At 35.9% G+C, this 230,686-nt stretch carries 244 protein-coding genes, 1 tRNA gene, 3 pseudogenes, 4 riboswitches and 1 other annotated feature; of the genes and pseudogenes, 154 read left to right on the plus strand and 94 right to left on the minus strand.

The window, feature by feature from the left end; all coding sequences use genetic code 11:
- Window positions 1–112: 112 nt before the first annotated feature.
- From HNQ94_RS07065 to HNQ94_RS07090, 6 genes are all read right to left on the minus strand, one after another.
- Complete coding sequence (locus HNQ94_RS07065; RefSeq protein ID WP_174495881.1) at window positions 113–331, minus strand: spore germination protein; 219 nt, start codon at window positions 329–331, stop codon at window positions 113–115.
- Between the two features lie 63 nt (window positions 332–394).
- Window positions 395–763 carry a spore germination protein GerPE gene (locus HNQ94_RS07070; RefSeq protein ID WP_174495880.1) on the minus strand — a complete coding sequence of 123 codons (369 nt, stop codon included), beginning with the start codon at window positions 761–763 and terminating at the stop codon, window positions 395–397.
- Window positions 760–960 (minus strand): spore germination protein GerPD, encoded by a 201-nt coding sequence (locus HNQ94_RS07075; protein ID WP_174495879.1) that lies wholly within the window; start codon window positions 958–960, stop codon window positions 760–762. The genes HNQ94_RS07070 and HNQ94_RS07075 overlap by 4 nt, the downstream gene beginning before the upstream one ends.
- A 3-nt stretch (window positions 961–963) precedes the next feature.
- On the minus strand, window positions 964–1,563 hold the full coding sequence (gene gerPC, locus HNQ94_RS07080) for a spore germination protein GerPC (RefSeq protein ID WP_174495878.1): 600 nt from the start codon (window positions 1,561–1,563) through the stop codon (window positions 964–966).
- Between the two features lie 67 nt (window positions 1,564–1,630).
- Window positions 1,631–1,843 (minus strand): spore germination protein GerPB, encoded by a 213-nt coding sequence (locus tag HNQ94_RS07085; protein ID WP_174495877.1) that lies wholly within the window; start codon window positions 1,841–1,843, stop codon window positions 1,631–1,633.
- Window positions 1,844–1,859: 16 nt separating this feature from the next.
- Complete coding sequence (locus HNQ94_RS07090) at window positions 1,860–2,081, minus strand: spore germination protein (RefSeq protein WP_174495876.1); 222 nt, start codon at window positions 2,079–2,081, stop codon at window positions 1,860–1,862.
- A 175-nt stretch (window positions 2,082–2,256) separates the two neighbouring features.
- On the opposite strand from HNQ94_RS07090, the gene HNQ94_RS07095 reads away from it, so the two are divergent.
- From HNQ94_RS07095 to HNQ94_RS07110, 4 genes are read left to right on the plus strand one after another with little or no spacing between them, the layout of a single operon-like run.
- Window positions 2,257–3,438: a DUF418 domain-containing protein gene (locus tag HNQ94_RS07095; RefSeq protein WP_174495875.1), complete on the plus strand. Its 1,182-nt coding sequence runs from the start codon at window positions 2,257–2,259 to the stop codon at window positions 3,436–3,438.
- Entirely contained in the window at window positions 3,435–4,643 is a 1,209-nt protein-coding gene (locus tag HNQ94_RS07100; protein ID WP_174495874.1) for a DUF2157 domain-containing protein, read from the plus strand. The genes HNQ94_RS07095 and HNQ94_RS07100 overlap by 4 nt, the downstream gene beginning before the upstream one ends.
- The gene (locus HNQ94_RS07105) at window positions 4,643–5,152 is read left to right on the plus strand and encodes a GDYXXLXY domain-containing protein (RefSeq protein WP_174495873.1); all 510 of its coding nucleotides are present in this window, start codon (window positions 4,643–4,645) and stop codon (window positions 5,150–5,152) included. The genes HNQ94_RS07100 and HNQ94_RS07105 overlap by 1 nt, the downstream gene beginning before the upstream one ends.
- Window positions 5,153–5,180: 28 nt before the next feature.
- Window positions 5,181–5,393 carry a hypothetical protein gene (locus HNQ94_RS07110; protein ID WP_174495872.1) on the plus strand — a complete coding sequence of 71 codons (213 nt, stop codon included), beginning with the start codon at window positions 5,181–5,183 and terminating at the stop codon, window positions 5,391–5,393.
- A 26-nt stretch (window positions 5,394–5,419) separates the two neighbouring features.
- Here HNQ94_RS07110 and HNQ94_RS07115 read toward each other — a convergent pair whose 3' ends face one another.
- The gene (locus HNQ94_RS07115; RefSeq protein ID WP_174495871.1) at window positions 5,420–6,610 is read right to left on the minus strand and encodes an ornithine--oxo-acid transaminase; all 1,191 of its coding nucleotides are present in this window, start codon (window positions 6,608–6,610) and stop codon (window positions 5,420–5,422) included.
- A gap of 174 nt (window positions 6,611–6,784) precedes the next feature.
- On the opposite strand from HNQ94_RS07115, the gene HNQ94_RS07120 reads away from it, so the two are divergent.
- Both HNQ94_RS07120 and HNQ94_RS07125 read left to right on the plus strand, forming a co-directional pair.
- The gene (locus HNQ94_RS07120; protein WP_174495870.1) at window positions 6,785–7,162 is read left to right on the plus strand and encodes a YisL family protein; all 378 of its coding nucleotides are present in this window, start codon (window positions 6,785–6,787) and stop codon (window positions 7,160–7,162) included.
- Window positions 7,163–7,418: 256 nt separating this feature from the next.
- Entirely contained in the window at window positions 7,419–7,874 is a 456-nt protein-coding gene (locus HNQ94_RS07125) for an SAM-dependent methyltransferase (RefSeq protein ID WP_174495869.1), read from the plus strand.
- A gap of 120 nt (window positions 7,875–7,994) precedes the next feature.
- Here HNQ94_RS07125 and yppF read toward each other — a convergent pair whose 3' ends face one another.
- Window positions 7,995–8,180: a YppF family protein gene (gene yppF / locus HNQ94_RS07130; RefSeq protein WP_174495868.1), complete on the minus strand. Its 186-nt coding sequence runs from the start codon at window positions 8,178–8,180 to the stop codon at window positions 7,995–7,997.
- A gap of 748 nt (window positions 8,181–8,928) precedes the next feature.
- Window positions 8,929–9,789, minus strand: coding sequence for a fatty acid kinase binding subunit FakB (locus tag HNQ94_RS07135; RefSeq protein WP_174495867.1), 861 nt, complete (start codon window positions 9,787–9,789; stop codon window positions 8,929–8,931).
- A gap of 94 nt (window positions 9,790–9,883) precedes the next feature.
- Here HNQ94_RS07135 and HNQ94_RS07140 point away from each other — a divergent pair, with 94 nt between their 5' ends.
- Together HNQ94_RS07140 and HNQ94_RS07145 are read left to right on the plus strand one after the other, a co-directional pair.
- Window positions 9,884–10,741 carry a YitT family protein gene (locus HNQ94_RS07140; RefSeq protein WP_174495866.1) on the plus strand — a complete coding sequence of 286 codons (858 nt, stop codon included), beginning with the start codon at window positions 9,884–9,886 and terminating at the stop codon, window positions 10,739–10,741.
- A gap of 60 nt (window positions 10,742–10,801) precedes the next feature.
- The gene (locus HNQ94_RS07145; RefSeq protein ID WP_174495865.1) at window positions 10,802–11,707 is read left to right on the plus strand and encodes a BsuPI-related putative proteinase inhibitor; all 906 of its coding nucleotides are present in this window, start codon (window positions 10,802–10,804) and stop codon (window positions 11,705–11,707) included.
- Window positions 11,708–11,740: 33 nt separating this feature from the next.
- Here the strand turns inward: HNQ94_RS07145 and HNQ94_RS07150 are convergent, their stop codons facing one another.
- Window positions 11,741–12,004, minus strand: a complete 264-nt coding sequence (locus HNQ94_RS07150) for a NifU N-terminal domain-containing protein (RefSeq protein WP_174495864.1) — start codon at window positions 12,002–12,004, stop codon at window positions 11,741–11,743.
- Between the two features lie 234 nt (window positions 12,005–12,238).
- On the opposite strand from HNQ94_RS07150, the gene HNQ94_RS07155 reads away from it, so the two are divergent.
- The 4 genes and pseudogenes from HNQ94_RS07155 to HNQ94_RS07165 all read left to right on the plus strand — a co-directional run bounded on the left by HNQ94_RS07155 (window position 12,239) and on the right by HNQ94_RS07165 (window position 14,909).
- Window positions 12,239–12,661 (plus strand): hypothetical protein, encoded by a 423-nt coding sequence (locus tag HNQ94_RS07155; RefSeq protein WP_174495863.1) that lies wholly within the window; start codon window positions 12,239–12,241, stop codon window positions 12,659–12,661.
- A gap of 169 nt (window positions 12,662–12,830) precedes the next feature.
- Window positions 12,831–12,952, plus strand: a pseudogene (locus tag HNQ94_RS19600) (class I SAM-dependent methyltransferase); the annotation flags it as partial.
- A gap of 186 nt (window positions 12,953–13,138) precedes the next feature.
- Window positions 13,139–14,077 (plus strand): MBL fold metallo-hydrolase, encoded by a 939-nt coding sequence (locus tag HNQ94_RS07160; RefSeq protein ID WP_174495862.1) that lies wholly within the window; start codon window positions 13,139–13,141, stop codon window positions 14,075–14,077.
- A gap of 295 nt (window positions 14,078–14,372) precedes the next feature.
- Entirely contained in the window at window positions 14,373–14,909 is a 537-nt protein-coding gene (locus HNQ94_RS07165) for a GNAT family N-acetyltransferase (protein WP_174495861.1), read from the plus strand.
- A gap of 74 nt (window positions 14,910–14,983) precedes the next feature.
- Here HNQ94_RS07165 and dat read toward each other — a convergent pair whose 3' ends face one another.
- The 8 genes from dat to HNQ94_RS07205 form a co-directional block, all read right to left on the minus strand.
- Entirely contained in the window at window positions 14,984–15,817 is an 834-nt protein-coding gene (gene dat, locus HNQ94_RS07170; protein WP_174495860.1) for a D-amino-acid transaminase, read from the minus strand.
- Window positions 15,818–16,048: 231 nt separating this feature from the next.
- A complete protein-coding gene (phnE, locus tag HNQ94_RS07175) occupies window positions 16,049–16,843 on the minus strand; it encodes a phosphonate ABC transporter, permease protein PhnE (protein WP_174495859.1) in 795 nt (264 codons plus the stop codon).
- Window positions 16,843–17,670 carry a phosphonate ABC transporter, permease protein PhnE gene (phnE, locus tag HNQ94_RS07180; protein ID WP_174495858.1) on the minus strand — a complete coding sequence of 276 codons (828 nt, stop codon included), beginning with the start codon at window positions 17,668–17,670 and terminating at the stop codon, window positions 16,843–16,845. The genes phnE (HNQ94_RS07175) and phnE (HNQ94_RS07180) overlap by 1 nt, the downstream gene beginning before the upstream one ends.
- A complete protein-coding gene (phnC, locus tag HNQ94_RS07185) occupies window positions 17,667–18,440 on the minus strand; it encodes a phosphonate ABC transporter ATP-binding protein (protein ID WP_174495857.1) in 774 nt (257 codons plus the stop codon). Before phnC ends, phnE (HNQ94_RS07180) begins: the two co-directional genes overlap by 4 nt.
- 126 nt (window positions 18,441–18,566) lie before the next feature.
- A complete protein-coding gene (gene phnD, locus HNQ94_RS07190) occupies window positions 18,567–19,511 on the minus strand; it encodes a phosphate/phosphite/phosphonate ABC transporter substrate-binding protein (protein WP_174495856.1) in 945 nt (314 codons plus the stop codon).
- Window positions 19,512–19,719: 208 nt separating this feature from the next.
- Window positions 19,720–19,911 (minus strand): DUF3813 family protein, encoded by a 192-nt coding sequence (locus tag HNQ94_RS07195; protein ID WP_174495855.1) that lies wholly within the window; start codon window positions 19,909–19,911, stop codon window positions 19,720–19,722.
- Window positions 19,912–19,913: 2 nt separating this feature from the next.
- Window positions 19,914–20,063: a hypothetical protein gene (locus HNQ94_RS07200; protein WP_174495854.1), complete on the minus strand. Its 150-nt coding sequence runs from the start codon at window positions 20,061–20,063 to the stop codon at window positions 19,914–19,916.
- A 92-nt stretch (window positions 20,064–20,155) separates the two neighbouring features.
- Window positions 20,156–20,974 carry an HAD family hydrolase gene (locus HNQ94_RS07205; RefSeq protein ID WP_174495853.1) on the minus strand — a complete coding sequence of 273 codons (819 nt, stop codon included), beginning with the start codon at window positions 20,972–20,974 and terminating at the stop codon, window positions 20,156–20,158.
- Window positions 20,975–21,166: 192 nt separating this feature from the next.
- Here HNQ94_RS07205 and HNQ94_RS07210 point away from each other — a divergent pair, with 192 nt between their 5' ends.
- Both HNQ94_RS07210 and HNQ94_RS07215 read left to right on the plus strand, forming a co-directional pair.
- Window positions 21,167–21,922, plus strand: coding sequence for an alpha/beta fold hydrolase (locus HNQ94_RS07210; RefSeq protein ID WP_311771625.1), 756 nt, complete (start codon window positions 21,167–21,169; stop codon window positions 21,920–21,922).
- Between the two features lie 136 nt (window positions 21,923–22,058).
- Window positions 22,059–22,373: a metal-sulfur cluster assembly factor gene (locus HNQ94_RS07215; protein WP_174495851.1), complete on the plus strand. Its 315-nt coding sequence runs from the start codon at window positions 22,059–22,061 to the stop codon at window positions 22,371–22,373.
- 137 nt (window positions 22,374–22,510) lie between these two features.
- Here the strand turns inward: HNQ94_RS07215 and HNQ94_RS07220 are convergent, their stop codons facing one another.
- Entirely contained in the window at window positions 22,511–23,203 is a 693-nt protein-coding gene (locus HNQ94_RS07220; RefSeq protein WP_174495850.1) for a Crp/Fnr family transcriptional regulator, read from the minus strand.
- A gap of 170 nt (window positions 23,204–23,373) precedes the next feature.
- Here HNQ94_RS07220 and HNQ94_RS07225 point away from each other — a divergent pair, with 170 nt between their 5' ends.
- Together HNQ94_RS07225 and HNQ94_RS07230 are read left to right on the plus strand one after the other, a co-directional pair.
- The gene (locus tag HNQ94_RS07225) at window positions 23,374–24,498 is read left to right on the plus strand and encodes a TIGR04053 family radical SAM/SPASM domain-containing protein (RefSeq protein WP_174495849.1); all 1,125 of its coding nucleotides are present in this window, start codon (window positions 23,374–23,376) and stop codon (window positions 24,496–24,498) included.
- 11 nt (window positions 24,499–24,509) lie between these two features.
- Entirely contained in the window at window positions 24,510–25,235 is a 726-nt protein-coding gene (locus HNQ94_RS07230) for a YwiC-like family protein (RefSeq protein WP_174495848.1), read from the plus strand.
- Here the strand turns inward: HNQ94_RS07230 and HNQ94_RS07235 are convergent.
- Both HNQ94_RS07235 and HNQ94_RS07240 read right to left on the minus strand, forming a co-directional pair.
- A complete protein-coding gene (locus HNQ94_RS07235) occupies window positions 25,232–26,047 on the minus strand; it encodes an undecaprenyl-diphosphate phosphatase (RefSeq protein ID WP_174495847.1) in 816 nt (271 codons plus the stop codon). The two genes, HNQ94_RS07230 and HNQ94_RS07235, sit on opposite strands and share 4 nt — an antisense overlap.
- Before the next feature lie 221 nt (window positions 26,048–26,268).
- Window positions 26,269–26,445, minus strand: a complete 177-nt coding sequence (locus HNQ94_RS07240) for a YjzD family protein (RefSeq protein ID WP_174495846.1) — start codon at window positions 26,443–26,445, stop codon at window positions 26,269–26,271.
- A 172-nt stretch (window positions 26,446–26,617) separates the two neighbouring features.
- Here HNQ94_RS07240 and HNQ94_RS07245 point away from each other — a divergent pair, with 172 nt between their 5' ends.
- The 4 genes from HNQ94_RS07245 to fabF all read left to right on the plus strand — a co-directional run bounded on the left by HNQ94_RS07245 (window position 26,618) and on the right by fabF (window position 30,591).
- On the plus strand, window positions 26,618–27,247 hold the full coding sequence (locus HNQ94_RS07245; protein ID WP_174495845.1) for an NAD(P)-dependent oxidoreductase: 630 nt from the start codon (window positions 26,618–26,620) through the stop codon (window positions 27,245–27,247).
- 74 nt (window positions 27,248–27,321) lie between these two features.
- Window positions 27,322–28,275: a BMP family ABC transporter substrate-binding protein gene (locus tag HNQ94_RS07250; protein WP_174495844.1), complete on the plus strand. Its 954-nt coding sequence runs from the start codon at window positions 27,322–27,324 to the stop codon at window positions 28,273–28,275.
- Window positions 28,276–28,399: 124 nt separating this feature from the next.
- On the plus strand, window positions 28,400–29,332 hold the full coding sequence (locus HNQ94_RS07255; protein WP_174495843.1) for a beta-ketoacyl-ACP synthase III: 933 nt from the start codon (window positions 28,400–28,402) through the stop codon (window positions 29,330–29,332).
- A gap of 17 nt (window positions 29,333–29,349) precedes the next feature.
- On the plus strand, window positions 29,350–30,591 hold the full coding sequence (gene fabF / locus HNQ94_RS07260; protein ID WP_174495842.1) for a beta-ketoacyl-ACP synthase II: 1,242 nt from the start codon (window positions 29,350–29,352) through the stop codon (window positions 30,589–30,591).
- A 132-nt stretch (window positions 30,592–30,723) separates the two neighbouring features.
- On the opposite strand, the gene HNQ94_RS07265 is transcribed toward fabF, so the two are convergent.
- Entirely contained in the window at window positions 30,724–31,677 is a 954-nt protein-coding gene (locus HNQ94_RS07265) for an LCP family protein (RefSeq protein WP_174495841.1), read from the minus strand.
- 193 nt (window positions 31,678–31,870) lie between these two features.
- On the opposite strand from HNQ94_RS07265, the gene HNQ94_RS07270 reads away from it, so the two are divergent.
- Together HNQ94_RS07270 and HNQ94_RS07275 are read left to right on the plus strand one after the other, a co-directional pair.
- Window positions 31,871–32,074 carry a YuzI family membrane protein gene (locus tag HNQ94_RS07270; protein ID WP_174495840.1) on the plus strand — a complete coding sequence of 68 codons (204 nt, stop codon included), beginning with the start codon at window positions 31,871–31,873 and terminating at the stop codon, window positions 32,072–32,074.
- 89 nt (window positions 32,075–32,163) lie between these two features.
- Window positions 32,164–32,928: a YjbA family protein gene (locus tag HNQ94_RS07275; RefSeq protein WP_174495839.1), complete on the plus strand. Its 765-nt coding sequence runs from the start codon at window positions 32,164–32,166 to the stop codon at window positions 32,926–32,928.
- A gap of 60 nt (window positions 32,929–32,988) precedes the next feature.
- On the opposite strand, the gene trpS is transcribed toward HNQ94_RS07275, so the two are convergent.
- Together trpS and HNQ94_RS07285 are read right to left on the minus strand one after the other, a co-directional pair.
- Window positions 32,989–33,984, minus strand: a complete 996-nt coding sequence (trpS, locus tag HNQ94_RS07280) for a tryptophan--tRNA ligase (RefSeq protein ID WP_174495838.1) — start codon at window positions 33,982–33,984, stop codon at window positions 32,989–32,991.
- 55 nt (window positions 33,985–34,039) lie between these two features.
- Window positions 34,040–34,249 (minus strand) — a binding site (T-box leader).
- A gap of 47 nt (window positions 34,250–34,296) precedes the next feature.
- Window positions 34,297–34,668, minus strand: a complete 372-nt coding sequence (locus HNQ94_RS07285) for a DUF3899 domain-containing protein (protein ID WP_174495837.1) — start codon at window positions 34,666–34,668, stop codon at window positions 34,297–34,299.
- A gap of 400 nt (window positions 34,669–35,068) precedes the next feature.
- Between HNQ94_RS07285 and HNQ94_RS07290 the strand changes: the two genes are divergently transcribed.
- The 6 genes from HNQ94_RS07290 (at window position 35,069) to HNQ94_RS07315 (ending at window position 42,426) form a co-directional block, all read left to right on the plus strand.
- Window positions 35,069–36,784 (plus strand): peptide ABC transporter substrate-binding protein, encoded by a 1,716-nt coding sequence (locus HNQ94_RS07290; protein ID WP_174495836.1) that lies wholly within the window; start codon window positions 35,069–35,071, stop codon window positions 36,782–36,784.
- A gap of 137 nt (window positions 36,785–36,921) precedes the next feature.
- Window positions 36,922–37,851, plus strand: a complete 930-nt coding sequence (opp3b, locus tag HNQ94_RS07295; protein WP_174495835.1) for an oligopeptide ABC transporter permease — start codon at window positions 36,922–36,924, stop codon at window positions 37,849–37,851.
- Window positions 37,851–38,999 (plus strand): oligopeptide ABC transporter permease, encoded by a 1,149-nt coding sequence (opp3C, locus tag HNQ94_RS07300; RefSeq protein ID WP_174495834.1) that lies wholly within the window; start codon window positions 37,851–37,853, stop codon window positions 38,997–38,999. The genes opp3b and opp3C overlap by 1 nt, the downstream gene beginning before the upstream one ends.
- An 18-nt stretch (window positions 39,000–39,017) precedes the next feature.
- A complete protein-coding gene (locus HNQ94_RS07305; protein ID WP_174495833.1) occupies window positions 39,018–40,091 on the plus strand; it encodes an ABC transporter ATP-binding protein in 1,074 nt (357 codons plus the stop codon).
- A complete protein-coding gene (locus HNQ94_RS07310; RefSeq protein ID WP_174495832.1) occupies window positions 40,088–41,023 on the plus strand; it encodes an oligopeptide ABC transporter ATP-binding protein OppF in 936 nt (311 codons plus the stop codon). The genes HNQ94_RS07305 and HNQ94_RS07310 overlap by 4 nt, the downstream gene beginning before the upstream one ends.
- A 179-nt stretch (window positions 41,024–41,202) precedes the next feature.
- Window positions 41,203–42,426 (plus strand): putative glycoside hydrolase, encoded by a 1,224-nt coding sequence (locus HNQ94_RS07315; RefSeq protein ID WP_246199963.1) that lies wholly within the window; start codon window positions 41,203–41,205, stop codon window positions 42,424–42,426.
- A 62-nt stretch (window positions 42,427–42,488) separates the two neighbouring features.
- Here the strand turns inward: HNQ94_RS07315 and HNQ94_RS07320 are convergent, their stop codons facing one another.
- Window positions 42,489–42,671: a hypothetical protein gene (locus tag HNQ94_RS07320; RefSeq protein ID WP_174495830.1), complete on the minus strand. Its 183-nt coding sequence runs from the start codon at window positions 42,669–42,671 to the stop codon at window positions 42,489–42,491.
- 171 nt (window positions 42,672–42,842) lie between these two features.
- Between HNQ94_RS07320 and HNQ94_RS07325 the strand changes: the two genes are divergently transcribed.
- Window positions 42,843–43,421 carry a GNAT family N-acetyltransferase gene (locus HNQ94_RS07325; protein WP_174495829.1) on the plus strand — a complete coding sequence of 193 codons (579 nt, stop codon included), beginning with the start codon at window positions 42,843–42,845 and terminating at the stop codon, window positions 43,419–43,421.
- Window positions 43,422–43,716: 295 nt separating this feature from the next.
- Window positions 43,717–44,112 carry a transcriptional regulator SpxA gene (gene spxA, locus HNQ94_RS07330; protein ID WP_174495828.1) on the plus strand — a complete coding sequence of 132 codons (396 nt, stop codon included), beginning with the start codon at window positions 43,717–43,719 and terminating at the stop codon, window positions 44,110–44,112.
- Window positions 44,113–44,192: 80 nt separating this feature from the next.
- On the opposite strand, the gene HNQ94_RS07335 is transcribed toward spxA, so the two are convergent.
- Complete coding sequence (locus tag HNQ94_RS07335) at window positions 44,193–44,858, minus strand: TerC family protein (protein ID WP_174495902.1); 666 nt, start codon at window positions 44,856–44,858, stop codon at window positions 44,193–44,195.
- Window positions 44,859–45,369: 511 nt separating this feature from the next.
- Here HNQ94_RS07335 and mecA point away from each other — a divergent pair.
- The 4 genes from mecA to pepF all read left to right on the plus strand — a co-directional run bounded on the left by mecA (window position 45,370) and on the right by pepF (window position 51,088).
- Entirely contained in the window at window positions 45,370–46,071 is a 702-nt protein-coding gene (gene mecA / locus HNQ94_RS07340) for an adaptor protein MecA (protein WP_174495827.1), read from the plus strand.
- Window positions 46,072–46,250: 179 nt separating this feature from the next.
- Window positions 46,251–47,762 (plus strand): cardiolipin synthase, encoded by a 1,512-nt coding sequence (gene cls, locus HNQ94_RS07345; protein ID WP_174495826.1) that lies wholly within the window; start codon window positions 46,251–46,253, stop codon window positions 47,760–47,762.
- Window positions 47,763–47,924: 162 nt separating this feature from the next.
- Window positions 47,925–49,103 carry a competence protein CoiA gene (locus tag HNQ94_RS07350; RefSeq protein ID WP_174495825.1) on the plus strand — a complete coding sequence of 393 codons (1,179 nt, stop codon included), beginning with the start codon at window positions 47,925–47,927 and terminating at the stop codon, window positions 49,101–49,103.
- Between the two features lie 167 nt (window positions 49,104–49,270).
- Window positions 49,271–51,088, plus strand: a complete 1,818-nt coding sequence (gene pepF / locus HNQ94_RS07355; protein ID WP_174495824.1) for an oligoendopeptidase F — start codon at window positions 49,271–49,273, stop codon at window positions 51,086–51,088.
- Window positions 51,089–51,193: 105 nt separating this feature from the next.
- Here the strand turns inward: pepF and HNQ94_RS19885 are convergent, their stop codons facing one another.
- The 4 genes and pseudogenes from HNQ94_RS19885 to HNQ94_RS07370 form a co-directional block, all read right to left on the minus strand.
- Window positions 51,194–51,370 (minus strand): hypothetical protein, encoded by a 177-nt coding sequence (locus tag HNQ94_RS19885; RefSeq protein ID WP_512700769.1) that lies wholly within the window; start codon window positions 51,368–51,370, stop codon window positions 51,194–51,196.
- Between the two features lie 330 nt (window positions 51,371–51,700).
- Window positions 51,701–52,567 (minus strand): annotated as a pseudogene (locus HNQ94_RS07360) (ClpXP adapter SpxH family protein).
- A gap of 29 nt (window positions 52,568–52,596) precedes the next feature.
- Entirely contained in the window at window positions 52,597–53,001 is a 405-nt protein-coding gene (locus HNQ94_RS07365; RefSeq protein WP_174495823.1) for a globin domain-containing protein, read from the minus strand.
- 150 nt (window positions 53,002–53,151) lie between these two features.
- Window positions 53,152–53,724, minus strand: coding sequence for a CYTH domain-containing protein (locus HNQ94_RS07370; protein WP_174495822.1), 573 nt, complete (start codon window positions 53,722–53,724; stop codon window positions 53,152–53,154).
- Window positions 53,725–54,011: 287 nt separating this feature from the next.
- On the opposite strand from HNQ94_RS07370, the gene yjbM reads away from it, so the two are divergent.
- Genes yjbM through HNQ94_RS07385 form a run of 3 tightly spaced genes read left to right on the plus strand, consistent with a single transcriptional unit; the run spans window position 54,012 to window position 56,376 of the window.
- Entirely contained in the window at window positions 54,012–54,656 is a 645-nt protein-coding gene (gene yjbM / locus HNQ94_RS07375) for a GTP diphosphokinase (protein ID WP_246199962.1), read from the plus strand.
- A gap of 18 nt (window positions 54,657–54,674) precedes the next feature.
- Window positions 54,675–55,478, plus strand: a complete 804-nt coding sequence (locus tag HNQ94_RS07380; RefSeq protein WP_174495821.1) for an NAD kinase — start codon at window positions 54,675–54,677, stop codon at window positions 55,476–55,478.
- Window positions 55,447–56,376 carry an RluA family pseudouridine synthase gene (locus HNQ94_RS07385; RefSeq protein WP_376697737.1) on the plus strand — a complete coding sequence of 310 codons (930 nt, stop codon included), beginning with the start codon at window positions 55,447–55,449 and terminating at the stop codon, window positions 56,374–56,376. Before HNQ94_RS07380 ends, HNQ94_RS07385 begins: the two co-directional genes overlap by 32 nt.
- Window positions 56,377–56,382: 6 nt before the next feature.
- On the opposite strand, the gene prpE is transcribed toward HNQ94_RS07385, so the two are convergent.
- Both prpE and HNQ94_RS07395 read right to left on the minus strand, forming a co-directional pair.
- A complete protein-coding gene (gene prpE / locus HNQ94_RS07390; protein ID WP_174495820.1) occupies window positions 56,383–57,126 on the minus strand; it encodes a bis(5'-nucleosyl)-tetraphosphatase PrpE in 744 nt (247 codons plus the stop codon).
- Window positions 57,127–57,266: 140 nt separating this feature from the next.
- Window positions 57,267–58,445, minus strand: coding sequence for an FtsW/RodA/SpoVE family cell cycle protein (locus tag HNQ94_RS07395; protein WP_174495819.1), 1,179 nt, complete (start codon window positions 58,443–58,445; stop codon window positions 57,267–57,269).
- Between the two features lie 276 nt (window positions 58,446–58,721).
- Between HNQ94_RS07395 and mgtE the strand changes: the two genes are divergently transcribed.
- The 4 genes from mgtE to HNQ94_RS07415 all read left to right on the plus strand — a co-directional run bounded on the left by mgtE (window position 58,722) and on the right by HNQ94_RS07415 (window position 64,202).
- Entirely contained in the window at window positions 58,722–60,089 is a 1,368-nt protein-coding gene (gene mgtE / locus HNQ94_RS07400; protein WP_174495818.1) for a magnesium transporter, read from the plus strand.
- A gap of 19 nt (window positions 60,090–60,108) precedes the next feature.
- Window positions 60,109–61,986 (plus strand): monovalent cation:proton antiporter family protein, encoded by a 1,878-nt coding sequence (locus tag HNQ94_RS07405; RefSeq protein ID WP_174495817.1) that lies wholly within the window; start codon window positions 60,109–60,111, stop codon window positions 61,984–61,986.
- A gap of 288 nt (window positions 61,987–62,274) precedes the next feature.
- On the plus strand, window positions 62,275–63,048 hold the full coding sequence (gene fabI / locus HNQ94_RS07410) for an enoyl-ACP reductase FabI (protein WP_174495816.1): 774 nt from the start codon (window positions 62,275–62,277) through the stop codon (window positions 63,046–63,048).
- Between the two features lie 725 nt (window positions 63,049–63,773).
- Entirely contained in the window at window positions 63,774–64,202 is a 429-nt protein-coding gene (locus tag HNQ94_RS07415) for a CotO family spore coat protein (protein ID WP_174495815.1), read from the plus strand.
- 114 nt (window positions 64,203–64,316) lie between these two features.
- Here the strand turns inward: HNQ94_RS07415 and HNQ94_RS07420 are convergent, their stop codons facing one another.
- Entirely contained in the window at window positions 64,317–64,766 is a 450-nt protein-coding gene (locus HNQ94_RS07420) for a CotY/CotZ family spore coat protein (RefSeq protein ID WP_174495814.1), read from the minus strand.
- Window positions 64,767–64,969: 203 nt separating this feature from the next.
- Here HNQ94_RS07420 and HNQ94_RS07425 point away from each other — a divergent pair, with 203 nt between their 5' ends.
- The 4 genes from HNQ94_RS07425 (at window position 64,970) to HNQ94_RS07440 (ending at window position 66,854) form a co-directional block, all read left to right on the plus strand.
- Complete coding sequence (locus HNQ94_RS07425; RefSeq protein WP_174495813.1) at window positions 64,970–65,218, plus strand: hypothetical protein; 249 nt, start codon at window positions 64,970–64,972, stop codon at window positions 65,216–65,218.
- A gap of 118 nt (window positions 65,219–65,336) precedes the next feature.
- A complete protein-coding gene (locus HNQ94_RS07430) occupies window positions 65,337–65,543 on the plus strand; it encodes a hypothetical protein (RefSeq protein WP_174495812.1) in 207 nt (68 codons plus the stop codon).
- A gap of 105 nt (window positions 65,544–65,648) precedes the next feature.
- Window positions 65,649–65,912, plus strand: coding sequence for a hypothetical protein (locus tag HNQ94_RS07435; protein WP_174495811.1), 264 nt, complete (start codon window positions 65,649–65,651; stop codon window positions 65,910–65,912).
- Window positions 65,913–65,945: 33 nt separating this feature from the next.
- Window positions 65,946–66,854: an MBL fold metallo-hydrolase gene (locus tag HNQ94_RS07440; RefSeq protein ID WP_174495810.1), complete on the plus strand. Its 909-nt coding sequence runs from the start codon at window positions 65,946–65,948 to the stop codon at window positions 66,852–66,854.
- On the opposite strand, the gene HNQ94_RS07445 is transcribed toward HNQ94_RS07440, so the two are convergent.
- From HNQ94_RS07445 to HNQ94_RS07460, 4 genes are all read right to left on the minus strand, one after another.
- Complete coding sequence (locus HNQ94_RS07445; RefSeq protein ID WP_174495809.1) at window positions 66,851–67,525, minus strand: DUF421 domain-containing protein; 675 nt, start codon at window positions 67,523–67,525, stop codon at window positions 66,851–66,853. The genes HNQ94_RS07440 and HNQ94_RS07445 overlap by 4 nt on opposite strands.
- A gap of 97 nt (window positions 67,526–67,622) precedes the next feature.
- A complete protein-coding gene (locus tag HNQ94_RS07450; protein WP_174495808.1) occupies window positions 67,623–68,051 on the minus strand; it encodes a GNAT family N-acetyltransferase in 429 nt (142 codons plus the stop codon).
- Window positions 68,051–68,566: a YjcG family protein gene (locus HNQ94_RS07455; RefSeq protein WP_174495807.1), complete on the minus strand. Its 516-nt coding sequence runs from the start codon at window positions 68,564–68,566 to the stop codon at window positions 68,051–68,053. Before HNQ94_RS07455 ends, HNQ94_RS07450 begins: the two co-directional genes overlap by 1 nt.
- A gap of 110 nt (window positions 68,567–68,676) precedes the next feature.
- Window positions 68,677–69,405: an alpha/beta hydrolase gene (locus HNQ94_RS07460; RefSeq protein ID WP_174495806.1), complete on the minus strand. Its 729-nt coding sequence runs from the start codon at window positions 69,403–69,405 to the stop codon at window positions 68,677–68,679.
- A 199-nt stretch (window positions 69,406–69,604) separates the two neighbouring features.
- On the opposite strand from HNQ94_RS07460, the gene HNQ94_RS07465 reads away from it, so the two are divergent.
- From HNQ94_RS07465 to HNQ94_RS07495, 7 genes are all read left to right on the plus strand, one after another.
- Window positions 69,605–70,165 carry a phosphatidylglycerophosphatase A family protein gene (locus HNQ94_RS07465; RefSeq protein ID WP_174495805.1) on the plus strand — a complete coding sequence of 187 codons (561 nt, stop codon included), beginning with the start codon at window positions 69,605–69,607 and terminating at the stop codon, window positions 70,163–70,165.
- A 327-nt stretch (window positions 70,166–70,492) separates the two neighbouring features.
- Window positions 70,493–70,930: a GNAT family N-acetyltransferase gene (locus HNQ94_RS07470; protein ID WP_174495804.1), complete on the plus strand. Its 438-nt coding sequence runs from the start codon at window positions 70,493–70,495 to the stop codon at window positions 70,928–70,930.
- 207 nt (window positions 70,931–71,137) lie between these two features.
- A complete protein-coding gene (locus HNQ94_RS07475; RefSeq protein WP_174495803.1) occupies window positions 71,138–71,713 on the plus strand; it encodes a GNAT family N-acetyltransferase in 576 nt (191 codons plus the stop codon).
- A gap of 113 nt (window positions 71,714–71,826) precedes the next feature.
- Entirely contained in the window at window positions 71,827–72,615 is a 789-nt protein-coding gene (locus tag HNQ94_RS07480; RefSeq protein ID WP_174495802.1) for a PdaC/SigV domain-containing protein, read from the plus strand.
- Between the two features lie 509 nt (window positions 72,616–73,124).
- Entirely contained in the window at window positions 73,125–74,558 is a 1,434-nt protein-coding gene (locus HNQ94_RS07485; RefSeq protein WP_174495801.1) for a zinc ribbon domain-containing protein, read from the plus strand.
- Between the two features lie 97 nt (window positions 74,559–74,655).
- A complete protein-coding gene (locus HNQ94_RS07490) occupies window positions 74,656–75,141 on the plus strand; it encodes a zinc ribbon domain-containing protein (protein ID WP_174495800.1) in 486 nt (161 codons plus the stop codon).
- A gap of 17 nt (window positions 75,142–75,158) precedes the next feature.
- Window positions 75,159–76,709 carry a zinc ribbon domain-containing protein gene (locus tag HNQ94_RS07495; protein ID WP_174495799.1) on the plus strand — a complete coding sequence of 517 codons (1,551 nt, stop codon included), beginning with the start codon at window positions 75,159–75,161 and terminating at the stop codon, window positions 76,707–76,709.
- A gap of 165 nt (window positions 76,710–76,874) precedes the next feature.
- Here HNQ94_RS07495 and HNQ94_RS07500 read toward each other — a convergent pair whose 3' ends face one another.
- The 8 genes from HNQ94_RS07500 to HNQ94_RS07535 all read right to left on the minus strand — a co-directional run bounded on the left by HNQ94_RS07500 (window position 76,875) and on the right by HNQ94_RS07535 (window position 82,901).
- A complete protein-coding gene (locus HNQ94_RS07500; RefSeq protein ID WP_174495798.1) occupies window positions 76,875–77,045 on the minus strand; it encodes a transposase in 171 nt (56 codons plus the stop codon).
- 290 nt (window positions 77,046–77,335) lie between these two features.
- Entirely contained in the window at window positions 77,336–77,947 is a 612-nt protein-coding gene (locus HNQ94_RS07505; protein ID WP_174495797.1) for a hypothetical protein, read from the minus strand.
- 79 nt (window positions 77,948–78,026) lie between these two features.
- Complete coding sequence (locus HNQ94_RS07510) at window positions 78,027–79,391, minus strand: C39 family peptidase (RefSeq protein ID WP_174495796.1); 1,365 nt, start codon at window positions 79,389–79,391, stop codon at window positions 78,027–78,029.
- Between the two features lie 708 nt (window positions 79,392–80,099).
- Complete coding sequence (locus HNQ94_RS07515) at window positions 80,100–80,399, minus strand: metal-sulfur cluster assembly factor (protein WP_174495795.1); 300 nt, start codon at window positions 80,397–80,399, stop codon at window positions 80,100–80,102.
- 14 nt (window positions 80,400–80,413) lie between these two features.
- Entirely contained in the window at window positions 80,414–81,658 is a 1,245-nt protein-coding gene (locus HNQ94_RS07520; protein ID WP_174495794.1) for a hypothetical protein, read from the minus strand.
- 7 nt (window positions 81,659–81,665) lie between these two features.
- The gene (locus HNQ94_RS07525) at window positions 81,666–81,881 is read right to left on the minus strand and encodes a DUF2249 domain-containing protein (protein WP_221452518.1); all 216 of its coding nucleotides are present in this window, start codon (window positions 81,879–81,881) and stop codon (window positions 81,666–81,668) included.
- Window positions 81,878–82,126: a DUF2249 domain-containing protein gene (locus HNQ94_RS07530; protein ID WP_174495793.1), complete on the minus strand. Its 249-nt coding sequence runs from the start codon at window positions 82,124–82,126 to the stop codon at window positions 81,878–81,880. The genes HNQ94_RS07525 and HNQ94_RS07530 overlap by 4 nt, the downstream gene beginning before the upstream one ends.
- A gap of 79 nt (window positions 82,127–82,205) precedes the next feature.
- A complete protein-coding gene (locus tag HNQ94_RS07535) occupies window positions 82,206–82,901 on the minus strand; it encodes a Crp/Fnr family transcriptional regulator (protein ID WP_174495898.1) in 696 nt (231 codons plus the stop codon).
- 203 nt (window positions 82,902–83,104) lie between these two features.
- Between HNQ94_RS07535 and HNQ94_RS07540 the strand changes: the two genes are divergently transcribed.
- Window positions 83,105–83,347: a DUF2249 domain-containing protein gene (locus HNQ94_RS07540; RefSeq protein ID WP_174495792.1), complete on the plus strand. Its 243-nt coding sequence runs from the start codon at window positions 83,105–83,107 to the stop codon at window positions 83,345–83,347.
- A 492-nt stretch (window positions 83,348–83,839) separates the two neighbouring features.
- Here HNQ94_RS07540 and HNQ94_RS07545 read toward each other — a convergent pair whose 3' ends face one another.
- A complete protein-coding gene (locus HNQ94_RS07545; protein ID WP_174495791.1) occupies window positions 83,840–87,490 on the minus strand; it encodes an EAL domain-containing protein in 3,651 nt (1,216 codons plus the stop codon).
- A gap of 87 nt (window positions 87,491–87,577) precedes the next feature.
- Window positions 87,578–87,666: riboswitch (cyclic di-GMP riboswitch) on the minus strand.
- A 232-nt stretch (window positions 87,667–87,898) separates the two neighbouring features.
- On the opposite strand from HNQ94_RS07545, the gene HNQ94_RS07550 reads away from it, so the two are divergent.
- Complete coding sequence (locus tag HNQ94_RS07550) at window positions 87,899–88,516, plus strand: YkoP family protein (protein ID WP_174495790.1); 618 nt, start codon at window positions 87,899–87,901, stop codon at window positions 88,514–88,516.
- A 12-nt stretch (window positions 88,517–88,528) separates the two neighbouring features.
- Here the strand turns inward: HNQ94_RS07550 and HNQ94_RS07555 are convergent, their stop codons facing one another.
- Window positions 88,529–89,371: a metallophosphoesterase gene (locus HNQ94_RS07555; RefSeq protein ID WP_174495789.1), complete on the minus strand. Its 843-nt coding sequence runs from the start codon at window positions 89,369–89,371 to the stop codon at window positions 88,529–88,531.
- A 157-nt stretch (window positions 89,372–89,528) separates the two neighbouring features.
- On the opposite strand from HNQ94_RS07555, the gene HNQ94_RS07560 reads away from it, so the two are divergent.
- From HNQ94_RS07560 to HNQ94_RS07575, 4 genes are all read left to right on the plus strand, one after another.
- The gene (locus tag HNQ94_RS07560) at window positions 89,529–90,632 is read left to right on the plus strand and encodes an MGDG synthase family glycosyltransferase (RefSeq protein ID WP_174495788.1); all 1,104 of its coding nucleotides are present in this window, start codon (window positions 89,529–89,531) and stop codon (window positions 90,630–90,632) included.
- Between the two features lie 580 nt (window positions 90,633–91,212).
- The gene (locus tag HNQ94_RS07565; protein WP_174495787.1) at window positions 91,213–92,115 is read left to right on the plus strand and encodes an aldo/keto reductase; all 903 of its coding nucleotides are present in this window, start codon (window positions 91,213–91,215) and stop codon (window positions 92,113–92,115) included.
- A 115-nt stretch (window positions 92,116–92,230) separates the two neighbouring features.
- Window positions 92,231–92,719, plus strand: a complete 489-nt coding sequence (locus HNQ94_RS07570) for an RNA polymerase sigma factor (protein WP_174495786.1) — start codon at window positions 92,231–92,233, stop codon at window positions 92,717–92,719.
- Window positions 92,716–94,242, plus strand: coding sequence for a zf-HC2 domain-containing protein (locus tag HNQ94_RS07575; protein ID WP_174495785.1), 1,527 nt, complete (start codon window positions 92,716–92,718; stop codon window positions 94,240–94,242). Before HNQ94_RS07570 ends, HNQ94_RS07575 begins: the two co-directional genes overlap by 4 nt.
- A 22-nt stretch (window positions 94,243–94,264) precedes the next feature.
- On the opposite strand, the gene HNQ94_RS07580 is transcribed toward HNQ94_RS07575, so the two are convergent.
- The gene (locus tag HNQ94_RS07580; protein WP_174495784.1) at window positions 94,265–96,052 is read right to left on the minus strand and encodes a diguanylate cyclase; all 1,788 of its coding nucleotides are present in this window, start codon (window positions 96,050–96,052) and stop codon (window positions 94,265–94,267) included.
- 234 nt (window positions 96,053–96,286) lie between these two features.
- On the opposite strand from HNQ94_RS07580, the gene pflB reads away from it, so the two are divergent.
- The 8 genes from pflB (at window position 96,287) to HNQ94_RS07620 (ending at window position 105,220) form a co-directional block, all read left to right on the plus strand.
- Window positions 96,287–98,521 carry a formate C-acetyltransferase gene (gene pflB / locus HNQ94_RS07585; RefSeq protein WP_174495783.1) on the plus strand — a complete coding sequence of 745 codons (2,235 nt, stop codon included), beginning with the start codon at window positions 96,287–96,289 and terminating at the stop codon, window positions 98,519–98,521.
- A gap of 56 nt (window positions 98,522–98,577) precedes the next feature.
- The gene (pflA, locus tag HNQ94_RS07590) at window positions 98,578–99,306 is read left to right on the plus strand and encodes a pyruvate formate-lyase-activating protein (RefSeq protein ID WP_174495782.1); all 729 of its coding nucleotides are present in this window, start codon (window positions 98,578–98,580) and stop codon (window positions 99,304–99,306) included.
- 130 nt (window positions 99,307–99,436) lie between these two features.
- A complete protein-coding gene (locus HNQ94_RS07595; protein ID WP_174495781.1) occupies window positions 99,437–100,264 on the plus strand; it encodes a P-loop NTPase family protein in 828 nt (275 codons plus the stop codon).
- Between the two features lie 141 nt (window positions 100,265–100,405).
- Complete coding sequence (locus HNQ94_RS07600) at window positions 100,406–102,013, plus strand: spore germination protein (RefSeq protein WP_174495780.1); 1,608 nt, start codon at window positions 100,406–100,408, stop codon at window positions 102,011–102,013.
- Window positions 102,014–102,030: 17 nt separating this feature from the next.
- Window positions 102,031–103,245, plus strand: coding sequence for a Ger(x)C family spore germination protein (locus HNQ94_RS07605; RefSeq protein WP_174495779.1), 1,215 nt, complete (start codon window positions 102,031–102,033; stop codon window positions 103,243–103,245).
- Window positions 103,238–103,498: a hypothetical protein gene (locus HNQ94_RS07610; RefSeq protein ID WP_174495778.1), complete on the plus strand. Its 261-nt coding sequence runs from the start codon at window positions 103,238–103,240 to the stop codon at window positions 103,496–103,498. Before HNQ94_RS07605 ends, HNQ94_RS07610 begins: the two co-directional genes overlap by 8 nt.
- Before the next feature lie 28 nt (window positions 103,499–103,526).
- Entirely contained in the window at window positions 103,527–104,639 is a 1,113-nt protein-coding gene (locus tag HNQ94_RS07615; protein ID WP_174495777.1) for a GerAB/ArcD/ProY family transporter, read from the plus strand.
- Between the two features lie 65 nt (window positions 104,640–104,704).
- On the plus strand, window positions 104,705–105,220 hold the full coding sequence (locus tag HNQ94_RS07620; protein WP_174495776.1) for a CBO0543 family protein: 516 nt from the start codon (window positions 104,705–104,707) through the stop codon (window positions 105,218–105,220).
- Window positions 105,221–105,290: 70 nt separating this feature from the next.
- On the opposite strand, the gene HNQ94_RS07625 is transcribed toward HNQ94_RS07620, so the two are convergent.
- The 10 genes from HNQ94_RS07625 to HNQ94_RS07665 form a co-directional block, all read right to left on the minus strand.
- Entirely contained in the window at window positions 105,291–105,476 is a 186-nt protein-coding gene (locus HNQ94_RS07625) for a YjcZ family sporulation protein (protein ID WP_174495775.1), read from the minus strand.
- Window positions 105,477–105,540: 64 nt separating this feature from the next.
- Complete coding sequence (locus HNQ94_RS07630; RefSeq protein ID WP_174495774.1) at window positions 105,541–105,642, minus strand: YjcZ family sporulation protein; 102 nt, start codon at window positions 105,640–105,642, stop codon at window positions 105,541–105,543.
- Window positions 105,643–106,021: 379 nt separating this feature from the next.
- On the minus strand, window positions 106,022–106,444 hold the full coding sequence (locus tag HNQ94_RS07635) for a hypothetical protein (RefSeq protein ID WP_174495773.1): 423 nt from the start codon (window positions 106,442–106,444) through the stop codon (window positions 106,022–106,024).
- 92 nt (window positions 106,445–106,536) lie between these two features.
- On the minus strand, window positions 106,537–106,626 hold the full coding sequence (locus HNQ94_RS07640; protein ID WP_174495772.1) for a YjcZ family sporulation protein: 90 nt from the start codon (window positions 106,624–106,626) through the stop codon (window positions 106,537–106,539).
- A gap of 306 nt (window positions 106,627–106,932) precedes the next feature.
- Entirely contained in the window at window positions 106,933–107,031 is a 99-nt protein-coding gene (locus HNQ94_RS07645) for a YjcZ family sporulation protein (protein WP_217423877.1), read from the minus strand.
- A 118-nt stretch (window positions 107,032–107,149) separates the two neighbouring features.
- Window positions 107,150–107,695: a GNAT family N-acetyltransferase gene (locus tag HNQ94_RS07650; protein ID WP_174495770.1), complete on the minus strand. Its 546-nt coding sequence runs from the start codon at window positions 107,693–107,695 to the stop codon at window positions 107,150–107,152.
- Between the two features lie 101 nt (window positions 107,696–107,796).
- On the minus strand, window positions 107,797–108,303 hold the full coding sequence (locus tag HNQ94_RS07655) for a CBO0543 family protein (protein WP_174495769.1): 507 nt from the start codon (window positions 108,301–108,303) through the stop codon (window positions 107,797–107,799).
- A gap of 107 nt (window positions 108,304–108,410) precedes the next feature.
- On the minus strand, window positions 108,411–108,536 hold the full coding sequence (locus HNQ94_RS19605) for a hypothetical protein (protein ID WP_260400915.1): 126 nt from the start codon (window positions 108,534–108,536) through the stop codon (window positions 108,411–108,413).
- A 13-nt stretch (window positions 108,537–108,549) separates the two neighbouring features.
- Complete coding sequence (locus HNQ94_RS07660) at window positions 108,550–109,416, minus strand: permease (RefSeq protein ID WP_174495768.1); 867 nt, start codon at window positions 109,414–109,416, stop codon at window positions 108,550–108,552.
- A gap of 13 nt (window positions 109,417–109,429) precedes the next feature.
- Complete coding sequence (locus HNQ94_RS07665) at window positions 109,430–109,606, minus strand: hypothetical protein (RefSeq protein ID WP_174495767.1); 177 nt, start codon at window positions 109,604–109,606, stop codon at window positions 109,430–109,432.
- A 324-nt stretch (window positions 109,607–109,930) separates the two neighbouring features.
- Between HNQ94_RS07665 and HNQ94_RS07670 the strand changes: the two genes are divergently transcribed.
- Window positions 109,931–110,356, plus strand: a complete 426-nt coding sequence (locus HNQ94_RS07670) for an OsmC family protein (protein WP_174495766.1) — start codon at window positions 109,931–109,933, stop codon at window positions 110,354–110,356.
- Window positions 110,357–110,526: 170 nt separating this feature from the next.
- Complete coding sequence (locus HNQ94_RS07675; protein ID WP_174495765.1) at window positions 110,527–111,045, plus strand: GNAT family N-acetyltransferase; 519 nt, start codon at window positions 110,527–110,529, stop codon at window positions 111,043–111,045.
- 31 nt (window positions 111,046–111,076) lie between these two features.
- Here the strand turns inward: HNQ94_RS07675 and HNQ94_RS07680 are convergent, their stop codons facing one another.
- The gene (locus HNQ94_RS07680) at window positions 111,077–111,688 is read right to left on the minus strand and encodes a LysE/ArgO family amino acid transporter (protein ID WP_174495764.1); all 612 of its coding nucleotides are present in this window, start codon (window positions 111,686–111,688) and stop codon (window positions 111,077–111,079) included.
- A 142-nt stretch (window positions 111,689–111,830) separates the two neighbouring features.
- On the opposite strand from HNQ94_RS07680, the gene HNQ94_RS07685 reads away from it, so the two are divergent.
- Together HNQ94_RS07685 and HNQ94_RS07690 are read left to right on the plus strand one after the other, a co-directional pair.
- Window positions 111,831–111,903, plus strand: a tRNA-Val gene (locus HNQ94_RS07685).
- 198 nt (window positions 111,904–112,101) lie between these two features.
- On the plus strand, window positions 112,102–112,605 hold the full coding sequence (locus HNQ94_RS07690; RefSeq protein ID WP_174495763.1) for a GNAT family N-acetyltransferase: 504 nt from the start codon (window positions 112,102–112,104) through the stop codon (window positions 112,603–112,605).
- A gap of 129 nt (window positions 112,606–112,734) precedes the next feature.
- Here the strand turns inward: HNQ94_RS07690 and HNQ94_RS07695 are convergent, their stop codons facing one another.
- The 7 genes from HNQ94_RS07695 to HNQ94_RS07725 form a co-directional block, all read right to left on the minus strand.
- Window positions 112,735–113,937 carry a SpoIIE family protein phosphatase gene (locus HNQ94_RS07695; RefSeq protein WP_174495762.1) on the minus strand — a complete coding sequence of 401 codons (1,203 nt, stop codon included), beginning with the start codon at window positions 113,935–113,937 and terminating at the stop codon, window positions 112,735–112,737.
- Window positions 113,930–114,775: an alpha/beta fold hydrolase gene (locus tag HNQ94_RS07700; protein WP_174495761.1), complete on the minus strand. Its 846-nt coding sequence runs from the start codon at window positions 114,773–114,775 to the stop codon at window positions 113,930–113,932. Before HNQ94_RS07700 ends, HNQ94_RS07695 begins: the two co-directional genes overlap by 8 nt.
- A 213-nt stretch (window positions 114,776–114,988) precedes the next feature.
- Window positions 114,989–115,378 (minus strand): hypothetical protein, encoded by a 390-nt coding sequence (locus tag HNQ94_RS07705; protein ID WP_174495760.1) that lies wholly within the window; start codon window positions 115,376–115,378, stop codon window positions 114,989–114,991.
- 6 nt (window positions 115,379–115,384) lie between these two features.
- Window positions 115,385–115,777, minus strand: a complete 393-nt coding sequence (locus tag HNQ94_RS07710; protein ID WP_174495759.1) for a hypothetical protein — start codon at window positions 115,775–115,777, stop codon at window positions 115,385–115,387.
- A complete protein-coding gene (locus HNQ94_RS07715; protein ID WP_174495758.1) occupies window positions 115,770–115,958 on the minus strand; it encodes a hypothetical protein in 189 nt (62 codons plus the stop codon). Before HNQ94_RS07715 ends, HNQ94_RS07710 begins: the two co-directional genes overlap by 8 nt.
- Before the next feature lie 47 nt (window positions 115,959–116,005).
- Window positions 116,006–116,236 carry a hypothetical protein gene (locus HNQ94_RS07720; protein ID WP_174495757.1) on the minus strand — a complete coding sequence of 77 codons (231 nt, stop codon included), beginning with the start codon at window positions 116,234–116,236 and terminating at the stop codon, window positions 116,006–116,008.
- A gap of 21 nt (window positions 116,237–116,257) precedes the next feature.
- Complete coding sequence (locus HNQ94_RS07725) at window positions 116,258–116,485, minus strand: hypothetical protein (RefSeq protein ID WP_174495756.1); 228 nt, start codon at window positions 116,483–116,485, stop codon at window positions 116,258–116,260.
- 135 nt (window positions 116,486–116,620) lie between these two features.
- Here HNQ94_RS07725 and HNQ94_RS07730 point away from each other — a divergent pair, with 135 nt between their 5' ends.
- The gene (locus tag HNQ94_RS07730) at window positions 116,621–116,869 is read left to right on the plus strand and encodes a hypothetical protein (protein ID WP_174495755.1); all 249 of its coding nucleotides are present in this window, start codon (window positions 116,621–116,623) and stop codon (window positions 116,867–116,869) included.
- An 11-nt stretch (window positions 116,870–116,880) separates the two neighbouring features.
- Window positions 116,881–117,186 carry a hypothetical protein gene (locus tag HNQ94_RS07735; RefSeq protein ID WP_174495754.1) on the plus strand — a complete coding sequence of 102 codons (306 nt, stop codon included), beginning with the start codon at window positions 116,881–116,883 and terminating at the stop codon, window positions 117,184–117,186.
- Window positions 117,187–117,311: 125 nt separating this feature from the next.
- Here HNQ94_RS07735 and HNQ94_RS07740 read toward each other — a convergent pair whose 3' ends face one another.
- Entirely contained in the window at window positions 117,312–117,824 is a 513-nt protein-coding gene (locus tag HNQ94_RS07740; protein WP_174495753.1) for a hypothetical protein, read from the minus strand.
- A gap of 186 nt (window positions 117,825–118,010) precedes the next feature.
- On the opposite strand from HNQ94_RS07740, the gene HNQ94_RS07745 reads away from it, so the two are divergent.
- Together HNQ94_RS07745 and HNQ94_RS07750 are read left to right on the plus strand one after the other, a co-directional pair.
- A complete protein-coding gene (locus tag HNQ94_RS07745) occupies window positions 118,011–118,826 on the plus strand; it encodes an alpha/beta fold hydrolase (RefSeq protein WP_174495752.1) in 816 nt (271 codons plus the stop codon).
- A 138-nt stretch (window positions 118,827–118,964) separates the two neighbouring features.
- The gene (locus tag HNQ94_RS07750) at window positions 118,965–120,152 is read left to right on the plus strand and encodes an LL-diaminopimelate aminotransferase (RefSeq protein WP_174495751.1); all 1,188 of its coding nucleotides are present in this window, start codon (window positions 118,965–118,967) and stop codon (window positions 120,150–120,152) included.
- Window positions 120,153–120,329: 177 nt separating this feature from the next.
- On the opposite strand, the gene HNQ94_RS07755 is transcribed toward HNQ94_RS07750, so the two are convergent.
- Window positions 120,330–121,193: a LysR family transcriptional regulator gene (locus HNQ94_RS07755; RefSeq protein WP_174495750.1), complete on the minus strand. Its 864-nt coding sequence runs from the start codon at window positions 121,191–121,193 to the stop codon at window positions 120,330–120,332.
- A 128-nt stretch (window positions 121,194–121,321) separates the two neighbouring features.
- Here HNQ94_RS07755 and HNQ94_RS07760 point away from each other — a divergent pair, with 128 nt between their 5' ends.
- From HNQ94_RS07760 to HNQ94_RS07805, 10 genes are all read left to right on the plus strand, one after another.
- Complete coding sequence (locus tag HNQ94_RS07760) at window positions 121,322–121,945, plus strand: HAD family hydrolase (protein ID WP_174495749.1); 624 nt, start codon at window positions 121,322–121,324, stop codon at window positions 121,943–121,945.
- A 22-nt stretch (window positions 121,946–121,967) separates the two neighbouring features.
- Window positions 121,968–122,600 (plus strand): HAD family hydrolase, encoded by a 633-nt coding sequence (locus HNQ94_RS07765; RefSeq protein WP_174495748.1) that lies wholly within the window; start codon window positions 121,968–121,970, stop codon window positions 122,598–122,600.
- 584 nt (window positions 122,601–123,184) lie between these two features.
- Complete coding sequence (locus tag HNQ94_RS07770; RefSeq protein WP_174495747.1) at window positions 123,185–123,517, plus strand: HIT domain-containing protein; 333 nt, start codon at window positions 123,185–123,187, stop codon at window positions 123,515–123,517.
- 174 nt (window positions 123,518–123,691) lie between these two features.
- Complete coding sequence (locus tag HNQ94_RS07775; RefSeq protein WP_174495746.1) at window positions 123,692–124,171, plus strand: DsrE/DsrF/DrsH-like family protein; 480 nt, start codon at window positions 123,692–123,694, stop codon at window positions 124,169–124,171.
- A gap of 63 nt (window positions 124,172–124,234) precedes the next feature.
- Window positions 124,235–124,810, plus strand: a complete 576-nt coding sequence (locus HNQ94_RS07780; RefSeq protein ID WP_174495745.1) for a sulfurtransferase TusA family protein — start codon at window positions 124,235–124,237, stop codon at window positions 124,808–124,810.
- A gap of 39 nt (window positions 124,811–124,849) precedes the next feature.
- Complete coding sequence (locus tag HNQ94_RS07785; RefSeq protein ID WP_174495744.1) at window positions 124,850–125,977, plus strand: MBL fold metallo-hydrolase; 1,128 nt, start codon at window positions 124,850–124,852, stop codon at window positions 125,975–125,977.
- A gap of 60 nt (window positions 125,978–126,037) precedes the next feature.
- Window positions 126,038–126,265 (plus strand): sulfurtransferase TusA family protein, encoded by a 228-nt coding sequence (locus tag HNQ94_RS07790; RefSeq protein ID WP_174495743.1) that lies wholly within the window; start codon window positions 126,038–126,040, stop codon window positions 126,263–126,265.
- Window positions 126,266–126,312: 47 nt separating this feature from the next.
- Entirely contained in the window at window positions 126,313–127,089 is a 777-nt protein-coding gene (locus HNQ94_RS07795) for a sulfite exporter TauE/SafE family protein (protein ID WP_174495742.1), read from the plus strand.
- A 591-nt stretch (window positions 127,090–127,680) separates the two neighbouring features.
- Entirely contained in the window at window positions 127,681–127,941 is a 261-nt protein-coding gene (locus HNQ94_RS07800; RefSeq protein WP_174495741.1) for a metal-sensitive transcriptional regulator, read from the plus strand.
- Window positions 127,942–128,082: 141 nt separating this feature from the next.
- Window positions 128,083–128,382, plus strand: a complete 300-nt coding sequence (locus HNQ94_RS07805) for a rhodanese-like domain-containing protein (RefSeq protein ID WP_174495740.1) — start codon at window positions 128,083–128,085, stop codon at window positions 128,380–128,382.
- Between the two features lie 20 nt (window positions 128,383–128,402).
- Here HNQ94_RS07805 and HNQ94_RS07810 read toward each other — a convergent pair whose 3' ends face one another.
- Entirely contained in the window at window positions 128,403–128,924 is a 522-nt protein-coding gene (locus HNQ94_RS07810) for a ferritin-like domain-containing protein (protein WP_174495739.1), read from the minus strand.
- Between the two features lie 187 nt (window positions 128,925–129,111).
- Here HNQ94_RS07810 and HNQ94_RS07815 point away from each other — a divergent pair, with 187 nt between their 5' ends.
- Window positions 129,112–129,495 carry a DUF302 domain-containing protein gene (locus HNQ94_RS07815; RefSeq protein ID WP_174495738.1) on the plus strand — a complete coding sequence of 128 codons (384 nt, stop codon included), beginning with the start codon at window positions 129,112–129,114 and terminating at the stop codon, window positions 129,493–129,495.
- Between the two features lie 52 nt (window positions 129,496–129,547).
- On the opposite strand, the gene HNQ94_RS07820 is transcribed toward HNQ94_RS07815, so the two are convergent.
- Window positions 129,548–130,177 carry a TetR/AcrR family transcriptional regulator gene (locus HNQ94_RS07820; protein ID WP_221452519.1) on the minus strand — a complete coding sequence of 210 codons (630 nt, stop codon included), beginning with the start codon at window positions 130,175–130,177 and terminating at the stop codon, window positions 129,548–129,550.
- 147 nt (window positions 130,178–130,324) lie between these two features.
- Here HNQ94_RS07820 and HNQ94_RS07825 point away from each other — a divergent pair, with 147 nt between their 5' ends.
- A complete protein-coding gene (locus HNQ94_RS07825; protein ID WP_174495737.1) occupies window positions 130,325–132,541 on the plus strand; it encodes an MMPL family transporter in 2,217 nt (738 codons plus the stop codon).
- Between the two features lie 166 nt (window positions 132,542–132,707).
- Here the strand turns inward: HNQ94_RS07825 and HNQ94_RS07830 are convergent, their stop codons facing one another.
- Genes HNQ94_RS07830 through HNQ94_RS07840 form a run of 4 tightly spaced genes read right to left on the minus strand, consistent with a single transcriptional unit; the run spans window position 132,708 to window position 135,434 of the window.
- A complete protein-coding gene (locus HNQ94_RS07830) occupies window positions 132,708–132,902 on the minus strand; it encodes a hypothetical protein (protein WP_174495736.1) in 195 nt (64 codons plus the stop codon).
- A 54-nt stretch (window positions 132,903–132,956) separates the two neighbouring features.
- The gene (cydS, locus tag HNQ94_RS19815; protein WP_376697738.1) at window positions 132,957–133,067 is read right to left on the minus strand and encodes a cytochrome bd oxidase small subunit CydS family protein; all 111 of its coding nucleotides are present in this window, start codon (window positions 133,065–133,067) and stop codon (window positions 132,957–132,959) included.
- A gap of 16 nt (window positions 133,068–133,083) precedes the next feature.
- Window positions 133,084–134,100, minus strand: coding sequence for a cytochrome d ubiquinol oxidase subunit II (locus HNQ94_RS07835; RefSeq protein WP_174495735.1), 1,017 nt, complete (start codon window positions 134,098–134,100; stop codon window positions 133,084–133,086).
- Window positions 134,097–135,434, minus strand: coding sequence for a cytochrome ubiquinol oxidase subunit I (locus HNQ94_RS07840; RefSeq protein ID WP_174495734.1), 1,338 nt, complete (start codon window positions 135,432–135,434; stop codon window positions 134,097–134,099). The genes HNQ94_RS07835 and HNQ94_RS07840 overlap by 4 nt, the downstream gene beginning before the upstream one ends.
- Before the next feature lie 383 nt (window positions 135,435–135,817).
- Here HNQ94_RS07840 and HNQ94_RS07845 point away from each other — a divergent pair, with 383 nt between their 5' ends.
- A complete protein-coding gene (locus tag HNQ94_RS07845) occupies window positions 135,818–136,216 on the plus strand; it encodes a rhodanese-like domain-containing protein (protein ID WP_174495733.1) in 399 nt (132 codons plus the stop codon).
- 223 nt (window positions 136,217–136,439) lie between these two features.
- Here the strand turns inward: HNQ94_RS07845 and HNQ94_RS07850 are convergent, their stop codons facing one another.
- The 3 genes from HNQ94_RS07850 to HNQ94_RS07860 all read right to left on the minus strand — a co-directional run bounded on the left by HNQ94_RS07850 (window position 136,440) and on the right by HNQ94_RS07860 (window position 137,986).
- Complete coding sequence (locus HNQ94_RS07850) at window positions 136,440–136,913, minus strand: GNAT family N-acetyltransferase (RefSeq protein WP_174495732.1); 474 nt, start codon at window positions 136,911–136,913, stop codon at window positions 136,440–136,442.
- Window positions 136,914–137,031: 118 nt separating this feature from the next.
- Window positions 137,032–137,385 carry a VOC family protein gene (locus tag HNQ94_RS07855; RefSeq protein WP_174495731.1) on the minus strand — a complete coding sequence of 118 codons (354 nt, stop codon included), beginning with the start codon at window positions 137,383–137,385 and terminating at the stop codon, window positions 137,032–137,034.
- Window positions 137,386–137,428: 43 nt separating this feature from the next.
- Entirely contained in the window at window positions 137,429–137,986 is a 558-nt protein-coding gene (locus HNQ94_RS07860; protein WP_174495896.1) for a class I SAM-dependent methyltransferase, read from the minus strand.
- Between the two features lie 319 nt (window positions 137,987–138,305).
- On the opposite strand from HNQ94_RS07860, the gene HNQ94_RS07865 reads away from it, so the two are divergent.
- From HNQ94_RS07865 to HNQ94_RS07875, 3 genes are all read left to right on the plus strand, one after another.
- On the plus strand, window positions 138,306–139,259 hold the full coding sequence (locus tag HNQ94_RS07865) for an MBL fold metallo-hydrolase (protein ID WP_174495730.1): 954 nt from the start codon (window positions 138,306–138,308) through the stop codon (window positions 139,257–139,259).
- A 115-nt stretch (window positions 139,260–139,374) separates the two neighbouring features.
- The gene (locus HNQ94_RS07870; RefSeq protein WP_174495729.1) at window positions 139,375–140,007 is read left to right on the plus strand and encodes a pentapeptide repeat-containing protein; all 633 of its coding nucleotides are present in this window, start codon (window positions 139,375–139,377) and stop codon (window positions 140,005–140,007) included.
- 15 nt (window positions 140,008–140,022) lie between these two features.
- A complete protein-coding gene (locus HNQ94_RS07875; protein WP_174495728.1) occupies window positions 140,023–142,197 on the plus strand; it encodes a DNA topoisomerase III in 2,175 nt (724 codons plus the stop codon).
- Window positions 142,198–142,243: 46 nt separating this feature from the next.
- Here the strand turns inward: HNQ94_RS07875 and HNQ94_RS07880 are convergent, their stop codons facing one another.
- Window positions 142,244–144,517: a putative bifunctional diguanylate cyclase/phosphodiesterase gene (locus HNQ94_RS07880; protein ID WP_174495727.1), complete on the minus strand. Its 2,274-nt coding sequence runs from the start codon at window positions 144,515–144,517 to the stop codon at window positions 142,244–142,246.
- A 77-nt stretch (window positions 144,518–144,594) separates the two neighbouring features.
- A riboswitch (cyclic di-GMP riboswitch) is annotated at window positions 144,595–144,677 on the minus strand.
- 129 nt (window positions 144,678–144,806) lie between these two features.
- Here HNQ94_RS07880 and HNQ94_RS07885 point away from each other — a divergent pair.
- From HNQ94_RS07885 to HNQ94_RS07895, 3 genes are all read left to right on the plus strand, one after another.
- The gene (locus HNQ94_RS07885) at window positions 144,807–145,091 is read left to right on the plus strand and encodes a hypothetical protein (RefSeq protein ID WP_174495726.1); all 285 of its coding nucleotides are present in this window, start codon (window positions 144,807–144,809) and stop codon (window positions 145,089–145,091) included.
- Window positions 145,092–145,202: 111 nt separating this feature from the next.
- Window positions 145,203–146,369: a TraB/GumN family protein gene (locus tag HNQ94_RS07890; RefSeq protein ID WP_174495725.1), complete on the plus strand. Its 1,167-nt coding sequence runs from the start codon at window positions 145,203–145,205 to the stop codon at window positions 146,367–146,369.
- Window positions 146,370–146,439: 70 nt separating this feature from the next.
- Window positions 146,440–146,817: an SLAP domain-containing protein gene (locus tag HNQ94_RS07895; RefSeq protein WP_174495724.1), complete on the plus strand. Its 378-nt coding sequence runs from the start codon at window positions 146,440–146,442 to the stop codon at window positions 146,815–146,817.
- A gap of 27 nt (window positions 146,818–146,844) precedes the next feature.
- Here the strand turns inward: HNQ94_RS07895 and HNQ94_RS07900 are convergent, their stop codons facing one another.
- Window positions 146,845–147,411, minus strand: a complete 567-nt coding sequence (locus HNQ94_RS07900; RefSeq protein ID WP_174495723.1) for an HAD-IA family hydrolase — start codon at window positions 147,409–147,411, stop codon at window positions 146,845–146,847.
- Window positions 147,412–147,625: 214 nt separating this feature from the next.
- Here HNQ94_RS07900 and HNQ94_RS07905 point away from each other — a divergent pair, with 214 nt between their 5' ends.
- The 9 genes and pseudogenes from HNQ94_RS07905 to HNQ94_RS07945 all read left to right on the plus strand — a co-directional run bounded on the left by HNQ94_RS07905 (window position 147,626) and on the right by HNQ94_RS07945 (window position 154,404).
- The gene (locus HNQ94_RS07905) at window positions 147,626–148,285 is read left to right on the plus strand and encodes a ribonuclease H family protein (protein ID WP_174495722.1); all 660 of its coding nucleotides are present in this window, start codon (window positions 147,626–147,628) and stop codon (window positions 148,283–148,285) included.
- Between the two features lie 111 nt (window positions 148,286–148,396).
- The gene (locus HNQ94_RS07910; protein ID WP_174495721.1) at window positions 148,397–149,002 is read left to right on the plus strand and encodes a TetR/AcrR family transcriptional regulator; all 606 of its coding nucleotides are present in this window, start codon (window positions 148,397–148,399) and stop codon (window positions 149,000–149,002) included.
- A 1-nt stretch (window position 149,003) separates the two neighbouring features.
- On the plus strand, window positions 149,004–149,858 hold the full coding sequence (locus tag HNQ94_RS07915; protein ID WP_174495720.1) for an ABC transporter ATP-binding protein: 855 nt from the start codon (window positions 149,004–149,006) through the stop codon (window positions 149,856–149,858).
- Complete coding sequence (locus HNQ94_RS07920) at window positions 149,855–150,553, plus strand: fluoroquinolone export ABC transporter permease subunit (RefSeq protein ID WP_174495719.1); 699 nt, start codon at window positions 149,855–149,857, stop codon at window positions 150,551–150,553. The genes HNQ94_RS07915 and HNQ94_RS07920 overlap by 4 nt, the downstream gene beginning before the upstream one ends.
- Before the next feature lie 13 nt (window positions 150,554–150,566).
- Complete coding sequence (locus tag HNQ94_RS07925) at window positions 150,567–151,289, plus strand: Rv2686c family ABC transporter permease subunit (protein WP_174495895.1); 723 nt, start codon at window positions 150,567–150,569, stop codon at window positions 151,287–151,289.
- 107 nt (window positions 151,290–151,396) lie between these two features.
- A pseudogene (locus HNQ94_RS07930) lies at window positions 151,397–151,975 on the plus strand (peptide-methionine (S)-S-oxide reductase MsrA); the annotation flags it as partial.
- Window positions 151,976–152,645: 670 nt separating this feature from the next.
- A complete protein-coding gene (locus HNQ94_RS07935; RefSeq protein ID WP_174495717.1) occupies window positions 152,646–153,491 on the plus strand; it encodes an SPFH domain-containing protein in 846 nt (281 codons plus the stop codon).
- Between the two features lie 38 nt (window positions 153,492–153,529).
- Window positions 153,530–153,700 (plus strand): type II toxin-antitoxin system antitoxin, encoded by a 171-nt coding sequence (locus HNQ94_RS07940; protein WP_174495716.1) that lies wholly within the window; start codon window positions 153,530–153,532, stop codon window positions 153,698–153,700.
- Window positions 153,701–153,834: 134 nt separating this feature from the next.
- Complete coding sequence (locus tag HNQ94_RS07945; protein ID WP_174495715.1) at window positions 153,835–154,404, plus strand: hypothetical protein; 570 nt, start codon at window positions 153,835–153,837, stop codon at window positions 154,402–154,404.
- A gap of 115 nt (window positions 154,405–154,519) precedes the next feature.
- On the opposite strand, the gene HNQ94_RS07950 is transcribed toward HNQ94_RS07945, so the two are convergent.
- Window positions 154,520–155,347, minus strand: a complete 828-nt coding sequence (locus tag HNQ94_RS07950) for an STAS domain-containing protein (protein ID WP_174495714.1) — start codon at window positions 155,345–155,347, stop codon at window positions 154,520–154,522.
- 234 nt (window positions 155,348–155,581) lie between these two features.
- Between HNQ94_RS07950 and HNQ94_RS07955 the strand changes: the two genes are divergently transcribed.
- The 4 genes from HNQ94_RS07955 to HNQ94_RS07970 are packed head-to-tail and all read left to right on the plus strand — an operon-like array spanning window position 155,582 to window position 158,588.
- Complete coding sequence (locus tag HNQ94_RS07955; protein WP_174495713.1) at window positions 155,582–155,977, plus strand: VOC family protein; 396 nt, start codon at window positions 155,582–155,584, stop codon at window positions 155,975–155,977.
- Between the two features lie 25 nt (window positions 155,978–156,002).
- Window positions 156,003–156,554: a hypothetical protein gene (locus HNQ94_RS07960; RefSeq protein WP_174495712.1), complete on the plus strand. Its 552-nt coding sequence runs from the start codon at window positions 156,003–156,005 to the stop codon at window positions 156,552–156,554.
- 55 nt (window positions 156,555–156,609) lie between these two features.
- Window positions 156,610–157,122 (plus strand): GNAT family N-acetyltransferase, encoded by a 513-nt coding sequence (locus HNQ94_RS07965; protein WP_174495711.1) that lies wholly within the window; start codon window positions 156,610–156,612, stop codon window positions 157,120–157,122.
- A complete protein-coding gene (locus HNQ94_RS07970) occupies window positions 157,122–158,588 on the plus strand; it encodes an amidase family protein (RefSeq protein ID WP_174495710.1) in 1,467 nt (488 codons plus the stop codon). The genes HNQ94_RS07965 and HNQ94_RS07970 overlap by 1 nt, the downstream gene beginning before the upstream one ends.
- Window positions 158,589–158,638: 50 nt before the next feature.
- Here HNQ94_RS07970 and HNQ94_RS07975 read toward each other — a convergent pair whose 3' ends face one another.
- The 3 genes from HNQ94_RS07975 to HNQ94_RS07985 all read right to left on the minus strand — a co-directional run bounded on the left by HNQ94_RS07975 (window position 158,639) and on the right by HNQ94_RS07985 (window position 162,195).
- Window positions 158,639–159,949: a DUF4179 domain-containing protein gene (locus HNQ94_RS07975; protein ID WP_174495709.1), complete on the minus strand. Its 1,311-nt coding sequence runs from the start codon at window positions 159,947–159,949 to the stop codon at window positions 158,639–158,641.
- Window positions 159,918–160,466, minus strand: coding sequence for a sigma-70 family RNA polymerase sigma factor (locus HNQ94_RS07980; RefSeq protein ID WP_174495708.1), 549 nt, complete (start codon window positions 160,464–160,466; stop codon window positions 159,918–159,920). The genes HNQ94_RS07975 and HNQ94_RS07980 overlap by 32 nt, the downstream gene beginning before the upstream one ends.
- A gap of 172 nt (window positions 160,467–160,638) precedes the next feature.
- Window positions 160,639–162,195, minus strand: coding sequence for an ABC-F family ATP-binding cassette domain-containing protein (locus tag HNQ94_RS07985; RefSeq protein ID WP_174495707.1), 1,557 nt, complete (start codon window positions 162,193–162,195; stop codon window positions 160,639–160,641).
- Window positions 162,196–162,377: 182 nt separating this feature from the next.
- Between HNQ94_RS07985 and HNQ94_RS07990 the strand changes: the two genes are divergently transcribed.
- The 8 genes from HNQ94_RS07990 to HNQ94_RS08025 all read left to right on the plus strand — a co-directional run bounded on the left by HNQ94_RS07990 (window position 162,378) and on the right by HNQ94_RS08025 (window position 171,786).
- On the plus strand, window positions 162,378–163,166 hold the full coding sequence (locus HNQ94_RS07990) for a hypothetical protein (RefSeq protein ID WP_174495706.1): 789 nt from the start codon (window positions 162,378–162,380) through the stop codon (window positions 163,164–163,166).
- Window positions 163,167–163,170: 4 nt separating this feature from the next.
- Entirely contained in the window at window positions 163,171–163,629 is a 459-nt protein-coding gene (locus HNQ94_RS07995) for a hypothetical protein (RefSeq protein WP_174495705.1), read from the plus strand.
- A 78-nt stretch (window positions 163,630–163,707) separates the two neighbouring features.
- A complete protein-coding gene (locus HNQ94_RS08000) occupies window positions 163,708–163,917 on the plus strand; it encodes a hypothetical protein (RefSeq protein ID WP_174495704.1) in 210 nt (69 codons plus the stop codon).
- Window positions 163,918–164,239: 322 nt separating this feature from the next.
- A complete protein-coding gene (gene rlmD, locus HNQ94_RS08005; RefSeq protein ID WP_174495703.1) occupies window positions 164,240–165,634 on the plus strand; it encodes a 23S rRNA (uracil(1939)-C(5))-methyltransferase RlmD in 1,395 nt (464 codons plus the stop codon).
- Between the two features lie 99 nt (window positions 165,635–165,733).
- Window positions 165,734–166,567 (plus strand): SPL family radical SAM protein, encoded by an 834-nt coding sequence (locus tag HNQ94_RS08010; protein ID WP_174495702.1) that lies wholly within the window; start codon window positions 165,734–165,736, stop codon window positions 166,565–166,567.
- A gap of 175 nt (window positions 166,568–166,742) precedes the next feature.
- Window positions 166,743–169,130 (plus strand): polyprenyl synthetase family protein, encoded by a 2,388-nt coding sequence (locus HNQ94_RS08015; RefSeq protein ID WP_174495894.1) that lies wholly within the window; start codon window positions 166,743–166,745, stop codon window positions 169,128–169,130.
- Between the two features lie 141 nt (window positions 169,131–169,271).
- A complete protein-coding gene (locus HNQ94_RS08020) occupies window positions 169,272–170,204 on the plus strand; it encodes an MBL fold metallo-hydrolase (protein ID WP_174495701.1) in 933 nt (310 codons plus the stop codon).
- A 115-nt stretch (window positions 170,205–170,319) separates the two neighbouring features.
- Window positions 170,320–171,786: a protein adenylyltransferase SelO gene (locus tag HNQ94_RS08025; protein ID WP_174495700.1), complete on the plus strand. Its 1,467-nt coding sequence runs from the start codon at window positions 170,320–170,322 to the stop codon at window positions 171,784–171,786.
- A gap of 54 nt (window positions 171,787–171,840) precedes the next feature.
- On the opposite strand, the gene HNQ94_RS08030 is transcribed toward HNQ94_RS08025, so the two are convergent.
- The 3 genes from HNQ94_RS08030 to HNQ94_RS08040 form a co-directional block, all read right to left on the minus strand.
- A complete protein-coding gene (locus tag HNQ94_RS08030; protein WP_246199961.1) occupies window positions 171,841–172,335 on the minus strand; it encodes a L,D-transpeptidase family protein in 495 nt (164 codons plus the stop codon).
- 102 nt (window positions 172,336–172,437) lie between these two features.
- Window positions 172,438–173,331 (minus strand): haloalkane dehalogenase, encoded by an 894-nt coding sequence (locus HNQ94_RS08035; RefSeq protein ID WP_174495698.1) that lies wholly within the window; start codon window positions 173,329–173,331, stop codon window positions 172,438–172,440.
- A gap of 147 nt (window positions 173,332–173,478) precedes the next feature.
- Window positions 173,479–174,309: a TetR/AcrR family transcriptional regulator gene (locus tag HNQ94_RS08040; protein ID WP_174495697.1), complete on the minus strand. Its 831-nt coding sequence runs from the start codon at window positions 174,307–174,309 to the stop codon at window positions 173,479–173,481.
- Window positions 174,310–174,403: 94 nt separating this feature from the next.
- On the opposite strand from HNQ94_RS08040, the gene HNQ94_RS08045 reads away from it, so the two are divergent.
- From HNQ94_RS08045 to HNQ94_RS08070, 6 genes are all read left to right on the plus strand, one after another.
- On the plus strand, window positions 174,404–177,487 hold the full coding sequence (locus tag HNQ94_RS08045) for an efflux RND transporter permease subunit (RefSeq protein WP_174495696.1): 3,084 nt from the start codon (window positions 174,404–174,406) through the stop codon (window positions 177,485–177,487).
- 480 nt (window positions 177,488–177,967) lie between these two features.
- A riboswitch (cobalamin riboswitch) is annotated at window positions 177,968–178,162 on the plus strand.
- Between the two features lie 140 nt (window positions 178,163–178,302).
- Window positions 178,303–180,114: a DUF4430 domain-containing protein gene (locus HNQ94_RS08050; protein WP_174495695.1), complete on the plus strand. Its 1,812-nt coding sequence runs from the start codon at window positions 178,303–178,305 to the stop codon at window positions 180,112–180,114.
- Window positions 180,115–180,182: 68 nt separating this feature from the next.
- Window positions 180,183–180,884: a DUF4430 domain-containing protein gene (locus HNQ94_RS08055; RefSeq protein ID WP_174495694.1), complete on the plus strand. Its 702-nt coding sequence runs from the start codon at window positions 180,183–180,185 to the stop codon at window positions 180,882–180,884.
- 10 nt (window positions 180,885–180,894) lie between these two features.
- Window positions 180,895–181,782 (plus strand): energy-coupling factor transporter transmembrane component T, encoded by an 888-nt coding sequence (locus HNQ94_RS08060; protein ID WP_174495693.1) that lies wholly within the window; start codon window positions 180,895–180,897, stop codon window positions 181,780–181,782.
- Window positions 181,755–183,404, plus strand: a complete 1,650-nt coding sequence (locus HNQ94_RS08065; protein WP_174495692.1) for an ABC transporter ATP-binding protein — start codon at window positions 181,755–181,757, stop codon at window positions 183,402–183,404. Before HNQ94_RS08060 ends, HNQ94_RS08065 begins: the two co-directional genes overlap by 28 nt.
- A complete protein-coding gene (locus HNQ94_RS08070; protein ID WP_174495691.1) occupies window positions 183,380–184,066 on the plus strand; it encodes an ECF transporter S component in 687 nt (228 codons plus the stop codon). Before HNQ94_RS08065 ends, HNQ94_RS08070 begins: the two co-directional genes overlap by 25 nt.
- Window positions 184,067–184,323: 257 nt before the next feature.
- Here the strand turns inward: HNQ94_RS08070 and HNQ94_RS08075 are convergent, their stop codons facing one another.
- The 3 genes from HNQ94_RS08075 to HNQ94_RS08085 all read right to left on the minus strand — a co-directional run bounded on the left by HNQ94_RS08075 (window position 184,324) and on the right by HNQ94_RS08085 (window position 185,883).
- Complete coding sequence (locus HNQ94_RS08075) at window positions 184,324–184,707, minus strand: SET domain-containing protein (RefSeq protein WP_174495690.1); 384 nt, start codon at window positions 184,705–184,707, stop codon at window positions 184,324–184,326.
- A 108-nt stretch (window positions 184,708–184,815) separates the two neighbouring features.
- Window positions 184,816–185,016: a cold-shock protein gene (locus tag HNQ94_RS08080; RefSeq protein WP_174495689.1), complete on the minus strand. Its 201-nt coding sequence runs from the start codon at window positions 185,014–185,016 to the stop codon at window positions 184,816–184,818.
- A 204-nt stretch (window positions 185,017–185,220) separates the two neighbouring features.
- On the minus strand, window positions 185,221–185,883 hold the full coding sequence (locus HNQ94_RS08085; protein ID WP_246199968.1) for an HAD family hydrolase: 663 nt from the start codon (window positions 185,881–185,883) through the stop codon (window positions 185,221–185,223).
- A 274-nt stretch (window positions 185,884–186,157) separates the two neighbouring features.
- On the opposite strand from HNQ94_RS08085, the gene HNQ94_RS08090 reads away from it, so the two are divergent.
- The 4 genes from HNQ94_RS08090 to HNQ94_RS08105 are packed head-to-tail and all read left to right on the plus strand — an operon-like array spanning window position 186,158 to window position 195,030.
- The gene (locus HNQ94_RS08090) at window positions 186,158–189,400 is read left to right on the plus strand and encodes a helicase-related protein (RefSeq protein WP_174495687.1); all 3,243 of its coding nucleotides are present in this window, start codon (window positions 186,158–186,160) and stop codon (window positions 189,398–189,400) included.
- A gap of 8 nt (window positions 189,401–189,408) precedes the next feature.
- Window positions 189,409–190,173, plus strand: a complete 765-nt coding sequence (locus tag HNQ94_RS08095) for a DUF4391 domain-containing protein (protein WP_174495686.1) — start codon at window positions 189,409–189,411, stop codon at window positions 190,171–190,173.
- Entirely contained in the window at window positions 190,174–192,027 is a 1,854-nt protein-coding gene (locus HNQ94_RS08100; protein ID WP_174495685.1) for a site-specific DNA-methyltransferase, read from the plus strand.
- 15 nt (window positions 192,028–192,042) lie between these two features.
- A complete protein-coding gene (locus HNQ94_RS08105; RefSeq protein WP_174495684.1) occupies window positions 192,043–195,030 on the plus strand; it encodes a type III restriction-modification system endonuclease in 2,988 nt (995 codons plus the stop codon).
- Window positions 195,031–195,070: 40 nt separating this feature from the next.
- Here HNQ94_RS08105 and HNQ94_RS08110 read toward each other — a convergent pair whose 3' ends face one another.
- The gene (locus HNQ94_RS08110; RefSeq protein ID WP_174495683.1) at window positions 195,071–195,559 is read right to left on the minus strand and encodes an NUDIX hydrolase; all 489 of its coding nucleotides are present in this window, start codon (window positions 195,557–195,559) and stop codon (window positions 195,071–195,073) included.
- 154 nt (window positions 195,560–195,713) lie between these two features.
- Between HNQ94_RS08110 and HNQ94_RS08115 the strand changes: the two genes are divergently transcribed.
- The 15 genes from HNQ94_RS08115 (at window position 195,714) to HNQ94_RS08185 (ending at window position 208,920) form a co-directional block, all read left to right on the plus strand.
- A complete protein-coding gene (locus HNQ94_RS08115; protein WP_174495682.1) occupies window positions 195,714–196,823 on the plus strand; it encodes a DUF4145 domain-containing protein in 1,110 nt (369 codons plus the stop codon).
- A gap of 18 nt (window positions 196,824–196,841) precedes the next feature.
- Window positions 196,842–197,027 (plus strand): hypothetical protein, encoded by a 186-nt coding sequence (locus HNQ94_RS08120; protein ID WP_174495681.1) that lies wholly within the window; start codon window positions 196,842–196,844, stop codon window positions 197,025–197,027.
- Between the two features lie 14 nt (window positions 197,028–197,041).
- The gene (locus HNQ94_RS08125) at window positions 197,042–197,260 is read left to right on the plus strand and encodes a YdbC family protein (protein WP_174495680.1); all 219 of its coding nucleotides are present in this window, start codon (window positions 197,042–197,044) and stop codon (window positions 197,258–197,260) included.
- 179 nt (window positions 197,261–197,439) lie between these two features.
- Window positions 197,440–197,985, plus strand: a complete 546-nt coding sequence (locus HNQ94_RS08130; RefSeq protein WP_174495679.1) for a hypothetical protein — start codon at window positions 197,440–197,442, stop codon at window positions 197,983–197,985.
- A 190-nt stretch (window positions 197,986–198,175) separates the two neighbouring features.
- Window positions 198,176–199,159 (plus strand): GMP reductase, encoded by a 984-nt coding sequence (guaC, locus tag HNQ94_RS08135; protein WP_221452523.1) that lies wholly within the window; start codon window positions 198,176–198,178, stop codon window positions 199,157–199,159.
- A gap of 1,321 nt (window positions 199,160–200,480) precedes the next feature.
- Window positions 200,481–201,245 carry a DUF817 domain-containing protein gene (locus HNQ94_RS08140; protein WP_174495678.1) on the plus strand — a complete coding sequence of 255 codons (765 nt, stop codon included), beginning with the start codon at window positions 200,481–200,483 and terminating at the stop codon, window positions 201,243–201,245.
- A gap of 314 nt (window positions 201,246–201,559) precedes the next feature.
- Entirely contained in the window at window positions 201,560–202,486 is a 927-nt protein-coding gene (locus tag HNQ94_RS08145; protein ID WP_174495677.1) for an ABC transporter ATP-binding protein, read from the plus strand.
- Complete coding sequence (locus HNQ94_RS08150; protein WP_174495676.1) at window positions 202,479–203,435, plus strand: ABC transporter permease; 957 nt, start codon at window positions 202,479–202,481, stop codon at window positions 203,433–203,435. Before HNQ94_RS08145 ends, HNQ94_RS08150 begins: the two co-directional genes overlap by 8 nt.
- Window positions 203,436–203,524: 89 nt before the next feature.
- Window positions 203,525–203,634, plus strand: a riboswitch (TPP riboswitch).
- Window positions 203,635–203,763: 129 nt separating this feature from the next.
- Window positions 203,764–204,762: an ABC transporter substrate-binding protein gene (locus tag HNQ94_RS08155; RefSeq protein WP_174495675.1), complete on the plus strand. Its 999-nt coding sequence runs from the start codon at window positions 203,764–203,766 to the stop codon at window positions 204,760–204,762.
- 2 nt (window positions 204,763–204,764) lie between these two features.
- On the plus strand, window positions 204,765–205,055 hold the full coding sequence (locus HNQ94_RS08160) for a thiamine-binding protein (RefSeq protein WP_174495674.1): 291 nt from the start codon (window positions 204,765–204,767) through the stop codon (window positions 205,053–205,055).
- The gene (locus HNQ94_RS08165) at window positions 205,055–205,834 is read left to right on the plus strand and encodes an ABC transporter permease (protein ID WP_174495673.1); all 780 of its coding nucleotides are present in this window, start codon (window positions 205,055–205,057) and stop codon (window positions 205,832–205,834) included. Before HNQ94_RS08160 ends, HNQ94_RS08165 begins: the two co-directional genes overlap by 1 nt.
- A complete protein-coding gene (locus HNQ94_RS08170) occupies window positions 205,821–206,561 on the plus strand; it encodes an ABC transporter ATP-binding protein (RefSeq protein ID WP_174495672.1) in 741 nt (246 codons plus the stop codon). Before HNQ94_RS08165 ends, HNQ94_RS08170 begins: the two co-directional genes overlap by 14 nt.
- Complete coding sequence (locus HNQ94_RS08175) at window positions 206,554–207,333, plus strand: TatD family hydrolase (protein WP_174495671.1); 780 nt, start codon at window positions 206,554–206,556, stop codon at window positions 207,331–207,333. Before HNQ94_RS08170 ends, HNQ94_RS08175 begins: the two co-directional genes overlap by 8 nt.
- 90 nt (window positions 207,334–207,423) lie before the next feature.
- A complete protein-coding gene (locus HNQ94_RS08180; RefSeq protein ID WP_174495670.1) occupies window positions 207,424–207,645 on the plus strand; it encodes a hypothetical protein in 222 nt (73 codons plus the stop codon).
- Between the two features lie 177 nt (window positions 207,646–207,822).
- Complete coding sequence (locus HNQ94_RS08185) at window positions 207,823–208,920, plus strand: diguanylate cyclase (protein WP_246199960.1); 1,098 nt, start codon at window positions 207,823–207,825, stop codon at window positions 208,918–208,920.
- 65 nt (window positions 208,921–208,985) lie between these two features.
- Here the strand turns inward: HNQ94_RS08185 and qoxD are convergent, their stop codons facing one another.
- From qoxD to qoxA, 4 genes are all read right to left on the minus strand, one after another.
- The gene (qoxD, locus tag HNQ94_RS08190; protein WP_174495669.1) at window positions 208,986–209,270 is read right to left on the minus strand and encodes a cytochrome aa3 quinol oxidase subunit IV; all 285 of its coding nucleotides are present in this window, start codon (window positions 209,268–209,270) and stop codon (window positions 208,986–208,988) included.
- Between the two features lies 1 nt (window position 209,271).
- Entirely contained in the window at window positions 209,272–209,868 is a 597-nt protein-coding gene (locus HNQ94_RS08195) for a cytochrome (ubi)quinol oxidase subunit III (protein ID WP_174495668.1), read from the minus strand.
- A complete protein-coding gene (gene qoxB, locus HNQ94_RS08200) occupies window positions 209,865–211,814 on the minus strand; it encodes a cytochrome aa3 quinol oxidase subunit I (RefSeq protein WP_174495667.1) in 1,950 nt (649 codons plus the stop codon). The genes HNQ94_RS08195 and qoxB overlap by 4 nt, the downstream gene beginning before the upstream one ends.
- A 66-nt stretch (window positions 211,815–211,880) precedes the next feature.
- Window positions 211,881–212,816, minus strand: coding sequence for a cytochrome aa3 quinol oxidase subunit II (gene qoxA, locus HNQ94_RS08205; RefSeq protein ID WP_174495666.1), 936 nt, complete (start codon window positions 212,814–212,816; stop codon window positions 211,881–211,883).
- 334 nt (window positions 212,817–213,150) lie between these two features.
- Here qoxA and HNQ94_RS08210 point away from each other — a divergent pair, with 334 nt between their 5' ends.
- The 15 genes from HNQ94_RS08210 (at window position 213,151) to HNQ94_RS08280 (ending at window position 230,641) form a co-directional block, all read left to right on the plus strand.
- Entirely contained in the window at window positions 213,151–213,717 is a 567-nt protein-coding gene (locus tag HNQ94_RS08210) for a TetR/AcrR family transcriptional regulator (RefSeq protein ID WP_174495665.1), read from the plus strand.
- Window positions 213,718–213,788: 71 nt separating this feature from the next.
- Window positions 213,789–214,649: an SDR family oxidoreductase gene (locus tag HNQ94_RS08215; protein ID WP_174495664.1), complete on the plus strand. Its 861-nt coding sequence runs from the start codon at window positions 213,789–213,791 to the stop codon at window positions 214,647–214,649.
- A 15-nt stretch (window positions 214,650–214,664) separates the two neighbouring features.
- The gene (locus HNQ94_RS08220; RefSeq protein ID WP_246199959.1) at window positions 214,665–215,348 is read left to right on the plus strand and encodes an FAD-dependent oxidoreductase; all 684 of its coding nucleotides are present in this window, start codon (window positions 214,665–214,667) and stop codon (window positions 215,346–215,348) included.
- 442 nt (window positions 215,349–215,790) lie between these two features.
- Window positions 215,791–218,175, plus strand: coding sequence for a glycoside hydrolase family 65 protein (locus tag HNQ94_RS08225; protein ID WP_174495663.1), 2,385 nt, complete (start codon window positions 215,791–215,793; stop codon window positions 218,173–218,175).
- A gap of 63 nt (window positions 218,176–218,238) precedes the next feature.
- Window positions 218,239–219,486 carry a sugar ABC transporter substrate-binding protein gene (locus HNQ94_RS08230; RefSeq protein WP_174495662.1) on the plus strand — a complete coding sequence of 416 codons (1,248 nt, stop codon included), beginning with the start codon at window positions 218,239–218,241 and terminating at the stop codon, window positions 219,484–219,486.
- 232 nt (window positions 219,487–219,718) lie between these two features.
- Window positions 219,719–220,594, plus strand: a complete 876-nt coding sequence (locus tag HNQ94_RS08235) for a carbohydrate ABC transporter permease (RefSeq protein WP_174495661.1) — start codon at window positions 219,719–219,721, stop codon at window positions 220,592–220,594.
- Window positions 220,594–221,421, plus strand: a complete 828-nt coding sequence (locus HNQ94_RS08240; protein WP_174495660.1) for a carbohydrate ABC transporter permease — start codon at window positions 220,594–220,596, stop codon at window positions 221,419–221,421. Before HNQ94_RS08235 ends, HNQ94_RS08240 begins: the two co-directional genes overlap by 1 nt.
- A gap of 135 nt (window positions 221,422–221,556) precedes the next feature.
- On the plus strand, window positions 221,557–222,258 hold the full coding sequence (locus tag HNQ94_RS08245; RefSeq protein ID WP_174495659.1) for a YesL family protein: 702 nt from the start codon (window positions 221,557–221,559) through the stop codon (window positions 222,256–222,258).
- Window positions 222,259–222,322: 64 nt separating this feature from the next.
- Window positions 222,323–223,411 carry a LacI family DNA-binding transcriptional regulator gene (locus HNQ94_RS08250; RefSeq protein WP_174495658.1) on the plus strand — a complete coding sequence of 363 codons (1,089 nt, stop codon included), beginning with the start codon at window positions 222,323–222,325 and terminating at the stop codon, window positions 223,409–223,411.
- Complete coding sequence (locus HNQ94_RS08255) at window positions 223,365–224,678, plus strand: sulfatase family protein (protein WP_174495657.1); 1,314 nt, start codon at window positions 223,365–223,367, stop codon at window positions 224,676–224,678. The genes HNQ94_RS08250 and HNQ94_RS08255 overlap by 47 nt, the downstream gene beginning before the upstream one ends.
- 227 nt (window positions 224,679–224,905) lie before the next feature.
- Window positions 224,906–225,868 carry a formylglycine-generating enzyme family protein gene (locus HNQ94_RS08260; RefSeq protein ID WP_174495656.1) on the plus strand — a complete coding sequence of 321 codons (963 nt, stop codon included), beginning with the start codon at window positions 224,906–224,908 and terminating at the stop codon, window positions 225,866–225,868.
- 26 nt (window positions 225,869–225,894) lie between these two features.
- Entirely contained in the window at window positions 225,895–226,569 is a 675-nt protein-coding gene (pgmB, locus tag HNQ94_RS08265; RefSeq protein ID WP_174495655.1) for a beta-phosphoglucomutase, read from the plus strand.
- A 42-nt stretch (window positions 226,570–226,611) separates the two neighbouring features.
- A complete protein-coding gene (locus tag HNQ94_RS08270; protein ID WP_174495654.1) occupies window positions 226,612–228,894 on the plus strand; it encodes a glycoside hydrolase family 65 protein in 2,283 nt (760 codons plus the stop codon).
- A gap of 168 nt (window positions 228,895–229,062) precedes the next feature.
- Complete coding sequence (locus HNQ94_RS08275) at window positions 229,063–229,686, plus strand: NUDIX hydrolase (RefSeq protein ID WP_174495653.1); 624 nt, start codon at window positions 229,063–229,065, stop codon at window positions 229,684–229,686.
- 76 nt (window positions 229,687–229,762) lie between these two features.
- Window positions 229,763–230,641 (plus strand): alpha/beta hydrolase, encoded by an 879-nt coding sequence (locus tag HNQ94_RS08280; RefSeq protein ID WP_174495652.1) that lies wholly within the window; start codon window positions 229,763–229,765, stop codon window positions 230,639–230,641.
- Window positions 230,642–230,686: the final 45 nt, after the last annotated feature.

Genomic DNA, 230,686 nt, shown 5'->3' on the forward strand with positions numbered 1-230,686 from the left:
TGATAGTCCTCCGCCCATTTTTATTAATTATATTGAAACACAAAAACCCGGAAAGGGCACTTTTTATCAGTGTCCGCTTTCCGGGTTACAGTTCAACATTTCGGGACTCTCTTTATGCATTGCCAATTTGTACTTGATCCTGGAAATCAGGATCAAATGGATTTGTGCTACTAACAAAAGTATTCGTACAAATAAAGTCACCTGTGTTAAAAGCACCTGAACCAGAAGCGGTTTTAGAAGTACTTTTCGGAGATAAATAAAAGGAATCTCCAAAGTTTACTACTCCACCGTCAATACTGTTTATTTTTAAAGGTCCTACAATAGATGGCATACATTGACACCTACTTTTTTTTAGTTTTGTCACTATATTTTATGTGAAAATTCGATATTTGTTCTAGGTCTCTCTGGCTAAGATACGAATGTGCTTAATTCTCGATTTGGCGTCAATATCTTTTAAGGAACCAACTTGAACAATCGATGAGCCAGATACACCTTCCATATCAATTGCGTGAACGTTAATTTTTGGTTCATGATGAATATGTGCTTGGGAAAGAGGAACAATAGATTCCATTTCTGTAAAGGGCCGAGTGAAAATGGAATATTCTTCATAAGGAAAATCCTCTGCATCGAAAAATGCTCCTTCCCTCTGTACAGCAATTGCTCGTAGGTAGGGATCAGCTCTGACGGCATCACCGAGTTGAATAATGGAGCTATAGGAGCAAGCATTTATATATATATTCGTGACATTTGAATTCCTTATCATAGTTTAATTCTTCCTCCCGATTGTCCGCCTCCGAATGGAACAACAGAACCGACAATATAGGATTCAGGTGGGGTATCATACATAGAGGATAGCTTGATTGTTTCATTGTCACCAATCAGCAAAACAGAAGAGGATGCTACCCCCGTCACTTGAATGTTTCCGACATTCAATCCTTGGTTGTGTACAGTGAAATTCACGTTCTATTCGCCTCCTTCTTCTCCTTGTATATAGTTACGTACAGAATGGAGAATTTCATTTTTTACATCTTCAACTATTTTTTGTTTCGTTTCATTATTTAGCATGCCGTTATTATTTTCAGAATGTAACCGTGTATAATGCTGGATTCTTTCTGGAATCTGTTTATAAATATCTTGAATAATCATGTTTTCAAAGCCTGGTGGAAAGGATTTTTCCGATTCTTGGGCGAATTCATTTATTTTAGAAGGTAATTCTTGTTGAAAAAAAGGATGTAAATATTGGACTAACTCTTGGACAATGGGCGACTGGTTAGGTGTAGCCTGCTGTTGTTTTGGAATAGGATTTGGAATAGAAAGCTCATCTGTAGCAGAAAGACCATCAGGAGAAAGTCCAATGTTGAGCGTACCTTCTAATGTTTCTATCTTAAGTTGATCGAAATGATATTCTATTTTTTCAACGTTAGTCTTTGGTGTTTCCTGTAAGGTCAGAACTTTGCTTTCTAGAACTTTTACTTGCTCCTCAAGCCGACTCATTTTTTTCTGTTGATTTTTGATTTCATTTTGTAAAGATGAAAAATAATCGTGCCAGTTGTAATAATACATAGCGCCCTACCCTCCTAAACTGGGCATATATCTAACATATGTTATGCGCCTAGTTAGGAAATGGTGATTAAACGGGAGGCGCTAATGGAATCATCGGTTGAAATTCTTGTGGTGAAATTGGCTCCGCTGCCTCCGCAGGAAACTGATAACCACCAGTATTATATAAATTAGATAACGCTTGAATAGAACCCGAGCTTCCCACTTGTAAAACGGAGGAATTAGTTACAGACCCCACTTTTAATAAGTGAATGGAAATTTGTTGATAGATGGTACAGTCCAATGTATTTACCTCCTTATTAGGCATTACCGACAATATTTTGATCCATAACATCCTTATCAAGGACATAGGTGTAGGAGTGATCTAAATTTATTTTTAATCCATCACCGGTATTGAAGGAACCTCCACCTGCAAAAGTTTTCGCCGAGCTAGTTGGGGACATGGCATATACATCTCCAATGTGTAAAATACTGGAGGCCGACACACTATTTACTTTAACGGCTCCGACGAACGCAGGCATTAATCACATCCTCCTTTTGTCACTGTTTACTCGTTAGATGATTTTAACGTCAGGGTAGTGAGCAATTTGCTAGAAGTAACATTGTGATAAGCAGATCTTTTAGTTATTAGTTTATGAGTTTAGAAGAATATGTGTTCAACCGTTTCACACTTTCCACTATTTTAGGAGGCTTTTCATGAATATTAATCAGTCTAGTACAGAATCAAGACGTTTACCGTGGATCGATGCAGCACGAGGAATTGCACTATTAGGTATTTTGATGGTAAATGTACCTGCCTTCCACGCACCTTTTTTTCTTTATGGGGGAGAGGAAGTTTACTGGGATAGTTCATTAGATAGTACTATTCGAGTTATCATTGATATTTTCTTTCAAGCTAGCTTTTATACCCTTTTTTCCTTTTTATTTGGATTCGGCTTACAAATGATGTTCGAAAGACTTTCTGAGGCTGACAAAAGGGTAACGCTCATTTTGCAAAGACGCCTCACGGTTTTACTCTTTTTTGGATTCCTACATGCATTTTTGCTATGGCACGGAGATATTTTACTTAGTTATGGGGCTATCGGTTTTTTGATGTTTTTCTTCTTCCGACGAAAAGCTAAAACCTTAGTGTTATGGTTTATTGGTTTGCTAGTAATTCCGGGAATATTATTAACTTCTTATTTATATTCTTTTAAGGACCTGTTAGGTGGAATGAATAGGGCTGCTATTATGGAAGCTCAATTCAGATATAAATCCGATTCTATTTTAGATGTATGGAAACAAAACTATGCTGATTGGATGTATACGAATGGAGGGATGGCATTTCTATTTCTAACAATGGCTTTATTGCCGATGTTTTTAATTGGAGCCGTTTTTATGAAGAATAAGTGGTTGCACGATGTTCAAAAGCATCAAAAACTACTGCGTGTCATTCTTTTTACTTCCTTTACCTTCTTTCTTGTATTTAAAGCTGGTCCTTATATGTTTAACAATCCAGCATGGCTCGGCTTTTTGCAGGACCATGTAGGGGGAGCTGCTTCTAGTATCTTTTATGTAGTTGCCATTACTTTGCTTTATCAAACGGCATTCGCGAAGAAACTTTTAAGCTATTTTACGTATATTGGTAAAATGTCGTTAACGAATTATATAAGTCAGTCAATCATCTGTTTTTTCTTGTTTTATGGTCCAGGCTTCAATTTATATGGGGAAATTCAACCGTTGGGCAGTGTAATTATCGTTTTATCTATTTTTAGCTTCCAAGTAGTAGTAAGCAAATGGTGGTTAAGCAAATATAGTTTTGGACCTCTAGAATGGGTTTGGCGCTCGTTAACGTACGGCAAAAAACAGCCAATGAAGAAAGTGAGGAAACAACATTGAAAAGGAAACAAGTAGAAAGGGAAGGGGAAAAATGGGTTCGTGAAGGGATTATTACTTTAGATCAATACAATAGCATTTTAAATAGATATCCGAAAAAAAATGAGCATGCGGTGTTGCTTATCTTTGCTGCTATTTTTATTGGTCTAGGTTTTTTAACATTTATTGCATCTAACTGGTCCTTCCTACCGGCTGTCGCCAAAATGACGATTATTATCGTTAGTCTTCTCGTGTTTTATATAGTTGGGGAATGGATTTATGAGAATCGTTCTAAAAAAGTAGGGTTAAGTTTTTATACAATTGGACTTTTTCTGTTTGGGGCAGGTATATTCCTAACCGGACAGATGTATCATTACACTTTTTATGATGCTTTTCCTTTCTTTATATGGACTTTAGCTTCTATATTCGTATACTTACACCGACGAGAAACATTTCTATTATTTTTCGTTTTACTCATTTTAACAGTTGGTCAATTGTATGAAGCTTTTCAGTTTTCAGATTTTAATGGTTGGATAGCCATTTTATTGGTCGTTTGGTTTTATTTATTTCTTAAAGTCCATAAGAAGCCTGTATATTGGTTAAGTTATTTGTTTGGTATTAGTATGCTAGCCCATTTTTTTATTTTTTCTATTTCAGAATGGGAATACGTTATGTTTCTACCAATGATTTTATTTGTTTATTTAATAGGGGAAATACAAGGTAAACCTTATATAAAGAATCCCATCCAAACGATAGCACAAAGTACCATGTTTATTGTACTTACTGTCCATGTTTTTCTACTAGGGATTAATGGGTTTATGGAAGGTTTAGAAATGGATATAAAGTTCCATTTAAGTTATGCTTCTTTATTTATCGGTCTTATTGCCTGGAAAATATATAAACAGAAGTTTGGTGAGCTTACTGATCTCATTTTATTTATCCCTGTACTTTATTTAGGGAACTTTGCCGACTTTGCGTCACTATTGGTCCTATTTGTTTTCTCTGTCACCTATTTAACGTTAGGCTACCAGGACTGGGATCAACATAAGGTAAACAAAGGAACAATTGCCTTAATTATTAGTACCATAGTCGCCTATATTCAGCTTGCCTGGGACTATTTAGACAAATCTTTGTTCTTCTTTGTAGGTGGAGTTTTCCTATTTGCTCTTAGTTATTTCTTGGAAAAAAGAAGAAGAAATGTGGTCCGTAAGCAAAGGAGTGATGGATGATGAAGAAAATATTTTTTTATTTAGCTGTTTCACTCCAAGTCCTATTCCTACTATCAATGAGTGTCGGTTATTATTTGATTGATGATGTAGGAGAGATAGTGAAGTTGCGGACAGCGCCAATAGACCCACCTGACCTCTTTTATGGGGATTATGTAACATTAAATTATGAGGCGGAAAGAATACCAGCTGATAGGTGGTTTGTAGAAGAAAAGGTTGATTATGATGAAAAAATTTACGTTGTTCTCACTCCTGGTCCTGATGGGATCTATGAAGTGAAATCCGCGTCTAAGGTAAAGGTAAACACAGATGGTGATGATGTGGTAATGACTGCTAAATATTTGTATGAAGAGTTTGATCAAATGCATCAAGTGGACTTCGGTATAGGACGATATTTTATTGAGGATAACACTGGTGAGCAATATGAAAATGGAATGACGGAAATGATAGTAACTGTTGCAATCGGGCCGTTTGGTTTGAAAAGAATTTTATCATTAGAACCTTTGCCGTAACTTATAATGGAACATAGGAGGGGATTTTATGAAAAATACAGTCTCTCAATATGTCATTATTGCTTTTGCAGGTTGGTTGCTTGTCCAAGTGTCTTCATCGATTGAAAGATCATTTTCCTATTTTTTAGAAGCTTATCGATTAGGTGTATTATTAAGTAATCTTGTAGCATTGGCAGGTTGGTTGCTTACAGTTATTTTTGTTTTTCGTATTATATTAATCGTCATGAAAAAACGAGCTTGATTTCACTCAAGCTCGTTTTTAGGTTCTTATAAAACTTCTTTTATTTTTTCTAAAGCAGTATCCAAATCTTTTTTATCTATAACAAGTGGTGGAGCAAATCGGATTACCGTTTCATGAGTTTCTTTACATAGTAATCCTTTTTCCTTTAATTTTTCACAATATGGACGTGCAGATTCAGTTAGCTCAACACCAATAAATAATCCTCTTCCACGAACCTCTTTAATGACAGGATTATCAATTTTCTTTAATTCCTCTAACATGTATTTACCAAGTTCATAGGAGCGCTCTACAAGCTTCTCTTCCTCTAATACTTCAAGAGATGCAATGGAAACAGCAGCTGCTAACGGATTTCCACCGAATGTAGAACCGTGGGAACCAGGGTTAAAAACGCCTAGAATTTCTTTGTTTGCTACAATACAGGAGATAGGGAAGACTCCGCCACCAAGTGCTTTACCTAAAATGAGAATATCAGGCTCTACATTTTCCCAATCACAAGCAAATAGCTTACCACTTCTACCAAGTCCAGCTTGAATTTCATCTGCTACGAAAAGTACATTATTTTCTTTACAAACTTCATATGCTTCCTTCAAAAATCCGTCTGGTGGAATATTGATTCCAGCTTCTCCTTGAATAGGCTCGAGTAAGAAACCGGCTGTATTTTCTGTAATAGCATTTTTTAGTGCATCTACATCCCCGTATGGAATAAGCTTAATGCCAGGAAGCATAGGTCCAAAACCGCGCTTATATTCCTCTTCAGATGATAAGGATACAGCAGTCATCGTGCGCCCATGGAAATTACCTTCACATGCAATAATTTCTGCCTTGTTTTCCTCCACACCCTTCACATCGTAAGCCCAACGTCTAACTGCTTTAACTGCAGTTTCAACTGCTTCTGCGCCTGTATTCATCGGCAAAGCCATCTCTTTATTCGTTAGCTTACAAATTTTTTCATACCAAGGACCTAATTGGTCATTATGAAATGCACGTGATGTTAGGGTCACCCGATCTGCTTGATCCTTAAGCGCTTGAATAATTTTAGGATGTCTGTGACCTTGGTTTACTGCTGAATAGGCACTTAACATATCCATATAACGATTGCCTTCTGGGTCCTCCACCCAAATTCCTTCTGCTTTAGAAATCACAATAGGAAGTGGAACGTAGTTGTTCGCACCGAATTGCTCATTTTGTTTAATGACTTGCTCACTCTTTTGTGTCAACAAAATCCCTCCTCAATAATATGTAATTTTTACCTAGCTCCTATTATAACAGTTTTCCCAATTTTGTTTGAAGTAAGGACATTTTTTAAAGAAAAAGGAAAATTTCATATTAGCAGAAGAGGATAAAAGGTGGTATGATGGACAAGGAAAGTAAAGAAATTAGGAGGAAAAAAAATGACACACTTACATATTACATCATGGGTTGTTGCACTCATTTTGTTTTTTGTCGTTCTAAGCCTTTCAAAAAAGCCTGGTAGAGAAAAAGTTGCAAAAATACTCCAAATGGTTTTACGTCTAGATTATTTACTTATTTTGTACTCAGGTGGAGACTTATTTGCAAACTATCTAGGTACTAGTGGAGCTGTTCTAGGAGAAGTTATTGTTAAGGCAATAGCTGGATTTTGGGTAATTTTCGCAATGGAAATGATCAGTGTGAAAACGAAAAGAGGAGAAAAAGCAGGATCTTGGTGGATTCAGCTTCTGTTAGCTTTTGTTATTGCACTTATTTTAGGATTTGGTCGTCTACAATTAGGTTTTCAATTAATGTCATAATGTTTTACAAGAGGGAGCCAATAAGGTTTCCTCTTTTTTTGTCGTTTAACCTTTTTAAAGGATTAAATTATAAGTAAGACGAGATTTTCGAGTCAGGAATTGGCCACAAGCCAAGTTTGTCTAAGTTTTTCTAATGCAAATAGGAAAAATATGTGTAAAAAGAGCAACTTTTTGTGGCACTTTGCTTACTTATTGTGGCAAAATCAAGAGGAATTGAGTATTTGTTGTAAAATTACACTCTTAGGAGAGATGAGAGATGATTCAGCTCCAACCAATTGGATATGTGCAATCTGGTCGAAAAGAAGTAGAGGATGATTTTTGGGGAAAGGAAACAAGTGTCATTCAACTAGAGGATGAATTAAACGAGCAAAGTTTGGACGGCATCGAGACGTTTTCCCACGTTGAGGTTATATTTTATTTCCACTTAGTAGATGACAACAAAATTCAGTATGAATCAAGACATCCTAGAAATAATGAGGAATGGCCAAAAGTGGGAATTTTTGCACAACGGGGGAAAAATAGACCGAATAAACTAGGGGTTACGACTGCAAAGCTAGTGAAAAGAGAAGGGAAAACTATTATTGTGGAAGGACTCGATGCAGTTGAAGGTACACCTATTTTAGATATAAAGCCAGTGATGCAGGAGTTTCTTCCTAGAGAAAAAGTTCAGCAACCGAGCTGGTCATCAGAGTTAATGAAAAACTATTGGTAGAAAAAATAGAGAAGGAGACTAATCGATATTTCATGATTGGCCTCCTTTCTTTTAGCGTATTAATAAATAAGTGCAAATAAATTCTTACTCATGTCGGTACAGGATTTACCAAGGTGCTCCTTAATGCAATTGATGCGATGATACAGCACCCTTATTATGTAATTGGGCAAATAAATTGCGGTAATCCTTTGTTTCCAGTTCCCCTTTGTTATACTTATACTGACAAAAATCCAATAATACGTTTGGTGATTCAGGCCATTGTTTTTTTTCTTTTTCAAAAGCTTTAATTAAATCACTTAGACGCAAAATGAAGACCCCCTTTGTCCATTTGGTTTGTATGATACCATATATATTCGATATATAAAGGTTAATTCCCGCTTTTTATACGTGGTAATTATTGTTAGCACCTATAATGTTATTAGTTTAACGAAGGCTGTTTTCTATGATTGTTGTTTTTAAACTATCGATGGAAACTGCGACGTAACTTGATGTGTGCAAATTCATCCGCTACGGTAATACACTACGCGCACCTTAGGGCCCGCGCTGAGCCTCCTCACTCGCAAAAAACGCTCGTTGTGTGGGTCTCAACGTCTTCGTTGTCCCGCAGGAGTCTACGTGTATTTCCTTCGCTCAGCATGTGCTTATCTTTAATCTACTGATAAATTGGGAAAAAGAAAGTTAAAAATATATTCGTAGTAATAAGGAAGAATTTACTGATCACGCCTAGATCGTATCACTAATCTTTAAATAGAAAATCAATCTTAGCGTAGGCAGAATACGCAGACTCCTACGGGATAGCACGTGTTTGAAGACCCCGCAGCGGTGGTTTTTCGCGAGGAGGCTGAGGCCGTGCCCGTGGAAAGCGAAGTATTCTGCCGAAGCCGTCGTATAGCACTCATCAAAATGCAAACCTATAGTTACTCCGCAGTTTAAGGAAATAGTGACCCAAATAACATCACTCTTTACGTAAAGAGCTTAATAAAAAAAGCTGCTTTTTCCGGAGAAAAAGCAGCTTTTATACATAAGTTGTTAAGAAATAGTCATTAAGGGTAAATTATACATACTGATCATTTAGGAAAAACAATGACATTGTTCCAGGACCAACATGGGCGCCGATAGCAGCTCCAATATTGTTGATGACAATTTCTTTTGGTTCATATTTATCTTGAATAAGGCTTGCAAGTTTCTCTGCTTGCTCGTCAGCATCAGCATGGCTAATTGCAACAACTTGATTGCTAATGTCTTGGCCTCTTTCTTCCATCACTTCAAACATTCGCTTCAATACTTTTTTTGCACCGCGAATTTTTTCAAGTGGGATTAATTTTCCTTCATCGACGTGGAGGAGAGGTTTAATTTGTAACAAACCACCTACAAAAGCGGCTGCCTTGCTGACACGGCCACCTCTTTGGAGATATTCTAAGTTATCCACAGTAAAAATATGCTCCATATGTGTTGCGTGGTGTTTCACAGTGTCCAATATTTCGTCTACTGAAGCGCCTTCCTTCGCGAGTTGGGCTGCACGAAGAACTACTAGTCCTTGTCCTAAAGAAGCGCATTTTGTATCAAAAACGTGCACGTTTGCATCTGGATGTTCTTCCATTAATTGTTGTTGAGCTATGTGTGCACTTTGAAATGTTCCAGATAATTCAGAGGAAAATCCTATGTATACACAAGGTTGACCTTTATCCACATAAGTGGAAAACGCTTGTTGAAAAGCTTCAGGCGTAACTTGAGATGTTTTTGGTGCTGCACCCTCTCTCATTGCCTGATACACTGTACTTGCTTCAATTGTTTTACTGTCTAAATAATCTTGATCATTTAAATGGACAGTAAGAGGGACCATTTCAATATCGTATTGCTCATAAGTGGATATTGGTAAATCACATGCAGAATCAGTAAAGATTTTGACGTTCATTTTCTCACCCTCTATAATTGCTAGTATATTTCTTTTAGTTTATATTGGAAAAAGTGTTTCGTCAATCAAAGGCTTTATTTACAAGGAGGTAACTATGTTTATATTCGAAGCTAAGCGTTTTGCTATTGTCATATTTGGTGCACTTCTAAACGCTCTTTCCTTAAACTTATTTTTAATAGAAGCAAATGTATATGCTAGTGGATTTACTGGTATTGCTCAGCTTTTATCTAGTGTTTTTAAAGATTTTGTTGGTTTAGATATTTCAACGGGTATTTTATTATTTATCCTTAATATCCCTGTTACCATATTAGCCTGGTTCAAGGTTGGTAGAGGATTTACGGTTTATAGTGCTATTTCCGTTATAAGCACAACTATTTTTCTAGAAATCATTCCTTTAATGAATCTAGCTGAGGATATTTTACTTAATGCTGTTTTTGGTGGTGCTATAGCAGCAGTAGGAATCGGATTAACATTAAAATGGGGTGCCTCCACTGGTGGTATGGACATTGTGGCAATGATTTTATCTAGAATGAAAGATCGCCCAATAGGCATTTATTTTTTAATTATGAATGGTTTTATTATCGTTATGGCTGGTTGGCTTTATGATCCAGAAAAAGCCCTTTATACACTCGTGACGCTTTATGCATCAACTCGGGTTATTGACGCGATTCATACCCGTCACGAAAAACTTACAGCAATGATTATTACGTCAAAAGCGGAACAGCTTGAAGATGCTATTCATTCCAAAATGGTTCGAGGAATTACCACTATTCCAGCAAGAGGTGCATTTACAAAAGAAGAAAAAAATATGTTAATCATGGTAATAACTCGTTATGAGCTTTATGATTTAGAGCATATCATTCGGGATGTTGATCCAAATGCCTTTACAAATATTGTTCAAACGACTGGTATTTTCGGTTTCTTCCGAAGAGATGATGAAAAAGTCGTGTAACCTTTCCTTTTCCTATTCGACTATTTGGTTGAAGGAAGAAATAGTAAAGGAAGGGATATTATGAAAAAGAACCTATTAATCATGATAACTATATTTTCAGTCATCTTCATCATGGTAGGCTGTGGGACTTCTTCTAGTAATCAAGACGCTACTCAAGCTAGTGAAGGGAATATGGGTACGGGTGAACAGCTTCCAACTAAACAAGATCTAGATGATGGTAAAACAAAAGATATTACTCCATTACTTGAATCAATGGAATATAGTGTAGATGTGGAAACAAGTAATGATCAAGCCACCTTTCATATGAACTTAAAAAATACAACAGATGAAGCCGTTCAGTTTGGCTTCTCTTCAGGCCAGCAGTTTGAAATAGTTGTTCGAGATAAAGCAACTCAACAAGAAGTTTATCGTTATTCTGAGGGCATGATGTTTACCGAGGCTTTTGTATTCGTAGATATGCAACCTAATGACGTGAAAAAGTGGTCTTTTAATTGGGATTATAAAGGTAGAGAGGGTGAAAAAGTAGGAGCAGGTGACTATGTTGCAACTTTAACGCTTTTGCCGTCCCAATTGAACGAACAAGGGATTGATGCAAATCCTTTCGTAAAGGATGCGGAATTTAGTATTCCTGAAACGGAAGGGGATGCTCAAACAAGTGAAAATACAGCTTTTCGCCAAGTAGAAGCTTCAGGTAGTAATGGTCATTATGTCGTTACTGGTGAGGCTAGAGTTTTTGAAGGTGCTTTCTCTTATTATGTAGAGGATGGGCATAACCTATTAACGGATCATTTAATTAAATACGTGGATGCTGGAGCTCCTACTTGGTCTGATTTTACGATTGAAATCAATCTAGAAAAAGAAAAATTACCAACAAATGGAGTATTAACGCTCGTATTATTTGAAGCAAGTCCAAAAGATGGAAAGCCTACAAATGAAAAAAAAGTATTGCTGGAGCAATTTAAGTAATGAAAAAAGCCGCCCATCAAGGGTGGCTTTTCATTAATATCCGTTATTGACAAATACTTCTTCAACTTTTGGTACTAATTCATTCCATTCAGCATCGAATGTTTTGTTTACAGTAATGAAATTTTTGTAGCCAAAAACGTTGTCTACACCTTCTAATTTCATTAAGTCATTTAAAATGGCATGTTCACTAGTTTGTCCGGCCATCACGGAGATGCTACCGTCACCAGTGAAGATGTCTGTGTTTACTGTAAATTTCATAGCGTTTGGATTTGGAGTACCTTGTGCGACTACACCCATTCTAATCCCTCCCTAATTATCTTCTTTTATATTAGCATGAAATAGAAAATAGAAAAAGAATTCTTATGGAAAGAGTTTAACATAAATTCGACAAAACAAAAGTTTTTCATACAATCTTTTTTCCATTAATAGGAAGGTTTTACTGTCAAAAGGAAAGAAACCTTTACTAGTAGGACTCTCATAATCCATCTATTACATGAATATAATGATGTGCGAGTGAAAGGAGAAATAAAAATGGATACTTTCCTATCATGGATAAAAAAACAAACTAGACGTATTATCGAATGGGGCAAAAGAAAGTATGCTTCTTTTATGGTGTGGCTAACCTCTTCTGAAGTTGATCAATTTTTAAGACGGAATCGATATAGGAGTTTTGTTTTTTTACTCCTTACACCAATCTTTGTTTTAGTGCCTATATTTACATTACTAGGGTCGTTTGAGCTCATCTCATTTCATTTCTACGGTGGATTAATGTTATTTTTATTTTCCCTTTGCTGTTTCTTTGTTTTTGTTGGGTTCCCTTATATTATGTTGTTCGTTTACTTTAGTAAACATACATATTGGCGGACAATCCAAATTAGCAGTGGTGTTGTAGTGGCGGGATTATTTATTTATTGGGGAGTTACGTTTTATCAAACGGTGTTGCCAAGCTTATAGAGAATGCACGGGGGTAGTGTAATCCACCTGTGTTTGGTGTCTTTTCATTAACAGTAAAAGCTAAAATATTTACAATAAATTCCATATATACCATAATTTATAATTAAAATATTTGGGTGTAAAATAAGATTCTCCTGGCCGGGGGATTCTTATTTTTTTTGATGCGGAGGTAGAAAGTGCAGGATTACTAATATATGAACATTTGTCCCCAACTAAAATAAATTACACAATAGGTCAGACTATTTGTCAGCGTTTGAACCCATTCATTATATACATGCAGTAAAAAAGTAATATTCGATACAACTTACCACTCAATACATATAAGGTTGAGCGGTTTTGTATATACTTTGAAAAAAACAAGATGATTGAACATTTTCACTACGTATATAGGTATTATGACCTATTTACTAACGATTGTTAGTTACTATAATGGGTTTATCATATAAAATATCGAAATTAGAGAATAGGGAGTTAACCATGACGAAAGAAACTTTTGTTTATAATCATTTTACATTAGAGAAAGTTAGTGACGGCGTATATGCTGCAATTGCTACCGACAATGGTGGTGCATTTTCAAATAGTGGAATTATCGACCTAGGTGATCAAATAATTATTTTTGATACATTTTTTACTCCTCAGGCAGCTATTGAATTAAGGGAGGCGGCAAAGAGGCTATCGGATAATCCAATCACAACTGTGATAAACAGTCATTGGCACAGCGATCATATAAGAGGAAATCAAGTATTTGAACAATTTGATATTCTATCCACTACTAAAACAAAGAAGATTATGATGGAAGAACTTACAAAACAAATGAAACAACAGCAAGATTCACTTAATGAGTTTATCAACCATATTCAATCACTTGAAAATTCTCTGAAGGAAGAAACAGATGTCCAAAGGAAAATATCAATGCAGAACCAAATATCTGGTTACAACTACATAAAAGAGACCTTACCTTCACTGAAGCTAGTTTTACCAAATATAGTTTTCAAAGATTACTATAAAATTGAAGGGAAAACGAAAAGTGTCGAATTAATTTCATACGGCGGAGCACATACAAAAAGTGATTTATTGATGGTCATTCCAGAAGATAACATAATTTTTAGTGGGGATATTCTTGTAGTCGAAAACCATCCATTTACTCTAGATGGTAATCTTAAGGATTGGGTATCTACAATTGATAAAATTTTAAATCTTTCTTTCGAAGTGATTGTCCCTGGGCATGGCAGAATAGGGACAAGAGAGGATATAATGACTTTGAGACAATACTTAACCTTACTAATCGAATACAGGCAGACAAATGATGAGAAAGATAAGGAAAAGATAAAAGGGGTGCTTACTGACAACTATAATAGTTGGGGTAAACCGGAATTCTTCACTTTAAATATAGAGAATAAAGGAAAAGAAAACTAATCTTCGTAGCTTTAATCGGAGGGAATATTTTTAGTCATATATTTAAAATAGTTAGAATTTTGCATAGTCGACACAACGGTGAAGGTGTATGGTGCTGGTCATTTGGCGCCTGATGAAACATGGTTTGCTATAGAAAAAAAAACGGCCAGTAGATTTTGTTCACAAATTAAGGTTAGATATAAATTTAAATGAAAAGGCAGAGATTCATACAACACTTGTTGATGAACTATTTTCTGCCTTGCTTTTAAGTGCAAAGATAATAAAAGAATCATATCCGAACAAATGCATTCGAATTATGAAAACGATTGACGCTGCCGAAGTGGAATTATTGGACTATTATCTCTCAAAGGGTTTTGTTTCAACAAAAAATCATTTTGTCATGCTTCGTGATTTAACGGAACCAATCCCGAAGTTTCCACAGCCAAATAATATTACCATTAACCAATGGGAGATGAGCGACGAACAGGGGCAGCAAGATTATTTAAAGGCTTCTGCCCATGCCTTCGAGGGAAATGCATGGAGTTTAAATCATTTACAATGGATGAGAGATGGACCTGGTTGGGGCACTTTTACAGCATTTAATGAGGACTATATTGTCGGAAGTGTGATGATTTGGGAGATTAACGAGCAGAGAAGTGCAACCGAGAATATCTTTGTTCATTCTGATTACAGAAAAAAAGCATGTATAACAGAAACTTTAAATTTTTTAAAAGAGAGTGGAAAAACAGAAGCTACGCTGGGAGTTTTTGCTGATAAAAAAAAGGCTATCCTTTTGTACCAATCGCTAGGATATAGAATGTTAAAAGTAATTGTGGAACTAGGATTAGATTGATAATGAGCATATTGGGACGAAAAGAAGTAAAGTTAGAGAAAGCATGAGGCCCCCATACCTCATGCTTTTCCTTTTTAGCTTACTTTATTTTTAAAAGCCTCCAATAGTTGCTTCGTTACTGATCCAACCTGGCCACCGTTTATTTCCTGTTCATCAATTTTCACAACAGGGATTACCTCTGCAGAAGTTGAAGTAATAAAAGCTTCATCTAATGTGTTTAAATCTTTTAAGGATAGTACTTTCTCTTCAAATGGAATGTTAAGCTCCTCACAGAAACGTTGTACAGCAATTCTCGTTATGCCATTAAGAATATAATTGTTTGCTGGATGAGTGATTACTCTTCCTTCTTTTACACCGAAAAAATTACTGGAAGAGCCTTCTGTGACATGTTCCTCATTACGGTATAAAAGAGCCTCGTAAAAGCCATTTTGATGAGCATACTGTTTGACCATGATATTATAAAGTAGATTTAAGCTTTTAATATCACAGCGATGCCATCTCAAATCCTCTCTTAACGTAACCTGAATCCCTTCTTTTTGTTCCTTCTCCGGAGTAGATAAATCAAGAGGATAAGCATACAACTGTGGTACACTATTTTCCGGATAATGATGTTTACGCGGAGAAACAGCTCTCGTTATTTGCAAATAAATAGCACCATCTACCACATCATTTTTTAAAATAAGTTGACTCAAAAGATCTCCCAATTTCTTCTCAGCTACATTATAATCAATAGCAATTTCACCTAAGCTATACTGTAGTCTGTCCAAGTGCTCCTCTAGCATAAATATTTCTCCGTTATAAACACGAACTACTTCATAAACCCCATCGCCAAACGTATACCCTCGATCTTCAATATCTGTTTTTGCTTCATCCCGATTAATAAAGGATTCGTTATGTAAAATAATCACTAATTTTAGCCCCCTCGAAAATGTTTAACAACATCATATGACGAAACATGATTTATGTAAAGGTAAAAAGAGTTGGTTGTACAGACGAAGTTTTTAATCCCAATCTAAATGACCTTTTTGAATAAATTGTTTCCAAAACAATGTTTCAAAGGATTTAAAGTACAAAAAACCCGAATAGTTCACTTTTAAAAGTGTTTACTATTCGGGTTACTGTTCAAAAAAACTTAATCATTAAACGATTCTTTTACGAATAAATGCACTCGTAAAGTCAATTACAGTTACAACAACGATAATTCCTACCAATATTGTACCCATTTGACTCCAGTTGTCATTGGCAGATGCAAATACAATCATCGTACCAATACCACCAGCACCAACAATACCTAAAATGGATGATGCACGAATATCTACTTCAAAACGGTAAATAGCATAGGATAAGAATTCCGGTATTATCTGTGGTAAAACAGCATAGAACAATACTTGCGTTCGGTTTGCTCCATTTGCTTGCATGCCCTGAACAACATCTTTATCAATTTGTTCAATAATTTCAGAGAATAATTTACCAAGCATTCCAGTAGAACCAATTGCAATTGCAAGTACCCCTGCAAAGGCGTTAGGACCAACTGCTACAACAAAAAGAATAGCTAAAATTAAGTCAGGAAATGCACGAATGGCAGACAATAACCATTTACCAGGCATAGATAAATATTTACCCATCATGTTATTTGCTGCAAGGAACGATAAAGGCACAGCAAGAATAGCAGCCATCAAAGAACCAGCAAATGCAATAAATATTGTTTCAAGCATGGTTAAGGCAACTTCACCTGTAGCGGACCAATCAGGACTAAATAGCATCGGGATAACCTTGTCAAATTGTTGAATTAACTTGTTGATTGCTTTTTCCCAATCCAAATCTATACCTAGAAAAGTCCATATATATAATGCAATAATTGATATCGTTATGACAATAGCGCGTAATTTTTTAAATAAAGAATTTTTTGGTTTTGGAGGTAATGTTAGATTCATTAGATTAATGCCTCCCTTAACTTAGAACTGATATATTCAATGACAAGAACAACGATAAAAATTAAAACAATAATTGCCATAGCATTAGGGAATGCAATATGACCGTACCTTAATTGTGATTGTAAGACTTGGCCAATACCACCAGCACCTACATAACCTAAAACAACAGAAGCACGAACATTAATTTCAAATACGTAAAGAACTAGTGACGTAAACTGTGGTAATACCTGTGGAACTAAACCTGTCCAAATGACTTGAATTGTTCCACCACCAGAGGCACGCATAGCTTCTAAAGGTGACATATCAACTGTTTCAATCGTTTCACTAATTAACTTAGCTAAAATACCTAGTGAGAAAACAATTAGGGCTAAAATCCCTGGCAATAATCCTATCCCAAATAATCCTACGAAAATAACGGCAAGCACTAAATCAGGAATAGTACGTAAAAGGTTTAAGAAAGTTCTTGTTGCATAATATAATGGTTTAAAAGTTGTAATATTTCTGGCAGATAATAGAGCGAGTGGAACAGTAATAATAGCTGCAATTGTTGTTGCAATTACTGCCATTTGAATAGTTAAAGCCATTTCGTCCCAAATATTTGACCAGTATGAGTAATTCGGTGGAAAGAATTTTCCTAAAACGGAAACCATATTTGCTGGAGCATCGGTGATGTCACCAACCATGTCACGTTGTGTCCAGTTCATACTATATAGATACATAGCTACTATAGCAAAGAAAATAATAGTCACTTGAGCCTTCGTTTTTGTTGGATAAATGTCAGGAGGCTGCTTAATTTTCAAAGGTTTCTTGGTATTACTCTTACTCACGATTCCGTCCCCCCGCGCAGATCGTCTTCGCGAATGGAGCGTCCATAAATTTCTTCAAATGTTTTTTCTGTCACTTCTGAAGCAGGACCATCAAATACAACTTCACCGGCTCTCATACCGATAATGCGATCAGCATATTCCATCGCCATATCTATAAAGTGAAGATTAACAATTGTAGTGATATTGTCTTCTTTATTGATCTTTTTTAAATATGTCATAACTTGATGAGACGTAGGTGGATCAAGTGATGCAACTGGTTCATCAGCTAAAATATATTTTGGTTGTTGTGTTAGAACACGAGCAATACTAACACGCTGCTGTTGCCCACCACTTAGTTCATCTGCACGGTTATAAACTTTTTCCTCAATGTTTACTCGCTTTAAGCTTTCATAAGCTAAGGACTTATCTTTTTTTGAATACATGTTGAAGATAGAGCGTAAAGTTCCAGTATGACCAAGACGACCAGCTAAGACATTCTTTAACACATTTGATCTTTTTACTAGATTGTAGTTTTGAAAAATCATTCCGGTTTTTGTGCGGAGTTTTCTCAAATTTTTAGAACGATATTTAAGTATATCTTCATCGTCTACTAGTAGAGAACCATTAGTTGGTGTAACTAGGCGGTTAATGCTTCGAATGAGTGTGGATTTCCCTGCACCAGACAAACCAACAATAACAACAAATTCTCCATCATTAATTGTTACGTTTACATTTTTTAATCCTTGAGTCCCATTTGGATATACGAGACTTACATCCTTAAATTCAATCATCCTTTTAATCCTCCATTATTTATCATTTGCGATTTTACTTTTGTTCCGGTCTATTTATAATGGAAAAAAATCAGGAAAAAAGGGGAGGTAAAATCTCCCCTTTTTCTTGATTTATCATATATGTTATTAATTTGTAAGTGATTCTTTGAAAATTTCGTACGTATCTTTTACAACTTTGTATTCAGCATCAGTAGCTTCTGAAATTGCATCCCAGTTGTAAACTTCTTTCATAATAGCAATCATCTCTTCGTCATCGTTGAATGCTAAGAAAGCAGTTTTGATTTGTTGTACTAATTCATCGTTAAGTTCTTTAGTAACTGAGATTGTGTCGTTAGGAATATCTTCTGTGTAACCAATAACTTTAAGTTTTTCCATTACATCTGGATAATTCTCTTCGATTTCTGTACGAGCATCTTCAAATGTGGTTGCTACATCAGCGTCACCGTCATATACTGCTTGTACTGAGTTATCATGTCCACCAGTTTGAACAACACCACTGAAGAAGTCTGTTTCTAAATCAGTAGGATTAGCAATGTCAAATTCCGCCATTAATTGGTTTGCAGGGAATAAGTAACCTGATGTAGAACCTTGGTCACCGTAAGCCCATACTTTACCTTCTAAATCAGCAAGTGATTCTATACCAGAGTCTGCACGTACAACATATTGTGCTCTGTATGTTCCAGAACCGTAACGAATAGATTTAAGGATAACCTCTACGTCATATTGTTGATTTGCTTGAACATAACCAAATGCAGGGATAAAACCAACTTGTACTTGATTAGCACCCATTGCTTCAACTAATGCTGTGTAGTCTGTCATAACTTGGCCAACAACTTCAATGCCAAGTTCTTCACTTAATCGGTCAGCCAATGGTTGCACCGTATCAGCGATAGTTTCAGAATCTTGAGATGGAACAAACCCCATAACGATTTTTTCAGGAGTTTCTCCAGCAGCATCTTCACCTTGTGCATCTCCGTCTGTTCCTTGTGTATCATCTTCATCAGAAGTTCCACAAGCTGCTAAAGCAAAAATCATTGTAAGTACGAAAAGCATTGCTAAAAACTTTTTCATTTTGTTGCTCCCCCTTAGTTCTTATCAATTCAAATTTTTGTAACAAGGTTATTATAATGGATTATTTCGTAATGAACAATAAAATTTACGTAAAATTTACAAAAACTTTTATAAAAACTGTAAATTCGACATTAAAAACCTAACATTGTTCGGATTTTAAGTATGTAATGTACGGCACACGGAAAAATGTGTGCCGCACAAAAACTAATTACTGCAAATGATTTTCAATCTGTTGTTCAAGCTGTTGAAGCTCCTGTTTTTCTTCCGGAGTAGAATTTGTATAGGCAGATTGAATAACGTTGCGTGCAACCTCTAACTGTTTTTCCTGTCCTTGGTTGTTTCCCATATTAGTGAGTTGGTTGACGGCTTGTCGAGCTTGCTCTAAAAATTGGTTTGCCATCGTTAAATACCCCCTAATGTGTGTTTATCTGCTTCTTCGCGCTTCCGCTCCACATCTGTAAACCGTTCTCTATACGGTATACGTTCATCATGTTTTCTAACTTCTTTGGCACCCTCGGCTGTAAAACGTTTTGATTTACTTTTTTTACTCAAGGCATGATCCCCCTTAAAAAAAGAAAAACCTGAACGCTTTTGTGCGTTCAGGAATAGTTTGTGCAGACAATGAAAGTTCATACAAACAAAATTTAGCTCTTTATATTGAAGTAATCCTCCAAAAATAGAGAAATGCCCTCTTCTTGATTTGTTTTTGTTACATGGGTTGAAACATTTTTTAGTTCTGGTATTGCATTCCCCATAGCTACTCCTATACCAGCATATTCGATCATTTCTAAATCATTATCTTCATCACCAAAAGCAATAATTCGATTTTTTGGAATGTGAAAATAGTGGGCGATTTTTTGTAATCCAACCGCTTTGTTTAATCCCGCCCTCACTATTTCAATAATATGCCATGGGGCTCCCCATTTGCGATGTTCAATGACCTCTGCATGATGTTCGTCTAAATGTTGGCGAATTTCTTTAATTTGTTCTTCTCTAGGGGATATAAGTAGTGAAGTTGGATCGTCTTTTAATGTGTTTTTTAAGCTTCCAACCGTTACAGGATAATGTTCCGGATTTGCCTGAAATATATCCATTATTTTTTCATCATATTGATCAAGGTACACGTCGTCTTTAATTTCTGCCATAATATTATTAACATTATGATCATAACAAGTTTGGATAATGGCATGAGCAACCCTGACAGACATAGGAGAATGAACGATATCCCAATTTTTATCTTTCGGGTGATGTATAAATGCACCGTTCATATTTACCATTGGTGTGCTTAACCCTAGCTCATGATAAAACTCAATGCTAGCCCGATGTGGTCTCCCTGTTGCGATTACAACGATATGTCCATCATCCATTGCTTTTTGTAATGTTTTTTTCGTTCTTTTGCATATAGACTTATGGTCGGTAAGTAAAGTTCCGTCTAAGTCAAGCGCTATTAAATGTTTTTCCATAGTTATTCACCTCGTATGATTTATAGTTTATCACTCTCCATACCGTCCGTAAAACCTGAATTCAACGACTTGAGACTAAAAAGTCATACTCAAGTTTCAAATAAATAAATATATCTCTTGGTATAGTGATCGTGTATTTGTTACATTAAGTATATATTGTACAGGGAAGGGGTTATACGATCATTGGTTATTGTGGAACGATTAGACCTACAAAGTATTCCTACACTACATGTAGTGGAATCATCTAAAAAGGAACAGGCATTACCAACAGTTCTATACATACATGGATTTACAAGTGCAAAGGAACATAATTTACCGTTTGCTTATTTACTAGCTGAAAAGGGTTACCGCGTTTTATTGCCAGACTCCTTGTACCATGGAGAGCGAACTAATGGGAAAAATGCAGACAGTATCCAATTTGAATTTTGGAATATAGTTGGACAAAATGTAAAAGAGGTATACTCACTCTATGAGGAAGCGAAACTGCGTAGTTGGCTTGAACATGACAGGTTTGGTTTAGCTGGAACTAGCATGGGTGGAATAAGTACCTGTGCTGCTTTAACTCAATTTAATTGGATAAAAGTTGGCGCAGTGTTAATGGGTTCCCCAAAGCCGTTGGAAATGGCTACTTATTTAATAGAACAAATACGACAAAATGGGATGAACATTCCGTATTCTGAACTGGAAATTAAATCACAATTAGAACAACTTAAGAGAATTGATTTGTCGCAAAACATGGATAAATTAAATGAGCGACCGTTATTTTTTTGGCATGGTGATGCAGACCCAGTCGTGCCTTTTAGTCAGTCTTATAGCTTTTACGAGGAAGTAAGCATGTATTACGAAAATAAAGAAAAAATAAAACATGTTAAAGAAAAAGGGAGAGGGCATAAGGTTAGTCGAGAAGCTATATTGGAAACTGTTGATTGGTTTGTAAAATACCTCTAAACGTGTGATATAAATCATGTCAATTTTTATCCCTTAGCCTTATACTAATATTGTCCATCTTCTTTATTGGCGATTGACGGAGTTTTTCTATATAATAATAGTAGTAAAAAATAGTAATGGAATGGGGGATCATATAATGGCAGATCAAGCATTAGAAGATAATTTAATGGGTGCCCTTGAAAATGTTATTGACCCGGAGCTTGGGATTGACATTGTTAATTTAGGGTTAGTTTATGGTGTGAAACTAGACGACGAAGGTATTGCTACTGTTACGATGACATTAACAGCTATGGGTTGTCCACTTGCAGGTCATATTGAGGAAGATGTAAAACGTGTTTTATCAGATATTCCAGAAGTAAAGGATACGCAAGTAAATATCGTATGGAGCCCACCTTGGTCTAAAGACCGTATGTCTCGTTATGCAAAAATTGCACTTGGAATTCCAGATTAATTTAATGTAAAAGGTCAGTTCCTTCAAAGGGAAACTGGCCTTTTTTTATACTTTAAGAAAGTTTAACGGTGTTAAAGGATTAAAATTAAGGCTTGCGCCAATAGGTCTTGGCGACAAGCCAAGTTTTTCTAATACTTTTAACTAATTTCTTCTTCAAGCAATGAAGGGTTTACAATTAAATATTGGCTGGAACTTATTTTAATAATTTTTTTCTTTTTTAATTTTGCAATCGTTCGATTAACGGTTTCTCTCGTTGAGCCAATCATATTTGCTAATTCTCTATTCGTAAAGGTCGTATTAAATTGAACCCAATCCTTATCAAGTTTTTCCCCATGAATTTTCGCTAGTCGTATGAGTAGTAAAATAACTTGATTGTACGTAGTATGAAGTAACTTTTCTTCTAAGCGACCTTGTAAGTCGACGATTATATCTCCGAGAACCCGAAACAGTTTAATAGAAATTTCTGGGTTTTGAAGTAAAAAGTTTTCAAAGGAATGAATGGGAATATAAGTTATTTTTGCAGCTTCGGTCACTTCGGCGTGTGCTGGATAATTCCCCTTCCGAAAAAAACCTTGGTGAGGAAACATATGGCCAGGTTGAAGAACATTTACTATTTGTTCTTTTCCATTGATATCAGTCTTATAAATTTTCACTCGCCCGTCATGAATAAAGTAGACGTTAGTTACTGGCTCCCCTTGCATGAAGACATGCATACCTGTTTTGTAATGGCGTGTTCCGGCTAAGTCGACGACGGAATCCATTTCTTGATCGGTTAACCCTTGAAATAGAGGCTGTCTAGACAACCATTCCTTTATTTGTGCTCTATCCATTTAAGACCCTCATTTCACTTTCTACTATATATATACCCATTTTAGACGATAAATAAGGATTAAATAGCTGAAAATGTGAAGATTCCTTTACAAAGTGACGAGTGTCACACCCTCCTAACCCCCACTAAGTTAGGATGAAAAGTAATTAACGAAGTGGGGAGTGCATAAAGATGTTTCCACAAAATTATGATGAAAATCCGTTCATCGTTATATGGGAGTTAACAAGAGCATGCCAACTAAAATGCCTACATTGTCGTGCGGAAGCACAGTATAAACGTGATCCGAGAGAACTGAGTTTTGAACAAGGGAAAAAGTTAATAGATGAAATAAAGAGTATGGGAAACCCGATGCTCGTATTTACAGGAGGAGACCCTTTAGAAAGAGAAGATGTTTTTGATATAGCTGAATATGCAGTTCAAAAAGGAGTAAGAGTTTCGATGACTCCATCTGCAACACCAAATGTAACGAAAGAAGCAATGGAGAAAGCAAAAGAAGTAGGATTATCAAGATGGGCATTTAGTGTGGATGGCCCAAACGCAAAAATTCATGATCATTTTCGAGGGACAAATGGTTCCTTTGATTTAACAATGAATGCGATAAAATATTTACATGAATTAGAAATGCCGTTGCAAATTAATACGGTTATTTCAAGATACAATGTTGATTACTTAGATGAAATGGCAGAGATGGTAGAAAATTTAGGCTGTGTACTTTGGAGTGTCTTTTTCCTTGTACCGATTGGAAGGGGACAAATGAATGACATGATTTCACCAAAAGAACATGAACAAGTATTACAGTGGTTATATAAAACGTCTAAAAAAGTTCCTTTTGATATTAAAACGACAGCTGCCCAACATTATCGTCGGGTCGTCATTCAAAATAAAATGCGTGAAAACAAAAGTAAAAGTGACAGAGACAATATTATCTTTGAGGATGCATTAATGAAAGGTAAAACAGGGATGATTGATGGTTTAGGAAGAGCACCAAAAGGCGTTAACGATGGGAATGGGTTTGTGTTTATCTCTCACATTGGAGATGTATATCCAAGTGGACTCCTTCCAATTAAAGCTGGGAATGTGAAGGAAACGCCGTTAGCTTCTATATACAGAGAATCGGAAGTGTTTAAACAGCTGCGAAACCCAGATGGGTATAAAGGAAAATGTGGTGTTTGTGAGTTTAATCATGTATGTGGAGGTTCACGTTCAAGAGCATATGCCGTTACAGGAGACTACTTAGAAAGTGAACCATATTGCATCTATATACCAAAAGCATTGCGGAAGAAAGTAAAGAATTAGGGGGAATTGGAATGAAAGGAAAATTATTTATTCCGAAACAACATGGTGCATGGGCCATGTTGTTATTACCCTTTTTATTAGGAATTAGCGCAAGTGAATTTCATTGGCTTCATATTCCTTTATTTATAGCATGGATTAGTTTGTACTTAGCGACATATCCTTTTTTGCTTCTATTGAAGAAAAGAAAAGTAGCCTTTTACCGAAAGTGGTTTATTAGATATTTTGCCATTGCTTTACTGTTCGGTCTGCCTGTTTTACTTATAAATCCATTTCTGTTTGTGATAGCAGGAATGATGGTACCATTTTTTATGATAAATATGTACTTTTCGAAAAAGAAAAAAGACCGTGCCTTTTTAAATGACCTTAGCGCCATTATGGCATTTTCGTTGGGAGGAGCTGTAACTTATTATATTGCTGAAGGAGTACTTCGTTCAGAAGTATGGTTAATTTGGCTACTTTCTGTTCTATTTTTTACAGGTAGTACTTTTTTTGTTAAATCGCTTATTAGAGAAAAGAAAAATCCAGCATTTCGCTGGATGTCTTGGTCATTTCATTTATTTGTTGTCGTTCTGTTAGTTGGCACAAAGGACTGGTACCTTGTGATCGCTTTTATTCCTAGTTTAATTAGAGCTATAGCGTTTTACGGAAAAAATTTAAGACCGATGCACACAGGTATTATCGAGATTGTTAATTCCATTATTGTTTTGGTGTTAGTAGGTTTGCACCTTAATCTTTAGCCTAAAAACAAAATGATAAGAATAGCTGCGATAAAGCAATACCAAGCAAAGTATTTTAAGTTACCTTTTTTCATTATATTCATAAACCATAAAAGAGCGTAGTAGGATGCAATAATAGAAGCTATTAACCCTACAAGCAATGGAATCCACATACCTTCTATAGAAGGATCGTCTACCATGTCCGATACAGAGAATATCATTGTACCTAAACTTACTGGTATATATAATAGGAAAGAAAATTTTAAAGCAGTCTCTTGTTTTAGTCCCAGTAGCATGGCAGCTACAATCGTTGCACCAGAACGACTAATACCTGGCATTAAGGCAACAGACTGGGCAAGTCCAATGATAATAGCGTCTCTTACCGTAATTTGATGATCGCCTTTTGTACCACGTAAGTTTCGTATTATCCAAAGAGCAATTCCTGTTATAAATAGAGTGACACCAACCATTTTGATTGTTTCCCCAAAAGTTGCACTAATCCAGTCCTCCATCAAAATACCAAGGACCCCTGCTGGAATAGTGGCAATCACTAAAAACATAACAAAGCGAAAGTCAGCTGCACCTTCTTTGTTTTTATTGAAAAGAAAAGAGAGGCTATTGATAGCTAACCGAATAATATCTTTACGATAAATGATTAAAACAGCAATTAATGAACCAAAATTCAAAAATCCTTCAAAGGTAATTCCAAGATCAATTTCCATAAAGTAGCGAACAATCATTAAATGGCCACTCGATGAAACAGGGATAGGCTCTGTAAATCCTTGAAAAATCCCTAAAAAGAAATATTGAAGCAAGACTAAAAGATCATTCATTTTTCCATCCTCCAGTAGTGATATTAATAAGGATTATGTAGGAACGTGATTTTATCCTATTGAATAGAATGATGGTGTAAGGGAGACAGATGCACCATACATCGTCCAATATATTTAATGTGGGAAGAAAGTATGTATATGTTTCCACAGAAAAAAAAGAAATCCTCCTTTTCCTGAAAAGTCAAAGGGAGGATTTCTTTACCCATCAATTCAGCCGAAATTTAAGCTTCATCATCCTTTAAGACACCGTCACCAATAACGGTAATGATTACAGCAAATCCGACGCCTAAAGCAATAGCGCTTACAAAATCAAATGTTTTACCACTCATATTACTTATTACGTATACTACCATACTGCTTAATAATAAGCTCCAAATAAAGGCCCAAATAAAACGCATTGTTTCACCTCATTTACTTCTGCATTCATAATTATTTTACCAAAGCCCCTATTAAAAATAAAGAAATTTCAAATCGTTATCGCTTATTGTTACTTAAAAGAAGAAAAAATATGAGTATGGCAGGTTTATTATGACTTAACTAACATATTATGGTGAAAAAGGAGTACGTAAGATGTCTATTATTGTTTGGAATTGTTTTGATTGGATTGGTTTTCATATAACAGAAAAGTTATTAGAAGAGGGGGAAGATGTTATCGGTATTCATCCTGTATCTAATCCCCAAACGGAGTTTTTATATGGGATGGTCGGTAGGAATGCGAACTTCACCTTTTATGAGTCTTTAATGGAAGTCAAAGACAAAACGGACGAATATATTTTTGTTAGACCGACAGAAGAGGATGAAAATCAGCTGACCAAGTCGATAGAAAAAGAGAATTATCTTTATATAATAGAAGAAACTGAGAAGAAGAGTAAAAATTTTTCTCGAGTACTAAATGGTTCTATAAGTACTATATCCCTTCCTCCCGTCATTGGACCATGGATGAAGGAAGAAGAATTTCAAGCAAAGAAAGACAGTGAAGATTGGATTTATGTAAAAGAATTTACGGATTGGTTCCATTCCTTTATGCAAACCAGCTGCAAGAAAGAGGAAGTAAATCTCCTTCCTAAAAACAGTTTTATTCAGGAAAAAGATAGGAACACTATTGTATTTACTGACAATCTAAATAGGCGAAGCGTAGTAAAAGAAATCGAGGAACACCTTGAGAAATTTTCATTTTATTATGATATTAAAGGTATTTAGTTTACGTATCCCTATCTAACAAGTAAAATAAATATAGATAGAAAATGGACGAGGAAGAATAGGAGTGCAGCAGGATGAAAAGAACTATTTCCTTTGCTTTTATTGTGATACTTCTTGTAATGACTAGTTGCTCTAATATGGAAAAAGGAAATATAGAAAATGTAGGTTTACTTGTTGAAGGTACCATTCATGATCAGACATGGGGAAAGAAGGGGTACCTAGGGTTGTTAAATATTAAGGAAGAATTAGACGTCAATGTTTATTTTAAAGAAGGCGTAAACAATCAACAAGAAGTAAATGAAGCAGTAGACGCTCTAGCTCAAAAAGATGTAAATTTAATTTTTGGCCATAGTAGCTCTTATGGAGAGTTTTTTTCCAATATTTATCGTGATTATCCTGACATACAATTCGTATACTTTAATGGTGATAAATATAGAGAAAATTTAACGAGTTTAAATTTTAATTCCAACGCAATGGGTTTTTTTGCAGGAATGGTTGCTGCACAGATGTCTAAAACGGATCATGTTGGCGTGATTTCTTCTTTTGAATGGCAGCCTGAAGTTGGCGGCTTTTATGAGGGGGCTAAGTATCAAAACCCAAATGCAAAAGTAGAAATTCGGTATGTCAACAGTTGGGACAACCAGGAACGAGCACTCGAAATGTATGATCAGTTAAAAGAAAAAGGGGTAGATGTATTCTATCCAGCTGGTGATGGATTTAATGTTCCTATTATTAATAAAATAAAACAAGATGGTTTATATGCAATTGGGTATATATCAGATCAAATATCTTTAGGAGAATCGACGATACTAACTAGCACGGTTCAACATGTTGATCATTTGTACCTAGTGGTGGCGGAGAGAATGCAAGAAGGTACCTTCCAGCCCGGAATTTTACAATTTGATTTTCAAGATGGTGTTATATCCATGGGAACCTTTAGTGAAGTAGTCCCTGAAGATGTGAAAGAAGAAATAATGAATGCTGTTGATCGATATATTCAAACAGGAAAACTTCCTAATGAAAAATGAAAATAACGGTTTGTGTTAGAGGGTCTGGCAAAGGCCTTCTTTTCCTTGAAAATTTTATTTTTTTACATTAAAATTAATACCAGGTCATAATATTTGATAATAAACGCCTGAGAGGATGAAATATATGAATGCAGGGATTATTGGGGTAGGCCATTATGTTCCCGAAAAAGTAGTGACTAACCATGAATTGGAAAAAATAGTCGATACGAATGATGAGTGGATTCAAACACGTACGGGAATTAAAGAACGCCGAATCGCAGAAGATGGAATGGATACATCGCATATGGCATTTAATGCAGCAGTGGAGGCATTAAAGGATGCTGACGTTAGTGCAACGGATCTAGACTTGATACTAGTAGCTACTGTTACACCTGATCAACCATTTCCCTCCGTTGCTTGTCGTATCCAAGAAAGATTGGGTGCAAAAAAAGCAGCAGCTATGGATATTAGTGCAGCTTGTTCTGGTTTTATGTACGGATTAGCAACAGCTAAGCAATTTATAGAATCTGGTGGCTATAAGAAAATTCTTGTCATTGGGGTTGAAAAGCTATCTAAAATAACAGATTGGACTGATCGAAATACGTGTGTACTTTTCGGTGATGGGGCAGGGGCTGCAATAGTAGGTTCTGTTTCGGAAGGAAAAGGTATACTATCCTATGAATTAGGTGCTGATGGAAGTGGCGGAGATCATTTATATCAGGATGAGTACATCATCATGAATGGTAGAGAGGTCTTCAAGTTTGCAGTCAGACAAATGGGGGAATCTGCTGTAAATGTGGTGGAAAAGATTGGATGCAAGAAAGAGGATGTTGATTATTTAATCCCGCATCAAGCTAATATACGTATAATGGAAGCTGCCAGAGAAAGATTAGGCATTGCAGATGAGAAGATGTCGAAGTCTGTTCATAAGTATGGAAACACGTCTGCAGCTTCTATACCTATTGCTTTATCTGAAGATGTAAAAAACGGTAAAATAAAAGAAAATGATCTCGTCGTGTTAGTCGGCTTCGGTGGTGGATTAACATGGGGCGCTGTCGCCTTAAGATGGGGAAAATAAGGGAAGGGTGAATTGACATGGAAAAACGTAGAGTAGTAGTTACGGGTATGGGAGCCGTTACTCCAGTAGGTAATGACGTAGATACATTATGGGATTCGATTATAAGTGGAAAGTCAGGTATAGATATCGTAACAAAGGTAAACCCAGACAACTTCCCTGCTAAGGTTGCTGGTGAGCTAAAAGATTTTGATCCTACTGTATATATGGACAAAAAAGAAGCAAAACGCATGGACTTATTTACACAATATGCGGTTGCTGCCTCTGTTATGGCAGTAAAAGATGCAGGGCTAGATATTAATGAAGAAATAGCTCATCGAACAGGTGTCTGGATTGGTTCAGGGATTGGTGGCATGTCCACATTCGAAGAACAATACAGTAAATTTTTAGAAAAAGGCTACAGACGGGTTAGCCCATTTTTCGTCCCGATGATGATTCCGGATATGGGAGCTGGACAAGTTTCTATTATACTTGGAGCAAAAGGAATTAACTCATGTACGGTTACAGCTTGTGCATCGGGTGCAAATTCTATTGGTGATGCTTTTAAAGTTATTCAACGTGGAGATGCCGATTATATGATTACAGGGGGAGCAGAGGCCCCTATTACAAATATGGCATTTGCTGGATTCTCATCTGCAAAAGCATTAAGTACAAATGAAAATCCAAAAACAGCAAGTCGTCCATTTGATAAAAATCGTGATGGGTTTGTTATGGGTGAAGGTGCTGGTATTTTAATTTTAGAATCATTAGAATCAGCAAAAAAACGTGGTGCAAAAATTTATGCTGAAATTGTTGGTTACGGTTCAACCGGTGATGCCCATCACATTACAGCTCCAGCACCAGAAGGAGAAGGCGCATCTCGTGCAATGAAGCAAGCGATAGAGGATGCTAATGTACAGGCAACAGATGTTGGTTATATTAACGCACACGGAACAAGTACGGAGTTAAATGATAAGTTTGAAACGCAAGCTATTAAAAATGTATTCGGTGAGCACTCCTATAATCTCTATGTAAGCTCTACTAAATCGATGACAGGTCATTTGCTTGGAGCTGCTGGAGCTGTAGAATCTGTGATTTCTATAAAGTCACTAACAGAAAGTATTGTACCTCCGACAACTAATTATGAAACAAAGGATCCTGAATGTGATTTGAACTATGCACCAAATGAACCGGTGAAAAAGGACCTATCAGTTGTTATGTCCAATTCCCTTGGTTTTGGTGGTCATAACGTTTCATTAGTGTTTAAGAAATTTGAGGAATAGAATATAGATAGATGCGGTGGAGTACCGAGTAGTTTTAATAATGTGCATTTAAATTGAACAAGTACCAAATAAAAGTTGAATACATTCCCAATATAAGAAGCCAGCTATCCTGTTGAATAGCTGGCTTCTTAATTATTGCAAAAACTCCTGTAAAGCTTCTTTGTTTTTGGCCTCATCAATTGCTAAAACAGCCCCAGCATGTTCATAGGTTTCATCCCAGAATGTACCATCCACTGGAATTCTCATCGTTTCAATATCATCTACTGGATTTAACACGAAATCTTTACCTAATGAAATCATCGTTCCTGTTTTCATGTTCGTATCAATATATGGCTGAAGGGTTCCCACTACCCGAGGGAGTTTTAACAGACCTGCAAAGGATAACATTTCATCCTTTAATTTACTCATTACTTTTTGTTGTCTTGCTACACGTCCAAAATCATTGTCACTATCTGCACGAAAACGTGCATAACCTAGTAACTCTTCTCCATTTAGAGCTTGAAGTCCTGGCTGTAAGACGACGTCTATATTTTTAGACATATACTTTTCTACTTCTATTTCAATTCCATCAGGGGCAATTGTATCGACCACTTGGACAAAGCCTTGAAAGTCTACTATTGCATAGTATTCAACACTTATACCGAAGTTTTCTTTAATTGTTTGACGCAATAATTCCGGTCCGCCGAAGAAAAAAGCATTATTTATTTTATTATACCCATAGCCTGGTATATTGACGTATGTATCCCGCATGATAGAAGCGAGCTTCCCGCTTTCTTTATCAGGGTCATACTGGCCAATCATGATGGTATCAGTCCTAGAATTTTCTTCTCCTCGAGAATCAACACCTAATATTAGAACATTCGTTTTTCCGAAAGAATCTTCTTCCCCTTGAAAATTTTCTTTATATTCTATGTTCGTTTCGTTATTATTTTCACCTTGTTGATCTAAAGCAGAGCTTTTTCCGGCCATATATTCATACGTTACATACGCAATCAAACTTAATAAGAAAAGGATGGAGACTGAGAGAATTATCTTGCGTTTCCGTCTTTTTTTCGTTTTTTTGCGGTTTATTCGGTTATCTTCCATTCTAAACCTCTCTTCCTATTACATATATCTATCTATTTAGAATATAAAAATAGTTGTAAAAAAAATTCATTAATAATAAATGTAACGTTAAAACGATTGAGAGTAAAGTGATTTATAAAATTGGACATGTATATGAAGAAGAACATCAACATATATATGGTAATAGATTTGTACATGCCTGGGGGACTATACAATGTGGTATATATTTTGGTTACTAGTAGGTTTTGGATTAGCCACTGCAGGTGGAGTTACTTTGATTGTTTATTTAAACATCATACCAGCCGGTCTCAGTTTTTTTGACTACATTTTATTTGTGATGGACAGGCCTGAATGCTATTTGTTTCCTGTGGGTCTTTTAATTATTTGCATAACTGTACTTTTGTACCCATCTGAATAAGTAAAGATTAGGTTAGATAGAATAAAAATTCCATTCCTAGCCAATAATGAACTATAGAAAAGACGATTATAGTAAAGCGAGGGTCTTGGATGATGTACTTACATGATGTTTGGGTGAACTGGTTTGAAGGGGAAGAGAATGGATATAACGTTTGTCACTTTCATGAGTGGCGTAAAGAAGACGGTATTGAACTCCTAGACCAAGTACCGTTAATCTATGTAACAGAAACATTATTTGATTACATTGAAAATGACCTCCAAGATTTACCGAAAGATTTACTGGATAGTGTATACCAACGGGCGTACTTACGAAAAAACCAGGAGCGTATTCCTTTAGAATATGCTTTTGTAGCAACAAATGGAAAGTCTATTGTTGCTGTAGACACGATGGGTTACACATTACCGATTAGAAAAAGCCGCTTAATACCTAGACAGGAAAGACTTGTTTATGACATGATTGAAAAATTAGAACCTGTTAATTTCTCTTTTTCGAAAGAACAGTATGGAAAAGAATATCATACACTTTCATTACCCCCAGATGAAATGATTGGGCTAACTAGAAAAGAGAGACAGTTAAAACAGTTACTAATGATGATGTTAGATCAAATGAAACAAACTGCCGATCTAGCTGAATTAAGGTATTGGTTAACAGAGTGGGATCCAGATCAATATCAATCCATTCAACAAATGGGTTTTGAACAAGTTTGGAAAGAGCTTTTTAAAGGATTAAAAGGTGGATGGTCAACAACCCATGAGGAATTGTGTAGAAAAATGGTCAGAGGTCAACCATTTTTTGAAAAGTTATGGGAGTTGGAAAATGGAGAAGTGAATTCATCCAACCAAGCATTTTTTTAAAGGATATATAATAATGAAGAAAGCTGGAATTTTTAATTCCAGCTTTCTTGTGTTTATGGGCTATTTGTTTTTCTTCACTCGGCCTAGACCCATAGCCTTTTTCGCTTTTTGGAGCATTTTGGATGCTTGCTCTTCCGCTTTGTCAGCACCATTATCTAAAACCGTGTCTAACTCTGCTGATTCAACAAGCTCGTAGTATCGTTTTTGAATAGGAGATAAAACGTCTACAACCTTTTCTGCTAGATCTTGTTTAAACTCCCCATAACCTTTTCCTTCGTATCTTTCTACAATTGTCTCTACTTTTTCGTCAGTAAAACTTGAATAGATGGTTAACAAACTGGATATACCAGGACGGTTTTCTGGATCATATTGTACGGTTCCTACTGAATCAGTCACTGCACTTTTAATTTTCTTTTCAATTTTTTTCTCATCATCTAGCATAAAAATGGTCGCCTTTTGATTTTCATCTGATTTACTCATTTTCTTGGTAGGATTTTGGAGTGACATGATTCTTGCTCCAACCTTTGGAATGCGTGGCTCAGGTATGGTGAATATGTCGTTATACTTTCGGTTAAAACGCTCGGCTAGATCTCTAGTTAACTCAATATGCTGTTTTTGGTCATCCCCAACAGGAACAATATCCGTGTTATATAAAAGGATATCTGCAGCCATTAGAGGGGGATAAGTAAGTAAGCCTGCGGAAACAGCTTCTTTTCCGGTAGATTTATCTTTAAATTGAGTCATTCTTTCTAATTCGCCAATATATGCGACACATTGTAACATCCAGCCTAGTTGTGTATGGGCCGAAACTTCTGATTGGATGAACAATGTTGATTTCTCAGGGTTAATACCTGAGGCTAAATATAAAGCAGCGAGCGATCGGATATTATCTCTTAGTTTAATCCGCTCTTGTGGAACCGTAATGGCATGTTCATCAACAATGCAGAAATAACAATTATAATCATGTTGAAGCTCTACAAACTGTTTCATAGCTCCTAAATAATTTCCGATTGTAAGGGTTCCTGTAGGTTGAATTCCAGAAAATATTGTTTTCACTTTTTTCACCTCATGTTTGAATTTTTTGCATATAAAAAGGCCCATTCATCCCCATATAAGGGACGAATGAACCGCGGTGCCACCCTAATTATCTTTATATAAAATAAAGATCACTTAGATACCAATAACGCTTGGTTTTGCGATGCTATGTAGACATAAACTCCAAAGCCCCAATTTCTGTTTACCCATGCTACCTGTTTCCAGCAATCCAGGCTCTCTGTTAAGCAGAGGGGAAAACGTACTAACACTTTTTCAACGTTTTAATGATATTTTTTATAAATTATAGTTTTTTTTTTTGAAAAAAGCAACATTCTACTTCCAATAGAAGATAAGAAGCAAAACAGCAACAAAGAAAATAAGTATAAACCCTTGAAAAAGTAACATTTTCATAAATGATTCATTAATTTTATCAGATGGAGCAGGTTCACTATCCGGATCATCTAAATAATCTCTTTTTTTCGATATACTACGAAATACCTTTTTGAAGCTATGCGATATTGCATCAAAAAACTTTCCTTTGATGACAAACAAAATTAGACCAGATATTAAATAAAAAAAGGAAATATAAAAAAGAATATTTATGAAATGCACAAAATCATTGCTCGGTGCTAAAAGAAAAAAGAAAAGTAAAGCTAATAGTATATTGGTTAGTAATAAAATCCATCTATTTTTAAATATTTCCAATATTTTTCGTCTCCTCTCCACAAAACTCTTACAAATTATAGCATGATTAATGGAGGTTTGTATTATTCAAAACAGTAATTGTAAATGACAGAAAATTCTTCAATTTAAGAATAATGTATAGGATATGCATAATATATCAAAATATAATTATAAACATTGAAAAATGAAATATTTTATACAATTACCATAATTTTCAGAAATAATAGCCTGTTTGATTGTAAATATGTATGGGTCTATAGTCCTATTTTATGTCATGAGAACGTAACATAATTAAGGGTTTCGTAATTTTTTTCAAAAAAACTGGTGCAAAATAGTTTGAAAACTTGTATAATTTATTTCGTAGACGACATATCTACAAAAAAATCAGAAAATTTTATTTTTAAGGGGAGGTCATTAAGACATGAAGAAAACAAAATGGTCATTGCTTTTAGTACTTGGTCTAGTACTAAGTTTGTTCCTAGCTGCATGTTCTGGCGGGGACGACGATGCACAAGAAGAGCCAGCAGACAACGGTGATTCTACTGAAACTCCAGCAGAAACTCCAGAAGAGTCTGATGAGCCAAAAGTACTTAACATTCTTGATTCATCTGAAATTCCTACAATGGACCCAGCACAAGCTGAGGACTCTGTAAGTATTCAATATCAAGATACTGTATATGAAGGTCTTTACCGCCTAGGACCTGGTGGAGAAGAACTAGTATCAGGTATCGCAGTTAAAGAAGACACAGAAGTAAGTGAAGATGGTTTAACTTGGACTTTCCATTTACGTGAAGACGCTAAATGGTCTAACGGTGACCCTGTAACAGCTCACGACTTCGTATATTCATGGCAACGTGCTATCGACCCAGAAACTGCATCTTTCTACGCTCCATACCTAATGAATGGCGTAATTAAAAATGCAGAAGAAGTAAACGCTGGTGATCTTGCAGTTGAAGAATTAGGAGTAACTGCTGAAGACGACTACACTCTAGTAGTTGAACTTGCTAAAGCAACTCCATATTTCGAATCATTTGCTGCATTCCCAACTTTCTACCCTCTTAACCAAGAGTTCGTAGAAGCACAAGGTGAAAACTTTGCTCTTGAAGTAGAAAACCTATTATTCAACGGTCCTTTCGTTATGACTGAATGGGCTCACGAAGAAAAATTTGTATTTGAAAAGAACGAACAATACTGGGATGCTGCAAGTGTAAATCTTTCTGGCATCAACGTACAGGTTGTTAAAGATACTGCAACTGCTGTAGGTCTTTATGAAACTGGTCAAATTGACCGTGTAGGTTTATCTGGTGACTTTATCGATAAGTACCAAACAAGCTCTGAATTCATTTCTATGCCTGAAACTGTTGTGTTCTGGTTGAAGTTTAACCAAGACTCAGTTACTAAAGGTGAATATATGCAAAACGAAAACTTCCGTCGTGCAATTGCACAAGCGTTTGACAAGCAAGCGTTTATCGATGTAGTTTATGGTAACTCTTCTGTTCCAGCTGACTACTTCGTACCAAGCGGATTTGTTACACATCCTGAAACTGGTGAAGATTTCCGTGCTAAATATGGCGACATCTTAACTTATGATGTAGACGCTGCTAAAGAAGCATGGGCTGCTGCTAAAGAAGAACTAGGATTTGAAGAAGTAGAAATTTCATTCATTTCTGGTGACTCTGATATCGGTACACTTATCACTGAATTCTTCAAAAACGAACTTGAGAAAAACCTTGATGGTTTAACTCTAACTCTTAAGAACCTTCCGTTCCAAGAGCGTTTAGAAGTAACTAAAGCTGGTGAGTACGAGTTAGTATTCTCTGGTTGGGGTCCTGACTACATGGACGCTATCTCATTCGTTGACCTTTGGGTAACTGACGGTCCTAACAACGAAATGGGTTACGGAAATGCAGAGTATGACAAACTTGTTAAATCTGTTAAAGGTGAACTTGCTATGAAGCCAGTAGAGCGTTTCGAAGCTATGCAAGAAGCTGAGAAAATTGCTTTAGACGAAGTAGCAATCGCACCAGTATTCCAACGTGAGCGTGCTTTACTTTCTAAGCCATATGTAAAAGGTATGGAAGTATTAAACCCTTACGGTGCTGACTACAGCTACAAATATGTAGATATCCAAAAATAAACAGTACTAAAATAATAGATTTACTATGGAAAGAGAGTATGTGTCGTGTCATAATAGGCATATACTCTCTTTTTCCCTTATGCAGAAATATTTCGAATATTGAAGAATTTTAGAAACTACTTCAGGAGGTGTAGCAGATGGCGAGATATATATTGCAACGACTTGTATATATGTTCATAACTTTGTTCATTATTGCAACAGCAACGTTTTTCTTAATGAAGCTATTGCCAGGTACTCCGTTTACGGATGTAGCTACAAAGGCAACGCCGGCACAGCTGGAAATCTTAAAAGACCGTTATGGACTTAATGACCCTGTCCCTGTTCAATATATCAAATATATCGCTGGGCTATTTCAAGGAGACTTAGGTGTTTCCTTTCAATTTGATAACCGAAATGTAACAGATCTAATAATGGATCGTATTGGTCCATCGGCCCATTTAGGGTTTCAAGCAATGGTTGTAGGTACTATATTAGGAATTATACTTGGAATGGTTGCTGCTATAAGACATAATTCTTGGGTGGACTATGTAGCTGGATTTGTAGCAATTATAGGTATTTCCATTCCATCATTCGTATTTGCTGGTTTACTTCAATATTATTTGGCTGTAAGATGGCAAATATTGCCTGTTTCGTTCTGGGAAGGATTTGAGTATACAATATTACCTACGATAGCACTTGCTATTTTCCCAATGGCAATTTGTGCTCGTTTTATGCGTACAGAAATGTTAGAAGTGTTAGGTTCTGATTATATCGAACTAGCACGTGCTAAAGGTTTAGGTAAGTCAAAAATTATGTTTGGACATGCCATGCGTAACGCATTAATTCCTGTAATCACTGTTATTGGACCAATGACTGTAAGTTTGATGACAGGAACACTAGTTATAGAGCAAATTTTTGCTATTCCAGGATTAGGAGAACAATTCGTACGTTCTATTAACACGAATGACTATCCAATGATCATGGGTACAACAATGTTTTTCTCCATTTTATTTGTAGCAGTTATTTTAGTAGTGGATTTACTTTATGGAGTAATTGATCCAAGAATCCGTGTAGGAGGTAAGGACTAATGGCCAAAGATAACGAAAAACTATCCAAAGATTTATTCCAGCCAATTGAGTTATCAGCAGAAAAAAGTGAAGAGCTAACTCGTCCTGAACTTTCCTTCTGGAAGGACGCTTGGATTCGTCTTCGTAAAAACAAAGCTGCGATACTCGGTTTAATTTTTCTTGTAATTATTTTCTTTATGGCATTTGTTGGCCCGCATATGAACAAGTATGAGGGTACGGATGCTTTGTATGAAGCTAAAAATTTACCACCTAGAGTACAAGGTTTAGAGTGGATGGAATTGTTTGATGGTAAACATGCTTGGTACGTTCAAGGACCAACATCTGAACAAGCAATTGAAAAAGGCTTGAGCGTGTTTAAGGTTGAAGATGAACATGTTAGAGTTACAGTAGTTAGTGAAGGTAATGAAAGTACAGGTGAACTAGCAGAAGTTGAACTATATATTGATGAGTATGCTACCCGTGGGCTAGAAGACCGTTATTACTGGTTTGGTGCTGATGCCATGGGCCGTGACTTATGGACACGTGTATGGGAAGGTACACAAATTTCCTTATACATCGGTATTTTAGCAGCTGCAATTGATATGATAATTGGTGTTATTTATGGTGGAGTTTCCGCTTATTATGGTGGAAGAGTAGATAACTACATGCAACGTTTTATTGAAGTATTAGTTGGTATACCAAATTTAGTCGTTGTTATTTTGATGATTATCGTATTAGACCCTGGTTTAATGGCAATCACGTTAGCCTTAACCATTACAGGATGGACCGGAATGGCCCGGATTGTGCGGGGGCAAGTACTGAAACTAAAGAACCAAGAGTTTGTACTTGCTGCTAAAACATTAGGTTCAAACGATAAACGGATATTAGGTAAACACTTAGTTCCAAACGTAACTGGAATTATTGTTATTAATACAATGTTTACCATCCCAGGAGCTATTTTCTTCGAGTCATTCTTAAGCTTTATTGGTCTAGGATTACAACCGCCGTTCGCATCTTTAGGTACGCTTATTGACCAAGCATTTGACTCGTATCAAATATATCCATTTATGTTGTTATTCCCATCTCTTATTATTTCAACATTAATGATTGGATTCAACATGCTTGCTGATGGTTTAAGGGATGCTTTAGATCCGAAAATGCGTGATTAGGAAAGGTAGGTGCAGATAATGGAAAAAATACTTGAAGTAAAAGATTTAAAAGTAACTTTTGATACGTATGGTGGAAGTGTTCAGGCTGTTCGTGGTGTTAATTTTGACCTTCGAAAAGGTGAAACACTTGCTATTGTAGGTGAGTCAGGTTCAGGTAAATCTGTAACTACAAAAGCATTAATGGGACTAATTCCAAACCCTCCAGGACGTATTGAATCAGGAGAAATTTTGTTTGATGGAAAAGACTTAACGAAACTGAAAGATAAAGAAATGTCTAAAATCCGCGGACGTGACATTTCAATGATTTTCCAAGATCCAATGACATCATTAAACCCTACGATGAAAGTCGGCAACCAAATCATGGAGGGTTTAATTAAGCACCAAAAAATGGGTAAAGCGAAAGCAAAAGAACGTGCAATTGAACTACTAGAACTTGTAGGTATTCCGAATCCTAAGGAAAGAATTGAACAATACCCTCACCAATTTTCTGGTGGTATGCGTCAACGTGTTGTTATTGCTATTGCACTTGCTTGTAACCCTAAAATTTTGCTTGCAGATGAGCCAACTACAGCATTAGATGTTACTATTCAAGCACAAATTTTAGAATTAATGAAAGATTTACAGCAAAAAACGGACGCATCGATCATATTCATTACACATGATTTAGGTGTGGTAGCGAACGTTGCTGATCGTGTTGCGGTAATGTATGCGGGTAAGATTGTTGAAATTGGTACTGTAGATGATATTTTCTACAATCCAAAACACCCTTACACTTGGGGTCTTTTAGGTTCAATGCCAACTCTTGATAGTGGAGAAGATCAATTAATTGCAATTCCAGGAACACCACCTGATTTGATTCACCCACCTGTTGGAGATGCGTTTGCACCTCGTAACCCTTATGTCATGAAAATTGATACTGAGATGGAACCACCAATGTTTAAAGTTTCTGATACTCATTATGCAGCTACATGGTTGCTTCACGAGGATGCACCAAAGGTAGAACCACCAGCGGCTGTAAAACGTCGTATGCAAGGTTTTGCTAAAACTGGTGAACTTGCGGAGGAATTTATCGAGAAAGGTGATGAGTCATGAGCCAGGAAAAATTATTAGAAGTTAAAAATCTAAAACAATATTTCAAAACTGGTCGCCATAGTATAGTTAAAGCTGTTGACGGCATCACTTTCGATATTAAAAAGGGAGAAACATTCGGTCTAGTTGGTGAATCAGGTTGTGGAAAATCAACAACTGGTCGTACAATTATTCGCCTTTATGATGCTACTGACGGTGAAGTTTTATTTAATGGTGAAGATGTTCACAATAAAAAATCAAAAACAGATCTTAAAAAGTTCAACCGTAAAATGCAAATGATATTTCAGGATCCTTATGCTTCTTTAAATCCGAGAATGACTGTAAAAGAGATAATTTCGGAAGGTCTTGACATCCATGGTCTTGTTAAAGATGATAAAGAACGTACTGCGAGAGTAAGAGAACTATTGGAAACAGTAGGTTTAAACAAAGAGCATGCCAACCGTTATCCCCACGAATTTAGTGGTGGACAGCGCCAAAGAATCGGAATCGCCCGTGCTTTAGCAGTTGAACCTGAATTTATCATTGCCGATGAGCCTATTTCCGCTTTGGATGTATCTATCCAAGCGCAAGTAGTAAACCTTATGAAGGAACTGCAAAAAGAACACGGTTTAACATATTTATTTATCGCTCATGACTTGTCAATGGTTAAATATATTAGTGACCGTATTGGTGTAATGTATTTTGGTAAAATGGTTGAATTAGCAGGAAGTGATGAATTGTATAAGAACCCAATTCATCCTTATACAAAATCTTTATTATCTGCTATTCCATTACCAGATCCGGATTATGAGCGTAGCCGTAAACGTATTGCTTATGATCCTGCTACACATGACACAAGTGAAGAACCAGAATTTAGAGAAATTCGTCCTGATCATTGGGTTCTGTGTACAACTAAGGAATTTGAACAATACAAAGCAGACTTAGAAAACAAATAAGTGAAAAAAACCTCATCTTAATGGATGAGGTTTTTTTAAAAAAAAAATAAAAGTATCGTACATATCCTTCATCTTTGTATAAAAAAAATTTACTGGAGAAAATTAAAAAAAGTCACCAAATCAAACCAAACTTCTACTATAATATATTTATACAAATACTAATTGGGAGTTTGATGACTTTGCAAAACTTTAAGCAACTCAGAAGTTGGATACTAATAACGGTAATTACTTTTTGCTCAACGCTTTTCTTCTTCCAATCTGTAAATGCAGAAGAAGAAGCGAGAATTGCCAAGCTTCATAGCGCATCTGAGGTAGCTCTTCAAAAACGTTCGCTACCTGAAAAAATTGCACGATTTACGTTTGATTCAGGATTAACATTTGAATATCCAGACGCTGTAAGGGGTATCTATGTAACAGGACCATCAGCTGGTGGCAGTAGGTTTGAAGGTCTGTTATCTTTAGTTAAAGATACTGATTTAAACGCGATGGTAATTGATGTAAAAGAAGACCATGGGAATTTAACTTTTAAACCAGATGAGAACTCTCCTTATTATGATATCGCTCAAAATTATATAAAGGATCCAAGAGAGTTATTAAAACAGCTAGAAAAAGAAGGAATTTACCCAATTGCACGTGTTGTTGTGTTTAAGGATTCGATGTTAGCTGAGAAACGTCCTGACCTATCCTTTAAGCAAAATGGGACAGTATGGAAAAATAGTCGTAATGAAGCATTCGTTAACCCATTTATGAAAGAAGTTTGGGATTATAACGTTGGTATTGCAAAAATGGCGGCCGAATTAGGGTTCCAAGACATCCAATTTGATTATGTTCGTTTCCCAGAAGGATTTGAACGACGTGATACTGAGTTGCAATACAGTGAGGGTGACTATGCTGATTTAGACATTGATAATGTCCAAAAACGTGTTACAGCTGTCACAGACTTCGTTGCCTATGCAAGGGAAAGCTTACACGAATATGGTGTGGATGTTTCAGTAGATATTTTTGGTTATTCTGCTACAATTCCAGAAGCACCTGGGATTGGTCAAAACTTCTCGAAAATATCAGATAACGTTGACGTCATTTCGTCAATGATTTATCCTAGTCACTGGACTAGTTATTTTGGAATTCCTTTCCCTGACAAAGAGCCATATCGATTGACACAGGAGTATGTAAAAGTGGAAAACGAGCGCTTAGGGGAACTAGAAAATCCACCAGTTTCTAGACCATGGATTCAAGATTTTGAAGCGCCGTGGTTGTATTCTGGCGGAGCTGTTACGCAATATGATAAAGCGGAAGTAGAAGCTCAAATTAGGGCATTAAATGAAGGTGGAGTTAATGAGTTTCTTATTTGGAACGCAACAAACAAGTACTCACCAAATGTTGATTATACTCCATTAAACTAAAAGAAAAAGGGGCAACCGATTAGGTTGTCCCTTTCTTACTTTGTATGTATAAAAGAATGTGTTTATTTCCGTCCACCAACTGATTTCCAATTTGTTTGAATAGATGACGATTGGGAAGTGTGATAACTTTCTTTCTTTTTACCGAAGATTTTTTCACCAAAAAACTGGACAATAACAGCAGAAAATGCCGTTAAACCAATAACTAAGAATCCCAGTATACTTAACTCCAATAAAAACTGGCCCATACTTTCGCCTCCTTATCTTCATAAGATAATTGTACGTTAACATAATCCTTTTTTAAAGAGGTATGCTATAAAAGATTTGAATAGTACTGTACGTCATTTTCCAATTCATTTAACAAATTGGGAAAGGTTCGTTATAATTATAGATGGTAAATACGAAGAAGGAGTAGATCAATGAATTGGTATGAAAAATTGAATCAATATTTCCCGATTGAGGAAATGAAGTCCCAGGAACATATGGAAAGATTACTGAAGGAAAAGGGAGATGTTTACTATAAAGATGAAGGGAAATACCATGTATTAATGTATGCGGAGTTTCAATCCTTTATTTTTATTGATTATGTCTACGTTTCCAAAGAATCTAGGGGACAGGGTATTGGTCATAAAATCATGGAAAAATTAAAAGCAAAAGGAAAACCGATTATTTTAGAGGTAGAACCAATTGACTATGAGGATAGTGACTCAGAAAAAAGGCTTCATTTTTATCAACGTGAAGGGTTCAAGCATGCACAATCAATTGGCTACACTAGACGTTCCCTTGCAACGAATGAAATTAACCAAATGGAAATATTATATTGGTCTCCTGGCAATGATTCAGAAGAAGAGATTTATGAGAAAATGAAAAAAATGTATGAAGATATTCATACGTACAAGGACAAAGAAATCTATGGTAAGTCTTATCAACCCGTTGATGAGGTTTTAAAAATTGATAAAGATCGAGATAGCAATATCTTTGATAATTTAGAAGCATAAAGTACAACTATACTAAAAGTGGTCTACCTATTAGGGTAGATCATTTTTCATTTGTTTGCTAAAAGGTATTTGGAATTTCATTCTTTTTTACTTAAAAGGGTTTCATTTGTAGCTTACAGGGTATATAAAGATTAAACATGCGAAAAACTGAACAAACTTTGATAATTATTATTTATACCCTACCTTTATCAGTGGAATTGTAGTATACTATGAATGTACGCATCTAGATTAAATTAATTATAATTTAATAAGAGATATTTATTAAAAAATGATTCCTTTTAAAGGAGTGTGTCATATGGTTACTTTATTTACGTCACCAAGTTGTACATCTTGTCGAAAAGCTCGTGCTTGGTTGGAAGAACATAACATTCCCTTTACAGAAAGAAATATATTTTCAGAACCTCTAACAGTAACAGAAATTAAAGAAGTGTTGCGAATGACGGAGGATGGAACAGATGAAATAATTTCTACTTGTTCAAAAGTGTTTCAAGAGTTAGAAGTTAATTTAGAGCAACTTCCATTAAAAGATTTAATTGAACTTATTCAAAAAAATCCAGGGTTGTTACGTCGTCCAATTATTTTAGATGAAAAAAGACTTCAAGTTGGTTACAATGAAGATGAAATTCGTCGTTTCCTACCTAGAACTGTTAGAACATTTCAATTACGTGAAGCACAACGCTTAGTTAACTAGAAAAAGGCTTCGTTTAACGTGAGCCCATCAAGTGCTCAAAAAACTCCGCAATATAAATTGCGGAGTTTTTTCTCTCATTATTAAATTGTTTTCACTTTTTTTCTGTCAAACAAGTAACCTATGAAAATAACCAATGATATGGATGCAATTGGTAATAAGTAATGTAAGAAATGATAATGCTCGAAAAATGGTTCAAGTCTTTTTTCGCCTAGGATCATCTCAGAGGCAGTATAAGCAAGTATGGCTGCTCCGATATAGACTAGGATTGGGAATTTTTCCATAAAGTGTAGAATAAGCTTACTTCCCCAAATAATGATAGGTACGGAAACTAGTAAACCAATAATGACTAACTCTATGTGTCCATGAGATGCCCCAGCAATAGCAAGAACATTGTCGAATCCCATGACAATATCAGCAAATACGATTGTTTTGATAGCAGATAAGAGACCATCTTTTGCTTGTATCTCAGGTTCATCTTCTTTATCGACGAGTAACTTGATTGCGATATAGATTAGGAGAATACCACCAATAAGTTTTAAGAATGGTATTTGCAATAAGTATAAAGCAACTGCTGTTAGAAGAACACGAATACCAATTGCAAGTCCAGTACCCCAAAGAATAGCTTTATTTCTTTGCTTTTCTGGGAGATTTCTACTAGCAAGAGCAATAACAATTGCGTTATCTCCACCAAGTACAATATCAATTCCAATAATGATTAAAATGGCTTTTATTGTCTCTATGTCCAAAAAATCCACAAACCAAACCTCCCCCAACAAGGTGACAAAAAGATTGAAATAGGTTAAAATAATACATTAATCCCAAGTGAATATCTGTCTTTAACTTAAACAAATATAGATGAATGATTTTAGATTGTCAAGAATTACAAATAGACATTCGCTTGTTTTTATCGAAAATAAGCATTTATATTTTCAATTTATTCTTATCTATCATAAAATAGGATAAAAGAATCTTTTTTTTGGATTAAAGGTTTTCTAATTAGGGAAAAAAAGTACTAATCAATTAAATAAATAATCAATTTTTATCATATAATTCTCAAACTTACTACATTTGTTTTAAGGATTATTTTATTCCTTATCAAAGTTATTTCGTGTTTTATCAATGATAAATAGATGGAGAAAAACACGATTGATAAGGGCAACTAAGTTATCAACTTCGCCTAAGGTCTTAGTTTTGAATAAGTTTACTTTATATCCTTAGGTTAAGAAAATTTCATGGGGTAGAAGGGAGAGAGGTCCAGTGGAAATTGAACGTATTAATGAGAACACGGTTAAGTTTTATATATCTTACATGGATATAGAAGATAGAGGATTTGACCGAGAAGAAATTTGGTATAATCGTGATAAAAGTGAACAACTGTTTTGGGAAGTAATGGATGAAGTAAATGAAGAAGAAGAATTTATTATAGATGGTCCTTTATGGATACAAGTTCAAGCTATGGATAAAGGATTAGAAATTGTTGTAACGAAAGCACAGCTTTCCAAAGATGGGCACAAACTTGAGCTACCTTCAGATACTGATAAAATCATTGACCTTCCTATTGATGAAAAAGTAGAATCCTTACTTGATAAAGGTAACTTTTTAAATCAAAAGAACACAGAAGAAGAAATAGACGATGTTGATAAAGAAGAAGAAGGGGAATTTGAAAGTTTCTCCATTATGATTCGTTTTCAGGACATTGAGCACGTTATTCGTTTAAGTCAGTCTATTCAATCACTGGAATATTACAAAGATAGCTTATATCACCATGACTCTTCTTATTATTTATTTATTGAATTTGAAGAGGACACGTTAGATGATGATGCACAAGAAAATATATTGAGCTTTATTTTAGAGTTTGGTGAAGAAAGCGGAATGACTATTCATCGACTTGAGGAGTATGGAAAGTTGATTTATAGTGAAAATGCATTAGCCACTTTAAAAACACATTTTCCTAATTAAATTGAAATGAAATAGTTTCCCTTGTCTTAGTATTTGACAAGGGTTTTTTATTTTGAGAAAAAAAAGGGAATTTTCGTTAAATGTATTTCTTCTTATCGAATTTTAAATTATGATGAAACATAGGAATATTGGTAATCGTAAATTATGTATAGATGATAAAATAAGGGCGGTACACACATATGTTTAAACGCATTCAGCTGTTATTATTTATAGCACTAGTCATTACTTTCCTATATTTCACGAATGATTATTGGGATGGATGGTTTATCCCATCCTTATCTGTCTTTATTTCGATATCTGTCATTCTAATTTCTTTTTTAATTTTTATAGAAAATAGAAATCCTAGACAAACACTCAATTGGTTGCTCGTCTTGGCAGCTTTTCCAGTAGTCGGATTCTTTTTTTACATATTATTTGGACGGAATTATCGCAAACAAAAAATGTTTGCGCAAAAAGCTGAATTAGATGAACAAACCTACAAACGTGTTGAAGGTAGTCGTTTTTTTAACGAACAAGAGATGGAGCAGATGGGGGACCATCAACGAATGTTATTTCGTTTAGCTCAAAAAATGGGTAATTTACCGATTTCCTTTAATACAGAGACGAAGGTGTTAACGAATGGAATACAGGCATTCCCCAAAATTTTGGATGAGTTACAAAAGGCAAAACATCATATACATCTTGAATTTTATATTGTTCGAAATGACACGTTAGGAAATGAAATTAAAGATATTTTAATTGAAAAAGCAAAAGCCGGAGTAGAAGTTAGGTTTTTGTATGATGCAGTAGGAAGCTGGCAGTTATCACAACATTATAAGGATGAATTAAGTAGAGCTGGTGTAGAGGTAGTTCCGTTTGCTCCTGTAAAATTACCTTTTTTAAATAATAAGATCAATTTCCGAAACCACCGAAAAATTATTGTGATAGATGGAAAGATTGGTTTTGTTGGTGGTTTGAATATCGGGGATGAGTATATGGGTAGGGATGAATATTACGGAAATTGGCGTGATACTCATCTTTTTATAAGAGGAGAAGCAGTTCGTAGTCTACAAATTATTTTTTTGCAAGATTGGTTCTACATGACCGGAAAAACATTATTAAAGGAACATTACTTGTCACCTGAACAAATAGATAAAGACTCTTTAGGAGGGGTTCAGCTTATTGCTGGAGGTCCAGACAATCAATGGGAAATGATTAAAATACTATTCTTTTCTATGATGATGTCTGCGAAACATTCCATTTGGATTGCTTCCCCATACTTTATTCCAGACGATGATATTTTATCAGCACTAAAGGTAGCTGCTCTTAGTGGAGTAGATGTAAGGTTGCTTGTTCCAAATCGTCCCGATAAAAAGATTGTATATTATGCTTCCCAGTCATATTACCCAGAATTGTTAGAGGCTGGAGTTAAAATTTATCAATATAAGGAAGGCTTTATGCACAGCAAAATAATGATTGTAGATGAAGAGCTTGCATCCATAGGTACTTCTAATATGGACATGAGAAGCTTTCATTTAAATTTTGAGGTAAATGCTTTTCTATATCGTACACAAAGTACAGAGAAGCTTGTGCAAGATTATTTGTCTGATGTAGAGCATTCTACAGAAATTAATTTTAAGGAGTTTAAAAAACGATCTATTTTTATGAGACTTTATGAGTCGATGTGCAGGTTGTTGTCTCCACTTTTATAAAATTTCATTTTTTACTTGCTGAACTAAAGGATTTAATTTATCTTTGGTTCAGCTTTTTTATATTTACTCCAACTCATAACGAAGAAAAGAGTATTTTCAAAAGAAACAGAAAGAAGGGTTTGTATAAAAAATGGAGAAAAGAGATTCACATGAATTTTGGAGGTGAGGACAATATTTGCAGCGATTGATGAAATAGGAAATCGTATTATTTTACCTGATTTATCAAGGGAGGAAGCGAGAAAACATAAGGGCAAGAAATTTTATTGTCCAGTATGTAAAAGAGGGGTCATCATGCGTATTGGTCAAAAGGTAATCCCTCATTTTGCACACGAACAGTTAGATGGTTGTGCTTTAGGGCAAGGGGAAGGAGAATATCATGAAAAAGGTAAGTTAGACTTGTATAATTGGTTAAAACAACAGGGAGGGCTAGAAGTAGCCTTAGAGCCTTATATAGAAAAAATAAAACAACGACCTGATATTTTAGTAAAGGTGGGTTCTCGTTACTGTGCAGTCGAGTTTCAATGTGCACTTATTTCCGAGGAAATATTACAAAAAAGAACAAAGGGATATTTACGAATAGGCATTCAACCTATCTGGATTATTGGAAAAGAAAGAATAAAATTAAGAGGGGGAAATCTTGCTGTTTTAAAACCCTTTGAGCAATTATTTTTTCAACAATTTGCTAGTAATAACTACCCTATTTTATTGAGTTATTGCCCCCGCACGAACATGCTCACCTCTATATCTAACCCGTATCCACTCAAAACAAAAGTATATGGTAACATGGTAACCCGCCCTCTTGCCCAGTTGTGTTTTTATGATTTATTTAAAGAGGGTTTGTTATCCATACAGAAGCTTTATTCTTGCTGGTTAAAGGAGAAAATCCTTATTAGAACTCAGAAAAACCGATTCCTTTCACATATAGAACAACAATACTTTGAGTGGCTTTATACAAAAGGGTTACACCCTCAACATTTGCCATCCCTCATTCATCTTCCAATACCTAATCATTTTCATGTGCAAACTCCTGTTTACATGTGGCAATCATCATTCCTTCTTAACATAGTAGTTCCTCTTCAGGTTGGGGGAATCTTTCATCTTGATAATATCTATGACAAACTCCTTTTTTATTCACAAAGGAAAATGATCTTTTCTTTTCGGAAAATATCCGAGGAGCCTCTAAAAGAGTACGTTCAATTATTAAAGGTATTGGGGTATTTAAAACAACTGAATAAGAACACCTTTCAAAAAAGCAAAGAGATTTTACTTTATCGAACATTAGAAGAAGGGATAAAAAATGATCAACATATCATAAAACAATTAAAGGATAGAATAAAATGAAAATGGAAAATTAAAATGTAAGAAGAGGTGTTTTAAAAAGGAATAAATATAGAGTTTGTGTTAATAAGTATGGTAACAGGTTAGACTTTTCTTATGAGGTTCTTTAAATAAGCAGGAATTTTTCTTAAAATAAAGAAAAGGTAGTAAGTAGAACATAGAAGGAGGCAATGAAGTTGGCTAAAAACACAAAAGAAATTCCAAAACGTGAAGATATACCAGCTGAACGCACATGGAGATTAGAAGATATCTTTGCTACAGATCAAGAGTGGTTAAGAGAATTTGAAGAAGTTAAAAAGCTGTACCCAAAGGTCGGGGAGTTCCAAGGTAAGGTAACGGAATCTGCTGACACGTTATTAAAACTAATGAAGTTGCAGGATGATGTAGCAGGACGGTTAGCAAAATTATATACGTATGCTCACATGAGATACGATCAAGATACGACTAACTCTTTTTACCAAGAATTAAATACGAAGGCTGAAACACTTATTACGCAAGCTTCGAGTGCGATGAGCTTCATTGTACCAGAACTTTTAACGCTAGAAAATAACGAAGTAGAAAAATTTATTGAACAAAATGAAGAATTAAAGGTGTATAAACATTACTTAGAAAACACGTTGCGACAGCGTGCCCATATTTTAAGCGAAAAAGAAGAAGAATTGTTGGCGGAAGTTTCCGATGTTACTTCTAATCCTCAACAAACATTCGGTATGTTAAACAATGCCGATATCGCCTTCCCAACAGTGAAAGATGAGGAAGGAAATGAACTGGATTTAACACATGGACGTTATATTCAGTTTTTACAATCAAAGGATAGAAGAGTCCGAGAAGATGCATTTAATGCTATGTATGATACGTTTGGGAAATTTAAAAATACGTTTTCCTCTACATTAAGCGGAACAATTAAGAAGGATAATTTTTATGCAAAAGTTCGCAAGTATGACTCTGCACGACAGTCTGCTTTAAATGCAAACAATATTCCAGAGGCTGTATACGATAATTTAGTAGAGGCAGTTAACGAAAAACTCCCACTTCTTCATAAATACGTAGAGCTACGTAAAGAGGTTTTAGGTTTGGACGATGTTCATATGTATGATTTGTATGTTCCTCTCGTACAAGAGGCTGATATGGACATTCCATATGAAGAAGCAAAGGATCTAATGTTAAAAGGTCTACAGCCACTTGGAGAAGAATATCAAAACATATTAAAAGAAGGTTTTGAAAATCGCTGGGTAGATGTGGATGAAAATAAAGGAAAAAGAAGTGGAGCTTATTCCTCAGGAGTGTATGGAACGAATCCATACATTTTAATGAACTGGCAGGATAATATTAATAACTTATTTACGCTTGCCCATGAATTTGGTCATTCCGTTCATAGTTATTACACTCGTAAATATCAGCCGTATCGCTACGGAAACTATTCTATTTTTGTTGCAGAGGTTGCATCTACTTGTAACGAAGCGCTACTTAATGATTATTTATTAAAAGAAACAGATGAAAAGCAGAAAAAGTTATATTTATTAAACCATTTTCTAGAAGGCTTTAGAGGGACGGTTTTCCGTCAAACAATGTTCGCGGAATTTGAACATGATATTCATGTACGGGAGCAAAATGGTGAACCGTTAACAGCGGATAAATTAACACAACTTTACTATGATTTAAATAAAAAATACTTCGGAAATAACATTGTTATTGATGAAAAAATTGGACTGGAATGGGCTAGAATTCCTCACTTCTATTACAATTATTACGTCTACCAATATGCTACTGGTTATGCAGCAGCAACTACGCTTGCCACGAAAATATTGGATGAAGGAGAAGAAGCGGTTAATCGCTATGTAGAATTCTTAAAAGCAGGTAGCAGTGATTATCCAATAGAAGTTTTGAAACAAGCCGGAGTGGATATGACTTCAAAACAACCAATTTTAAGTGCCCTTGATGTATTTGAAGAAAAGTTAAACGAATTCGAGGCTTTACTTAAAGCATAAAAAAGGAGGGTGACGTGGTCACCCTCTTCATTTGTTATAGGAATAACATTCTCATCGGTATATCACCCAAGGGAACATAGTACTTTCCATATTGTTTTTTTACGATTATCTAAAGCCCCTGAAGGTTTTGCGATGGAGTAACGTATAGATAAACATATATAAGGAAAAAAACAATAAAGGCAAAGTAAGAATACGTGGTATTAAATTCATTAACCCAAATAAATTAAAAACAAATGTAATGGAACAAATGATTAATAATAACCACGGTAACAGTTTTGGCACTTTTTCATCACCCCAAAGTCCTAATTACTAAAATATATATGCAATGAGGAATAAAACATGCCTATCCTTTAACTGTGACAAATTTGTGAAATAGTGAACAAAACTATTGCGTGAGAGTAATTGGATTGTTATATTTATTGTGAAAGATGTCACTTATAAACGAACAAAACCCCTTTGTTCATCGTGAACTTTCTCCCATCCCCCTTATAGATGGATAGACGTATCGAAGGATGAACAACGTTGATCATCCTTCCTTTCTTTATTCAAAAAACCTTTTCCACCTAATAGAGGAAAAGGTTTTTTTGGATTTTGACCGAATAAGGAAATGGCTTATTCTGATCCTAAATATCGCCAAAAAGTCCCGTATTTAGCAGGTACTTTTTCTACCACTTGCTTAAATAATAGCTTTTTCATTTCTTTCTCTGTTTTTTCATCTGACCAATCAAATACAACAGATATTTCTTTCGTAGCAACAAATTTGTAATGCTGTAAAAATTCTTCTAAACTTGGTTTGGCTGCACTTCTAGGTTTCTTCCCTAACACTTCATGAAGTACTTTTACATATACATCATAAGGATATAATCCAGTTACTTTTACACCTTCTTGTTCATCTTTTTGGTTAAACAAAACGATAGTAGGGATTTGGTCTACATCCATTTCGGAAGTTAGTTTAAGGTCACATTGAAGTGCTTTTTTAGCAGAATTGGAATGTAGATCCTTTTGGAATTCCTCAATATCGAGATTTACCTCTTGTGCACACTGAACTAGTATTTCCTCATCAGAAATGTTAAGTTTATCGACAAATAAATATTCCTGCAATTTTCGTAAAAAAACAATACCCGGTCTACGTCCTTGTAATTCAGCTGCTTTGATGGCAACAGACGTGAGCCAAGGGGAGGAAATTGGGTTCTCAAACCATAAATCCCCATCACAACTCATTCCAGTCCGGCTAGCTGTTTTTTCCCACACCTAGGCAATATTTGTGGGTGTTTTTAGTTTTTCAATATTTAAAGAAGTTAGTTTGCCACTTACAATGGGGCGTAGTTTAAAAAACCGTCCATATTCTATTGTCAATTTTTTTAATATAGGCTCTAATGACCAGCATTCAGGGCATAAAGGATCAATAAAAACATAAATTTCAACTGGTTTATTTAACAAATCAATAAAACCATACTGGGAGCCATCATTATTATTCATGTTGCTGGTAAGCCCAGTATCTTTACGAGTCACAGAGATCCCCCTTTCTCATCTTCGGGCGTATTGATCATGTGAGTAGCTGTCATCGTTAATCGATCAAACATTACTGATCTGTATGGCTCTTCTATGTTTACTTCCTCCAAAGCTTCCTCCATACAGTCTAACCAAGCATCCCTTCTTGTAGGAGTTATTTCAAATGGTATATGTCTAGCTCTAAGTCTTGGATGTCCGTGTTCTTGAATATATAAAGGTGGTCCTCCAAAAAATTGAGTTAAAAATTGCTTTTGTTTTCTCGCTGTTTCCGTTAGGTCATCTGGAAAAATTGGTTTTAGATTAGGATGTTTCTCTACACGGGAATAGAAAGCATCAACTAACCGTTCAATTGTTTCGAAACCCCCGATAGCATCATAAATTGTTCCATATTGTTTATCCATTTTATTACCCTTCCCATGTCTTTATACAAAATCACCTAGTAGAGTATACAGTACCTGACTAAAAGTTAATAATGTTATGCTTTTTCTTTTGCGAAAAGCCAAGTTTTCTTTATTGTAGCAACGTAAAATGAAATATAGCAAATCATCTGATTACTTACTTGCACGAAAAAAACGTTCTATTTTATTTTCCGTTTTCCTTTTTTCTATGTTATGTTCCCTCAAAAGTTGTTCGAATAAACGTAGTCCATATTCGTAATCTTTGGCTTCTAATTCTAATTCATAATCTTCCGTTTGGTGGTAAAAGCTATGATCTAAAACGAGTAAGCACTTTTGCCATTCCTTTTCAATGCGTAAAGTAGTTAAGGAGCCTTTGTATTTCAAATGACTGATTGGTACAGAAAGCGCTTTCAATTGTTTTTCTATTGAATAAGGTAATTTAATATCACCCTGCTGACATTTATGAAAAGCCTCTTTACTTAGCGGTTCGTTGGTCTCTAGTAGTCCCTTTTCGTGAGGTTGTTTTAATGTAAACACATATTGACCTGCCTTCTCACGTACTCGTAGTGCCGTTCCATGTTCCTTAAGGTGAAAACTATCTGTTTCAAAATAATAATTAATTTGTTTTGTTGCCTGGGATTCATCAAGTTCAAATAGACGTAGTAACTTTCTATATTCATCTTGTGTAAGAAGATTTTTAAATTCAATTTCGATTTCTTGGGACATTCCTTTTTTCCTCCAACATATGATTATTGTTAGCCTGTCTAACTTTAATTCTATTATGAATCAAAAAATTAAACGATTGCAACGATTTAGCTTTTTGTATAAATGGCTACCTACAATTATAGGGGTTAGACAAGGAATACATATAGTAATTGAGGTAAGTATTTTCGTCCCAGTGGGTTCCGTACAAACATTAGTAAAATCCTAATGAAACAGAATATTTTATGGTACAATTGGTATCGATAGGTTGGCCCAGCAATTTATTTTGCATGCAAAGGGTGGGATGAAAATTGAATTGGGAAGCATTTTTAGCTCCGTACCAACAAGCAGTTGATGAATTAAAAGTAAAGCTTAGAGGCATGAGATCACAATATGAATATGAGTCTAGTCATTCTCCAATAGAATTTGTCACTGGTCGGGTAAAGCCGATATCGAGCATATTAGAAAAAGCAAGAAGAAAACAGATGCCTATGAATACAATAGAGAAAGAAATGCAAGATATTGCTGGATTACGAGTAGTTTGTCAGTTTGTAGATGATATATATGCCGTAGGATCGATGTTGAAAAATCGAAATGACTTTACGGTAGTAGAAGAGAAGGATTACATAAGTGATAAAAAGGAAAGTGGATATCGTTCTTATCATATTATAATCGAATATCCAGTAGAGACTATCCACGGGGAAAAATTACTACTTGCTGAAATACAAATTCGTACATTGGCTATGAATTTTTGGGCAACGAATGAGCATTCCTTAAACTATAAATACAGTGGACAAATTCCTGTAAAAATACAAAGTAGATTGAAGAGAGCAGCCGAGGCAGCTTTTCGATTAGATGAAGAAATGTCTATTATTCGTAATGACATACAAGAAGCACAGCAAATATTTCGAAAAAAGCAGGAAAAAAATAAACATGGTAGGGATAATGGATTTTGATAAAGAGGGGAAGATAAAATGAAATTCGCTATACAATGTAAAGGTGATAAGACCTCAAAGGAAATCCGCTCCAAGATAAAAAACTACTTAATTGAGTTTGAGCTTGAATACAATGAAAAAGAACCGGACTTAGTTATATCGGTGGGAGGGGATGGTACGCTTCTTGAAGCTTTTCATTCCTACGTGCACCGGTTAAAGGAAACGGCTTTCATTGGTGTCCATACAGGCCACTTAGGTTTTTATGCGGATTGGTTACCGAAAGAGTTGGAAAAGCTAATTATTGAAATTGCTCGAACACCGTTTCAAGTGGTGGAATATCCGTTATTAGAAATCATTATTCATCCGAACAAAGGAGAACGGGAAGACCGTTTTCTTGCATTAAATGAATGTTCCGTAAAAACGGCAGAAGGGTCCGTTGTTTTTGATGTAGATATTAAAGGGGAACATTTTGAAACATTCCGAGGGGATGGATTATGTATTTCCACTCCATCAGGAAGTACGGCTTACAACAAAGCATTAGGCGGAGCCATTATTCATCCATCTATTGAAGCAATTCAAATTACAGAAATGGCATCAATTAATAACCGAGTTTTCCGTACAGTAGGTTCACCGCTAATTTTACCAAAGCATCATACGTGTTTGTTAAAGCCACTAAATGATCGAAGCTTTTTAATTACTATTGATCATATTACGAAAACTTACCAAGATGTAAAAGCAATTGAGTGTCGTGTAGCAAAGGAAAAAGTGAAATTTGCACGGTTTAGACCATTTCCATTTTGGAAGAGAGTTCATGACTCGTTTATTACTGATGAACGTAGATAAAGTAGGTGACAGCATGCATTGGACAATAGAAAAAGAACAGGAAGGTATGCTCGTACGGGACTATTTAATTTCTGTACGAGCTTTTTCGCGCAGAATGTTAAAGGTCATTAAAGTTGAAGGGGCAATCTTACTAAACGAAGTACCTGTAACAGTACGAGCAAAAGTGCAAGTGGGAGACAAGTTAGAAATTACTTTCCCAGAAGAAAGGAAAGGGGAATGGTTAAAACCAGAGCCTGTGCCACTTGAAATTGTGTATGAAGATGAAGATGTTATTGTTTTGGACAAGCAGCCAGGTGTGCCAGTAATCCCTTCTAGGCAGCACCACGGAGGTACAATAGCGAATGGCTTGATTCACTACTATGAAAAAAACAAATTAACCTTTACTGTACATATTGTAACACGACTGGATAGAGATACATCTGGATTGGTATTAATTGCTAAACACCGCTTTAGTCATTCGCTTTTATCTATTACTCAAAAAGAAGGGAATGTGAAGCGGTCTTACACTGCAGTTGTTACCGGAAAGCTTCTAGAAAAGACTAGCACAATTGATGAACCGATTGGTCGGAAACCGACTTCCATTATTGAAAGGGAAGTACGAGAGGATGGGCAACGAGCAGTAACTCATTACAACGTAGAGCAAGAGAATGAACAGTTTTCAGTAGTGAAGGTGTTGTTAGAAACAGGCAGGACACATCAAATTAGAGTTCATTTTTCATACTTAGGACACCCACTTCTTGGGGATGATCTTTATGGTGGGTCATTGGATCGGATTACGAGACAAGCCCTACATTGTCACAAGCTTTCTTTTTTACATCCTTTTAAAGAGGAATGGATTCATTTACAATCCGAAATTCCACGCGATATTGAATTACTTATTAATTCCTACTCAGATTAAACGTGCTTAATCTGAGTAGGTTCGAAATTTTTCTTCCTTATATGGTTGCTTGGAAGGAACAGAAATTATTTTCTCTTCAGGTAGACGAAATGCTGTTAACGCCCCTCCAAAAACACAGCCTGTATCAATATTTACTGTTTTGTTTATGAAACGAGGCTCTCTTATTGGGGTATGCCCGTAAACAATCCATTTATCACCTTTATAATGCTTTGCCCAATCTTTTCTCTCAGGCATACCTTTTTCATCTGTTTTTCCAGTTATATCGCCATAAAATACAAAAGTTTCTACCTTTTTATCCTTTCTTCCAATCATATCCTCTTTTATTCCTGCATGAGCAACGACAGTATTTACTTCTTTTAGTTCTTCATAAAGGTTTGCTTGCTCATACAAGGACATGAATTTTCTTTTTACCTCTTCCTTTTCTTCTCTAGGTAGAGCTTCATATTCTGCAACAGTTGTTTCTAAACCATGTTGTGCTTTTACTGGGTTCCCCTTTAAGAATCGGTAAAGCTTATTACAATGGTTTCCAGGTACGTACTTTCCTTTTTGGTATTCCATTACTAAATCGTAAACGAAATGAACGGTTCTAATAGAAGCAGGTCCTCTATCTGTTAAATCTCCAACAAAAACTGGTATTCTTTGTTCAGGGTGAACAGGCATTTGTCCTTCCCATCTATAACCTAGTGCATCAAATAAATCCTGTAGTTCGTGTAAACATCCGTGTATATCGCCAATAATGTCATATTTCATTTTCTATAACCCTCCTATGTACCTTTTCCATAAGAATTTGATAAAAAAGTTACGTATTTCGTTTAACATTTAAAAGAAGTCCTATGCACGAAAAGAAAAGAGTGGAAAAGCTGTCTATATCTTTTCCACTCTTTCTGTGTTTAATCATCAAACATATATGTTCTTGTTCGGGATTTAACATTTAAAACAAGTCCTATCATCATCATATAAGCAATAAGTGAACTACCTCCCGAACTTATAAAAGGAAGTGGTAAGCCAGTAATTGGTAGTAGTTTAATGGACATGCCAATGTTTTGGATAACTTGGTACGTAATCATTCCTACAACACCTGTACATAGGTAGCTACCAAATGGGTCCTTACAAGCAAGGGCTGTATGAATAATACGATAAATTAATAAAAAGAACAACGTGACAACAAAGCTAGCACCTAAAAACCCGGCCTGTTCAGCTATAACGGTAAAAATCATATCAGAATGACGCTCAGGTATGTTATAAACTTCAATATTCATTAATCCTTTACCTAACAATTGACCAGATCCTATTGCTAGAAGGGCTTTGTTAATTTGATAACCAGATTGATCGGCATTTTGGTTTGGATCAAAAAATGCTTCAAATCGTTCAAACACGTGGGCAAATATGGTGTCCTTTAAAACCGTGTTTACTAATTCCGGGAAAAGAAGATAAAGTCCAGCTATCATTCCAAGCAGAGCAGCCACTAAGGCACCTATAAGCAAAAGAATTCTCCATCGAATTCCCGAAACTAAGACTAAAAAACCTACAATAGATGCAAATACGACTGCTGAACCTAGGTCAGGCTGCATGGCAACAAGTCCAATTGGTGGTATGGAAATAAGCGTTATCTTTAACAGTAACCAAATATCATCTAAAAATCTTGGTTCTTTTCTTTTTTCATTATGAGAAGTAATAACGTGAGCTAATATGATAATAAGAAATACCTTCATAAATTCAGCTGGTTGAATCGTTCCAAAGGGAGTTTGATACCAGCCTCTTGCCCCGTTCAGCTCTAAAGCAATGGTTTCCGGTAACACATAAAGTCCTGCTAAAGACAATACACCAACACCATATAAAAACCAAGCAACTTTACGAAGACGATCGTAATCTAAAATCATCATAACAACTATCGTAAATGCTCCTAGTATATACCAGACTATTTGCCTTAAATAAAATTTTGTTTCCATTAATTTCGCAGGTAAAAAGTCTTGTAATGTATAAAGTGACAAACAGCTAACAACGCCTAAAAGTAGGACGATAAATAACAAAAAATAATCTATATTATAACGGGTATTATCTCTAGACATTATATACCCCTTTCTACTTATGATCGCAAAATATGACATTTGTTGATAAAATAATACTATTCATATACTTTATATTGTTCATGAAAAAAATGCGTACGTCAATTGAAATTATTGCATTTGAAATATATAGAAAATAAACAATTTGAAGTGAAAGAAGGGGAGGTTTTTGGTTGACAATTACAAAAATGCCCTTTACTATGTAACGGTTAAATTCGTTTGAAACCCTACAAAATATTTTGAAAAAGAGAAATAAATCGGATGGGGAGTGATCAATCTATGGATAGAACACACGAACAAGAAGAAATAGTACAAATGTGGGAACGAATGGAAACCGCTATACAACTGGGGAAGATTGATCAGTTCCGTGCAGAGTTTTTAGAGCTACATCCTTATGATCAGGCAACCTTTTTTAAGGAACAAGCAAAAGAAATTCGTTTAAAAATATATACGTATCTTTCACCAGAAGAAATGGCAGAAATTATTGAAAATATAGGTGTAGACGAGCTTGATCCTATTTTGACAGAAATGGAACCGCGTTTTGCCTCCCAGATATTGGGTGAAATGTCTACGGACGATGCAGTAGATGTTTTAAATACAATGGATCAGAATGAAGTGGCTAGCTTTCTAACGATTATGGATAAGGATGCAGCTAGTGAAATAAAAGATCTCTTACATTATGAGGAAAAAACTGCTGGTAGTATCATGACCACTGAATTTGTCGTGGTTAATACTGGTATGACAGTCCGGGACGCAATGGTACATTTACGGAAAGAGGCCCCTGATGCCGAGACAATTTATTATGTGTATGTAGTAAACCAAGAAAAACATCTAGTTGGGGTTATATCTTTACGTGACTTAATTATATCAGAAGAGGATTGGTTCATATCTGATATTATGAGTGATCGAATAGTTTCTGTTCCAGTTGGGGAAAACCAAGAAGATGTCGCAAAAATGGTTCGTGATTATGACTTTCTCGCTTTACCAGTTGTCGATTTTCAAAATCATTTATTAGGTATTATAACAGTGGATGACATAATGGATGTTATGGAAGAAGAAGCAAGTGAGGATTACTCCAAGTTTGCAGCAGTAGCAGATATGGAAAAGGACTTGAATGCTTTTTCAGCTGCTAAGAAACGCCTGCCCTGGCTTATTATTTTGTTATTTTTGGGTATGTTAACAGCAAGTCTAATTGGAAGATTTGAAGATACTATTAACCAAGTGGCTTTACTCGCAGTTTTTATACCGTTAATTGCTGGAATGGCCGGAAACACAGGTACACAATCACTTGCCATAGCTGTTCGTGGAATAGCTACTGGTGAAATTGAAAAAGAAGGTAAGGTTAAACTGCTCATCCGAGAAGCAGGTACAGGACTTATTACTGGAACTTGCTGCGGGTTTTTGATTACAATCATTATATATTTATGGAAAGGTCATTTTTTTCTAGGTTTGTTAGTAGGAATTTCCATCATGTTTACTTTAATTGTGGCAACCGTCGCAGGCGCTATCATTCCATTATTGATGCACAAAATGAAAGTAGATCCTGCTGTTGCTAGTGGACCATTTATTACGACTATTAATGACTTAATATCTGTTCTAATATATTTTGGAATGGCTACAATCTTTATGGAACTATTACTTCATTAAATGAGGAGGGGGAAATTTCTTGGATCATGGTACTTCCGTTACATCACTAGTTATTGTCGTCATTGCAGCATTCTTAACTCCTATTTTATTACATCGCTTCAAGTTAAAGCTTATCCCTGTTGTAGTAGCAGAAATCATCATTGGTTTGATCATTGGTAAAAGTGGATTTGATTTAGTTCATGAAGATATGTGGTTAGAGACACTATCGACTTTAGGCTTTATTTTCTTAATGTTTTTAAGTGGTTTGGAAATAGATTTTTCACTATTTGCGAAAAGTAAGCAAAAGAAAAAATTACAAAAAGAAGCAGACACATCAGTCTCACAAGAACCTAGTCCTGTTTATGTTGCGACCATTGTATTTCTCGGAATATTTGTCGTATCACTAGGTTTATCTTACTTGTTCGCTGTTATAGGATTTGTTGATAATGTCTTTTTAATGACGTTGATCATTTCCACTATATCATTAGGTGTAGTTGTCCCAACATTAAAAGACGCAAACCTCATGAAGACAAATATTGGGCAAACAATATTGCTTATTGCGGTTATAGCTGACTTGGTTACGATGATACTATTAGCTGTGTTTGTTTCGTTATATGCAGGGGACCAAAGTGGCAGTATGTGGCTCTTGCTACTCCTATTTGCTGCAGGACTTTTATTCTATTTATTAGGAAAACAGTTCCGTCGACTATCGTTTCTTGAAACCCTTACTAAAGGGACAATCCAAATTGATACAAGGGCTGTTTTTGCCTTAATTATAGTATTAGTTGGTATTTCAGAAACCGTTGGTGCTGAAAATATTTTAGGTGCCTTTTTAGCTGGGGTTTTAGTGTCTCTCTTGTCTCCAAATCAGGACATGGTACACAAATTGGATAGTTTTGGCTATGGATTTTTGATTCCTATTTTCTTTGTAATGGAAGGAGCTAAACTAGATTTATGGTCATTATTATCTGATCCTAAAATGTTACTACTCATTCCATTGTTATTAGTAGCACTTTATATTTCAAAGCTTGTCCCTATTGTGATGATGAGAAAGTGGTATGATTGGAGAACAGTAATTAGCTCAGGTATCATTTTAACTTCAACACTATCATTAGTTATCGCAGCTGCAAAAATTGCTGAACGTATGGAGATTATTAGTGCAGAAATGTCCGGTACTTTAATATTAGTTGCAGTGATATCCTGTCTAATCAATCCAATTGTATTTAATAAAATGTTTAGACGAAAAGAAGAAACAAATAATAAACAAATCGTTTCATTTATTGGGTCAAACAGAATGACCTTACCAGTTGTTAGAGAACTTGATCAGAATTTATATGAAACGCACTTATATCATACTAAAGTAGACAAGATTGATGAGAATGTCTCCAGGTCTCTCTTTGATATTGCAGAGGTTGATAAGTATGATATTAAGAAATTAGAAGAACTTGGTGTATTTGACGTTGATATACTTGTTACTAGTACTGGTGACGAGGAAAAGAATGCTGAAATTGCTAAGTATGCAAAGGAAAAAGGTGTAGATCGAGTAATTGCTCGGATTGAAACACCTGATGTAGATAAAGAGTTAAAATCTCTTAATATTGAAGTGTTCTCCGTACTTTTATCTACAAAGGCATTATTAAAGGCAATGATTGTTGCTCCAAGCGTTGTTAATATCATTACAACCCAGGATAATCAGCTCTCTCAAATTAACATGAACAATTCTGTATATGATGGGGTAATGCTTAGAAACTTCCCATTCACAGGGGATGTCATCATGGTTCGTGTATTCCGTGGGAAAGATTCAATCGTACCTCATGGGGATACCGAATTAAAAGTAGGAGACCGGTTAATTGTTACTGGTTCAAAAGAGTATGTATCGGAACTGCGAGATTTACTTGAATTCTGTGATTGGTGTTAGAAAAAATACAAAGGGTGTAGCTATGCTGCTGTGTAGCTACACCCTTTTATCTTTGCACATTACTACGGTGCTTGAACAAGGCACTACAGAGATAATTCTACTAAGAAATAAAAATATGAATCGTAATAGCTTATCCTTTAACATTGTAAAATAGTGGAAGGATAAGCTTTTTACAATTATTTAAGAAAATATTTGAGATTTTGTTCAATATTGTTTAAAATAGTATCAGGTACTAATAACAAATACTAATATCTTAGTATAGAACGTTATTATATAGGAGGTTTCCCGATGAACTTTTCATTAGAAGGACGTACATACGTGATAATGGGTGTAGCCAATAAACGAAGCATTGCTTGGGGAATTGCTCAATCACTTAATAGTGCTGGAGCACGTTTAGTATTTACTTATGCTTCTGAGCGTTTCGAGAAGTCAGTTCGCGATTTGGCTGCAACATTAGAAGGTCCTGAATCTTTATTTTACGAATGTGACGTTACGGACGATGCAGCAATCGAAAAGACATTTAGTACGATGAAAGAAGATATTGGCGTTGTTCATGGTTTAGCTCACTGTATTGCTTTTGCAAAAAGAGAGGAATTACAAGGTGAGTTCGTGGATACGAGTCGTGATGGATTTTTGTTAGCGCAAAATATTAGCGCATTCTCATTAGCAGCTGTATCGAAAGCAGTTAAGCCTCTAATGACAGAGGGAGGTAGTATCTTAACGTTAACGTATCTTGGTGGTGAGCGAGTTGTTGAGAACTACAACGTAATGGGTGTTGCCAAAGCAAGTCTCGATGCGACGATGCGCTATTTAGCTAACGATCTTGGGAAATATGGTATTCGTGTAAATGCTATCTCGGCTGGTCCAATTAGAACGCTTTCGGCAAAAGGAGTAGGCGACTTTAATTCTATTTTAAAAGTAATTGAAGAAAAGTCTCCATTACGTAGACCGGTTACCCAAGAGGAAGTAGGGGATACTGCCTATTTCCTTATGAGTGATCTATCCCGAGGTATAACAGGGGAAATCATACATGTTGATTCTGGATTCAGTATTTTAGCTTAATAATTATTGTTACCCCCATTTTTAAAATATACAGTAAAAAATCCTGTCCTAGATGACAGGATTTTTTCTTTTGACGATTTTCTAATATGTTGTTTTTACTTAAACTGCGAAGTAACTTAATAAGTGTAATTCCTACCGCTACGGAAATACACTACGCTTTCCGCGGGCTCGCGCTGAGCCTCCTCACTCGCAGAAATCGCTCGCTGTGGGGTCTCAACGTCTTCGCTGTCCCGCAGGAGTCTACGTTGTATTTCCTTCGCTAAACGTGTGCTCTCTTACTTATCTCCATTCAAGTACTAGTTGGCTAGAGCGGAGTTGTAAAATACCCACGCTATATTTCTAGGGGTAACCTAAATGATTAGAAATTCTTATACATTGGCTTTATCGGCTTTCACTATTTTTGAATCAAAAGTATCCATCAGCGTAGGCAGAATACGAAGACTCCTGCGGGCCAGCAGGTGTCTGAAGACCCCGCAGCGACGGTATTCCGCGAGGAGGCTAAGGCCGTGCCCTAAGGTGCGCGAAATATACTGCCGAAGCGGTCTGCTAGCAGTAGCTTCAAATAGGAATGCCTGCTTTAGTTACGTCGCATTTTCCATCAACTGAGATACTGATGAAAACAATCTTACGAAAGAGCTTATTTAACACATAAAAATAGAACACACGATAGGCTGATGAGCATATATTGGTGGTAGAACGACCTGAAAAAAGGGGAGAAAGATAATATGACAAATGACCAAATGGAACAAAACCCTTTACTCTATATTGCTCAGCCAAACGGAAAACAAATTCAAGCAAAAATGCAAAGTTTTGCTGTTCAAAAGAAGGAAATACAAATGGCGGCTAAAAAGCAGCAAGATGTAAAGGAAAAGAAAATAAAAGAAGACGTTCAGCTTCAAGAGGAAGAAGACAGTAAACAAGACAAAAGAAAATCCTTTAGAGAAATGACCATTGAAGAAAAGCTATTCTATTTAACAAATTTACCTTCTCAAATGCCCACGATGAAATGTGAAATTGTAACAAACGACGGTCGAATTCGTGGTCTGATCGAAAGTGTTGATGATGATTTAGTGAAAATGAAGACATTCCAAAGCCCATATCGAGCAGAAATAGCAGTGTCTACGATAAAAGACATTCAATTAAAAGGCTTTTAATAAGTAAATGGAGCTGCCTATGAATAGGGCAGCTCCATTTTTACAACTCTATAAACTCCTTAATGAAGTTTGTTTAATAGGATAAGATCAATCATTTATTAAAATCACATTTGTTTATCTCAGTGCATTTGTTGCTGGTAGGCACGTAACGTGGCAGAAGCAGTTAAGATCTACTGTTATACAAATTCCTGTTGTTTCAAGACCAGCTGCACCTTGCTCTACTGGATTAGATGGGTTTACTGGATCTCCTGCCTGACGAAGTAGTTCAAGTGTTGCACAGCATTCTTCGTCTACTTCTTTTACGCGGAAGTAGTAACTGGAAACAACATCTCTTGCTGTATTGTTGTATACACCATAGCCTTTAAATGGTTCACAGTTTCCCTTGCAGTATAGCATAACCGGAACGGTATCATTTGGAGAAGTTTCATTTTCACCCAATAGATCAGTTATTGACTGCTCGCAGCTCACATCACATTCCTCAATGACATCCGTCTGAGCAGCAGCTATTTCACGTAATACATCACAAACACAGTTACCTGAATCAAATTGTTTTCCACATACCATCAAGCATTACCCCTTTCTATCTAGTTTCTCTAACACGCTATGCACAAACTCCTAAGTTTTGTGTGGGCAATGGCCTTTCTAGCTTAAATCCTAAAAAATTCTAAACAAATTTAAGAAGTTGGGACATTTAACCAAACACAATACTTTCAGACGCATAAACTATTAGCGTGATATGACTTTAAGTAAAGGAGTGAATATTCCAAATGTCCGATAGAAAAAAGAAAGAAATTCACGTAAAGGATTTAGTGATTAAAGCGGAAAATGTAATATTCGAACAGCCTAAACGCCGTCCGGTTGACCCATTCTTCGGACCACGTCGTCCAGTAGCAGGAACAGAGGATGAGGTTAAGTCAGAAGTTGATTTTGAAGTAGACGAAGAAAGCAGTAGTAGCAGTAGTAGTGACGAAGATGATGATCATAAAAGAAGACGTCCTCCGTTTTCATGGATATAATGCCTAAGACAGTCTCACGATAGATGGGACTGTCTTTTTTCTACATTAAAGTAGGATACACTGGATCATCAGGAATTGGAAAAAGTAAGTAAAAATCTCGCGAGAAGGAGGAATGAAGATGCCAAGACCTCCAGAAAATCTTCAAACAATTAGGTTCTTTGGTGCACTTAATCGATTTTTAGAAAGGAACGAAAATCTTTTTCAAAAGCGGGAAGAAAAAATGTTAAAGGTAGAAAAAGATATGAATGAATGGAATAACAGCTTTCTGAAAGAAATAGGAGAAGTAGAAAAAATGATAAAAGAAATAGAAAAAAGGATGGAATGACAAGAAACTACAAACCTCTCAATCTAGACATCATAAAATAAATATTAGGCGTGCATAAAACCCGATATAAAAGGGTATATGAATAATAGAATGGGAGTGAGTACAATGGGCTATATTCTTCCCGTGAGACAGTTTGAATACGAAACGTATCATAAAAGAATGATGGGTAATAATCAATCTCCTTTTCAATTAGAAGGACCTGTTTCTACTCGTTTTAAAAAAGTTAATCATGAACAACAACATCCTTTAGACATTTCCTATGAGCAGAAGAATAATAAAAAAACAGCAAATAGAAACACAAGCAGTGAAAATGCTCAACTTATCGCTGAAATAACAGGAAAAGGTATCTTTTTTAACGAAAAGATATAATAGTGATAGGAAAAAAGAAATGAGGTAACCGACGTGCAATTTAAAAAGTTAAATGATACCTGTTATTATTTTGAAGGTGCCGTGAATATTGGTTATGTTCATCACGGTGAGGAAGGGTTACTTATTGATGCGGGAATTGACAAGTCCTCTATAAAAAAAGTGATTCGAAAGTTAAAGGAAGAAGAACTACCTATTACACATTTATTTGTAACCCATGCCCATGCAGATCATTATGGAGGAGCTTATGTACTACAAAAAGATTTTAATGTTAAAACAATAGCTCCTAGATTTGAAAAAGCAATTTTAGAAAATCCTATGTTAGAACCATTATATTTATTTGGAGGAAATGACCCTTTAGATGAGTTGCGTAATAAGTTTTTAGAGGGAACTCCGATTCAAGTACATGAGGTTGTAGACCAGGGTCAGTATACGTTTGATAGCTTTCAGATGAGTGTTTTTATATTACCGGGTCATAGTTATTTTCAGGCTGGAATAGTAATTGATAACATTTTTTATGCTGCAGATGCATACTTTAGTGAAGAGCAGTTAAACAAGCATAAGATTCCTTATATTACCGATGCACAAATGACTATTGAGTCGTTGCAAAAAGCAAGTGAAATTACGTGTCAAGGTGCTGTTCCGGGACACGGTATGTATGAGGAACATTTCCAACCAACGATTCAAAAAAATGTGGAGTACCATGAAAAGGTACTAACAGATTTAGAAATTTTTATTTCTAATAATCCAGACGGGGTTACTCATGAGCAAACAGTTGCTTATATGTGTGAAACATATGGAGTGAATACACCACAGTTGTCCCAGTTTCTACTTTACCGAACGGCTGTTACGGCTTATTTGATAGGTTTAGTGAAACGTAAAAAACTTAAGACTGACATTCAGCGCTCTTGCTGGGTGTTTTATATAAATGAAGGAGAAGGTTAATACGGTTGGACGTATAAACCTTCTCCTTCTCTCCATTCAGCAAAAAAAACTTGCTTATAGTCGTTGATTTCTTGCTTTTTCAACTCATTCTTTAGCCACGGTTCATCTTTCCCAATTTCTTTAATATTATCTTCTACTACTTCTCCATCTAAGATGAGGGAATAAGGCAATTTTACGGTTTCAGATTTAGCATTGATATCTTGACGTGTAGGTGATTGTTGTAAGGACTTTTTTAATACAGAGACAGAACCATCTGTTTCAAAAACAGCGAACTCAACATCACGTATGGAAAAAACATTTTTTGAACGAAGTAAATGTTGGAGTTGGTTTAGGTCTAATTTTGCTTGACTCATCGCTTCTCGTTGAAGCTTACCGTTTCTTATAATAATGGAAGGTTTACCTTCTAATAACTCGCGACTATTCGTGAATTTTTGGGTTATTATTTCCGTTGTATATATCAATCCACCCCATAATAAAACAGCATATATAATGGACCAAACATTTGCCTGATCATCAAATAATGCGTTTCCTACTAATTCCCCAAGGATTAATGCAGCGATAAAATCAAAGGCTGTAATTTGAGTAATTTGTGATTTTCCAAGTATTTTTGTTAAGCCAAAAAGTACGAAGAAACCAACCAATGTCTCAATAGTTAAATCGAAATAATTCATTGTGCTTCCCAACCTTCACCATAAGAAATTGATCGATAACATTTTCTTAGTTTTGCTAAAAGGTTAGAAAACATACAAAAAACTGACCTGGATAAGGTCAGTCTTTTAAAGTTTTAATCATTGTTACATGCGGAATACCTGCATCCATGAATTCATCAGAGACTGTTTCATAACCTATTGAGTGATAAAACCCTTCCGCATGTGTTTGTGCATTCAATTTTGCTTTTTTGTACCCACTATGTTTAATTTCACGTTCCATTGCTTGTATGATTTGTTTTCCATACTGTTTGCCACGGAAATCTTTTAACACACAAATTCGCTCTAGTTTACCGTATTCTTCTATGAAACGTAGGCGACTTGCAGCTACGGGCTCATTGTTTTCATAGCCTACAAAATGAGTAGCTTCTTGATCGAACTCATCTATTTCTAAATCTGCTGGTACATGTTGTTCTTTAATAAATACTACTTCTCTAACGAAATATGCATCGTTCATTTCTTGATCTGTAGTAACTATTTTTATGTTCATTAGCAATCTTCACCAAACTTAAACGTTTCATGAACAGACCAAGAACCGTTTTCTAACTGATAAAGAAGCTGGAATCTGTCCACTTGTTCATGGATATCAAACTTCTCCATCTGTAAGCTACCATATACATCAGAGTGCTCATCTGTTGATAACTCTTGCCCAATCGTAATGTGTGGAACAAAAGCATAAGTACGTTCATTAGGGAAAATACCCTCGTAAAATTTGTTGCTTAATTCAATCAATCCCTCTACTGGCTCCACCTTTAAATAAACTGTATTGGTTACAGGAGAAAATGAGCTAACCTTTTTAATAATTAAAGGAAAGGGCTTTGTTTCTTTTGCGATGTTGTGCAATTCTGCTGTAATTTCTTTTATTTCTTCTTCCGTTGCGTCAAATCTTTCTTTAACCGTAATATGCGGAGGAATTAATGCATAATTAGGATCATAGCGTTTTCTGTATGAATTAGCTATATCTTGCACCGCTTTTGATGGGAAAATGGCAATACCATATTTCATAGTAAAAACCTCCTTTATATATAAAAATTAATGAAGAATAAAAAGTTTAATATCTAGAATGTCTAATCTTTATTATACCAAAAAACATCCGTAATTCACGATGATATTGATTAAGATTTACCAAAAATATTTTGAAGTGCCCTTGGTAAATCTTTTTGCCAATATTTCCACGTATGCTCACCATCAAGCTCATAATATGTGTAGTCACCAGCTTTTTCGGTCAGAACCTGGTGTAGATTACGATTGGGTGTGAGAAAATCTTTCACATCACCATTTGTTGTTTGAACCTCAGTCTCTTCGTTTCCAATCGTGTGATAAATGGTTAAAGTAGGTATATCATTTGAAGATTTAACAGCTTTCAATACGTGATCATCTACATATGGTGATTGCATAATCACTTTCCCAAACGTGTTAGGATATTTTAGTGCAGTCATTAAAGAAACTGTGCCACCTAGTGAATCGCCGATTAATACTCTAGACGCTCCCAAATAATAGCTAGGCAACGTGTCATCAAGCAGAGGAACAACTTCAAATCGTAAAAACTTTGTATATGCTTCATTTTTGTTGCCTTCAGGGTGGTATTTTTCTTGTCGATCAAACTTATTTTTATAATGAATACCGACAAAAATTGTATTTTCTATTTCACCTGCTTCATGTAGGCGATCACTGTAAGTTGCCACACGACCTAATTGAAAATAATCATTTCCGTCCTGCATGATGCATACATGATATTTATAGAGGGTTGAAAAATTTTCAGGTCGATAAATTTTTAAGGTTATGACTTCCTGAAGGTATTTGCTTTCTATTTCTTTTTCTATCATCGTACCCTTTCTTCCCAACTATTACACCTCCTAGTATGTATGGAGTTCAATGAAAGGTTCATTGTAAAAGACACTGTTAATAATACGTTTGCGCTTTCGTTTTTATTTTAACATATAACGTGTAAGCGTACGCAATCCTTTGCGCTAGTATATGTAAAAAACTGTTATAATAAAGCTTAGGGAAGAGAGAAGTCACTCGGAGGAGGAATCATTTAATATGTCGAAGCTAAGACAGGTACCAAGTCAAGAGGTTGAACGTGCAGCAAGAAAATCTTTAACGGATCGTGGAGTTGTGTTAGAGGATATTGCCGAAATAGTTTTTGAAATGCAACACCCTTATCATGAAGAATTAACAATGGAAGATTGTATGGAAAGTGTAGATCGAGTACTCGAAAAACGGGAAATCCAGCATGCAATCTTAGTAGGTATTGAATTGGATAAATTAGCAGAAAAAAAGATGTTATCGGAGCCACTACAAACCATTATAGAAACAGATGAAGGCCTTTTTGGTGTTGATGAAACTGTTGCCCTAGGAGCAGCACTAGGCTATGGTAGTATTGCAGTAACAACATACGGTCATTTAGATAAGCATAAAATCGGAATAATTAAGAAATTGGACACGAAACGAAGCAATCATGTTCATACGTTTTTAGATGATATTGTAGCAAGTATAGCAGCAACAGCCTCTAGTCGCTTAGCCCATAAATTACGTGATTATGAAGATAGATTATCACGGGATAAAATAGCTCGACGTGATGAGGAAGATCGCTTAAGTTAATTAGCGCTAATCAAAGTAGTGTAACATGTGTCACGGGGTCCGTTACCTATCGCCAACATAAAAAAACTAATTTAAAATGGCTATTAAATTGTATACCAATTTGTAGTCATTTTTTTTATATATTCATTTGTATATATTTTTATATTTTTAAATCAAATTTGCGAAATATATTGTACACTAATTAAACAAGGCAGATATCAAAAATATAAAAATTAATTGTGTATGTGTACTTCGGTTATTTATGAAAAAGAATGTAATTACACTGAAAATAAGAAGAGTTAAAAAACATTTCTCACTAATAAAAGTTAGAAGGGTAGCGTTCATTTAATGGATATAAGAAAACCAAATGAATTAGAAATGGGAAAAATAATCGAACTATCACCACAAGCCATATTTGAGGGAACGTTAGGTGAAGTAAATCCAACGATTGAAAAAGCAAAACAACTCGTAGAACCTCTTTTACATAAAGGTAGTTATTATTTAATTTCATCAGAAAACAATGAGTTAATGGGTTGGATTCTTATAGGAGGCAGTAAAGACCAGTTTGTTAATAAACCAATTGGATTTATTTATGAATTATTTGTTGTAGATGAATATAGAGGAAAAGGTATCTCAAAGCATTTAATTAAAACAGGTGTAGAACAACTTAAACAAGAAGGATATTCCGAAATTCGTCTGAGTGTATTTGAAGGGAATCAAGCAATGAAGATATATGAAAGTCTGGGTTTTAAAAACAGAACAATTACTATGAGTATTTCCTTATAAATAGTCTTAAATTTCCTAAACAGTATCTTTAGTTTAACAAGGGAATAAAATTTTTTTGTAAACAAAAAGTGCAACAAAATAGATAACGGACCTGTTACGCGATGTGCTAGTTTATTTGTTTATTTTCTTTTACATTGAATATTTTTAGTTTTGTCATATAATAAAAGTAAAATGTCGAAATTTTTTGACAAGAGGGGAAAATGGGGGATGTATAGTATTCAAGGTGAAAGGATATTACTTCGAGATATACAAAAAGGGGATTGGCCGTCTATTCACGCATATGCATCACAACCAATTGTTTCTCAGTATCAAGCGTGGGGTCCAAACAAAGAGGAGGACTCTCTTGCTTTCGTGGAATTAGCCATAAAAGATGCAAAAAAATCGCCTAGAACGAGATATTTATTTGTTGCTGTAGAACAAACATATGGAAATGTAGTAGGAGCTGGAGAATTAAATATTACAAATCTAGCACATATGAATGGAGAAATCGGTTATGTTGTCCATCCGGATTTTTGGGGAAAAGGATACGGGACAGAAGTAGCAAAACTTTTGCTTCATTTTGCATTTGAAACCATTAAGCTTCACCGAATTTCAGCTACCTGTGATCCTCGAAATTATGCTTCCGAATCAATATTGAAAAAGGTAGGTATGATTTATGAAGGAAGGTTACGGGAGGATATGCAAATAAAAGGTGGAAGAAGGGACTCCCTTCTATATGGTATGCTCCAGCGGGAATGGAACAAAACAATTCATATTGTAGATGCAAAGGGATCTTACTTATAAGATTCCTTTTTTAGTTTGCATCATAAAGAATTTTTAAAGCTTCATTTTTGAGTAAATCTTCCTTTTACAACAAACAATAAGTAAAAAATGTCTGATTGAACAAGGAGGATACGATGAAAAAAGGTAAGCAACAGAATATTTTTAAAGGGGTTGTATTTCTAGCTCTTTGTTTATTTTTCACTCCACAAGAACGAATACAAGCTGAATCTATCGCTGAAATAATTGCAGCTACGGACAAAAAAAGTGCAGAAATAGAATTTAAAAAGGTAAAGGATAAAAAAACAGCGTATGAGATAGATATTAAAATACCTGTATTTCATAATATGAAGGACATGCTTTTTCAAATGAAGTTAAATCACGAGTTAAAAAAGAGAGCTAATGAAGAAAAGAAAGAATTTATAAAGGAAGCAAAGGAAAAAGAAAAAAAAGCCAAAGGGAAAAAATATTCGTTTAAGCAGCATAAACTTGTAGTGAATCCTAAAGTAATGATGAATAGTAAAATTATTTCATTAATGAGTGAAAATTACGTGTATAAAGGTGAGAATAATGAGGAGCAAAAAATTAATACATTAAACATATGGAATGGAAAACAGGGAAAGGTATTAACATTTGCTTCTATTTTTGATGAAGACGCAGATTATAAAGCGGAAATAAACAATATAATAGCAAAGCAAATAGAGGCTAGAAAAGAGAATGGTGAATCCAACCTTAAAGGAATTGACAACTTTAAATCTGTAAAGAAAAATCAAAAGTATTATCTTAAAGAAAACACAGTAGTGGTTATATTTGAACAATTTGAACAGCCATTGGGATATGTAGGTGTTCCATCCTTCTCCATACCAGTCCAAGAGATAGAAAATATTATAAGACCAGATATATACAGGGTATTAATGAATAATTAGAAGCTTAACTCCTTTCCAAATTGAAAATGGGAAAGGAGTTTTTGTAGGCACTTTATTGTTTAATCGTAGGAACAGCTTTCAAAAAGCAATAGTAACCTAATTTTTACATGAAGTGGACGCTATTCCATCGCTAACGGCAAAATACCTCGCTTACGCTTGCACGGCCCCTTTTCTTAGTGACTTGCTGTTTCTAAGTAATAATAGTACATATGGTCAACGTATGAAGATTTCTATAACGTAACGTATTATATTTTAACTTTGTTTGCTCTAAATCCATTAATTTCCGTAGTGAGTTGAATTCACTCATAAGTTATGTTGCATGATAATCGATTGATTTATAAGCTAAAAATTTCTTTAAAAAAGCCAATTTTTAAATTTTAATCCTTTAGATTGGTAAACTTTTTTATTTTTTTGAAATTTTGACTGTCGAAATATGTTAAAATATGCTTGTCATTATTTTGTAATAAAAAGTATTCTATGAAAATTTCATACGAAAAGGGGGAGTATACTTGGAGCATTGTCAAAATTGTGGATCTGAGCTTAAAAAGAATGCAAAGTTTTGTACAAGCTGTGGAGAAGTTGTTCCAGAACCTGTACATATTCAAGAAGAAATTAAACCTGAGAAGCGTTCGAAAGAAAAGGCTCCAAATAAGCAAAAACGTATTTTTCTATTTTTTTTCGTACCAGTAATTTTGCTTACTTTACTAGTTTTTGGTGGGTATGCATACGGTGATTATGTTACAAATCCAGAACGACAAATTAGTAATTTTGAGGAAGCGGTAAAGAGTAAAAGTGTAGATGAGCTAACTCCACTGATTTCTACACATTTTCCATCTATGAAACTAGGGAATGCTGAGATTTCACAAATGATTGATTTCTTGCAAAAAAATCCTGGGGAACTGAACGCACTAGTCGAACAGTTTAAGCAAGAGGTAAAGGATCAAAGCCTAGCGAATGGAGATGGATGGATTCATCTTAAAAAAGATGGAAAGCAACTTTTGATTTTTGATAAATTTACTTTTGAATTACAACCAGTTTTTCTTCTCGTTTCTTCTAATTTTACGAATACACAAATAGATATAAATGGTGAAGAAGGTGGAGTATTTCGAAACGAGCAAAGTCCGGTTAAAATTGGTCCTTTGACTCCAGGGGAACACGTGGTAAATGGTGCTTATAATGGCCCATATGGGGAATACGAAAAAGAAGTAACGGTAAATACGTATGACTTTGGTCTTGCTGATGTTCCTTTACAAATTACATTTGATGGTCATTACGTAACATTAAACTCAAACCTAAAACAAAGTACGCTATACGTTAACGGTGTTGATACGTATCAAACTTTAGGTGAAACAGGTCAATATGGACCAATTACGATGGATGGTTCTATGACTTTTCAAGCAGGCTATGAATACCCATGGGGTTTTGCTGTTTCGGATGTTGTAACAGTAGACTCTCCTGATATAACGGAAATTACATTAAACATTGATCCGGTAAATGATTTTTTACAAGATTCACTTATGTATTCCATTGACCACCATGTAATGGAATGGATAGATGCTTATACGTATATGGATACTTCTTATTTTTCCTATATGTTAAATGAAGATTATTTACGCAAAACACAAGAAAATTTTGACACTATGTATGAGGATGATTTTCGCTTTCAAGGTACAGTTGAAAAAGTTGTATATGATTTAGATAGTGTCACTGTGGAAGAATTACCTAATGGGACGTATGAAGCTAAAATTTTAGCAGAGTTAACTTTTGATTCAGGTTATTATCCTCTAGGGCAAGACCCAGCGGATCATCCTACAGAATTAACATCATATGTTTGGGAATATACCCTAGAGTACTATGAATATACTAACGATTGGTATATTACGGATAGTATAGAGGTAGATGAATTAAGTTCTAGCAATTTGGTTGAACACCCGTTTCGATAGGATTTATTTGTTACGTGAGTACATGTTTGCTTTCTTTAGGACTACTGATAAAGCTTGCATTACTTAATATAAAAACATTAAGGAAGGATTGGTAATTTTGAGTAATATAGATTCCAAATTCACAGAAGGTGTTTCCAAGTTACAAGGTGGTTTACAACAAGGAAAGCAAAAATTTCAAAATGCTCAAGAAGCACAGAAGGTAAAGCGAAATATTGCCCACCTCTCCAATCAAAAAGGGAAGTTACTTATTGAATTAGGACAAGCATTATATTTTGAATATCGGAAAGGTGCAATTGTTAACGAAGAAATTACTAATCGTGCAGCTGCAATTGAAGAATTAGATGTTACTTTACATCAACAATTAACACTTTTAAATGAACTAACTAGTAGCAAAGATGAAGGTTTTGCTTGTGAATGTGGAACCTCCTTATCCCATGCGGATCAATTTTGTCCTAATTGTGGGACAAAGGTTGTAAAACCAGAAGAAGAAATTAAAGAAACAAAGGTTTGTAACAGCTGTAGTCAAGAAATTCCATTTGATGCTAATTTTTGTAACGTATGTGGGAGTAAGGCACATTCATAAAGAAGGGAGAGAGCAGATTGATTTATTGTAATCAATGTGGAACAGCAAATAACGATTCAGCAATGTACTGTACTCATGATGGTCATCCCCTTAAATCAGTTACACTAGAGGGTTCCGTTAGTGTTAAAGAAAGCAAATTTTGTGGACAATGTGGGCAACAAAATATACCGGGTTCTATTTATTGTAGACACTGTGGCTTATCGCTAGAAAAGGTTAGTGCTGAAAGCAAGGCAGTTAACAAAACGTCCGTTCAAACTTCTACGAGAAGTACTGGTAATTTTCAAGTTGGACATTTACTAGGAAACTTTCAAAATATGCAGCTTTTTAAGACGGCTCTAACAGGAGTAATTATTTCTATTTTAATCGTTTTAATGGGTAGCTTCATATTAAGTAAAATTTCTGAGGATAATGCATTAGAAAGTTTAAGTGCTTTAGGAGTAGAATCACCTACTGCTATTTATGAAGAATTTTTCTATCAAGCAGGTCCATATATTGATTATGAGGATATGGAGAGAGTAGAAAAGAAATTAAATCCTTATAGTACAGTGAACATGGTAATGCTATCGAATTTCGTAAACCAAGATTTCGTTTTGCAATCAAAAAGTTATCCTGATGAAGGTATTGATTTAAATGTAAATCTAGGTCTGATGTTTTATGTATTCTTGCCTATTTTAGCACTATTCCTAGCAGGAGTTTATGTGAAATCAGCATTTCCAAATATATCCATTACTAATAAAGCATCCATTTCGGTGTATATTGGTTTATTGTATGGCCTATTCTTAGGTGTGTTAAGCTTTTTCGCAGGATTCTCGTTTAACTTTTCTGCATTTGAAGACTCCATACGCTTTGCGAATGACTACTCGTTCATCCATGCAGTGTTCAATGGGGTCGTGTTAGGATCTGTTTTTAGTTTCTTAGGCTCATTTAAGAAAGAAGATGTTAGATCACAATTTTCCTATGGGGATTATGTGAAGAAAGGTGCAACTACTTTCTTACTAGTCTTTGCTGTAGTTGGACTAATTACATCGGTTGCAACATACTTCATTGTATCTAATAATATGTTTACAAAGTTTCTTTTTGAAAATGTACCATTTGTCGAATTATTAGTGGTATTATTCCAATTTAGTATTTATGTCCTAAACATTACGATGTTTAACACATTTAAGATCCAAGCGAGTGGAGAAGGTGGAATGGGTGGAGAGCTTAAGTTCTCTCTTTTCGGACCATCTGGTGACTTCGAAGCACATCGTACGTTTGGTTTCTTAGATGATAAGATGATCTATTTGTTCCTTTTAGCTATTATTACAGCAGCTATTTTTGTATGGGTAGGTAAGAAACTAGCGAGTGGGGATCTTCTGAGAAACGTCCTTATATTTAGTGTGATTTTCGCTGTTATTTTCACCTTCTTTACAGCAAATGTAAGTATTTACGTAGAAGGATTAATGGACTATGAGCGTGGTAAAATCTTTGCCGGGTTCTCTCTAATTCAAACTTTTATCGTTAGTTTGATTTATAGTGGTATTTTAAGTTTCATCGGTGCAAAGTTTTTAGGAGAGAAAAATAGTTAATAACTAAAATAAATTAAGCGGCTTTAGCTCAATATTCCATTGGGCTAAGGCCGTTTATTTTTTTGGTGTCTTTCATGATTATAAAAATGGATGTATTCATCTATCGCAGTGTAAGTTCTTCATATGTCTTAACACAAATGCCAGAACGTAATCCAACCACTTTCATCAATATCGATAGATTCTTTTATGATTAAGCTTCTCCTCGAACTTTCTATTCATGTGAAGGGTCATTTGACGATAATCAAATAGGCCATCAATTTTTTCATGAAGAAATTTCATCTCGTTGATTATTTCTTTATTCAGTATTTCTCTAGATGAAGAGTAAGATTTATCCATTTAGCAACCTCGCGTATAGAATTTCCCAGATAGACAATCTTTAATGGCAGCTATCTCAATCCCACATTATATTTTGATTCCAGACATATGTTGAATAATGCTTATTCCTACAATATCTCGTATTTCTCTTTGCAGAGTAAGATCTTCTAGACATAATAAATACTCCCCCATAAGTAGCCAGATGTTTATTTTTTAATCTGTCTACCTATAGGGGAGCATATCAATGTTGGCGAATTTTTAAAATTATTGAAGTAAGTTAATTAGTTTATTCGTGATTTGATGACATCTTCCTAAAAGCTGTGCATGCGAGTGTGTTTCATGTTATTTGCAATCGTTATAAGCTCTTTTTTTTGTGTTTCATATGTAGATTGATGCGAATCAAAGTCATCTGTTGAATGGATGATATACATTAGTGTGTATTCTATTTCATTTTCGTCCCATGTTAATATACTAGAGCCTGAACGGTAATAAAAGTGAGCTATTCTCCCATCATCTAATAGTACTTTATTTTGTTTTGTGTCAAGCATGTCATAGTTGTTAAAGTTTCTTGCTTCCAAGATTAGCAACTTATTGTTTTTTTGGCTTTTAGAATCTTGCATATAGGGAACTTCTATCATTACTCTATTGCCTTCACCATCCCAATCGGTAATAGTTACTTTTTCTTGTCCAGTAGATTCAAATGGGATATAAGATGGTATTTTAACAGGAAATGGAATGCTTTCTTGTGCAACTTTTATGGAGACGGGCTTATATATTTTAATTCGTCCATGTTCCGGACTGTTACTGGAGAGTACTAATTTGGATGTATCTAAAGATGAAGGAATTGCCATCAATTCATTGAATAGGAACCAAATAGCAAATGCTCCTAGTAATAATAGTGGAAGTATTGCTTTTGTTTTCATCGAATTCTCCTCCGTCTATTAGAGAAAAGAGTATGTATTCAGAAATTGAATGCATACTCTAGTAGTTTTAAGTGGAAAGTTAATTATACGTTATTGCTTGATTACCCATTTGATTCCAGCCTGCAATAAAGCTTGATTTATTTACTTTTTTATGTTTTTGTACTGCTAGTGGATCATTGAAGTATATATAGTTCTCATCGTAGCCGGTAACTAAAACAGAATGTTCTTTTTTAGTTACGCGGATAGTGCCCGTAGGAGTATTCCATGTTTCCCAATATTCATCTGGAACGTAAGCAAACCAACTCGTATTAATTACCCAAACTGGTTTTCCGTTATCTAATTGTTCATACACAGCTTCAAAACTATTGCCTGTTAAATCTACAATTCTACCAGGTAAATACTTCTCACCTAGTTCAGCAATAGGACGATGATAAACGCCAAGTCCAGGTTGGTCAAACGTATACATATTCCCTACAAAACCTGTGTGGGGATTACCAAAATAGATGTTTCCATCTTTTTCTTGATAAGGGGTTGGGTCCCTTTTTATTTCACTGGCTAATGTCATTTTATCGACATGAACACCGGCGTGTCCAAGAAGCATTGCCAAACTAGTTACCTCACAGCCCCTTGGTAATTGGGGCATTTGAGCTATTAGAGGAGCACTAATTAATGTAAATTTGCGATTTGGATCATATTTATTCACAACAATCGAAGCCACCCATCCCGTTTGTCCATTAAAGTTCACATGATACCACGTCATACCATTAACGGACGTTTTTTCAAAAGCTTCTAACATCCTGTATTGAGTTAGTGTCGTAATCTTAGGATAAGAAAGATCAGGCCCTGTTCTTACATTGCCAGCATCAACAGAAATTTCTAAATTCTCTATGTGTTCTTCTGCAATGTATTCAATATTTTCTGCTGTTATTGTAATGATTTGTTCCTCAGACTCGATTTTTTCAAGTACAGAAGAGGAAACCCAGCCTGCATCGTCTGCGTATTCTACATGAAACCAATTTGCGTGAGAAACGTTTGCTTTTTCATAGACTTCTAACTTTGTATTCTTATCGATCGTAATAATAGATGGAAAGGAATTGCCTGGTCCCTTTCTTAAATTTGCTTCTATGGTTACTCTATAAGTACCCGAAGCATGTTCAGCGGTGTATTCTTTTTCTTCAGAATCTGTCTTTTCTGTTTTCTTTAATCCATATAATTCTATGGAATGATTTCTTGCTAATTCTGTTTGTTCTTTAATAATTTGCTCGTGGTAACCTTCATCCTTTGTTTGAAGGGGAGTGGAGCGGGTGTTTAATGGTTGCTCAGCCGATGGATCGGCATTTTCTTTTTTCGGGGTTGGTTGTTTAACTGGTTGGCTTTCGTGAGTATTACATCCTGTTACGAGTAAAGATGAAAAAATGGCGATAATCAGTCCTTTGTTTGTCATATGATCGCTCCTATTTGATTATTCAAGTAGTCATTGGACTCTCACCTCAATCAAATTACGAGACAACATTTATCTATGTAAGGTATCTCAGGAAATTAACGTGTTGATACAATTAAAAAATTTCAAAGATTGATAGAAAGACGCTAAAATATTTTGTTAAAAAAGAAATACAAACAAATTTTATCAATGCGAACAATGCAGAGTCAAGATATTTTGTGTAAAAGAATGGAAATTAATAATTGGAGAAATGAGCATTATTTGGATATGAGCTTTTATTAGAAGAATGAAGGTCAAGGGGGGAACTACTATATTTAACGACTAATTAGTTTCCTAATATAATGAAATATCCTTTAAATAGGAGCCCCCCTAAAAGAAATACTTTTAGGGGGGAATAAGATGCACCATCGTTCCAAATGTCCTTACGCTGCTGACCCAATGATAAGCTCTTTTCCTAAAGGTGATACTAAGGTTTACAGGAATAGGTGGAGGAACGTGTGGAGGCAAACATAATGCACGTCATGTCGGTATTCCATGAAAGCTTAGTATTGCCAATGGAAAAAGAGCTACAGTATAAGTTATGAAAATGTAGAGAAAGTGAATGTGATATTGTCCCTTTATCTAGTAAAAAGGGCAGTATCGTTAGAAAAGAGGAGGCTGACACGGATGTTAGCCTCTTTTTGATGCAATGATTTCCTTCGTTTTAAAAAACTAAGACATTAACATTTCTTTTGCTTTTTTGCTCATTTTATCTGGTGACCATTGTGGCAGCCATACTAAATCAATTTGTACATCATTCACTCCATCAATTGCTTCGACAACTTTTTCAGCACCACCAACAATGGTGTCGTGGAGCGGGCAGCCTGGAGTTGTTAAAGTCATTTTAATATACACATCGTTATTTTCTTTAACTTTTAAATTATAAACGAGACCAAGATCCATAATGTTTACGTTTAATTCTGGATCAATCACTTGATACAGGGCTTGTTCTACTTTTTTTAAGATTTCCATTTTTAACACCCTATCTATTTTGTCATTACTTTCGCAATAAAGACACTATATACGAAAGAGGTCAGTACGAGTAGACCTTGAAATAATTGAATGAGTAGTAAACTTTGATAGAGAGTAGAAAACGCAACACCAAGAGTTCCAATAAAGAAACCAATATAAAGAATAAAACTAGCTTTTTCGTTTATTAGATCCTTTATTAAAGGTATTTTTTCCTTTCCAACTTTATCAGCATACTTTAATGTCCACCATAAAACAGGGACAATTTTATACAGGTAGCCTAAAATGCTAAAGATGATCCACATCATCAAATATAAATAAATGAGCAAGCTCCATAAGGCTACATTACTGGTTGCCCATATACTTACTACAACTACTAGGAAATGAATGAACCAGCCTAAATGTAAAGCGATGATGGCAAATAGAAATGGACGATCCAGCCTTTTTTTTGACCTTTTCGCTAAAATTTCTCTCATGTCTAGTAAAAATAAAGTAAAAGCAAGAAACAAAACAGCCCATCCGATAGGTTGTAGAATAGACATTTTTATCCAAAAAGTAAAAATAAGAGCAAGTAAACCGAGTATATATAGGAGAAAAGCCTTCATTGACCACTTCATAGAAAAACCATGGGATAAGCTAAACATTGGAACGAGTTTATAGGAAAATCCGAAAATTAACAAAGTAAACCACCCAGTAATACCGAATACAAGATGAGAGTGAAATATACTTTGGTGATTTAAAATTTGACCATTAGCTATATTCCAAGCGAGAACGAAGCCAGCTAATAAAGTAAGGAGAAAGAACAGCAGGGCAGAGAAAACGAGCCAAGTCATCATATTTTTTTCTTTTTGCTTTTTGATTGTCATGAACATTTGAAGTATGAACATACAAATGCCAATAATAGTAATTGCCCCACCATAAACCGCTTCTGCAGGATGAAACCCTAATAGAAAGCTTAAGGATAAAATGCCAGTTGCAGTTACACCGAATTGGATAAAGCCAAACTTTTCACTCCAAATGGGTGTTAAAAATGTAACTGGAACCATTTGATACATAGCTCCCATTGCAATCATCACTGCCCAGCCTAATATTAAAAGATGGAAGGCCATCCATAATTCAGGTGTTCTGAAATATCCCTCTGCAAGTTGGGAGGCATTTTGGAAAAAAATCCATTGCGAAAAAATAAAAGCAATAAGCCCAAATAAAATGAAAGAAAAAGGTAACTTAACATTTATTTTTGTTTGACTAAAATGTGGCTTCATGGGATCATCACCTTGGTTTCGTAATCATTACTTTAAAGCTTCCATCGTCCTGTTCCTCCGTATGATAGGTAATGCCTTGTTCATCTAATTCCGCAAATAAAAACATCGGTATCCGATCATTAATGATGATTATACTACCACCTAAAGGAGTTTTCTCTAATGCGTTAAGTGTCCGCATCATTGGTTGTGGAGGTTCTAACCCTCTATTGTCTAATGTAATCATGAGACATCCACCTCCTTTTTTCGAAAAATAACCTTCCAATGTTTTTGGGCTATTTTTACTGACTCATGCTCAAAACCTTTTCTCTCTAGCACTTTAAAAAGAGGTACAGGTTTAAACGGAGCGTGAAGGATAAAATCTTGACCTTCCTTTAATCCATTTACTGCAGTCATTATTTTTTGGAATGGTTCCATTTTAAGTCTTAAGTCTTCCCGTACATCTAACTCAACGTATGGTTTTTCATTCATCATCACTCACTCCTTCAAGTATTTTCATTTAATATGATAATCATTCTCAATGGTGAGAGAAGTGATATGAATCACATTTTTAGAATAATTGAGTCTCTAAGGCAACAGTATCAATTGTTATTTCTCCGTTACTGTTCACGAGGACAATGTTGTTTTTCTTTAGTTGAGTGAGTGTCCGACTAACGGTTTCTCGACTTGTTCCAATCATATTAGCAAGTTCTCTATTGGTGAAATTAGTCGTTAGGGTAACTTTTTCTCCACCATTAGTTGGCTTTCCATAAACTTTTGAAAGACGTAGTAAAAGCATCATAATTTGTTCAAAAGAATTGTGAAATATTTGTTCCTCTAAGCGAACTTGCAAATCAACAATCTTATCCCCAAGGACACGGAATAGCTTAATACAAACTTCAGGATGTTGTATGAGAAAATGTTCAAAGAGAATGATTGGTATGTATATGAGTGTTACATTTTCGATTATTTCAGCGTGAGCTGGACAACTGTCTTGACGGAAAAATCCAGCATGTGGGAACATATCACCAGCCTGTAAGACGTTCACAATTTGTTCTTTTCCATTAAGGTCAGTTTTATAAATTTTTACTTTTCCATGATGAATAAAATAAACATTTTTTAATTCTTCCCCTTGTAGAAATACGTGCATGCCTGGGGTATATGTTTTGACACTGGCAATATTTATAACCGGCTTCATTTCTTCTAGCGTTAAGCTTTTGAACAAGGGAACACCGTAAAGTTGGTCAAAGATAGACTCTGTTTTCATCTGTAATCTGCCTTTCTTCTCCATAAGAGATATACTTACTTAATTGATACACTTATGAAGAAAACTTTGCTGTGATTAAAATCATAAGCGCTTGTTGTTTTATGTCACAGACAAACATACAGAATCACGTTATCCTTGTAGTGAACTCAGATAAAAACTACTGGAACCTTTTCAGTAAAAAGTTAATTAGGAGTGAACTAAAAATGGAAGAGAAGTATACGTTCGCAGTCGAAATATATGCACCTGATATTGAACCAAGAATTCGACATCCGAAAATTTTCGAGGCATTTGATGAATTATCTGCTGGTGAAGCGCTACAATTAGTTAATGATCATGATCCAAGACCCCTTCATTATCAATTCATGATGGAAAGAGAAGGTACATTTGTCTGGGAATATATCGAGCAGGGCCCTGCCTTATGGAAGGTAGCGATTAGCAAAAAATAAAGAAGTGCGTTGGTTTAACCGGAAGGATTTTTACCCCAATGAATAAATTTGGAGAAGCATTTACTGTGCTTCTTTTTTTTTGCACTTTTGGTAAAGATTGTTGTTATTTTTTCATTGTTTACTTAAACTACGACATAACTATAGCTTTGCATTTTGATGAGTGCATACGACCGCTTCGGCAGAATACTTCGCTTTCCACGGGCACGGCCTCAGCCTCCTCGCGGAAAACCACAGCTGCGGGGTCTTCAGACACGTGCTATCCCGTAGGAGTCTGCGTATTTTGCCTACGCTATAGTATTTTTCTGATTAAAGAGTAGTGATTTTTTCTATCTATTCTGTAAAAAACAACAATCTTTTCGAGAAAAGCCTTTATTTTAGACTTTGTTTAATAAAGTTGTTGATTTCTATTCCATTCATATGGAGAGATAAAATGGACTTAATAACAATAAAAACCGGGTCTTCTGAGAAGGAAAGTTGACCCGGTTTCTACTGTTATAAATAGTGGAAATAATCTTTTGGATCTTCTGTAATCAATTGCTTCATAATAGAGCCATTTCTTTTTCTAAGTTGTGCTTGAATGATGTTCATTCGTTTAAGAAGTACTTCTTGTTCCTGCTCACTTGCTATAAATTCTATACCATATTCATATAGTTGATCTTCCTGCTCACTTGACCAAACTACTCTAGCTATTTGTTCTAATGAATAATCTCCCATTTTCGCACTAACTTTTATCAATAAATCAGTTTTAGGTGGTAGTTTAATATCGGATAAAAAGTTAAGACCACCAGCACTAACATCTTTAACTAGAATTGGCGTATTGCCCACATGAACTTTTTTTCCTCGTACAGAATCAATGGTAAAACTACCTGCAAGGGGAAAATCGAACGTAATGCGATAAAATCTCCTTTTCTTTTTAGGGTCTGATCTAGTTGGAAGTTGGGAAGACAGACCACATTCAAGAATACGTTGGAACTGTTCACTCGAGACCGCAGGACTAAATAAAAATCCTTGTCCTATATCACATTTCATCGATTGAATTTTCTTGTATTGTTCCTCTGTTTCTATTCCTTCCACGACTACAGAAAGGTTTATATTTTTAGCGAGTTCAATAATGGACGCAAGTAATTCTTCGTTTTGATTTTTCTCAATCCCTTGTAAAAATGTTTTATCAATTTTTAAATAATCTGCTTTAAAACGTTGTAAATAATTCAGTGAAGAGTAGCCCGTACCAAAATCATCAAGAGCAATCGTTATTCCTTTTTTCCGTAGCTCTTTTAATTTATTTACGACAGTGTCTGAACCATCGGCAAAAATATTTTCAGTTATTTCTAAAACTAAAAATTTAGGATCGAGATTAAAGTCCTCTAAGGTTTGAAAGACGTTATGAACAAAATTATATTGTGAAAACTGAATAGGTGAAACGTTAACAGAAATTGAAATAGGTTGTAGATTTGCCTTTTGCCAAGCTTTTAGCTGTTTACAAGCATTTCTTAACACCCAATTACCAAGGAAAGAAATGAGCCCGTTTTGTTCTGCTGTAGGGATAAATTCAGTTGGGGGAAGTTCTCCCCAAACGGGATGATTCCAACGCACAAGTGCTTCTGCAGCAACAACTTTGTTCGAGCTACAATCTATTAAAGGTTGAAAATGCAAGTGTAGCTCATCTCTTTCAATCGCTTTTCTTAAATCAGATGTAATCATAAATTTTTTAAATGATTCTACGTCCAGCTCAGAGCTGTATGTTACGTATTTGTTAGCTTCTAATTTTTTTGCATGACTCATTGCAATGTCCGCATTTTTTAATAACTCTTCTACTGTCTTGCCAGACTCTGGATATACACTAATACCGATACTAGCCGTGACATAAAATTCATAATCCTCAATAATAAAAGGGTTTTCAAATGCTTGTAATATATTTTCCGCAATGGATGATAGTTCTGCTGACTTTATGTTTTTTTGTAAAATGATGAATTCATCACTACGTAAATGTCCTAAAAATGAGTCGCTATCTGTCCTTTCGTTTAATCTTATCGAAATATTCTTTATTAATTCATCACCAATTAATGGTCCAAGTGAGTCGTTAATAAATTTGAAGCGGTCAATGTCTATATAGAAAATAGCAAAGGTTTGGTGTTCAGTTGTTTCCATTAAAGTTTCTTTCAAATACTGTTGAAAGTATGAACGATTTGGTAAATTTGTTAATTGGTCGAAATTTGAAACCCTTTCTAGCTCTTTCGCTACAGTCTTCTTTTCAGTAATATCATAGCAGTTCACAATAATCCCGTTAATGATAGGATCTTTCATATAATTAGTCGCCCTTACTGCAAAGTGATGCCAACTACCATCTTTATGTTCTAAAAGGCATTCCATTTTCAAGTCGTTTATTCGCTCTTCTGACAATAGGCTAAAATTTTCTAAGACAGTATCTAACTGTTCAGGATGAATGTAGTCAAAAATAGGCATACCTATTCTTTCTTTAGCCTCAAACCCAAGAATCTGATTAAAAGCAGGACTTGTGTATGTTATTTCTCCTTTTTCATTAATTATGGTAACGATATCGTTTGTATTTTTAATAATGGATTCAAACCACTTATTTTGCTTATCTACTATTTTCTCTTTTTGTTCTAAGAGTATTTCCATTTCAGAGCGTTCAGTAACATCAATAGCGGTTCCTATAATGGCAGGGGCTCCACGATAGTTTAAGAAAGATGCGTAAATTTCTAAATGAACTATTTTTCCATCTTTTCTTTTACTCCTTGTTTGAAAATGAACATAATTCAATTCATTGGTTATTAGTCGATTTACGTTATTTTCAATTAATTCTCTATCTTCTTCATGTACATGCTGTAAAATGGGTTGGTTCAAAAGACTTTTATTTTCTGCCATTACAATATCATGGAGCTTTTTATTGGCAAATACATACTTTCCATGCTGAATCATGAAAACTCCTGCTAATGAATTTTCAACTAAGCCACGATATTTAGCTTCAGATTCTTCCAAATCAGATAAGTCTTTTAAAATACTATGCACACCTGAAACTTCACCTTTTACAAATATAGGTATTAATGTCACATTAAGTTGAAATTTCCCTTTTAAATTGCAAGTAAAGTTCATGTTGAAATTTTGGGTCTTGCCTTTAAGTACTTCTTGAAAATATTCGGTAGATTTCTCTTTATGTTCTGGAGCTACAAAGGAAAGAAAGTGAGCACCTATTTTTTCATTCTCCGTAAAGTTAAGCATTCTTTCCCCAGCAGGATTTACCTCTAAAACAACACCCTCTAGATTCAAGGTAAATATAGGGTCTGTATGATTAGCAAAAAGCGCTAGGTATTTTTGATCCTTTTTAATAATCATGTTTTCTAATTTTTTCTTTTCTGTTATATCAAACATATAACCAATAATACTCGATATACTACCGTCCTCACTTAACGTTGGTGTCACCTTAACTTGGACCCATTTTACTGTTGAGTCAGGAAAAAGCACCCTTACTTCATGGGTCATAGCATTGCCTGCAAGAACGTTTTTGTAAGATTTTTTTAACATTAATACGTCTTCATGTTGTATATACGTTTCCCATAATAATGGTCTTTGAATGAGCGTTTCATTTGGAATGCCTAACAGTTTTTCTGTTGATGAGGAAAGGTATTTTATTTTATTTAATTGATAATCAAAGGACCAAACAACAGCATCAATTTCATTGAAAATTTCCTCTAAATTTTGATTTAAGCTTTTTACCTCAACTAGTCCAGATGTATTTACGGATTTCGTTAAGGCATATCCACCTATAACCTCATTTTCCTTTTTAATTGGATAAATACTAACAAGTAGCTTTACTGGTTTTCCTTCTATTTGTTCAAATTGAAAATAATCATGGCAGGTGATGCCTTTTAAACAAAAGGCATGAAGTAAATAAGCACACTTTTCATGTTCTTTTTTTTGTATGTAATCAAGTAAACTCCCTCTTTTTCCGAATCGCCCGATAGCAGCGTTGTTAACCTGCAAAATATCTCCTAATGAATTAAACATGAAAAGAGGGTCTGGGTTATCAGCAAAGGATAATCCTTTATATAATTGTTCAAATTGCTTGTCCCGTTCTTTTTTTATAATGGGATTTTTTAAAAAAAGGTTTTTTATTAAACTCATACACATCTCACTCCGCTTCGATTAAATAAAAAAATACAACTGTCCCGTATATTGGAATCAGTTGTGTATACATTACCTGATCAATATTGCGGTAACCCGGCGATCATAGAATACATGATTCATTAGACCCGTGGCTTTGCGTCCCAGACTTTCGTCCTGGTTTGCCAATTTATCACAAGATGATAGACCTAAATATTTACTTTTTTAACCAATTAATTAGTGAAATAGTACTTCCCTTCTTCGACATTATAAGACAAATTGTTACAATATTCAACATGTTATGTGAATATTTAGATATTTAACCAAGTTACATAAATGTGGAAATTTATTTCCTTTTTTCTATAAATAAATACATCCCTTTTAACCCAAAATAAGAATGTCCATCAAAGATGAAGGGTTGAAAGGTATATGAGAAGATATTTTATTAAACTGTGGTTACTGTTAGATCCTTTTTATTATCGATTAACCCGACTAACGTATATTGGCAAATATCAAAAAAGGCACAGTAATATTTTTCGTGTGAGATTGACGAAGTACAAAGGTAGACCCGTGACACTATCTGATGGAACGGAGATTAAGAAAAACGATGTTCTTATCAAAATTCATTTGCATAATGTACGAATTTTAAACGAACTAGATGGGGTAAATAACGATATTAAAAAGGCGTTTCTTATTTATGCTTTAGTAAAGGATTCGATGCCAGGACTTGCTACGTATATATTGACCCACAAAAAAAGTCCCCAAATTAAGGGTATCATAGGGATTACAACATTAAATAAAGGGATAAAACGATTGGGGTTTGAATCGTTTAGCATTTATAATCGTTATTACCGAATGATCAAAATGCTTACTTTCTTTCCGATTTACTTATTATCATTATCCAAACCATCAATCAAACAATTTAAATTACAACCTGATCCAAAATATATTATTATGTCTAAAAATCAGTTAATAACAAAATATGTGAAACCACCAAGCAAGAAGCAAGTTAAACAAAAAGAAAAAGTCGGCCACTCAACTGTATAAGTGGTCGACTTTTTAGCTTACTTGTTGTTGTGGGTTGGAAGCAGATGGAATGGTAATACGGTGGAAGGTGATTTCTGGTCTACTACCGACACGTATGTTTACACCTGTTTGACCTAGTCCTTCACTAATGTAAAAGCTTTTTCCTTCATATTTGTGCAAGCCTTTAATCATATTCATTTTTGGCAAATTACCCATTTTCGCTAAATGATAAGCTTTAGGATAAAGAATTTGACCACCGTGAAAGTGACCAGAAAGAAGATAATCAAAGTGAAAATCTTTCATTTTTAAAACAGCGTTAGGATCATGGGTCAGGATGAAATTAAATCCTTCCTTAATGCCGGTATAGGACTTGGCAAAGTCACTACGGTTTGTGCTAAAGTCATCTATTCCAATAATGTTGATTGCGTGTCCCTCAATCGTAATTGTTTGGTTTTCATTTTGTAATGTTTGGCAGCCAAACTGTTGTAACGTATTTTTTAACTTCGTGAAATTTTCTCCACGTAAAACGTAATCGTGATTTCCAAATATAGCATATGTCCCGAATTTCGGAGCTACTTTTTGAAACATTTCCAAATAAGGTATTAGCTTTGGGATTGATTTTTTACGGTCTAAAAAATCTCCAGTTAAAGCAATTAAATCTATTTTTTCATTTTTTATTTTTTCATATAGCTGAAGAGCGCTAATCGAAATGTTTTCAAGATGCATATCGGAAATTTGAAGTACGTTCAGTGAAGTAGAATGTTTAGCGGTAGGATGGTTATTGATCGTAACTTTGTTAATGGAAACGTTTTTCGTATTTTTATATGCAATATATAAACCGAAAACTATCGGTATAAAAACGAGTGTAATAATCATCTAAAACACCTCCTCGACAATTATACATGAGAATGTATGGAATTTAATTAGTAAATTGATGGATAACTTTCCAGTTTAGTTGGTGAAAATAAATTTTGTTCTTTCCACACATACTAAGGATGCTATAAAAAATTGTAGGTGAGGAGCTTGATGTACCATGAAAAAGGTGTTATTCATGCCTTTTTTACAAATTTCTTCAGGGCATCATCAAGTAGCAGACGCTTTAATAGATGGCATAAAGACTATGGATCCATCTGTTGAGTGTGATAAAGTTGATATTTTACATTATGGGTACGGAAAGATAGAGGGTGTTGTCTCGAATGTGTATTTAAAATGGATTGCTCATTTCCCACAAATGTATAGTTGGGTTTATCGCAAAGTGGTATGTGAAGAAAACCAGGAGGATAAGCGTTATCGGCATTATGAACTATTATTTTTAAGTGTCATGCAAGATATAATAGAGGAAAAAAAACCTGATATCATTATTTGCACCCATGCTTTACCATCTTATTTGTTAAGTATTCTGAAGCAGCGAGGATTTCTTTCCATACCTGTTGTAAATGTATATACAGACTATTTTATTCATCGTTTATGGGGAAGAGAAGGGATTGATGTCCATTTAGTGCCATCAATCCCAATGAAGAAACAATTATTGGAAAAAGGTGTTAATGAGGATCAAATCTATGTAACGGGAATCCCAATACATCACAAGTTTTCTAAAGCTGATCGTTTCGAGGTTAAGCAACACGATTCCTTACACTTGCTTTTAACTGGTGGAAATCTTGGGGTAGGCTTAATAGAAAAATTTGTGGAGAAGGTGCAGAATCAAAAAATTCAATACTCTGTGTTGTGTGGGAAAAATGAAAAGCTTTATGAGCGACTAGCCCAAATGAATAGTTCACAAATTACACCGATTCCTTTTATCGAGTCCCGTGAAAAAATGGACCTGTTATATAAAAGCTGTGATGGCATCATTACTAAGCCTGGTGGTGTAACGATAAGTGAAAGTTTATTCAAACGAGTACCAATTTTTGTTTACCACACCTTACCTGGACAAGAGGAATATAATTTGTCCCAGCTGCAACAATTAGGAGTAGCAAACCATTTGCATTCCTGGGATAGCAATGAACATTTTGAAGAGGAAATCATTGGTTTTTATGAAGATGGTGGGGCAATTGAAACATATAATGATTATCTTGATCAATACCATTCACATATAGACCATCACGAGCCAGCAGAACTTATTCAACAGTTTATGTAAAGGAAGTGGGGATATCCTCACTTCCTTTATATTTTAAGGGTTGGCTAATGCTTTGTAATCATACATAATGGTTTTAAATAAAGTCTGTTTTCTAAAAATATTGTTACTATATTTCCTTAAACTACGACATAACTATAGCTTTGCATTTTGATGAGTGCATACGACCGCTTCGGCAGAATACTTCGCTTTCCACGGGCACGACCTCAGCCTCCTCGCGGAAGACCACAGCTGCGGGGTCTTCAGACACGTGCTATCCCGTAGGAGTCTGCGTATTCTGCCTACGCTAAGATTGACTTTCTGATTCAAGGATAGTGGTAAACCATATAGGCATGTTAGATAATTCTTCCTTATCAATACGACTATTTTTTCAACTTTCTTTTTCCCAGTTCATCCGTACAGTAAAGATAAGCACATGCTAAGGAAGGAAATACACGTAGACTCGAGGCTCAGCGCGAGCCCTAAGGTGCGCGTAGTGTATTTCCGTAGCGGTTGGATTTGCACACATCTAGTTACGTCGCATTTTCTATCAATTGTGATACGATAAGAGCTCTATTAAATTAAAAGCAAAGGATGTTTTTAGATGGATCGAATAAGGTTAACCGATAATTTATCATTTTCGAGAATTATACACGGGCTTTGGCGTTTAGCGGATTGGAACTATTCAAAGGAAGAAACATTGGAACTCATCGATTATTGTTTGGATCAAGGCATTACAACGTTTGATCATGCCGATATTTATGGAAGCTATACATGTGAATCGTTGTTTGGTGAGGCATTAGCTTTAAAACCAGCGTTACGGGAAAAGATGGAGCTCGTTACAAAATGCGGAATCGTTCTAGAATCACCGAACCGCCCTTATCATAAATCGCATCATTACAATACAAGTAAAGAGCACATCTTATCTTCAGTGGATAATTCCTTGCAAAATTTAAACACGGATTACATAGACTTGTTGCTTATACACCGTCCGGATCCGTATATGAACCCTGTGGAAGTAGCGGAGGCTTTCAACAAGTTAAAGGCATCTGGAAAGGTTCGACATTTCGGTGTATCTAATTTTAAAGATCACCAGTTTAACATGTTACAGTCCTATTTAGATATGCCACTAGTTACAAATCAAATAGAGCTTTCAGCTTATGAGTTGGAAAACTTCCATGATGGTACACTTAACTTCTGCTTAGAAAAAAGGCTATCCCCTATGGCTTGGTCACCGCTTGCTGGTGGAAAGATCTTCTTAGGTGAAGATGAAAAATCAATCCGCCTACAAAATACTTTGAAAAAAGTAGCTGATGAGCTTGGTGCAAGTGGGATAGATGAAGTACTTTACGCATGGTTATTAAATCATCCTGCAGACATCATGCCAATTGTCGGTTCCGGTAAAAGGGATAGAATTCAACGGGCAATAGCATCCCAAAAATACGACTTAACACATGATCAATGGTTTGAAATTTTACAAATCTCTATGGGTCATGATATTCCATAAAAGGGAAAGACAGTTCCTGAAATAAAAGGAACTGTCTTTATTAGTATGAGGATTTTATAAAACTTTGTAACTTTTTGAAATTTTACTAGTCTGCATAAGGGAGAGGAGGGAGAACATGGCTGATCCCCTTGAGGAGATGTATGAGGTCTATAAAAAACCTATTTACAATTATCTTTACTACTTAAGTCATGATCAATACCTTGCAGAAGAATTAACCCATGAAACATTTATAAAAGCATTTAAAGCCTTCAACAAGTTTCGAGGGGATGCAAGTGTGAAAACGTGGTTATATAAAATTGCTCGTAATACTTTTTTAACCGAAGCCAAGAAAAATAAAAGTAGAGAAACTCCCTTTAACGATCAAGTCTGGGAAATGGAAGACAAATCCACGGATATGTACGAAAAGATTGTTATCCAACAAATTTTTAAAAAGTTATCAGAACAAGAACAAACGATGATTGTCCTGCGAGATATAAATGGTTTTACTTATCAAGAAATGGCGGAATTGTTAAGTATAACCGAAGGGAAAGTGAAAATTTCCTTACATAGAGCAAGAAAAAAATTCAAAGCACATTATTTTGAAGATAGGGAGGTTAAAAAGTGAAGCTACCATGTGAAGTAGTTCGAGATTTGTATCCTTTATATGAAGAAAATGAACTAAGCTCGGAAGTGAGAAGGGGAGTAGATGAGCATTTAGATCAATGTGGGGAATGTACTGCTCTATATAAAGAAGAGATTGGCTTTCAAGATATTTTTCAACAGGAAAAAATGGAAGAGCTCCCACCGAAAAAGCTAGATGACAAAATAAGGCTTCGATTCAAGCTAAGACGAATGACTGCCATTACATTTATTCTTCTAACTATTATTTTGGTTAGCATTGTTAATAACTATTCAACTAGTAGAGAAGTACTTGGAGATGTTCTGAACGCTGGAGTTTATAGATCAGTTGAAACGTATCATCATATGGTTGAAAGTGTGAAGGAACCAGGAGAACCTAATTTTGATTTTTATGTGCAAGATTTGTTTTATGATCTGCAGGATCGTGAAAAATTTGAAGATAACTTAAATTTTTTAGAAAAAGGGAAACTACGTAAAGGTAAATACAGTATTTACCTAGAGCAATCAGCTTTTATACAAACATTAGAGACGCTAAAAATGAAACATACAACAGGTACTTGGGATGAAGTAGATAAGCGAACATATGAAAGGCTGGAGGAGTATGTTAAAGATTTTAAGATTGTACTAGCAGATCATGCAAATAAATTTCGTCACGGGTACAGTTCTTATCTACAGTTTGTGGATATTAATAAATTTACTGCTTTTTATGAAAAGGTTAACGACCTCACCTATTTTTACAATCGATTCCATGTACTGCCTGAAGATATGGAGCCCCTTAGTAAAGAACAACTAGCAAATAATATTAACGAAATGTTGCAAGTCGAAAATGAAAAAGTAGACTTTGAAGAAGCTAGTCCCTTTAATGAACCGGTTGGCTCCTACCGATTTACAGTAAATATGGACATGGGAGAAGTTAGAGGAGTGATAGATGGCTATACGGGCTACGTCTTGAGTGCGAGTGTTGGGATTAGTATCCCCGAGAATCAAAAGGATTTAAGTGAGGAAAAATTAGAGGAAATTGCAAAACAGATGTTAAATGCACACTTTGGTCTATCAAATAGATATAAAATGTATTCTACTTTTAATACCAATTCAGAACATGTCGTTACGTTTGGTTTTAAACCGATAGTAGGAGAGTATGAAATGTATTTTCCATTTGAGGGTGCCCATCAAATATCGATAGCAAAAAAGACAGGACAATTAGATATGTTTCGTGCCGATCATCAGGCACTTCTTACACCTGAGTTGTTCGACCTAAAGCCGATAGTAAACATCAATCAAGAAGAAGCAATGGATATAGTTAACCAAATTGCTGAGGAGCAATACGAAAATCGAGTACGACATGATGAAGAAGAAAAAGTTTATACGTATGATGATACTGGAATTGTAAAATCAATACTGACAGGAAAATATGTTGTCGCACATGTGTTTAAGACAAGGCATCAAGAACGGATATTTATTAATGCTGAAAATGGAGAAGAGGAAGTACCATACTTCTATTTTCCATAACTTCAAACCCTCCATTCAGTCTTTAGAATGGAGGGTTTTCATCTAATAGGCATAGGTCTTGATTGTATTGAACTTGATTTCTGCCGTTATTTTTTGCTCTATATAAGGCTTGGTCAGCAGTTGTAATAAACATTTCGACTGATTCTGAGTCTCGCGGAATGAGGCTGGCAACCCCTATACTTATTGTCACGTCGTCACTTACTTCAGACGATGCATGAGAAATATGCAGGCTTTCGATCCCTCTTCTAATTCTTTCTGCAATAGCTAAGGCATCTTTTAGTTTTGTTTCTGGTAGAATAACCGCAAACTCTTCTCCGCCATATCGAGCTACAACATCCAAAGAACGATACAGTTTATGTTGAATAGATGCTGCTACCTTTTTTAAACAAGTATCACCCATAAGGTGACCATATGTGTCGTTATATTTCTTGAAAAAATCAATATCTAGCATAATAAGAGAAAGGGATGCTTGATTACGTTTTGCATGATCCCATTGTTTCTGTAAATAGTTATCAAAATAACGCCGATTTGGAATATTCGTTAGTCCGTCGATAGCGGAAAGCTTTTGTAGCTCTTCATTCAATTTTTGGAGATTCCTTTCCATTTCTTTTCGCTTTGTTATATCTCTAAAAATAACATGAATAGCAGCTTCCTCATCAAAAGTGATTGGAATTGCAGAAACCTCAATAATTATTTTTTCGCCTTTACTATTCATTGCTTTTAATTCTGTTTGCTCAAATTTTTCATTTGTCTCCCTTGTCTTTTTGATTCCTTCGTATACTTTTTCATGATCTTCATGATCAATAAAATCAAAAACAGACCTTCCAATTAGCTGTTTGGTATTATCCATTTTTAAAATACGTGCTGTTGGCTCATTTAGGTAAATGACAATGCCGTCACGATGAACAAAGTTTGCATCAGGAGATTCTTCTATTAGTCGACGATATCGATTTTCACTTTTTCTTAAAGCGAGCTGTGCTTGTTGTTCTTTTTTATACGGCTCTTGAATCGTGGAGTCATGAACACCTTTTAAAATAAAATAGAAACCAAATGCTTTATAGACGTGTCTCAGTATATTGATAAAATCATACATACTCTCATATAAAGTAAAGGTAACTTCACTTAATAAAAGAAAAACAAATCCAATAATAAACGTTAATCGAGTGGAATCTTTTTCTTTTATATACTGTCTCAACAGAATGAATATCGTTAATAAGTGAAAGACAATGATGAAGTATTCCAAATTAAGTGCAATCTGCGTTATGCCTTCATTACTTTCTAAAATCGGTAGTGTAAATCGATAAACGTTATAAATTATAAAAACGGCATATAACGAAGCTAAGCTGAAAATTATATTTGGTTTAAATATTTTTATATGCTTGTTTTTTCTACTAATGATGATCAGTAAAAAGAGTGCCTCTGTAAGTCTAGCAATGATACGAAACCAAGTAGAATGCATGACAGAACTTTCTGTAATAAAAATTGGCATTCCGGTATAAGACAATGTATGAAAAAGATCTAACGTTCCAACAACGAAAAAAACAGCACCGATATATAAACGGTGATTAGAGGCTGTATAGGGATATGTTAATAGCCCTGTAAACGCAATGGCGTATGCAACAGATATGCTGATAATTTCTAGTAATATATGCAAACTTAAAAAATCATTTTTACTTAGATCAGCATGAAAAACAGAAAAACTCATACTAGAAAATAAAAAGATAAAATAAACCATTATAATGAGAAAAGAGAAGGTAATTGTTCTTTTTTCTTTTGTAGATAATGATTGAGAGGATAAGTTTATACCCATTTACACCCTCCCCTTTCCTTATTGTTCATTTTCATCATACTAAAATTTACCTATTAGTGAATTAGGTAAATATGACTAAATTTCTACAAAATTCTCCATTAACATTGATTTCCCTATTTGATTAAATCGCTACAATATTGTCATAACTTAAACCGTCATAAGGGTAGAAAATAGTGTATTGTGAAAGTGTGAGCAAGATAAAATTTATTGATCTTTATTTAGGGGGTCATTTCAATGACGAATGCTTGGCGCAATTTTAAAGCAGGAAAATGGATGAATGATATTAACGTAAGAGAATTTATTTTGCAAAATTATTCGCTCTATGAGGGAGACGAATTATTCCTAGAAAATGCAACAGAGGCAACGACAACATTGTGGAATCAAGTAATGGATTTAACGAAGCAGGAGCGGGCAGCTGGTGGGGTACTAGACATGGATACAAAGGTTGTTTCTACCATTGTTTCCCACGAACCAGGTTACTTAGATAAAGCTACGGAAAAGGTCGTGGGTATTCAAACAGAAAAACCTTTCAAACGGGCAATGATGCCTTATGGTGGAATCCGAATGGCGGAAGCATCATGTGAATCTTACGGCTACGAATTAGATAGGGAAGTAGAGAAAATCTTTACGGATTATCGAAAAACGCACAACCAAGGGGTGTTTGATGCGTATACACCAGAAATAAAATTAGCACGAAAAGCTGGGGTAGTAACGGGACTTCCAGATGCTTATGGTAGAGGGCGTATAATCGGGGATTATCGAAGAGTTGCTTTGTACGGTGTCGATTTTCTAATTGAACAGAAGAAAATGGACTACAAATTAATTGGCGGGGACGGTGTCATGTCAGAGGATGTGATAAGAGATCGTGAAGAGCATATGGAGCAAATTCGGGCTCTATATGAATTGAAACAAATGGCTGCTTCTTATGGATTTGACATTTCTGAACCAGCTAAAAATGCGACAGAAGCTTTTCAATGGTTGTACTTTGCTTACTTAGCCGCTATTAAAGAACAAAATGGAGCGGCAATGAGTCTGGGTCGAGTATCTACCTTCCTTGATATTTATATCGAAAGAGATTTTGCAGAAGGAACGTTGACAGAGAAAGAAGCCCAAGAGCTAGTTGATCATTTTGTCATGAAGCTTCGACTTGTGAAATTTGCTAGAACGCCAGAATATAATGAATTATTTAGTGGAGACCCAACGTGGGTAACGGAATCTATTGGAGGTGTTTCAATTGATGGACGTCCTCTTGTTACGAAAAACTCTTTCCGTTTCTTGCATACTTTAAACAACTTAGGTCCTGCACCAGAACCTAACTTAACCATTTTATGGTCTGTACAATTACCAACTAACTTTAAAAAATACTGTGCACACATGTCTATTAAATCTAGCTCTATTCAATACGAAGATGACGACATTATGCGTGTGGAGTATGGGGATGATTATGGGATTGCCTGCTGTGTGAGTGCAATGCCTATCGGTAAACAGATGCAATTTTTCGGAGCACGTGTCAACCTGGCAAAGGCACTACTTTATTCTATTAACGGTGGAGTAGACGAAATGCTAAAAACCCAAGTTGCCCCACGTTATGCTCCTATTATTTCTGAATATCTGAACTATGAAGAAGTCATGGAAAAATACGATAATATGCTAGAGTGGTTAGCGGGATTATATATGGGTGCATTGAACATTATTCATTACATGCATGACAAATATAGCTATGAGCGTTTAGAAATGGCCCTTCATGATCGAGAAGTAATCCGTACGATGGCAGGTGGAATCGCTGGCTTATCCGTTGCTGCAGATAGCTTAAGCGCAATTAAGCACGCGAGAGTAAAAGTGATCCGTGATGAAAATGGTTTAGCAGTAGATTATGAAATAGAAGGGGAATATCCACAATATGGAAATAATGATAGCCGTGTGGATGACATTGCAATTGATCTCATGAAACGTTTCATGAACAAGTTTAGAAAGCATAAAACTTATCGAAATGCGATTCCGACTATTTCTATTTTAACGATTACTTCTAATGTCGTTTACGGAAAGAAAACTGGTAACACTCCTGATGGAAGAAGAGCTGGTGAACCTTTTGCTCCAGGTGCTAACCCATTACATGGTCGTGATCGAAATGGTGCTTTAGCATCTTTGAATTCTGTAGCGAAATTGCCATACGAATATGCTTTAGATGGTATTTCCAATACGTTTAGCTTTGTTCCAAAGGCGTTGGGTAGAGAAGAGGATCAACGAATTTCTAATTTAGTAGGTATATTAGACGGATATGCGATGAAGGGTGGACACCATTTAAACATTAACGTGTTTGAAAGAGAAACATTACTTGATGCGATGGAACACCCCGAAAAATATCCACAACTAACAATTCGCGTTTCTGGTTATGCTGTTAACTTTATTAAATTAACGAGAGAACAACAAATAGATGTCATTAATCGTACGTTCCATGAAAGTATGTAACTAGTGGGGAGGCAACTCGTTGCTTCCCTTTTAAATCAAGAAATGAGGGGATGTCAATGAAAGGCCGTATACATTCAATTGAGACGTTCGGCACCTTGGACGGCCCAGGAATTAGATACGTTATTTTTACGCAAGGCTGTTTACTACGCTGTCAGTTTTGCCATAATCCCGATACGTGGGATTTAAAGGCTGGAAAAGAAGTGACTGTAGAAGAAGTGATAAAAGATGTTGAAGACTATATACCATACATGAATGCATCTGGTGGTGGTATTACTGTCAGCGGAGGAGAGCCTCTTTTACAAGTGGAATTTTTAACAGAATTATTTACCGAGTGTAAAAAACGTGGTATTCATACGACGATTGATAGTTCAGGGGGCTGTTTTTCAACAAGTAAGGTTTTTTTAGAAAAATTAGATAAACTGTTAGCTGTTACAGACTTAATACTACTGGACTTAAAACAAATAAATGATCAAAAACACAAGACGTTAACAGGCCTTACGAACAAGCATATTTTAAAATTTGCAAAGCTATTGGCTGATAAAAAGATACCAATTTGGGTTCGACATGTATTAGTCCCAGGGATTACAGACAATGAAGAAGATTTGACAAAGTTGTCTGCTTTTATCCATTCTTTATCAAACGTAGAGAAAATTGAAATTCTTCCCTATCATAAGCTTGGCATTTACAAATGGGAAAACCTAGGCCTAAACTATCCACTTGAAGGTGTTGAACCACCAACGAAAGAAACCGTGGAATGGGCCCAACAAATATTAGAAACAAAGTGAACCAGCTGTATAAAAACTGGTTCACTTTTTTTCGATAACTATTTACATCTCTAGACGGATTCCATATGGTTAGTCAAAATGCTTAAATAAAAAAGGGAAGAGCAACAAGTTGAATCAAGGGAGAGATCTTATGAAAAATAAATTAATTATGGTAGAGGGGGTTCCTGGTTCAGGGAAATCGACCACCGCTAAATACATATATGAGAAGTTGAAGGAAAAAGGTATCGATGTCAGGTTTTTTCCAGAAGGTGATACGGAGCATCCTGCAGACTACGAATCGGTGGCATACTTGTCTGAAGAACAGTTGAAAAAAGTAATGGCTCTTTATCCAGACGATCAACCTTTAATAGAAAAATTCACCGAAAAGAAAGGTGATTTTTACTTTGTTCATTACTATGATTTATATCATGAGCAACCTGATAAGGAATATTTGGTCCGTTCTTTTCAAGTTTATGACATCTATGAACAACCACTTGAAATTTTTGAGAAACTAGCTTTAGATTATTGGAAGGAATTTGTAGAAGAAGCGAAAAAAAATGATGTCATTTACTTATTTGAATGCTGCTATATCCAAAATTCTTTTACAAAGTTTATCGCTTACCATAATGCAAATATTGATAAATGGAATCATTTTATTCAACAAGTTTCGAAGGTAGTAAATCCACTACATCCAAAACTAATTTACCTTTATCAAGACAACATCGAACCTGCCTTTACTCGTGTTTATGAAAAAAGAAGTGCTCAGTGGGCAGAGTTTTTTATTGCCTATCATACGGAAAATGGATATGGAAAGGCGAATAATTTAAAAGGACTAGAGGGAACTATACACTATTTATCTATGCGACAGAACGAAGAAATAAAAGCAATTAAACAACTAGAAATGGACTCCATTTTAATCAAAAATGATGAACAAGAATGGGATTCATACTATCAAACGATTTTGAACAGGCTACAATAAAATGAAGTGAGTTGGTCAAGGACCAACTCGCTTTTTTTCTTTAACTCGAATATGTTTTATCGACATAGTCCTCATGTATAAACCTTCCATAAGGTGGAAAGATAAAATGTCTACATTACACTTGATTAGGGGTTTTTGGTAATGAAGAAAAAATTTTGGGACTTGTTCGGAAAACAAAAGAAAAAAAAGATGCCTGCACTTCAAAATATACCCGATAAATTACACGCACCCCTACATAAAAAAGTGGAAGATAATGTTTCAACAATAAAAGAGACGTTGGGAAACAGTTTTGATATTGTTTCTAGATCATTTAAGATAGGAACAGAAAAACCAGTAAGTGCTGCTCTTTTCTATATGGAAGGACTAGCAGATAAAAATTTCGTTCAGGATTTTGTATTAGAAACCCTCATGCTGGACGTAAGAGAAACAGACCTAGGGCAGAAAGGTTCTAAAACTACAGATTTTTATACAATTTTAAAAGAAAGAGCTGTTACGAATGGAGTAGTCAAAGAGATTAAAGACTTCCAAACAGCTTTAGATCATCTTCTATCAGGTGACACAGTTATTGTGTTAGAGGGATATGCAAAAGGATTATCTATTAGTTCTAATGGTATGAAGGATAGAGGAGTTCAAGAAGCAACATCACAAACGGTTGTAAGAGGGCCAAAAGAAGGATTTACCGAAACGATACGTACGAATACGTCTCTCATTAGAAGAAGAATTAAAGATCCAAACTTATGGATTGAAACAAAAAAAGTAGGGAAAAAAACGAAAACAGAAGTAGCAATTTGCTATTTAAAAGGCGTTGCCCAAGATGAAATTATTGAAGAAGTAAGAAAACGAATAGATGATATTGACATTGATGCAATCCTTGAAAGTGGGTACATAGAGGAATTAATTCAAGATGAAACGTATACACCATTTCCTACTGTTTATAATACCGAAAGACCAGATACAGCCTGTGCTGGGATATTAGAAGGACGAATAGTCATTATTGTGGATGGGACTCCTTTTGTATTAATTGTTCCCGCATTATTTGTCCACTTTTTTCAATCAACAGAAGATTTTGCACAACGATCAGATATTGGTACATTAATGAGATTATTACGGTTTTTATGCTTTTTTATTGCGTTACTAACACCATCTGCATACATCGCGTTAACAACGTTTCATCAAGAAATGATACCTACTCAATTGTTAATTAGTTTAGCGGCACAAAGGGAAGGGGTGCCTTTTCCAGCAGTTGTAGAGGCATTTATGATGGAAATTACTTTTGAGATTTTACGTGAAGCGGGTACAAGGATGCCAAGGGCTGTTGGCTCAGCTATTTCCATCGTCGGGGCACTCGTTTTAGGACAAGCTGCAGTAGAAGCAGGAATTGTTTCTTCCGCAATGGTAATCGTTGTTTCGTTAACAGCGATTAGTAGTTTTGTTTCGCCGACATTCAACATGTCCATTTCTGTTCGAATTTTGCGTTTCGGCTTTATGATCTTAGCAGGGATGTTTGGACTTTTTGGGATTATTATCGGTTTAATTATTATGGTTCTTCATTTAACGAGCCTCCGTTCTTTCGGCATCCCTTATTTAGCACCTATGGGTCCGTTTATTCCAAGTGAGCAGAAGGATACCCTTGTACGCATGCCTTTTTGGCGTATGAAAACTCGTCCTAAATTAATTAGTCAAATGGACATGGAGCGAGAAGAAACACAATCTCCAAGACCACCAGAAAAAGAGGACCCGAAAAATTAAAGGGGAGGAAATTTTGTATGAGAAGAAAATTAACCTCCATATTCTTTGTTTTACTCCTATCCTTTGGCTTAGCTGGCTGTTGGGATGCAAGGGAGTTGACGGATATTTCGATTGCAGTAGGACTTGGAATTGACAAGGAAGATGATCTGTTCCAAGTCACTGTTCAATTAATTGATCCAGCGGAAATTGCTGGTAAAATGTTATCCTCACGATCAGCAAGTACCGTTTATACGACAACAGGGCATACGATTTTTGAAGCAATGAGGAAGCTAACAACATTAGCGCCGAGAGAAATTTATTTAGGACATTTAAGAATCGTCATTTTTGGAGAAGAATATGCAAAAGAAGGAATATTGGACGCGTTAGATTTTATGTCCAGATACCATGAAATGCGGACAGACTTCTATATATCGATAGCAAGAGAAAATAAAGCTTCTGACTTATTAAAAATAATAACACCTCTTGAAAAAAGTCCGGCAAATAAAATATTTTCAAGTTTAGAAGCATCTCACGAGTTTTGGGCACCTACTAAAGGTGTCAAATTAGACGAATTAATTGCTTCGATGTCAAGTGAAGGGAAGGAAGCTGTTTTAACAGGGTTATATGTCCAGGGAGATCCAGAGCAAGGAACTAATATGGCTAATGTGGAAAAAGCAGCCTCGCCTGCAGATATAAAAGTTGATTATATAGGTGTTTTCAACGGAGAAAAGTTAGTTGGGTGGTTAAATAAGGAAGAAAGTAAAGGAGTAAATTACCTCGAAAACGAGATAAAGAATTCGATGAAGTGGGTTAACTGTGAAAAAGAAGGTAGAGTTTCGTTAGAGTTAATTGATAGTAAGACAGATGTAAAAGGGTCATTACAAGGAAATAAGCCCAAAATAACGATTAATGTGGAAACCGAAGCGAATATAGCGGAGGTTCAGTGTACGACAGACCTTTCCAAACCGGAAACAATTACAGCATTTGAGAAAAAAGCGGCTAGTAAACAGGAAAGTATTTTAAATACGAGTATAGAGAGAGCAAAGGAATTAGAAGCAGATATTTTCGGTTTCGGTGAAGTCATGACTCGTTCCGATCTTACGTATTGGAAGGAAATAAAAAAGAATTGGAATCAAATATTTGCTAATGAGTTAGAGGTAGAAGTGAAAGCAAAAGTTAATATTCGTCGTACAGGAACAATAAATGAGTCTTTTTTTGATGATGTCAAGAAAAAGAGCGAAATGAGTGAGTAAGGTGATTAAGTTTATTTTATTTACTGTAATTGCCCTTGTTATTTTTAGGAAGGACTATGCTTCTATTAAGAAGCAAAAAGATAAAAAAGAAAAAAGGGTATACATAAGCACCTTTTTTCTTGGATATATACTTGTTTCGTTACTTGTTTTGGAAGTAAATCTCCCGAATCCATCAGATTGGATTAAACAAGCTTATCAACCAATATTGGAACCATATATTAACAGTTTAAAATCTCACAAACTTTTGGAATAAGATGTTTGAAATTGTAAGGAGGGATTAGATGATAGAAAAAGGGAAAATCAGCATGAGACAATTTACAATTCTTGTTTTCATGTACACATTAGGTACCTCTGTCATCTCTCTTCCTTCCATATCCACTACTTTTGCCCATGAAAATGGTTGGATAGCTGTATTGATGGCGAGTATTATCGGTATGTTACTCGTTTTTATGTATATCATCATTTCCAAACTAGATGAAAAGAAAAACCTATTTGAATTAGCGGAATGGATTTTTGGGAAATGGATAGGCAAGGCAATATCAGCTCTTATTCTTCTGTTTATTTTATTTTTAACAGCCGGAAACTTGAGGCAAATTGGTGATTTTTTATCTACCCAAATTATGACTGAGACGCCTATACAAGTGCTGATGGTCATGTTTTTGCTAACAGCACTATTTGCAGTAAAGCTAGGCTTGGAAGTTACAGCAAGAACATGTGAAGTATTTTTCCCATACGCCTTCTTTGCCCTTCTTGCTTTGCTTGTAATGGTTACACCTACAGTTGACATTACGAAAATCCAACCAATTTTACAAAAAAATATGGTTGGGACGTTTGAAGCAATAGTTCCATCCTTAGGAACACCCTTTTTAGAATTATTTATTTTCATCGCTATTTTACCGTATGTAAAAAAACCAAAGTCGGCTAGAAAAGGATATTTGATTGGAGTAGGACTAGGTAGCTTCTTTTTGGTGGCCATTACTTTCATGTGTTTAACTGTTTTAGGTGCAGATTTTACTGCTAGAAACTTATTCCCAACTTATGTATTAGGGAAAACAATTTCTCTTGTTCAATTTTTAGAAAGAATCGAAATTATAGTGGCAATTGCCTGGTTTTTTACTATTTACTTCAAAATAGTACTTAATTTTTATGTTTTATCGCTAGGAATGAGTCACTTTTTTCAACTGAAAAAGACACACACTCTTTCCGTTCCTTTAGCTTTTTTTATAATTGTGCTTGCCACAATAAATAGTCCCAATATCATTTACTATTTAGACTTTATTTTATATTACTGGGCACCATTTGCAGCTGTTTTCGGTATACTGATTCCTGTTTTAGTTCTAATTGTTGGAAAGATCAAAGTTCGTAAAAAGGATAATATAACTAAAACTGAATGATAATAGTTAATAAGAGATTTTTTCGCCCGTGAAGTCGTAATTGTAAAAATGAAAGAGGTAGTGTTATGCATGTGGCAACTGCGCTTTTTGTTCTATTTGCAGTTTGGAAATGGGGCGATTGGCGAAACTGGGAAAAATATCATACGACAATGTTATATTTTGCAGTCGGAAATCTGTTGTATAACTTTTTGACGGCTAATTATTTTTTGTGGCGACTTGATGCCGATTTTCTCTCTAATCATACGGTCACGGAAATATTATATACGCTAATTATTTTTCCTGGAACTGCTATGCTTTTTTTATGCAATATGCCAAAAGATAAGCACAGGCGTAACATTCATATTATAAAGTGGATTTCCATTTATGCTCTTTGGGAGTTGGGCTTTGTATTCACCAAGAGTATCGAATATCAATATGGATGGACCTATTGGTGGTCTGTGAGTTTTGATATTTTCATGTTCCCGATGTTATTGTTACATCACAAAAAGCCATTAATTGCATACTTGTTATCCATTCCAATTGGTATCTTTTTCTTGTGGTGGTTTGACGTCCCTGTCCATCTACCAGTGGAAGACCGGTAATGCTTTTACTCCTTGTCCATCTTAATAGCATATAAAGAGGCCGCTAAGTGCGGCCTCTTCGTCATCTATTTTAATAATTTACATAAGATGCGCCAATGATGATTAGAAGGATAAACAACACAACGATCAACGCAAATCCGCCGCCTGTGCCATATCCTGCAACTGGTGCACCATAGCCATATCCTGCAACTGGTGCTCCATAACCATAACCGTAACCACAGCCGCCGAATTGATTATATCCGTAACCGAAACTCATAGAGTTTACAGTCCTCCTTCTAGTAAAGTTTGTTTTCTTTCTTATCCTAATTTTTAGGCAGACTTTAGTAAGCTGCTGTGCCGTATCCGCCAGCACCAACGATAATTAACAAGATAAACAATACAACGATTAACGCAAATCCACCAGTGTAACCGAAACCTGACATACTAAAAATCCCTCCGTTGATGATATTTAGTAATAGCTAACTAACTATTACTTTACTAATACCTTATGTCCATAAGGAAATAGTGTATAGGGCAAACGTTTAGTTTTGGCAAAGTTTTTTTAAAAAAACTTTTTCATTGCTTAGGAAATTATAAAATTTCGGCTTGTGGATAAGTTAGTTGCACGGTAGAGCCACGTCTAGCTCAAGCACCTACCCCCTCGGGACATAAGTCAATCCCTTCTGTGGCATAAACCTCCACGGCAGGTCTTGTCTTATGCCTGCCTTAGGCTGAGAAAGGCGCTTGCGCTTTTGTACTTTAATAAAAGAAAGAAAAAAGGAAGAGCCCAGATCAGGACTCTTCCTAGTTAACTAAAGATCATTAAAATCCAAAGTCGTCATCAAAATCGTAACCGTATCCAGGTCCAAACCCAGCACCTGGTCCATAGCCATATCCAGGTCCAAATCCAGTACCAGGTCCAAACCCAGCACCTGGTCCATAGCCGTATCCAGGTCCGAAGCCTGCACCTGGTCCATAGCCATATCCAGGTCCAAATCCAGTACCAGGTCCAAACCCAGCACCTGGTCCATAGCCATATCCAGGTCCAAATCCAGTACCAGGTCCGAAACCAGCGCCTGGCCCATAGCCGTATCCAGGTCCAAATCCTGTACCAGGACCAACAGCATTATCAAATAATGCACCTGCAGCAGCACCTGTTAAAAATGGTACAGCAGCTCCTCCTAGGACTCTTTGATTGCCTCCAGCACCATGTACTTGGTGATATTGTGGTTGATTTTTATACATGATCATCCTCCTAAATTATGAAATAATTTATGACAACTATAGGAGTTCCAGATAATGCTGGAACTCCGTAAATTATCTATAAAATGAACTTATTAACAAAAAGCTGTACCAACGATAATAAGAAGGATAAACAGCACTACAATCAATGCAAATCCACCAGTGTAACCGCCTACGTGTGACATATAAACAATCCCTCCACTCGTTAGTTTTTTGAAATAGCTTTTTAACTATCTCTACTCTCAATGTATGTACCTATGATGTTTGTGTATAGGACAAATGACTAGATTTTGATAATTTTTTAGGATTTTAACCATCATACATATACCTAATGATAAGTTTCATGTGTCATGAATCTTTTCCATCGCTGAAAGAATCGTCTATTTGATAAATATAGGTAGTAAATATGGATGTGCTATTAAAATAAAAAAGAAAAAAAGAGGCTACCCGTTCAGGTAGCCTCCTTGATTGATCGAGATTATTGAGTTAAATTAATAACCAACATATGCAGCCCCAACAATAATCAATAGAATAAACAGCACCACGATTAATGCAAAGTTATTGTTGTAAGTGTAACCCATACTGAGCATCCCTCCGTTGGTTAGTTTTTGATAGTTTTTATTAACTATCTACTTATACCATATGTAAAGATACCTAGGTTGTTCTAGGTCAAATGACTATTTTTCATTTAACCCTAGCCTTAATCTTTTATTGTTTTTTCCAATCTGGACGGATAAGGGAAAAAATAAAAGCATCATTGGATTTGTTATGTTGATATAGGTAACCCCTAAGTAGTCCTTCCTTTTCGAACCCAATCTTTTCTAGCATTTTCCATGACGGTTTATTTTCTGGGTATGTAACGGCAGCAATCCGAAAAAGATCAAACTCCTCAAACCCATAATTAATTATTTCTTTTAATGCTTCGGAAGTATATCCATTTCTCCAATAATTAGGGTGAATTTCATATCCCACTTCTGTACGTTTGTTTCGGATCATTAAATTATTAAAACCAATCGTACCGATAAACGTATTGTTTTCCTTTAACACAATTGCCCAACGCATTGATCGCTTCGTTTCAAAACCTGCCAGAAAGGAATTGATAATGTTTTCTGCCTGTTCTAGGTTTTCTAAACTATCCATCCCATAATATTGCGTAACCTGATCCAGTGACATAATGTCAAAGTAAGCTTGAATATGATTTTCACCAATTTCCATTAACCGTAAGCGCTCTGTTTCAAGTACTGGAAACCCCATTATGTTCCTCCTCTAGTTTGTCTTTGTATTTTAAATATGCTGCTCGTTCCCGGTTTAGTCAACATATTTTTCAAATAGAATGTATAAAAAATGAGAGCTAATCATTTCATCTTATTAATATCCACATTAAAAATGAGGCATAGGGTGATAATTACTCCAATAGAAAGAATCCAGGCTACTATAGGTCTTTTATGGTGGATAGGTAAAGTAACAAAAATGATGACATTAAATAACATGGACCATACTAAATTCCAACCATTATAGTGATAAATATGGGACAAGGTGAGGTTAATATGTTCAATAACTCCGAGTAGGCAAGACCAGAGGAAAATCCACCCAATAATTTTGACCTTTCCTTTTGGAAAATTCCCCAAATATATTAAAACGATTGCAGGATAAATGAAAGCAGCTTTAGCGACATTAATTAATGTATGGTTTGGCAAAAAAATATCTGTGAACTCCCACATTGGCTGCTGATAAAGTAAAAAATTATATAAGAAATCACCAACAATGAAAAATAGCATGGTTGGATAGTAGGAACGCCAATTTTTAGTGTCACCAAATAAAAATGCTAACACAATAAATAAAAGGATAGTAAATGAATGCATGGAATCACCTTTTTACATTATCTGTAAATTAATATTAACTATTATATCCAAATAATTACAAAATAACAGAAGAGCTAAACCAGTTTGGCTTAGCTCTCCTAATATGACTAGCAGCAGGATACACAACATGTTTGTTCTTCCGTTTCTTCTTCTTCATTTTTAATTTCTTCTATAATGATGTTGCAACAAGCTGCATCCTCTTTATTTGGCTTTAAAGATATGTTCCATTTCATTTTTCTCACCTCCTTAAATTAGGTAAAAGATAAACCCCGATATTGATGCCATCGTAAAGACAGATAATACAAAAGTAATGACGAGCTCTTTTTTGAAAATGGACTTAAGTAAAATAATTTCTGGTAAACTAGCACCAGCAGAGCTGATGAGTAAGGCCATAACGGAACCTAATGCCATTCCTTTCATTATTAAAACTTGTGATATTGGAATCATACTGGATAAACGGATGTAAAGTGGAATTCCTACTAGAGCGGCTAAAGGCACCAGCCACCATTTGTCCTCTCCAAGTACATTCACCATCCATTCAGTCGGTACTAAATTGTGTATACCTGCTCCAATCGCTGACCCTAGTAAGAGAAAGGGGAATACCTCTCGAATTAGTGCCCAAGTCTCTTTCCAAGCTTCCTTCAAATTAAAGGAATTTGACACTTCCTTATCATTTTTCATCACAACCTTTTTCACAGACTTTTCAAATCCAAGTGCCTCTAATGAAAGCCCGATTATAATGGAAAGAAGGGAGGTAATAATCACATAAATGATCGTTACCTTCCATCCGAGAATTACTCCCATAATGGTTAAAATAGTTGGATCTAGAACAGGTGATGCGAATAAAAAGACCATAACAATCCCAAAAGGTAATTTTTTCTTCAGCATGTTTACAACGATAGGAATGGTCGAACAAGAACAAAATGGTGTTAAAAAGGCAAAGAAAACAGCAATAAAGCTAGCCATTAGTTTATTTTTCCCTTCCATTTTTTGAACAATTTTCTCGAATGGAACAACTGCTTGCAAAAAAATTATTAGGAAGGAAATAAGGACAAACAGTGCTGTTAACTCTATAATTAGAAATAAAAAGCCATGTAAAAACTCCACCCACATCTTTTTTCACTCCTTAGCAAGCGCAATTGCATGATTGCTGGATTACAGCTTTTTTGTGTTCTTTGAATTTGAAGCGGTGTAAAAATGGAACCTTTTTTGTTTGTATACTAACCTTAGCTTGGCGAATTCGCTTTATTTCTTGTTCCATTTCCATTCTTTTTATTTGTGCCAATAACTCTGTTTCTAACATCTTAAACCCCCCTTTAATTTCATTCTGTTGAATTAATCAAAAAAAATTGATTAATTGGATAAAAATAAAATCCATTGAATGGAGTAACTATTAGTACTTTTGTAGTTATTTACTGTTCCATTTTTTGCTATATGTATTAATCAAATTGTTTTGATATTTAAAATATATGCTAAAGTTTTCCTGCTGTCAATACATTTAATCAAAAAAAATTGATTTAATGTATTTAATCTAATAAAGGAACGGTGCGAGCAGAAATAGTGATTTTTTTGAAAAATTAGGTAAAAATAGGCGGTAGTATGATAAATAAAAGGAGATTAAACGGTTATGGAATTTACAGTTAAATGGAATGAAAAAATGGCTTTTTCAGGACAAACACCATCTGGACATGAGGTGAAGATGGATGCTTCACCTGAGGTTGGAGGAGAAAACACAGGTGCAAGGCCAACAGAACTATTGTTAAATGCTGTAGCTGGTTGTACAGGAATAGATATCATTTCTATTCTGAAAAAGATGCGTTTAGAGCCTAAGTCCTTTGAGATGAAGGTTGGGGGAAGCCGTGCTGAAGAGCATCCGAAGCGTTTTACTACCATTCACATTCATTATGCATTAGAAGGAGAGCTGCCAGAGGATAAAGTAGTACGTGCTATTAAGTTATCTAAGGATACATATTGTTCGGTTTCTCATTCCTTAAACGCAGATATTACTGTTAGCTATTCGATTAATGGGGTAGAAGGGAAACAAGCTATATAATTCGAAAATATCCAGAAAAATACCACACACTAATTGTTTAGCTTATCTACAATTAGTGTGTGGTATTTTTTGTATAGAAAGAGAGAAAATTTCTCGATTTGATAATCAGCAGGAAATAATAAAAATCCCTAGAATATAAATCTGAATAAACTTAAGAGGAGAAAACAATCATGGAGAAATTGAAATGTAGAGTAGTGGAAGCAAATCAATTTATGCTGGAAGAAATAAATGATCTTTATTTAAAATGTCGAGAACATTTAATTCTTAATGGTATATTCCAGTGGGATGACAATTATCCAAATAAAGAGTATTTCCAATACTGCATAAGTGAGAAAATATTGTTTGTGTTAATGGAAAATGAAAAAATGCTCGGTCACGTAGTAATGAATGAGTGGGAATCGAGCGAATGGGAGATTATTTCTTGGGAAGAAGCGAATCCAATTGTTATCCATTCTTTAATGATTGATCCATCTTTTCAAGGAAAAGGATTGGGGAAGGAATTCGTCTTGCTCTGTGAAAAAATGGGGAAGAAAAGGGGCTATAGCAGTATTAGGTTAGATGCTTTTTCTGGAAATAAGAAAGCCCTATATTTATATAAAGTGTTAGGTTACGAAGAAAGAGGTAAGGTCTTATTCGGGTCCAAGCCTGAGGGATCTCAAGAGTATATTTGCTTTGAGAAAAAACTATAGTGGATGAATAGATTTAGTTAAACATTGTCTTTTAGATGTTTCTGATAACAAGGTAAACAGCTGTACCAAGAACAATAACAGCTGATAATTTATTAAGTGAAAACACATACTTTTCATAATTTTTTACTTGTCTAGTCAATCTACCTAAAAGTGCAAGACCAAAAAACCATAGCCAAGATACTAGAATCGTTGAAAAAGTAAACAACCATTTTTCAGAAGATTCATAGGCTAAGGAGCTTGTGCCAATAACACCAATTATATCTAAAATAGCGTGTGGATTAAGCAATGAAACTGAAGCAGCAAATAATATCTGTTTTTTAGCTGATAAATGATTGGCTTTACTACTATTAATAGTTGATGCTTTCGTTTTCCATAGGGACCAAGCCATATAGATTAAAAACAATATTCCGATGAAGAGAATAAAGGTTTTTAGCCATTCAAAAGAATAGATAATCACGGATAGGCCTGTAATGGCTCCTATAATCATGAGTGAATCGCATAGGGAAGCGGTAACGATGGCTGGTAATGCCTTATAAAAAGAAGGTTGAGTAGCACCTTGATTAAAAATAAAAACGTTTTGTACTCCGAGAGGCAAAATTAGTCCAAATGCTAGAACTATCCCGTGCAAAAATGCTTCAATCATGGAAAATTCCCCTTTAAAAATGATAAGGATATTGTAATCTTTCTTTTATGCTATGTCATCGTAGGCACCTTGCGGGATATTGACAATTCTATTAAACCAAGTTATATTAAATCTTGTCTAAAATATAATATATTCCCATCGTGATTCCGTAGCTCAGCTGGGAGAGCGCCACCTTGACAGGGTGGAGGTCGCTGGTTCGAGCCCAGTCGGAATCATTACCAGTAAAAGCCTTTATTCCTTGATTTCAAGGGATAAAGGCTTTTTTGTTATATTTTTTGTTGGAGGAATATTCTTTGGGAACTTGTGTTATAAATCTTTACGAATAACTTGTTAAGTTGGTCTAATAGGAAAATTGTGATGCTTTGCAGAATGTAAGTTAAGATAATTATTTAGGGAAGAAAGTAGGAAGTAGGATGAATGAAATAAAGATTGAACAAGTTTTTTCAATTAAAAAATATAAAGATCAACTATCAAATATTTTAATACACATTGTACAAACCGGTGCATCCATTGGATTTCTACCACCATTAAACCAAACAGATGCTAAAATTTATTGGGATAATGTAATGAGCGATGAAGTAATTTTATTAATTGCAAAGGTAAATGATCATATAGTAGGAACTGTTCAAATTCATTTGTGTAAGAAGCAAAATGGAAGCCATAGAGCCGAAATTGCGAAATTAATGACACATCCCAACTATCAGCGTAAGGGAATTGGCAAACTGTTAATGGATGAAGCTGAAAAAGTTGCAAAACAATATCAACGGACATTATTAGTTCTAGATACGAGGGAAGGGGACATTTCCAATCATTTATATCTATCATTGGGGTACATAGAAGCAGGGAAAATACCTAACTATTCTATCTCGATGAATGGTAATTTATCAGCTACTGTCTTTTACTATAAGCTAATCTAAATTTAGTGAAAATCCACAGTTTAAGAAAAGAAATGTAATGATTGACTCCTTCACTTCATTGAAAATCATAAAAGCTAGTATCCTTCCTTTTTATTTGAAGGATACTAGCTTATTTCTGTTTGATTGTTGTTATTTTAAATCCATTAAAATAAAACACTGATCATCATTTTTATAATATTCTTCACCTTCACGTTCAAGTGATTCCATAAGCTTATCTTTCAGAGTTTTTAAAGAATCAGCAGTATATGCTTTAAGTATATCACTTAAGTGGCCATGCTCTAACGGTTCTGAAACACCGTCTGTATAAAGGAGGATTCTGGCTCCCTGTGTGTAAGTGAATTTTGTCGTTCTAAATTCAATTCCTTTAAAAGATCCTAGTGGTGGAGTGGATGATTGAAGTTCTTTTAGCTGACCACTAGTTTCAACATATAATGCCGGTGGATGACCTGCATTAATATACTCGATTGTTTGATTCTCTGTATCTACAAAAAGGTAAATAGCTGTGCAATAATGCCATGCTTCCTCGTTGTTATCAAAATAGGAGTGTAAATGGTTATCTAGTTCCTGTATGACTAAATCGGTGGCAACGCCTTTTGTAATTAATCGTTGAAATAATGTTTCGAGGGACATTGTAATTAATGCTGAAGAAATACCATGTCCCATTACGTCTAATAATATAATTCCATACTGGTATTCGTTTATTTGATAGAACCCATATATATCGCCAGACAACTCACTGGAAGCCTTATAATGAGAATCAATTTGTAAATGGTGATTATCAAATGCTTTGGTAAGGGTTGTTTCTTGTATTTTTTTAGCTAATTCTAATTCCTTTTTTGTTTCCTTTTTATACTGATGATTTTCTAGATTTACTTTTAGTAGTTCCTCTTGTTTTTCTTCTAACCTTTTAAGGGTCAACTTCAATTGAGCGTTGAGTTCATTTTTTTCGGTTAATCTTTTCTCTGCTATTTTTTTTGCCTCAAGCAATTGGTCTATGTATTGATTTCTTTTCGTTATAGGTACGACATTACACAACATTTCTCCATTATGAAGAGAGTTTGCGTAGAGTAGAACGGGTATAATTTTTCCGCTTTTAGACTTTAACTCAATATACAATTCTTCTACTCGATTTTTTTCTGTGATGAGTGGATAGAAATGAAGTTGGAAGAATGCACTAGAAGAGTTGGAAAAGATGGTATGAACAAATTTACCAACCAATTCAGCTTGATTATAGCTAAGGATGTTTAGCAAGGTCTTGTTGGTAGATAAAATAAAGTAATCTTTAGAGAGTCTAAAAAAACCGCTAGGCATTTGGTCAAGGTGCTCATTCATGTTCCATACCTACCTGTTCTATTGGGACTTTGGTTTGTTCGTTAATGTATTCTTTTATTAGTTTTACGGTTTTCTCCGGATGGCTTAAATGTGGACAGTGCCCAATTGAATTTGAATATGTAATGGTAGCATTGGGAAGATTTACTTTCATGTATTCAGCTACGGAATCTGGAACAAATACATCATTAGAACATTGAATAATAAGTGATGGAACAGTTACTTTAGGTAAAAATGGCCGATTATCCCCAAAGAAAATAACCTCTGCAAATTGTCGAGTAATAGTGGGATTATTAGCATAAAAGCGATCTTCTATATCCATTGTGACATCAAGGCGGTTTGGGTCGTTTGTAATCGTTGGGGCTATGTTACTTACCCATTCCAAATAATTTTTTTCCATCATATCGATTAAGTGATCCAGATCATCTTTATCAAATCCTCCATAATACGTAGGAGGTTCATTTAAAAAGTAGGGAGAAGGACCGATTAATACCAATTTGGAAAAAAGTTCAGGACGTTTTGTTGAAGCTAATATGCCAATCATACTTCCAATAGAATGGCCAACAAAAATAGCATTGTTTATTTTTAATTCATCAAAAATTTCCAATAAATCAGATACATATCCAGATAAGGTACTGTATTTTGCCTGATCATAAGCAGCAATATCTGAATCACCAAAACCTACGTAATCATACTGAATAATTTGAAAATCTTGTTCAAATGAGTTAGAAACCGACGACCAAACGGTTTGATCGAAACCGAATCCTGAGGCAAATATAATGGGTTGTTCACCTTCACCTTTAACCGTAACGTTATTTCTAGTTAGGACACTCTTTGCCATTATGAACTCCTTATTCGCGTGACGTACAAAACAATATTTATAATTCTTATCATAACATTTACTTGGGAGGTATGTTATCTGAAAAGTGGGAGAAGAATGCTTTTTTATTAAAAACACGTCGCAAATGAAGGGGAAGGCTTGGGGGATTATTGGATTATTCTATGTAGAGGGTGTCTGAATCCTTTATGTACTAGGATTTCAGCCCCTTTTTAATTAACTTTCGTCAGATTCATGATCATTCTCTTGATTATTATGTTTCTCGATCATCTCTATAACCCAATCTGGTAATTCACCTTCATCTTCTAGAATCATATCCATTAAGTACTTTAAATTCATTTGAGACTTTAAATCATGTATATCATTATTATTTCCATCTATTGTTCCTAGCCCTTGATTGTGCTTTTTATAGCCTTTAAAGTTAGTAGGATAGTTATTGCCAAAGTTAATGGCACTAGCATTTTCTAGTGTTCCCACCTTGAACTCGTTAAAAGTAAATACAGGAGAATACGGTGCAAAACTATTTTTTTTATCTGTTTCTTCCTTATCATCTTTGTTTTTGTTCTTAGGATTCTCCCTGTCAGCACGTGTATAATCATTATTCATAAGAAATCACACCCTACCAAAATAATACTCGTCAACTTCCTTATTATTAACCTTTACCACTATGTCTTTATCTGATTTCTTATCATTTTTATTTTTCTCTTTGTCTTTTTTCTTTTGTTGGCTTTGGTTTTTTTCTTTTTTCGGTTTCTTTTTAACCATTTTATCCTTATGACTTGTTTCATTTAGATTATTGCCAAAGTTAATACTCCCGCTATTTTCCTTAACATCCACTTTTTCGAAATTAAAATTTATTGGAACATCTTGAAGGTCCGATAAGTGAATATCAGCTTTTTCTATATTAATATTAATTATAAAATCTTTAGAATGTTCCCTTATTTGTTGAATCAAATCCTTAAGTCGGTAACTATCCATTTTTTGTACTTTATTTTTCTCATTCATGTTTAATCAACACGTTCTCCGTTTTCGTCAGTAGATTATCGTCACCTTCTATTTTGCCTAATCCATCATTCACAATTGAAATTCCTTTAAAATTCGATATTTTGTTTTCACCATGAAAAATTCCACTACACTTCGAAATGGAATCTACATCTAATTTTTTAAAATTCATTGATGGTACCATGAGAAGACCTCCATTTAGGTAAGTAGGTTGTGTTTTAATATATTTCGTTAGTTGAATCTTGGATGATCATATTGATCCGGGTCATGTACAATATTTTGATTATAAATCTGTGGTGATTTACTTTTTTTATTCGTTCGAGTTGTTCCAAAACCTGCATTCACTTTTTCTTTGACATTCCACCTATTAGATGAGTTGTTTCCGATAAACACACCTGCATTTGAATCATAATGATTTACATTTATATTATTAAATGAAATATAGCCTGATTGATCTTTCAATTTACTATACCCCTTCTCTTTTCAAGGTTTTATTTGATAGGAAGGTGAGTCTACTGTATCTGGATCGATAACGATATTTTTATTATGATGAGTTGTGTTGTTGTTTCCTGAAATCGATCCTAAACCATGGTTTTGTTTGCTAAACATACGCCAAAGCGACTGATTATTATTTCCAATGAATATGCCTGCATTCGATTCGATCACATTTACATTTATTTCGTCAAAAGATATCGAAGGGTTCTTTTTCATAGGTCACTCTCCCGATAATATGTTACATACACCACTATATGTTACGATTGCCCATATCGTTACGCCATACTAACAAGTAATAAAAAGTTACATACAATAGCTATTATGAAAAACAAAGAAGGTGAGTGAATTCTCATGACAGCACCTATCGTTTTTAACATGATAAATGTAAATGGGGTAGAAAGTCTTGGCGGTGTTTTTATAGGGGATACTGCTGCAAATGGTTGGGAAGTACATGAAAAACTTAATCAAAGTCAAGGAATGAACTTTGCAGGGTTTGGAGGATCTATCCCAGTAACAGGTAACTTCAACTATATTAATGATCCGGACGCTGTTGAGAACCCACATAGTGAAGTGGAAAATCAACCAGCTAACGTTGTTTAACGGGTGATTAGATGTTTAAAAATAATAAACCCAATTGGAATGAGTTTGATCAATTTTTTTCTAATTTTAATCCATTTGTAGAAGCAAGTAAGATACCTAAAGAGGATATTGGACGTTATCTTGATCACTTAAAGGAAAATTATAGTGAAGTAGGAATGAATACAAGGGAAGAGGATAGCAAGTATTTGATAGAAATAGAACTACCGGAAAATGTTGATCCCTATACGATTAAATATGAACTAATCAATAAATCAAAACCATCAGGAAAGAACTTGACAACTATTATAGTAACCCTTCCAAAAATAAGTGAACAATAAAAGTTATTAACAGAACTAATTATAATAATAAAAATTTGTAAGACAGTCATTAATGATCTGTCTTGCATTTTTTTATTGTTAAGTTTAAATCCCACCTTATAAAAGGTGGGATTTTTAAAAAATTATCACTTTCGTTTAAAATGATTAATCAATTTTACTTGTTCTTCCTCATTAGCAGTTGCAGTAACGGACCAACCCATCTTATTTATATAGTCACTGTACATTTTTTCAAAATTAGCTTGTTGCATTGCCATATCATAATGAACTTGCTTCACATTATCGTTCTTCATCATTAATGCTGCTAAAAAGTTGTCAGTTGCTAGAAATTTTGCAGTAGAATGATTTTCTAAAACAATTTTTTTATCTTCATTATGTTGATGTGGGGTAATTAGTTCTAGTTGTAAACGACTAAAGACTTGCTTTAACGGAACTACTTGTTTCCATTGATTATTGTTTGGATCTAATAGAGCTAACATTACTTTTACATGATCTCTCATGATAACTGCCTGGGCATATATGATTTGTTTTAAGTAAGGATCCTTAACCTCTGAATAATAATGTTTTAATTTATGAATTACTCCTTGGTGAGTAGTCAGATGTTCGTTCATTAAGCCAACATCAATAGCAGGTAAAGACATTTTTATCCTCCTTCATATAGCATAATTAGTTATCTACCTACACTATATGAAAAGTTTTTTCTACCTGTTCTTAATATGGTCGTTGGAGTGGGTGGAAGTTATTTTCCATTTATAGTTGATGGACAGACAACATACCTCTAGCTAGGCATATGTTAGTTACGTCAATAAGATAAGGGGTGAATACTAATGGATGATACAGTAAAGCAGGATTACAAAATGAATTATAGTTTTTATCCAGGTCAAAGTGAAGAGGTGGTTGTTTTTATTCACGGTATTCCAACCAATCATCACTTATGGGATCCAATTATTCCATATTTAGAAGGGAAATATAGTGTACTCACTGTTGATTTAATTGGTTATGGGTACTCGGAAAGGGCACCATACCCAGATTTAACGTTACCGAAACAGGCTGAATATATTATCAACCTGCTTGATGAATTAAGGATTCCTAAGGCACACTTTGTTGGCCATGATCTTGGTGGTGGGATTGTGCAAATTCTTTCTGTTTTTTATCCACAGCGTGTAAAAAGTATGGTAGTTGCGGACGGTGTTTGTTTTGCTAATTGGCCACTTCCAAAGGTAGTGTCCATTCGTTACCCAACAGCAGAAGAATTTCAACCATCACCTTTATTTATAGAAAGAATGCTTCGGGAGGGTTTGTATTATCCGCAAGTTCTTAAGCCAAAGGTCTTAACTGATTTACTTTTACCATTTAGTGGGCCTAATGGACCAAGAGATTTACAGCAAGCCTCTCTAGCTTTAAATCATCATCAAACAGAAGATATTGTTCCATATCTTCCGAATATTACTTGTCCAACTACACTACTATGGGGGCAACATGATCGATACCTACCTCCATACTGGGGACTTTTACTTCATCAACATGTTCCTAATTCCAAGTTTAAAATATTGCCTAATAGTGGACATTACTCCATGCTAGATAATCCAAGTTTGTTTGCGAAAGAGCTTCTCATTCATTTAGAGAGTGCAACGAATTACTAAAATAGTCATAGGGGGAACATCAACGTTCCTCCCTTAATGAACTCGCGTTTGAATAAAATGGGTAACATAATTAGTTCCTAGTAGTAAAAAAATTGTTATAATGGACACTAACTTTTACATAATAATGAGGTGTCTAACATGGATATGACGTTATCTCACAAAATGAACCAGTTCAAACCTTCAATTTTTAATGAACTTTCACATTATAAAAAAAGAAAAGAGAAAGAGGGGAACGAAATTTTTGATTTAAGTATTGGAAGTCCTGATTTGCCTCCGCCTTCATTTGTGATGGATGAGTTAGCAAAAGGAGTCCAGGACCCCTCCCAATATGGCTATTCATTAACTGGTATCGATGCCTTTCATCAATCGGTAGCGGTTTATTATAAAAAGGCGTATGAAGTGCAACTTCAAGCAGATCAAGAGGTTTTAATGGTAATGGGTTCCCAAGACGGCCTTGTCCATTTACCGATGGTGATTGTTAATCCAGGGGATATGGTTCTCGTTCCAGACCCAGGATACACAGCTTATGATGCGGGTATAGCTCTTGCAGATGCACAATCTTACTCGATGCCTTTACGGGAAGAAAATCATTTTTTACCAGACTTAGACGCCATACCAGAGGTGATAAGGGAAAAAGCTAAACTAATGATTTTGAATTTTCCTGGCAATCCAGTTCCAGCAGTAGCTACAAAGGATTTTTTTGAAAAGGTTGTTCAATTTGCAAAGAAATATAATATTGTCGTACTTCATGATTTTGCTTATTCAGAGCTTTATTATGGCAAACGCCCAATTAGTTTTTTATCTATAGAAGGTGCAAAAGAAGTTGGTATAGAGTTTAATTCTTTATCGAAAAGTTTTAACATGGCAGGATGTAGAATTGGCTATATTGTAGGTAATTCAACTATAGTAGATGGGTTAAATAGACTGAAATCGAATCTTGACTATGGTGTGTTTTTACCTATTCAGCAAGCAGCTATAAAGGCTTTACAAAATGCTTCTGATTTTAGTGAGGAATTAAGAAGTGTATATAAAAGACGACGAGATGTATTTGTGAAAAGTTTAAAGGAATTAGGTTGGAATGTAGATATCCCGCAAGCATCTATGTTTGTTTGGGCAAAAATTCCTAAACAGCTTCGTTCCACTGATTTTACTTTCCGATTAATGGATGAAACAGGAATAGTCGTTGTACCTGGGTATGCATTTGGAAAAGAAGGGGAAGATTATGTTCGTATTGCACTTACTCAAGATGAAAGTGTTCTGTTAAGAGCAGTGTCTAAACTTAAAGAAAGTGCGTGGTTTACATCAGCACTAACGCGTGAGGCATAAATTTTTAATCATCTAATAAACAGGAAGCTATCCCAAAAATGGGATAGCTTTTCCTATTTTAATGAATTGTAAGGATCTTATCTAGCAAAAAACGATGGTGTGGGAAACGTCATCATTTAAAATTCCAATAAAAATGTAACATAATCAAGGAGCTTTAAAAAAAACTTGGTTAACAGATTATAAAAAATGTTTCAGTAAATCTAAACCTAGCTGAACTGCTTTACTTTGTTCTTGTTTTTTTAAATAAACAAGGAATATTTTATGTGTAGGGGGTTGGCTTGGAAGTTCGAAATTTATTTTTATTAAAGATCCGTCTTTAACATATGGACCTATAATGGATTGGGGAATGAATCCAAATCCGCTACCATCGAGAAGCATTTTTAGAACAATAGATGTCTGATTTATTTTAAAAGCAGGAATGTAGTGATTGCCGATGGTGTTATAGAACCAATTCATAAATGGGTTTCCCCAATCATTTAGAATGAAATCTTTGCTATATAACGTTTCTAGATTTCCTAGATTATTGTATTTTTCCGCACCGGCTAAAACATACTCATCATCCAAGATTGGTTGGGAATGGATCATTGGGTGGCGTGGCTTTGCGTATACAACCCCTACGTGAATGATGCCGTCTAGCACCTTTTGGATTGTATTCTCTGTGGAGTGTGTTAATAGTTCTACTGCTACTTCCGGATTACTTTCCCTAAAAGTCTTCAGGTAGGGATATAGTAGGTGACGCCACACGGATGAGGGTCCTCCGAGAACGAGTCGTTCCTCATATAGTCCTTGTTGTTGCAAGTTCTCCACACTTTTTTCTGCAAGCTCCTTCATACGAAAAGCATAAGGTAAAAAAATTTCCCCTGCAGGTGTTAAAGAAACAGTTTTATTAGATCGATATAAAAGTTGCTTTCCTACTATGTCTTCTAAGGTTTTAATTCGGGAAGTGACCGTTGACTGTGCTAAATGGAGAACTTCTGCTGTTTTAGTGAAATTTTTTGTTTCGGCAACGAGAATGAAAGCATTTAATTGTTCCGTATCCATTTCCTAATCCCCCTTTTAATAATCGATAAAATCGATTATTGTGATAGAAATTATTTGTTTTACAAATGATTATACAGCCAATATGATATAAATCAAACGAAGTCAATTCCAAAGGGGGAAGGAAGTAATTGTATAAATGTGTCATACTCGACGTCGATGGGACCATGTTGAATACGGAGAAAGCTATTATTTATTCTTTACAACAAATGTTGAAAGAGGAATTTAATCGGGTATATTCATATGCCGAATTAACGCGTTCCTTTGGCATTCCAGGAGTGACTTACTTAGAAACATTAGGAATTGAAAATGCAAAGGCTGCTAATGATATTTGGAATGAAATGTTAAAGGACTATCAATCTTTCATGGAAATTTTCCCAGGAATCAGAGAATTATTGAGTAAATTAAAAGAAAAGAACATCCTACTAGGAATAGTCACTTCTAAGACAAGACAAGAGTTAAAAGATGACTTTTTTTCTTTTGGTCTAAACGATTTATTTGATTATGTTGTGTGTGCGGATGACACGACTAAACATAAACCGAATCCAGAGCCAATTTTAAAGTTTTTAGAGGTCTCAAATGTTAATGCTAGAGACGCCATTTATATAGGGGATACAATTTATGACTCGCAATGTGCAAAAGAGAGCAAGGTAGCATTTGGACTAGCCAAATGGGGAGCAATAGATCCGGAAAATATACCTTCCACTTTTAAATTTGATGAACCAAGGCATATTCTGAACCTGTTTGAAAAATAGAAAGTAGAGAAGGGGAATAAATATGATAAAAAGTGTCATTTTTGATTTTGACGGAACATTGGCTAATACTTTACCAATCTGTTATGAGGCATTTCAAAAGGTGTTTGCTAAGTATGATAATAAGACTCTTACAACAGAAGATATTCATGCTATGTTCGGTCCATCAGAAGTAGGTATAATAAGGAAGAATCTTATTCATCAGAATGTTGAGGAAGCGATAGAGCTTTACTATGAAACGTATTTGAAAAAACACAACTCTTTAGTTAATAGAAATAAAGAAATAGAAAATATGTTAAGAACATTGACGGATATGGGGGTGAAACTCGGTATTGTAACGGGGAAAGCGAGAAGAAGCTTAGATATTTCATTACATGCTTTACACATGGATCATTATTTTCATGTGACGATAACTGGGGATGATGTAGTGCATCCCAAGCCACATCCTGAAGGTGTTGAAAAAGCTCTATCATTATTAGAAGTGAACAGCAATGAAGCTGTTTTTGTGGGTGATAGTGATGCCGATATTAAAGCTGGTTTGCATGCCAACGTACATACAGTAGGAGTCGAGTGGTTACCAAATTATGAACCTGTTGCTATTACTACAAAACCCCATGCTATTTTTACAAGTCCAAATGAGTTAATTGATTTAGTATAAAAACATAAATCTTATTAAAAGGGAAGGCTCTTTTCGTAAAGATTGTTGTCATGCGTTTCACAGTTGATGGAAAATGCGACGTAACTTGATATGTGCAAATCCAACCGCTACGGAAATACACTACGCGCACCTTAGGGCTCGCGCTGAGCCTCCTCACTCGCACAGAACGCTCGCTGTCGGGTCTCAACGTCTTCGCTGTCCCGCAGGAGTCTACGTGTATTTCCTTCGCTAAGCATGTGCTTATCTTACTGTGCGGATGAATTGGGAAAAAAGAAAGTTAAAAATAAAGTCATAGTGATAAGTAAGAATTATCTAACATGCCTCTATGGTTTACCACTATTCTTGAATCAGAAAATCAATGTTAGCGTAGGCAGAATACGCAGACTCCTACGGGATAGCACGGTCTGAAGACCCCGCAGCGGTGGTTTTCCGCGAGGAGGCTGAGGCCGTGCCCGTGGAAAGCGAAGTATTCTGCCGAAGCGGTCGTATGCACTCATCAAAATGCAAAGCTATAGTTATGTCGTAGTTTAAGGAAATAAAGCAATAATATTTTAGAAAATTGACAAAAAGAAAGAGGAGAAAACATGACAGAAGATTTTTATTGTGAAGAGGTATTAAGCGGGAAAACAGAAGTGGAAAAAGTACTGGAAACAGAAAATGTGTTAGCTTATTATCATACCAAACCTTTTTACCCTGTTCATATCGTAGCCATACCTAAACGACATATCCCATCTTTGCTATCATTAGAAGAAACTGATAACGAGTTATTGGTAGAGTTGTTTTCCGTCATCAAACAGGTTGCTGCACAAGTGACAGAAGAGCATGGTGCTTGTAGGGTGTTAACGAATTTAGGAAACTATCAAGATTCCAAACACTTACATTTCCATATCGCATCAGGTAAGCCTCTTAATAAGTAAGATTAATTGTAACCCCCATTTGCTAAGGAATGGGGGTTTTACTATTAACTATTTTTTATTGTTGACAAAATACCTATAGGGGTATATTATAAGTTTTGTCAGTTGGGAAACAAACAAAAAAATTTGCAATTAAAAATACCTGCATGGGTATTTTGGTGAAAGGATGGAGCAGAAATGACGGAAAATAAAAAAACAACCATAGTTTTATTCAGTGGTGATTACGATAAAGCAATGGCGGCTTATATAATTGCAAACGGTGCAGCTGCTTATGACCATGAGGTCACAATTTTTCATACATTTTGGGGCTTAAATGCATTAAGAAAAGATGAGGACATTAAGGTGCAAAAAGGATTTATGGAAAAGATGTTTGGAAAAATGATGCCTAAAGGTGCAGATAAAATGGGATTGTCTAAAATGAACTTTGCTGGAATGGGTCCTAAAATGATTAAAAGTGTAATGAAAAAGCATAATGCTTTGTCGTTACCAAGCTTAATTGATATGGCTCAAGAACAAGACGTAAAACTTGTAGCATGTACGATGACAATGGACTTATTGGGTCTTCAAAAAGAAGAACTATTAGATAGTATTGACTATGCCGGGGTAGCAGCATATTTAGGCGATGCAGAAGAAGGTAATGTAAACTTATTTATTTAATGAACAGTAGGAATATTTTTTTATTAAATATAATACCCATGGGGGTAAATGGAGGTATTAGGAATGGAAGCATTAAAAACAAATATCAAGATAGATGCAAAAGGATTAGCATGCCCAATGCCTATTGTGAAAACAAAAAAAGCAATGAATAACTTAGAGGCAGGTCAAGTGATTGAAGTGCTTGCGACAGATAAAGGGTCAAAGGCCGATATTCAAGCTTGGTCAAAAAGTGCAGGTCACCAGTACCTAGGCACATTAGAAGATGGAGATGTTTTAAAACACTATGTAAGAAAATCATCAAACGATGAAGCCATTGAGAAAAATCATCCCCATGTTACAAGTAATGAAGAGTTAGCTAACAAACTTGGAACAGGGGAAGACATCATTGTACTTGATGTTAGAGAATCCGCTGAATATGGTTTTAACCATATTCCACAAGCAATTTCTATTCCATTAGGTGAATTAGAAGAAAACATTCGTGAACTAAATAAAGAAAAAGTGATTTATGTTATATGTCGAACTGGAAGTAGGAGTGATCTTGCAGCACAAAAGCTAACAGCACATGGATTCACAAATGTAATAAACGTAATACCTGGTATGAGCCAATGGGAAGGACGAACAGTAAGTATTAAGGGATAAATTTTTTTATTATTTAAAATACCGTAGGGGGTAAAAATAATGACAACTCGGGCTGTCACTTCAAAGGAATTGACCAGAAAAATTTTTAACAAAGAGGATTTGTTTATTTTAGATGTTCGTAATGAAAATGATTTTAATGACTGGAAAATTGAAGGGGAAAAAATTAACTACTTCAATATTCCATATTTTGAGTTGTTAGATGGTGTTGAAGGGATTTTAGATAAACTTCCTTTAAACCAAGAGATTTTAGTCGTATGTGCAAAAGAAGGTTCCTCCGTAATGATAGCAGAAATGCTTTCTGAAGCAGGTTTGACAGCTTCCTTTCTACAAGGTGGAATGAAAGCATGGAGCGAGCATTTAGAGCCTGTAAAAATTGGGGATTTAAAGGGCGGGGGAGAAATTTATCAATTCGTCCGTATTGGTAAAGGTTGTCTATCTTATATGGTAATTTCCAATGGAGAAGCTGCGATTATCGACGCAACTAGGATGGCAGATACGTATCTAGACTTTGCTAAAAACAGGGATGCAACGGTTACCCATGTATTTGATACGCATCTTCATGCAGACCACATTTCTGGAGGAAGAAAAATTGCAGACGAATCTAATGCAACTTACTGGTTACCACCGAAAGATGCAACGGAAGTTACCTTTGAATATGCAGCTTTAGAAGGGGGCAACGTTATCACAATCGGTAACACGGCTATCGACATTTATGCCTTGTATTCACCTGGACATACCATAGGATCTACTTCTTTTGTTATTGATGAACAGTTCTTACTTTCTGGAGATATTTTGTTTATCGATTCTATTGGAAGACCAGACTTAGCTGGTTTAGCAGAAGATTGGGTAGGAGACTTAAGAGAAAGTCTTTATTCCCGTTATAAAGAATTGTCAGAAGAGCTAATCGTTCTTCCAGCTCACTTTATGATGATGGAAGAACTAAATGACGATGGTAGTGTATCAGAAAAATTAGGTGAACTATTTGCTCAAAATCATGGTTTAAATATCGAGGATGAAGAAGAATTCAGAAAAATGGTCACAGAAAATCTTCCACCACAACCAAATGCATATCAAGAAATTCGAGAAACAAACATGGGTAAAGTCAGCCCAGATGCTGAAAGACAAAGAGAAATGGAAATTGGGCCAAACCGTTGCGCGGTTAGATAAAATAGGGTCTTTTGGAGTCACAAACGGTTTTTCCAATAAAAATAAGAAGGAGGAATTTTTATGCAATCAAAAAAAATATTAGATGCAAAAGGATTAGCATGTCCAATGCCAATCGTAAAAACTAGAAAGGCAATTCAAGAACTTCGTGTAGGGGAAATTCTTGAAGTTCATGCCACAGATAAAGGGTCCAAAAACGATTTGGCGGCTTGGTCAAAATCTGGTGGGCATGAATTGGTACAAGATACAGAGGAAGATGGGATACTAAAGTTTTGGATTAAAAAGGGGTAAGGAAAAGGGAGCCAATGTTGGTTCCCTTTCTTTTAGGGGGTATATGGATGACAGTTGAATTCGTAATCGTGATTTTTCTTATTGGCTTTATAGGTTCCTTTATTTCAGGCATGTTGGGAATAGGTGGTTCCATCATAAAATTCCCGATGCTATTATTTATTCCACCACTGTTTGGACTAGCTGCTTTTACTGCACACGAAGTCTCGGGAATAAGTGCTATACAAGTGTTTTTTGCAACAATTGGAGGTGTTTGGGCATACAGAAAAGGTGGGTATTTAAATAAGCAGCTTATTAGTTATATGGGAATTAGTATTTTAATTGGGAGTTTTATCGGTGGTTATGGATCTAAATTACTCTCAGAAGGTGGAATTAATCTAACATATGGAATCTTAGCGTTAATTGCTACAGTTATGATGTTCATTCCAAAGAAAGGGATAGACGATATTTCCTTTGATCAAGTGAAATTTAATAAATGGTTAGCTGCCTCTCTTGCTCTGATTGTTGGTACTGGTGCAGGAATCGTTGGGGCTGCTGGTGCTTTTCTTCTTGTTCCGATTATGCTAGTCGTATTAAAAATACCAACGAGAATGACCATTGCATCTTCTTTAGCCATCACGTTTATATCCTCCATTGGTGCATCAGTAGGAAAGATTACGACAGGTCAAATTGATTATTTTCCGGCTTTTATTATGATTGTGGCGAGTGTAATAGCATCTCCACTAGGTGCTATAGTTGGTAAGAAAGTAAATACAAAGTTCCTGCAGCTCTTTTTAGCTTTATTAATTACTGCTACTGCAGTTAAGATTTGGATGGACATACTTTAATTTTTTAAAGACCCTATTAATGAATTTGTGCAAGTCGCTTGATTATTCAAACGGGTTTTAGATAAAATGATGTTTTCTGAGAACAACGATATTCCAAGGAGTTGAAACAATATGCTTAAAATTACAGAAGCTGCGATTTCCAAAATTAAAGAGGACGTACAGCAATTACCAGAGGAAAACCGCAAGCCTTTTATTCGTTTATCGATGGGTATTGGCTGAGGAGGCCCACAACTTAGGCTGACTCTGGAGGAGTCACCATTAGAGAGCGATGAAAAAACGGAACAAGAGGGAATCACATTTTTAGTGAGCATTAAGGATAAAGTGTACTTTGATCATGTTAAGCTTGACTTTGTAAAGAGCTTAATTGGTGAAGGGGAATATAAAATTCTTCGTGTGTAAGTAATTAGTAGAGGAGAGGTATATCCGCCTCTCTTCTTTTTTATAGCTCTTTATACTATTGGAAAATTAAGTTTCGATTAGGTATCATATAATAAAGTAGAAGATGGGCTTACAATGAAAAATAGCAATAATTATCCCTTTATAAAAGAGGTAAAATAGTTTTATATAAAGTATAGGGAAGGAGCTAGGAAAATGGATTACGACGCACAAGTTAAGAATAGAGTGAAGCGTATAGAAGGGCAAATTAGAGGAGTACTAAGAATGATGGAAGAAGAGAAAGAATGCCGTGATGTGGTTACGCAACTTTCTGCAATTAGAAGTGCTCTAGATCGAACTGCAGCCTTGATTGTAAGTTCGAATTTGGAAAAATGTATTAGGGAAAGTAATGAAAATGGAGAGAGTTCAGAAGAATTAATTAAAGAAGCAGTTAATTTACTAGTTAAAAGTCGTTAGATGGAAGGGTAAAGGGTGACTATTAGTGTGAGTGCCCTTTTTTTATAGGTGTTAAAATACCCATACGTGTATATGTATAAATATTTTATAATGTGTGATTTATAGGGGAAAATACGAAAATCAATGGTGGAGGTATATGAAATGAAGGAAATTACAGTAAAAGAGTTAGCAGAAAAATTAATATCAGGTGAGAAGCTAAGCATTATTGATGTAAGAGAAGATGAAGAAGTAGTAGAAGGTAAAATTCCAGGTGCTCGTCATATTCGACTAGGTGATCTGGAAGAAAAACTAGGAGAAATAGAACAAGGTCATCACCATTATATTGTCTGTCGATCAGGAAATAGAAGTGGAAAAGCGTGTACCTTTTTAGAGCAGCATGGCTATGATGTTACCAATATGGTTGGCGGTATGCTGGAATGGCAAGATGAGGTGGGAAAATAATCACACCGCCAATTGGATAGCTACTTAAGTGTGTTATAAAGTACACCAAACTGAGTACTATGTTCTAGTTCATCTACCATTGCAAAAAAGAAAGTATCTTTTACTAATCTATCGTTACTTGATAATTGAACATCACGGTAAAATTCGGCAGCTTCTAATTCATCTTTTAATGCTCTTAGTATTCCTTCTTTGTAGGTAGCAAATTGTACTGGCTGAATTTGGTATTGAGCTTGTTGACCAGTTAGGTGCGTATATAGTTGAGAAAATGCTTGAAGGTGTTCTAGTTCGTCTTTATAAGCATGCTCGACAAACTCTTTGTGTAAAGTATCTGGTACTTGTTTTACCAGTCGTGCATAAAAATCAGCTGCTGTTGCTTCATCCACAATTGATTGATAAACATTATCTAGTAATGTCTTCATCGAAGCATCACCATAAATGGGTAAATAGGGGATATTAAATGATTGAGTTCCATGACTAGCTCTTAGGAAGATGGGTTGCTGGTACCCCACTGGATTGTCCCAAGGATAAAAATGATTATACATAGGCTACTCCTCCTTTTCTCTTCAGAAGTAGCCTATGCTAATAATTGGAATCTGGTGATGTTTTAGTTTGGTTCTAGGAAAAGAATGAAATAAAGCAATTTTGGAATACATGGTTCTTCTGGTGGAAACAATTTTCAATTAGTTATATTGTCAAGAAAATTATTGAAGTGAATAGGAGGATAACTATATGTTTCATTACACGGTGGAAACAAACAAAAGTGTGGAAGATGCTCTTCAATTACTAGAGGAAAGCTTAAAAGAGGAAAAGTTTGGGGTGCTTTGGCAATTTGATATAAGGGCTAAGCTTCAAGAAAAAGGATTAGAATTTAATCAGCCTTATCTCGTGTTAGAGGTATGTAATCCTCATGAGGCACAAAGAGTTTTATCCCAAAATCAAATGGTTGGCTATTTCCTACCTTGTAAAATAGTCATCTATGAAGATAACGGTAAGACGAAAATTGGAATGCCAAAGCCAACTGCTCTTATTCAAATGGTAAACGATGAGACAATCAAGGAATTAGCCGGAGATATTGAAAAGAGGTTAATTGCTTGTATAGATAATATAATATAGTTAATCAAAAAAGAAGAACGAGAAAGGCATTAAACCTACTCGTTCTCTTATTTTAATTATTAGCTTGAAACAGACCATTCCAGAAAAAATGAATGATTTGTTCAGCTGTTTCTTCTACTGTAGGAAATATAGGTTCATTACTAGCACTTCTGTAATTACCTACCTTTACAAGCGAAATAAAGGAATGGGTTGCAAAAGTAGCATTTACCTTATCAATTTCACCTGCTTCTATTGCATCTATAAATGCTTGCTCAAGCACGTAAAGCATATTTTCTTCTGCCTTCTGAACTTGGCTCACTTGTTCAGTCGAAAGGGCATTTTTCGTTTCCCTCATAAACCCTTCCACATCTATCTCTACCGTTGCTCTTAATTGTGCTTTTGCTACTTCTAACAGACGGGTACGCAACGGAATTGATTGTTGAAGAATGGCTTGCATATGTCCACGAATCCTTAGCATCATTTGAACAATTGTTTCTGTAAAAAGCTCTGCTTTGCTTGAATAATAATAATAGACGGTTGCTTTTGTAACGTTACAACTTTCCGCAACATCGTCTATCGAAACTTCTTTGTAGCCATTTGCTAGAAATAGTTTCGTTGCAGCTTGGAGTATTATTTCGTTAGTCGGTTTTTTTTGTTCATCGGAACGAGGTCTACCTATAGACCGTTTCTTAATGGGTTTCAAGCTTGCTCTCTCCTTATTCGTTCTCTCTTAGTAGTATATCACACATAGGTTTGACATAGATTTCTATATGTGTTGTAAATTAACTAACCAGTATATATAATTAATTGATAAGTAGATGTTTAGTACATAAGTAGAGGAGAAATTAGAATGTTAGATAAATGGGGAGTGTTAGTTGCTAGTCAGAAAAGCAAATGGGTCACTTTAGTTATGTGGTTAATACTCGTTGCAATTCTTTCGTTCTTATGGCCACAGGTGAATAACGAGGAAACGAATTCTAATAATTTATTACCAGAGGATGCAAGCTCAGTAGAAGCAACGAGAATAGCGGAGGATGAGTTTCCGAACGATGCTGGGGTACCTTTATTGATTGTATGGCACAGAGATGGTGGCTTGACAGAAGATGATTTTGAAGCGGTACAAACTGTTTATGCAAAACTACAAGAGAACCCCGTACATAGTCAATCTTTGGTGCCAGGCTTTGGAAATATGCCAGTTGAAATGCTTAGAGAGTCTGCATCGAATGACGGGGAAGCTTTAACAACACCGGTATTTTTTGAGCAAGATGCTTCCACTGATGATTTACAGCAAGGTTTAGAGGCGTTAGAAAATAAGATAACAGATCAAGTTGACAATGATGTATTTACTGGAAACATCACAGATGATGGATTACACGTTCGGTTTACAGGACCTGTTGGGATCCAAACAGATGCAACTGCATTGTTTAGTCAAGCAGACTTGACGCTTTTAATTGCGACCGTTTTGTTAGTATTAATTCTCTTAGTTGTATTATATCGTTCACCAATATTGGCGCTTGTTCCCTTGGTTGGGGTAGGTTTTGCTTATGGATTGATTAGTCCCATTCTCGGCTTCTTGGCGAACAAAGGGTGGATTGTAGTTGATGCACAGGCTATCTCGATTATGACTGTTTTATTGTTTGGAGCAGGAACGGACTATTGTTTGTTTCTTGTTTCCCGATATCGGGATGAATTGCAGTTAGAGCAAAATAAATATAAAGCACTTCAATTAGCAATTGCTAATTCAGGTGGAGCAATAATGATGAGTGCTTTAACAACTGCATTAGGTTTATTGACTTTATCGTTAGCACAATATGCTTCTTACGATCGGTTTGCTGTTCCGTTTAGTTTGGCGATTGTGATTATGGGAATTGCTGTGTTAACTTTACTACCTGCCATACTTGCTTTACTCGGCAGAATAGCCTTTTTTCCATTCATTCCTCGAACGGAAAATATGAATGAGGATTTGGAAAAGAAAAAAGGAAAACCAGTACGTCGATCAAAAAATAGAAGTCGTTTTAGTAAGATTGCAGGACGTCTAGTGACTGAAAAACCGTGGAAAATTATCCTTATTTGTACATTGTTTTTAGGTGTTTTAGCAGCCTTTTTTACGAAAATTGAATACACGTATGGCGTGCTCGATTCTTTCCCGGAGGATATGCCATCCCGTGAAGGATTTACCATGATAGCAGAGCATTATCCGGAGGGAGAAATTGCACCTGTTCAGGTTATTGTCGATACGAATGGAGAAAATGTTGGTTTACATGAGGTGTTAACTGGATTATCCAATGTGGCGACTGTAAGTGAGCCACGTATCGGAGAGAGTAAAACAAATTTAATAGAATACACAGTTACCCTCGGGATTGATCCTTACTCTTCTGAGGCAGTTGAGAAAATTTCAGAGCTTAGAGGGATTGTTGTGGAAACGCTTCAAAAAGCAGGGATTGAAGATGGAGAAAATAAGGTTTGGATAGGTGGAGAAACAGCTACTTTGTATGATACCGAAAAAATAACTCAACGTGATCAAAACGTTATTATTCCGGTAGTCCTTGTGATTATGGCAGTATTACTTACCGTCTATTTACGCTCTATTATTGCGATGATTTATTTACTATCAACGGTAGTTGTATCTTTTCTTTCCGCTTTAGGATTAGGTTGGCTAATTATTCATCACGTCATGGGTGCAGCTGCCATGCAAGGTTTAATTCCTCTTTATGCATTTGTCTTCTTAGTTGCTTTAGGTGGAGACTATAACATTTTCATGATTTCGAGCATTTGGAAAAATCGAAGGCGAATGCCGATGAAAAAAGCCATTGCGGAAGGTGTTGAGGAAACGAGTAGTGTTATTACATCAGCCGGACTTATTTTAGCTGGAACATTCTCTGTATTAGCTGTCATGCCAATTCAAGTACTCGTCCAATTTGGAATTGTGACTGCAATTGGCATTTTACTGGATACCTTTATTGTAAGGCCTTTACTAGTACCGGCAATTACAACTGTACTTGGAAAATATGCTTTTTGGCCAGGGAAGTTATGGAAGAAGGAAGAGACGGATAAACAGGAAGGATAAGTATAATAGCACTTGTGGATGAATTTGGTTGATATATAGCTCATTTCGGATGATATATTTATAATTACGCTGATAATATTTGAATCCGGCTGATAAAATTAGCATTAGGTTCTAATCGTAGAATCTAAAAAGGCGTAGAACTAACTGTTCTGCGCCTTCTTTAAATTTATTCATCAAAAAATTCATTAAATAGACGATCATCTGTGTTTGTTTTGCTCGTGTAAGGATTTTCATCTTTGTTACTTTTTACGTCTAAATTTGTTTTGGCTGCCACTATGGGGCCTTCCGGGGCATTGCGAATAAATCTGTCGTCTAAGGAATCAAAATCTGGCATATCATTTTTTTGGTTTTTCTTTTCCATTACAAAACCTCCATTACGAGTTTTTGTTAGTTTTAGTCTGTTTTTTAAAAGTATTCATTTCATTTTTTTCGTAACAGACTCATCTCTAGCAGCTACCCCAAATGCAACATAGATAGATAAGATTAATACGATAAAAGGTGCCACAAAGATCAAAAAGTCATGCATAATGAAGAACCCCCATTTACTTTGTTCGACCTTGAACGTAATTTTGATTAAATAAAAATAATCGTAATAAAAGATATAGTGATGGCAATAGTAATGCTAAGCCTGCAATGAAAGCAGTAATAAGTGCTATAGCCATCGCCTCATTCGTAAAGCTGTCATAAAGTGTTAAGTGTGGATAAAGTAAATATGGATAATGCGAAAAGCCATACCCGTAAAAGGCAAGTGCAAACTGCCCAATTAACAAAATAACAGCAAGTCCGTATTTGATACGGTTCCAGATTAGCCATACAGTCCCTAAGAATAGTAAAAAGGATAAACCAAATATCCACCAGAGTTCCATCATCCGATTAAAATGAGCTTCGTTATGAAAGCTTAATTCGTATACAATTCCACCAGCAGAAATCATGAGGGGACCGGCCCATATTAACGCGTATTTCCGCATGGCTTTTGTTGCTTGCCAATCTTTTGCTTTTCTGGCATACCACGTTAAAAAAACAGCGGAAATATAAAGTACAGCAGCAACACTTAGTACAACGATACTCCAGGTTAAAGGACTCGTGAATAGTCCCCAGTAATCGAGTACTGGTTTTCCATCTACTAGGAAAACAAATCCACCTTCTGAAATGGTGAGTACGACTGACAAAGCAGCGGGGAGGAATAATCCAGCTAGTCCATACATAAATGAATAACCTCTATGGCCTTTTGTACCATATGTTTCAAAGGCATAATAAGAGCCTCGGATTGCGAGTAAGATAATCGCAATACTAACAGGGACTAATAACGTTGTCCCATAATAAAATGCTGTTTTCGGAAAAAAGCCTATAATACCAACAAAGAAAAAGACAAGAAATACGTTCGTCACTTCCCACACTGGTGATAAATAGCGTTGGATAATTTTATTTAGTATGTGTTCTTTTCCGGTGAATTGACTATAAGCGTTGAAAAATCCTGCACCGAAATCAATCGATGCAACTATGACATACCCAAATAGAAACGTCCACAGTACGGTAATGCCGATAATTTCTAAACTCATCTCCAACCACCTCTTTTACGATCTTGCAGTTCTTGCTCTACTGGATTGTTTCGGAACATGCGTGTAAGAATGACGATAGTACCGATAGCTAAAATAGTATATAGTCCAGAGAATAGTAAAAGCATTGTATCTACATGGTCACTGGAGGTTGCTGCATCTGCTGTCCGCATAATTCCTCGCAGTACCCATGGCTGTCGACCAACTTCTGTCATCCACCAACCAGCTTCAATTGCAATAATCGCAAGTGGTCCACCGAAAACGATGAGCCAATGAAAAGCTTTTGTTTTGACGAGTGACCATCCTCGTACTGTTCCAACCCAATAAATAAAGGATAAAAATAATAGCCACATACCAATTGTTACCATAATGTCAAATAAGTAATGGATGTAAAGTGGTGGTGTGTTTTCTTCTGAAATTTGATCTAATCCAATAACTTCTGCATTGGGATTTCCATGGGCCAATATGCTTAATGCATAAGGAATCTTTATGGCATTCTTTACTTCACCATCATCTAAATAGCCATACAAAAGAAGAGGTGCTTTTTCCTCGGTTTCAAAATGCCACTCAGCTGCAGCTAACTTTTCTGGCTGATACTTGGCTAAGTATTTCCCTGAAAAATCACCGATAATTGCTGTCGCTACTGCAAAAACGAATCCAAGTTTCATCGTTAAAAACAAAGCTTTTTTATGATAAATGTGATTAGATCCTTTAACTAATCGGTATGCTGCAATCGATGCTAGAACAAAAGCGGATGTCATAAAGGCTGTTACAACAACATGTGCAACTTTTGTTGGCATAGCCGGATTGAGCATCGCAGCAATGGGATCCACATTTATAAGCTCTCCATTTACAAGGTCAAATCCTTGTGGAGCATTCATGAACGCATTCACGATTGTAATAAAAACAGCAGAAAAAGAGGCACCGATTGCAACAGGAATTAATAACATTAAATGCTTACGTGGATTCAGAATTCGATCCCATGTGTACATATAAATACCTAGAAAAATCGCTTCAAAAAAGAAAGCGAACGTTTCCATGAATAAAGGAAGTGCTATTACATTTCCTGCTAGTTCCATAAAGTTTGGCCACAGTAAGGAAAGCTGTAGACCGATTGCTGTCCCGGTTACGACACCTACTGCAACAGTGATGACAAAGCCTCTTGTCCATCTTCTAGCTAACAATATGTAATGATCATCATTTTTTTTAATGCCAACCCACTGAGCAATCATAATCATGAGCGGAACCCCAACTCCAATTGTTGCATAAATGATATGAAAGGAGAGGGTTAACTCTGTTAAGAATCGGCTATACATAAGTGCATTATCATTTACCAAGATGAAGTTCCCCCTTTAACCGCCAAAAATTCTACCAATGATAGATATGAGCATAATAGCGGCCACAATAAAAGCAAGCCATACTAGTTTTTTCTCTTGTTTTTTATACATGTAAACAACCCCTAATTACTCTATATTTACCCTGGTGAAAATTTATTACACATGAAATTATGGGAGAATGCCTAGAAGAGAGAAACTGTATTTGGAGTTAAGAAATTAATAATTCGGTTGTTGATGCATATATATTCCAGGATAGAATGCAAATGGATAGGGCACCCTTCAATCCCTAAAATTTTCGTACTTTTGTTATAATCAATTAAATATATTGCTAAATTTCTAGATTATAATAAAAAGGATAACTTTTCATAAAAGGAGTAATCAAAATGGAAACAAAGAAACTTTTCCTATACGTTTTAGTATTATTTGGTGTTTTGTTTATCGGATGGAGCCTTTTCCAAGAGAAAGAAATTCAATCGATAACAACCGAAGAATTAGAAGAGAGATTGGAAAACAGAAAGAGTTCGGATCACACGATGTATATAGATGTTCGTGAACAGGAAGAGTATTTTGCTGGCCATATCGAGGGTATGGTAAATATTCCGTTATCCACACTAAAAACAAATACACCTAGTATTGCAGATAATATCGAAATAGTTATCATTTGCAGAAGTGGTTCTAGAAGTATGGAAGCTGCAGAAATCTTTAAGGAACGTGGCTATGAAAAAATCGTCAATGTAGAAGGTGGTATGTTAAGCTGGCAAGGAGAGATAGTCGTCCCTTAACAGAAAATAAAAGACGTTTGGAATAATCGAGCCAAACGTCTTTATTGTTGCTTAGGAAATTATAAAATTGTGGACTTTTGGATAAGTTGGTTGCACGGGGCCACGTCTAGCTTCAGCACCTACCCCCTCGGGACATAAGTCAATCCCTTCTGTGGCAAAACCGCCACGGCAGGTCTTGTCTTATGCCTGTCGGGGGTGAACAAGGCGCTTACGCTTTTGTTCGTTACGATATTGTTTTCGTGAATAATACTCTATCTTGATTTGGACCGTCATAGTCCGCAAATACAGAAATACCATCAACTTCCTTGCTCCCTTGTTCAATTTCAAATCCCATTTTTGTGTGAAAAGCAATCGAGGTTTTATTCACTGGCGAAGTAACGGCACGCACAACATTTCTTCCATTCTCTTTAACAATCGTAAAAAAATGTTGATATAGTTTTTTTCCGATATTATGTTGTCGAAACTCCGGATGAACACCGACAAAATGAATATAGGCTTCCCTAGAATTAGTTTGTGATAAAAAGCCTATTAGAAAGCCGATAATTTCACCATTCTTTTCAGCTACAAAACTAGTGTTTTGGAAATGAACAAAAAATAACTTTGGTAACATATCAGCCATTTGTCTACCACCCCACCACTCGTTAATTAACGGAGATATGACATTATAATCTGTGCTTTTCACATTGCGAATTTCCATAATAAGTCCTCCAATTCATTCTGTCAAAAATGATTCTATCATGTTTAAATCGGTTTCCATTATGTTTTTTTGAGGTCGTCAAGCAAACATTAAGCTCGAGGGGCTGATTTCCTCGAACTTAACATTTACATACCATAAGGTGATTACCATCAGGGTCTTTAAAATTAAAATAATGGTTATGTTCAATGCTTGTAGTCAATTCTACGTTCTTTTTTTGCATAAATTCATAGGCTTCCTTAATATTTTCTGTATTAAAATGGAAAGCAGGTGCCTTAAAAATATTTTCTTCGGAATAAATTTTGCTATCTAGCACAATAGTTGTCCCTACCATTGGAATAATATATAAATGCTCGAATTGAATTTCGCCGTCTGCCTGTAATCCAAGAATATCACAATACCAATCTCTTGCTTTTTCTATGTCACGAACAGGAATAAAGACCGTACCAATTTGATTGAAAATAGGACTCTTCATTTAAATACCTCTACTTTCATTCTCTATTAAACTATAAATAGATTCACTTAACGGCATCTACTATTAACGATGGACACTGAAGCTGATCCCCATGGTTGCGCGGATCAAATTTTTTTGAGCGAAATATCACACCATCTTTACCTGTCCAATTTCTTTCGTGAAATTCTCCATTTTCATCACAATACTCTAATAAGTGAACGTTAAAACCAGCTGATTCAAACAAGCTTGATAGCGTTTGATAGGTATGAACGATTTTGTGACTTGCGGCTGGATGGTCTTTAGGTCCTGGTCCTCCTACTTGTACAATTCGTTGGTATTCCTCATTTTGAAAAAAACCATCAGGCACGGCACAGCGAATATATCCACCAGGCTTTAAATATGAATAGCAAGTTTTTGCAGCTTGGAGTCCCTCATTGTATGTAAGATGTTCCCATACATGTTCAGCGAGAATTGCTGAAATGGAATTCGTTTTAAATTGGTTGTACCAAGTGGTCTCATTTAGTAAATCTAGTTCATCTTCTTGTGTATGTATCCAGCCAGGATTATTGTTGTATGGCCCCGCACCGATGACTATTTTGATTTCTTTTTGATTCAAGTCAATTCCCCATTTTCATGTAAAGTTTTCGTGAATACCGGAAGCTACAGAGCTTTACCAAAAGTAATAAGTACCTTTGCAAAATATTGTAACAATTAGCTAGATAGATGCCTAGTCCTAAAACATTTCCCCTCTTACAAAATGACTCCTTTCTAATTTACTGGTAATACATAAGTGGAAAATGGAAGAGTTCAATTTGGTATGTTTTTTTGTTCCAAATTGACCTTCTCCGATCAAAAGAGGGACGATCTAAAATTTATGGAAGGTATATTTTGACATATCTCGAATTTAATTAGTAATAAACTAAAAGTAGGAGGGTGGTTATATGTCAGTACCTACAGATTTAGGTAAAAGTATCTCTTTAATCGATTTGTTAGATTTAGGTATGAAGGAGAGGACCGGCTCCTATGTACTACACGCAGAGGAATTAACAATTGTGGAAACGAGTGCTAGTCCATCGATTCGGCATTTACTGAAGGGATTAGAGAAACTGCACATCGACCCGAAGGATATTAAAAACATTATTGTCACACACATTCATTTAGATCATGCCGGTGGTGTGGGGTTCTTACTAGAAAAGTGTCCAAATGCGAAGGTTATTGTTCATCCACGTGGTAAGCGTCATCTAGCCAATCCGACCAAATTGATTCAAGGTGCTAGAGCGGTTTACGGTAAAATGTTCGATGCATTATTTCATCCTATTTTCCGAGTTCCTGAGGGGCGTCTTATCACGAAAGAAGACGGGGATACACTTAAAATAGGAGAGAATAGAATCCTTACTTTTTATGACACTCCGGGGCATGCAAATCATCATTTTTCCATCCACGATTCCTTCAGTAATGGTATTTTTACAGGCGACACGATAGGAGTCATATATCCACAAACGAAAATAAACGGATTCGAATTCGTCCTTCCATCTACGTCACCAAATCAATTTGATCCAAATGCTATGCTTGCGTCTTTAGAAAGAATTGAAAAATTAGGTGTGGAACAAATTTATTTTGGGCACTATGGAATGTCTGAAAAACCAAAGGATGTATTTAATCAAATTCGTTTTTGGCTTCCGAAATTTTTAGATACCGGTAAAAACATTTTAAAAGAATATCCAGGTGGAACCTACAAGGAAAAAGCAGATCATATTGCTAAAAAACTTACCCAAGATGTTACTACTTTTTTAGACGAAAAAGGACTTACTCCCGATCACGAAGTGTACCAGTACATAAAGGTGGATTTGCAGGTTTGTGCTTTAGGTATTGTAGATTACTTAGCTAAACATTAAGTGGAAGACCTTGAGTATAATTGCTCAAGGTTTTTTTGTTATACTTAAGAAACACCATAAGTAGAAACCTAATCTAAATTAATATTTATTTTACGTGCGGAAATGAGTGATAAAAATGGCGAAAATAAAAACGCCAAAAATACCTAAGGTGATGGAAGAGATAGAATGTTTTCCTGAAATAGAAGAATCTTTTATTAGTCATTGTGTTATTAAGGACTGCTCCATATTGGATATAGAGAGTGAACGCATCGTCTTTGACCAAGTAATTTTTAAAAATGTTACGTTCGAAAACGTCTCTTTTCCAAATGTAGAGCTTATTGATGTAATTTTTGATACATGTAATTTGTCTAATGTTGATTTTAGTAATGGCATTATACATCGAGCAGAATTTCAAAACTCAAAAATGTTAGGGACGAATCTAGCAGAAACGACGATGAGAGATGTGTTTTTTAACAGGTGCCAACTTAACTTAGGATTGTTTGGTTATGCTAAATTAAAGCAAGTCAAGTTCTCAGAATCCGTCCTTCGTAATGTTGATTTTTATGAATGTCAGTTTGAACATGTAGATTTTCTCACCTGTGATTTGGAGGAAGCAAATTTTAGTCATACACCGTTAAAGGGAATCGATTTAAGTAGCTGCACATTTGAACAGCTAACTGTATCAAAAGAAGATTTAGTTGGTTGTGAGGTTTCTCCAGACCAGGCAATTGGATTTGCTAGATTATTTGGATTAAAGATTAAAGATTAGAAGGGAATTGCTTAAATGAGTAAAACAGTTGTACTAGCCGAAAAGCCATCAGTGGGTAGAGATATTGCTCGTGTTCTACAGTGCCATAAAAAAGGAAATGGCTTTTTTGAAGGCTCAAAATATATTGTAACGTGGGCACTTGGACATTTAGTAACCTTAGCTGACCCAGAAGTTTATGATGATAAATATAAAGAGTGGAAACTAGAGGATTTACCGATGCTACCTCCACATTTAAAGCTTGTGGTCATTAAAAAAACAGGTAAGCAATTTAGTGCAGTAAAAACACAGCTAAACCGTAAAGATGTACAGGACGTTGTTATTGCAACCGATGCTGGACGAGAAGGGGAGCTTGTTGCTAGGTGGATTTTAGAAAAAGCAAGAGTGGATAAACCAGTGAAGCGGCTCTGGATATCATCTGTGACAGATAAAGCTATTAAGGACGGATTCAACAATTTAAAGCCTGGAAAGCAGTATGAAAATTTATATGCTTCTGCGGTTGCCCGCTCAGAAGCAGATTGGTATGTAGGATTAAATGCGACAAGAGCCTTAACGACAAAATTTAATGCACAGCTTTCCAGTGGGCGGGTACAAACGCCAACTCTTGCAATGATTGCAGCAAAAGAAGAGGAAATTAAACAATTCCAACCACAAGATTTTTACGGGATCCAAGCGGAAACAAATCAAGGTTTCACCTTAACGTGGAAAGGAACGAACAATGAAACAAGAGTCTTTTCCAAAGAAAAAGCGGACAAGCTCATAGAAGGCTTGAAAAATAAGAGTGCGATCATTACAGATGTTGAGAAAAAGCTGAAGAAAAGTTTTGCTCCTCAGTTATATGATTTAACGGAGCTGCAAAGAGATGCGAATCGGATTTTCGATTTTTCGGGTAAGCAAACATTATCGATTATGCAAAAACTTTACGAACAACATAAAGTGCTAACATACCCAAGAACAGATTCCCGTTATATTTCCTCCGATATTGTTCCGACACTAAAGGATCGATTAAAGGCTTGTGGTGTTGGTGAATATCAAAAGGCTGCGTATCATATTGCTCGTGGAGAAATAAAAGCGACTAAAGCTTTCGTGGATGATACGAAGGTATCGGATCACCATGCAATAATCCCAACTGAACAAACCGTGCGACTATCGGAATTAAATGATAAAGAACGAAAGATTTATGATTTAGTCGTTAAAAGATTTTTAGCTGTTCTATCTCCTCCTTTTGAATACGAGCAAATGACAATTACAGCTAAAATTGGGGATGAAACGTTAACTGCAAAAGGTAAACGAGTAATCAAGCAAGGTTGGAAAGAAATTTACAATAACCGCTTCGATGAGGATGAAGCAGACGATCAGAATTTACCCGAAGTGGAAAAAGGAACAACCATTTCGAATATCAAGCTCAAGCAAACAAAAGGTCAGACAAAACCCCCAGAACGTTTTACCGAGGGAGAGCTGCTCCGCGCAATGGAAAATCCTGCGAAATTTATGGAACAACAAGATAAAAGCTTAGCAAAAACCTTAAATGAAACAGGTGGATTAGGAACGGTTGCCACTCGAGCTGATATTTTAGAAAAACTGTTTAATACATTTTATATTGAAAAAAGAGGCAAGCATCTTTTCATCACATCGAAAGGGAAGCAACTGCTAGATCTTGTACCTTCTGATATGAAATCACCTACGTTAACGGCCCAATGGGAGCAAAAGTTAGCAGCAATATCGGAAGGCAAATTACCAAAAGACACGTTTATAAGAGAAATGAAGGGTTATGCAAAAGCAGTCGTGCAGGAAATTAAATATAGTGACGCCACGTTTAAACATGAAAACATGACAGGCACTCATTGTCCGGATTGTGGAAAACTCATGCTTGAAATCAATGGTAAAAAGGGAAAAATGCTTGTATGTCAGGATCGTTCCTGTGGACATAAGAAAAATGTAGCAAAAAAGACGAATGCAAGATGTCCAAACTGTCATAAACGACTTGAACTTCGTGGCGAAGGTGATGGCCAAATTTTCACCTGTGTTTGTGGTCATCGAGAAAAGCTATCTACTTTTAACGAACGAAAGAAGAAAGAAAGTAAAAATAAAGTATCCAAACGAGACGTCAATAAGTATTTGAAAAAGCAAGAAAATGAAACGTTTACAAATCCAGCACTAGCTGAAGCATTGGCCAAACTGAAGAAAAAATAATAACAAACAGAAAAGGTGAAAACAAAAAGCGTAGCATCCTAGGATGCTACGCTTTCATCATTAGCTCGCCTGATATCAGAAGCTTCTCAATATCTTGTGCAGGTAAAGGTTGGGCATAATAATAACCTTGGCCATAATCACAGTGATGTTTTAGTAATGATTGTATTTGTTTTTCGTGCTCAATTCCTTCTGCGACGACTCTCATGTCTAAGTTTTTACCAATGTCTATAATGGTTTTGACCATAGAAAGATTACGAACATCTGACGTATCTTCTATAAAAGATTTATCAATTTTTAAAGTATCAATAGGTAGTACTTTTAAAAGGTGCAGGGAGGAGTAACCTGTACCGAAATCATCTATAGAGGTTTTGATTCCAATTGCTTTTATTTCATGTAATATTTCTACTGTTTCTTTTGTGTTTTGCATAATGCTTTCCGTAATTTCTAGTTCCACATATTTAGGATCTATATTTATTTCATTTACTATTTCCTTAACCATTTGAATAAAGTCACTATGCTGCATTTGCACAGCTGAAACATTTACGGATACACATAAGGAATCATAGCCTTTTTCATGCCAAATTTTCATTTGATTACATGCATTTTTTAACACCCATTCTCCAATCTTAACAATTTGCCCTGTCTCTTCTGCCAGTGGAATGAATTCTGTGGGAGAAATAGTTCCTAAAGATGGATGATCCCAACGTAACAATGCTTCCATTCCATACGTTTTTCTTGACTTTAATTCGACTTTCGGTTGATATACTAATCTCAATTGATTCTGAGGAATAGCTTTACGCAATTCATTTTCGATTAACATTTTCCTATTGATATCTTCATTTAATTTCTTATTGAAAAATTTATAATTATTTTTCCCGTTTTCTTTTGCGAGGTACATTGCTGCATCCGCATTCTTCAGCAAAGTGATACTATCCTCTCCGTTTTCAGGATACATACTTATTCCGATACTAGGAGATACTGTAATATCACGATTAGCCACTTGGAAAGGCTCTTCAAAAGCTTTGAGAATCTTGTTTGCCGTAAGAACACAACTGCTCTCGGTACTATTAGAGAGTAGAAGGACAAATTCATCTCCACCTAAACGGTAAATGCTGTTATTCTCTCCTGCCGAATCCCTTAATCGTATGGATGCAACTTGTAATATAGTGTCTCCTACATAATGTCCAAGTGTGTCATTAATTGTTTTAAAACGATCTAAATCAAGTAATATAATGGCCACAGCGTTTTCGGTCTGTTTTGCTATGTCCATGATCTGTTTTAAATCTTCCCTGAATTTTGTCCTATTCTTTAATCCAGTTAACGGATCGTGATAAGCTAAGTATCTGTATTGTTTTACTAGATTTTGGTTTCTTTTTAAGACATAAAGCTGACGTCCTATTATCATGAAGAAGGTTACAATTAAGCCTATACTTAGCAGGTTCAAATCCCAGTCATAACTTTGTAAAACTAATACTAATAAAAGGACAACACACATATATGGGAAAATGACCCCCACATTATTATCCTGTTGTTTATTTTGCTTTTCTGTATTGCTATTCCTCGCATAAGCTCTAGCATAAAAACTAGTGACTCCTATGGTTAAAATAGATACTAACCAAATAGGATCGAGCCAAGCTCCCAAAATATAAGAATTAGTCAGCATGAGATAAACATAAATGGAATCCGCAAAAATCTGAATTAAAAAAGCAAGTATTATAATGGAAATAAAGTTTTTTTCCCTTTTATTTTGCGTTAAATAATAAAGGAAGATCGTAGTAAATAAAATTCCTAAATTCGTAACTGGATAAGCTAAAGTCCCAAAGTTAATGGATAAAAGAGTATCGGACTCTACCAAAATAGGAATGATTAAGTAATGGAAACTAATTGTAATAGCTATAATCATAAAAATAATGATGTTAAATAAGTATCGACTATTTACAGTGTAAGTATTGATAGCTATTTTTATTTTATATCCTAGCGCTATTAAGAACATAATGTATGCTAAAATCCACAGGAGACTAGCAACTGTCGGATACTCAATATTTCTATATATGATCTGGGAAAGTAGCCAAGTGACATAGGCAAGAACGTAAAACATGACACCTATACTAATTAATAGCCAGAAGTTTCTTTCTTTACTAGATATAACACGATATGCTTTGAGTAACCAAACACAACAAACAGTACCACCAACTAAAGGAATAATTGCTGCACCTAAAGCTCTTAACTTTTCATTTTCAAAAAATAGATAAATATATCCATAAAAAATAACGATTGTACTAACTGAAAATAGGAATGCGGAGTGTCTAGTTGCTAACATAATAGTCCCTCCATGTGATAAAAGTTTGAATTTAAAAGTAAAAAATGCAACCAATAACTTTTCAAACACGTTACTTCTTTGGTAACCCAGCCACCTTAGGTATCCCGTTAGGTCTGTAGTTTTGCGCCCTTACCTTTCAATAAGTATGCCATTTCAGTGAAAGTAAAATTATCATTACTTCCCATTGCCTAGTATATTAGTTAATATGATACTATACTTTATCTATAGAGTAGAGACTTATTTTTCATATGCACTCATTTTAAGAAAGTAAAGGATAAAGGAGGATTTCATGGATTTGGTTGCTGTTCAACCTTATATAAAAATACATCGAGAAGTAAGTGCAATTGAACAAAAAGACATTGTGTACGATCGCAATATTTACTTGTATGTCGATCGGATTGTTACCAAATATCATGAATTTCCGCTAGTAGATGTATTTGATATGTCCTATCGGGATTTTGGATCAGAAGTAGGACTTCTTTATTTGCACACGAGGATGGGTGTTTATTCTTATACCGTGCAATCTTCTCCAGAACATTTTATTATGGCCTATCATGGGCTAGGGAAAAAATGAAAATCGCACTTAATTTCCGTGTACTATTTACACCATTTCGGTATATGATTGTGGTATGGTAAATAGATAAAATAAAACATTTAGCAATGGAGTCGCAAAAGGAAGGTAATTATGACCGAAGAAAATATTACTCGTATACATTTGGATGGAAAAGAAATTATTCTAATTGGGACAGCTCACGTTTCTAAACATAGTGCCGAACAAGTAAAAGAAGTAATTGAAGCGGAAAAACCTGACGTCGTTTGCGTTGAATTGGACGAGCAAAGATACCAATCAATTATGGACGGTAACAAGTGGAAGGAAATGGACATATTTAAAGTCATCAAAGAAAGAAAAGCCACATTACTTTTAATGAATCTTGCTATATCTTCCTTCCAAAAAAGAATGGCGAAACAATTTGGAATTAATGCTGGTCAAGAAATGATTCAAGGAATTGAGTCAGCTAAGGAAGTTGGAGCAGACCTTGTCCTTGCTGATAGAAATATTCAAATTACTTTTTCGCGTATTTGGGGTAACATCGGACTAAAAGGAAAAATGATGCTTCTATTACAAGTCGTTGGAAGTATTTTTAGCAGAGAAAGTATATCAGAAGAAGAATTAGAGAAAATGAAATCACAAGATATGCTTGATTCGATGCTTCAAGAGTTTACGGATAATTTCCCTAGATTAAAAACACCATTGATTGATGAGCGTGATCAATATTTATCGCAGAAAATCAAAGAAGCAAAAGGGGAAAAAATTGTTGCTGTTTTAGGTGCAGCACACGTTCCCGGTATTAAAGAAGAAATTAAAAAAGACCATGATTTGGAACGATTATCAACGGTTCCGCCGAAATCAAAAATACCAAAAATTATTGGTTGGTCTATTCCAATCTTAATTATTGCTTTAATTACCTATACCTTTTTATCCAATCCTTCCGCAGCCTTCCATCAAACACTTAGTTGGATACTATGGAACGGAACCTTGTCAGCAATTGGAGCAGCTGTTGCATTGGCACATCCATTGACGATTTTAACAGCATTTATTGCAGCACCAATTACGTCATTAAGTCCACTTATTGCAGCTGGCATTTTCGCTGGTATTGTACAAGCACTTCTTCGTAAGCCGAATGTAAGGGATTTTGAAAATTTATCAGATGATGTGTTTAGTGCAAAAGGATTTTGGAACAATAAAGTAACACGCATATTTCTTGTCGTCATGCTGTCCAACTTAGGTAGCTCACTAGGTACTTTTATTGGGGGAGCAGATGTCATTCGGTTATTTTTTGAAAACTTATAAATAGCAAAACACCTCCAAGTTGGTTTGGAGGTGTTTTTGTAAGCTAATGGAATAAATGGAGGTTCATAATATGCAAAAACTACAATTAGAATCATCTTGGGACAAAACGTTATCACCAAGAGATCGGGATGAAATCGAACAAGCTTTTTCTCGTGTAACCTTGTCAGGGGCTGACATACAGTTTACCCCACTATGGCAAGCAATGAATCACAAAGGTCAACTGTTAGTTACGGTTCTCGTACATAATACCAGAAAAGAAGGGTTCACTTTTACCAATTCGAAACTACATTATAAAGAAAATGGGGTAACAGCAGCAAAGCATACTTTTACAATTCCAGCTCTATGTATAGGAGCAGAAACAACTATGCCTTGGACGTTTATATTTCCAGTGGAAAGTTTGACTGTGTCTCCTACTTTAGAAAGTGGCTTCCTAGAATTTTTCAACTAGAGTGAGTGTGGTTTTTTCTTTTACTTATTATTTCTCCACAACAACTTTAAAGAAATCATGGTAGTTCGACAGGTAATAATCTGCGTTAATCTGTTCATTTTGAAATATACATGTTTGAATACCTAAATCTTTAGCAGGAATTAAATCCAGTTCTCTATCTCCAATTGCTAAGTCAATATGGTGGTTTTGGTGTAAATAATCATATGCTGCTGTATGTGGTTTGCGTGGAAACCCATGATCACTCGTCACGATATCGGCAAAATAGTTAACCCAACCATAATGATCCAAAATACCCATTACACCTTTACGATCTTTGTGAGTCATAATGACATTTTTATTTGCAAACTGAAGAACTTCCTCCACACCTTCAAAAGGAATCATTTCAGAAGGATGGATGTTATTTTTTAACTGGTCCATCTCTTCTATCTGCTTTTCCGTAAGATTAAAAAATCGAATAGCGTGGGAAAAGGAAATCTTTAATTGTTCATATATTTTCTCACTGTTCACTTGGTCTCCAAGTACTTGCTTAAACATTTTCGTGTAAGCTGGATATGTATCAAATAATGTTCCATCAAAATCCCATAAAATATTCATTATGTTTCCTCCTAAAACGGCCTTCTTCATTATAGTATCGTATCCAATAGTAAGCGATCTATTGGTCTATCCATTAAAATTATTCCTCAAGGCATAATCCTACCTTATACTCTACACTAAATCCTTTCGGAAGTTCGATTAATGCGTTAAAATCATGAACAAATCTATTTTGGAGAATACTAACATATTGAATTCGAAAAAAGGTGGTTTTCATATGAAAGTACGGATTGAATTAGACTATAAAACACCAAAAGGGACAGAGACTTCCTTTATCTCTGATGAAATGAATCCAGCGCACGCCCTATTAATTGTGGAAGACTTAGAAAAGACCGGTAGGGTAAAATCTGTTCAATTTATTGATAATCAAGATAGTTCGTGGACAATGAAGGATTTAAAGAAATTTATGCAGGGCATTCAAACGGAACCCCATAACGTCACGGTATATTTTGACGGGGGATTCGACATAGGAACAAAAAGGTCAGGCCTTGGTTGTGCTATTTATTATGAACAAAATGGGAAATCATTCAGACTACGTAAAAATGCACTCGTTGAAGAACTGGATACGAATAACGAAGCGGAATACGCGGCTTTCCATTTGGCATTAAAAGAACTGGAGCTTTTGGGTGTTCACCATTTACCTGTTACTTTTATTGGGGACTCTCAAGTTGTGATTAACCAAATGAATGAAGAATGGCCTTGTTACGAAGAGGAATTAAATAAATGGATAGATCGGATTGAAGGAAAACTTGAGGCATTAGGAATTATACCAGAATATCGACTCGTTCCAAGGAAGAAAAATGGGGAAGCAGATCAGTTGGCCTCCCAAGCCTTAAAAAATGTTGACATAATGAGCACAATCGAAATAACGAAGTAAACAGGTGTCATTTTTGGTGCCTGTTTTATTCTATTTACAATTACCAAAAATAGTTATATAATTTTTGTGAATAAAAAAATAAAATATTCATATGTTCAAGAGGGTGATAAAATGGTTAAAGGATTTAATGAACAGGAGAGACAAACAATATATAAAAAATTAAGTGAGGAAGGGAAAAAGCTATTTAGTGTATTTGGCGTGAAAAAAACAAGTATTGCACAGTTAACGAAAGCGGCGGGAATTGCACAAGGGACTTTTTATCAGTTTTTTTCCTCAAAGGAAAAGTTATTCTTTGCAATAATGGAAGAAGAAGAGGCTGAAATCAAAGAGAAAATATTGGTCAAGGTTAGTGAGGAACGAATGACACGGCAAGCGTTTAAAGAAATGCTGCTATACAGTATAGAGCTGATTGATGAAAAGCCTATTATTAAAAGCTTATTTCAAGGAGAGGACATCGAACAGCTTATGCGTAAGCTTCCCCCTGAAAAAATTCAACAGCACATACAGGAAGATGAATGGGTACTTTCCCCGTTATTAAGAAAATGGCAGGAGAACGGTATTCTGATTGATAAGGATCCAGAAGTGATTACCGGGGTTATCCGAGGATTTTTTATGATGCTTCTTCATAAAAAGGAAATTGGGGAAGAGGTATATCATGAAGCTGTTGATCTACTTGCGGAAAGTTTGGCGTTGGGTATAGTACGAGGTGGAGAGTAATATGATAGAGGTGAAAGAGTTAGTTTATCAATACCCTAGTAAAAAAGAGGCTACGATAAAAAATTTGACTTTCAACGTAAACAAAGGTGAAATTTTTGGGTTTTTAGGTCCTTCTGGTGCTGGGAAGAGTACGACTCAGAAAATATTAATTGGTATTTTAAAAGGATATAAGGGAACTGTCAAAATAAATGGTCACGAATTAAAAGATTTAGATGCTTCTTACTATGAGCAAATTGGAGTCGGTTTTGAGTTTCCGAATTTTTATCAAAAGTTTACGGGACTTGAAAACTTAACTTTCTTTGGTCGATTATATAAAAAAGCAACGTTAGACCCTAAAGAGCTGTTAGAAAGTGTTGGGCTTTCAGATGCGGCTAATGTGAAGTTTGGTAATTATTCAAAAGGGATGAAAATGCGATTGAATTTCTGTCGTGTTTTATTAAATAATCCGGATATTTTATTTCTTGATGAACCGACTTCTGGATTAGATCCAGTTAATGCAAAAAAATTAAGACTTCTAATCCAAGCAGAGAAGGAAAAAGGGAAAACAATTATCATTACAACACACAACATGAATACAGCGGAGGAAATCTGTGATCGTGTTGCTTTTATCGTGGAAGGTGAAATTGCATTAATAGATTCACCAAAACAACTAAAAGTGAAAAACGGTAAAAAGGAGTTAAAAGTGGAATATCGTGAGCAAGAAATTGTGAAAACCCGAACCTTCCCTATACGTAATCTAGCAGAAGAGACTATGTTTCAACACATTTTAAAAAATAATGAAATTATCACTATGCATACACAGGAAGCAACGTTAGAGGATATATTTATTCAAACGACAGGCAGGAAGCTCGTATGAGATTACTAGAAACATTCAAAATGGATGTCCAATTTCAACTACGTCACGGATTTTATTATGCGTATGCACTCGTTACCTTATTTTATATTGGTTTATTACTTTTCATTCCCGAAAGTTTTGTGCAAACGGCTTCCATTATGATCGTATTTACGGATCCTTCTGTATTAGGATTCTTCTTTGTCGGAGGATTGGTTTTATTGGAAAGAGATCAATCTATATTTAATACGTTATTTGTTACTCCCTTACAGGTTAAGGAGTACATTTGGAGTAAGGTGTTGTCGTTAACTTGTTTGGCAACCATCACAAGCACCATCCTATTTATGATTATACATCAGGGAACGTTTTATTTTGTTCCGTTTATTCTTGCAGTATTGTTATGCTCCTTATTCTTTACACTGTTAGGGATTATTTTGGCTGTTCGAGTATCAACTGTTAATGCATTTTTGTATGCATCACCTATCTTCGTCATTATCTTTTATTTACCTTTGCTTAGCTTTTTTGGAGTCTACCATTCTGACTTATTTTATATGCTGCCAACCAAATCAATCCTTATTTTGATGGAAGGTGCATTTACAGATCTATCCTTAATGAATTATGTTTTTCCCATACTGATTTGTATTTTTTGGATTGGGATAGCTTATATATGGGCTTTTCAATCTTTTTACCAATTTTTAAAAACAAAGTGCTTTAGTTAAGGCGGAATATATGATGATAAATAAAATGGTTGTTCTATCCTTAGGAGATTGGAAGAATATTCAGCGAGACCCATTGTTGATATTTACAATGATTGGTACTTTGTTATTGGCAGCTCTCGTTCGATTTGGACTTCCACAATTAACAGTCTTATTGCAAACACACACAACTTTTAACCTAGAAGAGCATTATCGCTTAATTGTTAGCTTGGTTTTATTAATGACACCGCTTATGATTGGGATGCTTTATGGATTTATGATTTTAGATGAGCGGGATGAAGAGGTACTACTATACTACTCGGTAACTCCTTTGACAAAAACAGGTTATCTATTTTGTCGATTATTGGTCCCTATGGTTTTGACCTTTACTTTATCGTTTGTCGTGGTGTTCATTCAAGGTGTAGTAGAGTGGAATTTCTTATCGTTTATACCAATTGCTTTATTGCTTGCCATTCAGGCACCTCTCATTACGATGATGATGGCAAGCTTGGCATCGAATAAAGTGGAGGGATTAGCGCTAACAAAAGTAATTAACCTGTGCGTTTTAGCCCCCCTTATTGATTATGCTGTTAGTCATCCTATAGCTAAGGTAGTTGCGATTTTTCCAGTATACTGGCCTGCATTAGCGTTTCAAAGTGGAGAGGATACCAATTGGAGTGGAATGGTGCTTGTTGGGTTAGTGGTTGCTTTGTTATGGTTTGTATTACTAAATAAAATGTTTCAAAGAAAAATTGGGTAAAATAATACTCATTAGAAGACTTATAGAAAGGAGACGACATGAACTTTAATTTACAAGCAAAAAACATCCAAACAGCAACATTTGGAATGGGTTGATTTTGGGGTCCTGATGCTCGGTTCGGGCATTTAACTGGGGTAGTACGTACACGGGTTGGTTACTCTGGGGGAACTTCACTTAATCCGACCTATCGTCAAATGGGTGATCATTCGGAGACGTTGGAAATTGATTTTGACTCAGATATTGTTACGTATGAAGAAATTTTACATGAATTTTGGGCAAATCATGATGCGGCAAAAGATCGCCATTATAAGGGGCGTCAATATTTATCCATACTGCTTTTTCATGATCAGGAGCAAAAAGGTACCGCAGAAAAGGTAAAGGAAGAATGGGAGCAAAAGTTGAAAGGAGAAATCCTTACAGAACTTCAAGCCTATTCCACATTCCATTTGGCAGAGGAATACCATCAGAAGTATTACTTAAAAAGATTTAAGAAAGCAGTAGAAGCGGTTCAAAGCATTTTTTCTAATCATGATGCTTTTGTCCATTCTACCATTGCAGCTCGTTTAAATGGGTTCGTTAAAGGGTTTGGGAAAATGGATCAATTGAAAGAAGATGTGAAAACCTGGGGACTACCTATTAATGATGAGCAAGTATTGCTAAACATTTTAAATAATATTCGGTGGTAAGACTAGTAAAGGGAAATCATTAAATGGTTTCTCTTTTTTTATAGCTTATTTCGTAAAGATTGTGTCGTTTATATCATAGTTGATGGAAACTGCGAAGTAATTTGATGTGTGCAAATCCAACCGCTACGGAAATACACTACGCGCACCTTAGGGCTCGTGCTGAGCCTTCTCACTCGCACAGAACGCTCGCTGTTGGGTCTCAACGTCTTCGCTGTCCCGTAGGGAGTCTACGTGTATTTCCTTCGCTAAGCATGTGCTTATCTTTAATGTACGGATGAATTGGGCAAAAGAAAGTTAAAAATATAGGCTTAGTAGGAAGTATTATCTAACATCCTACATGGTTTACCACTATTCTTGAATCAGTAAATAAATCTTAGCGTAGGCAGAATACGCAGACTCCTACGGGATTGCACGTGTCTGAAGACCCCGCAGCGGTGCTTTTCCGTGAGGAGGCTGAGGCCGTGCCCGTGGAAAGCGAAGTATTATGCCGAAGCGGCCGTATAGCACTCGTCATAATGCAAACCTATAGTTACTTAGCAGTTTAAATAAATAAATAAATAATCAATGTTGAAAAGGTTTTTTTATAGTAATCAATTTACAGTTTTATACAAAAGTGATATCATTTTAATATAAAAATGAAATATAAAATACGGGAAAGTGAGTGAGGAATATGCAAGAGAGAAAAGCTTGGAGTATAAACGGCTTTTTAGGTATTATCATCCTTCTTGGATTAATTGGGGGAGCGGCTTATTTTATTATTCAACAAGAAATCGTACCAGCTATTCTTTTATTAATCTTGGCCATTTTTTTAGGCAGTGGAATTACCATTGTACAACCCAATCAGTCAGTTGTTGTTACATTTCTAGGAAAATATATGGGAAGTATACGTGAGGCAGGAATTTTTGTTACCATTCCATTTTCCATACGCCGAACCATTTCTCTAAGAGTTCGTAACTTTAATAGTAAAAAGTTGAAGGTGAATGACGTAGAAGGTAATCCAATTGAAATTGCTGCTGTTATTGTATTTAAAGTAGTAGATGCGGCAAAAGCGGTGTTTGATGTCGATCAATACGAACAGTTTGTGGAAATACAAAGTGAAACGGCAGTAAGACATGTGGCAACCAAATATCCATACGACACTTATGAGGATGATATACTTTCTTTAAGAGGGAATGCTGAGGAAGTTTCTAATGAATTGACAAGAGAGCTGCAAGATCGTCTGAAAGTAGCCGGTGTGGAAGTAATTGAGGCTCGGCTTACTCACCTTGCTTATTCAACGGAAATTGCTCAAGCAATGTTACAACGTCAACAAGCAGCAGCAATAATTTCTGCTAGAAAGCTAATTGTTGATGGAGCTGTAGGTATGGCTCAAGATGCGATCATGCGACTAGAAAAAGAGGGGCTAGTGGACTTAGATGATGAACGTCGAGTATCTATGATCAATAATTTACTTGTAACGATTGTTTCGGAAAAAGGAACACAGCCTGTTGTTAACACGGGGAGTCTTTACCAATAAGTAAGCTTCTATAAGGAGTATAAAAATGAGGGTTTTTGATGACTAAGAAAAAAAATTTCCCACTTCGAATAGATCCGAAGCTATATGAGGTTCTACAAGTATGGGCAAAAGACGAATTTCGAAGCGTCAATAGTCATGTTGAGTTTTTACTTAAAGAAGCAGCAAAAAAGGCAGGGCGTTTTCCAAAGGATGGGGAAAATAATAAATAAAAACCAGCAAAAGTATGTGAAGGGCAGCCTAATTTTTTTGGAGGTTGCTTTTTCTTTACAGTTTTTTGAAACTATTCTTCCATTCCCTTCGTAAATAAAGTTGGATGCCTGTTGTTGATGAAGGGAGTGTCACTTTGTTAATCGTACTTGGAATTGCGTTTGGTTTCTTTATTCTCGTATTGGTCCTAGCGGATAAGTTTACACCCATGTCCAATATGCTAAGTTCTTTTAAAAAAGGTACCTACGAAAAACTGCTCATTGGTTTATCGATAGCTTCCATTCTACTTATCTCCTTAGGAATTTACTTCAAGCTAACCTATCAACCTCCTTTTTTAGATGTAACTGTGGAAGATAAAAACTACACAATATTTGGTGATATTGGTGAATTTGGATATTTTGCAGACTCGCTCATTTATCAAAACATAGAAACGAATATTTGGCTTGTATCTTGGCATGAGTTAACGAATAACCAAATTCAACTTCTATTAGAATATCCATCTGGTAAAGAAGAAATTTGGGAACCCCAAATAACAAAAGTAGATACAACATTGTTGCAAATACCAAATTATGATCAAAGCAAAATAACAGGCCTTTATCAGCTATCCTCATTTAGTTTTAACGAAGAAGGAAACATAAGAGTAAGTATTCTGAAACAGGAAAAAATAGTAGGGGATTTTATTTTAAAGGTTAAAAGTGATGATTAATGAGGATCAAGCACAAAGGTCAATTTATTCAGTCTCAAATTGCCTGCTCATTTTCTTTGAAATAATTAAAACAAAAAGCTTTCTATGGTTGTCGCCACCATAGAAAGCTTTTTGTTTAGCTTATTAAATATTCCTTCAATGCTTGTTGTAATGTTGCTAATGTTTTCGTGTTTTGTATTATGTTAGTACCAAGTTCAATGGCCATTTTTTTCACTACTTCTTTTCTTAAACCTGTAATGACAGAATGGCAGCCCATCATGGCCGCACCGTCAATAATTTTCTTTAATTCATAAATCTCTTCCGTTTCCATATCTACGACCCCAGATAAATCAAGAATGAGAGTTTGAATATGGGTTCTACCAATTTCCGTTAGTACTTTTTCCTGTAACGTGGTCATTCGATTATGATCAATAGTACCGATTAATGGTAGGATACTAATACTATTGTTAATCGGGATAATAGGAACAGAAAGGTTTTTAACTAGCTCTTTTTGAGCCTGGATAAGAGAATCTTTATATGTAGAGTAACGAATAAAAAACGTGTTAAGAAATTCATCTACCCGATTGTTAATTTGTTTTTCGAGTTGAAAAAATTCTTCAACCGTATAATGGTTTGAAAATTCAGTGTACTTTTGAATAAAGTTCCACAATGTTCGACGAATAGCCTGAACCCATTCTAACTTAAATGATAATTCCATGGCGTGTGTCGCCCATGCTATACCTTCCTGCTTAGCAAAAACTCGTAAATTTTCATCCTGTCCCTCCATAATATAAATGACTAAATGATGCGCGTTGTTTACAAGATCTACATTTCCAATCCGTAAAATTTGATCGATTTGTTCCCTTACATTCACCGCTTCTGTCAATAATGTACTTTCAAATTTTTTTCTGTTAGCCTTATAAAAATCTTTTAGGTCAAAAGATTGCTGAAACAAAAAATCCATACTGGTTCCCCCTTGGAATTTAAGTGCTTCTTTTCTAAAGTTCTCCTAAACTACTAATTGAAAAATATGTAATTATTATATCCCGAGTAGTAGACTTAATTTTTATTTATCATATTGGAAAAATGTGTTTTTTTCAATACTAGTACTTTTTTAAACCCTATAAAAACAGCAGGTATTGGTTATACTCAATTTACGATATAATATAACAAAGTAGGTAAAGGTGGGAGACTCGACATGCAAAAAATTCATGCGTTTTTTATGTTTGAAGGCAATGCAGAAGAAGCGATGGAATTTTACACATCTTTGTTCTACAATTCCGAAATCAGAAGTATTTCTCGTTATGGGAAAAACGAAGCTGGGGAAGAAGGCAAGGTGGAGAATGCGATATTCACTCTAAAAGGCCAGGAATTCATGTGTACCGACAGTGTCGTGAATCACGAATTTTCTTTTACACCTTCTATTTCCTTTTATGTAACGTGCGACCATGAAGAAGAAATAAATGGCGCATTTGAACAACTATCCGAACACGGGAAAATCTTAATGCCATTAGCTACTTATCCCTTCAGTAAAAAGTTCGGTTGGTTAGAGGATCGATTTGGTGTTTCTTGGCAATTAACACTACCTCACTAATCAAAATAGAGGGGGAAATTTTACAATGGATACACGAATGAAAACAAATTTTGAGAACCTAGAATCAAAAGATAAAAATGAACAATACATAGCCTATACGAACATTATGGAAGCGACTAAAGAAAAGGTTGATTGGGCATATGTGGTCTGGAATCAGCTGAAGGAAGACCTTACCCATTCGGATAATCATAAACGGTCAAGAGCTGGGCAATTTCTTGCTCAATTAGCAATAAGTGACCCAGAAAAGAGAATGCTAACCGATTTTCCTACCTTATGGAAAGTAACGAAAGATGAAAGATTTGTTACGGCAAGGCACACCCTTCAAAGCATTTGGAGAGTAGCGCTTGCGGGACCTGAACAAAAACAACTAGTATTGAATCATCTAGAAGACCGATTTCGTAAATGTACAGAAGAAAAGAATTACACGTTGATTAGATTTGATATTGTACAAGGACTTAGATATCTATATGATGAAACGAAGGATGAAGAAGTGAAAAATTTGGCACTCGTTTTAGTGGAATCAGAAGAGGATAGTAAATATAAGAAGAAATATGCTGGGGTTTGGAAAAACGTCTAGTACGGACCAAAATATAGGTTAGTTAGGTTAGGTATCAAAGGAGAGAAGGAAAAAGGTGCAAAAAACGTTTCATTATCCAACAATAGAAACAAATAGGTTATTTTTAAAAATTTTAACGATACATGATGCCGCTCATCTTTTTCAGCATTTTTCGGATGAAGAAGTTACAAGATTCATGGATATTGAAATTTGTAAAAGTGTAGAGGAAGCGAAGGATTTAATCGTATCCCACGAGGAGGATTTAGGGTGCCGTTGGGGGATTTATACGAAAGAAGAATCTGTCTTTATAGGGACATGTGGATTCCACTACATAAGAGAGTCCAATGGTAGTTTGTCCGCTGAAATTGGTTATGATCTTTCTAAGACCTTCTGGGGAAACGGCTATATGATTGAGGCGGTTAAGGCTATGAATGAATTTGGCTTTAAGGAGATGGGATTATCTCTTATTGATGCAACAGTTGAACCAAACAACGAAAAATCTATTAAATTATTAGAAAAGCTAGGTTTTACAAAAGAAGAAGAAATAAAGGATGGTTTACTTTATTTTACCAAAAAGGGAGAAAGATAATGGCTTTACGTTTTCATCAATTTTTAGAAGAAGAGAGATCCGTAACAGAACTGCAAGAGGCAATGACTGGTGGAGAAATTACTTCGAAAGAGTTAGTTTTATATTATCTAGATAGAGTAGCAACATATGATCAAGCAGGTCCAGCAATTAATTCTGTGCTGGAAATTAATCCTCATGCCATTTTTATTGCTGAAGGACTCGACTATGAAAGAAAGATAAAAGGATCACGAGGCCCTCTTCATGGTATTCCTATTTTAGTAAAAGATAATATTGAAACGAACGATTCTATGCACACTAGTGCTGGAACCTTAGCATTAGAAAACTATATAAGTAGAAAAGATGCATTTTTAGTAGAAAAGCTTCGTCAGGCTGGGGCAGTTATATTAGGGAAAGCGAATATGACGGAATTAGCAAACGGAATGTCCCTGGATATGTGGGCAGGATACAGTGCTAGAGGGGGACAAGTTTTAAATCCGTATGGTCCTGGAAGTCTATTTGTAGGTGGATCTAGTTCTGGTTCAGCGGCTGCAGTTGCTGCCAATTTTGTACCGTTATCAATTGGAACAGAGACTGATGCTTCTATTCTTAGTCCTGCAACCCAAAATAGTTTAGTAGGGCTGAAACCTACTGTTGGTTTAATTAGTCGTTCAGGAATAATTCCTTTTACATACTCACAGGATACTGCAGGACCAATAGCTAGAAATGTAACGGACATAGCCCTTTTATTGAGTGCACTAACAGGTAAGGACGAGTCAGATCCTGCTACTTTTAAAACAAATTACATGGAAAAAGAAGATTATACTACTTTTTTAGATGTAAACGGATTGAAAGATGTAAAAATAGGTGTTTTTAGGGATGCCCCAGAAAGCTACTATGAGTCAGGAGAATTTGATGAGAACCTATTTATAAATGTAATGGAAACGTTACGTGAAAAAGGTGCAATAGTTACGGAAGACATTGACATACCTTCTTTCCATAGAGAATGGAGTTTTGGTGTACCTATTTATGAAATGAAACATAGTTTGGGGAACTTCTTGAATGCCTTACCGGCTCATGCTCCAGTTCATACTGATTCGGATTTAATACAATTTAATAACCTTCATCATGAAAAAGCCTTAAAATATGGACAAAATATGCTGGAATATAGGGAAAAGCTACCTAACACTTTGAGCAATTCGGAATATCTTAAGGCGAAAGTGGAGGATGTTTATTTTTCCCAAGAGGAAGGGATTGATTATGCTCTAGAGAAATACGGATTAGATGCTATTCTTTTTCCTTCCTATATCGGATCTACTATTTGTGCAAAAGCAGGGTATCCGACCATTGCAGTACCAGCAGGATATCAAGAGAATGGACGGCCATTCGGTATTACCTTTGCTAGTGGAGCTTTTCGGGAAGGTATACTTATTAAGATCGCTTTTGCCTTTGAACAGGCAACGAATCTTCGGAAAAAGCCTATTTTATAATTTATTATAAAAAGTCAGGAACGCTAAGTTCCTGACTTTTTTTAACATCCTCATTCCTTCCATTTTGACCGATTTAAATCAATCGTCACTTCTAATTCCTCCACAAACTCAATTGGCTGTAACTCTGCAGTTACTACATATATATCTTTTGTGCTATCGACAGAAGTAAAAGTTGCTTCGTATTGGTTAACGCTACCCTCTACCCGCAAAGGAGTACCTTGTTCCCCTATATAATTACCATTAGCATCTTCCAGCCAAACAGTAACAACTTGGTCGTACGTATGACCACCTTGTACCTCATATTGGAGGGTTACTGTTTCACTTTCCTCTTTCAGATTGATTATCTTTACTGAGCCAATTTCACCCTGGGATAAGGTGAATCCATTCCCTTCCCACTTTTTCTTATTTAAGTCTGGAGTGTAATCTTCAATTTTACTTAAAATAGGCTTTATCGTTAACGATTTAGGAATGGTGTCAAATGGCTCGAAATGGTAACTAAATTCTTGTGTGATTTTGCCGTCTTTAGGCCCTCCACCACTACCACCTCCGCTGAATGGCTGAAGTAATCGTCCTTGGTCATCGTAAACAATAACATCCATATGGTGTGTTTGAAACTCATCTTCGTTCATAACCGTTTGATACGTAATTTCGGTAGAAGTAGGGAAGAAGGTTACCTTTTTATATAACATTAATTGGTCTTTCCATTTTTTTGTTTCGTTTACGAGAAAAGATTCACTTTCTCCTTGTTTTTCTACAGGGAGTTCTACGTATAGAGAATTACTATCACGATCCCCTAGGCCAAGCATAAATGAATCAGGAACGCTGGAATCTAACTCGATATTAATTGTACCGATGTAGGTGCCATCCTCTAACACTTTGCCATCTACTCCCATCCCATAACCACTAGGAGCTTCTCCATTAATATAGACAGCTATTTCTTGTAGAAACCTTTCTGGTGCCTTACCTTCTTCATGGTTGTGAACAATAAAACCAATATGAATACTTCCACCGTCATAAAGGCTTTCGGTAAACGTGATGTATTGATCCTTTATTTCTACTTCTTCTCCAAGATACGTGGTTAAACCTTGCTCGAATCCTTTTTTCTCCCCTATCGTTCCAACCATTTCAAAAACAGATCCTATTACAGGTAAAGATCCCATTGTGTTCGCAAATGGTGTGGATAGGTAAGATAATCCGAATAAAAGAAAAATTGTAGCAGCAGCAATCGAGCTAAAATAAATACTTTTTGGTGTGCGCTTTTTTCTTGGTAGTTGTTTTAATGTTATATTTATCCGTTCATCGACTAAGTCAGGAATAGCCGTATTTACTTTATTTATTAGTTCTTTTTCCCATTTTTCCATTGGTAAACTCCTCCTCTTGTAATTCCCATATTTCTTTCGCCTTTTCCCTTGCCCGTCGTAATCTAGTTTTTATCGTGTTTTCTGGTACTTCAAACATTAGGGCTAAATCAGAAATGGAAATATCGTTTATATGAAAGAGTGTTAAAATATCACCTTGATCCTTAGGAAGAGTAGCGAGCATCTGGTTCACTTCTATTTGAGTAAAGGAGTGATCTTCTGCTGCAGGTTCTGTCCATTTTTCAAAAGAAATTAAATTTTTTCGATGTCTATGAATCTGGTTACATTCATTCATGACAATTCGCAACAACCACGTTTTAAAATATTGAGGCTCCCTAAGTGTATGGATTTTTTCATACGCCTTAACTATCGCCTCTTGGATTGCATCTGCACAATCATTGTCTGAAGGTAGAATTGTCTTCGCAATCCGGTACATCGTTGTTTTATGGGATATAATTAATCGCTCAAACGCATCTACATGACCACGTTGCGCTTTTTTTACTAATTTTATCGTATCCAATTATCTTACTCCTCTCCGGTCGACCTAAAAGTTAGATAATGTAGCAAGCAAAAAAGTTTCATCTTTTTTTAAATCAGTGCCTGTCACCGCCCGAAATATCTTGTTTCACAAAATGTTCCACTAAAAAGAAAAAGGTGTCAAGAACCATTCCAGTTCTCGACACCTATTTTTATTAAAATACCTTTGTTGTCCAATCCTCACAGTTCCACACGTCGGTTACAATACCTTGATAAAACTCAGGTTCGTGGGAGATGAGAAGTACGCTGCCTTTATATTCTTTAATCGCACGCTTTAATTCATTTTTGGCATCTTGATCTAAGTGATTTGTTGGCTCATCGAGTACGAGTAGGTTCGTTTCTCGATTAATTAATTTACATAGGCGGACCTTTGCCTTTTCGCCACCACTTAATACTTGTACTTTACTTTCAATATGTTTATTTGTTAGGCCACATCTAGCTAAAGCAGAACGAACTTCATATTGAGTGAAGTGACGGAATTCTTCCCACACTTCTTCGATGCATGTGTTGTTGTTTGTCGATTTTATTTCTTGTTCAAAGTAGCCAATATGCAGATGCTCGCCTAATCGAACAGATCCGGATACAGGTTTTATCTCACCAAGTATACTCCGAAGCAACGTAGTTTTCCCAATTCCGTTTGCACCTGATAATGCAATTTTTTGCCCGCGCTCCATCACCAAATTAAGCGGTCGGGACAGTGGCTCATCATATCCAATTATTAGGTCTTGTGTTTCAAACAAATAACGACCAGGAGTACGAGCTACTTTAAAGTTAAACGTAGGCTTTGGCTTTTCCGCATCTAACTCGATGACTTCCATCTTGTCTAATTTCTTTTGACGGGACATTGCCATTTTACTCGTTGCTGCATTTGCTTTGTTACGGGCAACAAAATCTTTCAAGTTTGCAATTTCTTTTTGCTGCTTCTTATAAGCTGCTTCGAGTTGTTGTTTTTTCATATCATATACGCGTAGGAATTCGTTATAATCCCCTGGGAAGCGTGTCAGTTGTTGATTTTCCATATGATAGATCAAGTTAATAACACTATTCAAAAATGGAATGTCGTGGGATACAAGAATAAATGAATGGTCGTAATTTTGTAAATAATGCTTTAACCATTCTATATGTTCCACATCTAAATAGTTAGTAGGCTCGTCTAATAATAAAATATCTGGTTTTTCTAATAAAAGCTTTGCCAGAAGTACTTTCGTACGTTGACCACCACTTAGGTCATGTACATCCCGATCTAATCCATATTCAATTAAACCTAGCCCGTTTGCAATTTCTTCTACCTTCGCATCAATTGTGTAAAAATCATTGTTCGTAAGGGAATCCTGCATATGGCCTGTTTCTTCTAAGAGCTGCTCCAATTCCTCGGGTCCTACTTCTCCCATTTTTGCAAACAACGCATTCATTTCTGCTTCCATATCATACAAATATTGAAACGCTGTACGTAGCACATCGCGGATAGACATCCCTTGCTCTAAAATAGCATGCTGGTCCAAGTATCCAACCCGAGTTCGTTTGGACCAAGAAACTGTCCCGGCATCAGGCTCTAGCTTCCCAGTAATAATATTCATAAAAGTGGACTTACCCTCACCATTAGCACCAATAAGCCCAATATGTTCACCTTGTAATAATCGAAAAGAAACATCATCGAATATCGCACGATCGCCAAAACCATGCGTTAAATTTTGTACAGTTAGTAAACTCATGATTCACACCTTTTCCTAGTTAAAAGTCATCTTATCTATTATAAAGGGGATTGTGAAAAAAATATAGTTGATTAATCAATATCTTGTATCCTTTTCATTCGTGGTTTAAAGAAGAGCAACCGTATATTTTAGCTTTTTTAAAAAATACTATAAGTAAAATTTCGTTTTAGGTGACACATTTCATGAACAATTATACGAATGACAATACAGCAAGACGTTACAAAGCACACGTCAGTGTTTTAGGGACAACACAGATGCACTTGAGAAATCCATACGTTGTTGCGTGGTGGAGTGCAGCTTTTCCTGGATTTGGCCACTTACTACTTTCAAAATATATTAGAGGATATTTACTATTTATTTGGGAAGTAATCGTCAATATCATGGCAAATGTAAACCTTGCTATGATTTATTCGTTTCAAGGAAATATAGAAATGGCAAAATCTGTATTAGATACACGTTGGCTCCTTATTTATATCCCTGTATATATTTTTGCCATATGGGATAGTTATCGAACAACGGTTGATATGAACAAAGTATTTTTGTTGGCAGATCGAGAAAACCACCGTTTTAATTCGTTTAGTATATCACCAATAGAAATAAATTACTTAGACAAAAGGGAACCATGGTTATCTGTAATATGGTCGCTCTTTATGCCAGGTTTGGGGCAGTTGTATATACATAGAATTTTAACAGCAGCATTTGTAGTTATTTGGTCTGTTATCTTCTTTTATTTTTCCCATGCATTAGAGGCTGTAAATCTTTTATTTCTAGGAGAAACGCAACAAGCAACTGCTGTACTAAGTCCGGAATGGCTCCTGTTTTTCCCATCCCTATACGGTTTTTCTGTTTTTGACTCCTATACGGTGACTGTTGAAAATAATAAACTGTATGAAAAAGAACAAAACGATTATTTACGAGAACATTTTCAAAATCCTTCTTTCAGGATACGAAAAGGACAAAAAGTGAAGTGAAAAAATGCAAGTATTTGCAACGTTTGAGAATAATGCCTTTCTTGAATTAGCGATATCGAAACTAGAAGAAAAGGGAATTCAGAGGAAATGTATATTTGCTGTTCCACTTGATAAACGACAGGATGAACGTAAAATAGTCGATACCCTTCATCGGTCAGATGGGACAACATTTGTGGATATAGGCATGGCGCTAGCGACTGCATTTGCTGTAATTGGAGCGAGCATAGGATTTATCTTAACCTGGGGTCCGATATACTGGGGGTTAATAGGAGCAGTTGTTGGCTTTATCATCGGTTTTATCATACGACTTTTTACAGAGCTAGTGTTGAAAAAGAAAAAAAGAAGATTAAAAGGGAAACATGCAGAAGTTATCCTGATCATTGAGTGTCAAGAAAGCACAGTAGAATTTGTTGAGCATGTCTTATGGAGTCATTACGCACTTGGGGTTGCCAAGGTAAAATAAAAAAATAAAGTAAAAATTCCTAACTTGGATTATAATAGAAATGTAAGAACAAATTGAATGTTAGAGGAGCACAACGAAATGTCACAAGAAAACAATAAAGACCAACAAATAGAAGAAACACCAAAAAAGAAACTTAGCATGCAAGAACTCGTGAAACAACAATTGGAAAAAAAGAAACAAAATCAACAAGGGGCAAACAACCAAAATGGTGGTTTTAGCGGAAACCAACGCATGAAGAGCCAACATACGAAGAAAACAAGCACTACTCGCAGGAAAATGGGTAGTTAATAAAGTAAAGGAAACCATATTCTCCATTTGGGAATATGGTTTTTTGTTTGTACTTTAAGAAGGTTTAGGTTTGTTAAAGGTTAAAGTATAAGCAAAAATAAGGTGTTAGCCATAAGGAATTGGCGATAAGCCAAGTTTTATCTAACCCGATAGAGCTTCTATGATGTTGTTAATATCTACTAAGAGTGATATGATTCCAAAATAGTTGTTTGTCCTTTATAATAGGATAACGTGTGAATTTTTTTGAGTGGATTATGAATGCATATATAAATGAGTTTTTTTTTAAATAGAGAATGAAGTTTTTATGAAGGAGGGGCTAAATATGACGACGAATCAAGGGGAAACGATGGTAGCAGAAATACGCCAATTAGATGATAGAGGTTCAGGACGAGCTGTAATATGGCGCGAGAATGAAAAAGGTAATCCTAAAAAGTTAAAACTTACGATACCGCGAACACTTCCTGGGGAAAAAGTAAAGGTAACGGTTGACCAGCCGGAAAGAAAGAGAAGAAAAGTAGAGCCTGGAGAAATACTAGAGGCAAATGCCGAAAGAATGACACCACCATGTCCTCATTTTGATTTGTGTGGGGGATGTGTATGGCAACATTGGCAATACACTGGTCAGTTAAAAGAAAAGACGAACCATGTGAAGAACGCAATTGAAGTACAAGGTTTTGATCCTAATTTAGTAAAGGATACGATAGGGATGGATGAACCTTGGCATTATCGCAATAAAATGGAGTTTACGTTTTCTCCGGAAGGTGCACTTGGTTTGCACGAACAAGGGAATTTCCGAAAAATCATTTCACTAGAAACATGCTTCATTGCAGGTAAAGAAATGGTTGAAGCTGCGATGGAAGTAGCCAAATGGGTGAAAGATTATCAACTAAGCGGATATAATAAAGATTTACATGAAGGGTTACTTCGTCATTTAATGGTAAGACAATCCTTTGCTACAGGTGAAATTATGCTTGGACTCTTTGCAACGGAAGCACCTGAAGGTCATTTAGATGCAGCAGTTAAAGACTTGATAAAGCGAATCGGGGAAAAATTTCCACAAGTAAAAAGTTTAATGTGGCTTGAAAATAGGGATTGGGCTGATCGAACACAATCCGAAAAGAGCCATACGTTAGCTGGGCGTGACTTTATCTATGATGAAATGGATGGTTACCGTTTCCGACTTTGGTTCGATACGTTCTTCCAAACAAATCCGTTACAAGCGCAAAAATTAGTAGATTTGGCTGTTGAAATGGGCGAGCCGAAGAAAACGGAAAAAATGATTGACCTTTTCTGTGGTGTCGGTACGTTTTCTCTTCCATTCGCAAGTAAAGTTGGAGCGCTTGCAGGTATTGAAATTGTGGAGAGCTCTATTGAATCTGCAAAGCGGAATGCTACAGACAATGGCATATCCAATACACATTTCTTAGCAAAAGACGCGAGAAAAGGTATTGACCAAATTCATGAAACCTTCGGAAAGCCAGAACTACTTTTACTCGACCCACCAAGATCTGGTGCAGGTGGAAAGGTAATGAGAAGAATCGGTCGTTCCCAGCCTGAACGTATCGTTTATGTTTCTTGCAATCCAGATACATTTGCAACAGACATTAAAGAATTAGAGCCATTTGGATATATATTAAAAGAGGTTCAACCGGTTGATTTATTCCCGCATACCGTTCATGTAGAATGTGTTGCGTTACTTGTGAGAAATGACAATTAAAAAACTTTGATCCATAAAAGAGCCTTTTCGTATAGAAGGGCTCTTTTATTTCATGATGTTTAATGCACTTTACAATCTATTTACGTCGAGGTGATCAACATGAAAGTACAGCTCAAAGATATTGTCTCCAAAAGTATATTAACACCAGCTAGTGGTGCAATTGATGACTTTACTCATTCGTTAAATCCCTTTACTGGCTGTTCTTTCGGATGTAACTATTGTTATGTGAGGGAAATGCCTGTTTCTATGTACCGGGAACAAGAGTGGGGTACGTGGATTGACATTAAAACGAATGCATCAGAGCTTTTGAAAAAAGAGATGATAAAAGCTAAGAAGAAAGGTCCTGTACGTATATTTATGTCATCTGCTACTGACCCTTATCAACCAATTGAAGGGAAGACGCAATTAACGAGAAAATTATTAAAAGTAATGCTTGAGGAACAACCAGATTTTTTACATGTACAAACAAGGTCTCCGTTAGTAAAACGGGATATCGACTTATTTAAACAGTTTGGGGATAAGATTAGGATTTCCATCACGATAGAAACGGATAAAGAAGAGGTGAGAAAGGCGTTTTCACCTAAAGCTCCGCCAATCTCTGCAAGAATGTCTGTTTTAAAAGAAATAACAGCTGCAGGGATCAAGACACAGGCAACAATAGCACCACTACTTCCTTGTTCAAAAGAATTCCCTCAAAAGCTAAAACATATAGCAACACGAATAACGATAGATGATTTTTGGATGGGAGATGGTAGTGGAGGGAAACGAACGGCAAAACTTGGAATCTATGATACTTATAAACAAATGGGTTTAGAAAAGTGGTACAATCCAAGAGCATATAAAGTAGTTCAAAAAATGTTTCAGCAAGAACTACTCGATACGGATGTTACTCTCCAGGTTTCAAAAAAAGGGTTTAGTCCTGATGTTATGTAAAGTCCCAAAGCAGATTGTATGGAATCAGTATAGTTAAATGCTTCCTTTTTCTCCTATAAAGAAGTGGTGAATTTTGCTTAGATAAAATATATTTTTATAGAAATTAAATAAAAATGATCTGCTATTAATATGAATATTGGTAAGGTTTATGACAGAATAGGTGGGGTTTATGAATATGAGTAAGGATTTAGTGGAAAATGCCGATATATGCTATCAGTTTGCGGAAAAAAGGGCGAAAAAATACTTTGAATCCTTGAATGAGCAACTGTCGCAAAAGACTTTTAGCGCCACCATTACAAAAGATCTGCAGTCCTGGAAACAAAAGCATATTCATCATCATTCCATTTTTTCGTTTTTTAATAGTCGCAAAGGCAGTTCTAGTTCCCAAGGATATTATCCTTATATAAAGTGGTTGGATTACACAGGTAAGCTAGATAATTACCTCAATCGCAGTATTATGTATATTTTTATGCGCGATTTAGGAAGGGCCTTGCATGCGAAGGAAACGAAGACTAGGATCCAGAATGTAGTGGAAGGGTTAAAAAAGTATCTTGTTGATTCAACTACAGCTGATAAAGGAATTGCTGAACCTTTTAGTTTGCCCGGGTTATACCGTATTGCCCAAAAGGAACATATTGAATCAACTATGATTTGGTTGTTAGAAAAACTAGCTAATGTCTCCAATAATATTCCAAAGGGGATGGATGCAGAGCAAGCAAAACGAAAGCTAATCAAAATTATTGCTGGAGTAATTATGCATGAAGTAGAAGAGATGGACGAGGGGATATCAGCGGAGGAACGTGCGAAGAGGCTAGATGAAGCTATTAGACTAGGCTATTCTTATGGTTTGACTTATCCATTTATTGACGATCTTTTAGATGCTCAAATTTTATCAGCAAAAGAGGAAAAACAATATGCTGATTTGATCCGCACCACATTAATTACTGGATCGGTACCGGAATTGGGTAATTGGGCTCATGAAAATAAGGATTTAATCCAATACATTCATTCAGAATTGAGAGAGGCGTTTGATTATATTAAGTCCCATCAGCGACCAGATACAATCCATTTATTTTTTGAGCAAGCATATGTGTTTTTTCAGTCTCAGGAAGTGGACCGTAATAAGGACTTATCCAATCCAAATTATACGAATGAAGAGCTTTATATACCAGTCATTTTGAAATCATCATCTTCACGATTAATTGCCCGTACATTAATTAGTGCACCCCTTGATGAAGGCTTTAACAACCGAACCTTTTTTTATGGCATTTACAATCAGTTAGCAGACGATTTCGCAGATATGTTTGATGATCTAAAGGATGGTTCGGTAACACCATATACGTATTACATGAAATATCATAAGGAACGCCCGGATCTTATCAATCCTTTTGCCTTATATTGGACGGTTGTTGCTAATTTAATTCATCATGTGTACCAATCAGATCGTTTGGCCCGTGAGGTGATTTTGAATCGCGCAATAAACGGTCTGAAACGATTTAAAGAAAAAATGGGAACGAAAAAGTACAATGAAGTGATGGATCTTTTCTTCTCCGGATACCCAAAATTTAATCAACTTGTCCAAAAGATGGTACGAAAAGCGGATGATGTTGATTTCTTTGATAAACTTCTTCGTGATCATATGATGACAACTCTGAAAAAGAATGAAAAGGAAAAAGAAGACTTTATTAATACAGTTGAAACTGTACGTATCCAAATTAACCGTATCTTAAAAATTAAGGAACATAATAAATCTGCTTTATTGAATCAACCAATAATTGATGCTGCAAATTATAGTCTGGAGGGTGATGGGAAACGGCTGCGGCCAATAATGACTTGGGTAATGGCTGTGAATGCTTATGGATTAAAAAGTTCAGCCATTTTACCTGTTTTAAAGTCATTGGAATATATGCATACAGCATCCCTTATTTTTGATGATTTGCCATCCCATGACAACGCATCCATTCGAAGAGGTCGTAAAACGGTACATCAAGTATACAATGTTGCTACAGCGGAACTAACAGGTCTTTTTCTTACTCAAAAGGCTACGGAAGAACAAGCCAATCTCGACCAAAATCAGTTCGATGCGAAAACGGTCCTCCGCTTAATTTCTTATTCGGCTAAAAAGACGCAAGATATGTGTAAAGGTCAGGCTATAGATTTGGGTTCAAAAGGTAAACAACTGACACTCGATCAATTAAATATGATGAGTTTTTATAAAACTGGTATAGGATTTGAAGCTGCTCTTATTATGCCCGCAATTCTTGCCCAGGCAAAAGAATTGGAAATAGAAGCACTCAAACGATTTGCCTATCACACTGGAATTGCTTTTCAAATAAAGGACGATTTACTTGATGTGGAAGGAATAGAGGACCTACTTGGTAAATCGGTTGGAAATGACGCGAAAAACAACAGTTCAACTTTTGTAACAGTATTAGGTATACAAGAAGCGAAAAAAGCAATGTGGGATCATTATTGTTCTGCAGTGGAAGCATTACAAGATGTGCCACGCAATACTACTTTTCTTAAGCAAATATTGAATTATATTGTTAACCGTGATCATTAAGCAATTAGACTGGAGGCATTAGTTTTTCTAATGCCTCTTTCTTATTTAGAATAGAAAAAGTGTCTGCCTTGCATTTATCACAACTAAAGATACACTTAATCACATAACAGATCGGTGAATAATTATCACGGGGGTATTTTCATGCTAGTAAAAATTACGGAGAATATTTATAAATTAATCGTTCATTTTCCTACAGGTATGAAGGAAGCTAATTGTTATTTGATTAAAGGAGATAAAGGATATACCGTTATTGATACGGGTACAAACTCAAAAGAGGCAAAAGAATCATGGGAAAAAGTGTTGGCAGATGGACTTGTTGTGGAAAAAGTTGTATTGACACATACTCATGAGGATCATATTGGATTGGCGAGATGGTTTAAAGAGGATGTTGGGGTACCCGTATATGTTTCCGATTTAGGTTACCACGAAATGCGAAAGTTCCGTGATACAGATGTAAGAGAAAAACGGAAAACCCTAGTACTTTCTCACGGAGGCCCAGAGATCACCAAGAAGGGGAAAGATGCTTCTTTTATTTATGACTTTGAACCAGATGGATTATTTACAAAAGGTGATAAGTTGAAGCTTGGTGAAGACTTTTATGAAGCCATTTGGACACCTGGTCATGCACCTGATCATTTTTGCTTTTACAATAAGGAGCAAAGACTGATATTAATCGGTGACCACATACTCAAACATATTTCTCCAGTGATTGGATTATGGTCAGGAGAAGAAGGGAATCCATTAGGTAACTACTTTTCATCTTTGAACGAATTAACTACATATCCTATTGAACTTGCTTTACCCGGTCACGGTGAAATAATTGAAAACTTACAGGAAAGAATAGAGAACTTAAAAGAACGACATGAACAACGATTAGCTGAAGTATTAGAAGCAATTAATAATGAATGGAAAACTGCAGAACAATTATGTAAAGAAATGTATGGTACCTTAAATATCATTTTAAATTTTAGTGCATTTATGGCTTCTTTAACAAGGTTGCTTTATTTAGAGTCAATCGGTAAAGCGAAGAGGAAAGAAGTGAATGGTATTATTAAGTTTAAGCAAGTGTATTAATGTTGAGTGGGAATTAGTATATCTATTTCAGTAGCTTTAAAGTAAGGATAATTCATATGCAAAAGAAGAAACTATAAATAGGTCTGAAAAAGGTCAACAAAAAGAAGGAGATATAATGACAAAGAATACAGAAAAAACATGGAACTTTGACAACAGTTATACAGATTTACCTCATACATTTTTTAGTAGCCAAAAACCAACACCTGTAAGTTCACCAACGATAAGTATTTTTAATGAGGATTTAGCAACATCCTTAGGGTTAGACCCAGAGCAATTCAAACAATCAGAAGGAATTAGACTATTTGCGGGAAATGAAATTCCGGAAGGGGCAGAACCAATTGCCCAAGCATACGCTGGTCATCAATTTGGCCATTTTACTATGTTGGGGGACGGCCGTGCTGTGTTGCTTGGTGAGCAAATTACTCCCACAGGCGAAAGGTTCGATATTCAACTAAAGGGATCGGGTAGAACACCATACTCCCGTGGTGGCGATGGTCGCGCCACACTTGGTCCGATGCTGAGGGAATACATCATAAGCGAAGCGATGCATGGACTTGGGATTCCAACGACTCGTAGTTTGGCAGTAGTAAAGACAGGGGAGCCAGTCATGCGAGAAACGGTACTCCCCGGTGCTGTTTTGGTTCGTGTTGCCGCTAGTCATATAAGGGTTGGAACATTTCAATATGCTGCAAACTTTTGTGATGTAGAGGAGCTTAAGGAGCTTGCTGACTATACGATTAAACGACATTATCCAGAGATAGAGACTAGTAAAGATATGTACCTTTCCTTCCTGCAAGAAGTTATGAAGCGGCAGGCTTCTTTAATTGCAAAATGGCAGCTAGTTGGCATGATCCATGGAGTAATGAATACGGATAATATGGCTATTAGTGGAGAAACGATTGATTATGGTCCAGTCGCCTTTATGAATGAGTATGACCCTGCTACAGTATTTAGCTCTATTGATAGGAATGGACGATACGCTTATGCAAATCAACCCCCGATTGCTGCCTGGAATCTAACACGATTTGCGGAAACGTTATTACCATTGTTGCATGATAATCAGGAAAAAGCAGTCGATTTGGCACAGGAAGAAATTACGAAGTTTCCTGAAATGTATAAAAAACATTGGCTAAATGGCATGAGGAAAAAACTTGGCATTTTTAATGAGGAGCAAGAGGATGAAATGTTAGCGAATAATCTTTTCGATATGATGAAAAAGAACGATGCAGACTTTACAAATACGTTCCGTGCATTAACACTTGGTCAGCTTAATGACATGGAATTTTGTAATTCTGAAGAGTTTAAGGAATGGCATGACCGATGGAAATCTAGACTAAGTAGACAAAAGGAAACGGTAGCAGACTCAGAACAATTAATGAAGAAAAGTAATCCGTCCATAATACCTCGAAACCACCGGGTGGAAGAGGCATTAGAAGCTGCAGTAAAAAAAGAAGATTACACGGTTATGGAGAAACTTCTTCATGTGCTGTCTAATCCTTATGCGTACTCATCAGATCAAGAGGAATACACAGATTTACCTCCAAAAACAGACCAACCTTACCGGACGTTTTGTGGTACGTGATATAAAGGGCAGAATGCAAGTGTTAAAGGCGTTCTGCCCTTTCGTTTTCCCTTTTCATGGATGAATGGAAACTCTAGTCCCAATTGGAATTATAGTAGCCAATTCTTCAATATCTTTGTTGTGCATGCGAATACAGCCTTTTGATACTGCTTTTCCAATAGAGCTAGGGTCATTCGTTCCATGAATGCCGTAATGTTGTTTCGATAAGCTCATCCACATTGTTCCGTATGGTCCACCTGGATTTGGTGCTTTGTTAATAATGATAAAATCACCTACTGGTGTTGCATGCAGCATCCTCCCAACAGCAATTGGATATTGTTTTTGTAGGACAGTATTTTTGAAAAGTTTCAGTAACCGATTGTTAATGGACACATCAAGAACATACGGAATGGTTTGAGGGGATGGGTAGCCTGGAATGACAATCGATTGTCCAGGGTAGATTGCATCGGGATTGACGTTAGGATTGGATTGAATAATGGAAGATAGTTCTGTACGGTAGTCTTTTGAAATTTGGGCAAGCGTTTCACCTGGTTTAACGATATGAATCAATGCCAACACCTCCATTAGGAAAACAGAATATTAATTTCTATGTACAATTGTTATGGTTTTACATACAAAAAAATCCCCTTTTTTTAAAAAAGGGGACAACTTTTAGATTGGATTACGATCGGCAAAGGCGATAATGTGTTCTGCGATTTCACTGCCTTTTTCTTCTTGTAAAAAGTGACCAGCACCTTTAATAGTAACTTCCGGCTCTTTTCTTGCGGATGGAATAATTTTTCGGAAAAAGTAATCTCCACCCCGGGTAATAGGGTCTGAATCAGAAAAAGCAACAAATGCAGGTTTTTCCCATTTTTTGAGAACTTCCTTTGCTTTTCTCATCTGTGCAGCACCAGGATCATCCACATTCATTGGGACGAGAAGGGGCCAAACTTGTGCACCAGCTTTATATTCACTAGTTGGGAAGGGGGCTTCATAGGCGGATAAAACATCGTCAGACAAATTATTTCCAGGGGCTAAGCTACGTTGAATTAACTTTCCAATCGGCAAATCATCTGTACGTTCCACATATTTACGCCACACTTGAAATCCTTTAGACGGTACACCCTCACCTGTAGGTAAACCAGTGTTCATAATTACAAGCCTAGAAAAACGATCTGGCATATCAGCTAGCACTCCTAGGCCGATTAAACCTCCCCAATCTTGAACGACAATAGTGATTTGATTAAGATTTAATGAATCGATAAAGGATTTCAAGGTATTCATATGCATGTCAAAGGAATATTCCTCACGCTCTGTATATTTATCCGATCGGCCAAACCCAATAAAATCTGGTGCAATTACTCGAAATTTCTTGGACAACGGGGGAATCATGTGGCGATACAAATAGGACCAAGTCGGCTCCCCGTGAAGACAAAGAATGACTTCTCCTTTTCCTTCATCGACATAGTGGATACGAGCACCATTTATTTCTACAAAATTTGACTGAAATGAATAATCAGGAAGATTGTGAAACCGTTCTTCCGGGGTACGAATAATAGGCATTTACATAACCTCCAAAAGTAATAGTTTACTATAATTATTTCCATAATTATCAGAAAATTCCTCCTCTAAGAGAACAATTAAAAAGGAGAGATTTATTGATGAAAAAAAGAACAGAACAGTAGTCCGAAACTGTTCTGTTCTTTGAAGTTAAACCTTAAAGTGATTACGAAGTAAAAAAGCAATCCACTTACAGTGAGGATGATTCCGTATGTTTTCAATCAATCCTTTGACAATTGCTTGTCCCAATGTAGGTTCTATGAGCTCTTGTTTCAGTAAAGTTAATGATTCTTTTTCAATCGATTCTTCCATTTCCTCTATTTTTTGATTGATTACATCAATCAATTGGTCAGCAGACATTTCTTCACTCATTGGTTGCCCGAATGTTTCCATTAATTCTTTAGAAATGAAAGGGGTGTTTGTGTGTTGAGCTAATAAATTAGTTTTTTCTACTAGAGTTTTAGCGAGCACATTCACATCTAACGGTACATTGTTAAATAAAAACAATGTGGAGTATACGTGCATTAAGCCTTTAACACAAAAGATCAAATCATATTTTGTTTTCTCTACGTTTTCACCATATAAGCGCTCAATCATATTAAGAATCGTTTTGTCCATTAACTGATCGTAATAACGCATTTTAATAAGAAATACATCATTAAATGATTGGGTTTGCTCTTTCATCAGTAATTTGGCGAAATCGGAATGCTTGTGAAAAGAAGTGAAAATTTCGTAATAAAAGGCATGTAAAACGCTTTCATCGTTTGAGTTGGTGACCACATAGTCAATGTTTGAAGTGATTTGCTCCATGAAATGGTCAATCAAAGCTAAAATCAATTCGTCTTTTGACTTGAAAGATAAGTAGAATGCTCCTTTTGATATACCACAAATATCGGTAATTTGTTTAACGGAAGTAGCTTCAAAACCTTGTTCTGCAAATAGTTCTAACGCCTTTTCCATAATTAATTGTTTTTTCATCATATTATCTTATCGCTCCTAGATTATTGACAAATGACCACTTAGTCATTATTATAAGTAATTGAGTCTTATAAGTCAATTTAGGGTAGGTGTAACGGTGAAAGCTTTAGTCAACTTTGTTTTGAAAAACAAGCTAGCAGTTTGGTTACTTACAATTATTATAACAGTTTCTGGTATTTATTCAGGAATGCGCATGAAAATGGAAACGATACCTGATGTTTCGATTCCATATTTAATGATTATGGACGTGTATCCTGGTGCGACACCTGAACAGGTAATGGAGGATGTTTCCATACCGTTAGAGAAAGCAGTAGAAAACCTGGAAAATGTGAAATCTGTTTATTCTAATTCATATTCCAACATGGCAAGCCTTCAAGTGGAATACGATTATGGTATAGACATGGACGAGGCAAAACGCGCATTAGAATCTGCTTTAGCCGCAGTAACGTTACCAGATGGGGCACAAGATCCATCGATTACTGCGATCAGTATGAACATGATGCCGGTTGCTGCTTTAAGTATAAGTAGTACAACAGAAGACATTGTGGAATTGACCTCTACTGTAGAGGACATCATTCTTCCAAAAATAGAGAAAATAGATGGGGTTGCCTCTGCAACCATTACAGGGCAGCACATTGAAGAAGTAGAGCTTACTTATGATGAAGCTAAAATGGCCGAACTTGATATAACGGAAGATGATGTAAAACAAATGATTCAAGCTAGTGACTTAGCTATTTCATTAGGTCTTTACGAGTTTGAAGAAGGTGAACAAGCAGTAGCAGTGGACGGTAAGTTCATGACTGCTGATGAGTTAAAGGAAATGCTGATTCCGGTTACACCAACGGAAACAAATCCAACTCCATTCGTGAAGCTTAGCGATATCGCTTCAATTGAAGTAGTTGGTAAAGTACAATCTGTATCCCGTACAAACGGTGATGATGCGATTGCCATACAAATTGTAAAAGCACAACAAGCTAATACCGTAACGGTTGTAAACGATGTAAAGGAATTAATTGAAGAAGAAAAGGCTAATACGGAAGGTCTTGTGATTGATGTATCTCTTGACCAAGGTGCACCAATTGAAAAGTCTGTAACGACGATGGTAGAAAAAGCTTTATTCGGTGGATTAATTGCCGTGTTGATTATTCTTTTATTTTTACGTGACTTTAAATCTACTATTATATCAATTGTATCTATTCCAGTTTCCATCTTTATGGCATTACTCATTCTAAACTGGTTAGATATTACATTAAATATTATGACACTTGGTGCGATAACGGTTGCAATTGGTCGTGTAATCGATGACTCCATCGTTGTTGTCGAAAACATATATCGACGTCTCCATTTAAAAGGAGAAAAATTAACCGGCCGTGCACTTGTACGTGAATCAACAATTGAAATGTTCAAGCCTATTTTGTCCTCGACATTAGTAACAGTTGCGGTTTTCGCTCCACTTATATTTGTGGGTGGTATGGTAGGTGAGTTGTTCATGCCATTTGCTTTAACGATGTCGTTTGCACTTGGAGCTTCCTTACTAGTAGCAATCACGATCGTTCCTGCACTTTCCCACTTCTTATTTAAGAAAAAGCTGTATAGCGAGAAGACAGAAAGTGGTCATAAAGAAGTTGGTAAACTAGCAAACTGGTACAAAGGTATTTTGGAATGGGTATTGAACCACAAAATTATTACTTCCATTCTTTCTGTTGTTCTTTTAGCGGGAAGCATAGCGCTCACTCCACTAATCGGGTTTAGCTTTTTAGGTAGTGAAGAAGAGAAAGTAATGTATTTAACCTATACACCAGAAGCAGGAGAGCTAATGGAAGAAACGTTAGCCAATGTTTCAGAGGTAGAAGATGAATTATTAAAACATGAGGATATAGATATTGTGCAGCTTTCTGTTATGGAAGGTGGCGACCCAATGACAGCGATGATGGGTGGCGGCGGAGACGGTGCTTTAATGTACCTCATCTTTGATCCAGAAATGGAGAACTTCCCAGAAGCTCGCGAAGAAATAGAAGAGTATGTGTTCAATATCGGTCAGTCTGGTGAGTGGAAGAGTCAAAACTTTACAAGTATGTCCATGGCTACAGACGAACTAAGTTATACATTCTACAGTGAAGATTTAGATGATCTGAATGAAGCTGTTACAATGGTTGAAAGTGCGTTGAATGAGCAAGAAGGCTTGGAAGATGTATCTTCTAGTACAGAAGAAGCCTTTGTAGAATATACATTCAACGTGGAACAGGATGAATTACTACAATACGGATTAACAGCTGGTCAAATTGTCATGATGTTAAGACCGGATAACACGAAAGAAGTATTAACAACTGTTGAAAAAGACGGAGATACAATAGAAGTTATTGTTCAGCAAGAACAAGCAGAACAACCTAAATCAATAGAGGAAATGTTAGCGACAGAAATCCCTACAGCACTAGGTACTACGATGGCCCTTTCCGAACTGGTTACAGTGGAGGAAGGAACAACGTTAAATACTCTTGCACGTAGTAAAGGAGAATACCACGCAACAGTTTCCGGAACTATTTTAGGTGATGATATTGCGAAAGCAACTTCTGAAGTTGATGAAGTTATTGAACAACTAGATTTACCAAAAGGTGTTACTGTTAGTGTTGCTGGTGTAGCTGCAGATATGGAAGAAACATTTACACAGCTTGGTGTAGCAATGCTTGCGGCAATTGGAATTGTATACTTTATCCTCGTGGTAACATTTGGGGAAGGTTTGGCACCATTTGCGATTCTGTTCTCCTTACCATTTGCGGTAATCGGTTCCTTTGTTGGCTTATTCCTTGCAGGTGAAACAATTTCCGTATCGGTAATGATGGGGCTCCTAATGTTAATTGGTATCGTTGTCACGAATGCCATTGTACTCGTAGATCGTATCATTCATACAGAGCGCGATGGTATGGGAATGCGTGATGCGATTCTAGAAGCTGGTGCAACCCGTCTACGTCCGATTTTAATGACTGCTATTGCGACGATGGGTGCGTTGGTTCCATTAGCAATTGGCTCAGGTGGTGGTGGTTTGATTTCTAAAGGCTTAGCCATTACTGTAATCGGTGGTCTAGCGAGCTCGACGTTATTAACATTAATAGTTGTTCCAATTGTATATGAATCTTTATCGAAGTTATTTAAGAAAAACCGTAAGGAAGTACAAGAAAACTAATTTTATTTGCCCTAGAAGTTGTTCGTCAGCTTGTAGGGCTTTTTCTTTTTTATAGATCGTTGCTATTGATAGAAACTGCCACTTCACTTAACGTGTGTTCATCGCCGCCGCTACAGAAATACACTATGCGCACCTTAGGGCTCGCGCTGAACCTGCTCACTCGCAAAGAACGTTGGCTGTGGGTTCAACGTGTATTTCCTTCGCTGAACATGTGCTTTGTACCTGTATTAGTTTTTTAAATCCGAGTACTAATTGATTGGAGCGGAATACAGTTGAAATATATTTACACTTAATTTCCTAAGGTAGGATAACCTAAGTGATATGAAATGTTCTGATGATGGCTTTATGGCTATCACTCTCTTAAATCAAACAGCGTTGATTTAAAATAGAATTTCAGATTGTTAGGCAAAACTTGTATTATTTCAGGCGAAAGCTAACTACTAATTGACAATTCTAAAATACTTATCTATGCTAAAGATAACTGAATACGGAAAAATAGGTTTGATTTGCTCGAATTTTGTAGTAAATCATTAAAAGGGAAGTCCGGTGAAATTCCGGCGCGGTCCCGCCACTGTATATGGGAGTTTTCTATTAAAATACCACTGTCAAAAGATGGGAAGGTGATAGAAAGCAATGACCATTAGCCAGGAGACCTGCCTATTTTTTACGCCATTCGACCTACGCGGATAGGGAGGTGTACATGGACGGATACGTTATGCGTTATTACATAATGTAGCTTGACTATGAACACGTACACATCTCTTGATATAGGGGTGTATTTTTTTTGATTTAAAAACAGGAGGGGAATAGAGACGATGAACAAAACAATGATGCAACGCCTTACTGCTATAATTACAATTTTTTTATTAGTAGTTAGTAATCTAGTATTTTTGCAGCCTGAGGTTAGTCATGCGGCAGCACTTGAAAATGGTGTCACTATCTCGGTGGTTGATGGAGCTGGAGATGATATTCTTCCTATGACAGCTGTTAGCATTGATGAAGGTGATACAGCATTTGATGTATTAAATGAAGTAACAACTGTTATAGCAGAAGATACTAATTGGGGAAAAGATATTAAAAGTATTGATGGTACCACATTGGAAGGAACTAATTTTTGGGCTTTTTATGTAAATGGTAAAGCTTCCAATTTAGGTTCTTCTAGTTATCAGGTCACAAATGGTGATAACTTATTATTTGTTTATACTGACTGGACACAAACAGTTGAGGAGTTAAATGTAACTGTTTCCGCAATTGCAAATGAAGGTGCTGAAGTTATACCAGAAACTGTCGTAAAATTGGTTCCAGGAGCCACATCATATGATGCACTTATGCAGGCTGCTTCTGAACATAGTGTAGAAGTTCTAGTTACGGTATATTCAGATTATTTTTCTTTTGTAAATAATATTGGGAATGTTGACCTTGGAACTGATTGGTGGCATTTAGGAGTAAATGGAACTGAACTACAAGTAGGAGCGATTTCATATGAAGTAGCGGAAGGAGATCACGTCCAATTTACTACAGACGGCACGCTATTACCTCCTGAGGATAGTGAACCTGAAACACCAGTTGATCCTGTTGCCGGGGAACCAATCACAGATTCTGTTGTGGAAGAGAACATTACTAATATTCTATCTTATATTGAATCAAACAATGTTTCCTTAACTTATGGGAATGAATGGTGGATATGGGGATTAGCGAACGCTGGGGCAGAAATGCCTGTTTCCTATTTAACTAGTGTAATTGAAGAAGTAAAAGAAGTGGATGGGAATATCCGTAGTGTATTTGATTTAGAGAAAGTGATTATTGGATTATCAGCGGTGGGATCAGATGCATCTTCCATAGTAGGCTATGATTTAATAGATAAGTTAGTAAATCATAAAAACTTAGAGAATCCATCTATTAATATGTTAATTTATGCGTTATTAGCAGTTGATAGTGGACAATATGAGACTCCAGCTGACTTTAGAACACAACTAATTGATTCTATTCTTGCTCAAGAAATAGACGGTGGCGGTTGGTCACTTATGGGTAATACTCCAAGTGCTGATATGACAGGTATGGTATTGGCTTCCTTAGCTCCATACAGTGATCAAGCTAATGTGCAAGCAGCAATTGATCGTGCTGTACAATTCCTATCAACAGCACAAGACGCAACAGGTGGTTATTCTTCCGGTTCTAATGGTGGAGATTCTAGTGAATCTGTTGCTCAAGTAATTATAGGACTTTCTACAGTTGGGGTTGATCCAACAGGTGATGCTTTTACAAAAGCAGGTGGAAACCTTGTGCAACATCTATTAAAATTTAAGCAAGCTGATGGTGGATTCAGCCATCTATTAGAAGAAGAAAGTTCAAATGAAATGTCTATTCAACAGGTAGAAGGAAGTTCAGATGCAATAGCTACACAACAAGCGATGCTAGCGCTACAAGCTTACCAAAACTTTGTTAATGGTAGTGGATCCGTGTATCAATTTACGTCTGACCCTAGCCCAGTTGAACCAGTAGCTGATGAAAATGAAAATAAACTACCAAATACAGCTACAAGCACAACAAATATGATGTTAATTGGTTTTGCGTTATTATTTGTAGGTGGAGCATTATTCTTTATTAATCGTAAAAGAGCTGCATAATTGAAATTGGGTAATCTGTCTTTTGATAGATTACCCAATTCATTGTAAACAAAGGGGAGGGCGATCTATTGAAACGTTTTATATTTTCTATCATGTTGATTTTCGTTGTTTTCCTTTCAGTAGGTTGTGCAAAAGATGAAGTCAATCCTCAAATGCAAGAAGAGGATAAAAATCTAGCGAGTCTTGTAGAAGAAAGAGAAATGACGTTAGAGAAAAAAGACGATAAAATAAATTTCCAAGAAGAGAAAATAACAGAAGCGGATCAACCGGAAAAAGAAGAACAGGAAGAACCTGCTGAATCTAACAATGACGCACCTTCTGAACCAAAGGATACGAATGAAGCGGAGCCTCCTGTTGGAGATAGTGTTGATAAAAAGGATGACACAACAGAGGATTCCGATAATAATGAGAAGGAAGAACCAGAAAAACCGACTGAACCAAAACAAACCGTAACAATTACAATAGTGGCACCTGATGTAAAAGGGACCATCCTTTCAGCAACAAAAGTGGAATGGAAGCCTGGGGATACAGTGTTAGACGTAACGACTAGAATTACGAAGCAAAAAAATATTCAGATAGATGTAACTGGTTCTAATTCGTTAGCATATGTACAGGGGATTGCTAACATTTATGAAATGGATCATGGGCCATTCAGTGGCTGGGAAGTGTCAGTAGATGGGAAATCGCTGGACAGAAGTGCGGGAGTATACCCAGTTAATGAAGGTCAACAAATAACATGGAGCTACACGACTAATTATACCGAGGAATGAGCTGAGGGTTATGGTACGCGGATTTCGATCTTTTCATCCAATCATTCTATTACTATATTATATTTTCGCCATAGCTGGTCTTATGCTGTATCAGCACCCGATATTTCTGGGTTTAGCTGCAGCTACCATTCTCATCATTAATTTCATGCTTGATGGGGGAGAACAGCTGAAAAAATGGGGTTGGATGATCGCAATCATGAGTGTGCTTACCCTTATATTGACACCTCTTTTTAATAATAGAGGCAATTATATTTTGTTTTATTTTTTTGATAGGCAAGTAATGTTAGAGAGTGTCATACAAGGGGTGATGATTGCATTAACACTTTTATGTATCATTAGCCTTTTTCTTACTTTTAATATCGTGATTACTCCAGATAAATTTGTGTTTCTCTTCTCCAAATTTTTACCCCAGTGGGCACTTTTGATCATGCTTTCTATGCGATTTGTCCCCTTATTACGAAAAAGATTGATTGAAATCGGTGATGTACAGCAAGTAAAAGGCTTATCGGTGAAATGTGGACCAATTCGAAGTAGAGCAAAGAATGGGATGCTGTTTTTACAAATTTTATTAACCTGGTCTTTGGAGGAATCCATTCAAACGGCAGATTCTATGACAGCTCGTGGTTATGGTATTGGTAAACGGAGTAAATATCAGCCTTTTTATATGAAAAAGCGAGACTGGGTATCTTTAGGGTTTCTTCTTGCTACTGGTAGCTTCGTAGCTTTTGGCTGGTGGCTTGGTGATGGCGTATTAACGTTACTCCCAATCTTAGAACAAGTCTTGTTGCAAGGTAGAGAGTGGTTTTATTTTATTCTATGGTTTGTATTTCTGGCATTTCCAATTTGGACGGAAGGAAAGGAGATGATCAAGTGGAGATACTTCAGGCACATCAGCTAAGTTTTACTTATCCAGAAACAACAGCAAAGGCACTACAGAATATCAATCTCCAAGTGAAGCAGGGCGAATTTGTCGTCCTTTGTGGTCCGTCTGGAAGTGGAAAATCGACACTCCTCCGCTTGTGTAAGCCAGAAATTGCTCCTCATGGCACGCTAGAGGGCAGGATTACCTTTCAGGGAATGCCACTGGAAGAGCTAGAACCTATGGTAAAAGCGAAAGAACTCGGCATGGTTTTTCAGGATCCAGAAAACCAGATTGCGATGGACAATGTGATGGAAGAACTAATTTTTGGGATGGAAAATATCGGTTTTACTACAGCTCAGATGAGGAAAAAAGTAGCGGAAATGGTGAACTTTTTCGGCCTTAATTACTTACTCGATAAAAAGACAGATGAGCTATCTGGGGGACAAAAGCAACTGATCAATTTAGCATCTGTCTTATTGCTGGAGCCGAAAATTTTGTTGCTGGACGAGCCAACCTCTCAGTTGGATCCTATTGCGGCAAAGGAATTTATCCATATGCTGCAGCGGCTAAATGAGGAATTTGGCATTACTATTGTTATTGTAGAACACAGATTAGAAGAGCTGTTTACGATTGCCAATCGGGTGGTCATGCTAGAAAACGGTGCTATTATCCATGATAAAACACCTCGAGAAATGATCCGAAAGCTTGGAACACACGAGAAGATGAGGAACTTTTTACCGAGTTCTTCCTTACTATATTTAGACTTTCATCCAGATGCAGAGCCTGAGACTATTCCGCTTAATGTGAAAGAGACGAGGCAATGGCTGCAAACAGAAAGTATTGAGCAACAAGAGGAGGACCAAACATCAGAATCAGAGCAGCAACCTATTCTGGAACTTAGAGAAGTGGACTATCAATATACAAAAAATTCACCGCCAGTCTTGTACAATTTATCCTTATCCATCTATGACGGGGAGTGGCTTGCAATTGTTGGGGCAAATGGCACAGGAAAAACAACCCTGTTGAAAATCATTGGCGGCATTTTAAAAGCACAGCATGGAACGATGAGGTTTAAAGGGAAAAAGGTGAAAAAATGGGATGCGCAAAAGGTGAGCTACTTGCCGCAAAATCCTAAATTATTTTTCATCCAGGACACGATTAAAAAGGAATATGATCATCTTGCAGAGCATCATGGAATAGCAAATGCAGAGGAGCGTATTCAACACCTGTTGGAAAAATTCAATATGAAACATTTGCAGGATCGACACCCGTATGACTTGAGTGGTGGGGAGCTTCAGAAGGCAGCATTAATCGGTACCTTACTCGTGGAACCTGCTATCCTGCTGATTGATGAACCAACAAAAGGACTTGATCCGGAATCAAAAAAAGCTTTTGGTGAGCTCGTCTCCACGCTTGTAACGGAAGGCTTAACAGTCGTAATGGTCACTCATGATATCGAGTTTGCAGCTGCCTATGCGACAAGATGTAGCATGCTGTTTCAAGGAGAAATAACCGTTACGGAAAAGACGAGGGATTTCTTTCATGAAAACACCTACTATACGACGGTGATGAACCGAGTCACACGAAATAGTTCTGTTCCTTCAGTCGTGACGTTGGAGGAGGCGAGACGTACATGGCGCGTACAAAACCGTTCTTAATTGGTATTGTCCTCCTTATTTCTGTTCTGCTAATCGGTTTTCCGTTATGGAATACTAAGCATTATATGGCATTAAGTTTGGTGATTATGATTGGGTCCTTTTTACCCTTTATGATTAGCTTTGCCAGGAAAAAAGTGATGAGTAGAGAACTTGTAGTGGTGGCCATTTTAGCTGCCATTGCTGCGGTTAGTAGAATTCCATTCGCATCGATACCAAGTGTTCAGCCAACGACGTTTGTCATTATTACCGCAGCAATTGTCCTTGGCCCACAAAGCGGATTCGTCGTCGGTACTTTAGCAGCAATTGTATCGAACATATTTTTAGGACACGGACCGTGGACCCCGTGGCAAATGTATGCATGGGGCATGATTGGTTTAACTGCAGGGTTACTCGGGAAGACGTGGCTAATGCAAAATAAGCTTGGACGCTGCATCTATGGATTTGTTGTCGGGATAGCATTTGGCTGGATTATGAACTTGTGGTTCGTCGTCGGGGTTATCCAGGAATTTAATTGGCCAGCTATTTTACTATATTACAGCTCAAGTTTTTACTTTGATTTAGCACACGGAATTTCAAACGTCTTTTTCCTCTGGTTATTTAGTGCAGGTTGGATCAAAATCATGCAACGATTTAAGGTAAAATATGGATTGTTCACGAAATAAGGGCATAAAAACCATGAGCCTTTAAGTTTTACAGATGACTTTCTAATTAATTTCCTGTTTAATTAAAGTAATTAAAGGTTCAGATGGAATAATTGAAGGTTCGAACCAATTAATCGTCCATTCACACGAAATAATTATTGATTCAAGGAAGAAAATTGCATAAAACTGGCCACTATTACAAACTTAGCCATAAAATAAACCCCTGTTAATGGACTGAACTAACAAAGTCCTTAACAGGGGTTTATTAAGTAGCAATATTAATTTTCTTCTTCGTTAAACCATAATGGTGAATTATTGTCTTCTTCACCATTGTAATTGATTAATATTTCATCGCCTGCTTTAATGTCGGTGAAGGCATAGAAGTTAAACACGTGATTGTCAAAATCGATTTGGTAAGAAGCATTAGGTGTATACGAGTGATTAAATAACATGCCGTAACCTAACAGAAAAGCAGTGTGGTTTTTTCCGTATTCAAATGCATAGTCTGCTAGAGTTGTTTTTTCTATATGTTGATGTTCATCGTTTGGATAAGGGATAACTGGTGCTTGGTGAATCAATTCGCCTTTTTTGATATTTTCTGTAGCGAATACACCTCTATTATGTTCACCATCGCTTACTTTGGAAGTTTTAATTTCTATCATATATGTCACCTGCTTTTATTATTAGTTGGAGGATCACTGTATTTTTTGGAACAAAAAGTAAATAAAAAAGGCTCTCCCCGTGAGGGAAAGAACCTTTATATTGTAAAGTTACGCTTTAACTACGTTAGTAGCTTGAGGTCCGCGTTGACCGTCTTCAATACCGAAAGTCACTGTTTGACCTTCTTCTAAAGTTTTGAAACCGTCGCCTTGAATAGCTGAGAAGTGAACGAATACATCGTCTCCGCCTTCTACTTCAATAAATCCGAAACCTTTGTCTGCGTTAAACCATTTTACTTTACCTGTGTTCATTGTGTTTCCTCCTAGTGCTTTAAAGCACGATATATTTACTATCCTTGTTCTCATACTCATTCAAGACAAAATTACTTTAAGTATTTCGACTAGCCTTCATCATATTACGAACAACAATAACAGAGTTAAGCATAACACAAACAAAAAAGAAAAGAAAGCGCCACTTTAAAAAAAGGGCACAAATTGCAAAAAAAAGTTAAAATGTCATGTAGCGAAGATGGGCCATTTGTTTTCTTCAGCAATTTTTTTCATGTCTTCGTCAGGATTCACAACAATTGGATGTTCAACGAAATGCAATAATGGAATGTCACTCTCACTATCGGCATAAGCCCAGATTTCATTCGTGCCTTTCTCTGATTGAGCAAGTTCTTTCGTGACCCACTTCTGTACTTGTTTAACTTTTTCTTCGCCGTTAATGATTGTCCCAATTTCTCCCGTACATACACCATTTTGGTCTAACAATAATTCTGTACTAAGGATATGTACGTCTAATTGTAGTTCTTTTGCGAAGGCAGTTAAAAAGGGTTTAAGTGCCCCAGAGAGAAGAATAATCATGTCCCCATTTTGTTGATGCTCCCGTACTTGGCGTACAAGACCTTGGTGAACATCGACCTTTCCAATGTTCACTAGCTGTTGGAAAAATTCTTCTAATTCTAGTTCTGTTTTGCCTTTAAATGTATTTGCAAAAGCTTTAAAAAATTGTAGACGAAAAGCGTTTTTTCCTTTTACAAGTCCAGTAATTATTGCTTTTACAAGTCCCGTAAACACGATACTCCATTGTTTGAGGCCAAATGTTTTCTTTCCGACTTGAAACATTACCTTAAAGGAATTTCCTTGATAGAGCGTTCCATCAAAATCAACTGTCACAATTGCCAAGCTAATCACCTCATTTTCTATCCATTATAGAATGGATTGGAATTGATGTAAATAAATGGGTCCAATACATTTTTATTGATTCCAATTACTAGTATTTCACTTTCCATATAAAACTATTGAGCTTTTTATGGGATAATAGAAGAGGAATTTGAACAAAATGAGTGTTTATATTTTTGGTTACATCCTAATGGATTTCAAGATTTTTTGAAATTTTGTAAACTGTAAATAGACAAAATAGAATTTGATGGTTATTGGAGGCAATGGGATGTTAAATAAAATGATTGATAATAAAAAATCCGGGTTTGTAGGAGATGCACTAAAGCCTTACTTTAAGAAAGGTTCAAAAGTGGCAATCATGTCCTCCTATTTTACAATATATGCTTTTGAAATGTTAAAAAAGGAATTAATGCAGGTCGATGAGGTGCGTTTTTTATTTATTGATCCTACCTTTACTTCGGAAAACTATGCGAAAGGGTCAAAGGATTTTCAGAAATCAGAACGTGAAATGCGTTTATCAGGCTCTGACTTAGAAATAAAATTACGTAATGAACTAACCCAAGCGAAAATTGCAAAAGAATGTGCCGAGTGGATCAAAGCGAAGGTGCAAATGAAATCATTAACTTCTCCTATGACCCAAAGTCGTCTTTATCATATTGAAAATAAAGACGGATCATCTGTCGCGATTCAAGGTAGCTCTGACTTTACAAGTAGTGGACTGGGTTACACCTACTCTCCTAGTTTGGAAATGAACACACTGATGGACGAGCCACTTTTGACGAAGCAGTATATCGAGTGGTTTAACGATGTGTGGAAAAATGAGGATATTATAGAGGAAGTAAAGCAGGAAGTTTTAGAGCGAATACAAATTATTTATGAAAACCACACACCGGAATATTTGTATTTCGTTACTCTATATAACATATTTAAAGGTTATTTAGATGAGTTGGATGAAGAAGCTATTGTGAAGTCAAAGACTGGCTTCAAAGATACGGAGGTTTGGAACAAGCTATATAAGTTTCAAAAGGATGGGGTTCTCGGTGCCATTGACAAACTAGAAAAATATAATGGCTGTATTATTGCAGACAGTGTGGGACTAGGGAAAACGTTCGAGGCACTTGCCGTTATTAAATATTATGAACTACGCAATGATCGGGTTCTTGTATTGTGTCCCAAAAAGCTGAGAGAAAACTGGCTCATTTACACCCAAAATGATAAACGAAATGTATTATCAGCAGATCGATTTAATTATGATGTGCTAAATCATACAGATTTGAGTAGAACAAATGGGTTATCTGGAGATATTAATCTAGCAACTGTTAATTGGGGTAACTATGACCTCGTCGTCATTGATGAGTCACATAACTTCCGAAACAACGAAGCAAGAAATGATCGGGAGACTCGTTATACAAGATTAATGAATGAGATTATTAAAGCTGGAGTGAAAACGAAGGTGCTTATGCTTTCAGCGACACCAGTAAACAACAAAATGAATGACTTGAAAAACCAAGTAGCTTTTATTACGGAAGGAAAAGACGATGCCCTTGAGAGTGCTGGTGTGGAAAGCATTGAAATGACCTTGCGGAAAGCACAACAAAGTTTTAATAAGTGGCTAAAGCTAGATAATGAGGAAAGAAAAGCAGATTCATTATTAGAAATGTTGAACTTTGATTACTTTAAATTACTAGATACGGTGACTATTGCTAGATCAAGAAAGCATATTGAAAAATACTATAACTTGTCTGAAATCGGTAAATTTCCGGAGCGATTAAAGCCGATTAATATTAATGCAGACATTGATCAACTAAATGAGTTTCCAGCGATTAAGGAAGTAAATAAATTAATTAATCGATTGAATTTAAGTGCCTATTCTCCTTTAAAATATGTGTTACCCGAAAAGCAAAGAGAGTATAGCCAAAAATATGACCGGAAAGTAAAGGGTGGCTCGGTCTTTAAGCAGATAGATAGGGAGCGTAGTCTTGTCAATTTAATGCGAGTAAATTTATTGAAGCGAATGGAAAGCTCGATTCATTCATTTGGGATGACAATCGCGTCCCTTTTATCGAAAATCGATGTATTGATAAACAAGCTAGACCATATCCACCAATATTCGAATGAGGATGTAAACATTAACGATATAGATATGGATGATGAAGATGTGGAGAACATGCTCATCGGTTCTAAAGTAAAAGTTCTTCTTCAAGATATTGATGGGATTAAGTGGAAACAGGATTTAGAGGATGATAAAGAGAAATTAGAGAAGCTATTAATCGAGTCGGCTAAGGTCCAGGCTCCACGTGATGCAAAATTAATTCAGCTTAAAAACATCATTGATCAGAAAGTTCAACAGCCACTCAATGCAAACAATAAAAAGGTCATTATTTTTACCGCATTTGCAGATACAGCTACCTACTTGTATAACGAAGTTTCGGAATGGATGTTGAAGAATCATGGCATACATGCGGCGCTCGTTACGGGATCAGGTGGAAATCAAACGACATTAAAAGGAATACAAAAAGATTTGAACGCCATATTGACTCATTTTTCCCCAGTATCTAAAGAACGTAGCAAGCTAGATGCTAGCATTACCGATGAGATTGATATATTAATTGCAACGGACTGTATTTCAGAAGGACAAAATCTACAAGACTGTGATTTCTTAATTAACTATGATATCCATTGGAATCCAGTTCGGATCATCCAGCGCTTTGGGCGAATCGATCGACTAGGATCGAAAAATGATGTTATTCAGCTTGTAAATTTTTGGCCAAATATTGACCTTGATGAGTATATTAACCTAGAAGCCCGTGTTAGTGGGCGGATGGTTTTACTTGATATATCTGCTACTGGGGAAGAAAATGTGATTGAATACGATGAAAAGAAAGATATGAACGATCTCGAATACCGTGCTAAACAGCTGAAGCAGTTACAAGAAGAGGTTGTGGATTTAGAGGATATTTCGGGTGGAATTTCTATCACTGATCTGACGTTAAATGATTTTAAGATGGATTTAATAGATTATATGGGTACTCATAAACGTGCAATAGAGCATGCACCACTCGGACTACATGCTATTACGTCTGTTCAGCTAGCCCCAACACCTGATACAGAGCCAGGGGTTATATTTTGTATTAAACAACGAAATGCGAAGGCAAAAGTAAAGGAGACGAGCGCATTATACCCATATTACCTTGTGTTGATGAACAGTAAAGGTGATATTCAACTAGGTCATTTAAAGACGAAGCAAATTTTAGATTTATATCGAAAAGTAGCACTAGGACAAACTGGTGTTTTTCAAAATTTACTCGAACAATTCCAAGTGGAGACGGATAATTTGGCTGACATGACTGCCTATAAGGATTTATTAGATAAGGCTGTGGAATTTGTGTTAGGTATTGTTGAGGAAAAGGGAATGGAGTCGCTATTTAGTCTCGGGAACTCAAGCCTCCTACAGGACACGAATACATCGTCAGAGGATTTTGAGTTAATATCATTCTTAGTGATAAAGTAGGTGTAAAATTGAGAGAATGGTTAATAAATAGATTGGATATTCCAAAACGAACGATTTTAAATCGCAAAATACCAAAAAAAGCGTTTTTTTCCGAAGCTGATTTCTCTTCAGCTGAAAAGGAATTGTTTACGTCCCAAGTTGACGGAATTTATCTGTTAAGTGTGATGAACCAACAAAGCATGAAAATACAAGCCTATCAAACCAAGGAGCTACATTATGCAGAGGTTGTATGGGTCTATGTGAAGATTAGGTCAAAGGATAAAAACAATCGTATTGCCCAGGTTGTTCATAAAGCCATTCCTAATCCGGTTGTTCTTGTGATGGAGTCACCTGAAGGAGATATCCTCCTAAGTGCTTGTCATAAACGACTTCACAAAATGGATGTGGCAAAAGTTGTACTAGAGGAACCGGTGATTACCAATTGGTTTCAGCCGAGGAATGAGGAAGATCTTTATACTCAACTTTTGGACGTTTTAATGATGACAAAGCTATCATTTGATCATCTGTATCATTTTTATGATGACATTTATCAATGGTTGCGATGTGAAGAAGTCGTACTACTAGTAAATGACTTCCCGAAAAACACCGAAAATCGAGATGATGTCGTAGAGGCTTTAGACGATATACGTCAAAATCAAAATGAAATTACAAGGCTAGAGAATGAACAAAAAGGACAACTCGATTTTGGAATAAAAATGGACTTGCATATGAAAATCAAGCGGCAAGAACAGCAAGTGGAACAGAAGCTACAAAAGATAAAGGAGTTGTGTTAGGTGGAGAAGTTGGATGGAAAAACCTTCAATGCTGTACAGGACAATATCGAAAAGTTAAAAGAAATCTTTCCTGATGTATTTACAGAAGATAAAGTAGATATAGAAAAATTACAATTGGCACTGGGAGAATTTGTAGAAAAAGAGAAAGAGCGATATGAGTTTAGCTGGAATGGAAAAACAGAAGCTATTCAATTGGCACAAAAGCAAACGACTGGTACCCTTCGCCCGAAAAAGGAAGATAGTGTGAACTGGGATACGACGCAAAACCTATATATAGAAGGAGATAATCTGGAGGTTTTACGTATTTTGCAACACTCGTATCGTAATAAAGTGAAAATGATTTATATTGACCCTCCATACAATACGGGAAAAGATTTTATTTATCAGGATAATTTTCACGATAACCTTTCCAACTATAAAGAAAAAATGAACGAAAGCTTAAAATCAAATGCAGAAACAAATGGACGATATCATACAGATTGGTTGAACATGATGTACCCTCGCTTGAAAATTGCCAAAAACTTGCTCAAGGACGATGGCGTTATTTTCATAAGTATTGATGACAATGAGTTAAAAAATATGATGGCGATTTGTAATGAGATTTTCGGTGAAGTCAATTTTGCCGGTGTTGTTACGTGGAATAAGAAACGAAAAGGTTCCTTCCTTTCAAAAAACATCGTTAGTGTGACAGAGTATTGCTTGATTTATTGTAAAAATATTAATGAAGCAAAAATTGTTGGTGGTGTAGCGGACCAGTCCGAATCACAGCCTCTTATTAAGAGAACAAACAAAGTAAAGAAGCTGCGTTTCCCTCGCAATATTATTAAAACGAAGCTGAAGGATGGACGTTATAAAAAAGGTGTATACGGTGTGGGATCTAGTGGGGTTGAGCTTCATGAAGAGGTAGAAGTAAAGGATGGTCTCATAGTGGACGAGCTAGTCGTTTCTGGACCGTTCATTTGGACCCAAGAAAAAGTGGACGAGCAATTAGCTTTAGGGGCTGCTTTTATTATTAACACCGAAAATTTCCAAATTCGTGTATTCAAAGTGAATGAAGATGAGAAATATAAAGGCTTTCCTTCCTTTGTTGATGGGGTTGAAATTAACGGAACAAATGAAGATGCTTATGAGGAACTTATTGAATTGTTTGGGGTTGAGAAAATCTTTGATTACTCAAAACCAAAAAATTACTTGAAAAAGCTTATTCAAAGTCAGACGTATTTTGAAAAAGATGGTATTATTTTAGATTTCTTTTCTGGATCTGCTGCTACAGCCCACGCGGTAATGGAGTTGAACGCCGAGGATGGTGGGTCACGACAATTTATTATGGTACAGCTACCAGAAGCAATTGATGAAAAGGAAGACGCCTATAAAGCTGGCTATTCTAACATATGTGAAATCGGGAAACAACGTATTCGGTTGGCAGGTCAAAATATTACCAATGAAAATGTAGATATTGGTTTTAAAGTATTTACATTAAGTGATACGAACCTCCGTCTTTGGAATGAAGATACAACGAATCTAGAAACCGATTTATTAGACTTGGTAGATCCAATTAAAGAAGGGCGTACCGCGGAAGACGTGGTGTACGAAATTTTACTAAAATACGATGTTCCTTTAACCGTTCCAATTGAAGAAATAACCATTGCTGGAAAGCGAGTTTACTCGGTCGGAATGGGATTTTTACTCATTTGTTTAGCGTACGACTTAACACTGCCTCAAATAGAAGCAATGGCAGAGAGAAAGCCGGCTCGTATCGTGTTTTATGATGAAGGATTTAAAGATGATACCGTTCGTACGAATGCGCAGCAAATATTGAAACGTTATGGTGTTGAAGATATCCGTGTTATTTAGAGAGGGGATGTAAGAATGAAAATTAAGTTCGATGAACAACAGTATCAGCTTGATGCCATTCAGTCCATCACGGATATTTTTGAAGGGCAAACCGTAAAAGTATCCAATTTTACAGTTAGTATGGGTGATATTGTTGGGCAGGAAATTACCGAGTTAGGAATTGGAAACAAGCTCGAATTATCGGAAACAGAAGTACTGGAAAATGTGCAAAGGATCCAAATACGAAATCATCTACCGAAAAGCAGGAATATTCAAGATTGGAATTTTACCGTTGAAATGGAAACGGGTACAGGGAAAACATACGTATATACGAGAAGTATCTTTGAACTAAACAAAAAATATGGATTCACGAAGTTCATTATTGTTGTACCTAGTGTTGCAATTCGAGAAGGTGTATATAAATCATTACAAATGACAGAAGAGCATTTTGCGAATGAATATCCTGGACAGCATTGTCACTTTTTCAAATACGATTCTACCTATTTAGAGCAAGTTCGTGAATTTGCAACGAGCACAGATATTGAAGTGATGATCATTAACATTGATGCGTTTAAGAAAAGCTTTGATGATCCTGAAAAGGAGAGCAAAGCAAACTTAATTCATCGTGAACGGGATACGATGAACGGGAAAAAACCGATTCAATTCATCCAAGAAACAAACCCAATTGTTATAATCGATGAACCACAAAGTGTGGATAATACGGAGAAAGCAAAAGAAGCAATTGCTTCATTAAATCCACTGTGTAAATTGCGCTATTCCGCAACACACCGTGAAACGTACAATTTAATGTACAAGCTCGATCCTGTAGATGCATATGAGAAGAAGCTGGTAAAGAAGATCGAAGTGCTATCGGTGAATTCAGATGATGATTATAATGATCCTTATATTAAATTAATAAATGTTTCCAATAAAAATGGCTATAAAGCGACGGTTGAAATCGATGAGCAAAAGAGAAATGGTACGGTTGCTAAGGTAAGGAAGGAAATAAACCCGAACAAGAAAAATAATCTCTATTTGATTTCCGGGGAACGGGATTTGTACCGTGGTTTCATTTTAGAAGGGATTGACTGTACGCCTGGAAGTGAAATGATTGAATTTGCCAACGGGAAAGTCCTTGGGCTTGGCGAATCAATTGGTGCAATGGATGATGATTTGCTAAAAAGATATCAAATAAGAGAAGCGATTCGCACGCATTTAGATAAGGAACTAAAGCTTGTGAACAAAGGGATAAAAGTGCTTACGTTATTTTTTATAGATAAAGTCGAAAATTATCGCCTCTATCCGAAAGGTCAGTCATGGGAAAAAGGGAAATACGCGCTCATGTTTGAAGAGGAATATAAAAATCTAATCGAATCACCTAAATATCGTACCCTTTTTGAGGAAGACAATTATATATCGAATCACCAGGTGGAGGAAGTGCATAACGGTTACTTCTCCCAGGATAAAAATGGGAATTATAAGGATAGTAAAGTGGCGAAGGATGGTAGTCTACGCTCTAATAAAGACGATGAGTCCGCTTTTGAACTTATTATGAAGGAAAAAGAAAGACTACTAAGCTTTGAAACACCTTTACGTTTTATCTTTTCCCATTCGGCTTTAAAAGAAGGCTGGGATAATCCGAACGTGTTTCAAATATGTACATTAGTAGAAACGAAGGATCCTTTCACGAAGCGTCAAAAGATTGGTCGGGGTCTTCGTTTAGCGGTTAATCAAGATGGTCAACGACAATATGACGAAAACATTAATGTCCTTACGGTTATTGCAAATGAATCTTATCAGGAATTTGCTGAATCCTTACAACAGGAAATGGAAGAGGAAACGGGTGTGAAGTTTGGTTATTTGGAGGAGCAATCTTTTTCTACAATTACCCAAACGAATGAAGAAACTGGAGAAGCGAAAGCAATTGGTTATGATTATTCGGCTAAAATTTTTGCATTTCTAGTAAAAGAAAATTTTATTACGAAAAAAGGCAAGGTAGAAACAAAGCTGAAAGAAGCAATTGCTGAAGAAGCATTTGAAGTACCTGAGGAAATGCAGGCAATTAAACAGGATATAGAACAAGTAATCAAACGTTCAATTAAGAAGTTGCCTGTTTTTAATAAAAAAGATGAAGTACGTATTCATTTGAACAAGGAAGTCTTTCTTAGTGAAGAATTTAATCAACTTTGGGATCAAATTAAATACAAAACAACGTACTCTGTTGATTTAGATTCCGAAACACTAAAGAGCCGTAGCATTGAAGCAATTCAAAAGTTAGATGAATTTCAAGCGAGAAAAATCAGGCGTGAAAATGCGATATTAAAGGTAGATCAATCAGGTGTTACGGGAGAAGGGAAGACTTTCCGAACGTTTGAAGCCAATGAAGAAAAACGTCGTTTGCCTGACATATTGCGTTATTTACAGGAACAGACAAACTTGAAACGCCGTACGCTTGTGGACATTTTAATTAGATCAAAACGTTTAGAAGATTTCGAGAAAAATCCGCAAGCGTTTATGGAATCAGTGATGAAAATTATTAATCGAGAGAAGAAGAAGTTAATCATTGATGGGATAAAGTATGAACGGATTGGGGATCACGCTTACTATCAGCAATCACTATTTGAGCATCAGGAGCTTGTCGGTTACATGAAAGCCAATGCTGTTGAAGTATCAAAAGACAAATCAGTCTACAACTACATTCGGTATGATTCTAATGTGGAACGCACCTTTGCGGAGAAGTTGAATAGTGATGAGGATGTCAAATTATTTGTCAAGCTTCCAGCAAGCTTCGTCATCGATACGCCACTTGGGAACTATAATCCTGACTGGGCTGTTTTAGTAGATAAAGATGGTGTAGAAACATTATTCTTTGTTGTGGAAACGAAGGGGAGTACAGACCAAGAGGATCTTCGTTTTACGGAAAATGGTAAAATTGTATGTGGACGTAAGCACTTTTCTGCCCTGCAAAATGAAGTAGAATATAAGCTAACAAATAGTTATGAGAAGTTTAAAGAACAGATTTAAGATATAAATCGAAACAGCATGGCTATTTAGCCGTGCTGTTTCAAGTTTTAAAGAGGATGGGAAAATAATGTAGAGTTGGTACTAAGAGATTAGCGTGATAAATGAGCATAAGTTCAGATTGTGTAACCCACTTTATGTCGCTTACTTCATCCATTTGTAATATTGTATCTTCTAGGTTAAAGGATTGATTAAATAACCATACATCATAAAAATCATTAAACTCATCACGCCGTTCGCTTGTTAGCAATGTGCCATTAGATTCTAGTAAGTGTATTCCTATTTCTTCTTTTACTTCTCGAATCGCACCAGGAAGACTATCCTCACCCGATAGAATAGATCCACCTGGACACTCCCATAAATTTGGATGAGGTTTACTCGGATGACGTTTTGTTAAGAGGATTTCACCTTTATCGTTCTTAATCCATACATGGACAACTATATGGTAATCACCGTTAGCTAATGGATTACCACGTTTATGTACTCTAGTCGTTTTGTTTCTATTTTGATCGTAAACATCCCAAAGCTCCATTATATATCACCCCTGTTTAAATAAGCATAGTTCGAAAAGGTTAAATTTTTTTGGGAATAAATAGTATGACAACACAGAACTTTAAAACTAGTAACCCTATTCATTATAATAGAAGTAGACAAAAACTAAAGGTTTGGAAGACGGAGGACAATACATGGACAAACAATCTTATTTCTATCAATTTCTTCAACCTATTTCGAAAGAACTTGCGTACGTAGCTCGGGAATTGGAGAATAGTATATTTTCTAGTCCTCGTACAATGTTGACTCATGCTAGAGTGTTTGTGGAAAATATTTTACAGCAAGTAATGAAAGTAGAAAAACTACCAAATGACCCTTGGATTAGCTTAAAGGAACGATTGGATATGCTGGGTGAAAATGATATTTTACCGGAGGAGATTCGAGATGCTCTTCACTATGTGCGAAAAGCAGGAAACCAAGCAGCACATGATTCCCGTGTTTTCCGTTTTTCAGAAGCTTTACACTCATGGGAAGCATTGTATAAGATTGTGAAATGGTACGTAGAAGTGTATGGACCTGTTGAAATGGAAGTTCCTGATTACCAAGACCCGAAAATTCAACCGGAGCAATCCTATGATATTACGGAGCTAGAGGTAAGGTTAAAGTCATTAGAAGACTTGTTAATGGCGTCCGTGCACCAAAAGGAAGAGGAGTTAGCGCATGAGGAAGTAGCAGCTTCTATGGAAACGATCGAAGTTGTACCGGAGCAGCCAGGATTTACAGCGATTCGTTATCTTTCTTATGGGAATGAAAAACTAGCTATTCCTTATTTTTTACGTGATGCCTTTTTGTTGCCACAACGATTTGCGAAGTCAGAGCTATTCCTGATTCGCTTAGGGGCAGAGCAGCAGGCCCGTATAATGAGTGAATTGCCAAGTAATCTAGAAGGTCTCCACAAATATGTGAAACGCTATAATGAAAAAAACGATGAAAACTTATTTGAGGATTTAAAAGTTTATATGGAAGAGGAAAAGGCTCGTAGAAAACTAACGTTGGAGCGGTCAGGGGAGCTATTCTTCTTTTATAAAGACAAGCACATTGTTGTAACAGAAGAACTATCGAAAATCCCTTTATCCGCAGAACAGTTTACCGGTATTCCAAGTTTGTTGAGACAGCTTAATAATGACCAAATAGAAACAGTAGGTCAGCTCCCGAAAGAACTCGTCATTCTTGCTAAGTATGACAATGTAGGTATTGGTACGGTTGAGAAACTATTCGAGCAATTGAAGGAGAAACAAAAGTAAAAGAAAAGGGTGATTTGTATGAAGATTGAAAATAGAAGCGGAAAAGAATATAGTATTCAAAAAGATGGATCCCAATACAAAATCACGAGGACTATAAAAAATTATGATAGTTTTGAAAACGCAAAAAATGATTTAATTGACTTAGCCTCAGGACGAAAAACAGAAGAACAAGTTCAAGAGGAAAAGAAGAGTAATCTACATTAAAGGAGGAATGACTTGTGGCAGAGTTAAAATATGAAATTATAGAAACGATTGCCGTGCTCTCAGAGTCACCAAAAGGGTGGACGAAAGAGCTTAACTTGGTGAGCTGGAATGGGAGAAGCCCTAAGTATGATTTACGAGATTGGGCCCCAAATCATGAGAAAATGGGTAAGGGAGTTACCTTATCAGAGGAAGAGTTAGCCAAATTAAAAGATGTATTGAATAATCATCTGTAACATACTAGTATAATACTAATAGAAATTCTACAATCAACTAGTGCTCTAAAACCTCTATCCAAGATGAAGTGGGATAGAGGTTATTTATTTAATGATTCTATAAGAACAATCATTAAGAATAGTAGCTTTACTTATTTATGTCGATAAGCCAATTGTTCTAATATGGAAGGAAGAGGGACATGTATTATATCGAGTATAGTCGTCTGAAATATTTTTTGTATACGGTACTGTGCTTTGTTTTGTTGGTTACATGTATTATTTTAATTGGGACTGGACATTTGTCAGAGTTACGTAAGCTTTATGTATACGGATTAATGCTCATCTTCCTGATAGGCCTTTTCTATTTTATCTCTAATTTTATTTCTCCTAACGTCTTTATGAGTATTTCGCCTACTGACTTCAATATTAAAGTAAATGGATATCCTACAATTACGTTCCCATACGAAGCTATTGTTTTAGTCTATAATTCTACCGAATACATAAAAGAAAAAAAACATTCCCTTTTCAAGACAAAAAAACATTTTCTGCATGTTGTTGTTACGAATGAACTAATTATTCAAAAACAAGTAGCATTTAGAAAAAGAGACACCTTTCGAAAGCAATTGTTAGAGAAGGAAAAAACGTTTAAAATGCCAGTTGAGATGACTTCTTATAAAACAGAGGATATTTTGCATTACATAGGATTGTATATTCCTGATCGGGTTAATGCGAATGGTAAAACGTGAATAAAAAATAAAAGGAAGAGGAAGTAAAAGCTGATGACAGGGCATTTTTGTCCTGTTATTTTTATTTTCTAAAAACTTGTTATTTTACCTTAAAATCCTTTGACATTCGATGTGAAATGATGTAAATTACGTAATGGACGAACGATTACAATAATCTTATTATAAATATTCGTATTTAGGGGTGTGCATCATGGAAAATGTATTTGATTATGAAGATATTCAATTAGTACCTGCAAAATGTGTAGTAAACAGCCGTTCAGAATGTGATACAAAAGTTACTTTAGGTAAACATACATTTAAGCTTCCTGTTGTACCTGCAAATATGCAAACAATTATCGATGAAAAGATTGCTATTTATTTAGCAGAAAATAATTATTTCTATATTATGCATCGTTTTAATCCCGAAAAGAGAATTTCTTTTATTCAGGATATGAGATCCCGTGGGTTAATTTCCTCCATCAGTGTTGGAGTAAAAGAAGAAGAATATCGTTTTATTGAACAATTAGCAGCAGAAAAACTTTTGCCAGAATACATCACAATTGATATTGCGCATGGTCATTCTAATGCAGTAATTGAAATGATTAAACATATTAAAAAGCATTTGCCAAATAGTTTTGTTATTGCTGGAAATGTGGGAACACCTGAAGCGGTCAGAGAACTTGAGCATGCTGGGGCAGATGCAACAAAAGTCGGTATCGGACCTGGAAAGGTATGTATTACGAAAATAAAAACTGGATTTGGAACTGGTGGTTGGCAATTAGCAGCACTTCGTTGGTGTGCAAAGGCTGCAAGCAAACCCATTATTGCAGATGGTGGTATTCGTACACACGGTGATATTGCTAAATCTATTCGCTTTGGAGCAACGATGGTAATGATTGGCTCTTTATTTGCAGGCCATGAGGAATCTCCAGGAGAAACAGTTGAAAAAGACGGAAGGTTGTTTAAAGAATATTTTGGATCTGCTTCCGAATTTCAAAAAGGTGAAAAGAAAAATGTAGAAGGTAAAAAAATGTACGTGGAATATAAAGGAGCTCTACAAGATACGTTGACAGAAATGGAGCAAGACTTACAATCCTCTATTTCCTATGCTGGAGGAAAGGAACTAGACGCAATACGTCATGTTGATTATGTAGTGGTGAAAAACTCTATCTTTAATGGTGACAAAGTCTATTAAAGAACAAAAGCACAAGCGCCTTGCTCACCCCCGATATGCATAAGCCAAGACCTGCCGTGGCGGATTTTGCTACAGAAGGGATTGACATATGTCCCAAGGGGGTAGGTGCTGGAGCTAGATGTGGCTCCCCCGTGCAACTAACTTATCCATAAGTCCAAATTTTACAATTTCTAAGCAATAAAAAAGCATTTCGGAATTTTTTCCGAAATGCTTTTTTAACATCACAGGGGACCCAACCATACCACATCCTTAATGGGTAATGTTACGCATTTTAGGTACACTCGACCCATAGAGGGAATCCAAAACACTTTACCAAATAAAAATCTCCAACAGACTTTTCATCGGAAGTGTTTTATTAGGATGTTTGTCAGTTCCGTAAATTGGATACTGATTCCCTTAATCTTTTGAAAACTCATATTTCGAATGCAACTCAGCTTGAAAGTATGATAATTTTCCGCTTTTTAGGTCCTAATTTAGAAAGTTAATGATCATTTCATCCCTTCGTTTTAAGGTTTCGAAGTGGATGAAACGTAGGCCTACGTTTCATCCTGTTTATTCGTTCCTTAAAGAAAAGATGATCCTTCCATTTACTATCCTCAATGACCGTTTGTTTGGACTCATTCCTTCCAAGTTCTCGGGACATTTCGGAAGGTTGGTTAGTTTTTATTCTCCCAATCTCCTACTCTCCACATTCCGAGTTCCTGTCATTCTCCCCTAGTTTTTAACCCGTTAATTAACGAAACTCACTAGGATGGTTGAGCCTCCTGTAATGTTAAGGTGTAAGGTTTGATTGTTCCTTACAGCTAGATTATATCACGGTTCAACAAAATTTAGTGTGGCATATTTGTGAACAAATTCACAAACCCATCTATTCTTTAACGTGAATTATTGCTGTTTTTCCTAAAACGGCGAAGTAACTTAATGGTGTATGAAGCCCCTTCTTTACAAGATGAGTGGTAGTCCGTCGCCTCGGAAAAATACTCGCTTTCCAGCCTCCTTCGCCAGCAGAGAGCTCTCACTGCGGGGTCTTCAGACTCATGCTCTCCCATAGGACAAGGAACGCTTAGGCAGCATTACATCGCACGAAGAAAATTGGCTTTCACTTTCGAGGAGTCTCACATGTTTCCGATGCTTGGATAGGTGGTTTTTACAAACGAGAAGACTTACATTTAAATAAAAGCTAAACTTGAAAAGAATACTTAATATAAAAAACAAAATGCAAATAGGAAAAGCCTCTACCATGTAATAAAGTGCTAGAGGCTTTTTTCTGATATGATAAATTACATATCCATTAATCTATCATAGTAGTTAGGGTGTTTGTATGAAGCAATTATTTTATTTTGGACTTGCTCAAGCAAAGGCTTGTATTTTTCCTATTATCATTTTCCTCACATTAGCAGTGACTAAAATTATTGATATTCCATTCCTCCATAGGTATGACCTAATTTTATTGGTTTGTATCATAACCCAAATGCTCATGCTTGCATTAAAATTGGAAACAATGGATGAATTAAAGGTAATTGGCGTTTTCCATTTGATCGGTTTGGCACTAGAAATTTACAAAGTACATATGGGTTCATGGAGTTATCCAGAAGAGGCATTCACCAAGTTTCTTGGAGTGCCATTATATAGTGGTTTCATGTATGCAAGTGTCGCTAGCTACATGTGTCAGGCGTGGAGAAGGCTGGATTTAAAACTAGTGAAATGGCCCCCAACATGGATTGTTATGTTTCTAAGTGCAGCGATTTATTTTAATTTTTACACGCATCATTTTATTCTTGATTTTCGTTGGTTATTAAAATTGCTAACGATTATTCTTTTTTATCATACATTTGTTTATTTTACTGTTCGTAAACGTACATACGCGAAGCCTCTGTCCTTATCTTTTATATTGATTGGTTTTTTTATATGGGTTGCTGAAAATATTGCCACTTTCTTAGGTGCTTGGAGTTACCCAAACCAACAACGCCAGTGGGAAATCGTTCATTTTGGAAAGGTAAGCTCTTGGTTATTGCTTGTCATCGTTAGTTTTCTGATTGTAGCAATGTTAAAACATTTAAAACAAACAAAAGGGAATCTACACTAAAGTTAATAATTGTGAAAAAATGATATCCTTTGTTTCCCTTTTGCTATAAAATGGAAAGGTGAATTAATGTCTTTTATAGGGAAATATAGATGAATTGATATTCGTAGACTAAAGATAAATTGGAGTGTAACAACTAAATTTATAACATTTACTCTTAACTATAGTTAATTCAGATTCCCCATGGGGAAAGAGTTTAACGAGACGGTCAACTGGGGCTGTCTTTTTCTGTGGATAGGATTGATGGTTCATTCTTTAGGACTCTATTAAAACGTAATCAGTTATTAGTAATTAGATCTAAATAAAGGAGATTGAGCATGAGCGGAGTTGTAAAATTACAAGACGTGTCAAAAACAATTAATGGAAAGAGGATTATAGATTCCTTAAGTTTTGAAGTGAACAGTGGGGAAGTATTCGGGTTTCTTGGTCCAAACGGTGCTGGGAAAACAACAACTATTCGAATGATAGTTGGGCTTATAGGTCTTAGTTCTGGAGATATTACGATTTCGGGATATAGCATCAAAGAAAATTTCGTTAAGGCAATAAGCCAAGTAGGGGCTATTGTGGAAAATCCTGAAATGTATAAGTTTATGAGTGGCTATCAAAACCTTATGCAGTTTGCCCGAATGTCTAAGGGAGTTAACAAGGAGAAAGTGGATGAGGTAGTGGAACTCGTTGGACTAACGGACCGAATTCACGATAAAGTCAAAACGTATTCACTTGGAATGAGACAAAGACTCGGACTAGCCCAATCTCTTCTTCATGATCCAAAGGTTCTTATTCTTGATGAGCCTACAAATGGTCTAGATCCCGCTGGCATTAGGGAAATTAGAGATCATTTACGGATGCTTGCTAAGGAGAAAGATATGGCCATTATTGTTTCTAGCCACTTACTTTCCGAAATGGAAATGATGTGTGACCGGATTGGGATTATTCAAGCGGGGAGACTCATAGATGTACAACGAGTACGTGATTTTGTTAATGGGGCGGAAAATTCCTATCAGCTGGAGGTTTCACCAAAGGATGAAGCCCTTTTAGTTGCTCAACAGTTATTCCCAACAATTAAAATGTCCCTTACAGACAACGGTATAGCAGGCCAATTAAAGAAAGATGATATCCCATTGTTGGTCAATGAATTCGTTTCAAAGGAAATTAACATTTATGGGATTAAGGAAATATCGAAAACACTTGAAGATAGATTCCTCGAAGTTACAGATAAAAAGGGGGAAGTCACACATGCTTAATTTAATAAAAAATGAATGGATTAAACTATTTAAACGGACGGGAACATTTGTCATGATTGGATTGATTATTTTGCTACTTACGTTCGTAGGTATCATAATCCGATCCCAGGAAAATCCAGATAGGGGAACAGGTAGCGAAAATTGGGAAGAACAATTACAAACAGAAATTAATAATAGGGAGCAAGAATTGAAAGATATCCAAAATGCCCCTCAAAGTATGATTGACTCTTATCAAAGGGATATAGCAATTAACAAGTATCGTATAGAACACAATCTTTCCCCACATCAAGATTATTCGGTATGGGGGTTTGTATATGATGCTTCGAATATCATTCAATTTGCAGGTTTGTTTGTTATTATAGTTGCTGCTGGGATTGTGGCCTCCGAATTCAATTGGGGGACGATTAAGCTCTTGTTAATTAGACCAATAAGTAGAGGGAAAATTCTCGTTGCTAAATATATAACTGTTATCCTGTTTGCACTACTAATGCTAATTATCTCATTTGCTTATTCTAGTTTAGTCGGTGTTATTTTATTTGGAACACCTGAAACTACTGCTCCACATCTCAATTACTATAATGGCACTATTACAGAACAAAATATGGGAGTTCATTTAATCATTTTATACTCTTTGAAATCTATTAATATGCTCATGTTAGCTACGATGGCTTTTATGATATCGGCGGTATTTAGAAACAGCTCACTTGCGATTGGTCTTTCTATCTTTTTAATGTTTGCAGGAGGACAATTAACAGCGATGCTAGCACAAAAATTTGAATGGGCGAAATACATTTTGTTTGCAAACACAGAGCTCATGCAATATATAGAGGGAGTTCCATTAATAGAAGGAATGACCCTTGCATTTTCTGTCATGGTATTGGTTGTTTATTTTATTATTTTCCAATTCCTTGCTCATTATGTTTTCCATAAAAGAGATGTAGCAGCTTAAACAATTGAAAATATAAAATCTATCTTTCTCTTGATATCTAATTCGTATTTTGTCATACTTGTTTAGGAAGTAAAATTTAATAACTAAAAGATAAGTTGTAGGGGGACCAGTGTTGCTGGTTGAGATAGTATCCGTAAGATACTGACTCTTAGAACCTGATCTGGCTAAGACCAGCGTAGGGAACATACTTAACATATGTATACTGTTGTTATGCACATGCTATTGTATGCGCCCTAGGTGATTATCCTAGGGCGCTTTTATATTGTTTGCATGTACCCCATACATACTTATTCGTTTAGTTAAACCAAGAGAGAGGGGAATATTTAAAATGAAGAAGTTATTTTTTGTGTTTATGACGTTATTATTGCTCACAGCTTGTGCGGGGGAGGATGAGAAAGAGACAAATTCAGACTCTAAAACTGAATTAGAGGAAATCAATGTCGTATTAGACTGGACACCAAACACTAATCATACAGGTTTATATGTTGCAAAAGCTAAGGGATATTTTGAAGAGGAAGGGCTTGATGTAGAGATCATTATGCCTGGAGAAGTTGGTGCAGATCAAATGATTGCAACAGGGAAGGCAGATTTTGGTGTAAGCTACCAGGAAAGTATTACAGCAGCTCGCGTGCAGGAAGTTCCAATTGTTTCTATTGCAGCTGTTATTCAACATAATACGTCTGGATTTGCAGCTCCAGTCGCTAAAAATATTACATCACCGAAGGATTTTGAAGGGAAAATTTATGGTGGTTGGGGTTCTCCAGTCGAAAAGGCAGTCATATCTACTATTATGAAACAAGATAATGCCGATGTAGAGAAGTTAGAAATCGTCAATATGGGTGATACGGACTTTTTCACAGCAACGGAGAGAGATATTGATTTTGCTTGGATTTATTATGGTTGGACAGGTGTTGAAGCAGAGTTACGTAACCAACCAATTGATATCGTTTATTTAACAGATTATAGTGAAAAGCTAGATTACTATACGCCAGTTTTAGCAACGAATGAAACGATGATAGCCGAAAATCCAGAGACAATTCGTAAATTTCTACGAGCAGTTGCAAAAGGTTATCAAGTAGCAATCGATAGCCCAGAGGAAGCAGCTGATATTTTGATAGAAGCAGTGCCTGATTTAGATCCGGAATTGGTAAAAGCAAGTCAAGCTTGGTTGGCTCCAAAATATCAAGATGATGCGGAGCGTTGGGGTGAACAAAAGCTTGAGGTATGGGAAAATTATGCGTCCTGGATGTATGAGCATGATCTGTTAGAAGGACAGTTAGACAGTGAAAAGGCATTTACGAATGAATTCTTGCCTGAGGGGGAGTAAGCGTGGCCAATACATTGCTAAGTATCCAAATTCTACCGAAAACCAAAAATGGCGAAGATGTCATCCCATATGTGGATGAAGCAATTAGTGTCATTGAACAATCAGGATTAGCTTTTCAAGTGAATCCACTAGAAACAACGATGGAGGGTGACCTTCCTGAACTTTTGACGATTGTAGAAAAGATGAATCAAAGAATGGTTGAACTAGGATGCCCTAATGTCATTTCACAAATTAAAATATTGTATAAGCCAGACGGAGCATCAATGAATGAGCTCACGGAGAAATATCGCTAATGGGAAAGGTATTACAGAAAGGATGGCGACCATTTTTGGTCCTCGTCCTTTTCTTCATCATTTGGGAGTTGTGCACGAAAATATTTGCTATACCGGGTTGGCTTCTACCTGCTCCTTCACAAGTCTGGTTAGAAGCTATATACGGATGGTCTCATTATACAGGCCATATTTTTTCTACTGTTCAATTAATTATTATTGGCTTTACAGTTGGAAGTAGTATTGGCGTTCTCGTTGCAGTAGGTTTGCATCTTGTTCCTTTTTTACGTCAAGCCTTCTATCCCTTACTAATTGTGACACAAAATATCCCTATCATTGTTCTTGCTCCGTTATTAGTCATTTGGTTTGGATTTGGAATGCTTCCGAAAATTATGGTTATTTCTTTAGTTTGTTTCTTTCCTATTACGATTTCGTTATTAGATGGATTTCGTCAAGCAGATCGTGATCTTAATCATTATATGTTAATGGCTGGGGCAACAAAGCAACAGATTTTTTGGAAGCTTGAATGGCCGAATGCGTTGCCTTCTTTATTTTCGGGATTAAAAATTTCTGCTACGTATAGTGTAATGGGAGCTGTTATTTCGGAATGGCTTGGAGCTAGTAAAGGAATAGGGGTATTTATGACATTGGCATCTTCGTCCTTTCGTACCGATCGGGTGTTTGTTGCGATATTGTTCATCGTTACTTTAAGTTTGCTATTTTTTCTAGTTATCGTATTGCTAGAAAATATGGTCATCAAATGGAAGTCGGGGAAGGAGGGGGATAACATTGAGTCACCTTAAAATTGAACATATTGAAAAATCCTATGGGGAACGTTCGGTGTTGAAGGATGTGTCCTTTTCTGTACAAGAGGGAGAATTTGTTTCTTTATTAGGTCCTTCCGGAAGTGGGAAAAGTACATTGTTTCGAATTATAGGTGGCATGACAGCCCCTTTATCCGGAGCCGTTTATTTAGAGGGAGAAGACATCACTGGAAAACGTGGCTCCATAAGCTATACTCCTCAATCTCCTTCACTTATGCCTTGGCGAACGACTTTGCAGAATGTCTTACTCGGGCAAGAAATAGTAGGGAAGAAGGATGAAGAGAAAGCACGTGATATGCTAGAGAGAGCAGGACTAAAAGGTTATGAACAGGCTTATCCTCATGAGTTATCTGGTGGGATGAAGCAACGAGCTTCATTCATTCGAAGTATTCTAAGCCCGCAATCACTGATTTTATTGGATGAACCTTTTTCAGCATTAGATGAATTTACCCGACTTGATATGCAGCAGTGGCTATTATCGATTTGGAGTGAGTATAAACGATCTATATTGTTTGTTACCCATAATATAGAAGAGGCGATTTTTTTATCCGACCGCATAATTGTTTTATCTGATCGACCAGCTACAGTAGTGAAAGAGTTCAACATTCCATTTGATCGACCAAGAAGAGAGGATTTACTTTTGACAGAAGAATTTTTACATTGGAAAAAATTAATCTATCAGGAGATGAGAGTTCTCAATGAATAAAAGAGTAATAGATAGCCATATTCATTTTGATTTGTACAAGAAAGATGAACAGAGCTTAATGTTACAAGAAACGGAAGCATACGAAGTAGATGCGCTAATTGGGGTTTCTAATCATTTGCAATCAGCGAGAAGAAATCTAGCATTTGCCCGTCAGTATAGTAAATTGAAGGTTGCTTTTGGATACCATCCTGAGCAGCCTATCCCAACGGAAGCAGAAATAGAACATTTGAGGAATTTTATTAATGAACATCAAAATGAAATGATTGCAATTGGTGAGGTTGGTTTGCCTTATTATCTTCGCAAAGAGAATCCGCAAATTCCACTAGAACCTTACATAAGTATGTTAGAAAAATTTATAGTGGATGCTAAAAGACTTGATAAACCAATTGTTCTTCACGCTGTTTATGAGGATGCGCCGCTAGTTTGTTCGCTTCTTGAAAAACATGATGTTCAAAAAGCACATTTTCATTGGTTTAAGGGTGATTCTAGTACGGTTGAAAAGATGATAAAAAATAGATACTTTATTTCTATTACACCCGATGTGTTATATGAGCAGGAAATACAGGACCTTGTTATAAACTTTCCATTAAATCAAATGATGGTTGAAACAGATGGGCCCTGGCCCTTTGAAGGACCCTTCCAAAATCAAATGACTCACCCTAAAATGATGCATGAAACGATAAGGAAAATAGCAAAGCTAAAAAATATAGATTTAGCTAATGTGTATGAGCAAATTTATTTAAATACGAAGAGTTTTTACGGATTGAAATAGCATGATTTACCTTACAGCCACCTCTTTTTAAAAGAAAGTTTGACAATTTTGTGAACAAAATGAATAATATAAGTAGAAGAGGTGATTGGAATGGAATCTCATACAAAAATTTTAAATGCGGTGAAATATGTTGGAGCTTTCGTATTGACACTAGGAATTACGCTTTTCTTCTTAGGTGTTTTTGGTATTGGTTCCAGTGTGATGGCTTCCATCGGAATAGGAACGATTATAGGCGCAGTCTTTATCTTTTTAATGGGAGTTTTTTTCGTTGCAACGGAAGAAGTATTAGATAAAACGGAAAGTGCTAGTTAAACCAAAAAGTAAAAATAATAATGCCAAAGCCCAAATCTATGAATGGTTTGGGTTTTTTACATCTCTAAAAATAAAATACAAAAAGGAAACGGATTTACCTTCCCAATTTGCAATCATTTTAGGTATATTATTATTAACAATTCAAAGTGACGAAACTTACAAAAGGAGAAGTAAATTTTGCATGAAATTATAGATGCTTTTGTAGCTAACATGACATTAATTATTGCTTTTATGTATGTAGTCCTTAAATTTAAAGAATTAATTTTAAAAAAGTTTAAAAAAATACCAATGTATATTGTGATTACTCCTGTGATAATTAGTCTGTTAAGTATGTGGGTCATGCACCATCCACTAATGTTTGAAGGTATGAGAGTAGATTTAAGAGGAATACCTATTTTCTTCGTATCTTTTCTTGGTGGCTGGAAAATGGGCTTTATTTCAATCCTTTTTCCTACTTGGATGAGAATTGATTTAGGGGGTCCGACAGTAATTCAGGGCACAATTCAAGCAATACTTCTGCCTTTTATTGTCGGTTCTATCTTTCATAATAGGAAAGCATTTAACCCACCTTATACCATTTTAAATGTAAAAGTCTTGTTAACAGGATTTTTTACATACGCAATCATTAAATCTGTTCTAATGCTTTGGACAACTCCAGCTAATGAAGTTACTACCATTTTAATGTTCATCTTTGAAATAGCTGCCTTACTTATTATCGGATTAATCAACAACGATACGAATCGGAATTTGTTAAACAGAAATGAATTAGAATTCCATTCCAGGCATGACAATATGACACAATTGTATAACCTACGTTATTTTAAAAATAAAGTGAATGATCTTAAAATTCATGATAAATCAATGGTTATAGCTATGTTTGATGTAGATTCCTTTAAAAACTACAATGATACACATGGCCACCCTGCTGGTGATGCTGTACTTCGGACAATAGGCCAACTCTTAACGGATAGTATGCGAAAAGAAGATTTATTTGCTCGGTATGGAGGGGAAGAATTTATTATTTGTTTTTCCAATCTTGAAAACACGCAAGCTGTAGCAAAGGCCGCTGAACGATTCAGAATATTAGTGGAAACCTATCCGTTTTATGGGGAAGAAAAACAACCGAATGGGAAGTTAACAATTTCCTTGGGATTGAGCACTTTTTCTCATACGAAAGCATTGGATACGTTAATAAAAGAAGCAGACCAAGCATTATATATGGCGAAAGAGGCAGGTAGAAACAACGTTAAGTTATACAGTAAAGATGCGGATTAAATTAAAGAAGCGCCCGGTGTAAAATCCAGGCGCTTTTCAGTGTTTGTGATATCTATTTTTCTTACTTAAACCATTCCCCAAATCATTGCAAGTAGTGTTCCAAATATTGTTACTAAAGCAATTATTAATCCATAATAAACATTCGTATAAATAGTTGCTTTATCCTCTGATTCTCCAGCATGCATAAACACGACTAACTGGAGTCCAGCCTGTAAAAATGCTGTTACTAAAAGTACCGTCATCCCTAGTGCAAATGACAGGTCAAGGAAATACACAAGAAGTGCAGCTACAGTTAAAACGAGTGAAAAGATAAATCCCATGACTTGTTTGCGTGGAAATAATTCTTTCATTTTACATCAGTCCTTTCAAATAGATGAAGCTGAAAATAAAGATCCAAACGACATCTAAGAAGTGCCAGTAAAGAGAGAAAATAAAGGACTTGTTTGTTGTTTCCACTGTTAAACCACGCTTTTTAATTTGAAGAATAATACCTAGCCCCCATAGTAGTCCAAACGTTACGTGTGCTCCGTGCGTTCCTAATGTGGTTAAAAGGATTGCGGAAAAAGCACTTGTTTGGAGCCCTGCACCAACATGCACATAGTGGAAGAACTCGTATATTTCTACACTTAAGAATGCTAGACCGAGTACTAATGTAATGCCAAAGAATGTTAGCATGGCTTTCTGTCTACCAAGGCGCATCGCATGTATCGCTAAACCAATGGTAAAACTACTTGTTAATAATAGAAATGTTTCAATAATTATAGGGGTAATTTCAAAAATATCTGCCCCAGAAGGTCCACTCCCTATACGATTTTCAAGTGTAAAATAGGAAGCAAAAAGTGTTCCAAACAACATGATTTCTGCTCCTAGAAAAATCCAGAAGCCTAAAATATTCATTTTGTTCTGTTCTGTACCATATTCAAGAGGCTGAGAGTGATCTATTTTCATCCTTTAGCACCTCCCATTTTAGCTTCTGTTTCTTCAATCTCCTTGACCGAAATGTGGTAGCCATGATCTTGCTCAAAGGAACGGTGAATTAAGCATGCGAAAATTCCCAATAAAGAGACAATCGCAAGAATCCACAAGCTGAAAATCATAGCAAAACCAAACACGAAGAAAATCGCACTCATAATAAATGGAACGCCACTTTTACTTGGCATGTGTATTTCTTGATAAGAACCTTTAAATAGCTTGTGACCTTTTTTCTTTTCATCCCAAAGTGCTTCGCTAGAATTCACTTCTGGTGTAATAGCAAAGTTATATTCAGGAACTGGGCTGTGTGTTGCCCACTCAAGGGTACGTGCATCCCATGGATCAGCACCAATATCTCTTGTTGCATATCGTGTACTGTAGTAAATGTTGTACACAATTAAAACGAATCCAATAGCTAAAATACCTGCTCCAATGAATGAAAGCATGTTCCAAAAACCGAAACCAGTTGCTTCAGAGTACGTGTACATACGGCGAGCTTGGCCGTCTAATCCAGAAATAAACATTGGGAAGAAGGCAACACAAGTACCAACTGCAATTAACCATGCAGCCCATTTACCAATTCTTTCGTTAAGCATAAAGCCGAACATTTTTGGCCACCAGTAAGTTAATCCTGCAAGCATAGCGAATACAACACCAGGAATAATTACTAAGTGGAAGTGTGCTACTAGGAACATTGTATTGTGATATTGATAGTCTGCTGCAGACATTCCAAGCATAACTCCAGTTACTCCGCCGATCGTGAAAATTGGAATAAAGAGCATGGAGTAAAGCATTGGAGTAGTCATAACAATTTTTCCTTTCCAAAGGGTAAAGAGCCAGTTGAAGATTTTTATCCCTGTTGGAACAGCAATTGCCATTGTCGTAACGGAGAAAATACTATTAACAAATGCTCCTTGCCCCATCGTAAAGAAATGATGCACCCATACTAAGAAGGAGAAGAGCGAGATGATTACCATGGAAGCAACCATTGATTTATATCCGTATAAGTTCCTACGAGCAAAAGTCGAGATGACTTCACTATAAATACCGAAAGCCGGTAGGATTAAAATATAAACTTCTGGATGTCCCCAAACCCAGAACAGGTTTGCCCAGAGCATATCCATTCCACCATTATCAATAGAGAAGAAATGGGTCCCGAATAAACGATCCATTGTTCCCATTGCTAGTGCTATTGTTAATACTGGGAATGCGAATACGATAATTACGTTTGTGATCAGCGCAGACCAAGTAAACATCGGCATCTTCATTAATGTCATCCCAGGTGCTCTCATTTTCAAGATTGTTACGATAAAGTTAATACCTGTCATTAACGTACCAAGACCTGCGATTTGGATCGCAATCATGTAGTAGTTCGTTCCTACGTGTGGACTATGTTCATTTCCAGCAAGTGGGAAGTAGGAAGTCCAACCAGCATCAGGTGAGCCTCCGACTACGAACGAGATGTTGAATAACATAGCGGCGAAAAAGAATAACCAAAAACTTAACGCGTTTAAACGCGGGAACGCTACATCCCGTGCTCCAATTTGAAGAGGAACAACAAAGTTCATCAGTGCTATAATAAATGGCATTGCCATGAAGAGAATCATAACAATTCCGTGCGTCGTAAAAATCTCATTATAATGCTGTGCATCTAGTAACGTGTTACCTGGAACTGCTAACTGTGAACGCATCATAATCGCATCTACTCCACCTCGGAAAAGCATAAGTAGGGCAGAAATAAGATACATAATACCAATTCGTTTATGGTCAACAGTCGTTAGCCATTCACGCCATATATAACCCCATTTTTTGAAATAGGTTAATCCGGCAATAATTGCAATGACAGTAAGTCCAATTGCAACCATCGAAGCGTAAATCGCAGGACTCGGATGAGGTATGGCAAAACGCTCAAAGAATTCCATACGTTTTTGTCTCCTTTCAACTAATACAAAGTTTATAAAGCTAAGACGCTATGAAACTAGGAAACTTTAATGGTGGTGATGATCAGAGGATTCTTCCTCTTCATGATCTTCGTGCTTCTCGTGGTGATCATGATTTTCATGACCATCATGCTTATCATGAGATTGACTTCCTCCATGGTTGTGTTCAGGTGCTGGAGAAAATTCAAGGTGCGTTCCTGTGAATGTCAGCTGACCTAAGTGACCAGGCTCTAATAACTCTTGGAATCTATCCTCCGTTATAGGACTAGCTGTTTCTTTCACCTCATCTACCCATTCTTCAAATTCGGCTGGAGGTACAGCATTTACGTTAAAGGTATTATGAGCAAAACCTTTTCCGCTAAAGTTTGCATTTCTTCCAAAGAATTCACCTGGAACATCAGCAGCTAGGTGAAGGGTAGTTACCATGTCAGCCATTGCATATTTTTGACCGCCCAGCTGTGGAACCCAAAAACTAGTAATTGGTCCGTGAGAGTACAACTTAAATTCTAATGCACGATCAGTCGGTATATATAAATAGTTTACTGTCTCTATATCTTGCTCTGGATAGCTAAAATGCCACTTCCAATTTGAAGATGATGCGTATATGACAAGTGGTTCCTGATCTTCATAACCTTCTGGTGTTGATTCCACTGCATAGTTACTTTTTACGGAAACAATGGATAGGAAAATGATGATAATAACAGGAATTCCCACAAAGATACTTTCCATTACCTTGCTTCCCTCAATGTGTGGTGGCTCATAATCATCACTCTGCTTGGACGCTCGGTATTTGATTAGCATATAAGCCAATAAAGCAAATACAACAATAACCACAAATAACATCGTCCAAATAGAAATCATAATTACGTCAGCTTGTGTTTGTGCTTGAGGACCTTTTGGATCTAAAACTAATAAATTACCACAACCTGTTAGCACTGTGATAATAGTGAAAAATAGAAATGACAAGGAAAGCTTCCTTTTCATTTTAGGTTCCCCTTTCATGTAAATGTAGGTAAAATGCTCATTGATGAATTATGTTACAAGGTTCACAATCTAATTCACTTACTCATCTTATTACCCTTTATGACCCATTTCAATAGAATGTGAATTATGTCACAAATTGTTCAAAATAAAATTACATATATGTGAACTTTTTTTGAAATATATACTGTAGATTTTTCTAAATTTGTTAGAAATCATAGATTTGGTAACAATTACTGGGTCAAATAAAATAGTTATTTTTAATTTGACATGATTCTTCATTTTATTTATCATTTAAGTAGACCAATTGGTATAATAATTAAAAGAGGTATAAAGTATGACGGACAAAGTAAGTTCAAAAGATAAATTAATTAAAACAGCTTCTAGACTATTTCAATTACAAGGATATCATGCCACTGGTTTGAACCAGATTACAAAAGAAAGTGGTGCACCGAAAGGATCGTTGTATTATCATTTTCCAAATGGGAAGGAAGAACTAGCTATTGAATCCGTTCGTTTAACAGCAAAATTTGTTACAAATCGGATGAATGCTTCCTTACGTAAAAAAGATGATCCAGTAGAAGCTATTCAGCAATTTATCGTTGAATTAGTAGAAGAATTTAAGCAAGAACGTCGAACGGATGGCGTTCCTATTGCTGCTGTTGCTCTAGAAACAGCTTTAGTTAGTGAACCATTAAGAGAAGAATGCAGACTTGCTTATGAAAGTTTTCAAAACGTATTTACAAACAAGTTAATTGCATCAGGGTATGACGAAAAAAAAGCAAAAGAGTTGGGAGTGGTCATCCATTCCATGATTGAAGGATCGTTTCTTACATCTTTTACAGCGGGTAATGTTGATGCTCTTCTCGTAATATCGAAACAAATTCCAGTCCTTCTTAACTAAGTTATTTGCTGGAATTTTTTACTCACATTTTATATAGACTGGTCTAATGAATAACAAGGGAGGGAAATTTAATGAAAAAGGTTTTAGTAACAGGTGCAACCGGTAACGTGGGCAAGTATGTTGTAGACGAATTGCTCAAAAAAGGGGAAAGAGTAATTGCTGCTGGCCCTAGTTTCAAAAATCCAGCAGATACTTTTTCAAATAAGGTAGAAACGGTCTATTTTGACTTTAAGAAACCAGAGACATTTCAGGGTGTTTTAAATGACGTAGATCGCGTATTTTTAATGAGACCACCACACCTTGGTAAACCCGAAGATTTATATCCATTCATAGACGAAATGAAATTGTCCAAGATTAAATTAGTTTCCTTTTTGTCTCTTATGGGCGTAGAAAAAAACACGATACCACCTCACCATAAAATAGAGAAATATATAGAGGATTCAGAATTGCCATATGCTCACGTCCGACCAGGATTTTTTATGCAAAATGTATCTGGAGTTCAATCTAAAGAAATTCGCGAAAAAAGTCAGGTGTTTGTTCCAGCTGGAAATAGTAAAACGAGTTTTATAGATGCAGCTGATATTGGGCTTGCGGTTGCCACTTTACTGCACGACCCTGAATCCTACCAAAATACTGCTCATACGATTACAGGTTCAGAAGCACTAGATTATTACCAGGTAGCACAAATTTTAAGTGAAGAAACGGGAAAGAACATTAAATATGCCAAACCTAGCTATTGGAAATATAGAAGATATTATATTAAAAAACGTAGGTTAGATAAAAAATATGTTAATGTTACCGTTGCCCTTTATTTTATGACAAGAATGGGTACTGCGAAAGAAGTTACTAATGACTTTATACGATTAACAGGAAGAAAGCCGCGTACTTTCAAGGAGTTTGTTAAGGAAAATAGAAGTAGCTTTACTTCATAAAAGGGGATGATTATGATGGGATTTATTCAAGATGTTTCAGCCATTTTAAAAAAGAATGAATTGGTTTTTTTAGAACGACATAAAGAATCGGATAATATATTTACTTTCATATTTGAAAAAAATGAAGAGCTACACTGGAAGGCAGGTCAGCATGGGATTTTCACAATTACTCATAAGAAAGTTAAAAAGCCAAGTAGACCCTTTAGTATTGCATCGGCACCTTCTGAAAAGGTATTTAAAATAACAATGGAAATAAAGGATAACCCTAGTGCTTTCAAGCAAGCGATAACGGAACTTAAAAAAGGTATGCGTATCCAAATGAGAGGACCAGTTGGACCTCTTTATGTAAAGGAAAATACAAATTTCCCAGTACTGTTTATTGCTGGTGGAATTGGAATTACGCCCTTTCGCTCCATCATCAAGGAATTAGAAAATAACAAAGAAGAGACAAATAAGGTGGATTTACTATACTTTGATAGTAAAGAAATATTTTTATTTAAAGAAGAAATAGAAGAAATAACTGGATCCACAAACCTTAATGTTCATTTCGTAAAAGATCGAAAAGAATTATATGAGCGAATAGACTACTTTTTATCCATACATCAAAAAGATCGTCATTATTATTTAGCAGGACCAAAATTTATGATCCGAGATGTCTCACATTATTTAAAGAATCAAAATATATCCAAATCAATATGAAGAAGGATGTATTTTTTGGCTATAAATAACAAGAAACTAGTAATCTATTATATAGAATAAGTCCATACTGGAGTGCCTAATGAAAAGTAATGAGATATTTCAAGAAATTCTTTCATTCATAAAAGACTGAATACCTTTTTGAAATGCATCCCTAGCGAAAATACTAGTTTAATGATTTAGTAAGTTTTTCATCTTTGAATTTTTTATGAATAGCTGGATTTTCTTTTGAAAAAATCTATCTTTTTTATATTGACTTTTTTGGGGGCTAGTCATATACTTCGATTACAAGGACTTAATAAAGTTTACACCAACTTCATCCAAGTTCTTTTCTTTTCCTAAGTGAATAAAACGCTTTCATATTTTTTTCGTCAAAAACTAAAACGTTTTCGACATTTTTTTCGCTATATTACTAAAACGTTTTCGGAAAAGGTTGTGTTTTCTCTTGATGGAATACGGATTAGGTAAAAAAGCCTTTAAAGACTGGGTCGTTGCTGAAGTTTCATTTTCTCCTGATATGTTAGGAAAGGGAGAAGCGATAATGTATCTTGGAAACGGATACATGGGATTACGATCAGCTACAGAAGAGGCATACCTAAAAGAAACTAGAAATCTTTTTGTAAGCGGTACCTTTAATAAGGCAGAGCAAAATGAAGTAACTGAACTTCCAAACCTTGCTGATGTTACCAAATTGGACATCCGAATTGATGGAGAACGTTTTAGCCTTGAATTTGGAGAGACGAAGGATTATGTCCGTCAATTAAATGTAAAAACAGCGGAATTAACCCGTTCCTTTCATTGGACTTCTCCAAAAGGTAAAGAGTTAGAATTCCTGTTCAAACGGTTTGTGTCGCTTGATAATTTGCATGTTATAGCAATGAAGATGGAAGTTGAAAGTTTAACAGAGTCGGTGGAAATTTCTTTTGACTCTGGGATTAATGCACAAGTAACGAATTCTGGATCCCAACATTTTTTAGAAGGGGAAAGAAGGGTTTATGATAGACGTTTCGTTCAGCTTGTTCAAACGACCAATGAGTCAGGTATAGATGTGGTACATAACACGGCGCATAAAGTTTTCGTCAATGGTCATCAAGTTAATACGGAACCAAAGATGGATATGAGTCGCCGTAAAGTGTGGCTTACTTATGACCTTACTCTTGGGCAGGGTGAAAAACTAGAGGTGGAAAAATTAACAACAGTCTATACGAATCGTGATAAAGAGTTTGATAAACCTACTTACGAATTATCGCAGCTTCGCGAACATGGTATAGCCGATTTAAAGGAAGCAGTAGCAAGAGGCTATGATAATCTGTTTGAAGCACATCGAACGGCATGGCAAAACAAAGTATGGAATGTTTATAATTTTGAAGTTGATAGTGAGGACTCCTTTGATCAACTTGCATTACGTTTTGCGCTTTATCATTTAACAATTATGACACCAGCTCATGATGAGAGAATGGGAATCGGTGCAAAAGCGTTAAGTGGAGAGGGATATAAGGGTCATTCGTTCTGGGATACCGAAATTTTCATTCTTCCATTCTTTACTTACTCTAATCCACATATCGCGAAATCATTATTAACCTACCGTTATCATGGTTTAGCAGGTGCGAGAAGAAAAGCATTAGAAAATGGTTATGAAGGTGCAATGTATCCATGGGAGGCAGCTTGGCCGACTGATGGTGAAGTAACTCCTGCTTGGGGAGATGTAGATATTGTTACCGGTGAGCAAACGAAGATTTGGTCAGGGCTTATTGAGCAGCATATTACTTCAGATATTTCCTTTGCAGTTTATCAATACTATCGTGTAACTGGCGATGAAGAATTTATGACGAATCACGGTTACGAAATGATTTTTGATACCGCGAAATTTTGGGCAAGTCGTCTAGAATGGAATGATAAAAAAGAAGAGTACCACATAAACAATGTTATTGGTCCTGATGAGTATAAAGAGCATGTAGATAACAATGCATATACAAATTATATGGCGTATTTCAATTTGAAGCTTGCTTCACGTTTTTTTGAAAAGCTTAAAAAGGAAAATCCGAAAAGATTTACGGAGTTAGATAATCAGTTATCTTTAACAAAGGCGTATCCAATATGGGAAAAGAAAGCTGAAAAGCTTTACTTACCAAAACCTCAAGAAGCGGATCTTGTTATTCCTCAAGATGATACGTATTTACGTTTAAAAGAAATTGATTTGACAAAATATAAAAATCAAGAAGGGGTTCGCGGTATTTATAAAGATTATAATCCGGAACAAATTAACAAGATACAGGTCACAAAACAGGCAGATGTTCTCGTTTTACTGTACCTACTTGAACAAACCTTTTTGAATGAGGATTATCGCTTTTCATATGAAGTGAAAAAAGCAAATTTTAACTTCTATGAGCCGAAAACTCTTCACGATTCATCCTTAAGTTTAGCGACACACGCTATCCTGGCAAATGATATTGGGAAACAGGAGCTTGCCTATTCCTTGTTTAAGGAAGCATGTGAAATCGACTTAGGACCATATATGCATACATCAGATGAAGGTGTGCATGCCGCATCAATAGGCGGTATTTGGTCAGCTGCTGTGTTCGGTTTTGCCGGTATTCGAATAAAAGGTAATCAACTCTCCATTCATCCAAAATTGCCGAAGCATTGGAACCGTATGAACTTTACGATTAAGTGGAAGGAGCAGCCGCTCACTATAACCATTTCACAATCGGCATTATCAATAAAAGCCGAAAGCAAAGGAAGTATAGTCTGTGAAATTTTTGGAAAACTATACTCATTTGAAAATGAGGTAGAAATACCTATTCGCAACATCCAATTAGCTGATATTTAATAGATGATTTTTATCGTCTATAAATATAAAAAAACAAAAAACTTATTATTAGGAGGAATTCGAATGAAGTTCCGTAAAAGTCTACTATTACTTTTATCGATCGCAGTTGCACTTGTATTAGCAGCATGTAACGGCGGCGGAGATGACAACAATAACGAGGAAGGTCAAGAAGGCGATGGCCAAAAGATTACGATTTTCCAAAGTAAGGTTGAAATTTCTGAAGCATTAGAAGCATTAGCTACAGAGTATGAAGAAGAAACAGGTGTAGAAGTAGAAGTTATTGGTACTACTGGTGATGACTACTTCCAACAGCTACAAATTAAATTAAACAGTAACCAAGGACCATCTATTTTCAGTGTTCGTCACATTACAGAAGCAGAAAAGCTTCAGTCTTACCTACATGACATGAGTGGTGCAGAATTTGTTGAACATGTTGCTCCTAACATGGCTTTAGAGTATGATGGTAAAATTGTAGGTGTACCATACGGAGTAGAAGGTTTTGGATTAGTTTATAATAAAGATTTAATCAACCCTGAAGATGTTGCAACACAAGAAGGTTTTGTTGAAACTTTAGAAAGCTTTAATGGTACTGATGTTGCTGGTTTAAGTCTTGCACAAGAAGCATATTTCTTAATTGGACATATTAGTAACTATCCATTCTCTTTACAAGAAGATAACTATGCTTACGTACAGTCTTTAAATAATGGTGAAACTACAATGTCAGAAACTGCTGAGTTCCAAGCTTTCGGTGATTTGATGGAAGATATTAGAGCAAATATCCCAAGTCCATTAGATATTTCTTATGATGAACAAATTGGTGACTTTGCTACAGGTAAAACGGCTATGATTCACCAAGGTAACTGGGCTTACGGTATGTTTGCTGATTACGACTTAGATTTCGAAATCGGTATGTTACCATTCCCATTACTTGACAATGACAAGTTAGCTGTAGGTGTAGGTAGTAACTGGGCAGTTAACGGAACAAAAGATGAAGCAGAAGTTCAAGCTGCAACTGATTTCTTGAACTGGATGCATACTAGTGAAACGGGTCAACGTTACATTGTAGAAGAGTTTGGATTTGTTCCAGCTTTCACTAACATTGCTGCTGAAAACTTAGATCCACTTTCTCAAGCTGTATTAGATGCAACAAACGCAGGACAAACAATTCCATGGTCTCATAACTACTACCCAGCTAACCTAGTAGTAAATGACTTTACACCAGCTGCTCAAAACTTCTTCTTGACGGAAGATGTTACTGGTGAAGAGTTCATTGAAAGTCTTGATGCTGCATGGGATAACGCAACAAAGTAAAACTGTTACATCAAAGAAAATTAACTTAAAATAATGGATAGGAAGATAAAACAGAGAAACAATATTCAAAAAGGTTTTATCTTCCTTTCCTTTGTCTTTTTAACATAATACGTTTGCGAAAGCCGACTGTTATTCATAAAAGGCTTTTCTTTTTTTAGAAGCCCGTTCAAAAGACAACTTAGAATGAAAACGCGAGATAGAAATATTATTGCAAGAGAAAGAAGGGGTTGAAATGGCAAATCGAATGACCAAGGGTTGGTATCTGTTTTTCACCCTCCCGCTATTAATAATCTTTGTAACGGTAGTCATTATTCCGTTCCTAATGGGTATTTACTACTCATTCTTTGACTGGGATGGGATTAGAGCAAATCCTATGGTATTTGTCGGTTTAGAAAATTATGGTCAGTTATTAGGGGATACCCGATTCATTGATTCGGCATGGGTCACTGTTAAATTTACTATTTTAGCTGTTATTACAGTCAACATAATAGGTGTCGCTTTTGCACTGCTTGTAACAACTAGTTTAAGGACCGTAAACGCGGCACGTGCGATGTTGTTTATGCCAAACCTAATAGGTGGTTTGATCTTAGGTTATATTTGGCAGTTTATTTTTTCTGATGCATTTAAAATCATCGGAGAAGCAACTGGGTTTGATAGTGTGTTTTTTAACTGGTTATTAGATCCGGACTATGCGCTATATGCACTAGTATTTGTATTTACATGGCAAATGGCAGGTTACATGATGATTATTTACATTACAGGAATCCAAGGTATTTCAAACGATATTATCGAGGCTTCTGTTATTGATGGTGCTGGGTATTGGCAACGTCTGCGTAAAATTATCCTTCCATTGTTAATGCCATCGTTTACTATTTGCTTGTTCTTAACCTTATCATTTGGTTTTAAAATTTATGATGTAAACTTGTCTTTAACAGGCGGGGGTCCAGTAAACAAAACAGAATTGTTTGCCTTACACATTTATAATGAAATTTTTGGCTACGGAAACTACGGCTTCGGTCAAGCGAAGGCAGTTGTCTTCTTCGTGATTGTTGCTGCAGTAACGTTAACACAAGTTTACATTACGAAGAAAAGGGAGGTAGAAATGTAATGAGGTATATAAAAGAAATTGCATTATTTCTAGGTGCATTATTATTTCTATCCCCTGTATACATTATGGTTGTTAACTCGTTTAAAAACAGACAAGAGCTCTATGAGAACGTCATGGCATTACCTCAGGAATTTAGTTTCCAATATTATGTTGGGGCTATGGAAAAGATGGATTTTTTAAATGCATTAACAAATTCTTTAATCATTACAATAACAGCTACTGTTTTTGTTGTTATTCTTTCTTCCATGACTGCTTGGATGTTAGCAAGATCAAATAATTGGGTAAGTAAAATTATCTTCATGACGTTTATTGCAACAATGCTAATTCCATTCCAAACGTTAATGATGCCTTTGGTCCAGTTCATGAGTACCATTTCGAATACACTTGGTATTCCGATGATAAATACTCGCGGTGGGTTAATTTATATGCATGTTGGTTTTAATTCTGGAATGGCTGTATTCCTTTATCACGGTTTTGTTCGTGCAACGATTCCTACATCACTAGAGGAAGCTGCCCTGATCGATGGTGCAAACAGATTCACCCAATTTTGGCGTATCGTTTTCCCAATGTTAAAACCGATAACAGTTACTGTAATCATCTTGAACGTTATCCAAATTTGGAATGACTTCCTGTTACCATCTCTTGTTTTATCAGATACAGCGTTACGTACTATTCCACTATCTACTTTTTATTTCTTTGGAGAATTTACGATTCAGTGGAACATGGCAATGGCTGGTTTAACATTAACGGTTATTCCTGTTATTATCTTTTACTTGTTTGCACAAAAGCATATTATTAAGGGTATTGGTGAAGGTGCAGTGAAATAAGCAGGAAAAGAATAGTAATAAACGTCAATAGTAAGTTATAATGACATCCAAGAAGTACACGATTAGGTGACGGAATGGATGTTTTGACGTTAAATAAAAAAGAATATTCCATCCTGTCCAGGAGGGAAATAAATTATGCAAAATTATTCAGGATTTATGGGAGGATTATACGCAGTAGCAGAATGGATTATGCGATTTTCCATAGTGAATTTTTTATGGATTATCATCAATCTTCCCATACTCCTTCTTACTATTATGATGGTGTTTGCACCTTCAACTGTTGAACTTGTGGCTCTTTCTGTCCCATTAATTATCTTATTACCGTTACTTTTTTATCCATCTACAATAGCTGTATATGCATCAGCTCGTGATTGGACGATGGGGAAAGACACATCTTCTCTTTTAAGGACCTATTGGATCTATATGAAAGAAAGCTATAAAAAAAGTGTATGGGCAGGTATCCTATTAACGTTAATTTGGATCATTTGGACCATTGATTTTTTCTACTTAAAGGATCAGCATTCCTTATTTGGAATTATAATGATAATAATCGGATTAGCTTTACTTGTCTTTACGATTAATTATTTTTGTTTAAGCGTTCATTACTTCATGACAAATAAAGAGCTTTTTAAAAATGCTTTCCTCATTACAATTGGAAATCCATTACACTTTTTTGCGGTTTTACTTATAAGTGCGTCTATCTTATATATGAGCTTTAGATTGTGGTTTTTGTTTCCTTTTTTTACTGTTTCGGTTATATCATTTATGACTTTCTTTTCTTTTTATCGGTTCACATTAAAGATAGAGAAAAAGGCGCAAGAGTTCAAAAACCGTTAAGTATTAATATCGATAATAAATTTAGGATTCATAATTTGGAATTCATAATAGGAAGTGAGCAAACATGGCGACAATTAAAGATGTTGCAAAAAAAGCAGGTGTGTCCATAAGTGTTGTTTCAAGAGCCTTTAATAATTATCCGGATATTAATGCAAAGACGCGCGAAAAAATATTTGAAATCGCAAAAGAACTTAACTACACGCCTAATATAGTAGCGAAAAGTTTATCTTCAAAAAGGCAGAAAACCATTGGCTTAATAGCTTCAGGAATATTTACAGAGAATACGAAAGACACCATTTCCTTTGAAATTTTAAAAGGTGTTTATACGGGCGTACAAGAGAACGACTATGAATTGTCTATATTCTTGATTGATTCTTTCAAACAAGAACAAAAGAGCTATGCCCAGTTTTGCCGGGATCGAAAAATCGGTGGCATCATTGTCCAAGGAATTCGGACAGATGATCCTTATTTTCATGAGCTAATGGATACGAATATTCCATGTGTCATGATTGATTTGGCAACAGAATTAGATAATCAGCTTATTGGAAGTGTGACGAGTGATAACTTTGGTGCAAGCCGAGAGTTAGCATCCTATCTTTTAGAAAAGAATCATCGAGATATTGTTGTCATGGCTGGAACGAAGGAAACGTATGTTAACGCCGAACGCTTCAAAGGAACGAAAAGTGCCTTTGACTCATATGGACTTGAACTTGCTGATGAAGATGTTCTGTATGCAGAGTTTTCCGAACATAAAGCGTACCTTTTAGCCAAAAAATATTTACAAGTAAAACGCCCTACCGCTTTTATTTGCTATAGCGATTTAATGGCGTATGGGGTTATGAAAGCAGTGAAAGAAAAAGGATTGCGGGTACCAGATGATATTTCAGTTGTAGGTTTTGACGATTTAATGGTAAGTGATTTTACTCAACCCCGTTTAACGACTATTCGTCAGGATTTCTTTGAAATGGGTAAGCAATCTGCCCTCTTAGTCCAGCAAATGATGGAAAAGAAGGAAGGTACAAAACAAAAAGTAGTGAACTGTGAATTAATGGAACGTGATAGTGCAACAGGATGGAAGGAACACATAAAGGAGGAAGAAAAAAGTAATGAACAAACCGAACATACTAATGATTATCTCACACGATACCGGTAGGTTTTTAGGAAGCTACGGTTACAGTGTGGAAACCCCAGAGCTAAATGACATGGCTGAAAATGGTGTTAAATTTAACAATTACTTTTGTTCCCAACCACAATGTAGTCCAAGTCGTGGTAGCATCTTAACGGGAATGTATGGTCATAACCACGGAATGTTAGGGCTAGCGCATATGGGACATTCGATGAAAAAAGATATTGATACGATTCCATCTGAAATGAATAAATTAGGATATGAGACGCACTTAATTGGCTTTTTCCATGAATCAATCGATGGAGAACTTGACGGGGAAAAACTCGGTTATCAACATGTCGTAAATGTTCCAGGAAATGCTGCTGAAAAAGTAACGGATAAAGTCGAGGCTTTCCTGAAAGAAAAATCTCAATCCGAGCAACCTTTTTATGCTTCCGTAGGTTTTGAAGAAACACATCGTCCATTTGATGACTTTGACCCGGTACCACTTGATGAAGTACAAGTTCCCTCTTATTTACCGGACACCCCAAAAGTAAGAGAGGATTTATCTTACTTTTATGGTTCGGTAAAAGAATTAGATAAAGCAGTCGGTAGAATAAAACGTTTACTAGAAGAGAATGGTTTAGCAGATACCACATTATTAATTTATACAACGGATCATGGGATTGCATTCCCGCGTGCAAAAGGAACTTTGCTCGATTCGGGATTAGAAACAGCGCTTATTATGAGACTTCCAGCTGGTATGAGGAACGGTGGTCGCATGCAGGATGAATTACTATGTAATATTGATTTAATGCCAACACTTATTGAACTTGCTGGTGGAAATGTGCCAGATGGATTAGATGGAAAAAGCTTCCTACCTTTATTAGCAGACGAAACATATGAAGAGCGAGAAAGCTTTTTCTGTGAACTATCCTGGCACGATCGTTACCATCCAATGAGAGGGATTCGCACAAAAAAATATAAATATATACGAAACTTTGAAGAAGGTCCAAAAGTATATTTGCCTTATGATCTACATGAAAGCCTGACAGGCCAAGAAGTTCGTGATGAATATTACGTTAGCAATTCAGAAGAAGAACTTTATGATCTAGAGAAAGATCCATTAGAGCAAAATAATGTCGCAGATGATCAACAGTATAGCCACATTGTGAAGGATTTGCGAGAAAAGGTGGAACAATGGATGAAAGAGTCAAACGATCCATTGTTAGAAGGACCAATTCCTGGGTACGAAGCAGAGGAATGGAAGAAGGAAATCGAGGCAGGGAATGTATATAAGAATTCCGGAAAGTAATTAAATGACGGCTGGTCGTGGATTATATTTGTACCAGCCTTTCCATTAAATCTTGAAATTTCTCCGGATCTAGCTATGACCTAGTAGTGGTATTCCTAAATGCTATTTCCGGTTTTTTTGGATATATTAAGCAGAGCAGACTATACGCTTGGGCCTGCATTAGTTCGTGCTTAACTAGGTGTCTATAAGAACATGAATAAAATGAAATGCTTAAAGGGGGAAGGCAAATGAAAGATAAAGGTAATTCTTGTTGTTGTGGGCCAAGTCGCGGGGTGAACGAAAACGTTTTCGTTCAACTGTCGAATCAGGTGGCCCATACTTCCTCTTCTATTTTTGGTAAAGAAAAAATGATACATATTCCAGGTGGTAGCTTTTTAATGGGGACGGATACCGAACATGGGTTTCCGGAAGACGGAGAAGGACCAGTTCGGACGATTGAAATAGACCCGTTTTATATGGATCCACATACAGTAACAAATGAAGAATTTCAACATTTTGTAAAGGAAACAGGGTATGTGACAGAAGCCGAACGCTTTGGTTGGTCCTTTGTTTTTTATATGTTTATAAGTGAAAATACAGCAAAAAACGTTCAGCAACGAGTTCAGCAAACTCCGTGGTGGTGGGTAGTAGAAGGAGCAAACTGGCTTCATCCTGAAGGGCCAGATTCCACTATCGAAAATCGAATGGATCATCCTGTTATACATGTTTCTTGGAATGATGCCCAGGCATATTGTAAATGGGCAGGAAAGAGATTGCCAACAGAAGCAGAATGGGAATTTGCTGCACGTGGAGGATTGGAACAGAAGTTATACCCTTGGGGTGATGAGTTAACTCCAGAAGGTATACACTATTGTAACATCTGGCAAGGAAATTTTCCGAAAAGTAATACAAAGCAAGATGGATATGTAGGAACAGCTCCTGCTGAGTCATTTCCTCCGAATGGATTCGGATTGTATAACGTAGCGGGTAATGTATGGGAATGGTGCAGTGATTGGTTTAGTAAAGATGTTGGAAAACATGAAAAAAAGAATCCTAAAGGTCCGCCAACTGGTGATACACGTGTGATGCGAGGTGGTTCTTATTTGTGTCACCATACTTACTGCAATCGTTACCGAGTTGCAGCGCGTACATCAAATACAGCAGATAGTTCATCAGGAAATATTGGATTTCGCTGTGTAGTAGATGGTTAAACTATCAACAAGAAAGGATTTTACAAATGACACAACTCCCAAAACTTTTTATTTTTGATTTAGATGGTGTAATAACGGATACTGCTGAGTTTCATTTTTTAGCTTGGCAAAAACTAGCGGAAAAAATTGGCGTTTCCATTGACCGAGAGTTTAATGAGCAATTAAAGGGTATAAGTAGAATGGAGTCTCTTGAACGAATTATTGCATTAGATCCATCGTTGTCCCTTTCGGATGAGGAAAAAGAATCATTAGCTACCGATAAAAATGAGTATTATAAGCAACTAATTGAATCAATTGGTTCTGAAAACACATTGCCTGGGATTGAAGAACTGTTGAAGGATATTAAAGCTAGCAATGTACAAATTGCTTTAGGATCTGCAAGTAAAAATGCACAAATGGTTTTAGATAAGTTAGGTTTAACTACGTATTTTGATTATGTTGTCGATGCAGCTAAAGTAGCAAAAGGTAAACCAGACCCAGAAACCTTTACGACTGCAGCAGATGCTTTAGGAATTTCCTATGAGAATTGTATTGGAGTAGAGGACGCAGCTGCTGGAGTACAGGCGATTAACGGTGCAAATATGTTTTCGGTTGGTGTTGGTTCTGAGGAATATTTAGCGAATGCTAATTATATTGTCAGTGATACATTAAAACTAGATTTTAATCAAATTATAAAAGAGTATACAGTCTGGAAAAAATAACGTAGTGTTTGTAAAGATTATACACAAGCAGGAGTGTTTCAAATGACATGGAAATTAACAAAGTCGGAATTAGATAATCAAAACTTATTGATTGATGAAAGCCTTTTGTCATTAGGAAATGGTTATTTAGGTGTGCGAGGAAATTTTGAAGAGGGCTATACTAGTGGCTATAAATCAATAAGAGGTACTTATATTAATGCCTTCCACGATCAAACAGAAATTACGTACGGTGAAAAATTATATGCTTTTCCAGAAACTCAGCAAAAATTAGTGAATGTGATTGATGGACAAGATATTAACATTTATTTAGACAATGAACTGTTTTCCTTGTTTGAAGGGAATGTTATTTCTTTTGAACGTCATTTGCATTTAGATGCAGGCTATTCTGAAAGGATTATACATTGGGAATCGCCAAATGGCAAAGAAGTTAAACTGCATTTTAGACGATTTGTTTCCTTTGTGACGAGAGAATTGTTCGCTATTGACGTGAAAATTGAGGCAATAAAAAATGTAGATAAAGTAAAAATTGTATCCCGTGTTAATGGGGATGTATCCAATTTTGTTGATAAAGGGGACCCACGTGTTGCTTCTGGTCATGCGAAACGCCTACACGTATCAGAAGTGGAGAAAATAAATGGGTATAGTGTCGTTAAAGATACGACATATGTGACGAATTTAGAGGTTGCTTGTGTAACGTCTACACAGATTGTTGCTGGAGAACACTCGTATACTCATGATGTAGTAGATGATAGTGTTGTTGAAGAATATGTGTGTGATGGCAAGGATAGTATTCAATTTACGAAATATAATGTCTACACCGATACACTTAGACATGAAGAGCAAATTGTTGAACACGCCATAGCCATTTTAGATAACATATCAAAAAAGCCTTTTGAAGAGTTGTTAGCTGCTCATAAATTATATTTAGATGATTTCTGGGCAACGTCTGATATCAAAATAGATGGGGATGACGAGCTGCAAGAAGGTCTTCGCTTTAACCTATACCAGTTACTCCAATCAGTAGGAAAAGACCCGGTTAGTAACATTGCAGCAAAAGGACTATCAGGTGAAGGTTATGAGGGACATTACTTCTGGGATACGGAAATTTATATTTTCCCTGTCTTCCTAATGACAAATCCAGAAATTGCAAAAAACTTGTTAATGCACCGCTATTCTATTTTAGATAGTGCAAGAGAACGTGCCCAAGAAATGGGGCATAAAAAAGGTGCCTTATTCCCGTGGAGAACGATTACAGGACCAGAAAGCTCCGCCTTTTTCCCAGCTGGTACTGCTCAATATCATATTAGTGCAGATATTGCGTATAGCTACATTCAGTATTACTTAGTAACGAAAGACGAAGAATTTTTACGTAATTATATGGCAGAAGTGTTGTTTGAAACAGCTCGACTATGGATCGATACGGGACATATGACTGACGGTCAATTCAGAATCGATGAAGTAACAGGTCCAGATGAGTATACTTGCTTAGTTAATAATAACTACTATACAAATGCAATGGCGAAATATAATCTATTATGGGCTGAAAAAGTGTATCAGCAATTGAAAGAAGTAGATAGCGATTCGCTTAATGTGCTAGCAGAACGTATTGGATTAGCGCATGAAGAAGCTACGGAATGGAAGAATGCAGGGGAAAACATGTACCTTCCATATGATAAAAAATTAAAAATTAACGCACAAGACGACAGCTTCTTACAAAAGGATCGTTGGGATTTAGAAAATACGCCTGAGGATAAATTCCCGCTATTACTAAATTATCATCCATTGACACTGTATCGTTATCAAGTATGTAAACAGGCGGATACAGTACTTGCTCATTTTCTGTTAGAAGATGAACAAAATGAAGAAACAATTCGAAATTCCTATAACTATTATGAAGAAATCACAACTCATGATTCATCCTTGTCATACTGTGTATTCAGTATTATTGGATCTAAGCTAGGCTATAACGAAAAAGCATATCGTTATTTTAATGAAACAGCTCGCCTTGATTTGGATAATACACACGGTAATACGAAGGATGGTCTCCATATGGCCAACATGGGTGGCACATGGTTAGCTATCGTATACGGATTTGCTGGATTAAGGATAAAAGAAACCGGCATTTCGTTACGACCATCCCTTCCTGAAAAGTGGAATTCTTTATCCTTCCACTTACAATATCAAGGAAGATTACTCAGAATTACGATGGATAAAGAAAATGTAACTTATGTAATAGAGAACGGGGATAGCTTAACAATTCAACACCACGAGGAATCAGTGGAATTAGAACAAGGAAAACCAGTAAAATTATCCATAAATAAATAAATAAATAAATAATTAAATAATTAAGGTGAGCAGGAACAGTCATTTTAGCTGTTCCTGTTTTTTTTTGCATTTCCCTGAAAAAGCTACCTAGTAGTAAAGTTGGCATATTATGTTAAAATAAAATTGAATTATAAACTGACCGAAGTATGTTAGTGATGGGGTGACGCAATGAACATAGAAGATATTTTTAAAAGAATTAATCAGCATCCTCCAACTATTTTAGGTAGTGAGTCATTTGCCAAATTTTCCGTATTATTACCATTAATGGAAAAGAACAACGAAATCCATGTATTGTTTGAGGTTCGTTCACGTCAACTAAGAAGGCAGCCAGGTGAAATTTGTTTTCCAGGTGGAAAAATTGATAAAAAAGATTCTAGTGCAGAAGCAGCAGCAATACGGGAAACAACAGAAGAGTTAGGTATTGGAAAAGAGCAAATTTCTAACGTTTATCCACTTGATTACCTAGTTTCACCCTTTGGAATGGTGATTTATTCTCATGTTGGCTTTATAAAAAGACCTTCTCTCATTAAAGCCAATCATGCCGAAGTGGAGGAAATCTTTACCGTTCCACTTTCCTTTTTTCTCAAACACAAGCCTGAAATTCATCTTATACATACAAAACTAGAACCAGAGGAAAGTTTTCCTCTTCATCTTATTCCAGGGGGAGAAAATTACAATTGGCGAACACGGAGTATTGAAGAGTTTTTTTACATCTATGACCAAAAAGTAATATGGGGACTTACAGCTAGAATTTTGGCTCATTTTGTTGAAGTTCTAAAGGCAAATAGGTAAATCAAATGATTAAGTGAGTTTACTATAAAATTATTTTCATCAGGAGGTAAGGACGATTAAAGAAGATAAAATTTATTTGGAAAATGGTGTAGCTATTAATGTTAAATATGCATTAAACGGAAAGACTCCTGTTTTATTCCTTCATTTTAGTGGTGGAACATTACATATGTGGAACGGGATTATCCCCTTATTTGATAGTGATTTCAGTATTATAGCACCAGATTTTCGTGGTCATGGTAAATCGGACAAACTGCTAACAGGTCATCACATTGATGATATGGCAAATGATATATACCTACTTTTGAAAGAATTAAATATAATAGAGTGCCACGTCATTGGAAGTTCCCTAGGTGCTGAGGTTGGCCTTAGCTTTGCTGCAACTCATCCTGAAATGATTCTTTCTCTTATTTGTGAAGGAGCTCTTTATAATGAGTTTGGTGAATTTGGCTTGTTCAATGGAAGCATTGAAGAAATAGAAGCGGAAAAGCAAAAACTAAAAAAACACTTAAGAGAAAGAACCATGCCGCGACATGAGTCGAAAGAGTCTTATTTTAATGAAATAAAGCAATCCTTTCAAAAACATGGATTATGGAATGAGCATTTTTCTGCATATGCCGAAAGCTGCATACAAGATACTGGTACAGGATATTATACAAATCACTACCCAAATGAGGTACGAATCGAGTATATCGAAAAATATTGGGATCTTCGGTTTGAGGAATATTATGAAAAAGTAACGTGTCCCATTTTATTTCTTCCAAGTGAAGAAGAATGGAAAAACGAAAAGATTAAACGAAGCTTTCAAAAATTTTCTAGCTATGTAGATTCGTATGATCTTGTCCATATAGATAATGCTATTCATGCATACGTCTGGATGCAAAATCCATTGGTTGTAGGAAAAGTGGCAAAAGATTTCATTGGAAGAATTGAAGGTAGCTCATTAGTGGAATCTTAAACCGGCCTTATGGGCCGGTTTATTTCTTTGCAAATAGAAGAATGA

Source organism: Salirhabdus euzebyi (genome assembly GCF_014207435.1).
GTDB classification, from domain to species: domain Bacteria; phylum Bacillota; class Bacilli; order Bacillales; family Alkalibacillaceae; genus Salirhabdus; species Salirhabdus euzebyi.

Bases quoted from the DNA above. Each gene is read 5' to 3' on its own strand.
- HNQ94_RS07065 (WP_174495881.1), bottom strand. From the start codon at position 331: ATGCCATCTATTGTAGGACCTTTAAAAATAAACAGTATTGACGGTGGA.
- HNQ94_RS07070 (WP_174495880.1), bottom strand. From the start codon at position 763: ATGATAAGGAATTCAAATGTCACGAATATATATATAAATGCTTGCTCC.
- gerPC (WP_174495878.1), bottom strand. From the start codon at position 1,563: ATGTATTATTACAACTGGCACGATTATTTTTCATCTTTACAAAATGAA.
- HNQ94_RS07090 (WP_174495876.1), bottom strand. From the start codon at position 2,081: ATGCCTGCGTTCGTCGGAGCCGTTAAAGTAAATAGTGTGTCGGCCTCC.
- HNQ94_RS07095 (WP_174495875.1), top strand. From the start codon at position 2,257: ATGAATATTAATCAGTCTAGTACAGAATCAAGACGTTTACCGTGGATC.
- HNQ94_RS07105 (WP_174495873.1), top strand. From the start codon at position 4,643: ATGAAGAAAATATTTTTTTATTTAGCTGTTTCACTCCAAGTCCTATTC.
- HNQ94_RS07110 (WP_174495872.1), top strand. From the start codon at position 5,181: ATGAAAAATACAGTCTCTCAATATGTCATTATTGCTTTTGCAGGTTGG.
- HNQ94_RS07120 (WP_174495870.1), top strand. From the start codon at position 6,785: ATGACACACTTACATATTACATCATGGGTTGTTGCACTCATTTTGTTT.
- HNQ94_RS07125 (WP_174495869.1), top strand. From the start codon at position 7,419: ATGATTCAGCTCCAACCAATTGGATATGTGCAATCTGGTCGAAAAGAA.
- HNQ94_RS07135 (WP_174495867.1), bottom strand. From the start codon at position 9,789: ATGAACGTCAAAATCTTTACTGATTCTGCATGTGATTTACCAATATCC.
- HNQ94_RS07140 (WP_174495866.1), top strand. From the start codon at position 9,884: ATGTTTATATTCGAAGCTAAGCGTTTTGCTATTGTCATATTTGGTGCA.
- HNQ94_RS07145 (WP_174495865.1), top strand. From the start codon at position 10,802: ATGAAAAAGAACCTATTAATCATGATAACTATATTTTCAGTCATCTTC.
- HNQ94_RS07150 (WP_174495864.1), bottom strand. From the start codon at position 12,004: ATGGGTGTAGTCGCACAAGGTACTCCAAATCCAAACGCTATGAAATTT.
- HNQ94_RS07155 (WP_174495863.1), top strand. From the start codon at position 12,239: ATGGATACTTTCCTATCATGGATAAAAAAACAAACTAGACGTATTATC.
- HNQ94_RS07160 (WP_174495862.1), top strand. From the start codon at position 13,139: ATGACGAAAGAAACTTTTGTTTATAATCATTTTACATTAGAGAAAGTT.
- HNQ94_RS07165 (WP_174495861.1), top strand. From the start codon at position 14,373: ATGAAAACGATTGACGCTGCCGAAGTGGAATTATTGGACTATTATCTC.
- phnE (WP_174495859.1), bottom strand. From the start codon at position 16,843: ATGAATCTAACATTACCTCCAAAACCAAAAAATTCTTTATTTAAAAAA.
- phnC (WP_174495857.1), bottom strand. From the start codon at position 18,440: ATGATTGAATTTAAGGATGTAAGTCTCGTATATCCAAATGGGACTCAA.
- phnD (WP_174495856.1), bottom strand. From the start codon at position 19,511: ATGAAAAAGTTTTTAGCAATGCTTTTCGTACTTACAATGATTTTTGCT.
- HNQ94_RS07195 (WP_174495855.1), bottom strand. From the start codon at position 19,911: ATGGCAAACCAATTTTTAGAGCAAGCTCGACAAGCCGTCAACCAACTC.
- HNQ94_RS07205 (WP_174495853.1), bottom strand. From the start codon at position 20,974: ATGGAAAAACATTTAATAGCGCTTGACTTAGACGGAACTTTACTTACC.
- HNQ94_RS07215 (WP_174495851.1), top strand. From the start codon at position 22,059: ATGGCAGATCAAGCATTAGAAGATAATTTAATGGGTGCCCTTGAAAAT.
- HNQ94_RS07220 (WP_174495850.1), bottom strand. From the start codon at position 23,203: ATGGATAGAGCACAAATAAAGGAATGGTTGTCTAGACAGCCTCTATTT.
- HNQ94_RS07225 (WP_174495849.1), top strand. From the start codon at position 23,374: ATGTTTCCACAAAATTATGATGAAAATCCGTTCATCGTTATATGGGAG.
- HNQ94_RS07230 (WP_174495848.1), top strand. From the start codon at position 24,510: ATGAAAGGAAAATTATTTATTCCGAAACAACATGGTGCATGGGCCATG.
- HNQ94_RS07235 (WP_174495847.1), bottom strand. From the start codon at position 26,047: ATGAATGATCTTTTAGTCTTGCTTCAATATTTCTTTTTAGGGATTTTT.
- HNQ94_RS07240 (WP_174495846.1), bottom strand. From the start codon at position 26,445: ATGCGTTTTATTTGGGCCTTTATTTGGAGCTTATTATTAAGCAGTATG.
- HNQ94_RS07245 (WP_174495845.1), top strand. From the start codon at position 26,618: ATGTCTATTATTGTTTGGAATTGTTTTGATTGGATTGGTTTTCATATA.
- HNQ94_RS07250 (WP_174495844.1), top strand. From the start codon at position 27,322: ATGAAAAGAACTATTTCCTTTGCTTTTATTGTGATACTTCTTGTAATG.
- HNQ94_RS07255 (WP_174495843.1), top strand. From the start codon at position 28,400: ATGAATGCAGGGATTATTGGGGTAGGCCATTATGTTCCCGAAAAAGTA.
- fabF (WP_174495842.1), top strand. From the start codon at position 29,350: ATGGAAAAACGTAGAGTAGTAGTTACGGGTATGGGAGCCGTTACTCCA.
- HNQ94_RS07265 (WP_174495841.1), bottom strand. From the start codon at position 31,677: ATGGAAGATAACCGAATAAACCGCAAAAAAACGAAAAAAAGACGGAAA.
- HNQ94_RS07270 (WP_174495840.1), top strand. From the start codon at position 31,871: ATGTGGTATATATTTTGGTTACTAGTAGGTTTTGGATTAGCCACTGCA.
- HNQ94_RS07275 (WP_174495839.1), top strand. From the start codon at position 32,164: ATGATGTACTTACATGATGTTTGGGTGAACTGGTTTGAAGGGGAAGAG.
- HNQ94_RS07290 (WP_174495836.1), top strand. From the start codon at position 35,069: ATGAAGAAAACAAAATGGTCATTGCTTTTAGTACTTGGTCTAGTACTA.
- opp3b (WP_174495835.1), top strand. From the start codon at position 36,922: ATGGCGAGATATATATTGCAACGACTTGTATATATGTTCATAACTTTG.
- opp3C (WP_174495834.1), top strand. From the start codon at position 37,851: ATGGCCAAAGATAACGAAAAACTATCCAAAGATTTATTCCAGCCAATT.
- HNQ94_RS07305 (WP_174495833.1), top strand. From the start codon at position 39,018: ATGGAAAAAATACTTGAAGTAAAAGATTTAAAAGTAACTTTTGATACG.
- HNQ94_RS07310 (WP_174495832.1), top strand. From the start codon at position 40,088: ATGAGCCAGGAAAAATTATTAGAAGTTAAAAATCTAAAACAATATTTC.
- HNQ94_RS07320 (WP_174495830.1), bottom strand. From the start codon at position 42,671: ATGGGCCAGTTTTTATTGGAGTTAAGTATACTGGGATTCTTAGTTATT.
- HNQ94_RS07325 (WP_174495829.1), top strand. From the start codon at position 42,843: ATGAATTGGTATGAAAAATTGAATCAATATTTCCCGATTGAGGAAATG.
- spxA (WP_174495828.1), top strand. From the start codon at position 43,717: ATGGTTACTTTATTTACGTCACCAAGTTGTACATCTTGTCGAAAAGCT.
- cls (WP_174495826.1), top strand. From the start codon at position 46,251: ATGTTTAAACGCATTCAGCTGTTATTATTTATAGCACTAGTCATTACT.
- pepF (WP_174495824.1), top strand. From the start codon at position 49,271: ATGAAGTTGGCTAAAAACACAAAAGAAATTCCAAAACGTGAAGATATA.
- HNQ94_RS07365 (WP_174495823.1), bottom strand. From the start codon at position 53,001: ATGGATAAACAATATGGAACAATTTATGATGCTATCGGGGGTTTCGAA.
- HNQ94_RS07370 (WP_174495822.1), bottom strand. From the start codon at position 53,724: ATGTCCCAAGAAATCGAAATTGAATTTAAAAATCTTCTTACACAAGAT.
- HNQ94_RS07380 (WP_174495821.1), top strand. From the start codon at position 54,675: ATGAAATTCGCTATACAATGTAAAGGTGATAAGACCTCAAAGGAAATC.
- HNQ94_RS07385 (WP_376697737.1), top strand. From the start codon at position 55,447: ATGACTCGTTTATTACTGATGAACGTAGATAAAGTAGGTGACAGCATG.
- prpE (WP_174495820.1), bottom strand. From the start codon at position 57,126: ATGAAATATGACATTATTGGCGATATACACGGATGTTTACACGAACTA.
- HNQ94_RS07395 (WP_174495819.1), bottom strand. From the start codon at position 58,445: ATGTCTAGAGATAATACCCGTTATAATATAGATTATTTTTTGTTATTT.
- mgtE (WP_174495818.1), top strand. From the start codon at position 58,722: ATGGATAGAACACACGAACAAGAAGAAATAGTACAAATGTGGGAACGA.
- fabI (WP_174495816.1), top strand. From the start codon at position 62,275: ATGAACTTTTCATTAGAAGGACGTACATACGTGATAATGGGTGTAGCC.
- HNQ94_RS07415 (WP_174495815.1), top strand. From the start codon at position 63,774: ATGACAAATGACCAAATGGAACAAAACCCTTTACTCTATATTGCTCAG.
- HNQ94_RS07420 (WP_174495814.1), bottom strand. From the start codon at position 64,766: ATGGTATGTGGAAAACAATTTGATTCAGGTAACTGTGTTTGTGATGTA.
- HNQ94_RS07425 (WP_174495813.1), top strand. From the start codon at position 64,970: ATGTCCGATAGAAAAAAGAAAGAAATTCACGTAAAGGATTTAGTGATT.
- HNQ94_RS07430 (WP_174495812.1), top strand. From the start codon at position 65,337: ATGCCAAGACCTCCAGAAAATCTTCAAACAATTAGGTTCTTTGGTGCA.
- HNQ94_RS07435 (WP_174495811.1), top strand. From the start codon at position 65,649: ATGGGCTATATTCTTCCCGTGAGACAGTTTGAATACGAAACGTATCAT.
- HNQ94_RS07445 (WP_174495809.1), bottom strand. From the start codon at position 67,525: ATGAATTATTTCGATTTAACTATTGAGACATTGGTTGGTTTCTTCGTA.
- HNQ94_RS07450 (WP_174495808.1), bottom strand. From the start codon at position 68,051: ATGAACATAAAAATAGTTACTACAGATCAAGAAATGAACGATGCATAT.
- HNQ94_RS07455 (WP_174495807.1), bottom strand. From the start codon at position 68,566: ATGAAATATGGTATTGCCATTTTCCCATCAAAAGCGGTGCAAGATATA.
- HNQ94_RS07465 (WP_174495805.1), top strand. From the start codon at position 69,605: ATGTCGAAGCTAAGACAGGTACCAAGTCAAGAGGTTGAACGTGCAGCA.
- HNQ94_RS07470 (WP_174495804.1), top strand. From the start codon at position 70,493: ATGGATATAAGAAAACCAAATGAATTAGAAATGGGAAAAATAATCGAA.
- HNQ94_RS07475 (WP_174495803.1), top strand. From the start codon at position 71,138: ATGTATAGTATTCAAGGTGAAAGGATATTACTTCGAGATATACAAAAA.
- HNQ94_RS07480 (WP_174495802.1), top strand. From the start codon at position 71,827: ATGAAAAAAGGTAAGCAACAGAATATTTTTAAAGGGGTTGTATTTCTA.
- HNQ94_RS07500 (WP_174495798.1), bottom strand. From the start codon at position 77,045: ATGGATAAATCTTACTCTTCATCTAGAGAAATACTGAATAAAGAAATA.
- HNQ94_RS07505 (WP_174495797.1), bottom strand. From the start codon at position 77,947: ATGAAAACAAAAGCAATACTTCCACTATTATTACTAGGAGCATTTGCT.
- HNQ94_RS07510 (WP_174495796.1), bottom strand. From the start codon at position 79,391: ATGACAAACAAAGGACTGATTATCGCCATTTTTTCATCTTTACTCGTA.
- HNQ94_RS07515 (WP_174495795.1), bottom strand. From the start codon at position 80,399: ATGGAAATCTTAAAAAAAGTAGAACAAGCCCTGTATCAAGTGATTGAT.
- HNQ94_RS07520 (WP_174495794.1), bottom strand. From the start codon at position 81,658: ATGAAGCCACATTTTAGTCAAACAAAAATAAATGTTAAGTTACCTTTT.
- HNQ94_RS07525 (WP_221452518.1), bottom strand. From the start codon at position 81,881: ATGATTACATTAGACAATAGAGGGTTAGAACCTCCACAACCAATGATG.
- HNQ94_RS07530 (WP_174495793.1), bottom strand. From the start codon at position 82,126: ATGAATGAAAAACCATACGTTGAGTTAGATGTACGGGAAGACTTAAGA.
- HNQ94_RS07535 (WP_174495898.1), bottom strand. From the start codon at position 82,901: ATGAAAACAGAGTCTATCTTTGACCAACTTTACGGTGTTCCCTTGTTC.
- HNQ94_RS07540 (WP_174495792.1), top strand. From the start codon at position 83,105: ATGGAAGAGAAGTATACGTTCGCAGTCGAAATATATGCACCTGATATT.
- HNQ94_RS07545 (WP_174495791.1), bottom strand. From the start codon at position 87,490: ATGAGTTTAATAAAAAACCTTTTTTTAAAAAATCCCATTATAAAAAAA.
- HNQ94_RS07550 (WP_174495790.1), top strand. From the start codon at position 87,899: ATGAGAAGATATTTTATTAAACTGTGGTTACTGTTAGATCCTTTTTAT.
- HNQ94_RS07555 (WP_174495789.1), bottom strand. From the start codon at position 89,371: ATGATTATTACACTCGTTTTTATACCGATAGTTTTCGGTTTATATATT.
- HNQ94_RS07560 (WP_174495788.1), top strand. From the start codon at position 89,529: ATGAAAAAGGTGTTATTCATGCCTTTTTTACAAATTTCTTCAGGGCAT.
- HNQ94_RS07565 (WP_174495787.1), top strand. From the start codon at position 91,213: ATGGATCGAATAAGGTTAACCGATAATTTATCATTTTCGAGAATTATA.
- HNQ94_RS07570 (WP_174495786.1), top strand. From the start codon at position 92,231: ATGGCTGATCCCCTTGAGGAGATGTATGAGGTCTATAAAAAACCTATT.
- HNQ94_RS07580 (WP_174495784.1), bottom strand. From the start codon at position 96,052: ATGGGTATAAACTTATCCTCTCAATCATTATCTACAAAAGAAAAAAGA.
- pflB (WP_174495783.1), top strand. From the start codon at position 96,287: ATGACGAATGCTTGGCGCAATTTTAAAGCAGGAAAATGGATGAATGAT.
- pflA (WP_174495782.1), top strand. From the start codon at position 98,578: ATGAAAGGCCGTATACATTCAATTGAGACGTTCGGCACCTTGGACGGC.
- HNQ94_RS07595 (WP_174495781.1), top strand. From the start codon at position 99,437: ATGAAAAATAAATTAATTATGGTAGAGGGGGTTCCTGGTTCAGGGAAA.
- HNQ94_RS07600 (WP_174495780.1), top strand. From the start codon at position 100,406: ATGAAGAAAAAATTTTGGGACTTGTTCGGAAAACAAAAGAAAAAAAAG.
- HNQ94_RS07605 (WP_174495779.1), top strand. From the start codon at position 102,031: ATGAGAAGAAAATTAACCTCCATATTCTTTGTTTTACTCCTATCCTTT.
- HNQ94_RS07615 (WP_174495777.1), top strand. From the start codon at position 103,527: ATGATAGAAAAAGGGAAAATCAGCATGAGACAATTTACAATTCTTGTT.
- HNQ94_RS07620 (WP_174495776.1), top strand. From the start codon at position 104,705: ATGCATGTGGCAACTGCGCTTTTTGTTCTATTTGCAGTTTGGAAATGG.
- HNQ94_RS07625 (WP_174495775.1), bottom strand. From the start codon at position 105,476: ATGAGTTTCGGTTACGGATATAATCAATTCGGCGGCTGTGGTTACGGT.
- HNQ94_RS07630 (WP_174495774.1), bottom strand. From the start codon at position 105,642: ATGTCAGGTTTCGGTTACACTGGTGGATTTGCGTTAATCGTTGTATTG.
- HNQ94_RS07635 (WP_174495773.1), bottom strand. From the start codon at position 106,444: ATGTATAAAAATCAACCACAATATCACCAAGTACATGGTGCTGGAGGC.
- HNQ94_RS07640 (WP_174495772.1), bottom strand. From the start codon at position 106,626: ATGTCACACGTAGGCGGTTACACTGGTGGATTTGCATTGATTGTAGTG.
- HNQ94_RS07645 (WP_217423877.1), bottom strand. From the start codon at position 107,031: ATGCTCAGTATGGGTTACACTTACAACAATAACTTTGCATTAATCGTG.
- HNQ94_RS07650 (WP_174495770.1), bottom strand. From the start codon at position 107,695: ATGGGGTTTCCAGTACTTGAAACAGAGCGCTTACGGTTAATGGAAATT.
- HNQ94_RS07655 (WP_174495769.1), bottom strand. From the start codon at position 108,303: ATGCATTCATTTACTATCCTTTTATTTATTGTGTTAGCATTTTTATTT.
- HNQ94_RS19605 (WP_260400915.1), bottom strand. From the start codon at position 108,536: ATGAAATGGAACATATCTTTAAAGCCAAATAAAGAGGATGCAGCTTGT.
- HNQ94_RS07660 (WP_174495768.1), bottom strand. From the start codon at position 109,416: ATGTGGGTGGAGTTTTTACATGGCTTTTTATTTCTAATTATAGAGTTA.
- HNQ94_RS07665 (WP_174495767.1), bottom strand. From the start codon at position 109,606: ATGTTAGAAACAGAGTTATTGGCACAAATAAAAAGAATGGAAATGGAA.
- HNQ94_RS07670 (WP_174495766.1), top strand. From the start codon at position 109,931: ATGGAATTTACAGTTAAATGGAATGAAAAAATGGCTTTTTCAGGACAA.
- HNQ94_RS07675 (WP_174495765.1), top strand. From the start codon at position 110,527: ATGGAGAAATTGAAATGTAGAGTAGTGGAAGCAAATCAATTTATGCTG.
- HNQ94_RS07680 (WP_174495764.1), bottom strand. From the start codon at position 111,688: ATGATTGAAGCATTTTTGCACGGGATAGTTCTAGCATTTGGACTAATT.
- HNQ94_RS07690 (WP_174495763.1), top strand. From the start codon at position 112,102: ATGAATGAAATAAAGATTGAACAAGTTTTTTCAATTAAAAAATATAAA.
- HNQ94_RS07695 (WP_174495762.1), bottom strand. From the start codon at position 113,937: ATGAATGAGCACCTTGACCAAATGCCTAGCGGTTTTTTTAGACTCTCT.
- HNQ94_RS07700 (WP_174495761.1), bottom strand. From the start codon at position 114,775: ATGGCAAAGAGTGTCCTAACTAGAAATAACGTTACGGTTAAAGGTGAA.
- HNQ94_RS07705 (WP_174495760.1), bottom strand. From the start codon at position 115,378: ATGAATAATGATTATACACGTGCTGACAGGGAGAATCCTAAGAACAAA.
- HNQ94_RS07710 (WP_174495759.1), bottom strand. From the start codon at position 115,777: ATGAATGAGAAAAATAAAGTACAAAAAATGGATAGTTACCGACTTAAG.
- HNQ94_RS07715 (WP_174495758.1), bottom strand. From the start codon at position 115,958: ATGGTACCATCAATGAATTTTAAAAAATTAGATGTAGATTCCATTTCG.
- HNQ94_RS07725 (WP_174495756.1), bottom strand. From the start codon at position 116,485: ATGAAAAAGAACCCTTCGATATCTTTTGACGAAATAAATGTAAATGTG.
- HNQ94_RS07730 (WP_174495755.1), top strand. From the start codon at position 116,621: ATGACAGCACCTATCGTTTTTAACATGATAAATGTAAATGGGGTAGAA.
- HNQ94_RS07735 (WP_174495754.1), top strand. From the start codon at position 116,881: ATGTTTAAAAATAATAAACCCAATTGGAATGAGTTTGATCAATTTTTT.
- HNQ94_RS07740 (WP_174495753.1), bottom strand. From the start codon at position 117,824: ATGTCTTTACCTGCTATTGATGTTGGCTTAATGAACGAACATCTGACT.
- HNQ94_RS07745 (WP_174495752.1), top strand. From the start codon at position 118,011: ATGGATGATACAGTAAAGCAGGATTACAAAATGAATTATAGTTTTTAT.
- HNQ94_RS07750 (WP_174495751.1), top strand. From the start codon at position 118,965: ATGGATATGACGTTATCTCACAAAATGAACCAGTTCAAACCTTCAATT.
- HNQ94_RS07755 (WP_174495750.1), bottom strand. From the start codon at position 121,193: ATGGATACGGAACAATTAAATGCTTTCATTCTCGTTGCCGAAACAAAA.
- HNQ94_RS07765 (WP_174495748.1), top strand. From the start codon at position 121,968: ATGATAAAAAGTGTCATTTTTGATTTTGACGGAACATTGGCTAATACT.
- HNQ94_RS07770 (WP_174495747.1), top strand. From the start codon at position 123,185: ATGACAGAAGATTTTTATTGTGAAGAGGTATTAAGCGGGAAAACAGAA.
- HNQ94_RS07775 (WP_174495746.1), top strand. From the start codon at position 123,692: ATGACGGAAAATAAAAAAACAACCATAGTTTTATTCAGTGGTGATTAC.
- HNQ94_RS07780 (WP_174495745.1), top strand. From the start codon at position 124,235: ATGGAAGCATTAAAAACAAATATCAAGATAGATGCAAAAGGATTAGCA.
- HNQ94_RS07785 (WP_174495744.1), top strand. From the start codon at position 124,850: ATGACAACTCGGGCTGTCACTTCAAAGGAATTGACCAGAAAAATTTTT.
- HNQ94_RS07790 (WP_174495743.1), top strand. From the start codon at position 126,038: ATGCAATCAAAAAAAATATTAGATGCAAAAGGATTAGCATGTCCAATG.
- HNQ94_RS07795 (WP_174495742.1), top strand. From the start codon at position 126,313: ATGACAGTTGAATTCGTAATCGTGATTTTTCTTATTGGCTTTATAGGT.
- HNQ94_RS07800 (WP_174495741.1), top strand. From the start codon at position 127,681: ATGGATTACGACGCACAAGTTAAGAATAGAGTGAAGCGTATAGAAGGG.
- HNQ94_RS07805 (WP_174495740.1), top strand. From the start codon at position 128,083: ATGAAGGAAATTACAGTAAAAGAGTTAGCAGAAAAATTAATATCAGGT.
- HNQ94_RS07810 (WP_174495739.1), bottom strand. From the start codon at position 128,924: ATGTATAATCATTTTTATCCTTGGGACAATCCAGTGGGGTACCAGCAA.
- HNQ94_RS07815 (WP_174495738.1), top strand. From the start codon at position 129,112: ATGTTTCATTACACGGTGGAAACAAACAAAAGTGTGGAAGATGCTCTT.
- HNQ94_RS07825 (WP_174495737.1), top strand. From the start codon at position 130,325: ATGTTAGATAAATGGGGAGTGTTAGTTGCTAGTCAGAAAAGCAAATGG.
- HNQ94_RS07830 (WP_174495736.1), bottom strand. From the start codon at position 132,902: ATGGAAAAGAAAAACCAAAAAAATGATATGCCAGATTTTGATTCCTTA.
- cydS (WP_376697738.1), bottom strand. From the start codon at position 133,067: ATGCATGACTTTTTGATCTTTGTGGCACCTTTTATCGTATTAATCTTA.
- HNQ94_RS07835 (WP_174495735.1), bottom strand. From the start codon at position 134,100: ATGAGTTTAGAAATTATCGGCATTACCGTACTGTGGACGTTTCTATTT.
- HNQ94_RS07845 (WP_174495733.1), top strand. From the start codon at position 135,818: ATGGAAACAAAGAAACTTTTCCTATACGTTTTAGTATTATTTGGTGTT.
- HNQ94_RS07850 (WP_174495732.1), bottom strand. From the start codon at position 136,913: ATGGAAATTCGCAATGTGAAAAGCACAGATTATAATGTCATATCTCCG.
- HNQ94_RS07855 (WP_174495731.1), bottom strand. From the start codon at position 137,385: ATGAAGAGTCCTATTTTCAATCAAATTGGTACGGTCTTTATTCCTGTT.
- HNQ94_RS07865 (WP_174495730.1), top strand. From the start codon at position 138,306: ATGTCAGTACCTACAGATTTAGGTAAAAGTATCTCTTTAATCGATTTG.
- HNQ94_RS07870 (WP_174495729.1), top strand. From the start codon at position 139,375: ATGGCGAAAATAAAAACGCCAAAAATACCTAAGGTGATGGAAGAGATA.
- HNQ94_RS07875 (WP_174495728.1), top strand. From the start codon at position 140,023: ATGAGTAAAACAGTTGTACTAGCCGAAAAGCCATCAGTGGGTAGAGAT.
- HNQ94_RS07880 (WP_174495727.1), bottom strand. From the start codon at position 144,517: ATGTTAGCAACTAGACACTCCGCATTCCTATTTTCAGTTAGTACAATC.
- HNQ94_RS07885 (WP_174495726.1), top strand. From the start codon at position 144,807: ATGGATTTGGTTGCTGTTCAACCTTATATAAAAATACATCGAGAAGTA.
- HNQ94_RS07890 (WP_174495725.1), top strand. From the start codon at position 145,203: ATGACCGAAGAAAATATTACTCGTATACATTTGGATGGAAAAGAAATT.
- HNQ94_RS07895 (WP_174495724.1), top strand. From the start codon at position 146,440: ATGCAAAAACTACAATTAGAATCATCTTGGGACAAAACGTTATCACCA.
- HNQ94_RS07900 (WP_174495723.1), bottom strand. From the start codon at position 147,411: ATGAATATTTTATGGGATTTTGATGGAACATTATTTGATACATATCCA.
- HNQ94_RS07905 (WP_174495722.1), top strand. From the start codon at position 147,626: ATGAAAGTACGGATTGAATTAGACTATAAAACACCAAAAGGGACAGAG.
- HNQ94_RS07910 (WP_174495721.1), top strand. From the start codon at position 148,397: ATGGTTAAAGGATTTAATGAACAGGAGAGACAAACAATATATAAAAAA.
- HNQ94_RS07915 (WP_174495720.1), top strand. From the start codon at position 149,004: ATGATAGAGGTGAAAGAGTTAGTTTATCAATACCCTAGTAAAAAAGAG.
- HNQ94_RS07920 (WP_174495719.1), top strand. From the start codon at position 149,855: ATGAGATTACTAGAAACATTCAAAATGGATGTCCAATTTCAACTACGT.
- HNQ94_RS07925 (WP_174495895.1), top strand. From the start codon at position 150,567: ATGATAAATAAAATGGTTGTTCTATCCTTAGGAGATTGGAAGAATATT.
- HNQ94_RS07935 (WP_174495717.1), top strand. From the start codon at position 152,646: ATGCAAGAGAGAAAAGCTTGGAGTATAAACGGCTTTTTAGGTATTATC.
- HNQ94_RS07940 (WP_174495716.1), top strand. From the start codon at position 153,530: ATGACTAAGAAAAAAAATTTCCCACTTCGAATAGATCCGAAGCTATAT.
- HNQ94_RS07950 (WP_174495714.1), bottom strand. From the start codon at position 155,347: ATGGATTTTTTGTTTCAGCAATCTTTTGACCTAAAAGATTTTTATAAG.
- HNQ94_RS07955 (WP_174495713.1), top strand. From the start codon at position 155,582: ATGCAAAAAATTCATGCGTTTTTTATGTTTGAAGGCAATGCAGAAGAA.
- HNQ94_RS07960 (WP_174495712.1), top strand. From the start codon at position 156,003: ATGGATACACGAATGAAAACAAATTTTGAGAACCTAGAATCAAAAGAT.
- HNQ94_RS07970 (WP_174495710.1), top strand. From the start codon at position 157,122: ATGGCTTTACGTTTTCATCAATTTTTAGAAGAAGAGAGATCCGTAACA.
- HNQ94_RS07975 (WP_174495709.1), bottom strand. From the start codon at position 159,949: ATGGAAAAATGGGAAAAAGAACTAATAAATAAAGTAAATACGGCTATT.
- HNQ94_RS07985 (WP_174495707.1), bottom strand. From the start codon at position 162,195: ATGAGTTTACTAACTGTACAAAATTTAACGCATGGTTTTGGCGATCGT.
- HNQ94_RS07990 (WP_174495706.1), top strand. From the start codon at position 162,378: ATGAACAATTATACGAATGACAATACAGCAAGACGTTACAAAGCACAC.
- HNQ94_RS07995 (WP_174495705.1), top strand. From the start codon at position 163,171: ATGCAAGTATTTGCAACGTTTGAGAATAATGCCTTTCTTGAATTAGCG.
- HNQ94_RS08000 (WP_174495704.1), top strand. From the start codon at position 163,708: ATGTCACAAGAAAACAATAAAGACCAACAAATAGAAGAAACACCAAAA.
- rlmD (WP_174495703.1), top strand. From the start codon at position 164,240: ATGACGACGAATCAAGGGGAAACGATGGTAGCAGAAATACGCCAATTA.
- HNQ94_RS08010 (WP_174495702.1), top strand. From the start codon at position 165,734: ATGAAAGTACAGCTCAAAGATATTGTCTCCAAAAGTATATTAACACCA.
- HNQ94_RS08015 (WP_174495894.1), top strand. From the start codon at position 166,743: ATGAGTAAGGATTTAGTGGAAAATGCCGATATATGCTATCAGTTTGCG.
- HNQ94_RS08020 (WP_174495701.1), top strand. From the start codon at position 169,272: ATGCTAGTAAAAATTACGGAGAATATTTATAAATTAATCGTTCATTTT.
- HNQ94_RS08025 (WP_174495700.1), top strand. From the start codon at position 170,320: ATGACAAAGAATACAGAAAAAACATGGAACTTTGACAACAGTTATACA.
- HNQ94_RS08035 (WP_174495698.1), bottom strand. From the start codon at position 173,331: ATGCCTATTATTCGTACCCCGGAAGAACGGTTTCACAATCTTCCTGAT.
- HNQ94_RS08040 (WP_174495697.1), bottom strand. From the start codon at position 174,309: ATGATGAAAAAACAATTAATTATGGAAAAGGCGTTAGAACTATTTGCA.
- HNQ94_RS08050 (WP_174495695.1), top strand. From the start codon at position 178,303: ATGAACAAAACAATGATGCAACGCCTTACTGCTATAATTACAATTTTT.
- HNQ94_RS08060 (WP_174495693.1), top strand. From the start codon at position 180,895: ATGGTACGCGGATTTCGATCTTTTCATCCAATCATTCTATTACTATAT.
- HNQ94_RS08070 (WP_174495691.1), top strand. From the start codon at position 183,380: ATGGCGCGTACAAAACCGTTCTTAATTGGTATTGTCCTCCTTATTTCT.
- HNQ94_RS08075 (WP_174495690.1), bottom strand. From the start codon at position 184,707: ATGATAGAAATTAAAACTTCCAAAGTAAGCGATGGTGAACATAATAGA.
- HNQ94_RS08080 (WP_174495689.1), bottom strand. From the start codon at position 185,016: ATGAACACAGGTAAAGTAAAATGGTTTAACGCAGACAAAGGTTTCGGA.
- HNQ94_RS08090 (WP_174495687.1), top strand. From the start codon at position 186,158: ATGTTAAATAAAATGATTGATAATAAAAAATCCGGGTTTGTAGGAGAT.
- HNQ94_RS08105 (WP_174495684.1), top strand. From the start codon at position 192,043: ATGAAAATTAAGTTCGATGAACAACAGTATCAGCTTGATGCCATTCAG.
- HNQ94_RS08110 (WP_174495683.1), bottom strand. From the start codon at position 195,559: ATGGAGCTTTGGGATGTTTACGATCAAAATAGAAACAAAACGACTAGA.
- HNQ94_RS08115 (WP_174495682.1), top strand. From the start codon at position 195,714: ATGGACAAACAATCTTATTTCTATCAATTTCTTCAACCTATTTCGAAA.
- HNQ94_RS08120 (WP_174495681.1), top strand. From the start codon at position 196,842: ATGAAGATTGAAAATAGAAGCGGAAAAGAATATAGTATTCAAAAAGAT.
- HNQ94_RS08130 (WP_174495679.1), top strand. From the start codon at position 197,440: ATGTATTATATCGAGTATAGTCGTCTGAAATATTTTTTGTATACGGTA.
- guaC (WP_221452523.1), top strand. From the start codon at position 198,176: ATGGAAAATGTATTTGATTATGAAGATATTCAATTAGTACCTGCAAAA.
- HNQ94_RS08140 (WP_174495678.1), top strand. From the start codon at position 200,481: ATGAAGCAATTATTTTATTTTGGACTTGCTCAAGCAAAGGCTTGTATT.
- HNQ94_RS08145 (WP_174495677.1), top strand. From the start codon at position 201,560: ATGAGCGGAGTTGTAAAATTACAAGACGTGTCAAAAACAATTAATGGA.
- HNQ94_RS08150 (WP_174495676.1), top strand. From the start codon at position 202,479: ATGCTTAATTTAATAAAAAATGAATGGATTAAACTATTTAAACGGACG.
- HNQ94_RS08155 (WP_174495675.1), top strand. From the start codon at position 203,764: ATGAAGAAGTTATTTTTTGTGTTTATGACGTTATTATTGCTCACAGCT.
- HNQ94_RS08165 (WP_174495673.1), top strand. From the start codon at position 205,055: ATGGGAAAGGTATTACAGAAAGGATGGCGACCATTTTTGGTCCTCGTC.
- HNQ94_RS08175 (WP_174495671.1), top strand. From the start codon at position 206,554: ATGAATAAAAGAGTAATAGATAGCCATATTCATTTTGATTTGTACAAG.
- HNQ94_RS08180 (WP_174495670.1), top strand. From the start codon at position 207,424: ATGGAATCTCATACAAAAATTTTAAATGCGGTGAAATATGTTGGAGCT.
- qoxD (WP_174495669.1), bottom strand. From the start codon at position 209,270: ATGAAAGAATTATTTCCACGCAAACAAGTCATGGGATTTATCTTTTCA.
- HNQ94_RS08195 (WP_174495668.1), bottom strand. From the start codon at position 209,868: ATGAAAATAGATCACTCTCAGCCTCTTGAATATGGTACAGAACAGAAC.
- qoxB (WP_174495667.1), bottom strand. From the start codon at position 211,814: ATGGAATTCTTTGAGCGTTTTGCCATACCTCATCCGAGTCCTGCGATT.
- qoxA (WP_174495666.1), bottom strand. From the start codon at position 212,816: ATGAAAAGGAAGCTTTCCTTGTCATTTCTATTTTTCACTATTATCACA.
- HNQ94_RS08210 (WP_174495665.1), top strand. From the start codon at position 213,151: ATGACGGACAAAGTAAGTTCAAAAGATAAATTAATTAAAACAGCTTCT.
- HNQ94_RS08215 (WP_174495664.1), top strand. From the start codon at position 213,789: ATGAAAAAGGTTTTAGTAACAGGTGCAACCGGTAACGTGGGCAAGTAT.
- HNQ94_RS08220 (WP_246199959.1), top strand. From the start codon at position 214,665: ATGGGATTTATTCAAGATGTTTCAGCCATTTTAAAAAAGAATGAATTG.
- HNQ94_RS08230 (WP_174495662.1), top strand. From the start codon at position 218,239: ATGAAGTTCCGTAAAAGTCTACTATTACTTTTATCGATCGCAGTTGCA.
- HNQ94_RS08235 (WP_174495661.1), top strand. From the start codon at position 219,719: ATGGCAAATCGAATGACCAAGGGTTGGTATCTGTTTTTCACCCTCCCG.
- HNQ94_RS08240 (WP_174495660.1), top strand. From the start codon at position 220,594: ATGAGGTATATAAAAGAAATTGCATTATTTCTAGGTGCATTATTATTT.
- HNQ94_RS08245 (WP_174495659.1), top strand. From the start codon at position 221,557: ATGCAAAATTATTCAGGATTTATGGGAGGATTATACGCAGTAGCAGAA.
- HNQ94_RS08250 (WP_174495658.1), top strand. From the start codon at position 222,323: ATGGCGACAATTAAAGATGTTGCAAAAAAAGCAGGTGTGTCCATAAGT.
- HNQ94_RS08255 (WP_174495657.1), top strand. From the start codon at position 223,365: ATGAACAAACCGAACATACTAATGATTATCTCACACGATACCGGTAGG.
- HNQ94_RS08260 (WP_174495656.1), top strand. From the start codon at position 224,906: ATGAAAGATAAAGGTAATTCTTGTTGTTGTGGGCCAAGTCGCGGGGTG.
- pgmB (WP_174495655.1), top strand. From the start codon at position 225,895: ATGACACAACTCCCAAAACTTTTTATTTTTGATTTAGATGGTGTAATA.
- HNQ94_RS08270 (WP_174495654.1), top strand. From the start codon at position 226,612: ATGACATGGAAATTAACAAAGTCGGAATTAGATAATCAAAACTTATTG.
- HNQ94_RS08275 (WP_174495653.1), top strand. From the start codon at position 229,063: ATGAACATAGAAGATATTTTTAAAAGAATTAATCAGCATCCTCCAACT.